This is a genomic window from Variovorax boronicumulans (assembly GCF_040544675.1).
Classification (GTDB): domain Bacteria; phylum Pseudomonadota; class Gammaproteobacteria; order Burkholderiales; family Burkholderiaceae_C; genus Variovorax; species Variovorax boronicumulans_D.
Map to the genome: position 1 here is coordinate 225,527 of NZ_JBEPKK010000004.1, position 227,039 is coordinate 452,565.

Below are 227,039 nucleotides of genomic sequence, written 5' to 3' on the forward strand. Positions count from 1 at the left end.
CAGGACGCGCGCCGAGCTCGAGGCCCTGCCCGGCGTTGGCCGCAAGACCGCCAACGTGGTGCTGAACGTGGCCTTCGGCGAGGCGACCATCGCGGTCGACACGCACATCTTCCGCATGGGCAACCGCACCGGGCTCGCACCGGGCAAGACGCCGTTGGAGGTGGAACTCAAGCTGGAGAAACGCGTCCCACTGGCGTACCGTCTGCATGCGCACCACTGGCTCATCCTGCACGGCCGCTACATCTGCGTGGCGCGCAAGCCGCGCTGCTGGGAATGCGCGGTGGCCCCGTACTGCGACTACAAGCCCAAGACACCCGCCCCCAAAACGGCCTGACCGACCGAAACACCACACCGCATGACGCTCTCCAAGACCACCCCCGGCGCCCTCCTCGCCGCCGCCCTGCTGCTGGCCGCTGCCTTCGCCCCGGGGGCGGCGTGGTCGCAGCAGGGTGACAAAGGCCTGTCGCCCGAGGCCATGGCGCTCTACGGTGGCCGCTGGTCCACGTCGTGCGCCGATGCCTCCGCGCCCACGCTGCAAGTGCGCCAGGACACCCTGATCGCCGAAAGCGGCAAGCGCCGCGTGGTCGGCCAGGCGCCCGACACGGCCCTGAGCTTTTTCGGCAACAGCCAGCCGCCGGCGAACTTCGATGTGGCGCTGATGAGCGAGGTGGACAAGGCCGGCGCGCTGAACTTCCTGGTCTTCCGCGAAGCGCGCGGGCAGGTGATCACGCTGGACGCCGCCAAACCGGTGGCGGGCCAACTGGGCCCCGACCTGATGAAGCAGCGCTACTGGCGCTGCGACGGCGCCGTGCGCGCCGCGACGCCGGCCGAGCCCACCACCAAGCCAGCGGCGCCGGCCACGGGCAGCCCGGCCGCGCTGGCGCAGGGCCCCGCGATGCAGAAAGCCTGGCGCACCGCGCTGGGCACGCGCGAAACCGACCGCTGGCTGGTACGCCGCGAAGGCCCCGCGCCCGAGCCGCAATGGGTGACCGTGGAAGGCACCCGCTATGTGCTGCACGCCTTCTGCAAGCCGCACGACTGCCACGACAACAACGCCATCGCGCTCTACGACCAGGGCTCGGGCCGCGTCTACGGGCTGGTGCAGCGCAACGGCAAGAACAGCCTGGTGGGCGCGCCGCCGAAGGCCCTGGCACCGCAGCTGGACAAGCTCTGGCGGGAGCAGTGGCGCGCCAAAAACTGAGTTGACAGGCCCTGTTCGCGAGGTGCGGCCACCATGAACGCCCGTCCGCGCTACCGCACTACGCTTCCAGTGATGGAGGCGCAAAGCCCTGCAGCGACAGACGGCGCGCAGGCACGGCCATCGCCCAATGTCATTCGCCTGAAGGCTGCTCGAAAGTCAGCCAGCCGCCGAATGCGAGTTCGCCGGCGGGCCATTCCGCAGCGGTTGCCGGGCAGCGGATGCCGCGCTGCAGCAGCGTCACCGCGCGCAGCACGCCGGCATGCGTGACCCAGAGCGCATCGCCCTCGCCCGCCAGCCACTCGTCGCGCGCGTCGGCCGCACGTTGCATGAACGCGCGCACGCTCTCGCCGCGGGTGCCGGCGAGAGCTTCGGAGAAGTTGCCGGTCCACGCGTCGAAGTCTTCGCGCGCGATGGCGGACCACGGGCGCCCTTCCCAGGCACCGAAATCCATCTCGGCGATGCGGGCATCGTGCTGAACCGCCAAGTCCGGGCGCAGTGCCGCGATGGCGTCGGCAAGGGCGGTACAGCGCCGAAGCGGCGAACTGCGCAGCGCGATGCCGGCGGGCAGCAAGGGCGCGATGCGTTGCGCGGCGGCCAGCGTGGCATCGGTGTGCGCTTCGAGGTCGGTGGCGCCATAGCAAAGCCCGGGCTCCGCCATCACCGGCGCGTGGCGCAGCAGCCAGAGCTTTTTCATGCCTGCCAGGCCAGCGCGAGGTAGATCGCGAGCTCGCAGACCTGTTGGGTGGCGCCCAATCCGTCACCGGTGAAGCCTTGAAGGCGCCGCATGAACAGCCGCGCCATCCACCCCGCCACGAGAACGACCGCCACCAGCGCCGCAGCCACATGCACGACGTCGTGCGCACACAGCAGCAGCGCCACCGCCGGCAGCGACCACAGCACCGCAATGACCAGCGCGCCGCCGCTGATCGCGTCGGCCAGCGGCTTCGCCTTGCTCGCCCCGCTGTCGCCCACGTAGGGCAGCCAGCGGATCAGGAACAGCGGCGCCAGCCGCGACAGCACATGCGCGCCCACGATGGCCACGGCCGCCGCCTCCAGCCCGCGCCCGGCCAGCGTGGCAAGCAGCGCGAACTTGAGGCCCAGCGCCAGCACCAGCGCCACCGCGCCGAAGGCACCGATGCGCGAGTCCTTCATGATTTCCAGCGCCCGCTCGCGATCGGCCGAGCCGCCCAGGCCGTCGGCCACGTCGGCCAGCCCGTCTTCATGGAAGGCGCCGGTCAGCATCACGGTGGCGACGGTGCTCAGCACGGCGGCGGCGAAGGCACCCGCGACGCTCTGCAAACCGACGCCGACCCCCACGAAAACCAGCGCGGCCACGCCGCCCACCAGCCATCCGATGCCCGGCAGGTGCGCCGCGCTCGCACGCAGCATTTGCGGACTGAACCCGACCCACGCCGCGAGCGCGCCCGTCACCGGCACGCGGGTGAAGAACTGCAGTGCCAGCAAAAAGTGGCGAACGCCGTTCGTCACGCGCACAACGCAACCTCCGTGCGCCGCGCTGCGGCATTCGCGTTGAAAGCGGCCCGGCGGCTCATGCGTCCTTGCGCGAGACGCCCGCCGCCTCGAAGCTCGCCATCTCGCGCAGGATGAGGCAGGCCGATTCGAGCAGCGGCCAGGCCAGCGCGCCGCCCGAGCCTTCGCCCAGGCGCAGGTCCAGATGCAACAGGGGCTCCAGCCCCAGGTGCTGGAGCAGCAGCGCATGGCCGGGCTCCGCCGAACTGTGCGCGGCCACGCAGCGCTGCGTCACATGCGGCTGCAGCGCCTGCGCGACCAGCACCGCCGAGCTGGCGATGAAGCCGTCGACCACGATCACGCGACGCTCCTCGGCCGCCTGCAGCACCGCGCCGACCAGCGTGGCAACTTCGAAACCGCCGAACGCAGCCAGCGCGTCCAGCGGCGCGGTGGCGGCCGAATGCAAAGCCAGCACTTCGCCCAGCACTTCCCGCTTGCGCGCGAGCCCCGCGGCGTCCAGGCCGGTGCCGGCGCCGGTGCAGGCGCCGATGTCCAGGCGCGCGAGCCGCGACAGCAGCAGCGAGGCCGACGAGCTGTTGCCGATGCCCATCTCGCCGAGCAGCAAGGCATTGCCCGGCAGCAGGTGCACCACCTCCCTTCCGTTGGCGATGGCCTGCGCGCACTGCGCGGCCGTCATGGCCGGGCCGGCCGATGCATCGGCCGTGCCGGCGGCGATTCGCCGCGACACCAGCCCCGGACGCGGCTGAAAGTCGCGCCGCACGCCGCAATCGACCACCGTCAGCGCCAGCCCGTGCTGGCGCGCGAGCACGCTCACCGCCGCGCCGCCGGCCAGAAAGTTCTCGACCATCTGCCAGGTCACGTCGCTCGGAAACGCCGAGACGCCGCGCGCCGCCAGGCCGTGGTCGCCGGCGCAGACCAGCATCTGCGGCGCCTCGAGCACCGGGGCTTCGCTGCCCAGGATGGTGCCGATCCGCAGCGCCAATGCTTCGAGCTTGCCGAGCGCGCCCAGCGGCTTGGTCTTGTTGTCGATGGCGCTCTGCAGCCTTGCAGCCAGCGCGGCATCGGCGATGTCGGAAATGGAAGGAATCGTTGGGTTCATGCAATCAGCCCGGCAAGCACGCCGGCGTCGAAATGGGTGTCGATGAAGTCGGCCAGGCCGTCGAAAGTGCTGTCCAGCGTGGGCGCCGCGGCGCCGAACAGCGCATGCAGCACCGTGGCGTCCTCGAAGAGGCCATGAAGGTACAGGCCCAGCACATTGCCGCGCGCGTTCTGCCAGGCCAGCCCTTCGGGCATCACGGCATGGCCGTCGTGCGCCATCTGGGGGTGGGCGGCGGTCTGGCCGTGGTGAATTTCGTAGCCGGCCATCGGCACACCCGACAGCGCGGCCCAGTCGCCGGCCAGCGTGCCGAAGGTGGCCGCGCGGTGACACACCGTTTTCTCGCGCTCGAAAACCGTCACCAGCGGCAGCAGGCCGAGGCCCGGCGCATTGCCGTCGATGCCGTGCGGATCGACAAGCGCCTCGCCCAGCATCTGCAGGCCGCCGCAGATGCCCAGCACCACGCCGCCGCGCGCGGCATGCTCCGCGACGGCACGGTCGAGCCCCTGCGCGCGCAGCCAGGCCAGGTCGCCGCTGGTGTGCTTGGAGCCGGGCAGCACGATCCAGTCGGCGCCGGCCACGTCGGCGGGCGTGCGCGCCCAGACGAGGCGCACCCCGGGCACGTTCTTGAGCGACTGGAATTCGTCGAGATTGCTGATGCGTGGATAGGCGATCACGGCCACGGTCTTCGTCACCGTGCCGCTGGCGCGGCTCCGGTCGTCGAACACGCCGTCTTCCTCGGGCAGGCCGTGCTGCCACCACATCGGCAGCGTGGCGACCGTGGGCACGCCGGTCAGCGCCTGCAGTTTCTCGGGCGCGGGCGACAGCAGCGAGGCATCGCCCCTGAACTTGTTGAGCACAAAACCGTGCAGCAGCGAGCGGTCGGCCTCGGGCAGCAGCGCCCAGGTGCCGTACAAGTGGGCGAAGGCGCCGCCGCGGTCGATGTCGGTGGCCAGCAGGCAGCGGGCTTCCGCATAGCGGGCGACGCGCAGGTTGACGATGTCGCTGGCCATCAGGTTGATCTCGGCCGGCGAGCCCGCGCCCTCGATCACCACCACGTCGTTTTCCGCGCGCAGTTCGTCCAGGGCCTGCGCGATCTGCGGCCACACGCGCTCGCTGCGGCCGCGCCAGGGCAAGGCGGAGAGCACCTCGCTCACCTGCCCCATCAACACGACCTGGCTGTGGGTGTCGCGCTCGGGCTTGAGCAGCAGCGGGTTCATGCGCACCTCGGGCACCGCATTGGCAGCCAGCGCCTGGAAGTACTGGGCACTGCCGATTTCGCCGCCATCGACCACGCGGGCGTTGTTGCTCATGTTCTGCGCCTTGAAGGGCGCGACCTTCAGGCCCCGCCGCGCATACCAGCGGCACAGCGCCGTGGCCAGCCAGCTCTTGCCGGCGCCGCTGGTGGTACCCAGGACCATGACGCAGCGCGCCGGCCCGTTTTTCGCCGTTGAACTCATGGCGCGGATTGTCGTTGAGCACCGGACCCGGAGAAATCGGCCGGCCGAAGTGCGTCATCCGTCACGCATGGCCTGTGCGAGTGGCGGGCGGCCTGAATCCGAAGGCGCTGCTTTTTCGTATACCGATGCACACCACCGCACATCGACCACCCCCCAAATGCCAGCCCTCAACGACCTGGCGCTCGCGGTCGAGGAGCGCGAGCCCGGCCAGTTCTTCTGGACGCTGCTCGAAGCCCTCGACCACGGCCGCCACACCGACACCCTCGACTACCGGGTGTACCGCACGGCGTCCAGGCCGCAGACCAGCCACTCCAACGCGCTGGCGCTGGGCGTGGCGGAGCTGCAGAAGATCAGCGCGTCGCTACCTTCTGCGGCGCCGTAGCCGAAGCGGTCGCCGCCGGCACTTCCCACGTGCCGCCGATGGCGCGGATCAGGCCCACGGTCGCCTGGTACTGCGCCGACTTCACCTGCAGCGCCTGCCGCCGATTGCGCAGTTCGCTGCGACGCGCATCCAGCAGGTCGAGCTGGCTGATGTAGCCGTTGCGGTAGCGCGTGTCCGACAGGCTCGTGGCCCGCTGCGCCGACGACACCGCCTTGGCCTGCACCACCGACTGCTCCTGCAGGATGCGGATGGCCGCCAACTGGTCTTCGACCTCCTGGAACGCCACCAGCACCTGCGTGCGGTAGCTGGCGATCGCACCATCGAGCTGGGCATTGGCGCCCTGCACCCCGGCCTCGCGGCGGCCGCCGTCAAAGATCGGCAGCGACAGCAGCGCGCCCACGCCCCATGAGCGGGCCGACCACTTGAAGAGGTCGCCGATCTCGGGCGAGGCATAGCCGGCCGCGCCGGTCAGCGAAATATCGGGAAACCACGCGGTCTGCGCCACGCCCACCCGGGCCTGCGCCGCCAGCACCGCGTTCTGCGCGGCCGACACGTCGGGCCGGCGCGTGAGCACCGTGCCCGGCACGCCCGGCGGAATGGCCGGCAACGCGGTCGCCCATTCGTCGGTGCGCAGGCCGAAGCTGGAGGCCGAATCGCCCACCAGCACCGCGAGCGCGTGCTCGACCTGGGCGCGTTGGCGGTCGAGCGCCAGCGCATCCGATTCGGTGGACGACACCTCGGTCTGCACCCGCGCCACGTCGAGCTCGGCGATGTCGCCGGCCGCCTGGCGCCGCTGCGTGAGGCGCAGCGTGTCGCTGTAGGCCTCGACCGTCTCGCGCATCAGTGCGCGTTCGGCGTCGAGCGCGCGCAGTTGCAGATAGGTCTGCGCCACTTCGGCCTGCACCGCCAGGCGCGTGCTCTGCAGCAGGCCTTCGCGGCCGGCGGCATCGAGCTTGGCCGCGTTGCTGGCGCCCGAGAGGCGGCCGAACAGGTCGAGCTCGTAGGAGAAGGTGGCGCCGATGTTGGTCATCGTGCCCGGCCGGGTGCTGGCCGTGGCCTTGTCCAGCCCCGCGCCGCGGTTGGCGCCGGCGCCCAGGCCGATCTGCGGTAACCGGTCGGCCTGCGCGCTGCGAGCCAGCGCACGGGCTTCGGCCAGCCGCGCCGCGGCGCCCTGGATGTTGTTGTTATTGACGTCGGCCTTCTCGACCAGCGCATTGAGCACCGGGTCGTTGAACGCCAGCCACCAGGCGCCGCGCGCCTGTGCTTCCGCAGGCAGCGCCCGCGTGAAGCCGGCGGGCGGCGTGGCGCCCTGCTCCTTGAACTGGGCGGTGGTCTGGATCTGCGGCACGCCGGAGGGCACGGTGGCGCACCCGGCCAGCGCCAGGGCCGCCACCAGCGGCAGCAAGGCGTTGCGAAGCGGACGAACCCAAGGTTGAAATGCGAATGTCATGATGAACTTTCTTCTCGATCGGTTGCGCGATCAGTCATGCGCGCCGTGCGAAGGGCGCGGCGAAGCCGGCACCGGGTGCAAGCCCGCGCCGCCGCCGGTCGGTGCGGCCGGATGCTCGGCCGACACGAAGTCGTCGCCGTGCGGCACGTCGCCATGCAGCTTCAGCGGCTTGTTGCCCGCCAGGCGGCGCATCAGCACATAGAACACGGGCGTGAGGAACAGGCCGAAGGCCGTCACGCCGATCATTCCGGCGAACACCGCCACGCCCATGGCCTTGCGCATTTCCGAGCCCGCGCCCGTCGACAGCACCAGGGGCAGCACACCCATCACGAAGGCCAGCGAGGTCATGAGAATCGGGCGCAGGCGCAGGCGGCTGGCTTCGATGGCGGCCTGGATGGGCGTGCGTCCGGCGAACTCCAGCTCCCGTGCGAACTCCACGATCAGGATCGCGTTCTTCGCACTCAGCCCCACCAGCACGATCAGCCCGATCTGCGTGAAGACGTTGTTGTCACCCCCCGATATCCATACGCCCGCCATCGCAGCCATGATGCCCATGGGCACGATCAGGATGATCGCGATCGGCAGCGTCAGGCTCTCGTACTGGGCAGCCAGCACCAGGAACACCAGCAGGATCGCCAGCGGGAACACCAGGAAGGCGGAGTTGCCGGCCAGGATTTCCTGGTAGGTCAGCTCGGTCCACTCGAAGCTCACGCCCTTGGGCAGCGTCTCGGCCGCGATCTTGGTGATCGCGTCCTGCGCCTGGCCCGACGAATAGCCGGGGGCCGGACCGCCGTTGATGTCGGCCGCGAGGTAGCCGTTGTAGCGCATGGCGCGTTCCGGGCCGAAGGTCGAATTCACCTTCATCAGCGCAGACAGCGGCACCATCTCGCCCGAGGTGGAGCGCACCTTCAGCAGGCCCACGTCTTCGGCACGGGCGCGGTAAGGCGCATCGGCCTGCACCCGCACGGAGTACGTGCGGCCGAACTTGTTGAAGTCGTTGGCGTACAGGCTGCCCAGGTAGATCTGCATGGTGTCGAAGATGTCCGTCACCGGCACGCCGAGCTGGCGGGCCTTGGTGCGGTCGATGTCGGCATACAGCTGCGGCACGTTGACCTGCCAGCTCGTGAACATGCCGGCCAGTTCGGGCGCGGCCTGCGCCTTGGCCATGAAGGCCTTCACCGCCTGGTCCATCTGGTCGTAGCCCACCGAGGCACGGTCTTCCAGCTGCAGCTTGAAGCCACCCGTGGTGCCCAGGCCCGCCACCGGCGGCGGCGGGAACATGACGATGAACGCGTCCTGGATGCTCGCAAAGGCACCGTTGAGCTGGCCGGCCACCGCGCCACCGCTCTGGTCGTCGCGCTTGCGCTCGGCAAAGGGCTTGAGCGTGGCGAACACGATGCCCGAGTTGGAGCTGTTGGTGAAGCCGTTGATCGACAGGCCCGGGAAGGCGATGGCGTCTTCCACGTTCGGGTTCTTCTTCATGATCTCGCCCATGCGCTGGATCACTTCGTCGGTGCGGTCGAGCGTGGCGCCGTCGGGCAGCTGGGCAAAACCGATGAGGTATTGCTTGTCCTGCGCCGGCACGAAGCCGCCGGGCACCGCCTTGAAGAGGCCGAAGGTCACCGCGACCAGCGCGACGTAGATCGCCAGCATCAGCGCCTTGCGCGAAATGACGTTCTTCACGCCGCCGCTGTAGGCCTCCGAGCCGCGATGGAAGAGCTTGTTGAAGCCGCGGAACAGCCAGCCGAAGGCCTTGTCCATGCCGCGCGTCAGCGCGTCCTTGGGTTGGTCATGGCCGCGCAGCAGCAGCGCCGCGAGCGCCGGCGACAGCGTGAGCGAGTTGATCGCCGAGATCACCGTCGAGATCGCGATGGTCACCGCGAACTGCTTGTAGAACTGCCCCGTGAGACCGCTGATGAAAGCCAGCGGCACGAACACGGCCACCAGCACCAGCGCGATGGCGATGATGGGCCCGGAAACTTCGCGCATCGCCCTGTACGTCGCTTCACGCGGCGTCAATCCAGCTTCGATGTTGCGCTCGACGTTTTCCACCACCACGATGGCGTCGTCCACCACGATGCCGATGGCCAGCACCAACCCGAACAGGCTCAGCGCGTTGATCGAGAAACCGAGGACGTGCAGCACCGCGAAGGTACCGATCACCGACACCGGCACGGCCAAGAGCGGAATGATGGAAGCGCGCCATGTCTGCAGGAACAGGATGACCACCAGCACCACCAGCAGGATGGCTTCGAGCAGCGTGTGGATCACCGACTCGATGGACGCACGCACGAACTGCGTCGGGTCGTAGGCGATGCGGTACTCCAGGCCCTCGGGCATGTTCTTGTTGAGCTCGGTCATCGTCTTGCGCACGTTGGCCGAGATGTCGAGCGCGTTGGAGCCCGGTGCTTGGAACACGCCCATGCCCACGGCCGGGTCGTTGTTGAGCAGCGAACGCAGCGAGTAGTCGGCGGCGCCCATCTCCAGGCGGCCGATGTCGCGCAGGCGTGTCACGGCGCCGTCGGTGCCGCTCTTGACGATGATGTCGCCGAACTCTTCTTCGCTCTGCAGGCGCCCTTGCGCATTGATCGACAGCTGCATGTCCACGCCCGACAGGCCCGGCGAAGCGCCGACCACGCCGGCCGCGGCCTGCACGTTCTGGCCGCGAATGGCAGCCACCACGTCGCTCGCCGAGAGGCCGCGCTGCGCGACCTTCTGCGGGTCGAGCCAGACGCGCATCGAGTAGTCGCCGCCGCCGAAGATCTGCACCTGGCCCACGCCTTCGATGCGCGCGAGCGGGTCTTTCACGTTCAGCACCGCGTAGTTGCGCAGGTAGTTGATGTCGTAGCGGTTGTTCGGCGAGACGAGGTGGACCACCATCGTCAGGTCGGGTGCGCTCTTGACGGTCGTGATGCCCAGGCGCCGCACTTCCTCGGGCAGGCGCGGCTCGGCTTGCGAGACGCGGTTCTGCACGAGTTGCTGTGCCTTGTCAGGGTCGGTGCCCAGGCGGAAGGTGACGGTGAGCGTCATCACGCCGTCGGTGGTGGCCTGGCTGCCCATGTAGAGCATGCCTTCGACGCCGTTGATCTGCTCTTCCAGCGGCGTGGCTACGGTTTCGGCGATCACCTTGGGGTTGGCACCCGGGTACGTGGCGCGCACCACCACCGAAGGCGGCGCGACTTCCGGGTACTCCGAGATCGGCAGCCCGCGCAGCGCGATCAGGCCGGCTATCAGCATCAATAGCGACAGCACGCCGGCAAAGATCGGCCGGTCGATGAAAAATTTAGAGAGATTCATGTTGGTTCTCCGGTGAGCGCTGGTGCACTCCCCTCCGGTTTCAGGACTTCGCGGCTTCCGCCACGCGTTCCGGTTGTTGTTGCTTGGCAGGGTCGGCCTTGGCGTCCATGGTCACTTGCTGCGGCACCACCAGCGCACCCGGGCGGATGTGCTGCAGGCCGTTGACCACCACGCGATCGCCCGCCTTCAGGCCCTTGCTCACGACACGCAGGCCGTTGATGGAGGCACCGAGCGCCACTTCGCGGTAGGCCGCCTTGTTGTCTTCACCCACGACCATCACGAACTTCTTGTTCTGGTCGGTGCCGATGGCGCGTTCGCTCACCAGCAGCGCGGTGTCGTTGCGCGCCTGGCCCATGCGGATGCGGGCGAACTGGCCGGGGATGAGCGCGCCGTCCTTGTTGTCGAACGAGGCGCGCACACGCACGGTGCCACTGCGGGCATCGACCTGGTTGTCGATCAACTGAAGCTTGCCGGTGTAGGGCGTGCCCTCCAGGCCGGCGGTGCCCATCTGCACGGGAATGCTGTCGATCTGGCCGCGTGCGCCGGCGTTGGCAGGCAGGTCCTTCAGGGCGCGGGTGACGACCTGCTCGTCGGCGTCGAAGCTCGCGTAGATCGGGCTCACCGACACCAGCGTGGTCAGCACCGGTGCGCCGGGGCCCGCGGCGACGAGGTTGCCCACCGTCACTTCGAGCTTGCCGATGCGGCCGGACACCGGCGCCCGCACCTGGGTGTAGCCCAGGCTCAGGCGTGCGGTCTGCAGCGACGCCTGTGCGGCGCGCAGGTTGGCTTCGGCTTCGCGACCGGCGTTGACGCGCTCGTCCAGTTCGCGCTGCGCGATGGCCTGCTCGTCCCAGAGGCGGCGGGCACGTTCTTGCTCGCTGCGGCTGAAGGCCTGGCGGGCTTGCGCCGAGGCCACCTGCGCTTCGGCACGCTCCACTTCAGCGGCATACGGTGCGGGGTCGATGGTGATCAGCAGGTCGCCCTGCTTGACGAGTGCGCCTTCCCGAAAGTGCACCGCCTGCACGGCGCCGGCCACCCGGGAGCGCACATCGACGCGTTCGACCGCCTCGAGCCGGCCCGAGAACTCGTCCCAGGCGTTGACCTCGCTCGACGCCACGGTGGCCACCGACACCGGCGTGCCCTGTTGCGCCGCCACCGGTGCGGTGGCTTCGGCCTTGAAGCTGTACATGCCCACCACCGCTGCGGCCACCGCCAGCAGCGCGGTAAGGCCGGTCACGGCGGGCCACAGGCCCTTGCGGGCGGCGGAAGACAGCGGGTGTTGTTCGTTGTTCGACATGATGTTTCGTCCTTCTCGATGACTTTTTGGGATGCAACAGGCCACCCCGTCGCTTTTGGCGACAGGAGGCGGATTTCGGGGAAAAGAGGGGCCGGACGCCCGCCTCAGGGGAGGCGGCGGCTGTCAGTGGGCGGTGCTGACTCTTGCGGGTCTAGCTGGGCTCGGGCGCCGCGGGAGGCGGCACAGGAGCTGGCGCAGCAGGTGGCGTTGTGGCCCTGAAGAACTCGCGAAAGTGCTGCTGCACATTGGCCGCGCAGTCCCTGCACCCTGCGTTTTCAGGGTCGTACAGCGCCTTGGGCCAGTTCGCCGCGCCGGGCAGCACGTTGCTGGTGACCTCGATGCCGGCTGCGCGCAGCCGGCCGGCGAAGGTCATGGCTTCGTCGCGCATCGCGTCGTCCTGCCCCACCAGCACCAGGGCCGGTGCCAGGGCCGCCAGGCGCAGCGAACCGCTGGGCACCGCATACGGGTGCATCGCGTTCGATGGGCAACTCAGGTACTTCTGCCAGCCGGTGGCCCAGCGGCACTCGGCCTCGTCGTTGGTTGCGCTGCGCAGCGACGCGGTGCCCGCGCAGGGGTCGAGCATGGGCGACAGCAGGATCTGGCCTGCCAGCGGCGGATGGGCCCGGTCGCGGGCAATCAACGCCACCGCGGCGGCCAGGTTGCCCCCGGCTTCCTCGCCCGCCAGATAGACCAGCGAGCCCTTGCCGCCCAGCTTGGTGCGCTGCTTGTAGAGCCATTCGAGGGCGGCATAGCCGACTTCGATGGGCTCAGGAAAGGGCACCAGCGGGTAGGCCAGCGAGACCACCACCGCACCCGAACCGGCCAGCAGCCGGGCCACGTTGCGGCCGTTGTCCAGGCCGCCGCACACGAAAGTGCCGCCGTGGAAATGCAGCACCAGCGGTGCCGTGTCGCCCTTGGCGCGCTGCCCGTAGACACGGGCGGCCACCGGTTCGCGACCGGGCAGTTCGATCAGCAGATCGGCTTCCACGCCCTGCACCGCGGCGGCAGCAGCGGCAGCTTCGGCAGAACGGGACGATGGAACGGGTGACATGGGCGACCTCAGGGGGATGGGCGATGTTTGAAATATAAGGCGCACCGTTCGATATGAAACAGGCAACCTGACCCCACTCTGTTTCCAAACGGCTAACAATCCATATGCCACGGGGGGTCGGGCTCGCTGTGTGAGAATCCGCCTCCCTCCGGCGTGGGCCGGGTTCCAGAACAGGCATTCAATGGATCAGATCCAGGCAATGCGGATCTTTGTCCGCGTCGTGGAAGCCGGCACCTTCACCCGTGCCGCCGATTCACTCGCCCTGCCCAAAGGCACGGTCACCAAGCAGATCCAGGCGCTGGAATCGCGCCTGCGCGTGAAGCTGCTCAACCGCACCACGCGCCGCGTGACCGTCACGCCCGACGGCGCGGCGTACTTCGAACGCGCCGCCCGCCTCCTGAACGACTTCGACGACATGGAGGCCAGCATGACCAATGCGCAGGCCAGCCCCACGGGGCGGCTGCGCATCGACGTGGGCACCTCGGTGGCCAGGCAGATCATCCTGCCCAACCTGGCGAGCTTCTGCGACCGCTACCCCGACATCCAGGTCGACCTGGGCGTCAGCGACCGCACCGTTGACCTCATCAGCGACAACGTCGACTGCGTGATCCGCGCAGGCGAACTCAGCGACCAGTCGCTGGTGGCCCGGCGCATCGGCACCCTGCACTTCGTGACCGTGGCCTCCCCCGCCTACATCAAGCGCTACGGCATGCCCGCCCATCCCAACGACATCGAGAAGCGCCACACCGTGGTGAGCTACTTCTCGGGCAGCACGCGGCGCATCTACCCGCACGAGTTTCACAAGGGCGACGAGCGCATCGAGCTGAACGGGCCGTACCGCGTGTCGGTGAACGAGAGCAACGCCCACATGGCGGCGGTGCTCGGGGGGTTCGGCATCTCGCAGTGCATCACCTTCATGGCGGAGCCGCATCTGGAAAGCGGCGAGCTGGTCGAAGTGCTGGCGGATTGGAGCCGCGACCCGCTGCCGATTCATGTGGTGTACCCGCCCAACCGGCACTTGAGTGCGAAGGTGCGGGCGTTTGTGGATTGGGCGGCGGAGTTGTTTGCGAAGAATCCGAGGCTGCAGCGGCGGTGACTGAGGCCGTCTTTAGGAGAAGGTAGACATGTACTACGCGGTTGTGACACTGCCGATATTTGTTCTGCCTGCCGCGCTCATTGCATGACAGGCAAAGCTTTCAAACAGTCGGAGCTCGACTTCTTTCATCGCGAAGGATATTTGCGCGTGACCGGCGGTCACTCCAAGGCCCGTCTGAACCCGATCAAAGAAAGCATTCTTCGAGAACTCGCGCGCCTGGGCATCTGGGCCGGCGGAAAAAGCGTTGGCCGCTCGGTGAACGAGCTGCTGCCGTTTCAGCAGATCGCAAAGCTGGCCTCGGTCGTCAAGATCGCAGATCTGGATGAGGCCCTGAACACCCCGGAAATTCGCGGTGCAATCGTTGGCCTCACCGGCATGACTCCTCAGGTCGGGCAAGGCTCGCAGCTCCTGCTGTCCCTTCCTCGTCAGGGACGGTGGTCTTCGAGCAATCTGAACTGGCACGTTGATATCGCGTCGAAGCCGGGCGATGAGATTCCCGGCATCCAGGCCTTCTACCTGATCGACGACGTTGCGCAACACGCAGGTGCGACCTTGGCACTGGCGCGTTCGCATCGCCTGGAGGGCGAGGTGGCCCGCATGCTTCGCGGCGCGTTGAAAACGCCAACTGATCTGGAAGCTGTTCTGAGCACATCCAACACGGAGGTCGTCGAGATGTCAGGGCGGGCCGGCGATGTTTTTCTGATGGACATGCGCGTGCTGCACACCCCATCCATCAACGCATCCAAAAACATCAGGATGATGGCGACAACACGCTTCAATCTGCGCGCAGCAGGCTGAGTGAGATGACCGCTTCGAGCGTTTGCGGCGATGCTCCAATCCGACTGGCACTGACGACATCCGCCTCGGAGGAGTTTCAACTTTCGCTCAGGGCCCCCAAGCACTCATCGCAGCAGACCGGGACATTGCGACCGACTGAACGACTGTAAGTCGTCGCCATCAGCGGCCGAACGCCGTCAATGCGCATCCCGGTGCCCTGCGCACACGCCCTGAACACCGGTACACCAAGCGCCCTCGCCGCTCAGCCTCGCAGCTACACCCGATAAACAGGCTCGCACCGCACCTCGGTCTTCACCGAGTTCGCAATGAAGCACTCCTCATGCGCCCGGTGGTGCATGTGCGCGATCTGCTCGCGCGTCGGCAGGTTCTCGCCCGAAAACGAAACCTCCGGCCGCAGCGTGACCACGGTCATGGCCATCTTGCCTTCGGCGTTCTTCTCCATGACGCCGGTGGCCGCATCGAAATACCGGTCGACGCAAAACTTGCGCTTCACCGCCATCGTCAGGAACCACAGCATGTGGCAGCTCGACAGCGACGCCACAAAGCTCTCCTCGGGGTCCACCGCCGACGCGTCGGAGAACGGCAGCGGCACCACATGCGGCGACGAAGAGCCCGCCCATTCCGCCCCGCCGTCAAAGCGCAGCGCATGCCTGCGGCTGTAGGTGTTCGCCAGAAAATCCTGGTCGCCTCGCTCCCACAAGACTTCTGCGGTGTATTCGGACATGGTCGTGTTTCTCCTTGGCAGTTGTTCGTTCGCTGTCTCTGCAGGCAAGACGCGGGCGATGTAAGCAGCGTCAGGCGCCCAGCAATTTGACCAGCAACGGCACCAGCAACGCCGTCGCAATGCCGTTCAACCCCATCGCCAACGCCGAGAACGCCCCGGCGGTTTCATTCACCTGAATGGCCCGCGCCGTGCCGATGCCGTGCGCCGCCATGCCCACCGCAAAGCCGCGCACAGCCGGCTCCTTGATGCGCAGCAGGTTCAACAACCCGGTTGCCATGATCGCGCCCGAGATGCCTGCGACGGCCGCCGCCACCGCGGCCAGCGACGGCAGGCCGCCGATCTTCTCGGCCACGCCCATCGCGATGGGCATGGTGGCCGACTTGGGCGCGAGCGACATGATCAGCTCGTGCGAGCCGCCCAGCGCCCACGCGATGCCGATGGCCGAGACGATGGCTGCCACCGAGCCCACCAGCAGCGCCACACCGATCGGCAGCCACAGGCGCCGCAGCCGCGCGATCTGGCCGTACAGCGGCACGGCCAGCGCCACGGTGGCCGGGCCGATCAGGAAGTGAACGAACTTGGCGCCTTCGAAGTACGTGTCGTAAGGGGTGCGCGTTGCCAGCAGCACGGTGACGATGACGATCACCGACACCAGCACGGGGTTGACCACCGGGTTCGCGCCGCTGCGCTTGTGCAGCCACAGCGCGCCCAGGTACGCCAGCAGCGTGAGCGACAGCCACAGCAGCGGCGACTGCGCAAGAAAGACCCAGATGTCGGAAAGCTTCGCCGGTGCGCTCATTCCGCATCCTTCCCGGTGATGCGGATCATCCAGCGGAAGGTGAGCGCCGTCATGGTCATGGTGAAGGCCGCGCCCACGATGCCGGCCGCCAGGAACGGCAGCCACTCGCGCCCCACCCGCTCGAAATGCAGCATGACGCCGGTCACCGCCGGAATGAACAGCAGCATCAGGTTGCGCAGCAAGTGGCCCGAGGTGTCGGTCAGCGCCTGCGGCACGCTGCCGCGCACGAGCAGCGCGACGAACATCAGCACCATGCCGATCAGCGGACCGGGAATCGGCAGGCCCAGCCATTGAACGAGCAGTTCGCCGGCCAGTTGGCAAAGAAAGAGCGAGGTGATGGCGTAGAGCATGGTTTCAATCTTCGGCTGAAGCGTCGGCGCGTGTCCAGGCCTGCGCGAGTGCCTGCTGGCTGTGCGGCGGCAGCACGCCCAGGCGCACAAGGCCCGGCAGGCCGAAGGACGCGCAGTCGCGCAGCTTGATGCCGTCGGCGCGCAAGGCGGCCGCCAGCACGGGGTACGGCGCGTCGGTGCGGGCGCAGAAGAAGTTCGCGTCGCTGGGAAGGCACTGCCAGCCCAGCGATTCGCAGAGGGCCCGCTGCTCGGCCTTCCAGCTACGCAGCGTCGTCAGGCTCCGGGCGAGCCAGGCCTGGGCTTCGTCGCCGGTCCAGGTCTCGAGCAACGCGACGCCGTGGGTGCCCAGCGGCCACGACGGCGCGAGCTTTTCGAGGCGCTGCATCAGCGGCGCGGCGGCTGCGTCGTCGGGCGCGATGGCATAGGCGGCGCGGATGCCGGTGAGGCCCATGGCCTTGTTCGGTGTCCAGAGTTGCCAGACGCGGTCGCGCTGCGCGGCGGCCAGCGACGCCCGGCCTTCGAGGCGCAGCGGTTCGTAGGCCATGTCGAGCACGCAGATGCTGCCCGATTGCGCGTGCAGTTCGATATCGGCCTGCGGCTGGCCCAGCGGGCTCGATGGCTCGCAGCACCAGTGCAGCGCCGCGCCTTCGTGCGGCTCGGAGGCGCGCAGCACCTGCAGGCCCCAGGCTTGGGCCGCGCGTTCGTAGTCGCCGTAGCTGTGCGTGGGCAGCCAGACCTGGCGTGCGCCGCCTTGCATGACGGCGGCGCTGATGCGGTGGATGAATTCGCTCGCGCTCGCCGCGATCACGATGCGCTCGGGTGTCACGCCGTGGAAGGCGGCAAGGCGGGCGCGCAGCGAGGTGTAGCGCGGGTCCGGGTAGTGCGCGGCATCGGCCGTGCGCAAGGCATCGACCGCTGCGGGGCATGGGCCCACCGCATTGCCGTTGGTCGAAAAATCGTGCGGCGCGGCGCCGGTCTCGTCAGGGCCGCCGTGCAGGGCGTTGGTGAACGTCATGGCCAATCCGCCATCACAGCAATCGCCGGCACCGCCAGGATCGCCAGCGACGCGAACACCGCCGCCGCCAGCACCGCCCTGCCGCCCAGCAGCGCGGTGCGGTGCGTGTCGGCCGCAGCCGCTTGCCGCCCTTCCCCGTTCAATGCGTACACACCGGGCTTGGCCAGCCGCACGCCGAGCAGCAGCGCCATCGCCGCCATCGGCCAGCCGCTATTGGGCGACGGCGTGCGGCGCGCCTCGCGGCCCAGGCCCCTCGGCCATCGACCCGCCGCCAGCGCCAGCAGCAGCACGGTGATGCGCGCGGGAATCCACGAGAGCGCGTCGTCGGCGCGCGCGGCCCATTTGCCGAGCCATGTCCAGTCGCGGCCGTTGCGCTCGCCGCGGTAGCCCCACATCGCGTCGGCCGTGTTGGCGAAGCGGTACAGCGCCGCGCCGGGCAGGCCCAGCAGCACGAACCAGAACAGCGGCGCCACCAGCGAATCGTTGAGGTTCTCGGCCAGCGATTCGATGGCGCTCTCGCGCACCTCGCGCTCACTGAGTGCCTGGACGTCGCGGCTGACCAATCGCGCAAGCTGCTGGCGGCCCGCATCGAGCGACACGCCCAGCGCCGCCTCGACCGCGAGCACTTCGTCGCGCAGCATGCGCCATGCGAAGAGCGGCTTGAGCAAAAGGCCGACCAGCACCGCCGCGGCCCATGCCGGCAGGTGCAGCGTGGCTAGCGATTGCAGCATCGACGTCACAACCCAGACCGCCACGCCGCCCAGACACCACGTCAGCGCGCCGATGAAGAACAGCCGCAGGTCGAGCGGCCGTGCCCGGTCGAACGGCGGTGCGATGCGATCGCCGATGCAGCCCAGGTACTTTCCCATCCACACCACCGGATGCAGGCGCGCGGGCGGCTCGCCGAGCCAGCGGTCGATGGCGAGCGCGAGCCACAGGGCGGCGATGGCGACGATGGCATGGGTGAAGGAGAAGGCGGGCATGGGGGCCGTCATTCTCTCGAATCAGGCGCGGGCGGCATCCGGATGGCGTCCACGGCCGCGCCGCCATTGCATCAGCGCGCCGAGCGCGATGAGCAAGGCCGCGCCGAAGGCCACCCCCAGGCGGAGCAGCACCGACTCGGCCTGCTGCGGCGGAGCTTCGTCGGGTGTCATTTCCAGCTTGAGGCCGGTCACAGACTGGGTCGCGTCTTGCGCCGGTGCGGCAGCTTCGGTCGAAGGTGCGGGCGAAGGGCCTTCGACGGGCGCAGCCGCCACAGACCTCGGCACTTCCACAGCCACAGCACCCCGAGGCGCCAGCTCCGCCCGCACAAAGCGCTGCACCCCCATGTTCCGCTCGCGCAGGCCGGTGGCGCGAACCGCCTCCGCATACGCGCTCGCCAGTTCGCGCCGCGTTGCCGCATCGGGCTTCCAATAGTCCAGCCGCACCGCATCGAGCATGCGCTCCAGCGTCTGCGCGAAGGCGGCGCGGTTGTCGCCTTCCAGCCATTCGCGTGTGCCCAGCTTGTACCGGTCGCGCACATACACCTCGTGCAGCGATTGCCACTGGTCCTGCCGCACTGCACCGGGCGCGGTGACCTGCCAGCCCCAGAGAAACTGCGCGGTCTTGAGCACCTGCAGCGTGCCGCTGTAGCCCTCGGCTTTCTGCGCCGCGATCCATTGGGGGTGCAAATAGCGCGTCTGCATCTCGCGCGCGATGGCGCCGGCGGCGGTGTCGGTGCGCACCGCGCCGGAGTCGCGCAGGTTCTGAACGTACAGCGCCGGATCCTTGCCCGTGAGCTGCCGCACCGCCTGCGCGATGCCGCCCAGGTACTGAAACGGATCGTCGTTGGTGAGCACGCCGTACAGGTTGGAGGTGCGCGCCATCAGCGCCGCATCGACCTGCACCAGGTTGCCGGCATAGGCGCCGGGCCGTGCCGCGCCGTGCAGCCCCTTGCCGTAGGCATGGCCCATGCGGTCCATGTAGAGCTGCGCCATCTGCGCATCGCCGCCGCCACGGCGCTGCGAGGTCCACAGGTCGCTCGCGAGCGCGGCTTCTTCCAGGCCCGCGCCGTAGCTGCCCTGCTCGTTCGAAAACACGCGCGCGGTCGACCAGCGCCTGGCCTCGTCCGCTGTCGCGCCTTCCGCCCGCAGCTTGCGGGCCAGCGTTTCGCTGTGCCGCGCGACAGCGTTGCCGGGTTCGGGCAAGGCCGCGACCTGCTGCACCGCCTCGTCGAGCCAGCGCATCACGTTGGGAAACTGGTCGCGGTAGGAGCCGGTGACGCTGATCAGCACGTCGATCCGCGGCCGCTTCAAGGTGGATGCCGGCAGCACGTCGATGCCGGCGATGCGGCCCGCGTCGTCCCAGCGCGGCTTCACGCCCATGGCGTAGAAGGCCTGGCTTTCCAGCACGCCCTGGTGACGCGAGGCCTCGCCCGCCCAGAGCGTGAAGGCGATCTTTTCAGGCGGCTTGCCGGCGTGGCTTCTGGCATGCTCGGCCATCCACGCGTCCATGGCGGTGACACCGATGTCCCACGCGGCGCGCGTCGGCACGCGGCTCGGATCGAAGCCGTAGAGGTTGCGCCCGGTCGGCAGGCTGTCGGGGTTGCGCACCGGGTCGCCGCCGTAGCTGGCCCGGAGGTAGCGGCCATCCAGCGCGGTGAGCAGGCCTTCGATTTCTTCGTTGTTGGCGAGCGCGGCGTCGATCTTCTGCGCGCGCCGGGCCATGGCTCGCAGCGTTTCCGCGTGGGCGGCATCCGCACCCATGGCGCTCGCCGCCTCGACGTCCTTGATGGCAACTTCGACCCAGCGCGCCGGTCGCGAGGCCGCCATGTTCCCGGCGTCGATCAGGAAGGCTTCGTCGACGTCCTCACCCAGCGCTTCGGCCAAGGGCTTGCCGAGGATCTGCAGGATCGTCATGCGGCGGCGCTCTGCATCGGGCGCCTGCCCGAAGGTGGCCAGGCCCAGCGGCTGTGCGGTGAGCGCCAGTTCGTCGAGGTACGGATGCAGCACCGCGATGAAGCCCGCAAAGTCGGCGCGGATCCGGGCGGGCGTCCATTGGAGGTCGCGGTCGTAGTGTTGTTGGACGAACTCCGCCGTCAGTTGCCGCTCCATCGCGGCTTTTACCGGTCCGGGCGACAGCGTTTCCCAGTCGTGCAGGCGCTCGTGCATCGCCTGCACACCGGGCCGAAAGCCCGCGGGCGCGAACATCGGCGTCGAGTGGCTCACCATGGTCGCGCGCCCACGGCGCTTGGCGGTGGTGGCTTCGCCGAGGTTGTCCATGATGTACGGGTACACGTTGGGCAGGTCGCCGAGCGCGAGCAGCGGATCGTCCTGCACCGACAAGCCGCGCTCCTTGCCCGCCGACCATTCGACCGTGCCGTGCGTGCCCACGTGCACGACCGCGCTGGCGCCGAACTGCGTGCGCAGCCAGAGGTAGGTGGCCAGGTAGCTGTGACTCAACGGAATGGCCGAGCGGTGATAGACCTGCTCGGCCTTGCCCAGCACCTGCGTGCCGGGCTCGAAGCGCGGCGGCTGGCGCAGCACGACGACATTGCCGAACTGCACGCGCGGGATGACGAAAGCCTGCTCACCCGAAGCCTTGACCGACCGCAGCATGGTCGACTTTTGGGGCGGGCCCCAGTAGCTCTCGATGCGGTGCTGGGTCTCGGCGGGCAGCGTGCGAAACCATGCGAGGTAGCGCGACAGCGGCAGCGAAGCGGCCAGGTCCTGGTCGAGCAGCGGTTGCAAGGCATCGCCGCCGCCGGCCGGGTAGTAGGCCTTCAGGGTGGCCTGCACCTGCGCGATGAGCGCGTCCGCGCCGGGTGTCTCGGTGCGGTAGCCGGCCGACTTCATCGCCGAGAGCATGTGACTCACGCTGCGCGGTACGTTGAGAAAGGAGGCGCCGAAGTTGGCCTCGCCCGGCGGGTAGTTGTAGACCAGCATGGCGACACGGCGGTCCGGCGCCGGCGTGCGCTGCAGGCGCAGCAGCGCGGCCGCCTTGTCGGCCACGGCGTCGATCTGCGCGGGCAAGGGCTGCAAGGTGCCGCCAACGGCATCGCGCGCGCTCACCAGCATCGGATCGGTCATGCCGGCCAGTTCGCTCGGGCTGTAGTACGAGGCGATGTCGGTCTGCGCGAGGCCGTCCTTGCTCTGCGCCCACTGCGCGGCGTCCATGGCGAGCGACGGCAGGGTCTGGAGCACGGGCACGCCGATGCGCTCCAGCTCGGCCTTGCGCTCGTTCGGGCTGAAAACCAGCGAGGCGTTGACGATCAGGTCGGCCACGCGTTGCTCGTCGGCACCCGCCGCATGGGTCATGCGGAAGAACAGGTCTTTCTGCTGGCGCGGGCCGTAGAAGGCGTAGGCGCGCAGGCCGCGCTGTTCGAGCGTGGCGATGAGTCGGTCGAGCCAGGCGGTGTCGTCGCCGGTGACCGTGGCGCTGTTGATGACAATGGCGACGGTTCCGGCGTTGCCGGGCAAGCGGCTCACTGCCGCGATATCGGTTTCGACGCGGGGCCAGCCCGGGTGATAGAAGCCCGCGAGCGGCAGGGGCACGGGCGGCGGGAGCCCGTCCAGGGAATCGATCTGACCCAACGCCTTCATCGCCGCGCTGAGGTTGGCCGTGCCCGCAAAGCGCCAGTACTCACGCAGGCGCTGTGCCCACGCTGCATCGACGCCGCGCTCGGCGTCCAGCGGTGGTGCCGTGGTGGTTTGTCCCTTGGCTGCGAGCGCGAATTCGCCGATGAGCACATAGGAAGCGCCGCCGCGCGCAATCACGTCGCCGAAGCGCGCCGCGGCAGCTTGCGCCACGCTGAGGTGCGGCGCGTCGATCAGCAGCAGCCTGGCATCAACCAGCGCGGATGCCAGCGCTTCGGGCGAATCCCTCGCGGCCGACACCACCTGCAACAGCAACCCGGCTTCGTGCGCGGCCTCCTGCAAGCGCACGACGCGCGCCGGCGACACCAGCGAGGTGCTCAACACCACGATGCGCGAAGACGCGCCCGCCTCGGCCTGCGCACCGAACGCCAGCCCCATCAGCAGGAGCCAGACCAGCAGCCGCCTCACTTGCCGCCCTGCACCGCCGCCGCAGCCGGTACGGCATCCGCCGGCACATAGACCATCGTGCCGTCCTTCAGCCGCCAGGCGGTGCCGGCCTTCTCGCCGTCGCCCTGCCCCGTCGCGCCGCTGGCCTTGAAGCGCGTGAGCTTCTGCCCCTCGCGCGTGATGATCTCCATGTCGGGCTGGCCTTCGTTGCGGATGACGGTCAGTTTGTCCTGCGCGAACGGGTTCATCGGGTTGTTGATGACCGCGATCATCAGCATGCCGATGACGACCATGAACACGTCGATCAGGTTGATGGTCGAAAGCACCGGATCGTCGTCATCGCTGTCCAGGCTGCTCAATATCGAGAACTGCCTGCGGGTCATGGGTGCACCCTTGGCGCTGCGCGCCTTCCCGCCAAGCGGGAGCGAGCTTGCTTGGGGCGGCCCGGCGCGGCGCTCATGACAGCCGGTCCCGCGCATCCAGCACCGTCACCAGCTCGCGCATCAGCCAGCGCCGCCGCACCGTGTAGACCACGAAGGTGATCGAGGCCGAGGCCAGCGCCACGATCACGGCCGCGAACGCGGGCGCGAGGCTCTGCGCCACACCCTGCGATTCGCCCGACGCGACGGCCACCAGCGCCGGCCCCATCGGGATCATGGTGGCGATCAGCCCCAGCATCGGCGCCACGCGGCTGCACAGGCGCACGCCTTCGAGCTGCTTGAGCACCACCAGCTCCATCTGCTCCTGGCTCGCATCGGCATGGCGCCGCAGCGCCAGCACGCGCAGCGGATCGCGGCGACGCTGCAGGTACTCGATGCCGAAGGCGCCCAGGCACACCACCGCATAGACAAAGCACAGCAGCACACCGAGCGTCACGGGCCAGAGAAACAGGCGCGCCAACTCGAACAGGACGGTATCGAAGGCCAGCATCAGGCAGGCTCCACGGAAGAAGAAGTTGACAGAAACAGGTCCGACGGCCGGCCCCAGCGCTCGTCGAATACCAGCGCGGACAAGGGATCGCGCCGCGCCCAGCGTTCGCGCTGCAGCAGCGGCTCTTCATAGAACGCGTGCACGGGGCCAAGGCACAGCAGTGCGATGGGCTCGGCGCCTTCCGGCAAGCCGAGCAATGCACTCAGCCCGGCAGGATCGAACAGCGACACCCAGCCCATGCCCAGTCCTTCGGCCCGCGCGGCAAGCCAGAGGTTCTGGATGGCGCAGGAGGCCGAGGCCAGGTCCATCTGCGGCAGGGTGCGGCGGCCGAACACATGTTTGTCGCGGTCGTCGGCCAGCGTCACAGCCAGCAGCTCGGCCGCATCGAGCAGGCCCTGCACCTTCAGGCGCATGAACTCGTCTTCGCGTTCGCCGAGGGCGCGCGCGGTGAGCACGCGTTCGCGCTCGACCGCATCGTGCAGGCGCTGGCGCAGCGCAGCCTCGCGGATGCGAATGAAGCGCCACGGCTGCATGAACCCCACGCTGGGCGCGTGGTGCGCCGCGTCCAACAGCCGGCGCAGCACCTCGGGCGCGACCTCGCCGCCCGCAAAGTGGCGCATGTCGCGCCGCTCGTGGATGACGCGGTACACCGCCCTCGCCTCTTCGGCCGCGAATGCGTGTTGCCGCGCCATCGCGGTCAATCCTCGATGCCGCGTTGCGCCGGAATGCCTGCCTTGAACGCGTGCTTGACCAGCGTCATCTCGGTCACCGTGTCGGCCAGCTCGATGATCTCCGGCGGGCAGCGCCTGCCAGTCAGCGCCACATGCACGTGCTTGGGCCGCGCGCGCAGCGTTTCGAGCACGCCTTCGAGCGGCAGCCAGCCGTAGATCAGCGGGTAGGTGATTTCGTCGAGCACCACCAAAAAGAACTCGCCCGACAGGATCGCGGCCTTGGCCTTCTCCCAGCCGTCGCGCGCAAGCTGCCCCGAGCGCTCGAGGTCCTGGCTCTTCCAGCTGAAGCCGTCGCCCAGCCCTTCGATGGGAATGCCCAGTTGCTCGAACATGCGGTGCTCGCCGAAGCGCGCGGAGGGCACTTTCATGAACTGGTAGATCTTCACGGCCTTGCCACGGCCGTGCGCCCGCAGCGCGAGGCCGAATGCGGCCGTGCTCTTGCCCTTGCCGTCGCCGGTGTTGACGATGACGATGCCGCGGCGTTCACCTTCGGGCTTCTCGTAGGGCTTTTCGCTGGGAGGGGTTTCGATCTGCATGTGTGTTCCTTGCTTATTTCGGCAGCGCAATCCACTGGTCCGCCACGCGGTGCACGCGAATGCGGTGGTCGAAGACCTGTTCGAGCGCTGTGTGGGTGGCCGGGTCGCTGCAGCCGCCGTGGTGCACCACGCGGCCCTTGTCCATCACGACCATGTCGTCGGCGGCCAGCGCCATCGGCAGTTCGTGCAGCACGCTCACCACGGTGCGGCCCTCGGCCACGAGGGCGCGCGCGGTCTGCATCCAGTCGGCCTGGTGCGGCGGGTCGAGGTTGGCGAGCGGCTCGTCCATCAACAGCACCTGAGCCTCGACCGCCAGCGCGCGGGCCAGCAGCACGCGCTGGCGCTCGCCGCCCGAGAGCTGGCCCAGCGGGCGGTCGCGCCAGTCCCAGGCCTGGGTGCTGCGCAGTGCGCGCTCCACGGCGTCGCGGTCGGCCGCGCTCGGGGCGGCCAGCCAGCGCTGGTGCGGCAGGCGGCCGAGCATGGCGACGTCGTAGACCATCAGGTCGTCGGCGCTGGCCTCGCCCGTGCCGCTCTGGCCCAGCCACGAGAGGCGCTGTGCGCGGATGCGGGCGGGAATCCTGGCCTGCGCTTCGCCGAACAGCCGCACCTCGCCGCCATGCGGAAGCAAGCCCGCCATCGCTTTGAGCAAGGTGGATTTGCCTGCGCCGTTCGGCCCGACGATGCTGGTCCAGCGGGCGGACGAAAGCTTGAGGTCGATGCCGTGCAGCACCTCGGCCATGCCCAGCGTGGCGCTCACGCGGCGTGCTTCCAGCGCAGGCACGGTCAGGGTCTTGTTCACGCCAGGCCTCCGCGCGCGCTGCGCCGGTGCATCAGCCACAGCAGGTAGCTTCCGCCGAGCACCGCGGTGAGCACGCCCACCGGCAGTTCCTGCGGCGCGATGAGCCAGCGCGCGAGCAGATCGGCCGCCATCAGCAGCAGGCCGCCCATCAGCGCCGACAGCACGATCAGCCGCGCATGCGTGGTCTTGACGGCCGAGCGCACCAGGTGCGGCGCCGCGAGCCCGACGAAGGCGATGAGGCCGGTCTGCGCCACGGCCGCGCCGGTGGCCAGCGCGAGCACCACGACCAGCGCGGCGCGCATGGCGCCCAGCGGCAGGCCCAGGCTGCGGGCGGTGGCTTCGCCGAGCGCCAGCCCGTCGAGCACCGGCGCCAGCGCCCAGGCCGCCAGCAGGCACACCGCGCACACCGCCCCCATCACCGCGCAGGCGCTCCAGCCGACCAGTCCGGTGCTGCCGAGGACGAAGCCCTGAATGGCCTGCAGGATGTCGGCCGAGGCAATGCTGATCAGGTCTTTGGCGGCACCCAGCACCACGCCGACGATCACGCCCGCGAGCAGCAGCCGCAGCGTCTGCTGCACGCCGCGCGCCAGTGTCAGCGTGAGCAGCACGGCAAGCACCGCGCCGATGAAGGCCGCGCCCGTGAGGCCGATGCGCATCACCCATTGCGTACTGGCTGCAGAGCCGCCGAAAAGCATCAGCGCCACCGCCACGCCCAGCGAAGCGCCCGAGGCGCTGCCGAGCAGGTACGGGTCGGCCAGCGGATTGCGAAACAGCCCCTGCGCCACCGCGCCCGCAAGCCCGAGCAGCGCGCCCGCGAGCCAGGCGCCCAGCGTGCGCGGCAGGCGGATGTCCCACACGATCTGCAGCGCCACCGGATCGTGCCGCGCGGCCAGCAGGCTCTCGAAGCCGGTGCTGCCGATGCCCAGGCCAAACACCAGCAGCGCGACGCCCAGCACCAGCAGGGCCGCGCCCAGCAGCAGAACGCGGCGCAGGTGGGCCGAATGCATGCGCGCGGCGTTCACTGCCGGGCCTTGTCCACGAGGCATTGCGCCATGAGGCGGGCCGCCTCGTCCATGCGCGGGCCGGGGCGCACGAGCACGTCGGACTGCTGCGCGTCGAAGCGGCAGATGCGGCTTTCGCGCACCGCGCGGATGCCGGCCCAGCCGGGCCGCTGCTCCAGCCCCTGCGCGCTGCGCACGCTCACCATGATGAGGTCGGGGTTCGCGCGCACCACGTACTCGGGGTTGAGCTTGGGAAACGGCCCGAGCTTCGCGGGCACGATGTTCTTCATGCCCAGCCGCGTGAGGGTTTCGCCGATGAACGACGACTCGCCGGCCGCATAGGGCGTGCTGTTGACCTCGAAGTACACGCGCTTGCCCTTGGCGCTCGCGGGCACCGACTGTGCCGCGGCCGACACGCTGGCGTCGATGGTCCGCCACACGCGGGGCGCCTCGTGCGTGCCGAGCACCTGGTCGAGCTTGTCGAGCACGCGCTGCACGTCGGCATGGCTCTTGGGCTCAAGCACCACCACCTTCAGGCCGAGCGCTTCGAGCCGCTGCGTGACGCGCGAGGACTTGGCCAGCAGCACCGCGTCGGGCTTGAGCGCCACGATGGCCTCGACGTTGGGGTCGATGCCGCCACCCACTTGCGGCAAGGCGCGCACGGCGGCCGGCGAGTTGGAATAGTTGTCCACGCCCACCAGCCGCTCGCAGGCGCCGAGTGCGCAGACCGACTCGGTCAGCGACGGCAGCAGCGAGACGATGCGCTGCGGCGGCTGCGGCAGGCTCACGGTGACGCCGCGCTCGTCGACCACATCGACAGCGTGCGCGGCCAGCGCGAACACGGCCAGGCCGAGGGCGGCGGCGAGCGATGCAATCCTCCGGCTCGGCTTCATCAGGCGGGTGCTTTCAGGCTCAAAGGCAAACCGGCCGCCATGAGCGTCACGCGGCCGCAGGCGGCGGCCACGTCCTGGTTCAGGCGCCCCAGCGCATCGACGAAGGCGCGCGTTTCGCGGCCCAGTGGAATCACGCCCAGGCCGATTTCGTTGCCGACCAGCACCACCGGCCCGCGCGCCTCGCGCAGCGCAATCAGCAGCATCGTGATGTGGGCAGAGGGCGTGCGCGTCACCGGGCGCGCGGCTTCGGTGCGCAGCGGCATCAGCAGGTTGGTGAGCCAGAGCGTGAGGCAGTCGACCACCACCAGCGTCTGGGGCGTGCTCTGGGTGACGACGGCGCGTGCGAGCTCGACCGGCTCCTCGACGGTCCGCATCGCGGGCACGCGCCCGGTGCGGTCGGCCTGATGGCGCACGATGCGCTCCTGCATCTCGTCGTCGTGGGCCTGGGCAGTGGCGATGAACACGGCGCGGTGCGTGTCGGGCGATGCGCTCAGCCAATCGATGGCGCGCTGCTCGGCGCGGCGCGACTTGCCGCTCTTCTGGCCACCGAGGATGAATTCGTGCTCAACGGTCATCGGTTTCTTCCTTTGCGGTGTCGTTGCCCGGCTCGGCAGGCATGGCGCCGAACAGTTGCGCCGTGGCCTCGGGGCTGGAGGCGAACCATGCATGGAAATAGCTGGCCCGCACCGGGCCGTGCACATACAAGGCCTCGCCGCCGCGCGCACCCACGGCCTGCGTCGCGCCGGGCCGGGCGGTGCGGGCAGCCGGCACGAGCGGGGTCTCGCAGCTCGAATAGTGAAAAGTGTGGCCACGCAGGGTGTGGCTGCCCAGTTGCAGCTGCTGGGGCCCCAGGCCCGCGAGGCGCTTTTGCATCGTTACCTTGCCCGGGAGCAGCCCCCAGAGGCGGTGAACGTCATGCGGCCCCGCATCGGCATGCGTGACCAGTTCGTCGAAGAGCGCCATCATCCCGCCGCATTCGGCCCACACGGGCTTGCCCTGGGCGACATGCGTGGCCAGCGATGCGCGCATCGGCTCGCTGACCGACAGGGCCTGGGCATGCAGTTCGGGGTAGCCGCCCGGCAGCCAGACCGCATCGCAGGGCGGCAGTGGATCGCCCGCGAGCGGCGAGAAGAAAGAGAGCCGCGCACCGAGTGCGGAAAGCACATCGAGGTTGGCGGGGTAGATGAAGGAGAACGCCGCATCGCGCGCGATGGCGACGGTTCGGCCCGCGAGCAGCGGAGGCGTCGGCGGCTCATGCGACACGGCCGGATCGAAGCGCACCTGCGGCAGTCGGTCAACGGGCAACCGGCCCAGCGGCGTTTCGGCCAGCACATCGGCTGCCGCGTCGAGGCGGACCATCGCATCGTCGATCTCGCCCGCGCCCACGAGGCCCAGGTGCCGTTCAGGCAGCGTGAAACGCGGATCGCGCGGCAGCGCGCCCATCCATTGCGATGGCTCGCGCAGCGCGTCCTTCAGCATGCCGGCATGCCGCTCGCTGGCCACGCGATTGGCCAGCACGCCGGCCCACGGCAGGCCGGGCCTGAAGTTCTGCAGGCCATAGGCCAGCGCCCCGAAGGTGCCCGCCATCGCATGCGCGTCGATCACGGCCAGCACCGGCAGGCCGAAGCGCTCGGCCAGATCGGCCGCGCTCGGCGTGCCGTCGAAGAGGCCCATCACGCCTTCGACGATCACCAGGTCCGACTCGGCCGCCGCCGCGCGCAGCCGTGCCCTGCAGTCGGACTCGCCGGTCATCCACAGGTCCAGCGAATGCACCGGCGCGCCGGTGGCCAGCGCGAGCCAGTGCGGATCCAGGAAGTCGGGGCCGCACTTGAAGGCCCGCACCCGCCGGCCCTGCCGCGCATGCAGCCGGGCGAGCGCGGCGGCCACCGTGGTCTTGCCCTGCCCCGAGGCGGGCGCGGCCACCAGCACCGCGGCGCAGGTGGCCGCGGCGCCGGTGCGCGGCGATGGGTTGTTTACTGCGGAGTCCACTTGAGGCCGAGGTACGCAGTGCGTCCGCCGGTGGCGTAGAGCCGTGCGTACTGGTAGTCCTTGTCGCCCGCATTGTCGAGGCGGGCCACCAGGTTGATGTCGCGCGTGATCTGCGTGCTGGCCGACAGGTTCAGCAGCGTGTAGCCGCCGAGCTTGACGGTGTTGGCCAGGTCGTCGTAGCGCTTGCTGCTGCTTTGCACTTCGGCGCCCAGCGTCCATCCGCCGACGCGCCAGTCGGCGCCCAGGGTGGCGTGGCGCTGCGCGCGACGGGCCAGCAGGTGGTCGGTGGCGAGGTCGCGCGGGTCCTGATAGTCCAGCGAGGCGCGCAGGGTGACGTCGCCGATGCGGTGCCCGCCGGTGAGGGTCACGCCCTGGTAGCGGGCGCGCGCGGTGCTGGCATAGCAGCCGAACGACGACTGGCAGCCCGTGGCGGAGCCGTCGAACACGATCAGGTTCTGCACACGGCTGCGGTAGACGACCAGGCCGGCGTGGGTGGCGCCCTGCGTGTACTGCAGGCCGAGCTCCACGTTGCGGCTCGATTCGGGCTTGAGGCTGGCACGGCCGTACTCGCTGAAGCGCTGGTACAGCGTGGGCACGCGAAAAGCCGTGCCGGCCGAGGCGGTGAAGCGCAGCGAAGGCGTGATGGCGAAGCCGTAGGCGGCACTGCCGGTGGTCTTGCCGCCGAATTCGCTGTCCTTGTCGCGCCGCACATGCAACTGCAGCGAATGCGGACCCTGCACGAAGCCGTAGCCCAGCGACAGGGCGTTCTGCGAACGGTCTTGAGAGAACAGCTTGGCCGAGGTGGTGGGCGCGTTTTCGAGCGCGTCCTCGCGGCGCTCCAGCGTGGCCGTGACCAGGTGCGGGCCGAAGCGGAATTCATTCTGGAACAGGTAGCCGCGCAAGTTGGTTTCGGTGCGATAGAACGAGGGCTGCGTTTTGTAGGTCGACTGCGAATCGGTCACCTGCACGCGGGTGCTGTAGATGTCGTTCCACTTGGCCGACCAGGTCAGGCCCGCGGTGCGCAGGGTGTTGGTCGAGGTGTCGTTCCTGAAACGGATCGGCGGCCTCGTCCGGAAGCTGACGGAGGCGTCGTAGCCGGCTTCGACGTTGCTCTGGAGCAAGGTGGCTTCGATGCGCTGGTCGGGGTTGATCTGGAAACCCAGCTTCAGGTTGCCCGAGGTGCTGCGGTAGCCGTCGCGGTCGGGGCTGGTGAAGCCGTCTTTCGAGGGCGTGCGTTTGTTCGCGGGCTGCACGTTGAAGCCCTTGCTTTCCTCGTGCGCCACGCCGAAGGAATAGTCGAACAGGCCCGACTTTCCGCTCACGCCGCCTTCGATCTTGCGCAGGCCATGGCTGCCGAAACCGATGCCCGCATAGGGCGACACGCCCTCTTCGCCACGCCTGGTAAAGAGCTGGATCACGCCGCCGATGGCGTCCGAGCCGTACACCGCGGCGGCCGGGCCGCGCAGCACTTCGATGCGGTCGATCTGCGCGAGCGGAATGCCTTCCCAGCCGGCGCCGCCGGTGGTTTGCGAATCGATGCGCACGCCGTCGACATAGACGGCGGTAAAGCGGGTTTCCGCGCCGCGAATGAAAACGCTGGTGGCGTTGCCCACGCCGCCGCTGCGGCTGATCTCGATGCCGGGCAGGCGTGCGAGCACGTCGGCCACGCCGGTCGCGCCGCTGCGCTCGATGGCCTGGCGGTCGACGATGGACACATCGCCCACCAGGTCGGACAGCGGCTGCGGCGTGCGGTTGGCCGTGACCATCGTCTCGCCGAGGGTCTGCGCCTGCTGCGCGTGCGCCGCCGAGGGCAGTTGGATCAGGACCAGGCCGCCGAAGGCCGAGGCGAGCGCGAGCGGCAGGCACGCGATGCGGTTGCGGGTACGCGCAGGCGTACGACCGCCATCGATGCGGGAGGGGAAAACACAGGAAATCATGGGTGAACCGAACGAACGTCAATGCCCTTGGCCGGCTTCCCCGCCGGCGCCTGGGCGCAATGACCGCCCCACACACATTCGTGCATGCGGCAGCCGCCTTGTTGGCCGGTATCCGGGCTGGCAGCGCGCCCCTTTCCGCCTTCCCAGGCACCTGTTTCAGGGCGCCCAGTGGCTGTGTGGAGAGGGGTGACGCCTTGCGGCGTCGTCTGCTTGACCGTTGCGGGGGCAGCGCAGGCGGCTTCGGCCGGGTCCCGAGCGTTTCGGGGGGCGTTCACTCCTGCTTCCCGTTGAACTGCACCGTGTGAACCACGGCGCGAGCACCAACGGGCGGGATTCTAGGCCCAGCCACCGCCCCGCTAAGTCGAAAGTTGCCGCCATCGTTAACATCGACGCCCATGGACAACGGTCTCTCGAAGCGCACGAAGCGGGCACCGGCATGACGCGTTTTGCCTCGGTCTTGCTGGGCCTTCGCTCCGCGCTGCAACGGGTATTCGGGGTCCAGGCCTGGCAGGCGATGCTGCTGTGGTCCATCGTGGCCGGACTGCTGGGTGCGCTGGCAACCGAACTCTTTCGCGCCGCACTCCAGGGCTTCGAGCATCTGCTGCTGGGCCCCGGCGAAGGGCTGGTGGCCATGGCGCGCAATCTGCCGTGGTGGGCACGCCTTGCCTGCCCTGCCGCCGGCGGACTGGTGGCCGGGCTGCTGCTGGTGCTGGCCAGGCGCTTCACGACGCACGGCGCCAGCTCCGACTACATGGAAGCCATCGTGCTCGGGGACGGAAAGATTCCGGTGGCGCACACCTTGGTGCGCAGCGCCTCGTCGCTGGTGAGCATCGGCAGCGGTGGCTCCATCGGCCGTGAAGGCTCGATGGTGCAGCTGGCGGCGCTGGCGGCCTCGTTGCTGGGGCGTGTGGCGCGCTTTCCCGCGGAGCGGCTGCGGCTGCTGGTGGCCTGCGGCGCGGCGGCCGGGCTCACGGCCGCCTACAACGCGCCCATCGCGGGGGCCTTCTTCGTCGCCGAGATCGTGCTGGGCTCCATTGCGATGGAGAGCGTCGGGCCGATCATCATCGCCTCGGTGGTTGCCAACGTCGCGATGCGCGCGATGCCCGGGTACGAGCCGCCCTACCTGATGCCGGCCTTCCCCGAGATCCACGGCGTCGAGGTGCTGCTGTTCGCGGTGCTCGGCGTGCTGCTGGGCTTTGCGTCGGTCGGGTTCCTGCGGGCGCTGCAGGGAAGCCGCGCGCTCTTTGCACGGTTGCCGCTCGCCCTGCCGTGGCGCCTTGCGCTGGGCGGACTGCTGATGGGCGCGATCTCGGTGCCGCTGCCCGAGGTCTGGGGCAACGGCTACAGCGTGGTCAACGCCGTGCTGCACACGCATTGGCCGTGGACGCTGATCGCCGTGGTGCTTGCCGCCAAGGCCGCCGCCACGCTGGCCACGGCGGGCTCGGGCGCGGTGGGCGGGGTCTTCACGCCCGCGCTCTTCTTCGGCTGCATGATCGGCGCGCTGTTCGGACTCGGGGTGCAGGCGCTCTGGCCCCAGGCGAGTTCGGCGCCGTTCGCCTATGCGATCGTGGGCATGGGCGCCTTTTTGGCCGGGGCCACCCAGGCGCCGTTGATGGCGATCCTGATGATCTTCGAGATGACGCTGAGCTACCAGGTGATGCTGCCGCTGATGGCGGCCAGCGTCATCGCCTATTTCGTGGCGCGCTCGGCCAACGCGGGCTCCATGTACGAGATCACGCTGCGGCGCAACGAGCAGCGCGACACGCAGCTGCGCCTGCGCGGCATGCGCATGCGCGACCTCCTGCAGCCGGCCGAAACCGTGGTCGGCCCGCAAGCGGACCGCGAGGCGATGAGCCGCCTCTTTCTGCAGCACCCGGTGAAGTACCTCTACGTGGTCGACGCCGATCGTCGCTACCTGGGCGTCGTGCCGCTGGCCGCGCTCACCGCCGCACCGGAGCGCACGAGCGCGGCCGAGCTCCTGTCGCAAGCCATCGCGCCGATGACCGCGGACACCGGTCTGGCAGAGGCTCTGCAGCGCTTCATGGAGCACCGCGGGGAGCGGCTGCCGGTCATCGAGAGCGCCGCGCAGCCGGTGCTGATCGGCGTGGCCGCCAAGAGCGTGCTGCTCGCCACCTATGTGCGGCTGAGCGAATAGCGCGCGCCGCACCGCTGATGAAAGTTTGAAAGGCCCGAGGGAACCCAGCAGAATCGCCCTGGGCCCCGCGCCGTGCGCCGCCGGCAGGACCGCTCCCTTGGGAAACTACAATCGCCAACCATGCCCGCCTCCAGCCCCATCGACCAGATCGCCGAGCGTGTGGAACGCCTGCTCGTGCGTCACGAAGAGGTGCAACGCACCAATGCGCTGTTGCAGGAACAGGTCGAAGCGCTCGTGCGCGAACGCGACGGGCTGAAGTCGCGGCTCGCTGCGGCACGCACGCGCCTGGACGCCCTGCTCGAGCGGCTGCCGGCCGAGCCCCCTTCCCAAGACTCCACCGCATGAAGCAGATAGAAGTACAGATCATGGGCCAGAGCTATTTGCTCGGCTGTCCCGATGGCGGCGAGCCGCAGCTGCGCGATGCGGTCGAACGCGTCGATGCGGCGATGTGCAAGATCCGCGATGCGGGAAAAGTCAAGGCGCGCGATCGCATCGCGGTGCTGGCTTCATTGAACCTGGCCTTCGATCTTGCAGCCCAGCAGGCCGCCGCTGCCACTGCAGCCCCGGCGCCCTCGGCAGCGCCCGCCGCTTCCGAGCCGGGCGAAGCCGATGCCAAGGCCGCGCAGCTCATTCAAAAGCTCGATCAGGCGCTCGCCGGCGATGGTCATTTGCTCTGATTGAACCCGCGGACACGGACGGAGCGTAAAATCCGAACTGTCTGCGGTGCGCGTCGGGCTTAATATTTCCTTGTTCCAATGCTCTCCGGAGCCGGGCTTGGTACATCGCTCGACGGGTGTGATCATCTCGCGTCAGATGAACCCGAAGTCTTGCTGCCCTCGCCCACCTGAACCCTGGTTCAGGATGCGGGTCCGGCGCCCACTTGCAGACACCTTTTTCCATTGGCACGGCCCCCAGCACGCACTGCTCGGGGCCGTTGCTTCGTCTGAAGACCCTGCAGCGTGACCCAATTTCTCGATCCCCTCCTCATCCTCGAACTGGCTGCGCTTGGCCTGGGTACCGGCTTTCTGGCGGGGCTGCTGGGCATCGGCGGCGGCATGCTGATGGTGCCGTTCATCACCATCATCATGGGTCACCGGGGCGTGGCATCCGACCTGGCGGTGAAGATGGCCATCGCCACTTCGATGGCCACGATCATCTTCACCTCGGTATCGAGCGTGCGCGCGCACCACAAGCGCGGCGCGGTGCGCTGGGACATCGTCAAGCGCCTGGCGCCCGGCATCGTCATCGGCAGCCTGGCCGGCAGCCTGGGGGTGTTCGCGCTGCTCAAGGGCACGGCGCTCGCCATCTTCTTCGCGCTGTTCGTGGGCTTCTCGGCCACGCAGATGTTCCTGGACAAAAAACCAAAACCCACGCGCCAGATGCCGGGCACCGGCGGCCAGCTTGCGGCGGGCGGCGCGATCGGATTCGTCTCTGGCCTGGTGGGCGCGGGGGGCGGCTTCATCAGCGTGCCCTTCATGACGTGGTGCAACATCTCGATCCACAACGCGGTGGCCACCAGCGCGGCGCTGGGCTTTCCGATCGCGGTGGCGAACGTGGTGGGCTACGCGATCAGCGGGCAGTCGGTGCAGGGCCTGCCCGATGGCTCCTTCGGCTACATCTGGCTGCCGGCACTGGCGGTGATTGCCGTGTGCAGCGTGTTCACCGCGCCGCTGGGCGCCAAGGCCGCGCACACGCTGCCGGTGAAAAAGCTCAAGCGCGTGTTCGCAAGCATCCTCTACGTCCTGGCCGCCTACATGCTCTGGAAGGGCCTGCAGGGCTGAAGCACGGGCCGGCAAAGCCCTTGCTGGTTGGGGTGTGACCCGTTGCGATGCAGGGGTCGCAGCCGTATAACGGGCCCATGAAAATACTCATCGCCGTCGACGGGAGCGCCTACACGCTCAAGGCCCTCAATTACCTGATCGACAACAGGTCCATGTTCGTGGACGGCCATGAGCTGGTGGTGGTGCATGTGTGCACCGGCATCGCCGGCCATGTGACCCGGCATCTGAGCAAAGAGATCGTCAGCGAGTACTACGCCGAAGAGAACGCCAAGGTGGTCGATCCGGTGAAGGCGCTCTTTGCCGACAAGGGCGTCGCCAACTACACGATCGACCAGCGCCATGGCCATCCGGCCGAGGAAATCATCAAGTCGGCCGACGGCGCGGGCGCCCAACTGATCGTGCTCGGCACGCACGGCCACGGCATCTTCGGCCGCGCGTTGATGGGCTCGGTGGCCACCAAGGTGGTGGCCGAGACCGACATCTCGGTGCTGCTGGTCCAGTAAGGCCAGTCAGGCAGCAAGGCCTGCTGCGCCTACTGCACCCGCTGCTGCCGCCACTCGCGCGGCGAGCAGCCGAAGCGCTCGCGAAACGCGCGGCTGAAATGCGCGGCATCGCTGAAGCCGCGCCCATAGGCAATGTCCCCCACCGGCCGTCCCGCCAGGCGCGGCTCCAGCAGGTCGCGGCTGCAGGCCTCGAGCCGGCGCTCCCAGATGTACTGCGAGGGCGTCAGCGGCTCGCTCTTGAACACGCGGTGGATGTGGCTGGCCGACACGCCCAGCGCAGCCGCGATGCTGCCCACCGAGAGCGACGGATCGGCCAGCTGCTCGTCGATGCACCGCTTCACCCGCGCGAGGTGGTAGGCCGTCAGGTTGCTCAGCGAAGGCGCCCGCGCCGCGGGCAAAGTCTGCAGCCCCGCCACCAGAATGCTCTGCACCCCATGCGCCACCGCCAGCGCCGACGCGGGCTGCAGCGTGTCGATGTCTTCGCGCAGCGTGCGGATCATGCCCAGCAGCAGATGCCCCGCCCCTTCCTTGCCCGACACCGTGGTGGCGGTGAGCGCCTCGGTGTCGCGCAGCTCGCTGCGCAGCCGTTCGCCCGGCAGCTTGAGCACGATCTGCTCGAAGGCGTCGTCGAACAGCAGTTCATAGGGGCGCGTGCTGTCGTACAGCGCGAAGTCGCCGGCCGACAGCAGCGCATCGCGCCCGTCCTGCCGCACCACGGCCCGCCCCTGTGCCTGGATGCTCACCAGGAAGTAGTCGTCGCCCGATCGCGCGATGTGCCCGCTGGTGCGCATCACCTTCTGCGCCCCCGACTTGACCACGGACACGTCGAGGCTGGGCAGCGAATGCTGGCGGATGCTACCCTCGAAACGGCCGATGTCGTCCGGGCGCACCGGGTCGCAACCGAGCTGCACGTAGACGTTGCAGATCATGTCGGTCCAGTAGGCCAGGCGCTGGTCTCGCGCGACGGCGTCGGTGCTGAACAACTGGTTCATGGGGTTTTCCGGAAAGCGCATGCAACGCTGGAACAAGAACGCCGCAAGTTCGGGTCAAGGCGTTCCGCGGCGGCGAATTTACGCTTCAAGCAACCCGCATGCCACCGCGCAAACCCGGTGCGCAAGGTGTGCGAAGTTGTTTCATCACCCTGTTTTTTTGGAGACCCCCGCCATGCCCAACACCGCCCACCCCAAGCTCCGCGTCGCCGCCGTGCAGGCCGCGCCCGTGTTCCTCGACATCGACGGCACCATCGACAAGACCATCGACCTCATGGCCCAGGCGGCCGGCCAGGGCGTGAAGCTCATCGCCTTTCCCGAAACCTGGGTGCCAGGCTATCCGTGGTGGGTCTGGCTCGATTCGCCTGCCTGGGGCATGCAGTTCGTGCAGCGCTACCACGACAACTCGCTGGTCGTGGGCTCGGCCGAATTCGACCGCATCAAGGATGCGGCGCGCAAGCTCAAGATCTGGGTCTCGCTCGGCTACAGCGAAAAGGCCGGAGGCAGCCTCTACATCGCGCAGGCGCTGATCGACGACCAGGGCCACACCGTGCAGACGCGCCGCAAGCTCAAGCCCACGCATGTGGAGCGCACCGTGTACGGCGAAGGCGACGGCTCCGACCTCGCGGTGGTCGAAACGCCCCTGGGCAACATCGGCTCGCTCTGCTGTTGGGAGCATCTGCAGCCGCTGAGCAAGTACGCGATGTATGCGCAGAACGAGCAGATCCACTGCGGCGCCTGGCCGAGCTTCTCGCTCTACCGCGGCGCGGCCTACGCGCTCGGGCCGGAGGTCAACAACGCCGCGAGCCAGGTCTACGCGGCCGAGGGCCAGTGCTTCGTGATCGCGCCCTGTGCGACCGTCTCCCAGGCCATGAGCGACCTGATGTGCACCGACCCCGGCAAGCAGCAGATGCTGCGAACCGGCGGCGGCTACGCGCGCATCTACGGACCCGACGGCTCGCCGCTGGGCACGCCGCTGGCCGAAGACCAGGAAGGCCTGGTGATCGCCGACATCGACCTCGGAATGATCTCGCTCGCCAAGGCGGCCGGCGACCCCAGCGGCCACTACTCGCGGCCCGATGCCACGCAGCTGCTGCTGAACAAGACGCGCCGCGAGCCCGTGGTGCTGCAGCGCACGCCCGAGCCCGACGCCAGCGCGCCCGAAGCGTTGAGCGCGGGCACCGAGCCGCGCCTGCAGCTCGCCGCCTGAGCCACGGAGCCCCGCCATGGAATCCGCCATCGCCGAGCATCTGCAATGCCCCCGCACGCGGCACCGCCGCGTCGAGGACGACTACACCCCGCCCTACCCCGTCTGGTCGGCCCGCGCGCCGGCTTCGGTGACGCAGGTGGCGATGGGCTACTTCGGCGTGCAATCGCGCGGCCCCGAGATGCAGGGCCGCGCCTGCGCCGCGCTGATGAAGATCGCGCGCGACTTCGCGCTGCCCGACGGACCGGGACATCACGACCTGGCGCACTACGTCGATGCCGACGGCTTCGACAACATGGTCGCCATTGCGTACTGGCAGGACGCCGCAGCCTTCGAACGATGGAGCGCAACCCCTGCCGTCGACGACTGGTGGGGTTCCGAACAGCGACTGAACGAAGGTCTCGGCTACTTCCGCGAGATCGTCTTGCCGCGCGTCGAGCACTTCGAGACCATGTTCAACACGCCGGACCGCTTCGAGGGCATCGGCGTGGTCATGGGCGAGGTCGGCGGCGAACTGCAGGAACACGGCTACTGGGGTTCGATGCGCGACCGCATCCCGCTCTCGCAGACCGATGCGATGGTGCCCTCGGGCACGCGGGCCGTGATCGCCGGCACACCCGCATTGGGCCAGCGCGTGCGCGTGGCCGGCCACGAGAACATCGCGATGATCCGCTCGGGCCAGGAATGGACCGACACCACCGGCCAGGAGCGCACGCTCTACCTGGAGGACATGGAGCCGGTGCTGCGCGAAGGCATGGAGTTCCTGCGTGACCAGGGCCTGGGCATCGGCTGCTACAGCAACCGCTACATGCATCACCTCGACGCTCAGGGCGCGCCGCTGCAGAAGTCTTTCGGGCTGAGCTACTGGCGCTCGCTCGCCGACATGGAACGCTGGGCCGAATCGCACCCCACGCACGTCGCGATCTTCGGCAGCTTCATGCGCTACGTGCAGGCGCTGAACTTCCAGCTGCAGCTGCGCGTGTACCACGAGGTGTCGGTGCTGAAGGCCGACGAGCAACAGTACGAATACATCAACTGCCATGCGCGCAGCGGACTCATGAACGGGCTCGCGGCCGCGTAGAAAAAAGGCTGCAACCCCGGCATTGCCTTAGGATTCGCCCCCCGAATCCAAGGCAAGGACCCCGAACATGTGGAGCGAACTCGAGCGCCTCGTCGAAGCATCGATGGAGGAATGGAACGTGCCCGGCCTCGCGCTGGCCGTCATCCAGGACGGCGAGGTGGCACTGCTGAAGGGCTACGGTGTGCGCGACACCGACACCGGCCTGCCCGTGACCACCGACACGCAGTTCCTGCTGTGCTCGATCACCAAGTCGTTCACCGCGGCCGGCCTCGGCCTGCTGGTCGACGAGCGCAAGCTCGACTGGGACCGGCCGGTGCGCGAGGTGCTCCCTGAGTTCCGCCTGCACGATCCGGTGGCGACCGAACGCCTCACCGTGCGCGACCTGCTGTGCCACCACAGCGGGCTGCCGCGCCACGACTGGATCCATATGCCCGGCGACCTGAGCAACGCGCAGATGCTGGCCGCGCTCAGGCACCTCGCCCCGAACAAGGACCTGCGCGACACCTTCCAGTACTCGAACCTGGGCTACCTGGTCGCCGGAATGATCACCGAGCGCATCAGCGGCCGGAGCTATGAAGAATTCACCACCGAGCGCCTGATGAAGCCGCTGGGGTTCCAGCACTTCGGTTTCTCCATCGAGGCGCTGGCGGCGGCCGAAGACGGCGCGCGTCCGCATGCGACGGACGGCGACAAGCGCCATCGCACGCCGCTGTCGCCCATTCGCGCCACGCCCGCGGGCGGCATCAATGCCTCGGTGGCCGACATTGCGAAATGGGCGCGCTTTCTGCTCGACGGCAAGGCAGACGGGCGGCAACTGCTTTCGGCCTCCGCGCTGCGCGAAATGACCACGCCGCGGGTGCACATCGGCCGCTCCGAGTACGCCGAGATCGGCGATTCGCACTACGGCCTGGGTCTTTTCTGCGAGCAATACCGCGGCGAACGCACCGTCGCGCACTCGGGCTCATGGGCCGGCTGGAGCACGTTGATGACGACGCTGCCGGCGCGCCGCGCGGGCGTCGTGGTGCTGACGAACCACACCCCGGGCAGCACCCGCGCCATCCTCACGTACGCGGTGCTCGACCGACTCTGCGGCCGCGAGCCGATCGACTGGTTCGGCCGGCTCGCACCGAAGCGCAAGCAGGCCGTGGCACAGCAGAAGCTCGACAAGAAAGCGGCCGCGGAGGTGCGCCACAGCGGCACCCGGCCGAGCCATCCGCTCGAAGACTACGTCGGCGACTACGAGCATCCGGCCTACGGGCGTATCCACATCGAACAGCGCGCGGACGGACTTGCATGGCGCTGGCGCGGTGCGGAAGACCAGCTCCTGCATCGCCACTACGACGTGTTCATCACGCCTGACCGGCCGACGATCATGTACCCCAGCGATCGCACCCTCACTTTCCGCTACGACCGGCAAGGCCACATCGACCGCGTCGAAGTGCCCCTCGAAGAGATGGTGGAAGACATCGTGTTCCGCCGCGTTGCGGCCGGCGAAGTGCTGGACCCCGCATTCCGCCGGCTGTGCGCCGGCGACTACCTCCATGCCGGCCGCGTGATCGAGATCCGGCTCGATGCAGGCGAGCAACTCGGCATGACGATTCCGGGCCAGCCGACTTACCGGCTGCTTCCGGCCGGCGGGCGGCGCTTCAACGTCGAGACGCTCGAAGGCTACGGCGTGGAGTTCCGCCGGCCTTCGCCGGAAGTGGTGGACGCGATGGTCTTTCACGAGCCGCGCGTCACCGCCCTTGCGCCGAGGATCGCGAAGACCTAGGCGAACAGCCCCTTGTGCTCGGCACGCAGCAGCGCCTTCTGCACCTTGCCCATGGTGTTGCGCGGCAGCTCCGGCACCACGAAGCAGCGCTTGGGAATCTTGAAGTTCGCGAGCCTGGACTTGAGCTCGGCCATGATCGCATCGGCATCGATGGACGCGCCCGGCTTCGCGATCACGATGGCCACGCCCACTTCTCCGAAGTCGCGGTGCGGCACGCCGATCACCGCGCTCTCGGCCACGCCGGCCATCTCGTTGATGTAGCCCTCGATCTCGGCGGGGTAGACGTTGTAGCCGCCGCTGATGATCAGGTCCTTGCTGCGGCCCACGATGGTGATGTAGCCACGGCCGTCGATCTTGCCGACGTCGCCGGTCTTGAAGAAGCCGTCGGCGGTGAACTCTTCCTTGGTCTTCTCGGGCATTTGCCAGTAGCCCGCGAACACGTTGGGGCCGCTGACCTCGATGCCGCCGATCTCGTCGGTGGTGCAGCCGCGGCCGTTCTCGTCGCGCACGCGCAGCTGGACGCCCGGCAACGCGAAACCGACGGTGCCGCCGCGCCGCTCGCCCTGTTCGGGCTTGTAGGGGTTGGAGGTGAGCATGATGGTTTCGCTCATGCCGTAGCGCTCCAGGATGGTGTGGCCGGTGCGCGCCCGCCATTCGTCGAAGGTCTCGATGAGCAGCGGCGCCGACCCCGCAATGAAGAGCCGCATGTTGCGAACCGCCTCGCGCGTAAGGCCGGGCTCGGCCAACAGCCGCACGTAGAGCGTGGGCACGCCCATGAACACGGTGGCCTCGGGGAGCTTGGTAACGATCTGCTTCGGATCGAATTTCGAGAACCACAGCATCTTGCTGCCGTTGAGCAGCGCACCGTGCAGCGCGACAAAAAGGCCATGCACATGGAAGATCGGCAGCGTGTGCACCAGCACATCGCCCGGCGTCCAGCCCCAGTAGTCCTTGAGCACCTCTGCATTCGACAGCAGGTTGCCGTGCGAGAGCATGGCGCCCTTGCTGCGGCCCGTGGTGCCGCTGGTGTAGAGGATGGCGGCGAGATCGTCGGGCGACTTCATCGCGGGCGTGTGCCTGTCGCTGCACAGCGCCGCCACTTCGAGCAGCGTGCCGGTGCGGTCGTCGTCCAGCGTGAACACATGCTGCGTGCCCGCCTCGTTGGCGATGGGGCCGACCCACGGCGCATTGCGGCTGGTGCACACCACCACCGCGGGTTTGGCGTTGTCGATGAAGTATTCGATCTCGGCGCTCTGGTAGGCGGTGTTGAGCGGCAGGAACACATAGCCCGCGCGCAGCGTGGCCAAGTACAGCAGCATCGCCTCGACCGATTTCTCGACCTGCACCGCGATGCGCGCGCCCTCCTCGAGCTTGAGCGCGTCGAGCAGGTTGGCGATCATCGCGCTCGCGCGTTCGAGGTCACGCCACGAATAGAAAAGGCCGTTGTCGGTTTCGACCGCGATGCCGTCGAGGTCCGCGGGAAAGGCCGCGCGCAAGGCGGCGAACAGGTTGGCGTTGGTTGGCTTCTTCATCGCTTCGTCTTTGAACCGGTACTTCAGAAATTCGGTGTGCGCTTGGCCAGGAAGGCGGCAATGCCTTCGCGGTGCTCAGCGGCGCCGGCGTAATCGTAGGCCGTGGCAAGCAGTGTCTGCGTGGCCTGCGCGCCGCCCTTGAGCATGGCGAAGGTGCGCTTGTGCAGGCGCGCGGCCTGCGGGGCCAGCGTGGCGATGCGGTCGGCATGCACCCGCACGGCGGCCGCCACCTCGTCGTCGGCCAGCACCTGCAGCAGGAAGCCTGCGTCGTACAGGCGCTGCGCGCCGTGCACGCTCGCGGCCAGCAGCATGTCGCGCGCCAGCACGTCGCCGATGGCGCCATGTACCAGCGCGGCTTCGCGCGGCGCCATGGGAAAGCCGAGCCTGGCGATGGGCGCGCCGAACTTCGCGGAGGCGCCGGCGATGCGGATGTCGCAGCAGCTCGCAATCTCGATGCCGGCACCCATGCAGGCGCCTTCGATCTGCGCGACCAGCGGCACGGGGCAATCGAGCAGCGCCTGCAGCGCGGCCCACACCTCGTTCTCGTGGAATTCGCGCAGGCTGTGCGCTTCGAAGCGGAACGACGGGTACTCGGAAATGTCGCCGCCCGCGCAGAAGGCACCGCCCTCTCCGCGGACCACGATGCAGCGCAGGGCCGCATCGTCCTGGTCCGCGATGTCGTCGAACACGGCGCGCAACTCTCGCCACATCGCGCGCGTCATCGCATTGAGCCGGCCTGCGTTCGACAGGGTGAGGACCGCCGTCGCGCCTTCGCGGCGCAGCGAGACAGTGCCGCCCGCCGTCATTCCAGCTTGGCGCCCGAGGCCTTCACCACCGTGGCCCAGCGCTTGATTTCCGAGTTCACGAAGCCGCCGTAGGCCGCCATCGTGAGCGTGGGAATCTCGGAGCCGTTCTGCGCCCAGATGGTCTTGAGCTCGTCGGTGGCGAGCGCCTTCTTCATGTCCTCGACCGCACGCGCCTGCACCTCGGCCGGCGTGTTCCTGGGTGCCCACAGGCCGTACCAGGTGGTCACGGTGTAGTCGGGCAGGCCCACTTCGGCGGCGCAGGGCACGTCGGGAAACGCAGGGTTGCGCTTGCTGCCCGCCACCATCAGCGCCTTGATGCGGCCGCTCTTGATGTGCTGCGCGGACGAACCCAGGCCGTCGAACATCAGGTCGACGTTGCCCGAGATCAGGTCGCTCAACGCGGGGCCCGCGCCGCGGTACGGGATGTGGGTGATGAAGGTGCCGGTCTGGATCTTGAAGAGCTCGCCCGCCAGGTGGTGCGAGGTGCCCGAGCCGGCCGAGCCGTAGTTGAACTTGCCGGGGCTGCGCTTGACCAGCGCAATGAACTCCTGAATGGTGTTGACCGGCACGCGCTTGGGGTTGACGACCACCACCTGCGGCACATTGGCCAACAGCATGAGGGGGACGAAGTCTTTCTCGATGTCGTAGTCGAGCCGCGGGTACACCGAGGGCGCGATGGCGTGGTGCACCGCGCCCATGAAGAGCGTGTAGCCGTCGGCCGGCGCCTTGGCGGCGATGCCCGCGCCCAAGGTGCCGCCCGCGCCGCCGCGGTTGTCGATGACCAGCGTTTGCCCCACGACCTTGCTGAACTGGCCCGAGAGTGGCCGCGCGAACGTGTCGGTGCCGCCGCCGGCCGGGAACGGCACGATCATCGTCACCGGCTTGGTCGGCCAGCCCGGGGCCTGGGCGCGCGCGGCGCCGCACAAAACGGCGGCACCGGCGGCGGCCACACGCAGAACATCACGTCGCTGAAAACTTGGGTTCATTTGTCTCTTCTCCGATCGTTGTGGATTTTGCCGCTTGGGGCGGCGGTTGAGCGCCTTGCCTGGCGCCTGCTTTTGCTCGTCGAACACTGCTGGAACACGCGGCCGATGTCCGTCCGGCCCTGCCTCGCTCAGCCTTTCTTGAAGAACAGGCTTTCGATGTCTCCCGATACCGCCACCTTGCCGTCGCCCAGCCATGCACGGTGCTTGTCAAGGCGCTTGAGGTCGTACAGATAGTTGACCATGAGCCCGTAGGACTGTTTCTGCCCCTTGGCCGACGGGTCGCCCGCCCAGTTCAGCCGCTCCACGCGGGCACCGTTGCCCAGGTGAAAGCGTGCGACCGGGTCGGCCGGCGTGCCGTCGACCAGCGCGCGGCCCAGGTACTCGGCGGCGGCCTGCAGCAACCATTGGCGCAGCGGCGATTTGGCGTCCAGCGCGGCGGCACCCTCCACGGCGGCAAGCAGCCGCTCGGCCGTGGGCGGCATGGAGCCGACGAGGCGGCCGAGTTCGGCTTCGCGTTTCTCGTCCAGGCGCGGCAGCAGGTCTGCGGCGTTCTTCGCCAGCCAGGTGCGAAAACCCGGAATCGGCGACAGCGTGGCAAAGGTCTTCAGGCGCGGCAGCTCGTCCTGCAGCGTCTCGACCACGCGCTTGATGAGCGAATCGCCGAAGCTCACGCCGCGCAGGCCCGTCTGGGTGTTGCTGATCGAATAGAAGATCGCGGTGGTGGCCTTGGCCGGCGGGACCGGCACGGCGGCTTCGTCCAGCAGCGGCGTGATGCCGTCGCTGATGCGGTCGACCAGCGCCACCTCGACAAAGATCAGCGGCTCGTTGGGCAGGCGCGGATGAAAGAAGCCGTAGCAGCGACGGTCGCTGTCGTCCAGCCGGTTCTTCACGTCGGACCAGCTCTTGATGTCGTGCACCGCCTCGTAGCGGATGAGCTTCTCGATCAGCGAAGCCGGCGAATCCCAGTCGATGCGGCGCAGCTCGAGAAAGGCAACGTCGAACCAGGTGGAAAACAGCTGCTCCAGTTCGGCATCGAGCGCGAGCAGACGCTTGTCGGCCTTCAGGCACGGCAGCAGGTCGGCGCGCAGGTCGACCAGAAAGCGCATGCCCGCGGGCTCGACCGCAAAACGCTGCAAGAGGCGCATGCGCGGCGAGACGAGCGCGCGGCGCAGCTTCAACTCGGCCTGCCCTTCGTCGGGTGTTCCGACGGCGGCCTGGTGCTGGTCGCGCGCGCTCTTGAGCTTTTGCGCGTCGGCGGCGAAATGCTCGCTCATCAGCGCCCAGTAGTCGCGGCGCTCTTCGGGCGTGGCCGCGGCATAGGCCAGCGCGATGGCATGGGCCCGGCGGCCGCCTTCCACCTCGCTCACGCGCGGGTCGATGACGGCTTGCAGATCGGCCAACACGCGGCGCAGCGCGCGCGGTGACAGCGCCTCGTCGGCCTTGCGCAGCGTGACCTGCAGGCGCTCGGCGGTGGTGCGCTCGCTGGGCTTGAGCGTGTTCTTCGGCGCGTTCCTGGCGGTGCCCTCGGGCGCCACGGGCACCTTGGACTTTTCTCCTGAACGCAGCCGCGCCTGGAACCATTCGGTCGCACTCATGAAGGGGCTCCCCTGTGGATGGGCTCGGGTGCGCGGCGGCGGATCGTCACGGCATCACCCTGGATTTTTGTTGCTGCATGACTTCGCGCAGCGCCTCGCGCTGGCGCGTCAGGTGCGTGCGCATGGCGGCGTCGGCGCCCTCGCTGTCGCGCGCCTTGAGCGCCGCGAACACGGCCAGATGCTCGGAGAGGCTCTGGTCCAGCCGGCCCGGCGCATGCAGTTGCTGCAGCCGCGCGAGCTTCAGGATCTTGCGCAAGTCGCCGATCACCTGCGCCAGCCACTTGTTGTCGGCCAGCTTGATGATCGCCTCGTGAATCACGTGGTTGGTGGCGTAGTAGTCGTTGATGCGGCGCGCCCTGGCATGGCGCACCAGGCGCTCGTGCAGGGCGTCCAGCTCGTGCAGTTCGGCGTCGCTGGCGTTGCGGGCCGCCTCGTAGGCGCAGCGGCCTTCGAGCAGCGCGATCACCGGAAAGATGTCGTCCAGGTCGCGCTCGGTCACCTCGTTGACGAAGCACCCGCGGCGCGGCTCGTGCCGGAGCAGGCCTTCGGCGGTGAGCACCTTGAGCGCCTCGCGCAGCGGTGTGCGCGAGATGGAAAGCCGCTCGCACAGCGCGGCTTCGTCGAGAAAACTGCCCGGCGCCAGCGTGCCTTCGAAGATCTGCTCGCGCAACGTGGCGGCGACTTCGTCATGCAGGGAGTTGGCGACCAGGCGCATAGGGGTGTTTTGAAGTCACCGGCCCCACGCAACTTCTTGCGCCAGGTCAGCGTAATTTTCTGTAATTACGCGTAATTGTCAGCGCCGCATACATGCGGCGCAAGGCCGCGCATCGCCCTTGCGGCCCGGAATTACCCTGAGAGCCGGGGCCTCAGGCGCGTGCGGTGGAGGCCGACTTGGCGCGGCCGAACCAGAACCACATCGCAATGCCGGCCACGATCATCGGCAGGCTGAGCCACTGGCCCTGGCTCAGGCTCAGGGCGCGCAGGCCTAGGAAGTCATCGGGCTCGCGGAAGTACTCGGCAAAGAAGCGCAGCGCGCCGTAGCCGATCAGGAACACCGCGGCCACCTGCCCTTGCTTGCGCTCCTTGCGCGCGTAGAGCCACATGATCGCGAACAGCAGCAGCCCTTCGAGCAGGAACTGGTAGATCTGCGACGGATGGCGCGGCAGCATGGAGCCGCTCTGCGGAAATACCATGCCCCAAGGCAGGTCGGGGCTGCTGAAGCGGCCCCAGAGTTCGCCGTTGATGAAGTTGCCCACGCGCCCCGCGGCCAGGCCGGTCGGCACGCAGGGTGCGACGAAGTCCATCACTTGCCAGAACGGCCGCGCACGCGAACGCGCGAACCACACCATCGCGCCGATCACGCCCAGCATGCCGCCATGGAAGCTCATGCCGCCCTGCCACACGTAGAGGATCTCCAGCGGGTGCGCAAGATAGAACTCGGGCTTGTAGAAGAGGCAGTAGCCCAGCCGCCCGCCGACGATGACGCCCATCACGCCGAGGAAAAGAATGTCCTCGATGTCCTTGCGCTGCCAGGCGCCCGCGCCGGCCAGCGAGCGGAACGGTTCGTGCCGCAGCCGGCGGGTGCCGAGAAAGTAGAACAGCGCGAAGGCAGCAAGGTAGGTCAGGCCGTACCAGTGGATGGCGACGGGCCCCAACTGCAGTGCGATGGGATTGATCTGGGGATACATGAGCATCCGCGGATTGTGCCCCGAGCATTTGGCTCGCCCCCAGGCTTCGCGCACTTCGTGTCGCTTCTCCTACCCCCTACCGGGGGCAACACCTGCGGCCCGGCGAAGCCGGTTCCGCGGTGTTTCACGAATGGGACCGATGTCAGCGTCCGAATTTCCACCACACCAGCCCGGCCACCACGGCTGGCACCGCGAAGACGAGCAGGAAGATCGGCAGCTCCTCGGCCACCGAGTAGCCTGCCTTGAGCACGCCCACCGCCATGTTGATGCCGGCGCCGATGAACCAGGCCGGAATGAACCATTTGGCGGCGGCGGCCAGCGCCGCCGACGAGCCGTCGCCGACGAAGCGGCTGGCCAGCAAAAACACCACCAGCAGCAAGAAGCCGCCGCCCACCACCATGATCGTGTGCATATGCGTTGTCCTCCGGGCGCGATCTTGCCGGATCAGCGGGTGGTGTAGCCGCCGTTGGCAAAGATCGTCTGGCCCGTCATCCACCAGCCCTCGGTGACCAGGAAGCGAACGATGGGCGCGATGTCCTCGATGTCGGTCAGGCCCTTCTTCGAGAACTTGCTCAGCGCCGCGGCGCTGCTGTGGTACGCCACGGCCTCCTTGCTCTCCTGGCCGTAGAAGAACGGCGTGTCCATCGGGCCCGGGCCGATGGCATTGACCGAGATGCCGCGCTCGCCGAACTCCTTGGAAGCGGCGCGCGTGAAATGCTCCACGGCCGCCTTGGAACCGGGGTAGATCGCATAGAACGGCGTGTAGGCCGCCAGCAGCGAGCTCACCAGCGACACGATGCTGCCGCCGTCGGCCAGCGTGCGGCCGGCCTGCTGGATGAAGAAGAAGGCGGCCTTGGCGTTGGCGTCGAAGCTCCGGTCGTAGTCGGCCTCGGTCACGTCGAGGATCGGCTTCTTGATGACCACGCCCGCGGTATTGACGGCGATGTCGACCTGGCCGAAGTGCTTGACGGCCTGGTCGAACAGCTGGATGTTGTTGTCCACCACCGAGAGGTCGCCCTGCACCAGCAGCGTGTCGGCGCCCTTGGCCTGGAGCGCGGCGGCGGTTTTTTCGGCGTCGCCCCGCGAGGCGTCGCTGTTGTAGTGGATGGCAATGCCGCGGGCACCGCCGTCGACCAGTTGGTGGGCGATGAGCGCGCCCAGGTTCTTGCCGCCGCCGGCGATGACGGCGACCTTGTTTGCGAGAGTGCGTGCGGACATGAAATACCTCCTGAAGAAGAGCGTGGATATGTGACGGGAAGCCCCAGTCTATTGACCGCATGCATTCAGATAAAGCAGCCTCTTGACGCTAGACTGTTCAGCATTCAACGAACAATCTGATGGGGATTCATGGACCGCATAGAACTCCTCAAGGTCTTTCTTCGCGTGGCCGAAAGCGGCAGCTTCACCCGGGCGGCCGACCGGCTGGCGCTGCCGCGCGCCGCCGTCTCCACCGCGGTGCAGCAGCTCGAAGCACGGCTGGGCTCGCGCCTGCTGCACCGAACCACGCGGCGCGTCGGCCTCACCCCCGACGGCGAAGCACTGGTCGAACGCGCCCGCGCGCTCGTGGCCGACATGGAGGACATCGAGCAGCAGTTCCTGCCGGCGCACAGCAACGTGAGCGGACGGCTCAAGGTCGATGTGCCCAGCCGTATCGCGCGACTGCTCATCGCGCCGGCCCTGCCGGATTTCTTCGCGCGCTTTCCGGCCATCGAACTGGAGCTGGGTTCGAGCGACCGCGCGGTGGACCTGGTGCTCGAAGGCGTCGACTGCGCCTTGCGCGTCGGGCCGCTGGCCAGCAGCAGCCTGGTGGCGCGGCCGCTCGGACATTTCACGCTGATCAACTGCGCAAGCCCCGCCTACCTGGCGCGTCACGGCACGCCGCAAACGACGGCCGATCTGCCCGAGCACATCGCGGTCAACTACGCCTCGCCGACCAGCGGCCGTGCGGCGCCCTGGGAATGGCAGCGCGACGGCGAGACCGCGACGCTGCGCATGCGCAGCCAGGTGGCCGCGAACAATGCCGAGACCTACATCGCCTGCGCGCTGGCCGGGCTGGGGCTGATCCAGATTCCGGCCTACGACGTGCGCGCGCACCTTGCAGCGGGCGAGCTGGTCGAGGTGATGCCCGAGGCGCGGGCCGAGCCGCTGCCGGTGCAGCTGGTGTACCCGCACCGACGCAACCTGTCGCGGCGGGTGCAGGCCTTTGCGGGTTGGCTCGAAACGCTGCTGGCGGATTCGCTCGACAAGCCCTCGGGCGCTCGCTCCCGCAAGACGCGCCAATTCACCGCGCTCTAACCGCGCTCGCGCACGAAGGCCACGAACCGTGCCAGCGCCGGGTTGTTCGCGCCCTCGGGCCAGACCAGGCTGGTCTCGCACACCGGAAGCGCCGGTGCGGTGCGCCGCCGGGCGGCCGGCGCGAATTCGGCGGCGCGCCGGTACACCACGCCCGCGCGCCGGAACTGCGTGACGCTCTCGGGCACCCAGGCCACGCCGATGCCGCCCGAAACCAGGTTGACGATGGTCTGCATCTGGATGGCCTCCTGCGAGAGCAGCGGCACCCGGCCCGCCGCGTGATACAGCTCGAAGATCGCGTCGTGCAGCGACGGCACGATGCGTCGCGGAAAGATCACCAGCGGCTCGGCCAGCACGTCGGACAGAAGCAGCTTCTGCGCGCGGGCCAGCGGATGCCGGTCCGGCAGCGCAAGCACCAGCGGCTCTTCGGACACAACCAGCCGCGTGAGCCCCGGCGGCGCCGCACCCGGCGAATGCAGCATCAGCCCCGCATCGATCTCGCCACGCGCGAAGGCTTCGAGCTGCACATCGCCGGTGGCCTCGACCAGCTCGAGCGCCACCTCGGGGCACAGCACGCGGAACTCGCGCACCCAGGCCGGCAGTTGCTCGAAGCCGACGGTCGAGACGAAGGCGATGCGCACCCGACCCACCTGCCCCGCCGCCGCCGCGCGCGCCCGTGCCGGCAGCGCCTGCGCGCGGGCCAGCAGCTCGCGCACGTCGGGCAGCAGCGCCTCGCCGGCCGGGGTGAGCGCCACGCGCCTTCGGGTGCGGTCGAACAGGACCACGCCCAGCGTCTTCTCCAGCTGGGCGATGGCCTGCGTCACCGGCGGCTGCGTCATGTGCAGGCGCAGTGCGGCGCGGCCGAAGTGCAGTTCCTCGGCCACGGCGACGAACTGGCGCCAGGCGCGCAGGTCGATCAAGACTTCATTCATATGCCGAGCATATCAATCCATGCACAAAATTGGATTGGAACGAATCAATCAGAAGTCCGATACTTGGCACCCCCGACCTCCCCACGATAGAAGAGACACCATGGACACCAAGCCGATCCAGATCAACCGCCGCAGCGCCAACATCGTCGAAGGCAAGAGCCGCGCGCCCAACCGCTCGATGTTCTATGCCATGGGCTACGAAGTGAGCGACTTCAAGAAGCCGATGGTCGGCGTCGCCAACGGCCACAGCACCATCACGCCCTGCAACTCGGGCCTGCAGAAGCTGGCCGATGCCGCCATCGCAGGCATCGAGGAAGCCGGCGGCAACGCGCAGGTGTTCGGCACCCCCACCATCTCCGACGGCATGGCGATGGGCACCGAAGGCATGAAGTACTCGCTGGTGAGCCGCGAGGTCATCTCCGACTGCATAGAGACCTGCGTGGGCGGCCAGTGGATGGACGGCGTGCTGGTGGTCGGCGGCTGCGACAAGAACATGCCCGGCGGCCTGATGGGCATGCTGCGCGCCAACGTGCCGGCCATCTACGTCTACGGCGGCACCATCCTGCCGGGCCGCTACAAGGGGCAGGACCTCAACATCGTGAGCGTGTTCGAAGCCGTAGGCCAGAACGCCGCCGGCAACATGAGCGACGAGGACCTGCACGAGATCGAGAAGCGCGCCATTCCCGGCACCGGCTCCTGCGGCGGCATGTACACGGCCAACACCATGTCCAGCGCGTTCGAGGCGCTGGGCATCTCGCTGCCCTACTCGTCGACCATGGCGAACCCGCACGACGAGAAAGCCAACTCGGCCAAGGAATCGGCCAAGGTGCTGATCGAGGCAATCAAGAAAGACCTGAAGCCGCGCGACATCGTGACCAAGAAGGCCATCGAGAACGCCGTGGCCGTCATCATGGCCACCGGCGGCTCGACCAACGCGGTGCTGCACTTCCTGGCCATTGCGCACGCGGCCGAGGTGGAATGGACCATCGACGACTTCGAGCGCATGCGCAAGAAGGTGCCGGTGCTGTGCGACCTGAAGCCCTCGGGCAAGTACCTGGCGGTCGACCTGCACCAGGCCGGCGGCATTCCGCAAGTGATGAAGGTGCTGCTGAACGCGGGCCTGCTGCACGGCGACTGCATCACCATCAGCGGCCAGACCGTCGCCGAAGTGCTCAAAGACGTGCCCAACGTGCCGCGCGCCGACCAGGACGTGATCCGCCCGATCGACAAGCCGATGTACGACGAAGGTCACCTGGCCATCCTCAAGGGCAACCTGTCGCCCGAAGGCGCGGTCGCCAAGATCACGGGCCTTAAGAACCCCGTCATCACCGGCCCGGCCCGCGTGTTCGACGACGAGCAATCGGCGCTCAAGGCCATCCTGGACGGCAAGATCGTGGCCGGCGATGTGATGGTGCTGCGCTACCTGGGTCCCAAGGGCGGACCGGGCATGCCCGAAATGCTGGCACCGACCGGCGCGCTGATCGGCGCGGGCCTGGGCGAAAGCGTGGGCCTGATCACCGACGGCCGCTTCTCGGGCGGCACCTGGGGCATGGTGGTGGGCCACGTCGCGCCCGAAGCGGCGGCCGGCGGCACCATCGCCTTCGTGAACGAAGGCGACTCGATCACCATCGACGCGCATGAACTCAAGCTCGAACTGAACGTGCCCGAAGCCGAATTGGCCAAGCGCCGCGAAGGCTGGAAGGCCCCGGCCCCGCGCTACACGCGCGGCGTGCAGGCCAAGTTCGCGTTCAACGCCTCGAGCGCGAGCTCGGGCGCGGTGCTCGACAAGTTCTGATCGCTCACATCATCATCCAGGCACCGTAGCCGAAGGCGATGAAGCCCAGGCCCACGATGCCGAAGATGCTGCGGAACTCGAAGTCCATCGCAGGCTTGAAGCTCTGCACGACGAAGTGAAGCAAGGCACCGGCGCCGACGGTCATGAACCCGGCGCCGATTCCTTTTCCGAAGCTTTCGTCGGGGTAGAGAAAGCACACGGCAAAGCCGGCGAGGAACACCACGTTGGCCAGCACCGTGCCGCGCGTGCGCCATCGTTTCTGCGCGGGCGTGGCCTCGGGCTGCTTCTTAAGTGCATCGGATGGAGGGCGCCCCTCCTTGATCGCCATGCCGATGAAGAACAGGCCGAACATTGCCGGAAACCCGCCGAAGACGCCGAGCCCCCAGACGATGCCCCACATGTTCTGGAAATCGGCCACCAGCGCCTTTGCCGGATCGGACGCGCTGTAGCGCACATCGACCGCATCGCCCGGCTCCTTGTCGGAGAGCCCGCCGCCCAGCCCCTTCACGTGGCGCGCCTGCCCGTCGGAGGCGGTGTACGCGACCACCGGGGCACGCGTGGTCGTCCAGCGGCCATTGCTGTCCTTGCTTTGCGATTCCAGGAATTCGACGAGGCTGCCCTGCACGAGGACTGTGCCGGCAATGGATTGGTAGCGCTGCCAGCCGATCGTGGCCGCGCCGTAGAGGCCGGCGCAGCCGATCAGCAACGCGCCGACGCCTGCACCCCAGAAGAGCTTCTTGCGCCAGCCGACGAGTGCGCCGACGGCCGGTCCGACCAGCAGCGAAAGCCCGAAGACGAGCATCGCGTGGGTGGCGGCTTCGTCGTCCATGGCGCGCCTCCTTTGTTTGCGAGGAGCGGGCCGTTCGAAGTCCGGAGGCTGAAGGCGGGCCGGAAACTCAGCGCCGCGGGCGCTGGCCGTTGCTGGTCGGCAGGCCCATGTTGGCTTTCTGGCGGTCGATGCGCGCCTGCTTGCGCCTGTCTTCGCGCTCGACCACCTTGCGCTTGGTGTAGCCCGACGAGTCGGCCCAGGCCCACCACGCCACGGCGAGTGCGAACGGCGACAGCACGATCCACCAGCTCCAGCCGGCGACCATGCCGACTTCGAAGTACTTGAGACCCAGGCCCAACAGGCCCAACAGCAGAAACAACATCGCGAATCCCTCCGGGTTTTGCAGCCAACGCATCCGGACGCCGGTGCACGGCGCTACCTACAATCGCGTTGCATCGAATGTAACCCAGCCCTTACGAAATACTTCCACATGAAAAGAGTTCTGTTCGCCGCAGCCCTGGGCCTTGGCCTGGCGGCGCCCGCCTTTGCCGACCTGGCCCTTGCCACGTCGAAGAACTGCATGAGCTGCCACGCGGTCGACCGCAAGGTGCTGGGGCCCTCGTTCAAGGACATCGCCACGAAGTACAAGGACGACAAGACCGCGACGGACAAGCTCGCGGTCAAGATCATGAAGGGGGGATCGGGCGTCTGGGGCCCGGTGCCGATGCCGGCGAACAACCAGGTCAGCGAAGCCGACGCGAAGAAGCTCGCGGCATGGGTGATGGCCACGCCGCGCTGAGCGCGGCCGGCGTGCTGCGCGTTACACCAGCGGGTGGGTGTCGGGCGGCAAGACTGCGGCGGGCCGGCGCTCGATGCGGTCTTCGAGCTGGCCGATGTGGGCGGCAAGCGTGTTGTCGGTCTGCTCGGAGCGCAGGCGCACCGCTGTTTCGAGCTGGTCCATGCGCGCAAGAAGCGCCTGGTGGCGGTCTGCGTTGTGGCCCATGTGCTTGTTCTCCTGCGCCTCGAGAAAATTGCGCAGCTCCGTGAAGCGCGAAGCCTCGGCCTTGTCGGCGAGGTCGCGCTGCACCTGCATTTCCTTGGTGTGGCGCTTGGTGTCCAGCAGCACCGAGCTGTGCAGGTACAGCACGTAGACCAGGAAGAAGGCGGCCAGCACGACCGTGAGGCCCAGCATGATCAGGCCCAGCGGGCCTGACACGGTCATGAAGCCCAGCCAGATATCGGTGGGGGCCGACAGCGTCCCCCAGTTCAAAGCGGCCAGCACTGCGATGAGCAGCACGATGACGAACAGGAAAGCGGATCTCACGCCCATGGGGGGCCTCCTCTGAAAAGATCGAACACAACGGCAATGCCGCGCATCTGTGCGCTCGGCAACCGGTGGGTTTTACCTCAGCCGGAGGGCCGTCCGGCCCAGCCGGACGGAGAGACGGCCACGTCCTACAGCCGTTCTGACAACTGTTCGAGGATTGCCGGATTTTGCCGGCACATCACATCGCTGCGCGATATGAGTGCCGTCTTCACCGGCGGCGCGCTACGCGCTGACCGGCCTTCGGCCGGATCCTTGATCAGTTTGTCTGCGACAACTGCTCCAGGATCGCCGGGTTCTCCAGCGTCGAGGTGTCCTGCGTGATCGCCTCGCCCTTGGCAATGCTGCGCAGCAGGCGCCGCATGATCTTGCCGCTGCGCGTCTTGGGCAGGTTGTCGCCGAAGCGGATGTCCTTGGGCTTGGCGATGGGGCCGATCTCCTTGGCCACCCAGGCGCGCAGTTCGTTGGCGATCTGCTTGGCTTCCTCGCCGGTCGGGCGGGCACGCTTGAGCACGACGAAGGCGCACACGGCCTCCCCCGTCACGTCGTCGGGGCGGCCCACCACGGCGGCTTCGGCCACCAGGTCGGTCTTGGAGACCAGCGCCGATTCGATTTCCATCGTGCCCAGGCGGTGGCCGGATACGTTCAGCACATCGTCGATGCGGCCGGTGATCCGGAAGTAGCCGCGGTCGGTGCTGCGCACCGCGCCATCGCCGGCCAGGTAGATCGTGCCGCCCATTTCCTCGGGGAAATAGCTCTTCTTGAAGCGCTCGGGGTCGTTCCAGATGGTGCGGATCATCGAGGGCCAGGGCCGCTTGATGACCAGCATGCCGCCCGCGCCGTTGGGCAGGTCCTTGCCGGTCTCGTCGACGATCGCGGCCATGATCCCCGGCAGCGGCAAGGTGCACGAGCCCGGCACCAGCGGCGTGGCGCCCGGCAGCGGCGTGATGACGTGGCCGCCGGTTTCGGTCTGCCAGAAGGTATCGACGATCGGACATTTCTCGTGGCCGATATTGCGGTGGTACCACATCCACGCCTCGGGATTGATCGGCTCTCCGACCGAACCGAGGATGCGCAGGCTCGACAGATCCCAGTTCTTCGGATGCACTTTCTCGTCGCCCTCGGCCGCCTTGATCAGCGAGCGGATGGCTGTGGGCGCCGTGTAGAACACGCTGACCTTGTGCTTCTCGATCATTTGCCAGAAGCGCCCCGCATGCGGGAAGGTCGGGATGCCCTCGAACACCACCTGCGTCGCGCCTGCCGCGAGCGGGCCGTAAGCGACGTAGGTGTGGCCGGTGATCCAGCCGATGTCGGCCGTGCACCAGAACACGTCTTCGGGACGGATGTCGAAGGTCCAGTCCATCGTGAGCTTGGCCCACAGCAGGTAGCCGCCGGTGGCGTGCTGCACGCCCTTGGGCTTGCCGGTGGAACCCGAGGTGTAGAGGATGAACAGCGGGTGCTCGGCGTTCACCGGCACGGGCGGGCACTCGGTGCTCTGGCCCTTGAGCGCTTCATCGAAGGTCTTGTCGCGGCCTTCGACGCGGGCCCATGCGGTGGGCGTGCGCTCGTAGACGAACACGGTCTTGATCGACTCGCAGCCGCCCAGCGCGATGCCGTCGTCCACGATGGCCTTGAGCGGCAGTTCCTTGCCGCCGCGCAGCTGGTAGTTGGCGGTGATGACCGCCACCGCGCCCGCGTCGATGATCCGTTCCTGCAGCGCCTTGGCCGAGAAGCCCCCGAACACCACGCTGTGGGTGGCGCCGATGCGCGCGCACGCCTGCATCGCGATCACGCCCTCGACCGTCATCGGCATGTAGATGATGACGCGGTCGCCCTTGCTGATGCCTGCGGCCTTGAGCGCGTTGGCGAACTGGCTCACGCGGGCGAGCAGTTGCTTGTAAGTGACGTGGGTGACGGTGCCGTCGTCGGCTTCGAAGACGATGGCGGTCTTGTTCTCGACCGGGGTGCCGATGTGTTTGTCGAGGCAGTTGGCGCTGGCGTTGAGTTCACCGTCGCCGAACCATTCGTAGAACGGGGCCTTCGATTCGTCCAGGGTCCTGGTGAAGGGCTTGGTCCATTGCAGATTGCCCTGGGCCAGGCGGGTCCAGAACCCTTCGAAGTCCTGCTCGGCTTCCTTGCACAGCGCGTCATAGGCGGCCATGCTTGAAATTCGGGCGCCTTCGGTGGCGCGGGCGTCGGGCGGGAACACGCGGTTCTCGACCAGTACGGATTCGATGTTTTTAGATGCGCTGCTCATTCGCTTTGTCTCCTGGATGGATGCGGCGTAATGTCGGCCGCCGCACTTACGGTTCACTGACGGGTCATTGCCGCGTCCGATGTTAGTTCGCAGGGTTATCACCGAGGCGTCACGGGCAGGCACCTAAAATCGCCGGTCCTCCACGACCACCCTCCCGATGTCCGCTCCCGACCCCCTCGATCCCCTGAACCCGCCCGCCCGCCGGATTTCGCCCATGGGCCCGCTGCCCAGGCTGATCTTTGCGAGCCGCTGGCTGCAACTGCCGCTGTACCTGGGCCTGATCGTGGCGCAGGCGGTGTACGTGGTGCACTTCCTGGTCGAGTTGCTGCACCTGGTCGAAGCCGCATTCGGCAGCAAGGAGGCACTGCAGCTGCTGATCACCAGCATCGGCTACAAGACCACCGCGCCTATCGGCGCGCTCAACGAGACGGTGATCATGCTGGTGGTGCTGGCGCTGATCGACGTGGTGATGATCTCCAACCTGCTGATCATGGTGATCGTGGGCGGCTACGAAACCTTCGTGAGCCGCATGAACCTGGAGGGCCACCGCGACCAGCCCGAATGGCTGAGCCATGTGAACGCATCGGTGCTCAAGGTCAAGCTGGCCACCGCCATCATCGGCATCAGCTCGATCCACCTGCTCAAGACCTTCATCAACGCGGACAACTACACCGACCGTGTGCTGATCGCGCAGACGGTGATCCACATCGCCTTCCTGTTCTCGGCCATGGCGATCGCCTACACCGACAAGCTGATGACCGCGAACGGCTCGCAGGGCAACGCGCCTCACTGACAGACAGAGAGACAGAGCAAGGGCCCGCGCGCTACACCACAGCGCGCGGCGCGTCCCAGGCCGGCACTTCGGTGAAGCGCTCGGCCAGAAAATCGAGCATCGTGCGCAGCGTGGCCGGCATGTGCTTGCGTGAGGCATACACCGCGTACATGCCGACGACCTGCGGCTCGCAATCTTCGAAGAGCGGCACCAGTTCGCCGGTGTGCAGCATCGGCGCCGCCAGGTAGGTCGGCAGCATCGTGATGCCCGCCCCCGCCCGCGCGAGGCACATGAGGCTCGCGGCATCGTTGGTCGACACGTTGCCGCCCACCGCCACGGACACCGGCTCCCCGCTGTCCTTGCGCGTGAAGTTCCACAGGCTGCGCCCGAAATAGGAATGCGTGAGGCAATTGCGCTGGGCCAGTTCTTCCACGCGCAGCGGCCTGCCGTGCTCCTCCAGGTAGGCCGGCGCGGCGCACACCACCGATCGGCACACCGTGAGCCGGCGCGCGATGAGGTTCGGGTCGAGTTCCAGCGCCACACGGATCGCCAGGTCGATGCGCTCGTCCACCAGGTTCACCGCGCGGTCCAGCAGCACCAGGTCGACCGCCACCGCCGGATAGCGCCGCACATAGTCGGCCACCGCATCGGCCAGTTGCGCCTGCGCAAACGAGGTGCTGGTGGTGATGCGCAACTGCCCGCTCGGCGCATCGGCCGGGTGCCGCATCGCGGCCTGCATGTCGCCCGTGAGTTCGAGCACCTGGCGGCAACGCGGCAGCAGTTCGGCGCCGGCCGCGGTGAGGCTCAGGCGGCGCGTCGTGCGGTGCAGGAGGCGCGCGCCGGTCCATTGCTCCAGCTCGGCCACGTAGCGCGTGACCACCGGGCGGGACATGTCCAGCTTGTCGGCCGCGGCCGAGAGGCTGCCCGAATCCACCACGCTCACGAACACCCGCATTGCATTCAATCGATCCATTCGAACGATTTTAGAAATAAACAAAGGCGTTATTCGAGGTATTTCTTTCGAAAGCAGCAACCTAAGATTCGACGCATCCCATCCACTTTGGTCTTGCCACAGGAGTTCCTCATGAGCCACATCGCCATCATCGGCGCCACCGGACGCGCCGGCGGCCGCCTTCTCGAAGAAGCGCTGCGCCGCGGCCACACCGTCACCGCCATCGCCCGCAAGGCCAGCGACAAGCTGTCGGGCCGCGCCAATGTGAAGGCCGTCGACCTCGATGTGCTGGACGCTCCCGCACTCGAAAAAGCCCTGGCCGGCCACGACGCCGTGTTCAGCGCCGCACACTTCGCCACCGTGCCGCCCGCGGCCGTCATCGGCCCAGTCAAGAGTGCGGGCGTCAAGCGCCTGCTGGTGGTAGGCGGCGCGGGCAGCTTGTTTGCAGCGCCCGGCCTGAAAGTGATCGACACGCCGAATTTCCCCGACGCCTATCGCGCCGAAGCCACGGCCGGCGGCGTGTTCCTGGATGCGCTGCGCGGCGAGAAGGAACTCGACTGGACCGTCCTGTCGCCCTCCGCCGAGTTCGTTGAAGGCGAGCGCACCGGCAAGTTCCGCCTGGGCAAGGACGACCTGCTGGTGAGCGCCGAAGGCCGCAGCTGGATCAGCTTCGAGGACTACGCGATCGCGTTCATCGACGAGCTCGAAAAGCCGGCGCATTCGCGCCAGCGCTACACGATCGGATACTGATCGGCCGGCAATAAAAAAGGACCCGCCGGGTCCTTTTTTCATAGGCAGGTCCGATTCAGCGGCCCGTCATGTTTTCGGGGATCACCCACTGGTCGAACTGCTCGGCCGTCAGGTGCCCCGAGGCGATCGCCGCTTCGCGCAGGCTCGTGCCTTCCTTGTGCGCCTTCTTGGCGATGTAGGCCGACTTGTCGTAGCCGATGTGCGTGTTCAGCGCCGTCACCAGCATCAGCGAGCGCTGCACCAGCTCGGTGATGCGTTCGCGGTTCGGCTCGATGCCCACGGCGCAGTGGTCGTTGAAGCTCACCATGCCGTCGGCCAGCAGGCGCACGCTCTGCAGGAAGTTGTGCGCCACCATCGGGCGGAACACGTTCAGCTCGAAGTTGCCCGAGGCGCCGCCGATGTTGATGGCCACGTCGTTGCCGAACACCTGCGCGGCCAGCATCGTCACCGCTTCGCTCTGGGTCGGGTTGACCTTGCCCGGCATGATCGACGAGCCCGGCTCGTTCTCGGGAATGCTCAGCTCGCCGATGCCGCTGCGCGGTCCGCTCGCGAGCCAGCGCACGTCGTTGGCGATCTTGTTCATGCTGGCGGCGAGCGTCTTGAGCGCGCCGTGGGCGTGCACCAGCGCATCGACGCTGGCCATGGCTTCGAACTTGTTCGGTGCGGTGATGAACGGCAGGCCCGTGAGCTTCGCCAGTTCGGCGGCGACCTGTTCCGCATAGCCCTTCGGCGCATTCAGCCCGGTGCCCACGGCCGTGCCGCCCAGCGCCAGTTCGCTCAGGTGCGGCAGCGCGGCGCGCACATGCGCCTCGCCGTGCGCCAGCTGCGCGACGTAGCCCGAGAACTCCTGGCCCAGCGTGAGGGGCGTGGCGTCCTGCAGGTGGGTGCGGCCGATCTTCACGATGTCGGCGAAGTCCTTCGATTTCTGTTCCAGCGTGCCGCGAAGCTTGGCAATGGCGGGCAGCAGCTTGTGGGTGATGGCCTCGACGGCCGCCACGTGCATGGCCGTCGGGAACACGTCGTTGCTCGACTGGCTGCGGTTCACGTCGTCGTTCGGGTGCACCAGGCGCCCTTCCCCGCGCTCGCCGCCGAGGATCTCGCTCGCGCGGTTGGCCAGCACCTCGTTGACGTTCATGTTGGTCTGGGTGCCCGAACCGGTCTGCCACACCACCAGCGGGAATTCGCCCGGGTGCTTGCCGGCGATGACTTCGTCGGCCGCAGCCACGATGGCTTGGGTTTTTTTCTCGTCCTGCAGGCCCAGCGCGTGGTTGACCACGGCCGATGCACGCTTGACCTGGGCCAGCGCCTTGATGATCTCGCGCGGCTGCTGCTCGCCGGAGATGTCGAAGTTCTGCAGCGAGCGCTGCGTTTGCGCGCCCCACAGCTTGTCGGCGGGCACGTCGATGGGGCCGAAGGTGTCGCGCTCCGAACGGGTCTTGGGGGAAGTGGTCATGGAAAAAAGCTCCGCAGTCTTGAGTGGTTGTGCCCGGTCACCGGGCGCGGCCCCGAGTATCCCCCGATAAGAATGGCTCGCATCTGGCAGGTCTTTAAGCCCTCGGCCTACCCTCGCGCCGGGCCATGGGTTTGACTCGGTTCATGCCAAAAAGTTATAATCGATGGCTTCAGACGACCAACAAGTCATGTTGGTTTCCCTGCACTACTCGCGGATCTCCGAATCCCGTCGCGGTGCAAGGCTCTCCCCGCCGGGCCCTGCCCGGCAAACCGGCCGGATGTTTTCCGGCCCCACTGCCACGCCACCCTTTCGGCGGGCACTGGTTTCGTCGCCACGTCGTCTTCAGTGCCTGTCGGCAGCCCCTTGAGGCTCGCCGGGCCATTGCATGCGCGTCTTTCGCACGCGCTCTGTGTTCGGTCGGCCTCCTGGGCTGATGGCGTGACCGTTGCCGTCCGCAAGGGCGGCACTGTGTTCAACCTTCACACAAGGAGCCCCGGCGTATGGCCAAAGGAATTCTCATCGACCATGTTTTCAAGGTGTTCGGCGATTCGCCCGATCAAGCCCTCGAACTCGTCCGCCAAGGTTTTTCGAAGAAGGAAATCCTCGCGAAGACGGGGCAATCGATCGGCGTGTTCGATGCCACCTTCGAGATCCAGGCCGGCGAGATCTTCGTGATCATGGGCCTCTCGGGCTCGGGCAAGTCGACGCTGGTGCGCCTCTTGAACCGGCTGATCGAGCCGACCGCCGGGCGCATCGTGATCGACGGCGCAGACATCAACGACCACTCCGACGCCAAGTTGCGCGCGCTGCGCCGCAAGGACATCAGCATGGTGTTCCAGTCGTTCGCGCTGATGCCGCACATGACGGTGCGCGAGAACACCGCCTTCGGCCTCGAGCTTTCGGGCACCAGCAAGAAGGAGCGCCTGGCACAAGCGGACCTGGCGCTCGCCCAGGTGGGCCTTGCGGGCTGGGGCGACAGCTACCCCGACGAGCTTTCCGGCGGCATGCAGCAGCGCGTGGGCCTGGCGCGCGCGCTGGCCTCAGATCCGTCGATCCTCTTGATGGACGAGGCCTTCTCGGCGCTCGATCCGATCATCCGTACCGAGATGCAGTCGGAACTCTTGCGCCTGCAGCAGGAGCAGCGCCGCACCATCGTCTTCATTTCGCACGACCTGGACGAGGCCATGCGCATCGGCGACCGCATCGCGATCATGAAAGACGGCCAAGTGATCCAGGTCGGCACGCCCGACGAGATCTTGCGCAGCCCCGCCGACGACTACGTGCGCAGCTTCGTGCGCGGCGTGGACGCGGCCGCCGTGTTCAAGGCGGCGGACATCGCGCGCAAGTCGCTCACCGTGGTGTGCGAGCACCCCGAGCGCGGTGCGCGCGCGGCGCTCAAGGTGCTGGAAGACCAGGACCGCGACTATGCCTACGTGACCAGCCCCACCAAGCGCTACCTGGGCACCGTGTCGGCCGACACGCTGCGCGCGGCGCTCGACGGGCACTCGGGGCCGCTCGGCCTGCGCCATGCCTTCCTCAACGACCTGGGCGTGGTCGAGGCCGATGCGCCCGTGGCCGACCTGATCGGCCAGGTGGGCTCGGCACCGTGCGCGATGCCAGTGGTGGCAAGTGACGGCCGCTTCTGCGGCGCGATCAGCAAGACCACGCTTTTGAAGTTCCTGGATCGCGACACGCCGCCGATCGACCCGGCGCACCAGCCGCAGCAACCCCTGCCTGCCGCCGCCCCCGTGGCCACCGTGGCCGTCGCCTGAACGTCTCCGAGAAGAACCATCTGATGAACGACACCGTACTTCCCTCCGAATTCACGCCTTTGAACAACGCAGCCACCGATGCCGCCACCGCCGCGGCACCGCAGCCGACCGCTTCGGTCGACCCGTGGGAGGCCCTGTCGGCCGCGCCAGATACCGCAGCCACCAGCGCCTGGCTCGACGCGCCCGTCGACGCGGCCCATCCGTTGGCCGGCTCGGCCGACGCCGCCAGCGGCTTCCAGCTGCACCGCCTGTGGGACGGCTCGCTGCCCGTCGAATCGTGGATCAACCAGGGCCTGGGCTGGGTGGTCGAGCATTTCCGCCCCTTCTTCCAGACGGTGCGCCTGCCCATCGACAGCACGCTGAACTGGGTGCAGAGCCTGCTCACCGGCCTGCCGACGCTCGCGATGATCGCGCTCATCGGCCTCTTCGCCTGGCAGTTCGCCGGCCGCGCGCTGGCCATCGGCACCACGGTGGCGCTGCTGCTGGTGGCCATGCTGGGCATCTGGCCCGAGGCCATGGTGACGCTGTCGCTGGTGCTGACCTCGCTGGTGTTCTGCATGATCCTCGGCCTGCCGCTGGGCGTGCTGCTGGCCAGCAGCGACAGGGCCCAGCGGATCATGCGGCCCGTGCTCGATGCGATGCAGACCACGCCCGCATTCGTGTACCTGGTGCCGGTGGTGATGCTCTTCGGCATCGGCAACGTGCCGGGCGTGATCGTGACCATCATCTTCGCGCTGGCCCCGCTGGTGCGCCTGACCAACCTGGGCCTGCGCCAGGTGCGGCCCGACCTGATCGAGGCCGCGCGCGCCTACGGCGCCTCGCCCTGGCAGATGCTGGTGAAGGTGCAGTTGCCCCTGGCCATGCCGTCGATCATGGCGGGCATCAACCAGGCGCTGATGCTGTCGCTGTCGATGGTGGTCATCGCTTCGATGATCGCGGTGGGCGGCCTCGGCCAGATGGTGCTGCGCGGCATCGGGCGGCTCGACATGGGCCTGGCGACCGTCGGCGGCCTCGGCATCGTGCTGCTGGCGATTTCGCTCGACCGGCTGACGCAGGCGATGGGCAAGTCGCGCCGCAGCGCCGGGCGGCGCTGGTGGCACACCGGGCCGGCCGGCCTCGCGCTGCGCGTGCTGCAGCGACTGGTGGGCACGCCTTCGCGTGAAGCGGACGGGCGCGTGCCTGCCCTCTCCACACAAGCGCAATGACACGTCACGGAGGAAAACAACGCATGAAGAAAACCAGTCTCATCGCCCGCGGCCTTTTGGCCCTCGGCTTCGTCGCCCTCGGCATGGGCGCCCACCTGGCCCACGCCGCCAACGATCTGCCCGGCAAGGGCGTCACCGTGCAGCCGCTCAAGAGCTCGCTCGCCGAAGAGGCGTTCCAGACGCTGCTGGTGATGCGCGGGCTCGAAAAGCTCGGCTACACCGTCGAACCCATGAAGGACCTCGAGCCCGCCACCGAGCACCTGGCCATTGCCAATGGCGATGCCACCTTCATGGCCAACCACTGGAGCCTGCTGCACGCCGACTTCTACAAGAACAGCGGCGGCGACGCCAAGCTCTCGCGCACCGGCGTGTATTCGGACGGCGCCGTGCAGGGCTACCTCATCGACCGCAAGACGGCCGAGCAGTACAACATCACCAACCTCGCGCAGCTGAAGGACCCGGCCATCGCCAGGCTGTTCGACGCGGACGGCGACGGCAAGGCCGACCTCACGGGCTGCAACCCCGGCTGGGGCTGCGAGCTGGCCATCGAGAACCACCTGAGCGCCTACCAGCTGCGCGACAACGTCACCCACAAGCAAGGCAGCTACGCCGCGCTGATGGCCGACACCATCGCGCGCTTCAAGCAGAACAAGCCGGTGCTGTACTACACCTGGACGCCGTACTGGGTCAGCGCCGTGCTGCGCCCGGGCGCGGACGTGGTGTGGCTGCAGGTGCCTTTCTCTTCGTCGCAAGAGGGGAAAGCCGACACGCAACTGCCGAACGGCAAGAACTACGGCTTCCAGGCCAACCAGGAGCAGATCGTCGCCAACAAGGCCTTCGTCGAAAAGAACCCGGCCGCAGGCAAGCTGTTCGAGGTGATGAAGCTGCCGATCGGCGACATCAACGCCCAGAACCTGCGCATGAGCCAGGGCGCCAACACGCAGCAGGACGTGGAGCGGCATGCGGACGGCTGGATCCGGGTGCACCAGGCACTGTTCGACGGCTGGATCGCTCAGGCGCGGGCTGCCGCGAGGTAGAACGGCGGCGCCGGGCGGCGGCTGAGATAATCCGGGGGCGATTCCCCGTGTTTCCCCCTACAAAAAAGCCCCCACCATGACGACCACGATCCAGCAGGCCGACCTGATCGAATCGATCAGCGCCGCGCTGCAGTACATCAGCTACTACCATCCCGCCGACTACATCGCCCACCTGGCCCGTGCCTACGAGCGCGAACAGAGCCCCGCCGCCAAGGACGCCATTGCGCAGATCCTGACCAACAGCAAGATGAGCGCCACGGGCCACCGCCCGATCTGCCAGGACACCGGCATCGTCAACGTGTTCCTCAAGGTGGGCATGGACGTGCGCTGGGGCGGTTTCACCGGCAGCCTGGACGACGCCATCAACGAAGGCGTGCGCCGCGGCTACAACCACCCCGACAACACGCTGCGCGCCTCGGTCGTGGCCGATCCGCAGTTCGACCGCAAGAACACCAAGGACAACACGCCCGCGGTGATCTTCACCGAGATCGTTCCGGGCAACACCCTCGAAGTGACGGTCGCGGCCAAGGGCGGCGGCAGCGAGAACAAGAGCAAGCTGGTCATGCTGAACCCCGGCGACAGCGTGGTCGACTGGGTGCTCAAGACCGTGCCCACCATGGGCGCCGGCTGGTGCCCGCCGGGCATGCTGGGCATCGGCATCGGCGGCACGGCAGAGAAGGCCGCGCTCATGGCCAAGGAAAGCCTGATGGATGACCTCGACATGCACGAGCTGCAGGCCAAGAAAGCCTCGGGCGCGGAGCTCAGCAAGGTCGAGGCGCTGCGCATCGAGCTGTACGAAAAGGTCAACGCGCTGGGCATCGGCGCGCAGGGCCTGGGCGGCCTGGCGACCGTGCTGGACATCAAGATCAAGATGTACCCGACGCACGCGGCCAGCAAACCCGTGGCAATGATCCCCAACTGCGCGGCCACCCGCCATGCGCACTTCGTGATGGACGGCAGCGGCGCGGTGTACCTGGACCCGCCCTCGCTCGACCTCTGGCCCAACGTCAACTGGGCACCCGATGAAAAGAAGAGCAAGCGCGTGGACCTCGACAAGCTCACGCCCGCCGAAGTGGCCAGCTGGAAGCCGGGCGACACGCTCTTGCTCAACGGCAAGATGCTCACCGGCCGCGACGCCGCGCACAAGCGCATCCAGGACATGCTGGCCAAGGGCGAGAAGCTGCCGGTGGACTTCACCAACCGGGTCATCTATTACGTCGGCCCGGTCGATCCTGTCGGCGACGAAGCCGTCGGCCCCGCCGGCCCGACCACCGCCACGCGCATGGACGGCTTCACCGAAATGATGCTGGCCCAGACCGGCCTGATCGCGATGATCGGCAAGGCCGAGCGCGGCCCGGTGGCCATCGAGGCCATCAAGAAGCACAAGAGCGCCTACCTCATGGCCGTGGGCGGCGCCGCCTACCTGGTGAGCAAGGCCATCAAGACCGCCAAGGTCGTGGGCTTCGCGGACCTGGGCATGGAAGCCATCTACGAATTCGACGTGGTCGACATGCCGGTGACGGTGGCGGTCGATGCGGGCGGCACCAGCGCGCACATCACCGGCCCGGCCGAATGGCAGAAGCGCATCGCCAGCGGCGAGTTCAAGACCATCATGATGGAAGAGGCCTGAGGCCTTGAAACCGATCGGCGTGTTCGACAGCGGCGTGGGCGGCCTCAGCGTGCTCGCCGCGCTGCGCGCCGAGCTGCCGCATGAGCGCTTCGTGTATTTCGCCGACACGGCCTATGCGCCGTACGGCGAGCGCGGCGATGCCTATGTGATCGAGCGTTCGCGCAAGGTGACCGAACAGTTGATCGCCGAGCACGGCATCAAGGCGCTGGTGGTGGCCTGCAACACAGCCACGACGGCCGCCATCCACCTGCTGCGCGCCGAGCATCCGGCGCTGCCCATCGTGGGGCTGGAGCCCGCGCTCAAGCCGGCCGTGGCAACGAGCCGCACGGGCCGCATCTCGGTGATGGCCACGCGCGGAACCCTGGCCAGCGCAAAGTACGCCGCCCTGCGCGATTCGTTCGCCGGCTCCGCCGACGTTCGCGCGGTGCCGTGCGACGGCCTGGTGAAAGCCATCGAAGGCTTTGACGAAGAAGCCATTTCGCTGCTGTGCGCGCGCTACATGGCGCAAGCCGGGCCCTTTGGCGACACGGCCGGCCAAGTCGACACCGTGGTGCTGGGTTGCACCCACTATCCGCTCGTGAAGAACGAGCTCCAGCGCCACGCGCCGCCGGCGCTGCGCTTCATCGACACCGGCGCGCCGGTCGCGCAGCAGACGCGGCGCGTGCTGGCGTCGCTGAATCGCCTCGCGGACGGCGAAGGCGGGCTGCGACTGCAAAGCAGCGGCGACCACGCGTTGCTCGAAGCCGCCGCCGCGCGCTGGCTTGCCCGCTCCCCCTCGCCGCAAGGCACGACGGCGAGCGCCGCCTGAAACTGCCGCACCCGATGCGCCCCCTCTTTCACTCCCTGCGCGCGGCGCTGCTCCTGCTGTGCCTCACGGCTGCCGGCCTCGGCCATGCCGCGTGCGAAAGCGGCCTGGCCGAGCGCATGCACGCCAAGCTCTACCCCAAGCGTCCGCTGGACGAACGGCTTGCCGCCTGCAAGGTGTGGCCGGCCTTTCCGGGGCGCAGCATCGTGGTGCTGCCGATGCCGCGCGAAACCACCGACAAGGGTGCCAAGGTCTTCGATCTCGAAGTGCTGTTGATCCAGCGCCCCGACAACGGCAACACCGAGCGCGACACCGTCGTGGGCCGCCTCTTCCAGCCCGAAGCGCTCGACGAGGACGCCACCACCTCGATCCAGGACATCCGCATCGATACCTCGCGCTACGTTCTCTCGCCGGACGCCCGCGCCTTCGGCGTGCGCGTGCGCTACCGCGGCAGCAGCGCATCGGCCAGCCCGCTCGCCCGCGAGACGGTGCGCCTTTACGTGCAGCACGGCACCAAGGTGCGCGAGGTGCTGCAGGAGGTCGAGCTCGACCACGACAACGGCGGCTGGGACTCCACCTGCACCGGCCACTTCGAGAAGCTGCGCACCATGCTGTCGGTCGGCAAGGCGACGAGCAACGGCTTTGCCGACCTGCAGCTCTCGCGCACCCTGGTCCAGAGCCATGCGCAGATGCAGGAAGACCAGAGCTGCATCGAGAAATCGCTGCCCGCCAGGTTCAGCACCACCACGCTGCGCTACGACGGCGAGCGCTTCAAGGTGCCGAAGTCGCTGCTGCAGCAATCTCCCTGACCGAAGCCTGAACGTCGCCGGCTTTTTCACGGCGGCGTCACACCAAAGTATCAGCATGCGCGGTTTGTCCAGAACAACAACCGCGCACCATGCACTCGCCCTCCCACACCCGGATTCCCTTCAAGCCCATGCTGCTCGCCAGTGCCCTGACCCTCTTGCTGGCCGCGTGCGGCGGCGGTAGCGACGGGGGCGGCAGCGCGTTCTTTCCGATCGTGCCGCCTGCGGCGGTCGCCCCACCGGCGACGCAGCCCCCGGTCACGAACCCGCCCGCTACAGCGCCGGAGCAGCTGGTTTCCAAGGCGCAGTTCACGCCCAATGCCGGCACCACCGAGGGTTCGTCGGACGCGTCGACCGCCTTCGCCCTGCCCGACGGCTTCATGCTGGTGGCCGACGACGAGGCCAACGTGCTGCGCGTCTACCCGCGCGCCGGCGGCGCCGCCGTGAAGGAATGGAGCTACGAACTCGAAGGCCCGAAGCTCGCCAAGGAGCTCGACCTGGAAGCCGGCACGCGCATCGGCGACACGCTGTACCTTACCGGCTCCAACAGCAACAAGAAAGACGGCGGCGACGCGGCCGCCGACCGCTCGCACCTGTTCGCGGTCAAGGTCAGCGGCACCGGCGCGGCCACCACCTTCGACTACGTGGGGCAGTTCTCGCTGCTCGAGGCGCAACTGATCGCCTGGGACGCGGGCAACGCGCACGGCCTGGGCGCCAACCACTTCGGCTTTGCCGTCTCCGCCGCGGCAGGCATCGTGCCGGAGCGCGTCGACGGCTTCTCCATCGAGGGCATGACCACCGCGCCGGGCGACAGCGCCCTGTGGCTGGGCTTCCGCGCGCCGCAAACGGGCAGCTCGGTGCGTGCCAAGGCGCTGATCGTGCCGGTGCAGAATTACGCCGCGCTGGTGGGTGGCACGGCCACGCAGGCCGCGTTCGGCGCGCCCATCGAGCTGGAGCTCGGCGGACGCGGCATCCGGTCGATCGACAAGGGCACGGACGGCAACTACCTGATCGTGGCCGGCCCCGCCGGAGCCGCGAGCCCGGACGTGGATCGCAACTTCGCGCTCTTTGCGTGGAACGGCAACCCGGGAAGTGCGCCAGTGGAGTTGTCGAACGACCTCGATGCGTTGCGCAAGGCCACCGGCGGCAGCTTCGAGTCCACCGTGGAAGTGCCAGGCCCCGTGAAGGCCGACACGCAGGTGCAACTGCTGCTCGACAACGGCGACACGAAGTGGGACGGCAACACCGCCTCCAAAGACCTGCCGCCGGCAGACCAGAAGTTCGACGGCTATGTCGTGCGCCTGGGCGCGCCGTGGCTGGACACCGCCGCGCCGAAGCTGCAGAAGGCTTCGCCGCCCGCCGGACGCATCGGCGTCAACCTCGACGCGCAGCTCTCGCTGTCGTTCAACGAAGCGATCCGCCTCGGTGCCGGCAACATCGTGCTGCACACAGCCGACGGCAATGTGGTCGAGACCTTCAATGCCGCGAGCCCGTCCGCACGCGTACAGGTGGCCTTCAACGTGTTGACGCTGGTGCCCACGGCCAAGCTCGCCATGAACACGGGCTACTACGTCACGGTGGACGCCAACGCCCTCACCGACGCGGCAGGCAACGCCTTCCCCGGCATCGCCGATGCGACGAAGCTGAGCTTCACGAGCGCGGGCGTCCCCACGCCTCTGGCCGCAGGCGACCTGCTCTTCATGGCTGGCAATGCCGAGACACCGGACGCCTATGCCTTCGTGCTGCTGAAGGCCGTGAACGGCGGCACGCAGGTGATGTTCACTGACCGCGACCGCAAGGCGGGCGCGCTGGAATTCACCGACATCACGAACGAGACCGCCTTTGTCTGGACCGCGGATCAGAACCTGCCGGCAGGCACCATCGTGACCATCCAGACCGACGTCACAGGCAATCCGATCGCGGACAAGGGCACCACGCTCGGGTCGCCGGGCGGCATCGGCAAGTCGGAGACGATCTACGCATTCACGGGGGGCACCATCGCCGATCTCACGCCCGGCAAGGCCGGCAAGATCACGGCAGTGGGCAACTTTCTCGCAAGCCTGACACTGGGCGGCGCCGCGGGCACCATTCCCGATGCGATCACGACGGCGGGCACGGGCTTCTCGTTCATTGCCACGCCGGCCAACCAGACGAATGCGATCTACACCGGATCGCTGGACCGTTCGGACCTGGCCGCATTAGCGGCACGCGTGAAGGACCCGGCGAACTGGACCGTGCGCTATGCACCGGCGGTAGGCTGGCCGTTGACCAACGACAGCCTGTTCGGCGACAAGCTGCCCTGACCGCTCACTCGCTGCGCAGCGCGGCTTCGCGGCCGCGCCGCATGTCGATCGGCAGCAGCAACAGCAACCCCGCCACGAACAGCACCGCGGTCGACAGGATCGCGATGCGCTGGTTGCCACCCGTGGCCCAGGTGATCGCGCCGAAGCTCAGCGGGCCGATGATGCTGGCCAGCCGGGTCGCGAAGGTCCAGAGCCCGAAGAACTCGGCCAGTTGCCGGGGCGGGGCCAGGTAGCCGGTCATCGCGCGGCCGGCCGACTGGCTTGAACCCATGGCGAGCCCGGCAATCGCGGCGGCCCACCAGAAGCCGCCCTTGGTGGTCACCATGGCGGCGATCACGCAGACCGCGATCCAAGCCACCAGCGTGGCCGCCAGCGACACCTTGTGGCCGATGCGGTCCTGGATGTAGCCGAACGAAAACGCGCCGATGGCAGCCGCGACGTTGAGCACGAAGATCAGCACCATGGTCTCGCTGGCCACGAAGCCGATCACCTGCTCGGCGTAGATCGCCGCGAGCGTGATGGCAACCGCCACGCCGCCCTGGTAGAAAACCGTGCAGACCAGCAACCACATGAAGTCGCGGTAGGCGCGCGCCTCCCGGTAAGTGGCGCGCAGCTGCTGCCAGGCGCCGAGTTCGTTGCCGGCGGTTTTGGGCTGCGCGCGTTCGGGCAGCAGCGCGAAAGTGGCGCATGCCGCCGCGCCATAGATGGCGGCCGTGATCAGCATCGTGACCGGCACGAAGTGCGCGGCGGGAAGGCCCCTCGCCTGCGACCACAGCACATAGGCCAGGCAGATGCCCAGCGCCAGCATGCCGCCGACGTAGCCGACGGCCCAACCCCACCCGCTCACCTTGCCCATGCCTTCGGGCGTGGCAAGTTCGGGCAGGAAAGCGCCCGTGAGGGACTCGCCGTAGGAATAGAAGGCGTTGGAGACGATCACCAGCGCCATGGCCATGGCAACGCCACCCGCGGCGCCGGCAAAACGCGGCGTGAATGCCAGCGCGGCCGTCGCCAGCACGCAGCCGATGGTGGTGATGACCAGCACCCGCTTCTTGGCACCGCGCAGGTCGGCCCAGGCGCCGATGGCGGGCATGGTGAGCATCACGATGGCATAGGACACGCTGAGCGCCGCGGTCCATGCAAAGGCCGCCCATGGGGCGCCTTTGGCGATGCCGCCCACGAAGTAGGCGGCGAACACCGCCGTGATCACGACCGTGGTGTAGCCCGAGTTGGCGAAGTCGTACATCGCCCAGCCGAACACTTCGCGCTTGCGCACGCCCGGGCGCAGCGCGGAGGCAGGAAACAGGGCCATGCTGCCTCGGCGCGGTTGTGGGGCTTGGCTAGTGCAGGTGGCGCGGACGGCGACCGCCGCCGTGGCCGCCGCCACTGCCACCGCTGCCCGAACCACCGGTGCCACGCGGGCGCTTGCCGATTTCGAGCGAGTTCACCAGCGCATCGAAGCGGTCGCTGAAGAGGCGGTCGATTTCGGAGACGACGCCGCCCAGTTCGGCGCCGTCGAAATGGCGCTCCATAAGGTTGACGACGTCTTCCACCAGCAGGTCGCGCTGCACCTGCATGATCGCGGCCGGGTTGGGACCGACGAACAACATCAGGAAATCGTCGCGCGATTCTTCGTCGGGGTCGCCCTCTTCCTCATCGAAGTCGGTGTCGTAGAAGGTGACCTCGATGGCGGCGCCGCGGTCCGAGAGCTCGTTCAGCGCCATGCACATTTCGTCGAGCGCCTGGCGGAAGTCTTCGTCGCCGGGGACGGTCCAGCAGATCTGCAGCGTGTGGTCCTTCTGCTCGAAGCGGATGCCGGGCTCTTCTTCGTAGGTGCTGGTGGCGCCGTCAGCGAGCGACTTGGCGCCTGCGTACTTCCAGAGCGGCTTGAGCGCTTCCTGGATCTGGTCGAAGCTCACGTCCGGCCGCAATGGCACGTCGCCATGCACATGGATTTCAAATGGAGCGTTGTAGCGAGGCATCGAATGCTCCTTTTTCTATATGTGGTACCCGGAACGGGGGTCGAACCCGTATGCCCCGATCAAGGAAGCGGCGGATTTTAAGTCCGATGTGTCTACCAATTTCACCATCCGGGCGTCAGGTTGAGCATCGACGATAACCCAAACGAAACAAGCCCCGGCAACGGTGGTTGGCGGGGCTGGTTTGTCGGGATCGAATCGTGTTGAACGAGAAGAGTGGAGGCGCGACCCGGAGTCGAACCGGGCTAGACGGATTTGCAATCCGTTGCATAACCGCTTTGCTATCGCGCCACACAGAAAAACGAACTCGAACTTGCGAAAAAAAGGGAAGCGATTGCTTCCCTTTTTCAAAACTGGAGCGGGAAAAGAGTCTCGAACTCTCGACCTCAACCTTGGCAAGGTTGCGCTCTACCAACTGAGCTATTCCCGCGTTTCGAGCCTCGAATTATATGCCATTTTTTCGAGGTTCTGCAAATCCAGCCATCAATGTTTGACGGAGCCCTCTGCAGCGGGCGCCGCAGCGCGCTGCTTGGCCAACTCGGCCACCGCGGCGGCGGAGGCGGCGACCTCTTCGTCCGACAGGGGTTCGGGCATCTTTTCGAGCGCGATTTCCAGGACCTTGTCGATCCACTTCACGGGCACGATCTCCAGGCCGTTCTTCACGTTCTCGGGGATGTCCTGCAGGTCCTTGGCGTTCTCCTCGGGGATCAGCACGGTCTTGATGCCGCCGCGCAGTGCAGCCAGAAGTTTTTCCTTCAGGCCGCCGATCGCCGTGACCTCGCCGCGCAGGGTGATCTCGCCGGTCATCGCGACATCGGCACGCACCGGAATGCCCGTGAGCGCCGACACGAAGGCCGTCGTCATCGCAGCGCCAGCGCTCGGGCCGTCCTTGGGCGTTGCGCCGTCGGGCACGTGGATGTGGATGTCGCGCTTCTCGAACACCTCGTCCTTGATGCCCAGGCGACGCGAGCGGCTGCGCACCACGGTGCGTGCGGCTTCGACCGATTCCTTCATCACGTCGCCCAGCGATCCGGTCCGGCTGATGACGCCCTTGCCGGGCATGGTGACTGCTTCGATCGTCAGCAGGTCGCCGCCGACTTCGGTCCATGCGAGGCCGACCACCTGGCCGACCTGGTTCTGCTTTTCGGCGAGGCCGAAGCTGTACTTGCGCACGCCCAGGAAGTCGTTGAGGTTTGCGCCGTCCACGGTGACCTTCGGCGTCATCTGCTTGAGCAGCAGGCCCTTGACCACCTTGCGGCAGATCTTGGACAGCTCGCGCTCGAGCGAACGCACACCGGCTTCACGCGTGTAGTAGCGAACGATGTCGCGCACGGCCTCTTCGGTGACCAGGAGTTCTTCTTCCTTGACGCCGTTGTTCTTCAGCTGTTTGGGCAGCAGGTACTTGATCGCGATGTGCGTCTTCTCGTCCTCGGTGTAGCCCGAGAGGCGGATGACTTCCATGCGGTCCAGCAGCGCCGGCGGAATGTTCATCGAGTTCGAGGTGGCGACGAACATCACGTCGCTCAGGTCGAAGTCGACTTCCACGTAGTGGTCGCCGAAGGTGTGGTTCTGCTCGGGGTCCAGCACTTCGAGCAGCGCGCTCGACGGATCGCCGCGGAAGTCGGTGCCCAGCTTGTCGATTTCATCGAGCAGGAACAGCGGATTGCGCGTGCCGATCTTGCTCAGGCCCTGCAGCACCTTGCCCGGCAGCGCGCCGATGTAGGTGCGGCGGTGGCCGCGGATTTCGGCTTCGTCGCGCATGCCGCCCAGCGCCATGCGGGTGTACTTGCGGCCGGTCGCCTTGGCGATCGACTGCCCCAGCGAGGTCTTGCCGACGCCCGGTGGGCCGACGAGGCACAGGATGGGTGCCTTGACCTTGTCGACGCGTTGCTGCACCGCGAGATATTCCAGGATGCGGTCCTTGACCTTCTCGAGCCCGTAGTGGTCGGCATTGAGCACCGCCTCGGCATTGGCCAGATCGTGCTTGATCTTGGTCTTCTTGCTCCACGGCAGGCCGATGAGCACGTCGATGTAGTTGCGCACCACGGTGGCCTCGGCCGACATGGGCGACATCAGCTTGAGCTTCTTTAGCTCGCCTTCGGCCTTCTTGAGGCCCTCCTTGGACATCTTGGCGAGCTTGATCTTCTTCTCGATCTCCTCGATGTCCGCGCCCTCTTCGCCTTCGCCGAGCTCCTTCTGGATGGCCTTGACCTGCTCGTTGAGATAGAAGTCGCGCTGGTTCTTCTCCATCTGGCGCTTGACGCGGCCACGGATCTTCTTGTCGACGTTGAGGATGTCGACCTCGCGTTCGAGCTGGCCGAACAGGTTTTCCAGGCGCGCCTTGACGTCGTCCAGGTCGAGCACGGCCTGCTTGTTGTCCAGCTTGAGCGGCAGGTGGGCGGCGATGGTGTCGGCCAGGCGGCCGGCGTCGTCGATGCTCGAGATCGAGGTCAGGATCTCGGGCGGGATCTTCTTGTTCAGCTTGACGTACTGGTCGAACTGCTGCATCACGGCGCGGCGCAGGGCCTCGACCTCGGTGCCCTTCTCGCCGCCTTCGGGCGCCTCGACGGGCGTCACGTTGGCGGTGAAATGCGTTTCGCCGTCATCGATGCGGTTCACGCGTGCACGCTGCTGGCCTTCGACCAGCACCTTCACCGTGCCGTCGGGCAGCTTGAGCATCTGCAGGATGGTCGAGACGCAGCCGACTTCGAACATGTCCTCGACCGAGGGCTCGTCCTTGGCGGCGGCCTTCTGGGCCACCAGCATGATGCGGCGCTCCGCCTCCATGGCCAGTTCGAGCGCCTTGATGCTCTTGGGGCGTCCCACGAAGAGCGGGATCACCATGTGGGGAAACACCACGACGTCGCGCAGCGGGAGCAGCGGCAGGTCGAGGGCTTCGGGGGGCAAGGGGGTGTGGCCAGACATGCAGATCCTTCGCGTCTTTGGCTTTAGGCCTTTTTCGCCGCTTCGCGGTACACGAGCAGCGGGGGCTTGTTTTCGTCGATGGTCGATTCTTCGACCACCACCTTGTCGACATTGGTCGCATTCGGCAATTCGAACATGGTGTCGATCAGCGACTGTTCAAGGATCGAGCGCAGGCCGCGTGCACCGGTCTTGCGGGCCAGGGCCTTGCGAGCGATCGCCTTGAGCGCCGCCGGACGGATCTCCAGGTCGACGCCTTCCATCTGCAGCAGCTTGGTGAACTGCTTGACCACCGCATTCTTCGGTTCGGTCAGGATCTGGACCAGCGCGTCCTCGCTGAGTTCCGCGAGCGAGGCGATCACGGGCATGCGGCCCACGAGTTCGGGAATCAGGCCGAACTTGATCAGGTCTTCGGGTTCGACTTCGCGGAACACCTCGGTGATGCTGCGCTGGGCCTTGCTCTTGACCGTGGCGCCGAAGCCGATGCCCGAGGCCTCGGTGCGGTTTTCGATGACCTTCTCCAGGCCCGCAAAGGCGCCGCCGCAGATGAACAGGATGTTGGTCGTGTCGATCTGCAGGAAGTCCTGGTTCGGATGCTTGCGCCCGCCCTGTGGCGGCACGCTGGCCATGGTGCCTTCGATGAGCTTGAGCAGGGCCTGCTGCACGCCCTCTCCCGACACGTCGCGCGTGATCGAGGGGTTGTCGGATTTACGCGAGATCTTGTCGATTTCGTCGATGTAGACGATGCCGCGCTGGGCGCGTTCGACTTCGTAGTTGCAGCTCTGCAGCAGCTTCTGGATGATGTTCTCGACGTCTTCGCCCACGTAGCCGGCTTCGGTCAGCGTGGTGGCATCGGCCATCACGAAGGGCACGTCGAGCATGCGCGCGAGCGTTTGCGCCAGCAGCGTCTTGCCCGAGCCCGTGGGGCCGATCAGCAGGATGTTGCTCTTGCTGAGCTCCACTTCCTCGCCCTTGGCCTTTTCCTTGTGGCGCAGGCGCTTGTAGTGGTTGTAGACCGCCACCGACAGCATGCGCTTGGCCGGCTCCTGGCCGATCACGTAGTTGTCGAGATTGGTCTTGATCTCCAGGGGCGTGGGCAGGTCGCTGCGGGCTTCGCGCGCCTCTTCACCGGCCGGCAGTTCGTCGCGGATGATTTCGTTGCAGAGGTCGATGCACTCGTCGCAAATGAAGACCGAAGGTCCCGCGATCAGCTTCTTGACCTCATGCTGGCTCTTGCCGCAGAACGAGCAGTAAAGCGTTTTTTCGCTGGAAGAGCCTTTTTTTTCGGCCATGGACAGGTGCCTCGTTGCAGGGTATTGACAATGATAACTAAACAAAAACGGCGTTTCCCGTGTGGAAAACGCCGTTCTTGCCTTTTGCGCCCTATGGCGGCGCTATGCGGCGCCGCCTGGCGCCGGGCAGCTTCAACCGCGCTTGGCAACGACCTGGTCGACCAGACCGTAGTCCTTGGCCTCGTCGGCCGTGAGGAAGTAGTCGCGCTCGGTATCGGTCTTGACCTTTTCCAGCGGCTGGCCCGTGCGCTCGGCCAGGATGCGGTTCATCTGTTCCTTGGTACGCAGGATATCGCGCGCATGGATCTCGATGTCGGTGGCCTGGCCACGCGCGCCGCCCAGAACCTGGTGGATCATGACCTTCGAATTGGGCAGCGAGAAACGCTTGCCCTTCTCGCCGGCCGCCAGCAGGAAGGCGCCCATGCTGGCCGCGAAGCCCAGGCACATGGTCGACACGTCGGGCTTGATGAACTGCATGGTGTCGTAAATGGCCATGCCGGCGCTCACGCTGCCACCCGGGGAGTTGATGTAGAAAGAGATGTCCTTCTCGGGGTTCTCGCTCTCCAGGAACAGCATCTGGGCCACCACGAGGTTGGCCGTTTGATCGTTGACCTCGCCCACCAGGAAGATGATGCGTTCCTTGAGAAGACGCGAGTAGATGTCGTAGGACCGCTCGCCGCGGCCCGACTGCTCGACGACCATCGGGATCATGCCGAGGCCTTGAATTTCGTTTGCGATCATGAAGTAGCTCTCCGGGAAGATGGAATCGTTCGCTGTGTATGAACTGTACGCCTGAGTGAAATGGGGCTCGTGCCGCAAAGCACAAGCCCCATTGGCGTTGCGGGCAGCTGCGCAGGCCGGACTACCTCAGCGCTTCGCACCGCGGCGCGAGCTGGCTTGGGGCGGCCCGGCGCGACGCTCAGCCTTGCTGCTGCGCCATCAGTTCGTCGAACGACACCGACTTCTCGTTGACCTTGGCCTTGGCAAGCACGAAATCGGTCACGTTGTTTTCGATGACCACGGCTTCGACTTCGGCCAGGCGGTTGTTGTCGCTGAAGTACCAGCGCACCACGTCGGCCGGCTTTTCGTAGCTCGCGGCCAGCTCGTCGATGTGGGCCTTGATCTGCTCGGGCTTGGCCTGCAGGTTGTTGGCACGCACCAGCTCGGCCACCACCAGGCCAAGGCGCACGCGGCGCTCGGCTTGGGGACGGAACACTTCCTCGGGAATCGGGGCCTTGTCGGCGTCCTTGATGCCGCGCTGCTTGAGCTCGGCGCGGGCGCCTTCGATCATGCGGGCGACTTCGGACTGCACGCTGGCGTTGGGCAGGTCGAGTTCGGCGTTGGCAACCAGCGCGTCCATCACGGCGTTCTTGTTGCGCGCCAGCAGGCGGAACTTCACTTCGCGCTCGAGGTTGCGCTTGATGTCGGCGCGCAGGCCCTCGACGGTGGCTTCGGCAATGCCGAGCGACTTGGCCAGTTGCTCGTTGACTTCGGGCAGGTGGGTGGCTTCGATCTTCTTCACGGTGACCATGAAGTCGGCTTGCTTGCCGGCCACGTCCTTGCCGTGGTAATCGGCCGGGAACGACAGCGGGAAGGTGCGGCTGTCGCCGGACTTCATGCCGCGCACCGCGTCTTCGAATTCCTTGAGCATCTGGCCTTCGCCGACCACGAACTGGAAGTCTTCGGCCTTGCCGCCCTGGAAGGGCTCGCCGTCGATCTTGCCTTCGAAGTCGACCGTGACGCGGTCGTCGTCCTGCGCGACGGCGTCTTGCGCGCGCTGGGCAAAGGTGCGGCGTTGCTTGCGCAGGATGTCCAGGGTCTTGTCGATCGCGTCGTCGCCCACTTCGGCCGAGAGCTTCTCGACTTCAGCGCCGGACAGGTCGTTGATCTTGACTTCGGGGAACACCTCGAACACCGCGTCGAAGGCCAGTTCGCCCTCGGGCGACTCTTCCTTCTCGGTGATGCGGGGCTGGCCGGCCACGCGCAGCTTGGCTTCGTTGGCGGCTTGCGAGAAGGCTTCGCCGACCTTGTCGTTCATGACTTCGTAGTGCACCGAGTAGCCATAGCGCTGGGCCACGACGTTCATCGGCACCTTGCCGGGGCGGAAGCCATCCATCTTGACGGTGCGCGCGAGCTTCTTGAGGCGCGAATCGACTTCGTTCTGGATGGTGCCGACCGGCAGGGTCAGCGTGATCTTGCGTTCGAGCTTCTCGAGAGTTTCAACGGTCACGGTCATGGTGTCTTCCTTGTGAGGGGCTGGTGCGCGGGGCCTGCATCTTTTTTATCAATACAGATCAAGGACTTACACGCGCTGGCGGGATTGATGCGGAGGCACACACGTGCCGCCTGCAAAACTGGGCAACCCGCGATTCTAATCCGCCGGAAAAGCGGGTCTTCACGGGGTGTCGCCCGAGCGCAGACGGCGGTCAGGCTCAGCCAATGTTCGCGTCTTAAAGTGAACTTCGATTCGTTCCTCCCCGCAGGAACGCACAGGAGATTTCATGCTTCAGCGATTGTTCGCCGCCCTCGCCTTCACCCTTGTCGTGGCACTGGGAATGCCCTCGCTGGCCCAGGCCAGGACCGATGCGCCTGCGCCGGGCGAGCCCACCATCCAGCAGATCTATGAAGCGGCGAACGGCGGCAGGATGGCCGACGCCGACACCATGATCGCGAAGGTGCTCAAGGACCATCCCAACAGCGCCAAGGCCCATTTCGTCCAGGCAGAACTCCTTGCCGCGCAAGGCAAGCTCGACAGCGCAAGAGGCGCGCTGGCCAAGGCCAAAGTGCTCTCACCCGACCTCTCCTTCGCCAAGCCCGAAGCGGTCGAACGGCTGACCCGCAAGCTCGATGCGCCTGCTGCTGCAGCGCTGCGAACCGAGCCTTCGCGCACGAGCATGCCCACCGCTGCGGCGCAGCCAGCCGAAACCAGGACAGGGTCGATGCCTTGGATGCCGATCGCCCTGGTGGCGCTGCTGGCCGCCGGCTACCTCGCCTTCCGCCGCCGGGTGGCGCCGCCCGCCGCCCCGGCCCCGTCGTACGGCCCGGCGCCCGGCGCGGCCACCATGCCCTATGGCTCGGCAAGCTACAGCCCCGCCGGAAGCTGGCCGCCCGCGACGACGCGAGCATCCGCTCCGGGCATGGGCGGCATGGGCCTGGGCTCGGCACTGGCCACCGGCGCGGCCGTGGGCGTGGGTGCGGTCGTGGCGCAGGAGGCCGTGCGCCACTGGATGCAAGACCGGCCGGAAGCCTCCGGCGCGGACAGGAACGACGCATCCCGCATCGCCAACAACAGCAATGCCAGCGACAACGGCAATGCCGAAATGGGCCGCAGCCTCTGGCCTTCTTCGCCACCGGAGCAGCCGGAGCGCATCGTCGACAACGACTTCGGCATCACCGACACGGGTTCGTGGGACGACGCGAGCAGCAGCAGCGGCTCGGACAGCAGCACCAACGACTGGTGAGCAGGTCCAGAAGAAAAGAAAAAGCCCCGGTCTCTTGCGAAACAGGGGCTTCTTCACTGCGCGATAGCACGGGCTATTTGCAGGGCTGGTGCGCGGGGCCGGACTCGAACCGGCACGTTCTTGCGAACGTCAGGACCTAAACCTGGTGCGTCTACCAATTTCGCCACCCGCGCGATGCCAATCTTTGAGGTGAATGCAAAAGCGGACGGTCTTCAGGCACCCGGAAAACACCTGGAGCCAAAGACCATCCGCTTGAAATCGGTCAGCCTGCGATTTTAAGCATGAATGAGGGCCTCATCCGGTGCCGTCGGTGCGTCCGGCGTCTTCGCCGGCTCCCTCTTCACCCGGAATGCCGCGGCATACATTGCCGGCAGCGCCAGCAGGGTGAGCACCGTGGCCACGATCAGCCCGCCCATGATCGCCACGGCCATCGGCCCCCAGAACACGCTGCGCGAGAGCGGGATCATCGCCAGCACCGCAGCCGCCGCCGTCAGCACGATGGGCCGCAGGCGCCGCACCGCCGACTCCACGATCGCATCCCACGCGGGCACCCCGGCCGAGCGGTCGCTTTCGATCTGGTCGATCAGGATCACCGCATTGCGCTGGATCATCCCCATCAGCGCGATCACGCCCAGCAGCGCCACGAAGCCGAACGGCCGGTTCAGCAACAGCAGCGCGCCCGCCACGCCGGCAATGCCCATCGGCCCGGTGATGAACACCAGCAGCGAGCGGCTGAAGCTGTGCAGTTGCAGCATCAGCAGCGTGAACACCAGGAACAGCATGATCGGCACGCCCGCCACGATGGAAGCCGAGCCCTTGCTGCTTTCCTCGACCGCGCCCGCCACTTCGATGCGATAGGCGCCCTGCCCGGCCGCGCGCCAGCCGGCTTCGAGCTCGCGCAGCCTGGGCAGCAGTTCGGCGGTCACGGTCGCGCCTTGCAAACCTTCGCTCACGTCGCCCTGCACGGTGATGGCGTAGTCGCGGTTCTCGCGCCACATCACGCCGGGCTCCCAGGTGAACACCGGCCGGGCGATCTGCGTGAGCGGAATCGAGCGGCCCGAACTCGTCGGGATGTAGGCGTTGCCTATGTCCGAGATGGCCTCGCGCTCGTCGGGCGACTGGCGCAGCACGATGTCGATCAGCAGGTCGTTCTCACGGTACTGGCCCACGGTGGTGCCGCTGAACATCGTCTTCGAGGCCTGCGCGATGGCCTGGCTGGTCACACCGAGCGCGCGCGCCTTGGCCTGGTCGATCTCCAGACGAATCACCTTGACCGACTCGTTCCAGTTGTCGTTCACGCCGCGCATGTTGGCGTTCTCGCGCAGCACCGCCTTCACTTCGTCGGCGTGCGCGCGCAGTTGCGCGGGCTCGGTGCCGATCACGCGGAACTGCACCGGATACGGCACCGGCGGCCCGTTGGGCAACAGCTTGACGCGGCCGCGCACCTCGGGAAACTCCTCGGCCAGCAGCGCGGGCAAGCGCAGCCGCAACCGCTCGCGCACCTTCAGGTCGCTCGCGAGCACGATGAGCTGCGACACATTGGTCTGCGGAAACACCTGATCCAGCGGCAGGTAGAAGCGCGGCACGCCGGAACCGATCCAGGTGCTGACGGTCTTCACGCCCTCTTCCTTCATCACCCGTTGCTCGACGCGCCTGGCCACTTCTTCGTTGGCCGCGAACGAGGTGCCTTCGGGAAACCAGAGGTCGACCATGATCTCGGGCCGGCTCGAATCGGGAAAGAACTGCTGCTGCACCTTGCCCATGCCGAAGATGCCGAGCGCAAAGATCAGGACCGTGGCACCGATGGTCAGCCAGCGATGCTCGACGCACCAGTTCACCGCGCTGCGAAAGCGGTTGTAGAACGGCGTGTCGAACAGCTCGTGCGGTCCTTCGACAAGCTCAGGATGAGCGGATGCGGCGTGCGGCTTCACCTTGAGCAGCAGCGTGCCCAGGTACGGCACGAAATACACCGACACGATCCACGACAGCACCAGCGCAATCACCGTCACCGCGAAGATCGCGAAGGTGTATTCGCCCGTCACCGACTTGGCGATGCCGATCGGCAGGAAGCCCGCCGCCGTGATGAGCGTGCCCGTGAGCATCGGCTTGGCCGTGACGTCGTAGGCGAAGGTGGCGGCACGCACCTTGTCGTAGCCCTCCTCCATCTTGCGCACCATCATCTCGACCGCAATGATCGCGTCGTCCACCAGGAGGCCCAGCGCAATGATCAGCGACCCCAGCGATATCTTGTGCAGCCCGATGCCGAAGTAGTTCATCGCCAGGAAGGTCACCGCCAGCACCAGCGGAATGGTGATCGCCACCACCAGCCCCGGGCGCACATCGACGTACCAGCCGAAGCGCCCGCCCTTGTGCAGGCCCAGCGCAATGATGCTCACCGCCAGCACGATGGCCACGGCCTCGATCAGCACGCCCACGAACTCGTTGACCGAGCTGGCCACCGACACCGGCTGGTCCTGTACCTGCGCGAGCTTCACGCCCAGCGGCAGGCGCTGGTCGATCTGCGCCGTGGCCGCCTTCAGCGCCTTGCCCAGCGCGATGATGTCGCCGCCCTTGGCCATGGAGACGCCGAGCGCGATCACTTCCTTGCCCTGGTGGTGCACCTTCACGGCCGGCGGGTCGACGTAGCCACGGCGGATCTCGGCGATGTCGCCCAGCTTGAGCTGATTGCCCGAGGTACCGCGGATCGGCATTTCGCGCAACTGTTCGACGCTGGTGAACTGGCCCGCCACGCGCACCTGCACCACGTCCAGCGGCGACTGGATGGTGCCGGCGCTTTCCACCGCGTTCTGCGCGCCCAGTTGCGCCAGCACCGCGTTGAAGTCCAGCCCCAGTTGCGCCAGGCGCTTCTGCGAGATCTCGATGTAGACCTTCTCGTCCTGCACGCCGAACTGGTCGACCTTGGCCACGTCCTTCACGCGCAGCAACTGCTGGCGAGTTTCGTCGGCCAGCGTCTTGAGTTCGGCGTAGCTGAAGCCTTCGCTCTCCAGCGCGTAAATCACGCCATAGACATCGCCGAAATCGTCATTGAAGAACGGCCCCTGCACGCCCGCGGGCAGCGTGTTGCGGATGTCGCCGATCTTCTTGCGCACCGTGTACCAGACGTTCGCCACGTCCGCGGCCTTGGACGAATCCTTGATCTGGAAAATGATCTGCGACTCGCCCGGCTTCGAATAGCTGCGGATCTTGTCGGCGTAGGGCGCCTCCTGCAGTGTGCGTTCGAGCTTGTCGGTGACCTGCTCGGCCACCTGTTGCGCGGTGGCGCCGGGCCAGTAGGTGCGCACCACCATCGCGCGGAAGGTGAACGGCGGGTCTTCGTCCTGCCCGAGCTGGAAGTAAGCGAAGGCGCCCAGCACCATCAGCACCACCATCAGGTAGCGCGTGAGCGGACCGTGGTCCAGCGCCCATTTGGAGAGATTGAAGCCCGGCTTGTCGACAGCCTTGTCGGCGGGGTTCGCTGCGCCGTCCGTCATTTGGCGGCACCCGCAGCGATCTCCTTCTTGGCTGCGGCGACGGGCTCGACGGCCTGCGCGACGCCCGCCGTGTCCTTCGCATTGGCGGCGGCTGCGGCCGCCTCCTTGGACTGGTAGATGGTGACCTTCTGCCCCGGCGAGAGCACATGCACACCCGCGGCCACCACCATCATTCCCGGCGTGAGCCCGGCGGCGATCACGGCCTCGTTGCCATCGGCGGTGGCCACCTGCACGGGCTGCGAGCGCACCGTCATCGTCGATTTGTCGAGCACCCACACCGCCGTGCCCTTGCCCTCCTGGCGCAGGGCGCTGGTCGGCAGCTTCATCACCGCGGTGCTGTTGTGCGCCAGCGCCTGCGGGCGGGCATAGACGGTGGCGCCCAACGCGGGCGCGGTGGCCGCGTCGATGGCGACCTTGACCGAGTAGGTGCGCGTGACCGCGTCGGCGCTGGCCGCCACTTCACGCACCAGCCCCTGCAATTCACCGCCGCCGGACCAGCCGCGCACGGTGACCGGCGAGCCGGTCTTGATCAGCTGCGCGCGGTCTTCGGGCACTGCGAACACCACGTCGCGCGCGCCGTCCTGGGCGATGCGCACCACCGGCGTGCCGGCCTGCACCACCTGCCCCGGCTCGGCCTCGATGGCGGTGATGACACCCGCGACGTCGGCGACCAGCGTCGTGTAGCTGGACTGGTTGCCTTGCGAAGACAGTTGCGCCTGCGCCTGTTCGAGCTGCGCCTGCGCGGCCTTCCAGGTGGTTTCGCGGCGCTCCAGTTCGGCGCCGCTGATGAAGTTTTGCTCGCGCAGTTCGCGATAGCGCTTCAGGTCTGCGGCCGCCAAGTCGCGGTTGGTGAGCGCGGCGGCCTGCTGGGCGCGCGCGGCATCGGCGGCCAGCTTGTAGTCCTGCGGATCGAGCTGGGCCAGCACCTGGCCGGCCTGCACATGCTGGCCGAGCTCGGCCTGCCGCTTGATGATCTTGCCCGCCACGCGGAAGCCCAGGCGCGATTCGACCCGGGCCCGCACCTCGGCCGAGAACTCGGGCTGGGCATCGAATCCGCTGGTGCCCACGGTCACCAGCTTCACTGCCCGCACCGGCTCCTGCGCCGCCGGCTTGGGCGAACAGCCCGCCAGGAACAAGGATGGGATCAGCAGCCAGAGGGCGCTGCGCGCACGAAGAAATGTGGCAGAGGCGGTCATGAGACACCCAAGAAAGTACAAACCAGGTCATTAATGACCCACCGGTTAGTAATTTAGGGTAAACGTTAAATACTGTCAATGACCGCCGGGTCAGTTGACAGCACCGAAGCCCAAGGCTTCAGGTCCGCTGACCCATCTCCACCAGCCGGTTGTCCGGCAGCTCGAAGTAGTCCGAAGCGCGCCCCGCATTGCGCTGCAGCCAGCCGAACAAAGCCCGGCGTATCGGGTTCAGCCCCGGCAGGTTTTCCTCTCCGACCGAGGCACGGGAAACGAAATACGAGGTCTTCATCGAGTCGATCGCCAGTGTCTTCTGGTAGGCCAGGATGCGGATGAATTCGGGCACATCGGGCCGCTCCATGAAGCCGTGGCGCGCCGTGACGACCCAGATGCCGTCCATGAGTTGCTCGGCCTCGATGCGCAGGCCCGCGTCCACGCGCGGCGTGTCGCAGGACAGCACGCGCATCACGATCACCTGCTCGTGCAGCACCTGGTTGTGCTTGAGGTTGTGCAGCAGCGCGTGCGGCACGGCGGTGGCGTCGGGGTTCAAAAACACCGCGGTGCCGCTCACCCGGTGCGGCATGTGCAGCGCCAGAGATTCGATGAAGGGCCGCAGGGGCAGGCTCTCGGCCGCAGCGGCTTCCAGCCCCAGCCGGCGCCCCTTGGCCCAGGTGGTGAAGAGCACCATCACGCCGGCCGCCACCGCCAGCGTGAGCCAGCCGCCGTCGGCCACCTTCAGGCTGTTGGCGAGCACGAAGGTCAGGTCGACCACGGCGAACGCCACCACGCCCACCACCACCGCCACCTTGTTCCACTTCCACAGGCCCCAGGCGACGACGCCGGCGAGCAGCGTGGTCGTCACCATCGTGATCGACACCGCGATGCCATAGGCCGCCGACAGCGCCCCCGAGCTGCGGAAGCCCAGCACCAGCAGCAGCACGCCCACCATCAGCAGCCAGTTGACGGCCGGCACATAGACCTGCCCGATGGCCGAGCCCGAGGTCTGCACCACCCGCATGCGCGGCAGGTACCCCATGCGCATCGCCTGCACGGTGAGCGAGAAGGCGCCCGAGATCACCGCCTGCGAAGCGATCACCGTGGCCATCGCGGCCAGCACCACCATCGGCAGCACGCCCCACGAGGGAAAGAGCCGGAAGAACGGGTTGTCGATGGCCGCGGGATTCGCCAGCACCAGCGCGCCCTGACCGAAGTAGTTGAGCACCAGCCCCGGCAGCGCGATGAAGAGCCATGCCAGCCGGATCGGCCTGGCGCCGAAGTGCCCCATGTCGGCATAGAGCGCTTCCCCGCCGGTGAACGCCAGGAACACCGCGCCCAGCACGGCGAGCGACTGCACCCGGTGTTCGATCAGAAAACCGAGCGCACGCCGCGGGTCCAGCGCCGCCAGCACCTGCGGCTGCTGCAGCACCTGCCACAGGCCCGCCACGGCCAGCACCCCGAACCACAGCAACATGACCGGCCCGAAGATCTTGCCGACCACGCCCGTGCCCTTCTTCTGCACCATGAAAAGCGCGATCAGGATCACCACCGTGATCGGGATCACCGCGCGCTGCAGCACCGGCGCCCGCACTTCCAGTCCCTCGACCGCCGACAGCACCGAGATGGCCGGCGTGATCAGGCTGTCGCCGTAGAACATGGCCGCGCCCACCAGGCCCAGCAGGCCGATCGCGTTCCACACCCAGGGCCGTGTCTTCGGGCCCGCGACCGCGTTGCGCGCGAGCGCCTGCAGCGCCAGGATGCCGCCCTCGCCGTCGTGGTCGGCGCGCAGCACGAACACCACGTACTTGAGCGTCACCACGAACATCAGCCCCCAGAAGATCAGCGACAGCAGCCCCAGCACCGAGTCCGGCGAAAACGGCACGCCGTGCTCGGGGTTCAGTGTTTCCTTGAAGGCATAGAGCGGCGAGGTGCCGATGTCGCCGAACACGACGCCCAGCGCCGCGATCATCATGCCCGGCCCCGCCGGGTGAGCCGCCCCGCCATGCGCGGGTGTCTGAGCCTTGGAAACCGGGGCCGGTGTGTTCATGGGCGAGCTGTTCTGAATGGCAAGGTGCCGAGCATAGGGCCGGGGGACATCGTGTCGCGGACAATCGTGGCGTGTCCGCCACTCCCCATCAAGCCGCCCCGCCGGCGCACTACGAAAACTTCCCGGTCGCCTCCTGGCTCTGCCCGCCGCACCTGCGCCCGCCGATTGCCGCGATCTATCACTTTGCGCGCACCGCCGACGACATCGCCGACGAAGGCGATGCCTCGCCCGGCGAGCGGCTGGCCGAGTTGCGCGCCTACCGCGACGAGCTCGCCGCGGCTGCCCAAGGCCAGCCGCTCGCCACGTCGCGCTGGCCGCATGTGTTCGGCCCGCTGGCCCACAGCATCGCGCAATACGGCCTGCCCGAAGACCTGCTGGCCGACCTGCTGAGCGCCTTCACCCAGGACATCGAGAAGACCCGCGACAACGGCACCTATGCCGACCGCGCCGAGCTGCTCGACTACTGCCGCCGCTCGGCCAACCCTGTCGGGCGGCTGCTGTTGCACCTCTACGGCGTGCACGATGCACAGGCGCTGGCACAAAGCGATGCCATCTGCAGCGCGCTGCAGCTCATCAACTTCTGGCAGGACCCGAGCGTGGACCTGCCGCGCGGCCGCTTCTACTTTCCGCTGACCGACTGCGCCCGGCGCGGGCTCACGCGCGAGCACTTCAAGGTGTTCGAGCCCTTGTCGGCCGCGCCACCGCCGCAGGAGGCCGTCAACCTGGTGTCGGTCGTGTCCTTCTGGGCCCGCGAGCTCATGAACGAAGGCGCGCCGCTGGTGCATCGCCTGCCGGGCCGCGCGGGCTGGGAGCTGCGGCTGGTCGTGCAAGGGGGTTTGCGCATCCTCGACAAGATCACCGACCTGGGCTTCGACACCTTCTCGCAGCGCCCCACCATCGGCAAGGCCGATGCGCCCGTCCTGCTCTGGAAGACGCTGCGGATGCGGAGACAATGGCGCCCCATGAAAGCAGCGCCTCCCCGATGAATCCCGAGCAATACGTGCAAGACAAGGCCGCCGCCTCGGGCAGCAGTTTCTATTACGCCTTCCTGTTCCTGCCCAAGCCCCGCCGCGCCGCGATCACGGCCTTCTATGCCTTCTGCCGCGAAGTCGACGATGTGGTCGATGAGGTGAGCGACCCCGGCGTGGCCGCCACCAAGCTCGCCTGGTGGCGCACCGAAGTGGCCCAGGCCTTCGCGGGCACCCCGCGTCATCCGGTGATGCTGGCGCTGATGCCGCATGCCGCGGCCTACGGCATCGAGGCGCGCCAGCTGCTCGAAGTGATCGACGGCTGCCAGATGGACCTGGACCAGACCCGTTATCTCGACTTTCCCGGCCTCGCGCGCTACTGCCATCTGGTGGCCGGCGTGGTGGGCGAAGTCGCTGCGCGCATCTTCGGGCAGACCGATCCCCAGACCACCGCCTACGCCCACAAGCTCGGCCTGGCGCTGCAGATCACGAACATCCTTCGCGACGTGGGCGAAGACGCGCTGCGCGGGCGCATCTACCTGCCGGTCAACGAGCTGCAGCAGTTCGATGTGAAGGCGCACGAGATCCTGAACCGCGTGTACTCGGACCGCTTCGTGGCGCTCATGAAGTTCCAGGCGCAGCGCGCGCACGCCGCCTACGACGAGGCGCTCGCCCTGCTGCCCGTGGCCGACCGCCGCGCGCAGAAGCCCGGCCTGATGATGGCCAGCATCTACCGCACGCTGCTGCGCGAGATCGAACGCGACGACTTCCAGGTGCTGAACCAGCGGGTGAGCCTGACGCCGGTGCGCAAGTTGTGGTTGGCGTGGAAGGTTCAGGCCCTGGGGCGCATCTAGCCGTCGCGCCCATGGATCCATGCCAAGCTCCGTATCGAGATCTGTTCGATGCGCTCTCCCAAAGCGGGCCGGCGGAAGGTGTCTTTGAGACGTTGCTTCGTCCGTGGCTCGACGCACATGCGGAAGAACTCGACTGGCTGAATGCGTTCGCGCAGAGAGCTTCGCCGGCGCCCATCGCCATCGAGGACTCGTGGCGCCTCTACGCACTGTCGCGCGTCAACCAAGTGTTGCTGCTGGCCTTTCAGCGCAATGAGGGTGAAGGCTGGGAAGGCCCGAACCTGGGTCTGCCGGATTACATCGCGTTCATGACCGGCCTGGGTTGCCGCGTGGCCGACGAGACAGACTACTCACCGTTCTTCCACGAGATTGTCGAACTCGCTGAAGAGAAGAGAACTCTATTTTCGCGGCGCAAAGCCGTTGAACTGACAAGGGTCGACTGGCCCGCATTGATGCTCGGGACGATGATGTTCTCGCGAGCGGGCGTCGCGGTCAGTTGTGCCCCTGGCGCCCTGAATGCCGAGGTTGCAACGTCCTCTACCCTCTATTGGGAACGTTGGCGCAAGCACCGCCGGACGTCGGATCTTTCGGACGGCTGGGGCTCCAATTCGCAATGGAGAACGCCCTTTCGCCGCGACTACCTCGTCGGCGAAAAGTTGCTCTTCAACGCGGACGGCAAGCACGACTTGGCTGCGCCCGGATTGCCGGCCTCCGAGCATGACGACCTGACTGTTGCCGAGCGCATCGAGTTGCTCACGCACAGGTGCTTCGTCCGTTGCGAGAAGCCGGACGACGACTGTCATCCCTACGACGATCGCATCCAACTTCCCCGCGATTTCCGGCAATGAAGAAGCTCGCCATCATCGGCGCCGGCTGGGCCGGCCTCGCCTCTGCGGTCGAAGCCACGCGGCTCGGCCATGCGGTCACGCTGTTCGAGGCGGCGCACATGCCGGGCGGGCGCGCGCGGCGCGTGGACCACATGCACGGGATGGCGCTGGACAACGGGCAGCACATCCTCATCGGCGCCTACACGGCTACGCTCCAGCTGATGCGCGAAGTCGGTGTCGATGTCGAGAAAGCGCTGCATCGGCTGCCGCTCTCGCTGCGATTCGCCGATGGCGGCGGGCTCAAGCTGCCGCGGCTGCCGGCGCCGCTCGATCTGCTGGCGGGCATCTTCACGGCGCGCGGCTGGACCTGGCGCGACAAATCCTCGCTGCTGCGCACCGCCATCGGATGGCGCCTCGGCGGATTCCGCTGCGCGCCCGAAACCACGGTGGCCGCGCTTTGCGCCGGACTCACTTCGCGCGTGATCCAGGAGCTGATCGAGCCGTTGTGCGTGTCGGCGCTCAACACGCCGGTGGCCCAGTCGAGCGGTGAAGTATTCCTGCGCGTGCTGCATGACGCGCTCTTCAGCGGCAGCGGTGGCGCGGACCTGCTGCTGCCGCGTGTGGACCTCGGCGCACTGTTCCCCGATGCCGCCGTCGCGTGGCTGACGAACCAAGGCGCGACCTTGCGCATCGGCACGCGCGTGCGGGCCATCGCACCCGAAGCGGGGCAGTGGCGTGTCGATGACGAAACCTTCGATCAGGTGATCCTGGCCTGCGCCCCATGGGATGCCGCACGGCTCGTTCGCGCATCGGGCCTGCATGCAGACCGCTGGTGCGAAACCACCGAGGCGCTGCGCTTCGAAGCCATCGCCACGGTTTATGTGCGCGGCGCCTCGAAGCTGGCGGAGCCGATGCTGGCGCTGCGCAGCGACCCCGCCACAGCACCGGCGCAGTTCGTGTTCGACCGCTCCCAGCTCGGCGGGCCGGATGGCGTGCTCGCGCTGGTCGTCAGCGCCAACGAGGCATCGCGCGAAGTGCTCGAACAACAAGTGACCGCCCAAGCCGCAACGCAGTTGGGCCAGGCATCGCTGGAGATCATCCAGACCGTCGTCGAGAAGCGCGCCACCTTCGCCTGCACGCCCGCGCTCGCACGGCCAGCCATGCGCATCGCGCCCGGCCTGCAAGCCTGCGGCGACTACATCGAAGGCCCCTACCCCGCCACGCTAGAGGGCGCCGTGCTCAGCGGCCTGGCCGCCGCCAAGGCATCGACCACGCCATGACCGAACTGCGCTACCTCGACTTCGACTACAGCGAAGACACCGAAGGCCACGGCACCTTCGATGCCATGGCCTCGACCTCGCCGGACAAAACGCCGGAAGTGCACGCAGAAATCGCGCAGGTGCTCGCGTGGGCGGAAGCCACGTTTCCGAATGCGCGCGGCGCACTGGACGAAGGCGCAACCTGGGACCATGACCTGCAGGAAACGCGCGAAGACCCGCGCTTCATCACCATCACCTTGTCGCTCAGCGGCACCGAGGATTTCTGCGCCGCGCTGCGCGAGCAATTCGCGCTGGACTGATCAGGCCGCCTTGCTGGGCAAGCGTAGCAGGCTCAACATGAGGAGCACGAGACAGGCGGGCTAGAAACTATAGTCCGACGGTCCGCCGCGCCCCCTCCTTCCCCTCACCTCCGGAAAAAGAAATGGTCACCTGCTACCTGCGCTACATCGTCGATGCCTACAAGCTCAAGGAATTCGAGCACTACGGCAAGCTCTGGATTCCGTTGGTCGAGAAGTTCGGCGGCAAGCACCACGGCTACTTCCTGCCGTCGGAAGGCGCCAACGATGTCGCGCTGGCGATGTTCAGCTTTCCGAGCCTGGCCGCCTATGAGAAATACCGCGCCGATTCGATGCAGGACCCCGAGTGCCAGGCCGCCTTCAAGTACGCACAGGACACGCGCTGCTTCATCAGCTACGAGCGCAGTTTCTTCCGCCCGGTCTTCGAATAAGACTCAGGCGCCCAGCGCCACGCACAGCGCGTGCAGGTTCGGCACGATCAGCTGCGGTCGCGCGCCATGCACCCAGGGGCGCTCGTCGCGCACCAGCCATGCGGCCTGCATGCCGGCGTTGAGCGCCCCGACCACGTCGAGCTCTGCGTCATCGCCCACGTGCAGCACGTCCTTGGGCAGCAGGCCCACAGACGCCGCAGCGGCGCGGAAGATCGGCGCATGCGGCTTGCCGCTGCCGAAGGCGCGTGCATTGAACGCGGTACGAAACCAGCGGCCCACGCCGGTCTTGTGGATGTCGGCATTGCCGTTGGACACCGCCACCAACGGGTAGCGCTCGCTGAGCCACTTGAGCGCGGGCAGCGCATCGTCATACAGCGTCACGCGCTGGCGCTCGGCGAAGAAGGCATCGAAGGCCGGATCGGCCAGCGCCGGGTCTTCGCCGGCGCGCTTGAGGGCCGTGCGGATCGACTCGCGGCGCAACGCGCTCAGGTCGTGCGCGAGGTCGGAGCGCTCCTTGGCGGTGGCTTCGCGCAGTTCGCGCAGGATGCCGGGCGTCAACAGCAAAGAGGCGGTCTTGGGCGCCTCACGCAGCAACCATTCGTGAAGCACCGCTTCGGCGCGCTCGATGGTCGGCCAGATGGGCCACAGGGTGTCGTCGAGGTCGAGTGAAATCGCGGAAATGCGTTTGACGTCGAGGGGCGCGGCGGGTGTGGCAATCGGTGCAGACGAGGGCACAGGCGCTGTGGGGGCGGAGGTCATGCCTGAGAATATCGCATGCCTCAAGACCACGGAAACGACAGTTCCACTCCCGCAAATCCCTCCGAACGCACGGCGGTGCTCTGGTGCAACCTGGGTTCGCCCGATGCGCCCACCGCCGCCGCCGTCCGCCCTTACCTGGCCGATTTTCTGGGCGACCCGCGCGTGGTCGAAATCCCGAAAGTGCTGTGGGCGCTGATCCTGCACGGCATCATCCTGCGCGTGCGGCCCGCCAAATCGGCGGCCAAGTACGCGAGCATCTGGATGCCCGAAGGCTCGCCGCTCAAGGTGTGGACGCAAAAGCAGGCCGTGCTGCTGACCGGCTGGCTGGGCGAACGCGGCCACCGCGTGACGGTGCGCGATGCGATGCGCTACGCCAACCCTTCCATTGCCTCACGCCTCGACGCGCTGCAGGCCGAAGGCGCCACGCGCGTGCTGGTGCTGCAGGCCTACCCGCAGTACTCGGCCACCACCACGGCCAGCGTGATCGATGCGGTGAACGACTGGAGCCGCAAGCAGCGCCGCATTCCCGAGTTCCGCTTCGTCAACGAGTACCACCGCGACCCCGGCTACATCGACGCACTCGCCCAGGGCATCGAGCGCCACTGGAAGACCGAAGGCCGCGGCGAGGTGCTGCTGATGAGCTTCCATGGCATTCCCGCGCGCAACATCGCACTCGGCGATCCGTACCAATCGCAGTGCCTGGAAACCGCGCGCCTGCTCGCGGCACGGCTCGGCCTTTCGGCGGCGCAGCACCGCGTCACTTTCCAGTCGCGATTCGGCCGTGCCAAGTGGCTGGAGCCCTACACCGAGCCCACGCTGCGCGAACTGGGTGCGTCAGGCATCCAGCGCGTGGACGTTGTGTGCCCGGGCTTCCCTGCCGACTGCCTCGAAACGCTGGAGGAAATCGCGATGGAAGGCCGCGAAGCCTTCATGCATGCGGGCGGACAGACCTTCAGCTACATCCCCTGCCTGAACGACAGCCCCGCGTGGATCACCGCGCTTGCGGGCATTGCCGAACGCAACCTGGCGGGCTGGCCGACGCAAACACATTCACCGACGACATGAAAAAAGAACTGCACGAAGCCAACCGGCTTTCGTGGAACGCAGCCACCGTCGCGCACAACAGCCACAAGGGCGACCAGGCGGCCTTCTTCCGCAACGGGGGCTCCACCCTTTTCCCCGAAGAAGCCGGACTGCTCGGTGACGTGAAGGGCCTTGCCGTGCTGCATTTGCAGTGCAACGCCGGCCAGGACAGTCTGAGCATCGCGCGCCTGGGTGCCGACGTGACGGGCGTAGACATTTCGGACGAAGCCATCGCCTTCGCCACGCAGCTTTCGGCGCAGTCGGACATTCCGGCGCGCTTCGAGCGCTCGGATGTCTACGACTACTTTCGTGATGCGCAGGCGCGCGGTGAGCGCTTCGACATCGTCTTCTGCTCCTACGGCACGCTGTGCTGGCTGTCCGACCTGACGGCCTGGGCGCGCGGCGTGTCGCAGTTGCTCAAGCCGGGCGGGCGCTTCATGTTCATCGATTTCCATCCGTACGCGATGGTGTTCGACGAAAGCTGGCGCTTCCACTACGACTACTTCAACGACGCGCCCGTGCCCGAAGACGGCGTGGGCGACTACGTGGCCCAGTCGGGCGACGGCCTGGTGCGCGACGGCTACGAAACCGGCGTGCAGAACTTCGCCAACCCGCACCCTAGCTTCGAGTTCATGTGGGGCGTGGGCCAGGTCACGAGCGCACTCGCGCAGGCGGGGCTCACGCTCGAACGCCTCGACGAGTATCCGTATGCCAACGGCTGGAAGCCGTTCGAAGGCATGCGCAACATCGGCGGCAAGCGCATGGCGCCGCCCGAGAACATGCCGCGCATTCCGCTGATGTATTCGCTGGCCGCGCGCAAGCCTTAGTCGCCGGCCTTGCTCAGAACTTGCCGAGGTAGTCCAGCTTGCCGACCGGCATGCCGCTGTGGCGCAGCACGCCGTAGGCCGTTGTCACGTGAAAGAAGAAGTTGGGCAGCGCGAACTGCAGCAGGTAGCGCTGCGCCGTGAAGGTCGCCTCGCCTTCGCGGGTCTTGATGGTCACCGGGCGGTCCTCGTGGCCGTCGATGAGCGAGCGGTCCACGGTCGCCAGGAAGTCCTGCGTCTTCGCGATGCGGGCCAGCAGGTCGTCCCAGGTCTTTTCTTCGTCGGGAAAGCTGGGCGCCGTGATGCCCGCGATGCGCGCCACGCCGAGCTTGGATGCGTCGCTGGCGCGCTGGATCTGGCCGGCCAGTGTGAGCATGTCGGGCGCAAGACGTGCATCGACAAGCGCGGCCGGGTCGATGCCGTTGGCCTTGGCGTGCGCGAGGCTCTTGTCGAACAGGTGAGTCAGTTGGCCGAGTCCGCGGGTGAAGACCGGGACGGACAGGTCGTACATCGAGAGCGACATGGTGGGGTGAGCCTTGTTGTGGTTGAAGTCGGCGGCGATTGTGCGGCCGCCGCCCGTTCAACGACCGGCCGCCCGGATAAACCCTTCGATGGGCTCCAGTTGTTCGGGCACGTTCAGCGCGGGCGCGTGACCGCACCCTTTGATTTCGATGACCTGCAACAGCCCCGCCGCACCCGGGCCGCGAAGCTTCATCTCCTCGATGGCGGAGGGCAGCACCAGGTCCGACTCCGCGCCGCGCAAGCACAGCACCGGCACCTCGATGGCGTCGTAGTGCGGCCAGATCAGGTAGTCGTTGTCGTGCGCGCTGAACTGCCGGACCATGGCCGGGTCGTAGTGCGGCGTGACCCGCCCGTCGGGCAGGCGGCGGGTGGAGCTCTCGGTCAGCCGGCGCCATTGCGCATCGCTGAGCCAGCCGTAGGGCTTGTAGACGGTGCGAAAGAACGCCTCCAGCTCGGCCACCGTGTCGAACGAAGGCGGCTCGCCCGCGTAGGCGCGAATGCGCTCGATGGCGGCCTGCGCGAGCTGCGGCGCGTTGTCGTTGAGCGTGAGGCTCGCGATGCGCGCCTTCATGCGCGGCTCGAACAGGCCCGAGGCGCAGACCGTGCCGATGGCACCGCCCATCGAGGTGCCGACCCAGTGCACACGGCCCAGGCGCAGTTCGTCGCACAGCGCATTGGCCAGGCGTGCGTAGAAGGAGAGCTGGTATTCCTCGTCGGGCAGCGGACTCCACTGGCTGAGGCCGCGGCCGATGGTGTCGGGGCAGATCACGCGGAAGCCGCGCGCCGCAAAGTGCTGCGCGAGTTCGTCCATGTCGCGGCCGGTGCGCGCCAGGCCGTGCCACGCAATGACCACCGGCGCGTCGGGCGCGCCCCATTCGAGCCAGTGGGTCTCGCGGCCCGCGAGTTGGGCGTAGCGGGAGACGGGAACCAGCATGTCGCTCATCGCGCCGCCCTCGCGCGCAGCTTGCCGACGATGCCGGTCGGAAAGTAATACACCGAGAGCACGAAGAGCAGGCCCAGCCACAGCAGCCAACGGTCCGGCGACAGCAGCGCCGCCAGCCACGGCAGCCCGCTCGCGGCCTCGCTGCCCACGCGCAGCAAATCTTGCAGATAGCTTTGCGCCACCACGAACAGCACCGCGCCGATGGCCGCGCCGTAGATGGTGCCCATGCCGCCGATCACCACGATCAGCAGCACGTCGATCATGATCTCGAAGCTCAGCGAGGTGTCGGGCCCGTTGTAGCGCAACCAGATCGCGAGCATGGCGCCGGCCAGCGTGGCGAACAACGCCGACAGCACCGCCGCCGTCGTGCGGTACACAACCACGCGGTAGCCGATGGCCTCGGCGCGGAACTCGTTCTCGCGGATCGCCTGCAGCACGCGGCCGAAGGGCGAGTTCACGATGCGCAGCAGTGCGAGCACCAGCACCACGGCTGTCACGAACAGCAGGTAGTAGCAGAGCAACCGGCCGTCGAGCGAGACGCCGAGGAAGGGCTCGTCGGCAAACTCGAAGCTCGGCGAGATCAGCTCGGGCAGCTTGAAGGTCAATCCGTCTTCGCCGCCGGTGAAGTCCGACAGCTGCGAGGCCAGCGTCTGGAAGGCCGAGGCCACGGCCAGCGTGATCATCGCAAAGAAGATCGCGCGCACCCGCAGCGAGAAGAGCCCGATGGCGAACGAGAGCACCAGCGAGATCGCCAGCGATGCGCCCAGCCCCACCAGCACCGCGCCCCAGTTAGGGCCCAGCCGCGAAGCCGAGATCGCGATGCCGTATGCACCGATGCCGAAGAACATCGTGTGCGCAAAACTCACGATGCCGGTGTAGCCCAGCAGCAGGTCGAAGCTCGCGACCAGCACCACGAACACCAGGATCTTGGCCGCGACGCTGAGCGCCTTCACGCCCGGGAAGATGAAGGGCGCGAAGGCCAGCGCAATGAGCAGCGCCACGAGCAGCAGCGCCAGCAGGCGGCTGCGCGGCATGTCGTTGGAGAGAAGTCGTTTGATGAACATGACGTGCTCTTCCTCAACGGTTCGCCACGGGATACACGCCCTGCGGCCGCCACAGCAGCACCGCCACCATCAGGAAGATGCTCGCGAACTGCGTGAGCGTGGGCAAGAGGAAGCCGATGTAGTTGGTCATGAGGCCCACCAGCAGCGCGCCGATCAGCGCCCCGCCCGTCGAGCCCAGCCCGCCGATGATGATCACGATGAAGATCAGCACATTGACCTGCGCGCCCATCTGCGGCACCAGGTTCTGCTGGAACAGGCCCCACATCACGCCACCCAGGCCCGCGAGCGCACTGCCCACCACGAACACGCCGACGAAGAGCCGGCCGATGCGGTAGCCGAGCGACTCGACCATTTCGCGGTCTTGCACGCCCGCGCGGATCAGGAGGCCGATCTTGGTGCGGCCCAAGGTCCACGCGAGCACGCCGAACACCACCACACCCACCGCGACCGCAAGCAGCCGGTACTTGCTGATGGCCGCATCGCCGACCAGCAGCGAGCCGCGCAGCGCCTCGGGCAGCGGCAACGGCACTTGCGCCGGACCCCAGATCACCTTGATGAGCTCCTCGCCGATGATCATGCCGCCCATGGTGATGAGGATCTGCTTCAGGTGCTGGCCGTACACCGGCCGCACGATGAAGCGCTCGAAGGCGAATCCGATCGCGCCCGCAACGGCCATGGCGGCCAGCATCGCGGGGAACACCGCGACCAGGTTGCGCCAGAGTTCGCCGGAGCCCGTCCAGTCGCCCATGAGGCCGAGCACGCTGCTGGCCACGAAGGCACCGAGCGCGATGAACACGCCGTGGCCGAAGTTCAGCACGTCCATGAGGCCGAACACCAGCGTGAGGCCCGAGGCGATGATGAAGATGATCATGCCCATCGCCAGGCCCGCGACCGTTAGCGTGAGCCAGGTCGAGAAGGAGCCGGTGAGCGGCAGCGCGACGAGTGCGAGGATGGGGGCTAGAAGCAGGGGCTTCCAGTCGAAGTCGATCTTGGTCATGAGCGCGCGCCCTCTTGCTTTGGCTCTTGCGCCTTCCCCCTCTGGGGGAAGGCGGGGATGGGGGCAAGCGGCGCTTGCGAGGTTGCTGTGGTTCGAAGGCCGCGAGCCCCCACCCCAGCCCTCCCCCGGAAGGGGAGGGAGAAATACGTCGAATACTTCATAGAGCCAGTCCAAGCAGCGATTGCTGCAATTGCGCATCCGCAGAAAACGCCGCCATCGAGCCGCTGTGCACCACGCGCCCGTTGTCCATCACCGCGACGTTGTCGCCCAGGCGCTGCGCGAAGTTGATGTTCTGCTCCACCAGCAGGATCGTCACGCCGCTCGCCTTCAGCTCGGCGAAGGCGTCGATCATGTTGTTGATCATCACGGGCGCCAGGCCCTTGCTGGGCTCGTCGATCAGGAGCAGCTCGCGCGGCTCCACGATGGCGCGCGAAACCGCCAGCATCTGCTTCTGCCCGCCCGAGAGCTTGCCGGCCGGGTGGTTCCAGAACTTCTCCACCGCCGGGAAGAGCTTGAAGATCCACTTCAGGCGCGTCTCGTCGATCTGCCCGGCGTTCTTCGCGCCGCGCGCGGCGAGCAGCATGTTCTCTTTCACCGTGAGGTCCGAGAAGATGCCCATGTTCTCGGGCACGTAGGCGATGCCCAGGCCGGCGATCTGCGGCGTCTGCAGCGCGGTGATGTCCTTGTCCGCAAAGCGCACCCGGCCTTGCGATGCATGCCACAGGCCCATGATGGTTCGCAGCGTGGTCGTCTTGCCCGCGCCGTTGCGGCCCAGCAGCATGGTGAGCTGGCCGCGCGGCACGGCGAGGTCCACGCCGTGGAGGATGTGATACGCCCCGATGTGCGTCTGCACACCTTCGAGGGTCAGGAGATTCGGAGTGCTCATAGGTCTTGCTCCTTCCCCTTCCGGGGGAAGGTTGGGATGGGGGCAAGCGGGGCTTGAGAGGCCGCGGCGACATCAAGGCCGCGAGCCCCCACCCCTGCCCTCCCCCGGGAGGGCAGGGAGAAATTCAAATTCATCAGGCGCGTCATGCAGCCACCTCCTTCGCAATGCCCAGGTAGGCCTCCTGCACCACCGGCGAGGCAATCACCTCCGCCGGTTCGCCATCGGCCACCAGCGTGCCGTTGTGCAGCACGATGATCCGGTCCGCGAGCTCGCGCACCACGTCCATCTTGTGTTCGACCAGCAGGATGGTCTTGGTCTTGTCCTGCTTGAGCTTGCGGATCAGGTCGAGGATGACCGGCGCCTCGGCCGCGTTCATGCCGGCCGTGGGTTCGTCGAACATGAAGACCTTGGGCTCCAGCGCCATCAGCAACGCCACCTCCAGCTTGCGCTGGTCGCCGTGCGGCAGGCTCGCCACCGTGGCGTGCTCGCGCGATTTGAGCGCCACGTCCGCGAGGATCTGGTCCGCGCGTTCGGTCAGCGCCTTGTGGTCGCTCCAGATGCTCCACAGGTTCAGGCCGCGCCGGTGCGCGCCCTCGCGCGTGGCCTGCACCGCCAGCCGCACGTTCTCCAGCACCGTGAGGTTGGGGAACAGGTTGGTGAGCTGGAAGGCCCGCCCCAGCCCCGCGTGCGTGCGCGCCGACGGCGACATGCCCGCCAGCGATTGCCCGTCCAGCAACACCGTGCCCGCGCTCGCCTTGAGCTGGCCCGAGATCAGGTTGAAGTAGGTGGTCTTGCCCGCCCCGTTGGGGCCGACGATGGCCGTCAGCGTGCCCGGCGCGAAAGCGCAGCTCACGCTGTTGACGGCCACGTGGCCTCCGAAGCGGATGGTCAGGTCGCGGGTTTCAAGCATCGTTGGTCATTGCAAAGAAGAAAAAGTGCGTGGTGCCCGACCGGCTTCAGCAGGTGCCGATCACGTAGTAGCCCGGGCTGGTCTGCTTCAGCGTGGTCGTCACGTAGATGTTCCACAGCCCCATCGACTGTCCGGAGCCGTAGGCGTAGGTCAGGCCGTAGAGCGCGTAGGCGCGCCCCGCCATCGTGTGGGTGTAGTTGCTCGCGGTGTAGCAGGTGCCTCCGCCGCCGCTGCCCGCCGTGGTCGCCCCGGTGGCCGCGGTCGACATCGCGCCTTCGACATTGCTCGCGTTCAGCGCGGCCACGGTCCAGCTGTAGGTGGTGGACGGCGCGAGGCCGGTGTCGGTGTAGCTGGTGGCGGCGACGGGTGCGGCGTTGACCTTGCTGCCGCCGCGGTACACGTTGTAGCCGCTCGCACCGGACACGCCGTTCCAGCCGATCACCATGCTGCTGCTGGTCGCGCCCGAGGTGCCCACGCCGTTGGGCGCGGGCAACCCGCTGCCGCCCGTGGAACCGGTCACGCGGTCGACCATCGCCTTCATCGCCGCCATCTGCGGGCCCGACTTCTTGGCGTAGTTGGCGCTGTCGTAGCCCCACCAGTCCCAGCAGCTGTTGGTGGCCGCGGTGCTGGTCTGCGGGTAGATCAGCACGATGTTGTTGGTGTCGGCCCAGCGGTTGTAGCCGGTCTTCTTGACGTACTTGTCGCCCACGTCGGTGTAGTTCTGCTTGCAGCCGTGCAGCACCAGGTGCACGCGGCACGAGACGGTGGTGCAGGCCTGCGGCACATAGATCCATCCGGTGGCGGCCACGCCATGGCCGGTGACGAACTCCGACTGGTTGAACTCGGTGAAGGTGCCGCCCAGGGTGCCGTTGTTGCGCGGATTCAGCGGGCCGTAGAGGTGCGTGAGGATCTCGCCCGCCAGGTCGAAGCCGCAGTTGTTGATGTAGGGCGAGGCGGTGGTGCTGCAGGCGGCGCCGTAGTCGTCGGTGACCATCGCATGGCCGGCGCCCAGGTTGTTCTTGTAGACCGTGTTGGCCGCGGGCACGAAGCTCTGGTAGTAGGTCTTCAGGTCGTTCATCACCGCCTGCTTCACGGTGTTGTCCGAGGTGCCCGAGAAGAGGTAGACCTTCGATGCGCTCAGGTTCGACACGGGATCGATGGTGCCGCTCGCGGCCCAGCTGTTGGTGGTGCTCACCAGCGAAGACACCGGGATGCTGGTGCTGTGCGTCATGCAGCGCCCGGTGGCATTGAGCACCGAGCCTTCGGCGCAGTAGTACGGCCCGCCGGCGACCACGCCCGCGCCGCGTTTGAAGGTGGCCGAATAGGCCACGTGCAATTGCACCGCCATGAAGCCGCCCGCCGAAAGGCCCGACACGCTCACCTCCGCCGGATTGGCGTTGAGCGCGGGCAGCGGCACCGCCGCCATGGCGCCGTGCGCCGCTATCGTCATTGCCGCAGCCGCGGCCAGTCCCTTCCAGTTCCTTCTCATCGCTTGCATCGCTGTCTCCTTGTGTTGTGGGTATCGCACGCTTGCTTGCAGACTGACGAATCGGCCGTGGAAACACGCCGGCTTGCGCGGACGCAGGCTGGCGCTTCGCCCGGCGGCCATCCGGGGCGAAAGGAAATGCGGCCGTCCTCAGGGCCGCGGCATCGGGTGGGCGCTCAGCGCTTGTTTTTGATGGGGATGTCCATCTCTTCAGGCTTGATCTCGTGCACCAGCTCCGGCACGCCCCAGGCGAACGCCGGGTCGACCTTGATCTTGAAGTGGTACATCGACTGCATCGCCTGATGGTCTTCCTTGCGGAAGGTCATCTTGCCCTTGGGCGTGTCGAAGCTCATGCCTTCCATGGTGCTGATGAGCTTGTTGGTGCTGGTGTCGCCGTTGGTTTTCTTGAGCGCCGTCACCACCGCCATCGCGGCCGAGAAACCGCCGGCCGTGAAGAAGTCCGGCGGCGTCTTGAACTGCTTGTAGTGCGCCGACACCAGCGCCTCGTTCACCGGGTTCTTCGGGATGCCGAAGTAGTAGTACGCCGCGCCCTCCATGCCCGGCAGCGCCTTGTAGGCGGCCATGGCCGGCAGGATGTTGCCGCCGGTGGCGATCTCGATGCCGTAGCGCTTCAGGTCCAGGTCGACGATCTTGAACGGGTTGCCCGCGCCGGCCCAGACGATCCAGATGATCTTGCGGCCCGGCTGGTCCTTCAGCTTGTCGATCAGGCGCTGCGCACCGGCGGTGAAGTCGGTGGTCGCGGGCGGCAGATACTCCTCGTGCACGAGCTTGGCCTTCTTGAGCGCCGAGCCGAAGGCCTTCACGCCGTCGCGGCCGAAGGCGTTGTCCTGTGCCAGCGTGGCGACGGTCACGCCGGCCTTGTCGACCGCCACCGCGTTGGAGATCGCGTCCTGGCTCGAATTGCGGCCGGTGCGAAAGATGTACTTGTTCCACTTGTCGCCCGTGATCGAGTCGGCCACGGCCGGCTCGACGATCAGGATCTTCTTGTATTCCTCGGCCACCGGCAGCATTGCCAGCGCCACGCCCGAAGCGGTGGGGCCGACGGCCAGCGCGGCCTTGTCGTCCGAATACGCGGCGGCCAGCAGCGACTTGCCCAGGTCGGGCTTGCCTTGGTCGTCCTTCTCGATGACCACGAGCTTCTTGCCGTTGACCATCATCGTGCCGCCGGTGGCGTAGTCCAGGCCCATGGCGAAACCGGTCTGGGTCTGCTTGCCGTAGGCCTCCAGCGGACCGGTCTTGCTGTAGATGTGGGCGATGCGGATTTCGTTGGACTGCGCCCAGGCGGGGGCGGCAGCGGCGCAGGCGGAAAGCGCGGCAAGGGCGACGAGGTGGCGACGGATCATCTGGTGTCTCCTGATAGTGATGGCTGAATATTGCACAGTTCGTGCCACCCACCCAAACCATTGATAACAAAGGTTTCTTCATTGGGAAGAAGCCCTTGTCGCCTGATTTCAGAACACTTGTAGTGACTGAATTTCAGGCAACTGTCTTTTTATCAGTCAGGGTTTACCAAGAGCTTTGCGCTCCGCGATCCAGCGCTGGAATTCGCGCTCGGCCTGCATGCGGAACTCGTTGCGCGTGTGGTTGCAGATGGCGTGGGCCAGCCGCCGGTGCTTCTGGGTGCGCACGCCGCCCAGCGTTGCGTCGATGAGGTGCTCGATGGTCGCGGACTCGGGCCGGCCGTGCGGCTCGTCGAAATCCATGGGCAGGCCGCACCAGTGGCAGTTGGGGCCGAAGGTCGAGCGCAGGGCCTGAACGCTCACAGGCTCGCGTACTCCAGGATCTCCTGGCCCATCAGCGTGCAGTCGTTGCCCGACACTAAGTAGATGAGCCGCATCCGGTAGTTGCCCTTGTAGATCGAGCCCCAGACCTCGAGCACCTTGAACTGCTGCTTCTTGTTGGCCGGGTTGCGCAGCGACGGCAGCTCCTTGACGTCGGAGCTGACCTGGATGCGGTCGTCTTCACCGAAATGGAAGGTCAGCAGTTTTTTGGCGCGCGCGACGGCTTCGCCGGCGCACTGCGGCGGCGACGCGGCATTGGCAAGGCCGGCAGCGGCGCAGAGCGCCGCGAGGACGAGGGAACGGATCGATGTCTTCATGGGTGGCGTGGCGGCTAATGGGTGAACACGGGCGCCATTGTCATGTGGGTGTGCCGATGCCGTTCCATTGGCATCCCCCCTCCGAACAGGCTCATGCCTTCTGACTCGTCATCCGTTCATACAGCGTGGCGCGCGAAATGCCGAGCAGCCGCGAGGTCGCGAGCTTGTTCCCCCCCGTGCTCGCGAGCGCGGCGGCAATGGCCTTTTGCTCCAGCTCCGCCACCTGTTGCGCCAACGGCCGCAGCAGCGCCGCCTCTTCGTCGCCGCCCACATGCGAGAGGTCGGGCAGCTCGATCTGATCGAGCCCGGCTTCGCGCAGGATGCGTTCGAGCTGCACCGCGTCGATGCGCTGCGAGTCGCTGCGCATGGTCACCTGCTCCAGCACATTGCGCAGCTCGCGGATGTTGCCCCGCCAGTGCTGGCCCGCCAGCAGCGCGAGCGCATCGGGCGTGAGTTCCGGCGGCGCCTCGCCGCTGCGCAGCGCCATGTCTTCGCCCAGCGCTTCGACCAGCGCGGGAATGTCGCTGCGGCGCTCCCGCAACGGCGGCACGCGCAGCGGCAGCACGTTGAGGCGGTAGTACAGGTCTTCGCGGAACAGGCCGCGGCGCACCAGCTCGGGCAGATCGCGCGAGGTGGCCGCGATCACGCGCGCATCGAAAGGCACGAGCTTATTGGAGCCCAGCGGCTCGATCTCGCCCTCCTGCAGAGCGCGCAGCAGCTTGGCCTGCAGGCCCAGCGGCATGTCGCCGATTTCGTCGAGGAAAAGGCTGCCGCCGTCGGCCAGCTTGAACTTGCCTTCGCGCCCTCGCCGGTCGGCGCCGGTGAAGGCGCCAGGGGCGAAGCCGAAGAACTCGGCTTCGAGCAAGGTGTCGGGCACGGCCGCGATGTTGACGCTGACGAACATGCCCTTGGCGCGCGCCGAAGACGCATGGATGGCGTGGGCCAGCAGTTCCTTGCCGGTGCCGGTTTCACCCAGCAGCAGCACCGGGCTCGTGGACTGCGCCGCACGGCGCGCATGGCGCTTGACCTCCACCGCCGCGGGGCTGCTGCCGATGAAGCTGGCAAAGGTGTACTTGGAGCGCCGCTGCCCATCGGGTGCGTGCTGGTACAGCGGGTTGTTGCGCTGGCTCGCCAGCTCGCGCCGCGCGTCGTCCAGGTCGCGCTGCAGCAGCGCGAACTTGCTGATCAGCGGCTGCAGCGTGGTTTCGGGCTGGTCGAACAGCACGATGCCGATGGCGCCGATCACATCGCCGGCACCGCCCTCGGGTCCATCGCTCTCCGCGCGCAGCGGAATGCGGCTGACCACGAAGGTGCCGGCCTTGTTGGTGAGCAGGTCCACCAGGATCGGCTCACCCGTCTCCAGCACGCGCCGCATCTGCGTGTTGGGAATCACGTCCTCGACCATGTGGCCCTGGAACTGGTCGATGGACGAAAAACCCAGCGCCGGCAGGAAGCGCCGGTAGCCCTCGTTCACCCACACGATGCGCCCGCTGCTATCGACCAGGAACATGCCCTGGCTGATGCTGGAGAACAAATGGAACATCGAGCGCGCGGCGAGCGCGAGGATGCCCTCAGCATCGAGGGGCAAGGCGGGCGGTGCGGTGGGTGCGGCTGGCATGGCGGGCATCGTAGCGCTCCGGCCCGGCCTCGACTTCCCTCATACTGCGCCGCGCGCCGCACCCATGACAAACTGCGGCGCCCTCCTTTTGACCTTCAGGCCTTGCGGCCACGACCTCATGAGCACCTCCGAGATCTTCCTGATCGCCATGCTGATCATCTTCACCGCGCCCTACCTCGTGTGGCGGCTCGGGCGCACCGAATACTTCGCGCCGCTGGTGGTGGTGCAGATCGTCACGGGCATCGTGCTCGGGCCGGGCGTGCTGGGCGCGGTGTTCCCCGAGTACTACAAATTCGTCTTCAACGCGCCGGTGATCCAGTCGCTCAACGCCATCGCGCAGTGGGCCGTGATGCTGTTCGTGTGGATCGCCGGCATCGAGCTCGACCTGCGCAAGGCCTGGGTGCACCGGCGCGAAAGCAGCGTGACGGCAGGACTGGCGCTGGGCGTGCCGTTGGCCTTCGGCAGCGTGGCCGCGCTGGGCATGCTGGCGTTTCCCGGCTGGGTGGGCGCGAAGGCACAGACCTGGCAGTTCGTGATGGGCATCGGCATGTCTTGCGCGGTGACCGCGCTGCCCATCCTGATCCTGTTCATGGAGAAACTGCAGATCCTGCGCCAACCCATCGGCCAGCGGATCTTGCGCTACGCGAGCCTGGACGACATCGCGATCTGGGGCGTGCTCGCGCTCATCCTCATGGACTGGGAGCGCGTGGGCAGGCAGGTCGCGTTCCTGGCGCTGTTCGCGGTGGCGAGCGCGGGCTTTCGCTGGGTGATGGTGCGCATTCCCGAAAAAGACCGCTGGTACCTGGGCCTGGCGTGGCTGGCCGCCTGCGGCCTGGGCGCCGACTGGTGCGGGCTGCACTACATGGTGGGCGCGTTCATCGCGGGCGCGGTCATGGACGCCGACTGGTTCGACCAGGAGCACCTGGACGGCCTGCGCCACAACGTGCTGCTGGTGGCGATGCCCGTGTTCTTCCTGAGCACGGGCCTGCGCACCAACTGGGAGGTGGGCGGCGCGGCGGTGTTCGTGGCGGCGGCCGTGCTGCTGGTGGCGTCCGTCAGCGGCAAGCTGATCGGCACCTTGCTGGCCGGCCGCATCCTGCGCTGGCAGCCGGGTGAAGGCGCGCTGATCGGCTGGCTGCTGCAGACCAAGGCGCTGATCATGATCATCTTTGCCAACGTGCTGCTGGACAAGGCGCTCATCACCAACGAGGCCTTCACCGCCCTGCTGCTGATGGCGGTGGCCAGCACCATGCTGACGGTGCCGATGGTGGCGCCCCGGCTGCGGCGGATGAAAGAGATTGTTTTCCGCACCAAGTAGCCGTCGGGAGCGGCCTGTGCAGCCGCTGGAAAAAAGCCCTCAGTAGTCCTTAAGTTAATCAATCGTTTGATTTGTTGCGTGGTCTAATGCCACGCAATGACTCCGAGCGCCCCTTCTCCCCTTTCCGACCCCCAGGCCCCTCGCCGCGCCGCCCGCAGCGACGGCGCCGAGGCGCGCCATCGCCTGCTGCACACGGCGCTGCGGCTCTTCGCGCAGAAGGGCTTCGCCAAGACCTCCACCCGCGAGATCGCCCGCGAGGCCGAGGTCAACATCTCGGCCATCAGCTACTACTTCAACGACAAGAACGGCCTGTACGGCGCCTGCTTCACCGAGCCGATGGGCGGTGACGGCAACGACCTGGTGGCCATCTGCAGCACGCCCGGCCTGTCGCTCGAAGACGCGCTGCGCCGCTGCTTCACCTCGGCGATCAATCCGCTCAAGCAGGGCGAGATCGTGCGGCAATGCATCCAGCTGCACATGCGCGAGATGCTGGAGCCCACCAGCCAATGGGCCGAGGAGCTGGAGCGCGACATCAAGGGTCCGCACCGCGCGCTCGCCGAACTGCTGTGCCGCCACCTGAAGCTGGACCGCGCCGACGACGACATCCACCGCCTGACCTACGCGATCACCGGGCTGTCGATGCAGCTCTACGTGAACCAGGACTTCATCGAGGCGGTAAGACCCTCGCTGCTGCGCACGCCGCGCAGCATCGACACCTGGGCCGAACGGCTGGCGGGCTACGCCATTGCGCTGGTTCATGCCGAAGCGGCCCGCCGGAAGCTGCTGGCCGAGGCCGGGCCGCTTTCACCCTCATCCGCCCCCGCGCCCAACCCCGCCCGCGTCGCGAGAAAGAAGACATGAGACGACTACTACAGATCGCCACCCTGTGCCTCCCGCTCAGCCTGGGCCTTGCAGGCTGCGGCCTCACGCGCCCGCCGGCCACGGTCGAGGCGCCCTTCCCCGCGCAATGGAATGCGCCGCTGCCGCACGGTGGCTCGCTGGCATCGCTGGCCGACTGGTGGCGCCAGCTGGACGACCCGCTGCTGGTCGAGTTGATCGCCGCGGCCGAAACCGCCAGCCCCAATCTGGCGAGCGCCGCGGCGCGCGTGGCCGAGGCGCGCTCCACGCGCGTGCAGGCCGGCGCGGCGCTGGCACCCAGCCTGGACGGTACGGCGTCGGCCAGCCGGGGGGTGTCGGGGTCGTCCTTCAGCGGCGGCGGCTCTTCTTCAAGCGGCAGCACCTCCGTTGCACCGGTGACCACGCTGCAGGCCGGCCTGCAATCGCAGTGGGAAATCGACCTCTTCGGCCGCCTGCGCGCCAACCGCGACGCCGCCGAACAGAAGCTCAACAGCGCCAACGCCAAATGGCACGACGCGCGGGTGGCTGTGGCCGCCGAAACCGCCAACGCCTATTTCGCCGAACGCGCCTGCCAGCAGCAACTGGGCGTGGCCGAGTCCGACGCCCGGTCGCGCGGCGAAACCGCACGGCTCACCGACCTGTCGGCCCGCGCCGGCTTCACCGCGCCGGCCGATGCGGCCCTCGCCCGCGCCAGCGCCTCGGACGCCTCGGGCCGGCTCACGCAACAGCGCGCCCAGTGCGCGGTGCAGCGCAAGGCGCTGGTGGCGCTCAGCGGCATCGACGAACCCACGCTCATCCGCAAGCTCGCCGCTTCGCCCTCGCAGCGCGCGCTGCCGGTGGTCGGCAGCATCCAGAGCGTACCGGCGCAGGCGCTGTCGCAGCGGCCCGACGTGTATGCGGCCGAACTCGGCGTGGCCTCGGCCAGTGCCGAGGTCGGGTCGGCCGAGGCCGAGCGCTATCCCAAGCTCACACTCTCGGGCTCCATCGGACGCATGCAGATCCGCACCAGCGGCTTTCGCGAATCGCTGGACACCTGGTCCGTGGGGCCGGTGTCTCTGACGGTGCCGCTGTTCGACGGCGGCGCGCGCAGGGCCAACACCGACGCGGCCAAGGCGCGCTACACCGAGGCCGTCTCGCTCTACCGCGCGAACGTGCGGCAGGCGGTGCGCGAGGTCGAGGAGGCGCTGGTCAATCTGGACGCCACCGACGCCCGTGCCACCGACGCCGACAGCGCCGTGAAGAACTACCAGGCCTCCTTCGACGCCACGCAGGCCCGCTACAGCAGCGGCCTGGCCAGCCTGTTCGAGCTGGAGGATTCGCGCCGCACCCTGTTCGCCGCGCAGACCGCGCGCGTCTCGCTGCAGCGCGAGCGCGCCGAGGCCTGGGTGTCGCTGTACCGCTCGATGGGGGGCGGCTGGAGCCGGCCCGAATCGTCAACTTCTTCCTCAATGACCTCCACCTCGACCGCTACGGTTGCGACGTCGCCATGAAAACAATGAAGCGTTCCACCCTCGTCATCGCGCTGCTGGCGCTCGTCATCGTCGTCGCGGGGGCCGTGTGGCTCCTGCGCAAGCCTTCGGGCACGCCCGCCGAGCAGGCGGCCGCCGCCAAGACCAAGGACGGTGCGGCGGCACCCAAGCCGTCGCTGACTGTCACCGTTGCGAAGCCCGAAGCCACCGAGCTCACGGTCACGCTCGCGGCCAACGGCAACGTGGCCGCCTGGCAGGAGGCCGTGGTCGGCTCCGAGTCGAACGGCCTGAAGCTCGCCGAAGTGCGCGTGAACGTCGGCGACGTGGTCAAGAAGGGCCAGGTGCTGGCCGTGTTCTCGCCCGAGACGGTGCAGGCCGACATCGCGCAGTCGCGTGCCTCGCTCGCGGAAGCCAGGGCCACGGCCGCCGACGCCGCGGGCAATGCCGCGCGCGCCCGCACGCTGCAGGCCACGGGCGCATTGAGCCAGCAGCAGATCAACCAGTACCAGACGACCGAGCAGACCGCCAAGGCGCGCGTCGAGGCCGCGGAGGCGGTACTGGCCGCGCAGCAGGTGCGCGGGCGCAACACGCAGGTGCTGGCGCCGGACAACGGCGTGATCTCGGCGCGCACCGCCACGGTGGGCAGCGTGGTCGCGGCGGGCACCGAGCTCTTTCGCCTGATCCGCCAGGGCCGCCTCGAATGGCGCGCCGAAGTCACCTCGGCCGAGCTCGCCCGCATCGCGGTGGGAACGCCCGCCTTCGTGGTGAGCGCCAGCGGTGCGCAGGTGCGCGGCACGGTGCGCAGCATCGCGCCCACGGTCGATCCGCAGACGCGCGCGGCGCTGGTCTACGTCGACCTGCCGAATGTGCTGCAGAACACCGGCATCAAGGCCGGCATGTTCGCGCGCGGCGACTTCGAGCTGGGCCGCAGCGCCGCGTCCACGGTGCCGCAGGCCTCCATCGTTCCGCGCGACGGCTTCAACAACGTGTTCCTGGTGAGGCCTGACAACCGCGTGTCGCAGCTGAAGGTGCAAACGGGCCGCCGCCTGAACGACCGCATCGAGATCACGAGCCCGCTGCCCCAGGACGCACAGATCGTGGTGCAGGGCGCGGGCTTCCTGAACGACGGCGACCTGGTGCGCGTGGTGGCGGCAACGCCGGCCGCTGCCGCGGGCACCCAGCCGGCCGAGCCGCCGAAGCCCGCTGCATCCGCCGCGGCCGCCAAGTAAGACAACAAGGAACACGCTCATGAACGTTTCCGCCTGGTCCATACGCAACCCGATTCCGGCGGTGATGCTGTTCGTGCTGCTCACCTTCGGTGGGCTGCTGTCGTTCAACGCGATGAAGGTGCAGAACTTTCCGGACATCGACCTGCCGACCGTCACGGTCTCGGCGTTGCTGCCCGGCGCCGCGCCTTCGCAGCTGGAAACCGACGTCGCGCGCAAGCTCGAGAACTCCATCGCCACCGTGCAGGGCCTCAAGCACATCACCACCAAGGTGCAGGACGGCGCCGCCACCCTCATCGTGGAGTTCCGCCTCGAGAAGCCCGTGCAGGAAGCCGTGGACGACGTGCGCTCCGCGGTGCAGCGCGTGCGCTCCGACCTGCCGGCCGACGTGCGCGACCCCGTGGTCACCAAGCTCGACCTGGCGGGCCAGCCGGTGCTGGCCTTCACCATCGCGTCCGCGCAAATGGATGCCGAGGCGCTTAGCTGGTACGTGGACAACGACATCACCAAGAAGCTGCTCGCGCTGCCCGGCGTGGGCGCGGTCAACCGCGTGGGCGGCGTCACGCGCCAGGTGCACATCGACCTGGACCCGGCCAAGCTGCAGGCGCTGGGCGCCTCGGCCGGCGACATCTCGCGCCAGCTGCGCCAGGTGCAGACCGAAAGCGCGGGTGGCCGCTTCGACCTGGGCGGCAGCGAGCAGCCGGTGCGCACGCTCGCCACCGTGCAGTCGGCCGACCAGCTGAACGACATCCAGATCGTGCTGTCCGACGGCCGCCGCGTGCGGCTCGATCAGGTGGCGCGCATCAGCGACACCATCGCCGAGCCGCGCTCGGGGGCCCTGCTCAACGGCAAGCCGGTGGTGGGCTTCGAAGTGGCCCGCAGCCGCGGCGCCAGCGAAGTGGAAGTGGGCCACGCGGTGCAGAAGGCGCTGGCCGACCTGCGCGTGCAGCGCCCCGACATCGAGCTGACCGAAGCCTTCAACTTCGTCGACCCGGTGGAAGAGGAATACAACGGCTCGCTGCGCCTGCTGTACGAAGGCGCCATCCTGGCGGTGATTGTGGTGTGGCTGTTCCTGCGCGACTGGCGCGCCACCTTCGTCTCGGCGGTGGCGCTGCCGATGTCGGTGATTCCGGCCTTCATCGGCATGTACCTGCTGGGCTTTTCGGTCAACATCATCTCGCTGCTCGCGCTCTCGCTGGTGGTCGGGATATTGGTGGACGATGCGATCGTGGAGGTCGAGAACATCGTGCGGCACCTGCGCATGGGCAAGACGCCGTTCCAGGCGGCGATGGAGGCGGCCGACGAAATCGGCCTGGCCGTGATTGCCACCACCTTCACGCTGATCGCGGTGTTTCTTCCCACCGCCTTCATGAGCGGCGTGGCCGGCAAGTTCTTCAAGCAGTTCGGCTGGACGGCATCGCTCGCGGTGTTCGCCTCTCTGGTGGTCGCGCGGATGCTCACGCCCATGATGGCGGCCTACCTCCTCAAGCCCATCGTCGGTGAAGAAAAAGAGCCGGGCTGGCTGCGCTGGTACATGCGCGCGGTGACGTGGAGCACGCACAACCGCTTCAAGACGATGGTGCTGGCCACCCTCTTCTTCTTCGGTTCGCTGGCGATGATTCCGCTGCTCAAGACCGGCTTCGTTCCGCCGGACGACAACTCGCAGACGCAGGTGTACCTGTCGCTCGCGCCCGGCTCCACGCTCGCGCAGACCACGGCCGCGGCCGAGGAAACGCGCAACCGCGTGATGAAGATTCCGCATGTGAAAAGCGTCTACACCACGGTGGCCGGCGGCAGCGCGGGCGGCGATCCCTTTGCCAGCTTCGGCACGCCCGAGACGCGCAAGGCCACGCTCACCATCAAGCTCGATCCGCGCGGCGACCGGCCGCGAAAGCAGGTGATCGAAAACCAGATCCGCACCGCGCTCGAAACCCTGCCCGGCGTGCGCAGCACCGTGGGCCTGGGCGGCTCGGGCGAAAAATACATCCTGGCGCTCACCGGCGAAGACCCGGTGGCATTGGCCACCGCCGCCAGCGCGGTCGAGAAAGACCTGCGCACCATCCCGGGCCTGGGCAACATCACCTCCACCGCGAGCCTGATTCGCCCCGAGATCGCGGTGCGCCCCGACTTCGCGCGCGCCGCCGACCTGGGCGTGACCAGCGCGGCCATCGCCGAGACGCTGCGCGTGGCGACGGTGGGCGATTACGACCAGTCGCTCGCCAAGCTCAACCTCGCGCAGCGGCAGGTGCCGATCGTGGTGAAGCTGGAAGACTCGGCGCGCCAGGACCTCGACCTGCTGGGCCGCCTCTCGGTGCCCGGCGCGCGCGGTCCGGTCATGCTGAGCCAGGTCGCCTCGCTCACCATGGAAGGCGGCCCGGCCGTGATCGACCGCTACGACCGCTCGCGCAACGTCAACTTCGAGATCGAACTCTCCAGCGTGGGCCTGGGCGATGCGAAGACCGCGGTGATGGCCCTGCCCTCGATCCAGAAGCTGCCGCCCGGCGTGCGCGTGACCGAGGTGGGCGACGCCGAAGTGATGACCGAGCTGTTCGCCAGCTTCGGCCTGGCGATGCTCACCGGCGTGCTGTGCATCTACATCGTGCTGGTGCTGCTGTTCAAGGACTTCCTGCACCCGGTGACGATTCTTTGCGCGCTGCCGCTGGCGCTGGGCGGCGCCTTCGTGGGCCTCCTGATCGGGCAGAAGGCGCTGTCGATGCCCTCGCTGATCGGGCTGATCATGCTGATGGGCGTTGCAACGAAGAACTCGATCTTGCTGGTGGAATACGCCATCGTGGCGCGCCGCGACCACGGCATGAGCCGCTGGGATGCGCTGCGTGACGCCTGCCACAAGCGGGCGCGACCCATCATCATGACCACGCTGGCCATGGGCGCCGGCATGCTGCCGATCGCCGTGGGCTTCGGTGCCGCCGATTCGAGCTTCCGCTCGCCGATGGCGATGGCGGTGATCGGCGGGCTGATCACCTCGACCGTGCTGAGTCTCCTGGTGGTGCCGGCGGTGTTCACCTACATCGACGACATCGAGCACTGGATCAAGCGGACGGTGCGCAGGCTGCGCGGGCAGCCAGCCGATCCGCACATCGACGACGACCTGGTCGAGGCACCGCGGCACTGAACGGCGCGGTCGGGCGGCGGGTTGCGCCGGGGCAGCTTGCCGCCGGCCTCCGCCGGCACGGCAGGCAGGGTGTGTGCTCCGAGCAGTGAAGCTTCATTGCACCGCCGGCAATTAGTGCAACATAATTGCATTAATGAAAAGCCACATCCAATGACCCAGATCGATTCCCGCGCACGGGCCGCGCTTGCCCATCCTGTCTTGCCGATCAACGCCGGCCGCCTCACGGCGGCCGCGCGATTGCCCGACATTGCATCGGAAGCCGCGTTGGTCACGCCGGCGCAGGCAGCCGTCAAGCGCGCCGGCGAGGTGTTTCCATGATCCGCCGCAACCCACGTGGCGACCTGCCCCAGGTTCACGCGAGCGCCTTTGTCGACCCCACCGCCATCCTCTGCGGCCGCGTGGTGGTCCACGAGAACGTCTTCATCGGGCCGTACGCGGTGATCCGCGCCGACGAGGTCGACGAGGACGGCCACATGGAGCCGATCGTGATCGGCGCGCATTCGAACATCCAGGACGGCGTGGTCATCCACTCCAAGTCAGGTGCCGCCGTGACCATTGGCGAGCGCACCTCGATCGCGCACCGCGCCATCGTGCACGGCCCCTGCACCGTCGGCGACGGCGTCTTCATCGGATTCAACAGCGTGCTCTTCAATTGCACCGTCGCGCGCGGCTGCGTGGTGCGGCACAACGCGGTGCTCGACGACTGCCATCTGCCGCCGGACTTCTACGTGCCGTCGACCGAGCGCATCGGCGCGAAGACCGATCTGTCCACCATCCCCAAGGTCACCGCGCGGGCCTCGGAGTTCTCGGAAGACGTGGCGCGCACCAACAACCGCCTGGTCGAGGGCTACAAGCGAATCCAGAATGAGTTCTGAGCACGAACGCGCCTCCGGTGCGAGAGAGGAACGCCGGACCATGCCCCTCGATGCCGCTCCACCGAACACGCTCGGGCGGGTGGGCCTCAAAGCCACGTTGCCGCGCCTGAAGATCCTCGAGCTCTTCCGCAGCCAGGCGCAGCGGCATCTTTCGGCGGAAGACGTCTATCGCCTGCTGACCGCGGCGCGCGCCGAAGTCGGCCTCGCCACCGTGTATCGCGTGCTCGCCCAGCTGGAGCAGGCAGGTCTTCTGAAACGCAGCAACTTCCAGACCGGAAAGGCGATCTACGAGCTCGACGACAGCATGCATCACGACCACCTGGTGTGCGTCGATTGCGGGCGGGTCGAGGAGTTTCACGATGCCGAGATCGAGCACCGGCAAACCGTGGTGTGCGAACAGAGAGGCTTCCGTCTGCAGGAGCACGCGCTGTCGCTCTACGGCAGTTGCACGAAGCCAAATTGCGAGCATCGCCGGGTGCGATGAGCCGCGGTTCGCCGGACGCAGCGCGAACGGCCAACACGGCGCGCCAGTAGCGCCGGCCTGAAAGAAAAATGCCGCGGGGCCAGGGCGCCGCGGCATTTCAAGGAGAACGAAAAAAGGCGATCAGGCGTCCAGCTGCGCCAGCCGCTTGAGCTTGCGTTCGCTCATGCGCTTGGCCAGGCGCGGCAGCACCAGCACGGCCACCACGACGATCACCAGCGTGATCGACATCGGGCGCTGGAAGAACACCGCCGCGCTGCCTTCGCCGATGGACATGGCATTGCGCAGCTGCGCTTCGGCCAGCGGGCCGAGGATCATGCCGACCACCACGGGCGCGGTGGGGAAATCGAAGCGCCGCATCACCACGCCCAGAAGGCCGATGCCGTAGAGCAGGAACAGGTCGAACGCGCTCTGGCGCATGCCGTAGGCCCCCACCGTCGCGAAGATCAGGATGCCGGCATAGAGCTGCGGCTTCGGGATCTTCAGGAGCTTGACCCACAGGCCCACCATCGGCAGGTTCAGCACCAGCAGCATCACGTTGCCGATGTAGAGCGAGGCGATCAGTGCCCACACCAGCGCGGCCGAGGTGGTGAAGAGTTGCGGGCCCGGCTGGATGCCGTAGTTCTGGAACGCGCCCAGCAGGATGGCGGTGGTGTTCGAGGTCGGGATGCCCAGCGTGAGCAGCGGAATCAGCGCGGCCGTCACCGTGGCGTTGTTGGCGGCCTCGGGACCGGCCACGCCCTCGATGGCGCCGGAGGTGCCGAACTCGGCCTTGGCTTCCTTGTCCTTGGCCAACTTCTTTTCCATTGCATAGCTCAGGAAGGTCGGAATCTCGGTGCCGCCGGCCGGGATGCAGCCGAAGGGCGTGCCGATGGCGGTGCCGCGCAGCCAGGCGGGAATGGAACGCTTCCAGTCGCGCTTGGTCATGTGCACGCGGCTGAGCTTGTTCTGGCCTTCGACCACCTTGCCTTCGTAGAGCACCGCATACAGCACCTCGGCCACCGCGAACAGGCCGACCGCGACCAGCACGATCTCGATGCCGTCCAGCAGCTCGGGCACGCCGCCGGTGTAGCGGCCCTGGCCGGAGATCTGGTCCAGGCCCACGCAGCCGGCCGCCAGGCCGACGAACAGCGCGGTCATGCCGCGCAGCGTGCTCTTGCCGAGCACCGCGCTCACCGTGGTGAAGGCCAGCAGCATCAGCAGGAAGTACTCGGGCGGCCCGAGCTTGACCGCGAACTCGGCCACGAAGGGCGCGAACAGCGTGACGACGACGGTGGCGATGGTGCCGGCCACGAAGGAGCCGATGGCCGCGGTGGCGAGCGCCGCGCCCGCCCTTCCGCTCTTGGCCATCTTGTTGCCTTCCATCGCGGTCACCATGCTGGCGGTTTCGCCGGGCGTGTTGAGCAGGATGGAGGTGGTCGAGCCGCCGTACATGGCGCCGTAGTAGATGCCCGAGAAGAAGATCATCGAGGCCGTGATGTCGACCTTGCCGGTGATCGGCAGCAGCATGGCCACCGCCACGGCCGGGCCGATGCCGGGCAGCACGCCCACGGCGGTGCCCAGCGCGCAGCCGACCAGGCACCAGATGAGATTGACGGGGGTGATCGCCGCGGCGAAGCCCGCCATGAGTGCGTTGAAGATTTCCATGTCAGAGCCACCCGGTGGAGGTAAGGCCTGGCAGGCTGATGGCCAGGAACTGCGTGAACGTCCAGAACACAGGCGCCGCGATGAGCACGCCGGTGACGAAGTCGGTCACAAAGGTGCGCGGCGCATTCACGCCGGCCTGCCCGCTCGCGCGGCGCAGGCCCTGCACGGCCAGCACGTAGCACAGCGTGCAGCTCAGGATGAAGCCCAGGGTGGTGATCAGCGCCGCATTCAGCAGCAGCCCGGCCGAGACCCAGACGAAGCCGGGCCAGTAGGCGCTGTCGGCGCCGGTGGGCGCATCGAGCTCGCGAAAGCCGCCGGTGCGCGCCTCCCAGAGGATCCAGGCGCCGCACAGCACGAGTGCCAAGGACGCCAGCCAAGGCAGGAAGTTGGGACCGACGCCGCCGTAGCCGGCCTCGGAAGAAATGCCGATGGCGCCGAAGGCCAGCGCCAGGCCGGTGAGCAGGACGCCCGCGCCGACGATGGTTTGCGGCCAGACAGCCGCGGCCTGGGCCGCCGTTTGCGACGCCCTGTCAGGCGGCGAAACCGAGGGTTCTGGAGTTGTCATTCTTGCTCCCGAAATGTGATGCTGGATTTGAAAACGGCACGCTGTCGTCTCTTGCGAGGACAGCGCGCCGTGGGCGGGCCAGGGGTGCGCGCCGAGGGTCAGACCATGCCGGACTTGGTCATGATGGCGCGCAGGCTCGCGAAGTCGTCGTCCACGAACTTGGCGAAGGCATCGCCCGACAGCACGGCCGGCGTCCATGCGTTCTTCTTGATCGAATCGGCCCACGAGGGGCTCTTGAGCGCGGCCAGCACCATGTCGGTCAGCGCCTTGCGCTGCTCGGCCGAGATGCCGGGCGCGCCGTACACGCCGCGCCAGTTGCCGATTTCCACGTCGATGCCCTGCTCCTTGAGCGTGGGCACGTCGATGCCCGGCAGGCGCTGGGCGGAGGTGACGGCAATGGCCTTCATCTTGCCGGCGGCGATGTATTCGGCGAACTCGCTGTAGCCGCTGCCGCCGATGGTGACGTTGCCGCCCAGGACGGCGGCGGTGGCCTCGCCGCCTCCGCGGAAGGCCACGTAGTTGATCTTGGAGGGATCGGCGCCGACCTTCTGCGCGATCATGGCCGCGGCGATGTGCTCGGTGGAGCCGCGCGAACCGCCGCCCCATTTGACGCTGCCGGGGTCCTTCTTGAGCTGCTCGACCACGTCCTTCATGGTCTTGAACGGCGAGTTCGAGGGCAGCACGAACACGTTGTACTCGGTGGTCAGGCGCGCGATGGGCGTGGCCTGTTCGAGCTTGACCGGCGGCTTGCCGGTGATGATGCCGCCCAGCATGACCGAGCCCATGACCATCAGTGCGTTGGGATCGGCCTTGGAGCCGTTCACGAACTGGGCCAGGCCCAGCGCGCCGGCGGCGCCGCCCTTGTTGTCGTAGGTGACGGTGTCGGCCACCTTGGCGTCGCTCAGGGCCTTGCCCAATGCGCGGCCGGTGGTGTCCCAGCCGCCGCCCGGGTTGGCGGGGATCATCATCTTGACGTTGGCTGCAGCACGTGCCGAGAGCGGCAGCGCCCCGGCGGCGGCCAGTGCGGCCAAGGACTTCAAAAAGGTATCGCGACGCATTGTGTTTGTCTCCTGAGAGCTAAAGGAACCTGACTTGGACCTGAGCCGCTATCATGCGCCGCCCCGCTGTCAGTTGGCTGTCCGCCAGACTGGGGAAAACACCAAAGTACCCACCCCGCCGCCACCGTATGAAGCTGCTGCTGGTCGAAGACGATCCCTCGATGCAAATCACGCTGCAGCGCACGCTCGGCCGGCGCCGGATCGACGTGCGCGTGTGCGGCGACGGGGCCGAGGCGGTGGCGCAGTGGCGCGCCATCGAGCCCGATGTGGTGGCGCTCGACCTGAGCCTGCCCAACCTCGACGGCCTGCAGGTGCTGGCCCAGGCGCGCGCCGAGGGCCTGCGCACGCCGGTGCTGCTGCTCACGGCCCGCGGCACGGTGGGCGACCGCATCGTCGGCCTGAACGCCGGTGCCGACGACTACCTGCCCAAGCCCTTCGACCTGGACGAGCTGGAGGCCCGCATCCGCGCGCTGCGGCGGCGCAGCCAGAGCGTGGGGCCCGACATGGGCCTCAACCCGCAGGAGATCGGCGGCCTGCGCTTCGAGCCCGACAACGGCGCCATCTACAACCGCGCCGATCTGCTCGAACTCACCCCGCGCGAACTGGCGCTGATGAAGGCGCTGATGATGAAGCCGGGCCATGCGGTCACCAAGGAGCGCCTGTTCGAGCTGGTGTTTCCGGGCGAGGCCGACGTGCAGTACGAGGCCATCGAGGTCGTGGTGTATCGCCTGCGCAAGAAGCTCGTGGGCACGGGCGCGGTGCTGATGACGATGCGCGGCCTGGGCTACCTGCTGCGCCCGGAAACCCAATGAAGGCCGCATGAGGACGGTGTCTTCGCTGCGCGCGCGGCTTCTGCTGGGCATCCTCGCGCCGGTAGCGGTGTTCATCGTGATCAACAGCGTGAGCCTGTACCGCCAGAGCCTTGCGGCCGCCACCACCGCCTACGACCGCACGCTGCTCGCATCGGCCAAGACCATCGGCGAGCAGCTGGACGTGGAGGGCTACGACGACCACGCGCAGTTGCGCGCCATCGTGCCCTATTCCGCGCTCGAGGCCTTCGAGGCCGACAACCGCAGCCGGCTCTTCTACCGGGTCTCCGCGCTCGACGGCGAAATGGTTTCGGGCTTTGCCGAGCTGCCGTTCTGGCGCGGCCGCATTCCGGACCGCGGCGCCTACGCGGCGCTGGTCGATTTCTACGACGCGCAGTTCCGCAGCCAGCCGGTGCGCGTCGCGGTGCTGTTGCAGCCCGTGGCCAGCGCGCGCGGGCGCGGCATGGCGGTGGTGCAGGTGGCCGAAACGCTGGAGCTGCGCGAGACGCTGGTGCGCAAGCTGCTGGTCGACACGCTGTGGCGCCAGTTGCTGCTGATGGGCGTGATCGCGGGCGTCACGGTGTTCGTGGTGCAGCGCGCCACCCGCTCTGTGCGCAAACTGGGCGAAGCCATCGAGCAACGCCCCGCCGACGACCTCTCGCCCGTCGATGCGCCGGACGCACCGCGCGAACTGCGCCCGCTCATCGACGCCACCACCGAGGTGATGGGGCGGCTGCAGCGGCTGCTCGATCACCAGAAGCGCTTTGTGCGCGACAGCGCCCACCAGCTGCGCACGCCGCTGGCGGTGCTCAAGGCGCAGGTGCAGTCGGCGCGGCGCGGGGACGTGGCGCCCGAGCAGGCCTTCAGCGAAATCAGCCAGACGGTCGAGCGCGCCACCACGCTGGCCAACCAGATGCTCTCCCTGGCCAAGGTGGAGCAGCTGCGCCAGCAGCCCGAGTACGCGACGCTCGACCTGGCCGAGGTGGTGCGCAACATCGTGCTCGACCTGTCGCCGCTGGTGGCCGACAAGGCGCTCGATTTCGAGCTGGCCGCCGACGCGCCGGTGGCGGTGCGCGCGCACCGGTGGATGCTGCAGGAGCTCACGCGCAACCTGCTGCACAACGCGATCAAGCTGAGCCCTGCGGGGGCCGCGCTGTCGGTGACGGTGCAGGCGGTAGACGAATGCGCCGTGCTCACCGTGCGCGATGCGGGCCCGGGCATTTCACCGGAGCTGCGGCAGCGGCTGTTTGCGCCCTTCTCCGCCGGCACGTCGAGCGGCTCGGGGCTGGGCCTGGCGATCTGCCGAGAGATCGTGCTTGCGCTGGGCGGCGGCATCCGCCTGGACAACCGCACGGCGCAGGACAACACCGCACGGGTGATCGGCCTGGACGCCGTCGTGCATCTGCCGCTCTGGCGGCACAATGCCTGAACCCTGTCTTTGAACCTATGGAAACTCTGGAACGTCTGCGCATCGACAAATGGCTCTGGGCCGCCCGCTTCTTCAAGACGCGGTCGCTGGCCGCCGAGGAAATCGGCAAGAACCGGGTGCAGGTGAACGGCGACGTCGCCAAGGCCTCGCGCGAGGTCAAGGCCGGCGACACGGTGACGATGCGCCAGGGCGTGCAGACGCGGACCGTGACGGTGCGCGGCATCAGCGGCCAGCGCGGACCGGCGCCCGTCGCCCAGTTGCTCTACGAGGAAACGCCCGAGAGCATTGCCGCGCAGGCCCACATGCGCGAGTTGCGCCGCATGGGCAGCGAGCCGGCCCTGGCCATCGAACAGGGTCGCCCCACCAAGCGCAACCGGCGCGACCTCGACGGTGCGGTGCGCCACGCCGAATGGGACAACCGCTGGAGCGCCTCGATCGACCCGGAAGACACCGACCGTTGATCGCTTAGGCTGTGGGCTTTTCTTCTTCACGGAGTTCCAGTCCATGGCCAGCTTCAAGAAATACCGCGTCGGCGGCAAGTTCAAGCTCTCACAGATCGACCCCGGCGACACCGCCTTCTGCGAGGGCGACGAAGCCGCGCAGCGCGAAGAGGTCGACGCCCTGGCGGTCGAACTCGACGAGCTGCAGAACCTGCTGCATGCCGAAGGCCGGCGCAAGGTGCTGCTGGTGCTGCAGGGCATGGACACCAGCGGCAAGGACGGCACGGTGCGCTGGGTGTTCTCCCGCACCTCGCCCCTGGGCGTGCGCGTGGCCGCATTCAAGGCCCCGACCGAAGAAGAGCGGGCCCGCGACTACCTCTGGCGCTGCCATGCGGTCGTGCCGCGCAACGGCGAGATCGCGGTGTGGAACCGCAGCCACTACGAAGACGTGCTGGTGCCGGTGGTCGAGGGCTGGATCGACAAGGCCGAGGCCAAGCGCCGCCATGCGCAGATCAACGACTTCGAACGGCTGCTGGTGGAGACCGGCACGGTCATCGTCAAGTGCATGCTGCACATCGACAAGGACGAGCAGCGCGAGCGCCTGCAGGCCCGCATCGACACGCCCGGCAAGCAATGGAAGTTCAGCATGGGCGACCTGGAAGTGCGCACCAAGTGGAGTGCCTACCAGCGGACCTACGAGAGCATGCTGGCGGCCACCTCGACCGAACATGCGCCCTGGTACGTGATACCCGCGAACAGCAAGCGCCACCGCAACCTCATGATTGCGCAGTTGCTGATGAAGACACTGCGGCAGATGAAGCTCAAGGCACCGCCCCCGGACCCGGCGCTGAACGGAATGATCGTCAAGTGAGGCGGCCGGCGCGTGGCCGCCGAGCGGCGGTGCGCAGCTTTTTGGTGTCCTGTTTGTAAAGTGCCCGGCGGCCTACGAGGCGGGGCAACGCTGCGAACTAAGGTTCATGCCGCACCGGGTTTCGGTGCGTCATCCAACCGAAGGACTCCAACATGAAAAAAATCATCTTCGTCATTGCCGCCTGCGTTCTCTCGACCGCCGCACTGGCCCAGCCATCGCCGCGCCACGGCCCGGGCTACGACCGTCCGCATGCGGGACCGAGCCACCGCAAGCACAAGGTCTGGGTGCCGGCGCACCGTGAGCACGGCCGCCGGGTGCCCGGCCACTACGTCTGGCGCTGAGGCAGCGCGGGTGCCGGGCGCTGACTTGGGCTCAAGAGCTCAGGAACGGCGAACCGGCGCCTGGGCCAGCACGCGGCACTTGCCGAATTCGCAGCGAACCGCCCAGATGCCGCCGTTCTGGCAAGGCACGTTGTACGACTCGAAGCCGGGGCCCTTGGCCGTCAGTTCGGCGCGCGGCTGGATGTTGCAGCGCCCGGCCTTGGCCAGGCTTTCGACGTTGTAGGTGTCGACACCGGTGCGGCGCGGCTGGAGGTCGACGGTCGGATTGAAGCTGTGGCCGTAGAAGGTGTCGCGCACATTGGGGTCCATGTTGCGGTAGCCGCGCTTGGCCATGCAGTGGACGATGGCGATCTGCTGGTGCTCGGCGATCAGTTCCGAGCTCGGGCGGCCGTTCCAGTCGATGATGGCTGCGGTGATGCCGGTGTATGAAGCCGCGGCGACGATGCCCTGGCCGTGCACCGTGATCAGGCCCAGGCCGAGCGCGGCCCACATCGCATCGCCGGTTTCGCTGCGCGCCGTGATGCGGGTGGCGGCGGTGCGGCAGGCGGCCACGTCGTTGTCATAGCTGACCGGGTCGACGCCTTGCATGGCGACCATGGGCACGTAGCTGAGACCGCTCCCTGTTCCGGGCTCTGTCGGTGTCAGCGGCGTCCTGGAGGCACAGCCTGCCAGGGCCACAGCGGCGATCGCAATGCTCAGCAACAGCTTCATGGATTTCCCTCTTCCTCTTTCGCGGTAGTTCCGCGGATTTAACCATACATATAGTTACTATTGAATCGAGTTGTCGCGAATGCACGACGCATGGAACGCGGCGGCGAGAGGCGATGCTGCGAGTGGACTTTCGGTGGCCTTTTTTCTCCACGCGCAAAGGGCGTGCGACGATGCCGCATGCAGTCAACCACTCTCGCCAAGCGCATCACCCGTCGAATCGCCGGCATCGCGCTGTTCACCCTTTCCGTCGGCACGGCCACCGCCATGGCGCAGACCGCACCGCCGGCCGACCTCTTGAGAAAAAACGGCTGCATAGCCTGCCACGGTCTGGTTCACAAGCAGGTCGGCCCGGGCTTCGCGCAGATCGCAGACCGCTATCGCAACGACGCCGGAGCCGCACCGCGAATGGCCGAGAAGATCCGCAACGGCAGCGTGGGGAGTTGGGGGCGCGTCATCATGCCGCGGCAAAGCCTGGTCTCCGAAGCCGACTCGAAGGTGCTGGCGACCTGGGTGCTGTCGCAACCGCCAGTGGCGTCAGTGGGTACGCGGAAATGAAAAACGCCCCGTGAGGGGCGTTTTAAAGCGTCGAAACGCTTGGCTTGGCGGAACCGGAGGGATTCGAACCCTCGATGAGGCTCTACACCCCATACTCCCTTAGCAGGGGAGCACCTTCGGCCACTCGGTCACAGTTCCTGAAAGAAGCCGCGATTATGCCATCCTCAGACGGCCGGTTGGTCCAGATCGAAGGCTTTGTGCAACGCGCGGACGGCCAATTCCATGTATTTTTCGTCGATCACCACCGAGGTCTTGATCTCGCTGGTCGAAATCATCTGGATGTTGATGCCCTCTTCGCTCAGCACGCGGAACATCTTGCTTGCCACGCCGACGTGGCTGCGCATGCCGATACCGACGATGCTGACCTTGCAGATCTTGGTGTCGCCCACGATTTCCGTCGCGCCCAGCGAGGGCATGACCTTCGCCTGAAGCAGGTCGATCGTCTTGGCGTATTCGTTGCGGTGAACGGTGAAGCTGAAGTCGGTCTTGCCGTCCTTGCTCAGGTTCTGGATGATCACATCGACCTCGATGTTGGCATCCGCCACGGCGCCGAGGATGTGATACGCGATGCCCGGCTTGTCGGGGACGCCGAGCACCGAGATCTTGGCTTCGTCGCGGTTGAATGCGATGCCGGATACGACGGCTTGTTCCATGTTTTCGTCTTCCTCGAAAGTGATCAGCGTGCCGGACTTGGCCTCTTCATTGATGTCGATGTCCCATGCGGTGAAGCTCGAAAGCACACGCAGCGGCACCTTGTACTTGCCGGCGAATTCCACCGAGCGGATTTGCAGCACCTTGGAGCCCAGGCTGGCCATCTCGAGCATCTCTTCGAAGCTCACGGTGGTCAGGCGGCGCGCATCGGGTTCGACGCGCGGGTCGGTGGTGTAGACGCCGTCCACGTCGGTATAAATCAGGCACTCGTGCGCCTTCATCGCAGCCGCGATGGCCACGGCCGATGTGTCGCTGCCGCCGCGGCCCAGCGTGGTGATGTTGCCCGCGTCGTCCACACCCTGGAAGCCGGTGATGACCACCACCTTGCCAGCGTTCAGGTCGGCCATCACGCGCAGGTCGTCGATGCTCTCGATGCGGGCCTTGGTGTGCGAGCTGTCGGTGCGCACCGGCACCTGCCAGCCCGCATAGCTCACCGACTCCACGCCCTCGGCCTGCAGCGCAATGGCCAGCAGCGCGGACGAAGCCTGCTCGCCGGTCGATGCCAGCATGTCGAGTTCGCGGTTGTGGGCTTCGCCCGGTTTGCTCGGCGCCAGCTCCTTGGCGAGGCCGAGCAGGCGATTGGTTTCGCCGCTCATGGCACTCGGGACCACGATCATCTGGTGGCCGGCGCGCGCCCACTTGGCGACGCGCTTGGCGACGTTTCGGATGCGCTCGGTCGAGCCCATCGACGTACCGCCGTATTTGTGAACGATCAATGCCATGGGTGAAATCAGAGAAAAGGAAAGGGCCGCTGTCTAGGCGGCGCCCTGCAAGCTGTAAGCGCTAAGTCTTCGGCGAGGGCGGGGCATTGTACCAATGCAGCCGCTCACCCCTGCGCTCGGCGAAACCACCGGCAACCTTGAGGTGGATGCGGTGGCCGCGCGTGGTGCAGGCGCGGACCTGATCGAGCAGCTGCTCGAGTTGCGCGGCGCTGGGTGCGCAGCCATGCGCCTGCATCAGCCAGTGGCGCAGCACATTGGCCTGCCGGGCGCGCGAGAGCGCCTGCAGCGCCTTGATGGCGGGCGGCCCTCCCGTTGCCTCCAGGTCTTGCGCCGCGAACTCGGCCAGCAGTTGCTGTGCCTGTGCCGCATGGCCGGCGCTGCGGGCGAAGGTGGTCCGGAATTGCGGAAAGGCCTCATCCAGCGCGGGCAGCAGCACCGCGCGGATCCGGTTGCGGGTGTAGCGGGCGTCGCTGTTGCTCGGGTCTTCGATCCACGGGAGATCGCGCGCTGCGAGCCAGGCGCGGATATCGGCTGCCGGCACTGTCAGCAGAGGTCGATAAATGTCCAAGGCGTTGCGAGCGGCATGCGCGGGCATGGCCGCCAGGCCCGGAAGACCGGCGCCGCGCGACAACGCCAGCAAGAGCGTTTCGATCTGGTCGTCCGCGTGATGCCCGAGAGCGATGGATTGGATCGGCGGACGCCCTGCATCCATGCGCGTCATGACAGCAAATGCCTCGTAGCGTGCGCGCCGCGCCGCGTCTTCAGGGCTGTCGCCCGGTGCATGCCGCGCATCGACCCGGTGCACGACGAGCGGCACACCCAGCCGCTCGCACACCGCGCCGCAATGCCGTTCGAAATCGTCGGCCGCGGCCTGAAGCCCGTGATGCACGTGAAAGGCCAGCACCCTCCCCGGCCAACGCGCGGCGCACGCGGCCAGCAAGGCGGTGGAATCCGCACCGCCGCTGAAGCCCACCGCCAGCGGCCAATGCGCCGGCTCGAACGCGGCAATGGCGCGTTCGAAGGCTTCGCTCATCGGTGCTCAGCGGCCGGTATCGGCCTTGGTGTCGTTGAACCGGCCGTAGCTCTGCAGGCGCTCGTAGCGGCGGTCCAGCAGTTCCTTGGTCTTCAGGTCGCTGACCTGGCGAAACGCGTCGTTGAGCGCGCGCTTCAGGAACGCAGCCATCTGGCGATGGTCGCGATGCGCGCCGCCGACCGGTTCGTTCACGATCTTGTCGACCAGGCCCAACGCCTTCAGGCGGTGCGCGGTGATGCCGAGCGCATCGGCCGCTTCCTGCGCCTTGTCGCTGGTCTTCCAGAGGATGGACGCGCAACCTTCGGGGCTGATCACCGAGTAGATCGAGTACTGCAGCATCACCAGCTGGTCGCCCACCGAAATGGCCAGCGCACCGCCGGAGCCGCCCTCGCCGATGATCGTGACGATGATCGGCACCTCGAGCTGCGCCATCTCGAAGATGTTGCGGCCGATGGCTTCGGACTGGCCGCGCTCTTCAGCGTCGATGCCGGGGTACGCGCCGGGCGTATCCACGAAGGTGAACACGGGCAGCTTGAATTTTTCGGCCGTCTTCATGAGACGCAGCGCCTTGCGATAGCCCTCGGGCTTGCTCATGCCGAAGTTGCGCGCGGTGCGCTCCTTCGTGTCGCGGCCCTTCTGGTGGCCCAGCACCATGCAGGGCACGCCGTTGAAGCGCGCGAGGCCGCCCACGATCGACAGGTCGTCCGAGAAATGCCGGTCGCCGTGCAGTTCGACGAAGTCGGTGAAGATTTCGTTGACGTAGTCGAGTGTGTAGGGCCGTTCCGGATGCCGGGCAATCTTGGTGATCTGCCAGGGCGTCAGGTCGCTGTAGATGTCCTTGGTGAGCTGCTGGCTTTTCTTGCCGAGCTGATCGATTTCTTCCGAGATGTCGACCGCCGATTCGGTCTGTACATAGCGCAGTTCTTCAATCTTTGTTTCGAGTTCCGCAATGGGCTGCTCGAAATCGAGGAAGGTTCGTTTCGCCAACGTCTTCTCCTGTTTTATTTCAATACGCGACCGGCACGGGGTCCAGCGACCGCCAAATATACCAAGTCGCCACGCTGCAATACGGTGCCCAGGCCACGGCGACGTCGCGGGCATCGCTGCGGCTGACCGGGTCGCCCGAAAAGTAATTGACGCTGATGCCGTTGAGCAGCCCGACGTCGTCCACGGGCAGCACGTTCGGGCGCATGAGGTGGAAGATGAGGAACATCTCGGCCGTCCAGCGGCCGATGCCGCGGATGGCCACGAGTTCTTCGATGATGAGTTCGTCGGACATGTCCTTCCACGAATCGACGTGCACCACGCCCGAGTCGAAGTGAAGGGCCAGGTCGACCAGGTATTCGATCTTGCGTGCCGAAAGGCCCGCCGCGCGCATGTCGTCGACCTTGAGCTTGAGCACGTTGGCCGGCGTGAGCTTGCGCGGCAGCACCGCGAACTTGTCCCAGACGGTCTGCGCGGCCTTCACCGAGATCTGCTGGCCGACGACGCTGCGCGCCAGCGTGGTGAAGGCGTCGCCGCGCGATTCCAGGCAGGCGGTGCCGAACTTCGGAATCAACCGCTTCATCACGCGGTCTTTCTTGGCCAGGTGCTTGCAGGCATCTTCCCAATAGTCCGGCGTGTAGATCTGGACCGTCGGATTCCTGGAAGCAGGCATGGGGTTGGTGGTTCCGTTCACTGGGCAGCGGCCCAGGTCGTGCCTGTGGGCGAATCCTTGAGCAAGATGCCCTGCTCCAGCAGCGACTGGCGGATGCGGTCGGCTTCGGCGAAATTCTTTGCGGCCTTGGCGGCGGCGCGTTCAGCGATCAGCGTCTGGATCGCTGCGTCGTCCAGCGTGGTGCCTGCTTGCAGGAACGCCTTGGGGTCGCCCTGCAGCAGCCCCAACGTGCCACCCAGCACCTTGAGCAGGCCTGCGGTTTCCGCGGACTGCGTGCGATGAACGCCCGTGGCCAGCTCGAACAGAACCGCGATCGCGCCCGGCGTGCCGAAGTCTTCGTTCATCGCGGCCTTGAAGGCCGCCGCATGCGGATTCGTCCAGTCGAGCGCCACCGGCGCAGGCGTCACCAGGTCCAGCGCGGTGTAAAGACGCTTGAGCGAGTTGCGCGCATCGGTCAGGTGCGCATCGCTGTAATTCAGGGCGCTGCGATAGTGGGTGCGCACCAGGAAAAAACGCAGGCTCTCCGCGTCGTACTTCTGCAGCACCTCGCGGATGGTGAAGAAGTTGCCCAGGCTCTTGGACATCTTCTCGTTGTCTACGCGCACAAAGCCGTTGTGCACCCAGAAGCGCGCCAGCGGCTTGCCATTGGCGCCTTCGCTTTGCGCGATTTCATTCTCGTGGTGCGGGAACTGGAGGTCCGCGCCGCCACCATGGATGTCGAAGCTTTCGCCGAGCGTCGCGCAGCTCATTGCGGAGCACTCGATGTGCCAGCCTGGGCGGCCGGTGCCGAAGGGGCTGTCCCACTTCGCATCGTCCGGCTCGGTCGGCTTGGCCGCTTTCCAGAGCACGAAATCGAGGGGGTCCTGCTTGCCCTCGAGCACCGCGACGCGCTCGCCTGCATGCAATTCGTCGAGCGATTTTCCGGACAGCTTGCCGTAGCCTGGAAACTTGCGCACCGCGTAGTTCACGTCGCCGTCGGGCGAACGGTAGGCCAGCCCCTTGCGTTCCAGCTTCTCGATGATGCCGAGCATCTGCGGGACGTACTCGGTGGCACGCGGCTCGACGGTGGGCGGCTCGATGCCGAGCGCGCCGATATCTTCATGCATCGCAGCGATGACTTCATCGGTCAGTTGCCGGATCGTGATGCCGCGTTGCACCGCGCGCGCGATGATCTTGTCGTCGATGTCGGTGATGTTGCGCACATAGGTCACGTCGTAGTCGCTCGCGCGCAACCAGCGCTGCACCACATCGAAAGCCATCATCATGCGGGCATGTCCGATATGGCAGAAGTCGTAGACCGTCATGCCGCACACGTACATGCGCACCTTGCCAGGTTGCAATGGGGAGAATTCCTCCAGTTCACGCGAAAGCGTGTTGTAGATGCGCAGACTCATGAGACTCGGAAAGCGTCGCTTCGCGCACGTGCGGCACGGGCGAACGACGGTGTGATTCAGGGGTGGCGGGGACAGTGGCTACGAGGGGTTGGACATGGCCCCTCGGCTACAATGACACGCAGTATAAACGGCTGTCGCCGCATGTCAGCGCAGACCTTCCGGGTGTTGTCCAGGCCCGCCTTTCCCAATCCTGCCGAGGCTTCATGAAGCACGCCGTGTTCTCCAAACTTCCCATAGCCTTCGCCCTGCTCTTCAGCCTCTGGGGTGCGGCCGCGCACGCCAACGACTACGACGATGTGAACCTGCTGCTGCGTCAGGGGAAGGCCGCTGAAGCATTGGCCAAGGCCGACACCTACATCGCCGGCAAGCCGCGCGATCCGCAGATGCGCTTCCTGCGCGGCGTCATCCTCACCGAGCAGAACAAGCAGGCCGAGGCCATCGCCGCCTTCACCCAGCTCACGCAGGATTTCCCCGAACTGCCCGAGCCCTACAACAACCTCGCGGCGCTTTACGCATCGCAAAGCAAGTTCGACCAGGCACGCGCCGCACTCGAGTCGGCGATCAAGCTCAACCCGAACTACGCCACCGCGCACGAGAACCTCGGCGACGTGTACGCCCGCCTGGCAGCCCAGGAATATGTGCGCGCCCAGCAGTTCGCCACCACCAACGCCAGCGTCGCGCCCAAGCTCTCGCTGATCCGGCAGATCTTCTCGCCGACGGCCGAGGCCGCTGCCGCCGCACTGCCGGCCGCGCCGGTGGTCATTCGCAAGCCGGTCGGCCGCGCCAGCAAGTAAGCAAGCAAACAAACAAGCCGCAGCCTCTGCGGGCACCTGTGGCAACAGCCGTTGTTGCCGGGCCGCCGCCCTCCTCCCAATTTCGCAAACGGAGCATCACTTGACGATCCACGCCTTCTCCAATTCCAGGAAGCCCAGCAGCTTCAGCCGCCGCAGCGCCCTCGTCCTGGCCGCCGCACTCAGCTTTGCCGCCACCGGCTACGCCCAACAAGCCTCACCTCGCGTGAAGCTCGCTACCTCGGCCGGCGACATCGTGGTCGAACTCGATGCGGCCAAGGCGCCCAAGTCGGTCGAGAACTTCCTGCAGTACGTCAAGGACAAGCACTACGACGGCACGGTGTTCCACCGCGTGATCGACGGCTTCATGATCCAGGGCGGCGGCTTCACGGCCGACATGCAGCAAAAGCCGACGCGCGCGCCCATTCCGCTCGAAGCCTCCAACGGCCTGAAGAACGACAAGTACACGATCGCCATGGCGCGCACCGGCAACCCGAACTCGGCCACGTCGCAGTTCTTCATCAACGTGAAGAACAACGACTCGCTCAACGCGCCCAACCCCGACGGCTACGGCTACACGGTGTTCGGCAAGGTCGTGGCCGGCACCGACGTGGTCGACAAGATCCGCGCGGTCCAGACCGGCAACAAGGGCGGCATGCAGAACGTGCCGCTCGAAACCATCACCATCAAGTCCGCCACCCTGGCGAAGTAATCACTTTTCCGAAGAAGGAGTCCCCTCATGACCAATCCCCAAGTCGAACTGCACATCAAGAACTACGGCGTGATCACGCTCGAACTCAACGCCGAGAAGGCGCCGAAGTCGGCAGAAAACTTCGTGGCCTACGTGAAGAAGGGCCACTACGACAACACGGTGTTCCACCGCGTGATCCCCGGCTTCATGGTGCAAGGCGGCGGTTTCGAGCCCGGCATGAAGCAAAAGCCCACCGGCGCAGAGATCGAGAACGAAGCCAACAACGGCCTCAAGAACGACAACTACACCGTCGCCATGGCCCGCACCAGCGCGCCCCACTCGGCCACCGCGCAGTTCTTCATCAACGTGTCGGACAAGAACGACTTCCTGAACCACACCGCGCCTTCGGCACAGGGCTGGGGCTATGCGGTGTTCGGCAAGGTCATCGCCGGCACCGACGTGGTCGACAAGATCAAGGCCGTGAAGACGGGTCGCAAGGGCTTCCACGACGACGTGCCGCTCGAAGACGTGGTGATCGAAAAGGCCGTCGTCACTGTCGAGTGACCGTGAGCCCCCCGGCTAGCCGCTTCGTGTGCTTCGCCACCCCGCGACGGGGCGGCGCGGCTCGCCTCGGGGCGCGCCGGCGGCGGCCGCAATGACCGTGTTCGGCGAACTGGTGGCACCGCCCGCGTGGCGCACCGTCGACCTGATGTCCGACCTGCACCTGCAGGCCGGCGAGCCCGCCACCTTCGACGCCTGGCAGGGCTATTTGCAGACCACGCCGGCCGATGCGCTCATCATCCTGGGCGACCTGTTCGAGGTGTGGGTGGGCGACGATGCCGCCGCCGCGCCCGGCAGCTTCGAGGCGCAATGCACCGAGCTTCTGCGCCTCGCGGCACAGCGCCTGCCGGTGTTCTTCATGCACGGCAACCGCGATTTTCTCGTCGGCCCCGCGCTCGCGGCGCAATGCGGCTTCACGCTGCTCGACGACCCGACCGTGCTGGTGCTGCACGGCCAGCGATGGCTGCTGAGCCACGGCGACATCCTCTGCCTCGAGGACACCGAGTACCTCAAGTTCCGCGCGCAGGTCCGCACGCACGGATGGCAGGCCGCGTTCCTCGCACGCCCGCTGGAAGAACGCCGCGCGCTCGCGCGTTCGATGCGCGTGCAAAGCGAAGACCGCAAGCGCAACCCGTCGACGATCTGGGCCGACGTGGACACCGACGCCGCGCGCCAATGGTTGCAGCAGGCCGATGCGCACACGCTGGTGCACGGCCACACCCACCGCCCCGCCGATCACGACCTGGGCAATGGCTTGCGACGTATCGTGCTGAGCGACTGGGACGCCGCGGCCCATCCACCGCGCGCGCAGCTGCTGTGCCTGTCCACCGCCGGCGCGCAACGCGTCGACCTGCGCTAGCGGCGCCCGAAGCGCGGAACCGCCGATGTTCAAGTGGCTGCGCCGGTTGAGCGCCCTGCCCCCCATCCCCGACGCCGCCTGGCAGACCACGCTGGCGCGCTACGCCTTCCTGGGCCAACGCCCCGCCGCCGACCTGCAACGGCTGCGCGCCCTGACCGCCGAGTTCCTGCGCGACAAGGAATTCCACGGCACCCAGGGCTTCGTCATCACCGACGAGGTGGCGCTGGCGATCGCGGCGCAGGCCGTGTTGCCGGTGCTGCATCTCAAGGGCCAACTCGACTGGTACGACGATTTCGTCGGCATCGTGGTGCACCCCTCCGAAGTCGTGGCCAAGCGAAAGATCGTCGACGACGCCCAGGTCGTGCACGAGTACGACGAAGTCGTGGCCGGCGAGGCGATGGACCGCGGCCCGGTCATGCTCAGCTGGCAGGACGTGCTCGCCAGCAGCGTGACCAGCGAGGACGGCTACAACGTCGTGATCCACGAGTTCGCCCACAAGATCGACATGCGCCGCGGCGACGCCGACGGCTGCCCGCCGTTGCCCACGGGCTTCGCCGGCACGCGCAATGCCCGCGAGGCGCGCGCCGCCTGGCTCGCCGTGTTGCAGCCTGCGTACGACGACTTCCGCGAGAAGACCGTCATGGCCGAGCGCTTCGGCGCCGAGCCGCCCTGGCTCGACGACTACGCTGCGACCTCGATCAGCGAATTTTTCGCCGTGGCCTGCGAGGCCTACTTCGTGAACCGCAAGAACTTCGCCCGCGACTTCCCTCCGGTGCTCGGTCTGTTCGACGAATTCTTTCTGGCCGAGCAGGCCTGACGAGCGCCGACCGAGGACCGGAACGACCCAAAGAAAAGGAGCCCCGCGGGGCTCCTTTTCTTGGCCGTTCAGCAGGCGCCCTGGCCTTACTTGCGCAGCAAGGCCTTCAGCGCGTTCTGCAGCCGGCGTGCGCTGGCTGCGTCATGAGCCGCCGCCAGCACCTTGCCGGCATCCTGGCCCCAGGTCTGGGACGGGGCCGGATCGCCGCGCTTGGTCAACAGCTTGAGCTGCAAGGCACGGCGTGCGTCGAGTTGCTCGGCGGGCGTCGGCACTTCGGCGGCCATTTCCAGGCGAAGCAGCGCTTCGGCCGCATCGCTGGCGGCTGCCGTCGGGGCATTGCCCACAGCCTGCGACCAGTGGGTGCGCACGGCCGGCGAAACCGCGCGGCCCAATTCCTGGACGCTTGGCAGGCGTGCGGCATCGCGCTGCTCCCAGGCACCGAGCACCTGCGTCAGGGCTTCGCCGTGCGCCTGCGCCGCGAGCTTGCGCAGCGCCATGTCCGCGCGTTCGAGGGCTTCGCGCTGGGCGCGGAAGGCTGCATCGCCCAGGCGTGGGCCGCGGTCTTCGAAGCGCGGGGGACGGTCGCCGAAACGACCGGCCGGTGCGCCGCGATCACCGCGATCACCGCGTGCATCGGAACGCGGCGCACCGCGATCGCCGCCGGGACGGCCCGGGCCGCCTGGACCTGCAGGCCGGCCGCCATCGCGGCGGTCGCCGAACTTGCCACCGGCACGGCCTGCGGGCGCCGCATCCGTCTTCTTGCTGGCGGGACGGTCGTCGCCGCGCATGGCCACGACAGGCTTGGGGGCCGGCTTCGGTGCAACAGCGGGGGCAGCGGGGGCCGGCGTGTCGGCAGCGGCTGCTTCGCCGGCTTCCTGGGCGGCGTGGTCGGCGCGCGCGGACGCATCGGCACCATCGGCCGGCGCCACGAGGTCGGGGGCGCCAGCTTGCGCACTCTCGACCGATGTGGCCGGCGATGCTTCGGCGTCGCTCGGGCTCGGTGCCTGTTGTGCGCTCTCGCTGAACTCGGCGGCAGCCTGGCCGGGGGCCACGACGTCGGTCGCGCCGACCGGGGGGCCGTCGTTGGACGCTGCGGCGGCCGGCGCAGCCTTCGGCGCGGGCGGGGGTGCCTCGCCCCGCATGGCGGCCTCGAGCCGGGCGATGGCCGCGCGAATCTTCTGCACGTCGCCGCCGGCATTGGCTGCATCCAGCGCCTTGGAAGCCTCGAGCACGTAGCGGTCGTGCTCGCTCATCGCGGACGACGCCTTTTCGCGCTCGGCGGTCTTGCGGTTGAAGGCTTCGTCGATGGGCGCGCGGAACGCGTCCCACAACTTCTGTTCGTGGCGGCGGTCGAGCGGCACGCCTTGCGCCTCGGCCTGCCAGCGCTGTTGCAGCGCCTTGACGGCATCGATGCGCAGCATCGGCTGGGCGCCCAGTTCGACGGCCTCGGCGATCATGGCCTGGCGGCGTTCGACGCTGGCCTTCTGCGCCGTCTCGAACGGTGCGCGCGCGGCGCCGAAAGCTTCGTTCCACTGCGGCTGCAGCTCGGCAAACACCTTCTCGCCCACATGACCGGCATCGCGCCAGCGGTCGGCAAACTGGTGCAGCGCGCGGTTGTGCGCCTTCAGGTCGGTGGCGCCGGCGTGCTCTGCCGCCCAGGCCTTGACCTCTTCGATCAGCGCCACGCGATGCGCGCGGTGTTCGGCCGCATCGGCACGCACCTTCTCGAGCCAGGCCTCGACCACCTTGTGGGCTTCGTTGCAGGCTTCGTCGAAGCGCTTCCACAGCGCATGGTTGGGCACGCCGCCCTGGTCGGACTGCTTCCACTGGTCGCGCAGCGCGCGCAGCGTTTCCTGCATCTTGCGGCCACCGAGGGCCTGGCCTTCGGGGCGCTTCAGAAGGCCTTCGGCCTTGGCCACGAGGTCTTCGCGCACCTTGTCGGCGCTCCAGCGCTGCCAGCCTTCGAGCTCGCCGGCTGCAACGAGCGCGGCGTGCACGCGGGCTTCGAGCGGTGCTTCGACCAGCTTGCCGTGCTCCTTGAGCACCGCGCGCAGTGCGGCAGCCGCACCGGCGCTGGCCTTGCCATGGCCTTCGGCGGTTTCCTGTTCGAGCTTGGCGAGCGCGGCCTGCACGGCGTCTTGCGCCGCGGCACGCACGGCCGGATCGATCTTGGGTGCGGCAGGCCGTGCGGGCGCTGCAGCCTTGGGGGCAACCACCTCGCCGCGCGCGGCGCGCAGCTCGTCGGCCCACACGGGCACCGGCGGCAGCGGCGCCGCAGCGTCGGCGGCCGCGGCAATGGCCTGGGCCAGCGCGCTGTGGAACGCGTCGGACACCACCAGCAGTTGGGACTTCGAGGCGTCCAGCTGCGGCGCGAACTTGGCGTCCAGGCTGTTCCAGTTGATGTCGGAGGTGATATCGGCGGCTTGCTGCTGCCAGTGGGTGACGTCGGCGCGCAGCGATTCCTCGGCACTCTGGGCGTCCTGCCAGCCCTTGGTGGACAGCACTTCGAAGCGCTGTGCCAGCAGAACGGCGGCTTCGCGGTGGACCTGCGCGCGATGCTGCAGGTCTTCGATGCCCTTGACGCGTTCGGCCAGCTGGGCCTTCAAGCCGGCCAGCGGCTCGCGCGACAGCGGCGCGCCGGCCTTGGCGGCGTCACGCTGCCAGGCCAGGGCATCGGCGATGTTCAGCTTGGGCTGGCCCAGCAGTCCTTCGGCCTTTTGCGCCCATTCGGCGGCAATGGCTTCCTGGCCCTTGGCGCGCTTGAGCTCGTCGAGCTTCTCGCGCAGCAGGCGCGCGGCGCCCTTGTCGCGACCGCTCAGCTCCTTGAACACTTCCTGCATTTGCTCGGGCGCGGGGTTGCCCGCGAGCCAGTCGCGGATGCGCGCGGCGCGCTCGCCGGAGGTCGGCGCGGTGAAGGCGCCGCCGGTGAGCGTGTCGAGGGCCTGAATGTCGTGTGGCTTGGAAGAAGTAGAGGTCACTGCGCGAAATCGTTGTCTTAGTAGAGAAAGCGAAGGCGCCGGCAAAGGCCGGCGCACATCGACATTTTCACCCACTTGCGCTTGGCCGCTGAATTCCGTCGAGAAACGGTGGCGAACGCAGGTTTGCGGGCGTGGAGCTTAACGGACTACATATATAGCAAGCTCAAGGAAAAAACCAAGTGGCCGCCCTCACCTCATGGTCAGGCTCAGTTCGGCGCCGGGCTTCCATTCGGCACCGCTGGCCGTGGTGCGCACCGCGCCCAGAAAAAGCCGCTCGCTCGGCAGCTTCTGCGCCAGAAGGTAGTCGCGCACGGCGGCGCCGCGCGACACGGCCAGCTGGCGCATCGACTCTTCGTCGACCGGCACGCTGGCGAGCAGCAGGTTTTCCATTTCCTTGACGGGGAGATCCTTGGCCAGGCCGACGAGGTTGCGCGGCTTCGTGATGTCGGCGCGTTTGTAGACGGCCGTCAGCAGCTCGGGGTATTCGGCGTCGGTCACCGGCGGCACGTCGGTGCCGGTCTGGCCGGCGCGCACGGCCACGCGGCGCTTCTCGGCCTGGGTGAGCTGGCGCACGCGCTGTCGCTGGTAGGCATCGCGCTCCTTCTCAAGGCTGGAGGTGCCGACCACCGTCATCTGAAGGGTCGGCCGCTCGGTCAGGGCCTTCGCGACCTTGTCCAGGCTTTCCTTTGCACCGGCGCTGAGCACCGCGCTGCCGGGCTCGAAAGTGATGGCGCTGGCTTCGCCGCTGCCGCCACCGCCGAGCCCGCCGGTGAGCAGGCTGAACGGGGCCGTCACCGCCTTGACGATCAGGTTGACCACGGCCTTCCAGATCAGCGGGCCGACGCTGAACTGCGGGTCGTTGAGCGAGCCGCTCAGCGGCAGGTCGACGTCGATCACGCCGTTCCGGTCGGCCAGCAGGGCCACCGCCAGCTTCACCGGCAGGCTGTTGGGCGCGCCCGCGACTTCCTCGCCGAACTGCAATTGGTTGAGCACCAGCTTGTTGGTTGCCGTGAGCTGGCCATCGGGCGCGACCTTGTAGTTCACGTCCATGCTCATCTTGCCGCGCTCGATGCCGTGGCCGGCGTAGCGCACCGAGTACGGCGAGAGCGGCGCCAGGTCGAGGTCGCGCATCTTGGCGGTGATGTCCAGCTCGATCGGCTTGACCAGCGGGTTGAGCTTGCCGGTGATCTCCAGCGCGGCCGTCTGCTGCGCCTTGCCGCGCAGTTCCAGGTCGGCCAGCGCGGGCCGGCCGCCCTCGCCCTTGGGCGGGTTCGACGAGAAGGAACTGAGCTTGCCGGTCAGCTCGCTCAGGTCGGCCGAGTAGTTGGGCTTGACGAACAGGTCGGTGAAGTCGATCTTGCCGTTGATCAGGCTCATCGGACCGAAATTGATGACCGGCTTGGGGCCGGTGTCGGCCGGGGCCTGGGCCGTTGCCACAGGCGCCGCCGCCGGCTGGGCCGGCTCGGCGCTGCCACCGACCATGGCTTCGGCCGAGACCGGCGCGCCGCCCGAGCGCTGCGCCGGTGCCGCGCGGCTCGTGGTGGTGGTGCCGCCCGGGCCCTTCTGGGTCCTGGCCTCTGCATTCGCCGCAGCCGCCGTCGCAATGCCCTCCGCCTCGCCCTTCTTGGTGAGGTTCAGCAGGTTGAGGCGGCCGGTGGGGTCGACGATCACGCGGGCGAAAAAGTCGGTCAGCGTGGTCTCGCGCACGTCCACGGTCGGCGGGGCCTTGGGCGCCATGCTGACCTGCAGGCCGCGCAGGCTCAGCGTCTTCCAGCTCAGCAACTGGTTGGTGTTGCGGCCAAAGCCGGGCGATTGGGTCAACGAGACGCTGTTGGCGCGGAAGTCGTCCAGCGCGGTGTCGCCGGCCACCTTGACGCTCATGCCGGCGGGTGTCGTCGCGTAGTTCACCGTGCCGCGGTAGCTCGCGAAGGCGCGGCGGATGTCGACGTTGAGCGCGTCCGCGTAATACGCCTTGAAGGCGTGCGCGGGGAACGAAACCACCTCCAGCCGCCCCTCCGCCGCCAGCGGCTTGAGCACGACGTTGCCCTTGTAGTCGAAGCGGCCCGGTTCCGAACGGCCCGAACCGATGCGGCCCGAAACCTGCAGCGGCGAGACGGTGTTCGTCTCGGGCGCGATCTTCTGGGCATTGAGCTTGAACGCCGTGACCTCGACCGTCACGGGCAACGCGCCCGCCTTGTCCGAATAAGAGAGGCTGCCGTTGTCGACCGCCACGGTGCCGATGGTCAGCGCCCAGGGCTTGGTGTTGGCGTCGGCCTTGGCCGATCCGGCGCCGGCCGGCTTGGGCGCCGCGACCTTGGCTTCGGAGGCGCCCTCCTTCGCGCCGCCGGCCGTGGCGGGCGTCCGGAGCCAGCGCTCGAACATCCAGCGCTTTTCGTTGTCGCGCTCCACGCGCACCTTCGGGTTGGTGGCGGTGAAAGAGGCGATGTTCAGCGTGTGCTGCGTCATGTCGACTTCGGCGTCGACCAGCTCGAAGCGCCCGACGCTGGCCAGCGCGGTCTTGGTCTGGGTCAGCGCGAGCCCGTCGGCGGCCAGGCGGCGCGCCTTGAACTTGAGGTTGGGCTGATCCCAGGCGATGTCGATCTGCCCGCTGAGCTTGCCGTCGAGCGTGGGCTCCAGGCTCTGCGCCAGGTAGGGCGCCGCGAGCGAAAGCGGCAGCGCTTCGACCTCGGTCTGCACGTTGGCGACCTTGTCGGTGGCGCTGCCCTTGAACTTGAGCATGGCGCCTGCGACGGCGGTGCTGCCGTCGAACTGGGCCGGCCGGGTCATCGGCCAGGTGATGGCGGTGACGGCCAGCCCCAGTTCGGTCACGTCGACGGCGGCGGCCGGCTTGACGGTTTCGTCGCGCCAGCCGATGCGGCCGCCGGTCAGCGCCACCTTGTCGACCTGCACGTTCAGCTTGGGTTTCTCCGCCGCCTTGCCGGCCGGTGCGCTGGCCGCGGCCGCGGGCAGCGGCGCCACCTTTTCAGCGACGCCGGTGGACGGGTCGGTGGCCATCAGGTTGAGCTGGCCGTTCGCATCGCGCGCCACCACGAGCTGCGGACTGGCCAGCGCCACCTCACTCAGATGGAACACCGACTCCAGCGGGCGCACATCCGCCAGGGCGAGCTTGAGCGAGTCGAAGCTCAGCATGTCGCGCCCTCGCGCATCGCTCAGCCTGGCGCCGTTCGCCTCGACCGTGCCGGTGATCTTCAGCCCGGTGGTCGCGGCCTGCTGGAAGTCGATCTTCAGGTCGGCATCGAGGCTGCCCGCCTGCAGCTTCACCGGCAGGCCGCCGGGGATGTAGCCGAGGTAGGGCACCAGGTCGAGGCCCTTGAACTGCACGTGCGCATCGGTCTTGCGGTTCTGCGCAAAAGGCGTCGTGAAGGCGGCGGAGTCGAACTTGCTGCCGTTCAGCGTGAATGCCAGCTTGGGCTCGGTGTTGATCTCGCGCTGGGAAGCCAGGTTGCTGAGGAAAGGCACCGCAAGCGTGAAGCCGCGCAGCTCGTGCTTGCGCTTGACGGTCTGGTCGTCGAAGTCGACCGCGCCGTCCCTGATCGAGATGTTGTAGATGGCAAAGCGCGCCGGCTCGGCCTTGGGATCGGACGGCGGGCCGGACGCGAGCCTGGCGACGATATCGTCGATGTCGTACTTGCCGTCGGCCTGGTGGGTGAGCAGCACCGCGGGCGCGTCGACCGTCACGGTGTCGATCACCGGCGCGAGGCGAAAGAGCGATTGCAGTTCGGCGTCGGCGTAGATGCGCTTGATGGCCAGTTGCGGCTGCTTGCCGTCGGCGGTGGCGATGCGCAGGTCGTGCAGCGCGAGCTCCAGGGTCCAGGGCTTGAAATCGATCTTGCCGACGGTGACCTGCCTGCCGAGCTTCTCGCTCGCGATCTTCTGCAACTGGCTCTTGGCGATCGGCGGCACCGCCAGCCACGCGATGACCCAGAGGGCCAGCAGAACCAGCACCGCGACGATCCCACGTCGCACCCATTTGTTTTGTTTGAGCGAAGCTGCATTCATCGCGGGAGTGTGCCGCAAACGGGTGGCAATCCAGAAACAAGAAAGCCCGGCAACGCGACTGAAGTCTCGTTGCCGGGCTTGATGGCGGGCATAAGACCCATGCCATCGATTCGCGCGACCGGAAGTCAATGGTTCCCGCCGTGCTGGCAGCAAGAGATTGCCGCCGTGGTTCCTCTGTCGTTCGAACCCTTGACTTGCACCTCGGGCCGGCTGACATCGGAAAAATGCCCGAAAACTCAGGCCTGTTCAGATTAGGCGCCGCACCCTCGCATTGCAAATTCAATCTTGCAAGGGCTTTCCCGTAGGTCGAACGTCTCTGTGGCGGCCGGATTTTTAAGTATTCAATGGCATATCGAATCAATTCCTTATACTTGACCGGGTATTTAGCAGCGCTAGAATCCGCGCTGCCCTGACTGCCCGATGCAGCCGGGCCACCCTGAATCCGCTGCCGGGAACATCCCCGGCTTGATCAGGTCACCGCGCTCCTCACCCTACACCTCCATGCGCGGAGCCTGATTCGTACCAATCCAAGCGCCGCTGCCTTCATCCATCGCCTCTACAGGTGCTGCGATCAGGTGCCGCACAGAAAGGAAGAGCGATGAGCAAGGCGTTTGATGCCACAGCCCGCGGGCTACGGACCTTTGTGTCCGATGTGGCAGACGGCTTTTTTGAGATCACCCACAACGGGTTTGCGTTGGTCGGTTTGGCCATCGTGTTCGCGGCCCTCGCCCTCGTGGCACGGCCCGATCTGCGCCAGACCGGCGAGGAACAGCTCATGGGCTGGTTGCAGTCGCGCAAGCCCGCACCCGAGGCCACCGACCTGGAGCCGACCGCGATCGAGCGCACCACGGCCGCGAGCCCCAGCGACCTGCCCAAGCAGCAGGCCGCCGTGGCTTACTGGCTCAGCAAGAAGTACAGCGTTGCGCCGGAGCCGCTGAGCGTGCTCGTGGCCGAGGCCTACAACATCGGCAAGCGCACCAAGCTCGACCCGACGCTGATCCTGGCCATCATGGCCGTGGAATCCAGTTTCAACCCCTTCGCCCAGAGCCATGTCGGCGCCCAGGGCCTGATGCAGGTCATGACCCGCGTGCACGGCGACAAGTACGAAAGCGCGGGCGGCACGCTCACCGCCTTCGACCCGGTGACCAACATGCGCGTGGGCGTGAAGGTGCTGCAGGAATGCATCGCCCGCGCCGGTTCGCTCGAAGGCGGGCTGCGTTACTACGTGGGCGCGGCCAACCTGCCGGACGACGGCGGCTATGCCAACAAGGTGATGGCTGAGCACGAGCGCCTGCTGCAAGTGGCCAACGGCCGTGCGCCGTCGGTGCTCCCGCCGCGGACCACCGTTCGCGCACAGCCGATCCCGGTCCTGACACCGGCCCCGATCAAGGCCGAAGAAGGCGCGGAGCCCGCCAAGGTCGCCCTGCTTTCCGCGGTTTCCTGAAGTCGGGAATAGGCGGTGGCGCACCGGGTGTGCGCTACACTCGCCCCCGTACGCGACTGGCGATAGGCGCGGCACCCGAACAAGGTGTCCCGCGCTGACGTGGAATACCACTGGGAAGCGTACCGCCTGGCCACAACAGGCGTTCAGCCGTTCGCCTGGGCAGCCCTTGTTTGGTTGAAGAACAAGGACCTCGTCTTCAAAGGACTGCCATGTACCAACGCAATATCCTGGTCGAACAGACCGATCCCGAAATCTGGGCCGCCATTCAAGCTGAAAACGCGCGCCAGGAACACCACATCGAGCTGATCGCCAGCGAGAACTACGCCTCGCCGGCCGTCATGGCCGCCCAGGGCTCGCAGCTCACCAACAAGTACGCCGAAGGCTACCCGGGCAAGCGCTACTACGGCGGTTGCGAGCACGTGGACGTGGCCGAGCAGTTGGCCATCGACCGCGTCAAGCAGATCTTCGGCGCCGATGCCGCCAACGTGCAGCCGCATTGCGGCGCCTCGGCCAACGAAGCCGTCATGCTGGCCTTCCTGAAGCCCGGCGACACCATCATGGGCATGAGCCTGGCCGAAGGCGGCCACCTCACCCACGGCATGCCGCTGAACATGAGCGGCAAGTGGTTCAACGTGGTGAGCTACGGCCTGGACGCCAACGAAGCCATCGACTACGACGCGATGGAACGCAAGGCGCACGAGCACATGCCCAAGCTGATCATCGCGGGCGCCTCGGCCTACTCGCTGCACATCGACTTCGAGCGCTTCGCCAAGGTGGCCAAGGACGTGGGCGCGATCTTCATGGTCGACATCGCCCACTACGCCGGCCTGGTGGCCGCGGGCGTGTACCCCAACCCGGTGCCGCACGCCGACATCGTCACTTCCACCACCCACAAGAGCCTGCGCGGCCCGCGCGGCGGCATCATTTTGATGAAGTCGCAGCACGAGAAGGCCATCAACAGCGCGATCTTCCCGGGCCTGCAAGGCGGCCCGCTGATGCACGTGATCGCCGCCAAGGCCGTCGCGTTCAAGGAAGCCATGGCGCCTGAATTCAAGGCCTACCAGCAACAGGTGGTCAAGAACGCCCAGATCGTGGCCGACACCCTCACCCAGCGCGGCCTGCGCATCGTGAGCGGACGCACCGAAAGCCACGTGATGCTGGTCGACCTGCGTTCGAAGGGCATCACCGGCAAGGAAGCCGAAGCCGTGCTGGGCAGCGCCCACATGACGATCAACAAGAATGCGATCCCCAACGACCCGGAAAAGCCGATGGTCACCAGCGGTGTGCGCATCGGCACCCCCGCCATGACCACGCGCGGTTTCAAGGACGAAGAAGCCCGCATCACCGCCAACCTGGTTGCCGACGTGCTCGAGAACCCGCGCGACGCGGCGAACATCGAAGCCGTGCGCGCCAAGGTTCACGCCCTGACGAGCCGCTTTCCCGTCTATCGCTGATGTGCACGGCCTGACCGCATGAAATGCCCTTTTTGCGGTCATCTCGAAACGCAGGTCGTCGAAACCCGCGTTTCGGAAGACGCCGACTTCGTCCGCAGGCGCCGCCAGTGCAGCGCCTGCGACAAGCGCTTCACCACCTACGAGCGGCCCGACGTCAACTTCCCCGTCGTGGTCAAGAAGGACGGAAGCCGTGCCGACTTCGACTCCAGCAAGGTGCGCGCCTCGATGATGCTGGCGCTGCGCAAGCGCCCGGTCAGCATCGAGCAGATCGACAACGCGCTGCTGCGCATCGAACAAAAGCTGTTGGCCAGCGGCCTGCGGGAAATCGACTCGACCAAGGTCGGCGAACTCGTGATGCGCGAACTCAAGCGCATGGACAAGGTGGCCTACGTGCGCTTTGCCTCGGTGTACCGCAGCTTCGAGGACGTGGACGAGTTCAGGCAGTTGCTGCGCGACATCTGACCTCGGCAACGGCGCGGTCAGGCGCCCTCGTCGTCCTTGCGGCCCCTGCCGCACACCCCGGAGCCGCAATCGCCGCTCACATCCGGATTGCAGATCTTTGCCCGCCCTGAAGCGGACACGACGATGGACGCACGGCGTCCCGTGTCGGCCTTCAGTGTCAGGCAGCCACCGCCAAAGCCGGACCTGGCGGTCTGGCGCGCGAACCCGTTGCCGTCGTAGCTCAGGCCCTGCGCAAAGCCTGCGCCCAGTGTGGTGTCGACTTGCACGCCCTGCGGCAACGGGTCGAAGCGCCGCAGCGTTCGAAGCGCATCGTCCGGCCCGGTCTGCACCGCCCAGCCCGCCGCCCAGTCGTTGCCCGACAACGCCTCCACCCGCACGCGCTGTGCGCGCTGAACGGCTTCCAGGCGCGCGAAGCTCAAGGTGGCGCTGAAGGCCTGTGCCGCAGTCGCGAGGCGCTGATTGAGCAGCATGTCGCGAAAACCCGGCACGCCGAAGGCGGCCAGTACCGCCACGATGGCGACGACCGTCATCAACTCGATCAGCGTGAAGCCGCGCTGCGGCCTTTGCACACGCTTCATTGCCAGCATCTGCTGGGCCGGTTGCCGTCGCAGCCCTTGTTGCCGGTGCTGTCGATCCACAGATTGCCGGCTTCCGGGTCCGACCACTGCGGCTTGAGCGTTGCGGTCAGACGGACGCAGGTGCGGACAGTGGCCGCCCCTTCGCAGTGCCCGCTCTGGAGCGTGTATTTGCCGCCCGCGCCGCCGTCGCCCGAGTCGCCCTCGTACTGCCGGTAGTGCCCTGCCAGGGTGAAGTGACGCTCCTGCTCCTGCATCTGCCGCATCAGCGCGGCCCGCCCCTCGCCGCGCCAACCCTGGCGCACGAAATCCATGTAGGACGGATAGGAGATGGCCGCCAGGATCGCAGCGATCGCCAGCACCATCATCATCTCGATCAGCGTGAAGCCGCTACGCACGGCGGCCCTCATGGCTTCGCTCCCCGGTGATCGACGATCTGCCGCCAGTTCAGGCGGCCTCCCATGCGGGACACCGCGCCGCCTTCGACGGGCTGCGCGGTCGAGATTCCTGCGCCGCGGTTGCCCACATTGACGATGGCCAGCCGCCTTGTTTCCGGCCGGCGCCCCAGCGCGTCGGTCGTGCTGAGGCCGCCCTCGCCCAACTGAACCACCAGCGGCGCGCCCAGCATGCCGGAGCCCGAGGGCACGCAGGTCCCGCCCTGCGAGAGCCCCGTCATCGCATTCACCGCGCAACTGCGTCCACCGCCGTCCGTGCCGCATGCAGTGGCGCTGGCACCTGGAATGAGCGTGTTGAAGAACAGCTGGCCGTCGCTCAGCACCGGCGAAAAAACCACCCGCTCGCCTCGCTCAAGCCCTGCCGGCAAGTCGAAGTACCAGCCGCGCCGGGCATTCGTCTTGCGGTCGGCCGCACCGTAGACGAAGGCATCGCCGGTGACGGGCGGGAAGGCATTCCCGGTGGCAGGGCCGGCACGGCGCGGCTGCAGCTGCATGCGCGCCTCCCCGGCCGGAATGGCGGTGCCGTTGTCGTACACGCCGTAGACCGTCTGCACGCCGCGGCTGGCATGCCCCAGGTCCTCGGGGCTCACGAATTTTCCGGTGCCGAAGAGAACGATCGCGCCGCCGCCCGGCCCGATGCCGACCTCCGGCGCGACGGTGATGGGCTGGCGCTTCGCATCCGCACCGTCGCCTGACATGGCGACCATCAGAGGCAGGCGATCCGGCCCCAAGGCCTTGCTCCATGGCGCGTTGCCGCTGAAATCGAACCGCCACAGATTGCCCTGGGTGTCGCCCGCATAGAGGAGGCGGGTGGACCCGTCCGCCGCGGCATAGTCGCCCGGGGCGCTCAACGCGTTGACGACGGTGTCGTCCTTGGGCGGCGGCAGAACGATCTTGTAGTAGTTGAGGTTCTGCTTCCAGGCTTCGCCCACGGGCTTGTCGAGCGACAACAGGAACAACGCGGCGCGCTTGTCGGGGTTGGCGTTGTTGAAGCCCGAGGGGACGACGGCGAACCAGCGGTAGCTTGCCGCACGCGTCTTCGTGGCTGCGGCGGTGCGGAACTTCATGACGCGGGGCGCCTGGGTGACGTGGCCCATGTCGTCGTCGTAGGCGCCGTTGAACTCCCACAGCACCTTGTCGGCCGAGAACCTGGCGGGGTCGCTCACGTCGAGCGCGAACACGCCGGTGGCTCCGCCGCCGCTGCCAGAGACCAGCACCGTCTTCCATTCGCCGCTCGCCATGCGCGCCTCCGCCACGGTGGGCGTGCCGTCTACATGGCTGCGGTGCACGTAGTCCGGCGAGGTGTAGGCAGCCAGCCTGGCGAACATGATGCGCGGCACATAGGCGAAAAGTTCGTGCCCGGTGCGTGCGTCGAAGGCGTGCAGCATGCCGTCGTTGGCGCCGACGTACACCGCGTGCGTCCGCCCGCGATGGGCGGCCAGGAAGCTGTCATAGCCGGCCTCCTGGATGGCCAGGCTGGGCGCGCCCACGAAGACCGGCCTCGCGTGGGCCACATCGCCCATCACCGAGTCGCGCACACGAAAGACGCCCTGTGGGGCGGACAGCTCCCGACCTCGATCGCCGCGCAAATACGCCAGCCGCTCGGCACCCAGGCCGTCGAACAGGGCCGCCTCGGCATAGGGCGTCGCGTTGAGCCAGGCGCGCAGCCCGTTGTCGAGCGCCTCCCATTGAAACGGGATGCCGACGCCGGCGGTCGAGAGCGTGAAGATCTGCCTGCTCGCGATGTCGCGCGCAGTCACCGCCGGCCTGGCGTTGGCATTGCCGGTCAGCAACTCGCCGGCATCCCAGTCGGGCTTGTCGGCGCGGTGCGCGGCGCCGGTTGCTGCATCGAAACGCAGCGGGTACGACAGCAGCGTGCCCGACCAGCGCCGCCCGTCGGATTGCGGCACATAGACGCTCGCTCCCGCCTTTGCGAGGGTGCCCGACGACAACGCGCCACCCGGCGCGCTGCTTCCGCTTGCCATCGCGACCGATCGCTCGACGATGCGGCGGATGGCGGCAACCATCTGCGCGGGCTCGCCGGCCAGAACGTAGTTTGCCGGCTTGGGCTGGTTGTCCGCGTCCAGCCCCTCGGCCCATTCGGACCCGCCGCCGGATGCGCGATACGGATTGCCGTCGCCGTTGCCGTCGGCGAAGCCGCCGTACTTCGCCGCGAGAAAGAACGCGCTGCCGCGTTGCCTTTGCGCGGTGGCGCCTCCACCGCCCGGCCCCATGTCGATGGCAAATGTCTGGACGCGCAGATGGGGGTGGTCGCTGCGGATCTTCTGCGTGTTGGCCCAGTACGCCAGGCCCGCCATGCCGAACGATCCTTTGTCGGCACCGGTTTCGATGGTCGCGATATTGGCCGACGTCAGCGGTGCACCGCCCTTGTAGTTGAGGGCCGGAAGGCCGTCGTTGCCGGTGGTGAGCAGGCCGGGCTTGCCCGAGGGGTGCGCGTACGGGAGCGATTCCCTGTGCTCGAACGCGCCGACCAGGCCCGTCCAGTAGTTCGTGTCGGGCTCATGCCCGGCGTTGTTGAAGCCGCGGTCGAAATCGCCGGTGGAGTCGCCCTTTGACATGCCAGGCAGCGAGCGGTCGTGGTGCGTGTCGGGGTCACCGATCAGCAGGATGCCGTTGCGCTGGCAACTGGCAGCGACGGGGTCCGCCCAAGGCACGCCGTTGCCCGGCGCCGCGCCTGCCGTTGCCTCGGGCGTGGGCGCCTTGCCCTGCAGGTAGCGCAGCGACTCGTAGTAGAGCTCGCCCGCCGGATCGAACAACCCGTAGGCGCCCGGCTTGCCGCCGCTGCGCCCCAGGCGGTTGATGGCGTGGATGACTCCCGGGCTGGCGTCCGTTGCGCGAGGGCCGACTGCCTCGGCTTTGAAGACGCCCGTTCTCGCATCCCATTCCGAAGCCGGGTTGTCCACCCTGCCGAAGGCCATGTCGGGTTTTGTAGGCCCCACGTGCTTCATCGGTGCGCGCAGGACGCCGCCATAGCGCGCGTGGTCGCGGGCTGGCAGGTAGCCGAAAACAGCAAACCGCATCCGGCCCGCGTAGCGCTGGATGGCGCCCACGGGTTTGTGGCGACCGTCCGGATACCTCGCGCACAGCGAAGGACGCAACGCCGCCTCGGCTGGCGTGCAAACCTCGACCCGGGCCATGAAAGCCGTGCCCACCGGGTCCGTGCAGCTACCGGCCGCCACAGGCCCGACGACGAAGCGATCGAGGCAACTGCTGAAGTGCAGCGTGTCGGCCGCCCGCAAGCCCTCGCGCGCACCTGTGACCAGCGGCGTCAGGCTGTCGAGGCTGCCGGTGATCGTCTTGCCAGGAAAGTCAGGGCCGCGATGGAAGCTTTCCGGCAATACCGCGCGCTGCAGCACGGTGAGGCCCGGCTCGTCCACCACCCGGTCTCCGCCTGTCAACGCCAGGCGCAGCCCGTCCAGGGACGACGACACCGCCCAGTTCAGCAGGTTGCCGCTCCACAGGTTCGTGCAGCCTATTTCGCCGCCGCTGCGTCGGGTCGCCGCGGACGCGCGTTTGAAGTAGGCATCGCCGCTCGCGTAGCTGTAGCAGCCCATCGGGTCCCAGTAGCCGAGGTAGGTCTTCTTTCGATCGAAGCTGTCGCGATAGGCGGCGCCCGCGTTCGACTGCTTGAGCGACAGGTCGATCACCAAGCCGGGATCGACCCGCGAGGCCAGCGAAAACAACGGCTCGCTCGGGAGTTCCGCATCGGGCGGCAGAGCCTGTGCAGCGCCGTGGGCAAGACAGACGGCGCAAGTTACCGCCGCCAGGGTTCTGAAGAATCGCATGCGAGTTCCGTTGTCAGGAAGGGCAACCGGGGCTGCTGGCCGGCTTGTAGAGATTGGTCTGCAGCACCACCTGCGTCTGGTCGCGCATGCCGAAGCCGATGGCCGTGACACGAAAGACGTAGCTGGTGGCTTGGGCGCTGGCGCTTTGCAGCACATCGGCCTGCCATCCGCCTCGGCTGCGAACGGCTTCCACGATGTAGCGCGGGGCGCGGGCCGTGGCGGCGTCGCCGCTGGGGTAGCTTCGGCCTGTGAAGGTGCCGTAGGCAACCGACCTGGCGTCGTCCGCAGAAAAGTCCGCCGTCATCCAGGCCGGCTCGGTGCCCGGCTCGCCCGGCGCGCACAACCCTTGCTGCTCGCCGGCACCACCGCATCCGGCCACGAAGGCCGTCACGTCATGGCGGCTGAAGAGGCAAAGGCGCTGACGCGCGCTGCCGTTGGGCCCGAGCACGTCGCTTTCGGCATCGATCAGGGCAGCTTCTGCCGCCTGGAATGCGATCTCGGTGTCGCGGTCATTGCGCGCGCTGCGTTCGTTGACCAGCGAAAGCTGCGCGGCGGCGACACCCAGCACGGTCGCGACGACCAGGATCAGCAGCACCACGATCAGCGAGAAGCCCCGCTGCCGCGCCAAGCGGTGCCGGCTCACGAGGCCGCCCTCGTCATCGCATTGCGCAGCATCACCGTGAAGGTCGCCACGCGCCGCAGCCTGCCGTCGGGCGGCGGCCTGAAACTCACCTTGGAAAAATCGATGCCCAGCGGATAGAGCAGTTCCTCCGCTGGCCCGGCGGCTCCCCGGCCGTGCGCGCTGCGGGCGACCATGCCGATGCGCAACGCCACCACCTTGCGCCATTCGTCGCCGACCTTGGCGTCGGAAGGCGCCATGGCCTCGAGTTGCTCGGCGTCCAGCCATTGCTCAGGAACGCCGTTGCCGTCGGCGTCGTGGCCGTAGACGACCTTGAACACCTCGATGCCGCGCGCCAGGGGTTGCGCATTGAATTCCTTGGGCCCGCGGTATTTGCAATAAAGCTCGGGCTCCTTGTCCGAAGCTTCGGCGACGTAGAAAAAACTCCAGGCGCGTTCGCCGGACAGGGGCTTGTCTCCGGCAGGTCCGGGCTGGGCATACCCCATGCAATCGATCATCGTGCCGTCGGCTTCGATTCCCTTGGTTCCTGCGCGGCTGCGGCCAAAGAAGCGGACCCGGAGCGAGTCGCTCGCGTTGACGCCGCGGGTGTTGTGGCTGCCGTAGCCGTTCCCGACGCCGCTGACGCGGGTGTTGCTCGCGCCCACGATGTCGAGGTCGAGGAGACCGTCGTCTGCAGCGGGCGATTTGCTGTCGGCAGGCTCGGCATCGGCATCGTCGGGCACGTGGTCGGAATAGCCTGCCTGCCGCACGATACTCCGGACGACGAAGCTCGCGAACCGCAGCGACTCGTCCACTGCCCGCGCATCGGCGTCGACAGCGAACAGCCGTTGGCTGCCGACGAATGCCGCCGTGGCCGCAAGCACCACAACCAGCGCGAGGGCGGTGGCGACCAGCAGTTCGACCAGGGTCGCGCCGCACTGGCGCACGCGGGCCGCGAACTCAGGAGCCAGCCTGGCCATCGTGCACCTGCCCTGCGACCAATTGCATCACCAGGCGTGGCGGCATGGATGACCGGCCCTCCTCGCCGCCTGTGCGGGGCGTCCAGCCAAGCTTGACGACCACGGTGTTGCCGGTATGGCTGCAAGCCCATGCGTACTCGCCTGCCGTGGCGTTCCAGGGCGCGTCGTCGAAACAGACGCTCAGGCGCGCATCGGGCAACGCCTTGGCCACGCGGTGCGTCCATTCGCGCATGTCCCATGCGGCGAGGTCTTCTGGCGTGCATCTGGCAACGGTCGCCACGCAGGCCTTGACTGCCGCGGACGCCCCCGATGCGGAGCCTGCGCGCCAGTCCTCGACAAGGTATGCATTGGCCGCGTTGTTCTTCGCGGCCAGTCCCTTGTTGATGCGCGCCTTTTCGGACAACTCACGCGCCAGGTTGAGCGCCGCCGTGAAGGTTGCCGTTTCGTTGCCGGTGCGCACCGACGCCAGCAGCATGCCGAGGGTCCCGAGCAGTCCCACGCTCAGGACGACGATGGAAACCAGTACCTCCACGAGCGAAAAGCCCGCGGCCGAGTGCTTCGTTGAAGCCATGTTCGATGTCCTCCCTGTTGACCTGCAACTTGTGTTGCTTCTTTATTCCCGCCATCGAACTTTCGAGCGTAAAAGCCGGCCGCCACGGCGGGCGGACCGTTCATCCGCATCGGCATGCCGCTCGTATGATCGACTGGCCCCGGTGTTAAATTTTTCCCGCCCAGTCCCCCACGCCCCCATGCCCTCACACGAACACGATGCGCAGCACATCGCCACGGCCCTGCGCCTGGCTTCCGATGCGCTGCTGCTGACCGATCCGAACCCGCGCGTCGGCTGCGTGCTGTGCGATGCCGGGGGACGCGTGCTGGGCCAGGGCCACACGCAACAAGCCGGAGGCCCGCATGCGGAAGTGATGGCGCTGCGCGATGCAGCGGCGCAAGGTCATTCGGTCGCAGGCGCCACCGCCTACGTCACGCTGGAGCCCTGCTCGCACCACGGGCGCACAGGCCCCTGCTGCGACGCGCTGATCGCGGCCGGCGTGCGAAGGGTCGTGGCCTCCATCGCCGACCCGAACCCGCTGGTGGCGGGGCAAGGCTTCGAGCGGCTCCGGGCGGCCGGCGTCGAAGTCGAAGTCGGCCCCGGTGCCGCCGAATCGCGCGAACTCAACATCGGCTTCTTCAGCCGGATGGTCCGAAAGACCCCGTGGGTGCGCCTGAAGGTGGCAGCCTCGCTCGACGGCAAGACAGGCCTCGAGAACGGCGTGAGCCAGTGGATCACCGCCGAAGCCGCGCGCACGGACGGGCATGCCTGGCGCGCCCGCGCAAGCGCCGTGCTCACCGGCGTGGGCACGGTGCTCGAAGACAACCCTCGCCTGGACGTTCGCCTGGTCGACACGCCGCGGCAGCCTCAGCTGGTCGTCGTGGACAGCCGCCTTCAGACCCCGCCCGACGCCCGCATCTTCATGGCCGGCCGCGCGGTATGGATCTACGCCGCCGCCCGCGACGAAGCCAGGGCCGCCGCCTTGGAGGCCCGCGGCGCCACCGTCACATGCCTGGCCAACGCCGACGGCAAGGTCGACCTGGGGGCGATGCTGAAGGACCTGGCGGCGCGCGGCGTCAACGAACTGCACGTCGAGTCGGGCCACAAGCTCAACGGATCGCTGATGCGTGAAGGCCGCGTCGATGAACTGCTGGTCTACCTTGCGCCCAAGCTGATCGGGCACGGCCTCGACATGGCGAGCCACATCCATGCCGACGGCCCGCTCACCGCGCTGACAGGCGCCCTGCCCCTCGAATTCAGATCGGTCGACATGCTGGGGCCCGATATCCGCATCCTCGCCCGGGTTCGGGACAAAGAAGCCTTCTGACCGCGAAAAGCCGGGGGCCCTCGATGTCTGCGAAAATGTGCAAATGTTCACCGGAATCATCACCGGCGTGGGGCGCATCGCCGCCATTCACGACCTCGGCACCTCCTCCTCCTACGGCAAAAGACTCAGCATTGCGGTGCCTGACGGCTATCTCGACGACGTCGGGCTGGGCGACAGCATCGCGCTGAACGGCGCCTGCATGACCGTCACCACGCTCGCTCCCGAGAGGCAGCAGTTCACCATCGACATCTCCGCCGAATCCCTGGCCAAGACCGCCGGCCTCACCGACGAAGGCAGCCGCATCAACCTCGAGAAAGCCCTGCGCGCCAGCGACCGCCTCGGCGGCCACATCGTCTCGGGCCATGTGGACGGCATCGGCACGGTGAGCTTCTTCGAGCCGGTGGGCGAAAGCTGGGAACTGCGCGTGGTCGCTCCGCCCGCCCTCGCCCGCTTTCTGGCCTACAAGGGCTCCATCACCATCAACGGCGTGAGCCTCACGGTCAACAGCGTGAGCGACATCGCCGAAGGCGCCGAGATCAGCATCAACCTGATCCCGCACACCGTAGACAACACCTCCCTCGGCGGCCTGAAGGCCGGCTCGGAGGTCAATCTCGAAATCGATACCGTGGCGCGCTACGTGGAGCGGATGCTCCAGGCCGGCGTCCTGGTCCCCCAGGCCTCCACGTATTCCAAGGACACCGCCGAATGAACGCCTCCGTCACGCCCATCGGCGCAGCCCCCAGCGCCGCGCGCGCCCCCGCACCGATCTCCCCGGTCGAAGAAATCGTGGCCGACCTGGCTGCGGGTCGCATGGTGATCCTTGTGGACGAGGAAGACCGCGAGAACGAAGGCGACATCGTCATCGCGGCCGACCACATCACGCCCGAATCCATCAACTTCATGGCACGCCACGCGCGCGGCCTCATCTGCCTCACGCTCTCGCGCGAGATGTGCGAGCGGCTGCAGCTGCCGCCGATGGTCCAGCGCAACGGCGCCAAGCACTCGACGGCGTTCACCGTGTCGATCGAGGCAGCCGAGGGCGTGACCACCGGCATCTCGGCCGCCGACCGCGCCCGCACCGTGCAGGCCGCCGTGGCGCCCAATGCCGTGGCGGCCGACCTAGTGCAGCCCGGCCACATCTTCCCGCTGCAGGCAGTGGACGGCGGCGTGCTCATGCGCGCCGGCCATACCGAAGCCGGCTGCGACCTCGCCGCCATGGCCGGGTGTTCGCCCGCCTCGGTGATCTGCGAGGTGATGAACGAAGACGGCACCATGGCCCGCCTGCCCGACCTGCAGATCTTTGCGGCCGAGCACAACCTGAAGATCGGCACCATCGCCGCGCTCATCGAGCACCGAAGCCGCGTCGAATCGCTGGTCGAGAAGGTCGGCTGCCGCGAAATTCAGACCGCCTGGGGCGCCTTCACCGCCCACGCCTTCATTGACAAGCCCAGCCGCGGCGTGCACCTGGCGCTGGTGCGCGGCACCTGGGCCCCGGAAGACACGGTGTCGGTGCGCGTGCACGAGCCGCTCTCGGTGCTCGACGCGCTCGAAATCAACCGCTCGCTGCACTCCTGGAGCCTGGACGCCAGCCTCTCGCACATTGCGACCGAGGGCAAGGGCGTGGCCGTGCTGCTGAACTGCGGCGAAACCGCCGGCGAGCTGCTTGCGCAATTCGACGGCACCGCGCGCCCGGCGCAGGCCCCCGAGCGCGGCCGCATGGACCTGCGCAGCTACGGCATCGGCGCGCAAATCCTGCGCGACTGCGGCGTGCACAAGATGAACCTGCTGGGCACGCCGCGTCGCATGCCGAGCATGGCAGCGGGCTACGGGCTCGAAATCGCCGGCTACATCACGAAAGACTGAAAGACCATGCAAGGTTCAAACAAGGGCGGCAAAACGCTCAACGGCAAGGGCCTGCGCATCGGCATCGTGCAGGCGCGCTTCAACGCCGACATCACCGACGCGCTGGCGACGGCCTGCCTGGCCGAACTCGAAGCGCTGGGCGTGGCCTCGGCCGACATCCATCACGTGCAGGTACCGGGCGCCCTCGAAGTGCCCGTGGCGCTGCAGGCGCTGGCCGAGCGCGGCGGCTACCACGCGCTGGTCGCGCTGGGCTGCATCATCCGCGGCGAGACCTACCACTTCGAACTGGTGGCCAACGAATCGGGCGCGAGCGTGAGCCGCGTCGCCCTGGACTACCGCCTTCCCATCGCCAACGCGATCCTCACCACCGAAAACCTGGCGCAGGCTGTTGCACGGCAGACCGACAAGGGCCGCGATGCAGCCCAGGTCGCCGTCGAAATGGCGCAGCTGCTGGCCACCCTTTCATGACCGACGACACCCCCAAGACAGGCGGCGCCAAGCCCCGCCAATCGCGCACCGGGCTCACCAGCACCGGCGCACGCAAGGCTTCGGCCAAGTCCAACCGCAGCCGCGCACGCGAGTTCGCGCTGCAGGCGCTCTACCAGCACCTGGTGGGCCGCAACGACCCGACCGACATCGACCATTTCACGCGCGACCTCGCGGGCTTCCACAAGGCCGACGCCGCGCACTACGACGCGCTCCTGCACGGCTCCATCGACAACGCCGAGCAGCTGGACGCGCTGATCCGCCCGCTGCTGGACCGCAAATTCGAGGAGATCTCGCCCGTCGAGCACGCGGTGATGTGGATCGGCGTGTACGAGTTCCAGCATTGCCTGGACGTGCCGTGGCGCGTGGTGCTCAACGAGTGCATCGAGCTCGCCAAGGAATTCGGCGGCACCGACGGCCACAAGTACGTGAATGCCGTGCTCAACGGCCTGGCGCCGCAGCTGCGCCCGCTTGAAGTGGAAGCCGACCGGGCTTCGGGCAAGGCCAAGGCATGAGGAGCGCCGTACGGCCGCCCGAAGGCGCACAGCGCCGCAGCCTGGGGGAGCAATGAGAATCTCGACGCGCGCGCAGCGCATCGAGCCCTTCTATGTGATGGAGGTGGCCAAGGCCGCCGGGGTGCTGGCCCGCGAAGTGGCCCACACCGACCGTCCGATGATCTTCCTGAACATCGGCGAGCCCGATTTCACCGCCCCGCCGCTGGTGCAGGAAGCCGCCCTTCGCGCCGTGCGCGCGGGCGCCACGCAGTACACCCAGGCCACCGGCCTCGACCATCTGCGCGAACGCATCAGCGCCTGGTACCGCCAGCGCTTCAACGTGGACGTGCCGGCCCGCCGCATCGTGGTCACAGCAGGCGCCTCGGCGGCGCTGCAGCTGGCCTGCCTTGCGCTGATCGAATCGGGCGACGAAATCCTGCTGCCCGACCCCAGCTATCCCTGCAACCGCCACTTCGTGAGCGCGGCGGACGGCAAGGCGGTGCTGATCCCGACCACGGCTGAAGAGCGCTTCCAGCTCACCGCCGCCAAGGTCGAGGCCGCATGGACGGACAAGACGCGCGGCGTGCTGCTGGCCTCGCCCTCCAACCCGACCGGCACCTCGATCGCGCCCGACGAACTGCGCCGCATTCATGAGGTGGTGTCGCAGCGCGGCGGCATCACGCTGATCGACGAGATCTACCTGGGCCTGTCCTACGACGACGCGTTCGGGCAGACGGCGTTGGCCATCGACGACAACGTCATCAGCATCAACAGCTTCAGCAAGTACTTCAACATGACCGGCTGGCGCCTGGGCTGGCTGGTGGTGCCCGAAGTGCTGGTGCCGGTGGTGGAGCGGCTGGCGCAAAACCTTTTCATCTGCGCGAGCACCGTGTCGCAGTACGCGGCGCTCGCCTGCTTCGAGGACGCGAGCATCGCCGAGTACGAACGCCGCCGCGCCGAATTCAAGGCGCGCCGCGACTGGTTCATTCCGCAGCTCAACGCCCTGGGCCTGAACGTGCCCGTGATGCCCGACGGCGCCTTCTACGCTTGGGCAGACTGCACCGGCGTGGCCGAAAAGCTAGGCATCGCGGGCAGCTGGGATTTCGCCTTCGAGACCATGAAGCGCGCCCACGTCGCCGTCACGCCGGGCCGCGACTTCGGCACCGCCGAGACCGCGAAGTTCGTGCGCTTCTCCACCGCAAGCTCGATGGAACATCTGAAGGACGCCATCGAACGCCTGCGGGCCATGGTCGAGAACCGGGTGCAATGAGCGCAGACATGCCCGCGAGCTACGAGTTTCCTATTCGCGTTTACTGGGAAGACACCGACGCCGGCGGCATCGTGTTCTACGCCAACTACCTGAAGTTCATGGAACGCGGCCGCACCGAGTGGCTGCGCTCCCTGGGCGTCGAGCAGCGCAAGCTGCGCGAAGAAACCGGCGGCCAGTTCGTGGTGAGCGAAACGCAGCTCAAATACCATCGGCCCTCGCGGCTGGACGACGAACTGCTGGTTACAGCCGATCTTCAACAATTGGGTACCGCGTCCTTGATAATCGGACAGCGCGTGCTATCAAAAACAGAGCAAGAGCGAACAGGCGCCCCGGCACCGGTCTTGCTGTGCGAAGGCACGATACGCATCGGGTGGGTGGATGCCCTCACATTGCGCCCCGCACGCCTACCGTCCCGGATTTCGGGAACCCTCGCGCACCGCGGCGGCTCCATGACTCAACCTTTCAAGCCATGAACCAAGATCTTTCCATCATCAACCTCCTGCTCCACGCCAGTTTCGTGGTGCAAATGGTCGTGCTGCTGCTCGTGATCGTCTCGATTGCCAGTTGGGCCGCGATCATCCGCAAGTACTTCGCGCTGCGGCGCATGCGCACCCTGAACGACGACTTCGAGCGCGAGTTCTGGTCGGGCACCAGCCTGAACGAGCTGTTCGCCTCGGCCGCGCAGAACGCCAAGTTCGCGGGCCCCATGGAACGCATCTTCGCCTCGGGCATGCGCGAATACCAAAAGCTGCGCGAACGGCATGTGAGCGACCCCGCCACGCTGCTGGACGGCGCCCGCCGCGCGATGCGCGCGAGCTTCCAGCGCGAGCTCGACGCGGCCGAACAGAACCTCTCGTTCCTGGCCACCGTGGGTTCGGTGTCGCCGTATGTGGGCCTCTTCGGCACGGTCTGGGGGATCATGCATGCCTTCACCGGCCTGGCTTCCCTCACCCAGGTCACGCTCGCCACCGTGGCGCCCGGCATCGCCGAAGCGCTGGTGGCCACGGCCATCGGCCTGTTCGCCGCGATTCCCGCGGTGGTCGGCTACAACCGCTTTGCGCGCGAGATCGACAAGATCGCCATCGCCCTCGAAACCTACATCGAGGAGTTTTCCAACATCCTGCAGCGCAACCTCTCGGCCAATCCGGGCGCCGCCGCCGCAGCCACCTCGGTGGCTCCGGCCAACCGTTGAACGGGTAGCAGCAGATGCCCGCCGTTTCATCCCGGGGCCGGGGACGCCGCACGATCAACGAGATCAACATGGTCCCGTTCATCGACGTGATGCTGGTGCTGCTGATCATCTTCATGGTCACCGCACCGCTCATCACGCCCAGCGTGATCAACCTGCCGACGGTCGATCGCGCCAACAAGCAGCCCGACAAGCCCATCGAGATCGTCATCAAGAGCGACGACGAAGTGCAGATCAAGAAAGATCCGTCCACCGGCTCGGGCGGCACCTCGATCCCCATGGCCCAGATCGGCGCGGCCGCCAAGACCGCCCAGGGCGGCGACGACCAGCGCCCGGTGGTCATCAGCGCCGACAAGACGGTGAAGTACGAAACCGTCGTGAAGGCGATGAACCAGCTCAAGCGCAGCGGCATCGAGCGCGTGGGCCTGTCGGTCACGACCACGGGCGGCAAATAAGGCATGTCGCTCGCACTGGATCGCCCCGAGTTCGCGCCGCCGCCGCAACGCGGCACGCCGCGCGCCATCGTGCTCGCGCTCATCGCGCATGCGCTGCTGATCGCGGCGCTGACGTGGGGTGTGCGCTGGCGCAGCGACGCCGACGAAGGCGCCGTCGATGCGGAGCTGTGGTCGTCCACGGTGCAGCAGGCTGCGCCGCGCCTGTCCGCACCGGAAGCCCCGACGCCCGCGCCGGCACCGCCACCGCCTGCTCCCACGCCACCGCCGCCGCCTGCCGCCAAGGCCCCCGAGCCTGCGCCCGCGCCCAAGGCCCCCGACATTGCCCTGGAGCGCGAGAAGAAGCTCAAGGAGCAGAAGGAACTGAAAGAACGCGAGCTGGAGCAGCAGCAACAGCAGCAAAAGAAGAAAGAACTCGAAGCCAAACAGCGCGCCGAGGACGAAGCCCAGCGCAAGAAAGAGCAGCAACAGCAGCTCGCCGAGCAGAAGAAGCAGCAGGAAGCCGAAGCCAAGCAGGCCGAAGCCAAGAAGGCCGAGGCTGCCGCCAAGCAGGCCGCCGCCGACCGCGCCGCCACGCTCAAGCGCATGCAGGGCCTCGCGGGCGCGAGCGGTGCCGACGATTCGAAGGGCACGGCGCTGCGCTCCTCGGGCCCATCGAGCGGCTATGCCGGACGCATCGCCGCCGCGGTGCGGCCGAACATCACCTTCCCCGATGCCGAAACCGTCAACGGCAACCCAGCGGCGGAGTTCGAAGTCAATCTCGCACCCGACGGCACCATCGTCGGCGTCAAGCTGACCAAGTCGAGTGGCCTGCCCGCCTGGGACGACGCCGCCGAGCGCGGCCTGCGCAAGACCGACAGGCTGCCGCGCGACACCGACGGGCGCATCTTTCCGTCGCTGATCGTGTCGCTGCGGCCCAAGCGCTGAGCTAAGCGCCGATTTTTTTGGCGCCGGTTCCGGGCGGCCTTTCGCAGGCCGCCCGGAACTACGTTGCTGGCGCGCTGTCTATAGCCGCACAACAACAGCAGGGCCCCGCGTCCGGCACAAGACAGATGAAACCCACCGGCCGCATCCGCTACGGCAGCAGTCCGCTGCTCGCGAGCCCCACTCCCGTCTGGCGCAGCAAGTTCATCGTGGCCAGCATCGCCTTCGGCTTCGTGCTGCTGGCCGGCCGGGCCGCCTATGTGCAGGTCTTCAACCACGACTTCTTCCAGCACCAGGGCGAGGTGCGCTACCAGCGCACGCTGGAGTTGCCCGCCAACCGCGGGCGCATCCTGGACCGCAACGGGCTGATCCTGGCGTCCGACATCCCGGCGCCCAGCGTCTGGGCCATTCCCGAAGACATCGAGCGCGACGACCCTGCCGTGCAGGCCAAGCTCAAGCAGGCGGCGGCGCTGCTGGGCATGACGCAGAAAGACTTCGACAAGAAGCTCGAGGACGAGGACAAGAGCTTCGTCTGGATCAAGCGCCAGGTCGACACCGCCGTCGGTAAGCAGATCGCAGATCTCGGCATCAAGGGCCTCTACCTGCGCAGGGACTACCGGCGCCAGTACCCCGAAGGCGAGGCGGCCGCGCACCTGGCGGGCTTTACCAACGTCGAGGACATCGGGCAGGAAGGCGTGGAGCTGGCCTTCAACAGCGAGCTGGCCGGCAAGGCGGGCTCTCGCCACGTCATCAAGGACCGCCTGGGCCACATCGTCGAAGACAGCGAAGACCAAGTGCCGCCGACCGACGGCCACGACATCCGGCTGAGCATCGACGACCGCGTGCAGTTCGTGGCCTACGAGAAGATCCGCGATGCCGTGCTCGCCAACAAGGCCAAGGCAGGGAGCGTGGTGGTGGTCGATGCCGAAACCGGCGAGCTGCTGGCCATGGCCAACTACCCCAGCTTCGACCCCAACGACCGCCGCAAGCTCACCGGCGAACAGCTGCGCAACCGCGCCATGACCGACGTGTTCGAGCCCGGCTCGACGATGAAGCCGATCACCGTCGCCACCGCCCTGCAACTGGGCCGCGTGACGCCGCAGACCATCATCGACACCAACCCGGGCCGCATCACCGTGACCGGCGCCACCATCCACGACGACGAGAATTTCGGCGTGCTGACGGTCGAGGGCGTGATCCAGAAATCGAGCAACGTGGGCGCCACCAAGATCTCGCAGCGCATGAGCGCGGAGGAAATGTGGAACTCGCTCACCGCCGTGGGCCTGGGACAGAAGCCGCAGACGCCCTTCCCCGGCGCGGTGACCGGGCGGCTGCGGCCGTGGAAGTCGTGGCGGCCCATCGAGCAGGCCACCATGTCGTACGGCTACGGCCTCTCGGCGTCGCTGTTCCAGATCGCGCACGCCTACACCGCCTTCGCGCACCACGGCGAGGTGATTCCGGTGGGCCTGCTCAAGAGCACGGGCGAGGAGCCTGCGGGCGTGCAGGTGTTCTCGCCGCTGGTGGCCAGCCAGGTGCGCAAGATGATGCACATGGCCGCCGCCCCCGGCGGCACGGCGCCGCTCGCGCAGACCGAGGGCTATTCGGTGGGCGGCAAGACCGGCACCGCGCACAAGCAGGTCGGCAAGGGCTACGCGAGCAACAAGTACCGCGCCTGGTACACCGGCATGTCGCCCATCGACAAGCCGCGCGTCATCGTCGCGGTGATGATCGACGAGCCCGGCGCGGGCAAGTACTTCGGCGGCTTGGTGGCCGCGCCGGTGTTCAGCCAGGTGGTGCAGCAGACGCTGCGCATCATGAACGTGCTGCCGGACCTGCCCGTGGCCTCGATGGCGCATTGATTGGCGAACTGATCGCGCACTGATCCCGCATTCATCCGGGGAGCGCTCGTTTAGGATCGTCGGCACCTCATTGCCTGGCGCTCCTGACATGGTCGACACCCCTCCTGCCGTTCGCCTCGAAGACCTCGCCCCGCTGCCCTACCAGCAGGCCCTTGCCGCCCATCTGCAGGCGAACGAACCCGAGGTCTGGCGCTGGGCCGCCTCCGCCGAGGCGCGAGAGGAGCATGCCGCGGCGGTGCGCGCCGACCTGCTGCGCAACTCGTACCGGCTCGATGCCGACGCGCATCCCGAGCTGCATGCGCATTGCAACGTCGCCGCGCAGCGCCTGGGGCTCACTGCGCGCATCACGCTCTACCAGGCGGGCGACGGCGCCATGAACGCCGCGCTCTACTTCCTGCCCGGCGAAGCGCACATCGTGCTCTCGGGCCCGCTGCTGGAACGCCTGCAGGGCTCCGAGCTGCAGGCCGTGCTCGGCCACGAGCTCGCGCATCACCTGCTGTGGGAGCGCGACGGCGGCAAGTACCACGTGGTCGACCGCATCCTGCAGGCCGCGGCGGCCGACAGCCGCGCCGATGCGAGCCACCTGCACGCCGTGCGCCGCCATGGCCTCTACACCGAGGCATTCGCCGACCGGGGCGCCTGCATCGCCTGCGGGGCGCTGGAGCCGGCGGTGACCGCACTGGTCAAGGTGCAGACCGGCCTGGCCCAGGTCAACGCGGCCAGCTACCTGCGGCAGGCCGACGAGATCTGCGCCGCGCCCGAAGTGCAGACGCGCGGCACCAGCCATCCCGAAGTGTTCGTGCGGGCACGCGCGCTGCGCCTGTGGACCGAGCGCCAGCCCGACGCCGACGCCTGGCTGGCCGGCGCGCTCGAAGGCCCGCTGGACATGGCCACGCTCGACCTGCTGGGCCAGCAGCGCGCCGAAGCGCTGACGCGCGAGACCATCGCCCAGCTGCTGCAGCGGCCGTTCCTGCAATCGGAGCCGCTGCTGTCCCATGCGCGCCGCTTTTTTCCGAACTTTGCGCCGCCCGACAAGCCGCTGCCGCCGCCAGCCCAGGTGCCGGCCGGGCTGCACGACTACCTGGCCAGCGTGCTGGTCGATTTCGTCGCGGCCGACGCCGACCTGGACGACATCACGCTCGCAGCCGCGCTCGGCCTGGCCGAAGCGATGGGCTGCGCCAGGCAGCTCGAAGAGCGCGTCGTCAAGGACATGCGCTTTCCCAAACGCAGCCTGACCCGCGTGAAGCGCGATGCCGCGACCTTGCTCGAAAAGGCCGCCGCCCAACACCTGCAAGGCGCATCCGCATGACCGCTTCCGCCGCTCCCCTGCTGCAACTGCTGGACACCGCCGACGCCCACGGCGGCCTGCAGACCGACGACGTGCTGAGCCTCGTGCTGCCGCTGCTGCGCGAGGTGTCCGCCCTGCACGCGCAAGGCAAGGTCGCAGCGCTCGGCAGCGCCTTCGCCTACCGCGTCGACGATGCCCCCGCGCTCGCGCTCGCCCAACCCGATGGCACCGAGCCCCGCCACAACCGCGAAGCCATCGCGCCGCTGGAGCAGCCCGCCGCCTCGGTGCTGCGCGTGGTCGGCGAGCACCGCGTGACGCTGGATGCCGACGAAGGCGTCTCGGTCCAGAACCTCGCGCTCATGGACGATGCCTCGCCCGACGCCCTGCCCACCCGCCCCGTGTACCTGCCCGGCTACAGCGCCTGGGAATTGCGCTTCGCACACCACGACGCGCTGACCGACATCCTGTGCCTGGGCCAGGTGCTCGCGAGCCTGGCGTGCGCACTGGACTTCACCGACAGCGAAGCGCTGGCCCGCTTCGTCGCACACCGCGGCAACCTGTTCGCGCTCAACCGTCGCCTGCATCCCGTGGTGGCTGCGGTGATCGCCGAGATGACCGCGCTGGACCGCCACGAACGCGCACGCGATTTGCCCTCGGTGATCCGCCGCCTCGAAACCTACCGCGACCAGCCGCTGGACCTGGGCCTCGACCGCATCGCGCCCGCGAAGGACGGCGCGGGCCAGCGCCGCCAGGCGATCCGGCTGCATCTGCGCGACCGGCTGTTCGACCTGTCGCGCCGCAACCGCCTGCTGCACTTCAAGCCCAGCCAGACGCATGTGAACCTCACAGTGGCCAGCGTGCCGCTGGTGGTGGACATCAAGAACATCCGCGTCGACCAGCTTTGCGTGTGGGACGGCCGCTTCGCCGCCGACATCGCCACCTGCGACCCCGTGCCGCTCGCGCGCTGGCTGCGCTTCGAAGACCAGCCCTACCTGCCGGCCGCGCTGGACCGCATCCTGCAGGAGGCGCGGCGCGATCGCTCCGAATACGGCTTCTCGCAGCTGTCACTGGTGATCGCCTTCCTGCGCTGGCACAACCTGAAGGAAGGCGACGCCGAGCGGGCCGAACGCATCGCCTCGCCGCTGTTGATGCTGTCGGTCGAGCTCACGCGCAAGAAGGGCGTGAAGGACCAGTACCTGCTGGAGGCTGCCTCCAGCGAGGCGCAGGTCAACCCGACGCTCAGGCACCACCTGCGCCAGCTCTACGGCATCGTGCTGCCCGAGACCATCGACCTGCGCGAGACCTCCGTCGAGCAATTCCACGCCCAGCTGGCCGCGCAGATCGCGGCCAGCGAGCCGGGCGTGCAACTGCGGCTGATCAAGCAGCCGCAGATCGAGCTGATCCACCAGCGCGCCCGCCAGCGGCTGGAACAGTTCAAACGCCGCGCCCGCGTGCGCAACCCCGGCGCGCAGCTTTCGACGGCGCAGGTGGCGCAGGACTTCAGCTACGCGAAGGACGACTTCCGCCCGCTCGGCCTGCAGCTCTTTCACGCCAGGGTCCGGCCGGTGCCGCTGTCGCTGCGCAGCGCGGTGGGCGCAAGGCCAATGCCGCGCGCGCCGCAGATGGCGTCCACCGCCGCCCAGGCAGAGCAGCAGACCTACGCGCTGCACGAGAGCACCGGCAACCCCTACCAGTGGGACGTGGACCTCACCGCGGTGACGCTGGGCAACTTCAACCACCGCAAGATGTCGCTGGTGCGCGACTACTCGGCGCTGAGCGAATCGGAGATCGCGAGCGATGCCTTCGACCGCGTGTTCTCGCTGCAGCCGCGCCAGGTCGATGCCGAAACACCGGCCGCCCTGCCGCTGGCCGACCAGTGGCCCGTGGTGCAGGCCGACGCCACCCAGACAGCCGCGGTGGCGCTCGCGCGCACCGGCACCAGCTACATCATCCAGGGGCCGCCCGGCACGGGGAAGTCGCAGACCATCACCAACCTCATCGCCGACTACGTGGGGCGCGGCCAGCGCGTGCTGTTCGTCTGCGAAAAACGCGCCGCCATCGACGTGGTGTTCCATCGGCTGCGGCAGCAGGGGCTGGACGAGCTCTGCTGCATGATCCACGACTCGCAAGGCGACAAGAAAGCCTTCGTGCAGAACCTCAAGAAGACCTACGAGCACTGGCTCACGGCTCCCGAGGAACTGGATGCCGAGACCCGCGAGCGGAAGCAGCTGGTCGACACGATGGACGCCGACCTGAAGGCGCTGGAACGCTTCGACGCCGCGATGCGCGAAGCCCCCGAGCACCTGGCCGTGACGGTCCGCGCGCTGATGGCGCGGCTGATCGCCCTGAAGCCCCACGACCCCGAGCTCACGCCCTTGCAGGCCGAGGCCCTGCCCGCCTTCTCGGCCTGGCGCCAGCACGCAGACCTGGTCGCGCGCCTGCATCTGGCGATCACCGAAAGCCTGGGCGTGCCGTACCTTGCGCAACATACATTCGCGCAACTCGCGCCGGCGCTGCTGCGCCAGGAGCGGCCACTGGCGCGGCTGGTCGAGCTCAGCGAGCGCGCCGCCGAACAGACCGGCCCGCACCGCGACGCGCTCGCCCAGGCCTGGCCGGCGCTGGCTGTGCCCGGCACGCTGTGGGCCGATGCGCTGGCCGTGGTCGCAGAAGCACGCAGCGTGGCCGGCCTGGCCGCACGCGGACAACTGGCGCTCCTGGATACCGCGCACCCCAGCAGCCTGGCACTGGGCGCGGCGATGGCCGAGCGCAGCACGCTGCAGCATGCGCTGGCCGACGCACTCGAACGCACCGCCCGCTGGCGCGACAAGTTCTCGCCCGCCGACACCGAAGCCGGACTGGCCCAGGCCAGGGCACAGCAAGGCTCCTTGCTGCGCTGGCTCAAGCCCTCGTGGTGGCGGCTCACGGGCGAACTCAAGCGCCGGTACGACTTTGCCGGCCATGCCGTGCGCCCGCAGCCGAGCCAGGTGCTCGAAGAACTGCTGGCCGAACACACGGCCAGGGCCGCGGTCGGCAAGCAGGCGGCACAGAGCGAAGCCACCTACGGCTGCGCCGATCTCGAGGCCTTCGTGCAGCAGCTTCTGACGCTGCGCCGCACCGACGGCGGCAACGGCCCCCGCGCAGCCTTCCAGTCGCATCTGCGCACCGACGCCAATGCGAGCCGCCATGTCGAAAAGCTGGCCGCGCTCGGCGAGCGCACCGACGCGCTCGATGCGCTGTGGCACGAACTGCTGCACGACCCGGCCGCCCAGCCGCTGGCCTCGCTCGAGGACCTGGCCCGCACGCTGCGCGAACAGGCCGACGCCCTGCCGGCCGTACTCACCCCGCTGCAGGAACTGGCCGATGCCGACCCGGCCCTGGCCAAGGCCTTGCGCACCCTGCCGCTGACGCCCGACGCCATCGAATACGCCGTGGCGCGCGAAGGCCTGGAGCGCGTCTACCGCACCGAGCGCTGGCTGCCGCGCTTCGACAGCGCCGCGCTCGCGCGCCATGCGCAGCGTCTGGCCGAAGGAGAACGCAAGCTGCTCGACAGCAATGCGCGCACGCTCGCCGCCGCTGTGCGCCAGCGCTTTCGCGACCATGTGCAAAAGAGCGCCCTGGCCGCCAGCCAGCTCGACGCCGCGGGCAAGCTTTTCAAGAAAAGCTACAACGCGGGCCGGCGCGAGCTCGAACACGAGTTCGGCAAGACCATGCGCTACAAGGCCATCCGCGAGCTCGCCTCGGGCGACACCGGCCAGGTGGTGCGCGACATGAAGCCGATCTGGCTCATGAGCCCGCTTTCGGTGTCCGACACGCTGCCGCTCGCGGCGGACCTGTTCGACGTGGTGATCTTCGACGAGGCGAGCCAGATCCCGGTGGAAGAAGCCGTGCCCGCGCTCTACCGTGCGCCGCAGATCATCGTGGTGGGCGACGAGATGCAGCTGCCGCCGACCAGCTTCTTCTCTTCGGGCCGCGACCCGGAGGACGACACGGTGTCGGTGGCGGACGAAAGCGAAGAAGGCGACGAGGAAAGCGGCGGCGACCGCATCGCCGTGGTGCTCGATGCCGACAGCCTGCTGAATCAGGGCGCGCGCAACCTGCCGGCCACGTTGCTGGCCTGGCATTACCGCAGCCGTTATGAATCGCTGATCGGCTTTTCGAACGCGGCCTTCTACGCGGGCAACCTTTTCACCATTCCGGACCGCAGCCTGCCGCCGGCCGCACGCGAGGAGATCCTCGTTCAGTCACGCAGCCCGACCGACGAATCGGTGGCCGCGAACGTCGACGCCCTGCTCTCACGCGCCATCAGCTTTCACCGCGTGACCGACGCGGTGTACGAGAACCGCATCAACGACGGCGAGGCGCGCCACATCGCACAACTCGTTCGCGAGCTGCTCAAGCGCGAAACCGGGCGCAGCCTGGGCATCGTCGCGTTCTCCGAAGCGCAGCAGACCGAGATCGAGGCCGAACTCGATGCGCTGGGCGCCATCGACACCGACTTCGCCGCGCGCCTGGAAGCGGAGTACGTGCGCGAGGAAGACGACCAGTTCTGCGGCCTCTTCATCAAGAACCTGGAGAACGTGCAGGGCGACGAGCGCGACATCATCATCCTGAGCATCTGCTACGGCCCCAACCCCGAAGGCCGCATGCTGATGAACTTCGGCCCGATCAACCAGCGCGGCGGCGAGAAGCGCCTGAACGTGATCTTCAGCCGCGCGCGGCACCACATGGCCGTGGTCTCGACCATCCGCCACGAAGCCATCACCAACGACCACAACGAAGGCGCCGCGGCGCTCAAGCAGTTTTTGCGCTATGCGGAGTGCCTGTCGCGCGGCGATTCGGCCACTGCCCGGCGCGTGCTCGAAAGCATGAACCCGCTCACGCGCGGCAGCAGCGCGCAGCAAGCGCGCGTGGACGAGGTGACGGCGCAGCTCGCGGCGGCGCTGCGGGCGCGTGGCCACGCGGTCGACGAACAGGTGGGACAGTCGCGCTTCCGATGTGACCTGGCGCTGCGTGCGCCGGAGGCCGGGCACTATGCGATGGGCATCCTGGTCGACACCGCAACGCACTACGAGAACCGCAACGTGCTGGAGCGCTATGTCTCGCGGCCGCGCGTGCTCGATGCATTCGGATGGCAGGTGGTGCAGGTGCTGGCCAAGGACTGGCTGCATGCGCCGGAGGCCGTGCTCGAGCAGGTCGAGCAGGCGCTCCGGAAAAAGGGCAACAAGGGCGGTATGGCTGTCGAGCCCGCCGCCCCTGAGATCAGCGCACCAGGCTCAGCCGCTTGACGTCGAGCTCGGCCTTGTTGCCGACCAGGTCCTTGTCGAACTCGCCCGTGATCTCGACACGCACCTTGTCGTCGATCTTCACGCCCGGCGGGAAATGCTTGGCGTCGATCTCGACCTTCATGCGGCCGGTGTCGTCCGCAAAGGTGTAGTGCTCGCCGCCGTCGTGCGAAACGATGAAGCCGCGCAGCGTGGCGTGCTGGTCGTCCTTGCCGGTGTCCAGCAGTTGCTTGACCGTCATCGCCGGTACGCTGCTCGGGCCGGCGTACTGGGCGAAGGCCGCGGACATGGCCAGCGACATGCCGAGGGCGAGCGCGGCGTGCTTCAGGGTCTTGTTGGTCTTGGTCTTTGTGTAGGTCATGGCAATCGTTCCTCCTTGAACAGCCTGGTTGTAAAGAAACAGATGGACGCCGTACGCACCCAAATGTTCCACGTCCCTCGACAACGAAGGGCCATTTACTCGTAGACGATCAGCGCCTTGCCCGCCTCCGCCTGCGCCGTCCAGCTCGCGAGCGCGGCATCGGTCGGGAAGAACTTGGCGCGTTCGCCCAGCTGCAGTTCAACCTGCGCACCGCCGCGCGCCATCGACAGGCGCACCGGCAGCCCCTGCACCAGGTCGCCGACTTCGGTCTGCTCGGTGCGCGGCGGAAAGTCCTTCACCAGCCGCGCGATGTCCGGCGCCTTGCCGTTCACCGCCACGCGCAGGAACTTGCCGAAGCGGCAGCGCGCCGTCGCCAGGTCCCACACCTGCTGCACCTGGAAGCGCGCCTCGAAGCCGCCGCGCGCGGGCTGCAGCCGGCCGCTGACGATGACCAGTTCGTCGTCTTTCAGCGTGTTGCGGTTGGCGTTGATGAGCGCTTCGTCGGCCGTCGCATCGATGGCCTCGGACTTGTCGTCCAGCTTGAAGATCGCCAGCCGCCCGCGCTGGCCGTTGATCACGCGGAAGTCGCTCACGATGCCCGCAATGACCTGCTGGTCGCGGCTGTCGAGCAGGTCGCCGATCTCGCGCTTGCAGAAGCGCCGCACCTCGTGCGAGACCTCGTCGAACAGGTGGCCCGAAAGGTAGAAGCCGACGGCCGTTTTCTCGAAGGTCAGACGCTCCTTCACGCCCCAGGGCGTGGCGTCGACCAGGTCGGGCTCGGCCGTGGCCGAACCGTGCTCGCAGTCGCCGAAGATGTCGACCTGCGCGGCATTGGCCGCGGTGGCGCTGGCAAAGTCGAAAGCCCGGTCGACCGATGCGATCAGCGAGGCGCGGTTCTGCTGGATGGCGTCGAACGCGCCGGCCTTGATCAGCGCCTCGACCGTGCGCTTGTTGATGCGCTGGCGGTCCACGCGCACGCAAAAATCGAACAGGCTCTTGAAGGGCCCGCCCTCTTCGCGCGCCCGCACCACCGCCTCGACCGCGAGCTGGCCCGTGCCCTTGACGGCGCCCAGGCCGTAGCGGATCACCTTGTCGGTGACCGGCTCGAAGCGGTAGTTGCCGCGGTTCACGTCCGGCGGCTCGAAGGTGATGCCGAAGTTCTTCTGGGCGTCTTCGAACAGCAGCTTGAGCTTGTCCGTGTCGTCCATTTCCACGGTCATGTTGGCGCAGAAGAATTCGGCCGTGTAGTGGACCTTGAGCCAACCCGTGTGATACGCCAGCAGCGAGTAGGCGGCGGCGTGCGACTTGTTGAAGCCGTAGCCCGCGAACTTCTCCATCAAGTCGAAGATTTCGTCGGCCTTGTCCTGCGGAATGCCGTGCGTGGAGAGCGCGCCCGCGCGGAATTTCTCGCGGTGCTCGGCCATCTCCTCGAGCTTCTTCTTGCCCATGGCGCGGCGCAGCAGGTCGGCGCCGCCGAGCGAGTAGCCGCCCAGGATCTGCGCGGTCTGCATCACCTGCTCCTGGTAGACCATGATCCCGTAGGTCTCCGAGAGCATCTCGGCCACGGCCGGGTGCGGGTACTCCACCTCTTCGCGGCCGTGCTTGCGCGCCACGAAGCTGGGGATCAGGTCCATCGGGCCGGGGCGGTACAGCGCGTTCAGCGCGATCAGGTCTTCCAGCCGCGTGGGCCGTGCGTCCTTCAGCATGCCCTGCATGCCGCGCGATTCAAACTGGAACACCGCCTCCGTCTTGCCTTCGGAAAACAGCCGGTAGGTGGCCGCGTCCTTCAGCGGAATGTTCTCGAACGCGAAGTTCTCCTGGCCCTTGTGGCGCGCGACGATGAAGTCTTTCGCGATCTCCAGGATGGTGAGCGTGGCCAGGCCCAGGAAGTCGAACTTCACAAGGCCAATGGCTTCGACGTCGTCCTTGTCGTACTGGCTCACGGCCGAGTCGCTGCCCGGCTGCTGGTAGAGCGGGCAGAAATCGGTGAGCTTGCCGGGCGCAATGAGCACACCGCCGGCGTGCATGCCGATGTTGCGGGTCATGCCTTCGAGCTTCTGCGCGAGCTCGACCAGCATGCGCACTTCTTCTTCCTTCTCGATGCGCTGTGCGAGCTGCGGCTCCATCTCGATGGCGTAGTTGTTCTTGTCGCCTTCGATCTTTTTCTCGGGCGGGTACTGCAGCGTGACCGACATGCCCGGCTTGTTCGGAATCAGCTTGCTGATGCCGTCGCAGAACATGTAGCTCATGTCCAGCACGCGGCCCACGTCGCGAATGGCCGCACGCGCGGCCATGGTTCCGAAGGTGGCGATCTGGCTCACCGCGTTGCGGCCGTACTTGTCCTTCACGTAGTCGATCACGCGGTCGCGGTTGCCCTGGCAGAAGTCGATGTCGAAGTCGGGCATCGAGACGCGCTCGGGGTTCAGGAAACGTTCGAACAGCAGCTTGTATTCGAGCGGGTCCAGGTCGGTGATCTTGAGCGCATAAGCCACCAGCGAGCCCGCGCCCGAGCCCCGGCCCGGGCCCACGGGGCAGCCGTTTTCCTTGGCCCACTTGATGAAGTCGCCCACGATCAGGAAGTAACCCGGGAAGCCCATGTTCAGGATCGTGTTGATCTCGAACTCCAGGCGTTCCACGTAGCGCGGCCGTTCGGCATCGCGCTTGGCCTCGTCGGGGTACAGGTGCTTCAGGCGCGCTTCCAACCCTTCGAACGATTCCTGGCGGAAGAACTCGCCGATGGGCATGCGCACGCCTTCGCTGACGAAGGGCGTCGGAAAGTCCGGCAACTGCGGCTTGCCGAGCACCAGCGTGAGGTTGCAGCGCTTGGCGATCTCTACCGTGTTGGCCAGCGCGCTGGGCACATCGGCGAACAGCGCCTGCATCTCGGCGCTCGACTTGAAGTACTGGTCTTCGGTGAACCGGCGCACGCGGCGCGGGTTGCCGAGAATTTCGCCCTCGGAAATGCACACGCGCGCCTCGTGCGCTTCGTAGTCCTGGCGCTCGGCGAACTGCACCGGGTGCGTGGCAACCACCGGCAGCTTGAGGCGTGCCGCCAGCTTCACGGCGGCGATCACATGCGGTTCGTCTTCCGCGCGACCCGCGCGCTGCAGCTCGATGTAGAAGCGGTGCGGGAACATGCCCGCGAGCTTCAGCGCCAGTTCGGCGGCGCGCTCTTCCTGGCCCTGCAACAGCGGCACGCCCAGCGGCCCGGCCTGCGCGCCCGACAGCACGATCAACCCACCCGACAGCTCCTCGAGCCATTCGAGCTTGCAGGCCGCCTGCGACTGGCCGCGGCCCACGTTCTGCGTCCAGGCGCGTGCGAGCAGCTCGGACAGGTGCAGATAGCCCTCGGTGTTCTGCACCAGCAGCAACAGGCGGGTGAGCACGCCGGGCTCCTTGCCCAGCCCCTCGATGAAGATTTCAGCGCCGATGACGGGCTTGACGCCCTTGCCCCGGCCCTGCTTGTAGAACTTGACCGCACCGAACAGGTTGTTCAGGTCGGTGATGGCAAGCGCGGGCTGCTTGTCGGCAGCGGCGGCCTTGATGACTTCGTCGATCCGGTTGGTGCCGTCGACGACGGAAAATTCGGTGTGCAAGCGCAGGTGAACAAACATCCCGCCATTGTAGAAACGGCCACCCCACGATGTGGGTTGGCAATCCCTGAATCAGCCCCCCGGCTTGCCACTTCGTGTGCTTCGCCACCCCCCGAGGGGGAGGCGCGGTGCCTTGGGGCGGCCCGGCGGCACCTAGAATCGCGCCCCGTGCAAGAGATTCTCAATATCGCGGCCTACAAATTCGTGGCCATAGACGACAGCCCCGTGCTGCGTGAAAACCTGCGCGCACGCGCACAGGAGCTTGGCCTCATGGGCACCATCCTGCTGGCGCCCGAAGGTATCAACCTGTTTCTGGCGGGCACGCCGGACGCCATCCACAGCTTCCTCGCCGAACTGCGCTCAGATGCGCGCTTCGCCGACCTCGAAACCAAGGAAAGCTGGTCCGCCGCACAGCCCTTCCGGCGCATGCTGGTCAAGCTCAAGCGCGAGATCATCCGCATGGACCATCCCGCGATCCAGCCCGCGTCGGGCCGGGCCCCGGGTGTGGATGCGCCCACGCTCAAGCGCTGGCTCGACCAGGGCCACGACGACGAAGGCCGCGAGATCGCACTGCTCGACACGCGCAACGACTTCGAGGTCGACGAAGGCACATTCGACGGCGCGATCGACTGGCGCATCACCAAGTTCACCGAATTCCCGCCCGCGCTGAAGGCGCACCGTGAGGAGTTCAAGGGAAAGACCGTGGTGAGCTTCTGCACCGGTGGCATTCGCTGCGAGAAGGCCGCGATCCTGATGCGCGAAGAAGGCATCGAGCACGTGCTGCAGCTCGAAGGCGGCATCCTGAAATATTTCGAGGAAGTCGGCGGCGCGCATTACCACGGCGACTGCTTCGTGTTCGACGGCCGGCGCGCGCTGGCGCCCGACCTGAGCGCACGCGCAGCCGACGCCAGCGCCCGCGCGTCGGAAGACATCGACCTGGGCCGCGGCCTGAAGAAATAACCGGCGACTCCTCATGCGCATCCTCCTGGTGGAAGACGAACTGGACATGGCCTCGTGGCTCATCCGGGCGTTGACCCAGAGCGGCTTCGTGGCAGACCATGCGCCCGATGCGCGCACCGCCGAGGCCTTCATGGCCGGCACCGAATACGACGCCATCGTTCTCGACCTGCGCCTGCCCGACAAGCACGGCCTGAGCGTGCTGGCCGACATGCGCAACGCCGACGACCGCACCCCCGTGCTCATCCTCACCGCGCAGGGCGCGCTGCAGGACCGGGTGCGCGGCCTCAACCTGGGCGCGGACGATTTCCTCACCAAGCCCTTCGAGCTGGTCGAGCTCGAGGCGCGGCTCGCGGCGCTGGTGCGGCGCAGCCGCGGCAAGCAGCACCCGCGGCTGCAATGCGCCTCGCTCTCGTACGACAGCGAAAGCCACGCCTTCACGCTGCACGGCACGCTGCTGTCGCTCACGCCGCGGGAGCACGCCGCGCTCACCGCGCTCCTGATGCGCAGCGGCGCGCCGGTCGGCAAATCACAGCTCTTCGGCAAGGTGTTCACCAACGACAGCACCGCCGGCCCCGATGCGATCGAGGTGGTGCTGCACCGCCTCAGGCGCAAGCTCGCTGACAGCGACGTGCGCATCGTCACCGTGCGCGGACTGGGCTACATGCTCGAGAGCATCGCCGATGGCCACCCAGGCGCCCCAGCCTCCCCGCCCGCCGCAGCCTGAGCCGCGCCCCGAGCCGCGCCCGGAGGCGCGCCGCTTCGGCCTTCGCGCGCGCCTGCTCGCGCTCCTGGTGCCGGGCCTGGTCGGCCTGATGGCGCTCGACAGCTGGAGCGACTACCAGGCCCTCACCGAATCGCTGGTGGTCGCCTACGACCAGAGCCTGCTCGAACCGGTGCAGGCGCTGGCCAACGGCATCGTGGTCGCGAGCGACGGCAGCGTGAAGGTGCAGGAGCCTTTCTCGGTGCAGGCGATGTTCGAGTCGACGCACCTGCGCTACAAGTACCTGCATGTGGGCGTGCAGCGCATCGTCAAGGGCGAGCCGCCGGACCCCGCAGTGCCGCAAGACACGCTCATGGGCGTGCCCGCCTTGCCCCTTCCGCCGAAGGAGCCGCCCGACGGCACGCCGGTGTTCTACGACGCGGTGCACGAGCAGCACCCGGTGCGCGTGGCCGCGCTGCGCCAGACGGTCTACGACCACAGCCGTCCGGGCGCAGCATGGCGCGTGCTGATCCAGGCGGCCGAGGGCACCGGCCCGCGCGCGTCGGCACAGGCCGAGTTGCTCAAGCAGCAGTTGCTGCGCGACACGCGCATGGTGCTGGTGATGGCCCTGCTGGTGTGGCTGGGCGTGGCCTGGACGCTGCGGCCGCTGGAGCGCCTGCGCCGCTCCCTGCGCGAACGCTCGCGCGACGACCTGAAGCCGCTGGACGCGAGCGGCGTGCCGCAAGAAGTGGTGCCCCTGGTGGACGCGGTCAACCACCACATCGGGCGCCACCGGCGCATGGTGGCGGAGCAGTCGCAGTTTCTTGCCGATGCCTCGCACCAGTTGCGCACGCCGCTGAGCATCCTGTCGATCCAGGCGGGCTACGCGCTGCGCGAGACCGACCCCGAACGCATGCGCGAATCGCTGCATGCCATCGTCGGGCAACTGGCGCGCACGCGGCGCCTGAGCGAGCAGTTGCTGGCGCTCGCGCACGCCACCACCGACGAGGAGGTCGCAGGCGCCGAGCCGGCGGTGGTCGACCTCAGCGACATCGCGCGCGGCGTGGTGCTGCAATACCTGCCGCTTGCGCGCGAGCACGACCAGGACCTGGGCTGGGTCGATGCGCACGGCGACGGTGAACCGGCAGACGACACCGGCGCCGCCGCCCCCACGCTCCCCGTCAGGGCCAACGCCGCCGAGCTGCACGAGGTGCTCGCCAACCTGGTGCACAACGCCATCAAGTACACGCCGCGCGGCGGCAACATCACAGTGACCGTGCGGCGCGAAGCCTCCCACGCGCTGGCCGAGGTGTGCGACAGCGGCCCTGGCATCGCGCCCGATCGACGCGACAGCGTGTTCGAGCGCTTCCACCGCGATGCGTCCGGCAACGCCGCCACGCAGGGCGCGGGCCTGGGCCTGACCATTGCGCGCAGCTATGCGCGGCGCAACGGCGGAGAGATCGAACTCGACAATGCCGACATGCCCGAGAGCGCGAACGGCGGCGGCCTCCGCGCAATCCTGAAGCTGCCGCTGGCGGCCGGTTCGACCTAGGGTTTTCGCGGGCAGCGCCGTAAGCAATTACACGTATTTTGAGGGCCGCAAGGCCTCCGGCAGCGGCACCGAAAGGCGATTGAAAGCCTCGATTCCTAGACTCCGCTCCTTCCAAACCGAAGGGGTCATATGCAGCAACCGCTTGCATCCAAATTCAAGAAGGACTACTACGGCGGCGCGTTGCTCGTGGTCATCGGCCTGGCCGCCGTCTATGCCGGTGTCGGCTACCGCGTCGGCGAACTCGCGCACATGGGGCCGGGCTTCTTTCCGGTGGCGCTCGGCGGCCTGCTCGCGCTGATCGGCCTCTTGATCGCGCTCTCGGCGCGCGGCAACAAGCCGGCCAAGGAAGAAGCCGTGTCGCACGGCCACCCGGGTGGCATGCCCGACATGCGCGGCTGCATCTGCATCATCCTTGGGATCCTCGCGTTCCTGCTGTTCGGCGAATACGGCGGCCTGCTGCCTGCGACCTTTGCCATCGTGTTCATCTCGGCGCTCGGCGACCGCGACAACACGCTGACCGAAGCGGTGCTGCTCTCGCTGGCGATGAGCTTCATCGCGGTGGTGGTGTTCTGGTGGGCGCTGAAGCTTCAGCTGCCGTTGTTCCAATGGGGAGGCTGAAGCCATGATCGGTCAATCGCTCCACGACCTCTGGTTCGGCTTCGGTGTCGCGTTCCAGGGTTCCAATCTTCTGTGGTCGTTCTTCGGCGTGCTGGTGGGCAACCTCATCGGCGTGCTGCCGGGCATGGGCGCGCTGCAGGCCATCTCGATCCTCTTGCCGCTCACCTACGCGATGCACCCGGTGCCCGCGATCCTGATGCTGGCGGGCATCTTCTACGGCTCGCAGTACGGCGGCGCCATCGGCGCCATCCTGATGAACATGCCGTCGCACCCGCCGCATGCGGTGACGTGCCTGGACGGTTACCCGATGACCAAGCAGGGCAAGGGCGGCGTCGCGCTCGGGGTGACGATGATCGCCTCGTTCTTCGCGGCGTCGGTCGGCATCATCGTGATGATCTTCGCCTCGCCGCTGCTGGTGCAGATCGCCTTCAAGTTCGGCCCGACCGAGATCTTCTCGATCATGCTGCTGGGCCTGCTCGCGGGCTCCACCATGTCGCGCGGCTCGCCGCTCAAGGGCGTGGCGATGACCATTTTCGGCCTCCTGTGCGGCGTGGTCGGCACCGACGTGAACAGCGGCAGCTTCCGCTTTGCGTTCGGCCTGCCCGAGCTGAGCGACGGCCTCGAACTGGTGGCCATCTCGATGGGCCTCTTCGGCGTGGCCGACTTCCTGCTCAACGTGAACCGCATGAAGGCCATCGGCGACACCGGCACGCTCAAGCTGAGCGACATGCGCCCGAGCAAGGAAGAGCTGAAGCGCGCCTTCCCCGCGATGATTCGCGGCACCATCGTCGGCACCGTGTTCGGCGCGATGCCCGGCACCGGTCCGACCATCACCACCTTCATCGCCTACGCGCTGGAGCGCAAGGTGTCGAAGACGCCCGACAAGTTCGGCACCGGCATGATCGAAGGCGTGGCCGGCCCCGAGGCCTCGGCCCATTCGAAGACGCAGGTGGACTTCATCCCGACGATGAGCCTGGGCATTCCAGGCGACGCGGTGATGGCGCTGATCCTCGGCGCGCTGCTGATCCAGGGCATCCAGCCCGGCCCGCAGCTCATCACCGAGCATCCGGACATCTTCTGGGGCCTGATCGCCTCGTTCTGGATCGGCAACGTGATCCTCGTGATCCTGAACGTGCCGATGATCGGCGTGTGGGTCAAGCTCCTGAAGGTGCCCTACAAGTATCTGTTCCCGGCCGCGATGTTCTTCATTGCGACGGGCGTGTACAGCACGCAGAACAGCCTGTTCCAGATCTGGGAAGTGCTGGTGTTCGGCATCGTCGGCGCGTTGCTCATGACGCTGGAGTTCTCTGTCGCACCGATCCTGCTGGGCTTCGTGCTCGGGCCGATGGTGGAAGAGAACTTCCGCCGCGCGCTGTTGCTCTCGCGCGGCGACATGTCGGTGTTCGTGACGCGGCCGATCAGCGGCACCTTCATCGGCCTGTGCGTGTTGCTGCTGGCGGGCGTGGGCTTCTCGGCGTGGCGTGCACGCGCGGGGCGCAAGTCGGTGATCGAATTGCCGAAGGTGCCCGATGGCGCGCCGCCGAGCGAGGCCATCACACTCGGCGGCAAGTAGGCCGGGTGCACACGAACCAAGGGCCCGTCGATCGGGCCCTTTTCTTCGTGCGCGCTACTTCAGGCCCTTGGCGAACGGCAGCATGCGTTCGCCATCGGCGTCGGTGAACACCACGCCCGGCGTCAGGCCCACGTAGCGCCCGCCTTCGTGCGGCCGCGCTTCCACGAGCTGCAGGCCCACCAGCTTGCCGCTCTTGACGTAGCGGGTCTCGATGTAGATGCCGGTCTGGCCCTTCTTGTTGATCGGCAGCCCGGCGACCTCGGCGTAGTCGTCGTTCTTGAGCAGGTGCGTGAGCCGGTCCTTCAGGTGGTAGTCGTACCAGGCCTGTTCATAGACCATCGACTCGCCGGTCTGCACATGCTTGAGCATGACCAGCAACTGCCGCTTGAAAAGCTTGAGTTCCTTCATGAGGAACTCGAAAAGATCGCCGTATTCGCCCCGTGCAACCTCGGGTGTCCGCAAAATCGCCATGGAATGCTTTCTTTCTGCGTGGGTACGGCGACCCCCTCGATCGCCGCTTGCGGACGCAAGCTTACCGCCCGCGTGTGAACCAGCGGCTCAGACCGGCGTCGTGCCCGTGTCGGGTTCGCGCACGCCGAAAGGCTTGCCCGGCAGCGGAATGAATTCGGTCTCGCCGGGCACATGGCCCATGCGCTGCGCGGCCCAGTCGGCGCCGGCTTCGAGGATGCGCTCGCGCCGGCTCGAAACGAAGTTCCAGGTGATGTAGCGCGGGCCGTCGAGCGGCGCGCCGCCGATCACCATGAGGCGCGCAGCCGTGTCGGAAGTCAGCACCGCGCCCTGCCCGTCGGGCAGCACCGCCATCGTGTGCGCGGGAATCGCTTCGCCGTTCACGCGCACATCGGCATCGACCGCATACACGGCCAACTCGGGCGCCAACGCAGGCAACTCGAACCGGCCGCCCGCGGGCAGCGCGATGTCCAGGTAGACCGTCTGAATCAGCGTCTTGACCGGCGAGCGCTGGCCGAAGGCCTCGCCCACCAGCACGCGCACCTGGGCGCCCTGCTCCACCGCTTCGGGGATCGCACTGGCCGGCGTGTGCTCGAAGCTCGGCTCGACCTCTTCATGCGCCTGCGGCAAGGCGGCCCAGAGCTGCAGCCCATGGTTCACGTAGGTGTCGGCCTTCAGGCGCTCGGGCTTGCGTTCGGAGTGCACGATGCCGCGCCCCGCGGTCATCCAGTTGATGGCGCCGGGCAGGATTTCCTGCACGCTGCCCAGGCTGTCGCGATGCATCATCGCGCCCTCGAAAAGATAGGTGACCGTCGCGAGGCCGATGTGCGGATGCGGCCGCACGTCGTGCTCGGCGCCGGGCTGTTCGGTGGCCGGGCCGAAATGGTCGAAGAACACGAAGGGCCCGACCGAGCGGCGCTGCGCCGCGGGGAGCAGGCGCCTGACCTTGAAGCCACCGCCCAGGTCCTTGTCGTGCGGTTGAAGCAATTGGGTTTGGGCGGTGGTATCGGTCATCGGGGGCTCCGTGGGTGGGTGGGTTTTATGCGCGCGATCTTGCCACTGCGGCGATGCGCTCGCCGAATGCCCTTGCGGTGTCGAAGTCGCCCTTGAACATTTCCGCCGGGCTCGCGTCCGACGGCGATTGCGTCAGCAGGCCGGCATAGCCGCCCACGTAGTTCATCGAGTCGCGCGTGGCGGCCTTGTTGTTGGTCGGCATGACGCCCATGCTGACCCAGATGCCGCTGTGCTGCATGGCGAGCGTCCACAGGTAGGTCATGGTCGCGGTCTTGTCGCCGTTCATGGTGGCGCTGTTGGTGAAACCCGCGAAGAGCTTGTCTTTCCAGCCCTGCGTGTACCAGACCTTGGACGACGCATCGGCGAACTTCTTGAACTGCCAGCTCACGCCGCCCATGTAGGTGGGCGAGCCCAGCACGATGGCGTCGGCCGCGGCCAGGGTTTCCCAGCCGCCTTCGGGCAGGTTGCCGTCGGCGTCGATGGCGAGCAGTTGCGCGCCGGCCGACTCGGCCACGGCTTGCGCAATGCGTTGGGTGTGGCCGTAGCCGGAATGGAAGACGACAACGATGTTGGCCATGTTCGGGTGCTCCTTGTGTTTGTGTTCAGGGTAGGTCAGCGCTTGTCGATGCTGAAGCGGCCGGGGCCGAAAGCGGCGAAGGCGAGCAGGCCGCCGGCAATGGCGATGTTCTTGTTGAAGTTGATCTGCTGCATCATCTTCATCGCATCGGGCGCCGACCAGTACTTGTGGAAGAACAGCGCGGCGGCCACGGTGAAGATCGCCATCGCAATGGCGGTCCAGCGGGTCTTGAAGCCCAGCAGCAGCGCAATGCCAAGGCCCAGTTCGACCACGATGGCGATCACGGCGCCCACTTCCGGCAGCGGCAGGCCCACCGAGCTGATGTAGCCCACGGTGCCCGCGAAGCCCATGAGCTTGCCGATGCCGGCGGGAATGAACAGGTACGCGATCAGGATTCGACCGATCAGCGCAAGGGTGTCCTGAGCGGCGTTGGGGGTGTTGGTGGTTGCCATGGTTGAAAACTCCTCGGTTGTTGAAATGAGAAACGCAAAAAAAGCCGGGTGCACAAGGCACCCGGCCATGGATCAAGCAGTCAGGTCGAACACCAGCACTTCGGCATCCTTGCCGCCGCCCAGCGTCAGTTGCGATTCGCCTTCGAGCATCGCGGCGTCGCCGCCCACGAGCTTCTGGCCGTTCACTTCGAGTTCGCCGCGCACCAGGTGCACGTAGCTCTTGCGCGCCGGGTCGAGCGCCAGGCTGGCCTTCTCGTCGCCGTCGAGCAAGCCCGCAAAGAGGCGCGCATCGGCATTCACCTTCACCGAGCCGTCGCTGCCGTCGGGGGAAGCCACCAGGCGCAGCTTGCCGCGCTTCTCGGCGTCGCTGAACTGCTTTTGCTCGTAGCCGGGTGCAATGCCACGCACGTTGGGCTCGATCCAGATCTGCAGGAAGTGCGTGGTCTCGTCCTTCTTGTGGTTGAACTCGCTGTGCATCACGCCGCGGCCGGCGCTCATGCGCTGCACGTCGCCCGGCGGAATGGACTCGATGTTCCCCATGCTGTCCTTGTGCGCCAGTTCGCCCGACAGCACGTAGCTGATGATCTCCATGTCCTTGTGGCCGTGGGTGCCGAAGCCGGCGCCCGCAGCCACGCGGTCTTCGTTGATCACCCGCAGGTTGCCGAAGCCCATGTGGGCCGGGTCGTAGTAACCGGCGAAAGAAAAGCTGTGGAACGAGCGCAGCCAGCCATGGTCGGCATAACCGCGTTCCTGTGATTTACGGACTTGCAACATCGTCGAACTCCTTTGGCCGTTCCCCGAGGGGATGTACTGGCCTTCTTCGTATGCCGCGCCGGATGCGCAGCGGATGAGAAGAACTTTAGGCCCGCACCCCCCAGGTAAAAGCGCCGGGTTTTGATGGCATCATTCAAATTTTTTGATCAATGGAGCCGCCATGCCCAGCGCCAGAGACGTACTGACCCCCGACGCGCTCGCGATGCTGCAGACCGTGGCCGCCACCGGCAGCTTTGCCGGCGCCGCGCGAGAGCTCAACCTGGTACCCAGCGCGCTGAGCTACCGGGTGCGCCAGATCGAAGACGCGCTCGACGTGCTGCTGTTCGACCGCAGCGCGCGCCAGGCGCGCATCACCGAGGCCGGTGCCGAACTGCTGCGCGAATCGACGCGCCTGCTCAACGAGATCGATGCGGTGGCCAACCGCGTCAAGCGCGTGGCCACCGGCTGGGAGCCGATGCTCACCATCGCGGTCGACAGCGTGATCGCGCGCGACCCGCTGCTCGACCTGGCCACCGCCTTCTTCGCGCTCGATCCGCCCACGCGGCTCAAGCTGCGCGACGAGACGCTGCTGGGCACCATCGAGGCGCTGACCAGCGGGGAGGCCGACCTGGCCATCGGTGCCGTGCTGGATGCCGCGAGCCTGGCCTTCACGGCCACCGGCATCCGCAGCCGGCCCATCGGCGAGCTGTGCTTCGTGTACGCGGTGGCGCCGCACCATCCGCTCGCGCGCCTTCCAGAGCCCTTGAGCGACGAGGTGCTGCGCGGCCACCGGGCGGTGGCCGCAGCCGATTCGGTGCGCAGCGGGCCGAGCATGACGGTCAACCTGGTGGGCGGGCAGGACGTGCTCACCGTGCCCAGCATGCAGGCCAAGCTGGCCGCGCAGTTGCATGGGCTGGGCGGCGGCTTTCTGCCCGAGCCGATGGCGCGGCCGTACATCGAGGCGGGCCACCTGGTGGAGCGCAAGACCGAGCGCACGCCGCCGCTGGCGACCATGCATTGCGCATGGCGCGTGCGCAGCGCGGGTGGGCCGGGGCGCGCGCTCGAGTGGTGGCTTGCGCAGTTCGAGCATGAAGCCACGCGGCGCGCGCTGCTCGAGCGGCACCGGGGGCGATGAGTAAACACCCTGAGGCTGCGCCCTCCTGTCGCCCTCGCAGACCGATGTAGAGTGCGGACACATTCCTTGCATCCCTCCTCCAAAGAAAAGAGTCCGTCATGACCACTCGCGCAACTGCAAAAAAGACCGACCGCCACCGAACTCCCGCCGCCCCTCGCCATTACGCCGTCGTCGGCGCCGGCATCGCCGGCGTGGCCTGCGCGCGCACCCTGGTGCAGGCCGGCCACAAGGTCACGCTGTTCGAGCGCGAGGCCTCGCCGGGCGGCCGCATGGCAAGCATCGACACAGCCTTCGGCCGCTTCGACAGCGGCGCGCAATATTTCACCGTGCGAGACCCGCGCTTTGCACTGGCCCTGGAAGCCACGCCCAACCTATGCCGCCCCTGGAGCGCCAACCTCGTGCGGGTGCTCGACGCCCACGGCCGCGTGGCCGAGGCCGCGTTGCCCGGCCGCGAGTCGCACTGGGTCGCACAGCCCGGCATGGACGCGCTGGTCGCCCACTGGGCCGCGCCGCTGGCCGGCAACCTCGTCACCGGCACGCAAGTGACGCAGATCGAGCCCGATGCGCTGAACCCCAAGCGCTGGCAACTGCGCACCTCCGGCGAAGACGATTCGCAGCATGTGTACTCGGGCTTCGATGCGGTGCTGCTCGCCGTGCCGCCTTCGCGCACCCGCGTGCTGCTGGGCGACGGCAAGCTCTCCGCATCGCTCAGCCAGAAGATCGAACAGGTGCGCATCGCGCCCTGCTGGACGCTGATGATCGCGTTTCCCCAGGCCAACCAGGCCAACATGTCGCACCTCGGGCCGCAATGGAACGCGGCGCGCAGCACCCACCACCGCGTGGCCTGGCTCGCGCGCGAATCGTCCAAGCCCGGCCGCGAACGCGTGGAGCGCTGGACGCTGCAGGCCAGCGCCGCGTGGTCGCAGGAACATCTGCGCGACGACGCGCCGCGCGTGGAGGCCAAGCTTCTGCGCGCCTTCGCCGAGATCACCGGCATCCACGCCGTGCCCTCGCATGCGCAAACGCGCTGCTGGGCCGAAGCCCAGACGCAGGTGCCCGTCGGCAAGACCCACCTCTGGGACGCCAAGGCCCGCATCGGCGTGGCCGGCGACTGGTGCACCGGGCACCGGGTCGAAGACGCCTTCCTCTCGGGCCTTTCACTGGCGCTTGCAGTCATCTGACCGATCCGCGGGATGCGTGAGACCGGCCGTTTCGCGCCCTCGCCCACCGGGCCGCTGCACGCCGGCTCGCTGGTGGCCGCATTGGCCAGCTGGCTCGACGTGCGCGCCCGCGGACCGCAGGCGCGCTGGCTCATCCGCATCGAGGACGCCGACACCGAACGCTGCCTGCCCGGCATGGGCGAGCACATGCTGCGGCAGCTCGCCGACTGCAGCCTGCTGCCCGACGAAACCCCGGTGTGGCAGACGCAGCGCACGGCGCACTACGACGCATCCATGCGGAAGCTGCAGGCCCTGGGCCTGGCCTACCCCTGCGGCTGTTCGCGCAAGGACATCGACAACGCGCTCGAACGGCTCGGCCGGCGGCACGAACGCCATGGCGAGCGCGTCTACCCCGGCACCTGCCGCGACGGCCTGCACGGCAAGCCCGCGCGGGCCTGGCGCTTTGCCGCGGAAAAATTCGAATCGACGCAGCCCGGCGAACTCCGCTGGACCGACCGCCGCCTCGGCGAGCAGCACCAGAACGTCGGCCGCGACGTTGGCGACTTCGTGCTGCGCCGCGCCGACGGCCCCTGGGCCTACCAGCTCGCGGTGGTCGTGGACGACGCCGAACAGGGCGTGACCGACGTGGTGCGCGGCGAAGACCTGGCCGACAACACCGCGCGCCAGATCCTGCTGCAGCGCGCGCTCGGCCTGCCGACGCCCGGCTACCTGCACACGCCGCTGGTGCGGGGCGCCGACGGCGACAAGCTCTCCAAGCAGAACGGTGCCGCAGCCATCGATACCGCATCGCCCGAGGCCGCCCTGGCGGCGCTGGATGCGGCCGCGCGCGTGCTCGGGCTGCAGGCCGCCACGGCCGCATCCTGCAGCGCCGCGCTCGCTGCCTGGGTGCCGGAATGGCGCGCTCTCTACAATTCGCGGCCCCTATGACCTCTTCCGACACCGTGCCCCACGACCTCCCGCCCAGCGACGAAAACACAGACGACAGCGCTGGCGCGGACAAGCCGCATCCGCTGCACCGCCGCCTCAAGAGCTTCGTGAAGCGCGCCGGCCGCACCACCGACGGCCAGGCGCGCGCCTTTGCCGAACTGGGCCCGCTGTTTCTCATCCCGTACACCCCGGAGCCGCTGGACCTGACGGCCGCCTTCGGCGGACGCGCCGCCCCCACGGTGCTGGAAATCGGCTTCGGCATGGGCGAGGCCACCGCGCACATCGCCACGGTGCGACCCGAGACCAACTTCTTCTGCTGCGAAGTGCATGAGCCCGGCGTGGGTGCGCTGCTCAAGCGCATCGGCGAGCAGTCGATTTCGAACATCCGCATCTGCGCGCACGATGCGGTCGACGTGCTCGACCACATGCTGCAGCCCGGCACGCTGGCCGGCGTGCATGTGTTCTTTCCAGACCCGTGGCACAAGAAGCGCCACAACAAGCGCCGGCTGATCCAGCCGGAGTTCGTGACCAAGCTGGCGCAGCACCTGCGCCCCGGCGGCTACATCCATTGCGCCACCGACTGGCAGCCCTATGCCGAGCAGATGCTCGAGGTGCTGGCGGCCGAGCCGCTGCTGCGCAACACCGCCGAGGCCTATGCGCCGAAGCCGGAATACCGCCCGCTCACCAAGTTCGAGAACCGCGGCATCAAGCTGGGCCACGGCGTGTGGGACCTGGTGTTCGAGCGCGCCTGACGGACGCGCCTGACCGAGGCGCTTGATCGCCTTCGGCATCGGCGCCGACCGCCGGGCCGCGCCATCCTGCGCAACTTTTCACGCTTCTGCCCTGGCTCGTAGGAAATTAGTAGCAGCCACGCCTATCGCCCTGGCCTTGAAATTGCTACACTTTTTTACTAATTTTCACAAAGGGCGGCGAATGAACACGTCACGCAGGCAATGGCTGGGTCAGGCATATGGCGCGCTGCTCGTCGGGAGCGGCGTCGGCCTTTCATCCACTTCATGGGCGCAACAAGCCCGGCCACCCGGCGGTGCGCGCGTGGTGCTGCTGGGGCAATCGGTGCCGCTCACCGGCGGCGCCGCCGAAATCGGCAGCGCCTTCGCGGCCGGCAGCCGGCTCGCGGTGAGCGACTTCAACGAGCGCAACGCGAGCACGGGGCTGCAGCTCAAGCTGGTGCAGCTGGACGACGGCTATGAGGCCGCCCGTGCCACCGCCAACGCGCGCACCCTGCTCACCACGCAGAAGGCCGACCTGCTGTTCGGCTTTGTAGGCACCGCCAGCAGCGATGCCGGCGCGGCCGTGGCCGCCAAGGAAGGCAGCCTGCTCTTCGCGCCCTTCGCGGCCTCCGATGCGCTGCGCGGCCCCGAGCATCCGAACGTGTTCCATGTGCGGCCCGGCATGATCGACGAGGCCCTCAAAATCGTGCGCCAGTGCGCCACCGTGGGGCAAACCCGCGTGGCTTTCGTGGGCGACGACGACGCCATGGGCCGCGCGGGCCTCGCGGCCGTGCAGCAGGCCATCACCGAACTCAAGCTCACGCCGCTGGTGGCCACGGCGCTGGTGCCCGCCGGCGGCGACAAGCTGGACGCAGCCCTGAAGGACGTGCAGCAGAAATCTCCCCAGGCCATCGTGCTGGTGTCGCTCTCCGGCACCACGGCCAGCGCCATCCGCAAGCTGCGCAAGAGCGGCTACACCGGCAGCTTCATGGCCTTCTCGATCGTCGGCATCGACCCGCTGTATGCGGAACTGGGCAAGGACATCGGCGGCATCGTGATCTCGCAGGTGGTGCCCTCGCCGCGGCCCTCGGCGATTCCGATCGTCAAGGAGTACCTCGCGGCGGTCGACAACTCCGACCAGACCGCCTCGTACGAAGGACTCGAAGGTTTCATCGCGGCCAAGACGGTGGGCGAAGCGGTGCGCCGCGCCGGCCGCGGCTTCAACGCGGCAACGCTGCAACGCACGATGACCGCCATGACCGACTACGACGTGGGCGGCTTCCGCATCAACCTGCGGCCGGGCCTGCGCGACAACGTGCGCAGCATCGACCTGATCAGCATTTCGGCCGACGGACGCGTGCTCCGCTAAGAAGGCGCACCCGCGCTTTCACTCCGGGCTGTCGCGCAGCAGCTCGGTGAAGCGCTGTTGCACATACGAGGCCGTGGCGCCCAGCGGCCGACCCTGCAGCCGCAGCATGCGCACGGACAGCCGGGGCAACGCCAGCGACGGGCAAGGCACTTCCTGCAAGGCCTTGCGAAAGCCCTCGTAGCGCGCGATGTTGACGGGCAGCACCGCCCAGCCGAGGTTGTCGGCCACCATCTCGGCCGTGCTGTAGAAACTGTCGCAGCGCCAGACCCTGGGGCTGTAGGCCACCTCGTGCACGTCGTCGGCGTGCATCAGCAGTTGCCGGTGCCGCACCAGGTCCTGGCGCCGAACGGTGCGGCCGTCGGCCAGCGGATGGTCGCTGGCCACGAACACGCCCTGCGGCACGCTGCCGATGTGCCGCAGGTCGAAGCTGGGCCGCACCGGGCCGCGATCGAAATGGAACGCGACGCTGGCGCGCTCCTGCTCCACGTAGTCGGCCACTTCGGTGGCGGTGCCGTTGAGCACGGTGAGTTCGAGGCTAGGAAACTTCGCCGAAATCTCTCGCATCAGGGTGCCGATGGCCGTGTACGGCAAGGCCTCGTCGAAAGCCAGCGACAGCGCGGCTTCGTTGCCCGCGTTGAGCGAGCGCGCGCGCTGGTCGAGTTGCTCGGCCTGCCGCAGCAGCTCGCGCGCTTCGAGCAGCAGCACCTGGCCCGCCTCGGACAGCTGCGCGTTGCGGCGCGAGCGGTCGAACAGCGCCACGCCCAGGTCGACCTCGAGCAGGCCGATGGCCGTGCTGACGGCCGATTGCGCCTTGCCCAGGTGGCGTGCCGCCGCCGAGAACGAGCCGCACTCGGCGGTCGTGACGAACTGGCGCAGCTGATCGACGGTCCATTCCATGGCGATCTACCCATCTATTTTGTTGATGATTTTCATCTTTATTCATCCATTTTAGTGGGGCAACATGCGTCCATGACGATTTCCCGCATCCCTACCGACCTTGCACCCTTCGAGCTGAGCTGGTGCAACGACCCCGCCCAGGCCGACGCCATTGCCGCGTTGTTCCTGCGGCATTTGAGCCCGCACTACATCTCGCATTCCGAGCTTCAGGAGCAGCGTGCCGTCGCCATCGGCGAATGGCGCACCGATCTTCCCGACGTGTTGCTGGCCCAGGTGCGCCATGCACTGGCGCAACCGCCGGCCACGTCGAACGCATTGGTCATGGCCGCGCGCAGCGGCGGCACGCTGGCCGGCATCGCGCTGGTGTCCATCGACCAGGCCAGGCGCGCATCGCGCAGCTTCGCCACGCTCGACGACCTCATCGTCGATGCGCAATTCCAGGGCACAGGCCTCGGCACGCAGATGTTCGACTGGCTCTGCGCCGACCTGCGGCAGCGCGGCATCGCGCGGCTGTTTCTCGAAAGCGGCATCGGCAATGAAGACGCACACCGCTTCTTCAAGGCACACGGCTGCACACCCGTGTCCGTCACCATGCTGAAGGAACTCGACGGACGGGAGGCCTGAGCCATGACGCACATGACAGACACCGCAAGGAAATGGCTCACGCTGGCCATCGTCTCGACGGCGCTGCTGCTGATCGTGGTCGACATGACCGTGCTCTACACGGCACTGCCCACGCTCACGCACGACCTCGGCGCATCGGCCTCCGGCAAGCTGTGGATCATCAACGCCTACACCGTCGTCGTCTCCGGCCTGCTGCTGGGCATGGGCGCATTGGGCGACCGCGTGGGCTACCGGCGCATGTTCATTGCGGGCCTGTCGGTGTTCGGCGTGGCCTCGCTGTGCGCGGCCTATGCACCGAGCGCGGGCGCGCTCATCGCGGCGCGCGCCCTGCTGGGCGTGGGCGCCTCGATGATGATGCCGGCCACGCTGGCCATCATCCGGCTGGCCTTCCCCGACGAGCGCGAACGCGCCGTGGCCATCGGCGTGTGGGCCTCGGTCGCCTCCGGCGGCGCCGCGCTCGGCCCGGTCATCGGCGGCGTGCTGCTCGAATATTTCTGGTGGGGCTCGGTCTTTCTGATCAACGTGCCTGTGGTCGTGCTCGCGCTGGCGGCGGGCCTGTGGCTGCTGCCGCGCCAACGCCCGACCGGCAGCAACCGGCCGTGGGACTTCATCGGTTCGGTGCAAGTGCTGGCCGCGCTGGTGTGCCTGGTGCTGACCATCAAGGAATTCGCAAAGTACGCGCCGTCGCTCACCACGGCCGCCGTCACCGGCACGCTGGCCGCGCTCGCCATTTTCGTCTTCGTGCGGCGCCAGCGGCGCAGCGCGGCACCGCTGATCGACTTCCAGCTGTTCCGCAATCCGTATTTCTCGGGCGGCGTCATCGCGGCCATCGTGGCGTCGGTGTCGTTGATCGGTGTCGAGCTGGTCTTCAGCCAGCGGCTGCAACTGGTGGCCGGCCTGACGCCGCTGCAGGCGGGCCTGGCCATGCTGCCGCTGCCGCTGGCCGCCTTCGTGGCGGGGCCCTTCGCGGGGCTGCTGCTGGCGCGCGTGGGCTCGCGCCCGGTCATCCTGCTGGGGTTGCTCACCACGGCGCTGGCGCTGTGCGCACTGGCCCTGTCCGCCGACGCGCAGGGCCTGCACAGGCTGGGCGTGCTGCTGCTGCTCGGGCTGGGCGCGGGCATCACCATCACCGCGGCGTCCAACGCGGTCATGAACAACGCGCCGGCCGAGCGCGCGGGCATGGCCGCGTCGATCGAAGAGGTCTCGTACGAACTGGGCGGGGTACTGGGCGTGTCGCTGCTGGGCAGCGTGCTGTCGTCGATTTACACGGCGTCGTTTGCCGTGCCGACGGGGCTGGCCGTTCCGGCATCCGCCAGCGACGGCATCGACGCTGCGCTGCTGGCGGCCGAAAAGCTGCCGCCGCAGGTGGCCTCGCAACTCATCGCGCTCGCGCACGGCGCGTTCGACCAGGCCTTCGCCGCGGTGATGGTGGTGGCCGTGCTGATCGTGGTGGCGGCCGCGGGCTCGGTCGCCGCACTGGGGTGGTTGGCGAAGAACAAGCCACAGCGGCTGCCGCAGTCATCGCAAGCTGGAACAAGGCAGCAACAACCTCAGCCCGTACTGACCAGCCGCTGCAGCGCATCGAGCGACAACAGCTCGATGCGCCCGTAGCCCAGCCCCAGCACGCCCTCGCCCGCCAGCGCGTTCAGCTCCTTCGACAGGGTCTGCCGCGTCACGCCGAGCATCATCGCCAGCGCCTCCTGCGACAGCACCACCGCGCGGCGGACGTCCACCGACTGCGTGGCGTCGCCGCGCGCCAGCACCAGCAGCCGGTGCGCCACCCGCGCGCGCAGGCTGCGCAGCGTGGCGTCTTCGGTCAAGCCGTAGAGCATGCGAACGCGCGCGGCCAGCATGGCGGCAATGGCGTTGGAAAACACCACATCGCGCATCTGCCGCGCAAAGGCGTCGGGCGGCACCACCAGCAGGTCGAGCGCTTCCAGCGCGGTGGCGTCGTGGGTGCGGGGCGAGCCGTCGATCAGCGTGATCTCGCCGAACCAGATGCCCGGCTCCAGCATCGCCAGGATGGCCTCGCGCCCGTCACGGCGCAGCGACGAGATCTTGATCGTGCCCGCCACCAGCCCGTAGAAGCCACCGCCCGACGCGTGGATCGGGTCGCCCTGGCGGAACACCATGGCGCCGCGCCGCACATGGATGAGTTCGGCCGCCCCCACCAGCGCATCGCGCTGCGCGCGCGGCATGCTGGTGAACCAGGTGTTGCGCTCCAGCGCGGCACGGTGCGGGGCGGAGAGCCGGGGCTTGGGGGAAGGAGGCATGGGACGAAGGTGAGCGGGGGTTTACCAGCACCCTGCATTGTCAAATTCTTGACAGTTGAGCGTCAAGCCCGGGTCTACAGTGACCGTCACCCCACGAACACAAGACCAAAGAAAGACCCACCCATGAACGCACGCGCAAGTTTCAAGAGCATGCAGGAGAGCACGCGCGAAGACTGGCAACTGATCGGCGGCGAGTTCATGCAGTTCGCGGGCGGCCTGCCCGCCCGCGTGATCAAGCACCTGCAGATTCTCGAAGGCGACTACGGCGGCTTTCCGGTCGACCGCTACACCCACTCGCTGCAGACCGCCACCCGCGCGCTGCGCGACGGCCGCGACGAGGAGTACGTGGTGTGCGCGCTGCTGCACGACATCGGCGACACGCTCGGCAGCTTCAACCACCCCGACATTGCCGCCGCGATCCTCAAGCCCTTCGTGAGCGAGGCCAACCACTGGATGGTGCAGCACCACGGCATCTTCCAGGGCCACTACTTCTTTCACCACATCGGGCTGGACCGCGACATGCGCGAGAACTTCAAGGACCACCCGCACTACGAACGCACGGCCGAGTTCTGCGCGCTCTACGACAACCCCGCCTTCGACCCCAAGGCAGAAACCTTGCCGATCGGCGAATTCGAGCCCATGCTGCGCCGGTTGATGGCGCAACCCAAGCAAAGCATCTACAAGACCGTGCTCAAGGAACCGGCCACCGCCTGAGCCCCCACGACAAAGGACACACGACCATGAACGCAAACTCCCAATCCGAAATCCAGAAGCTCGTCTCCGCCGAAGAGTGGCAACTGCGCGTCGACCTCGCCGCCTGCTATCGCCTGGTGGCGCTCTACGGCTGGAGCGACCTGGTGTTCACGCACATCAGCGCGCGCGTGCCCGGCCCCGAGCATCACTTCCTGATCAACCCCTACGGCCTGATGTTCGACGAGATCACCGCGTCGAGCCTGGTCAAGGTCGACCAGCAGTGCAACAAGATCATCGATTCGCCCTACCCGGTGAACCCGGCCGGCTTCGTGATCCACAGCGCGGTGCATGCCGCGCGCGAAGACATCCAGTGCGTGCTGCACACCCACACCAAGGCCGGCATCGCGGTGAGCGCGCAGAAGAACGGCGTGCTGCCCATCAGCCAGCAATCGACCTTCGTGCTGGCCTCGCTGGCGTACCACGACTACGAAGGCGTGGCCTTCCGCGACGACGAGAAGCCGCGCCTGCAGGCCGACATGGGCCACGCCAACTTCCTCATGCTGCGCAACCACGGCCTGCTGACCTGCGGCAAGACCATTGCCGACGCCTTCCTGTCGATGTACACCTTCGAGAACACCTGCCAGATCCAGATCGCCGCGCAGTCCGGCGGCAGCGAACTCACGCAGGTCAACCCCAAGATCGTCGAAGGCGTGGGCCAGGCGATGAAGGTGCAGACCGGCGGCATGGGCGGCCAGTTCGTCTGGCCTTCGCTGATCCGAAAACTCGACCGCCTCGACGACAGCTACAAGCAATAAGCCCGGCCGGTCCCGGTTTCCACGGCTGCCAGCGCCCTCGCGACGGGTGCAGGCAGCCATTTTTTTAGAAGAACGAAAGAGGAGACAAGAAAACCATGGACACCACGCTCATCGTGACCCGGTTCCTGTTCGGCGCACTCGCGCTCGTGATGTTCGGGCTGGGGCTGTCGCTCTCGCTGGTCGACTTCAGGCGGCTCTTCAGGCATCCGAAGGCGGTGACCATCGCGCTGGTGCTGCAGGTCGTCGGGCTGCCGATTTTTTGCTACGGGATCATCGTGGGCTTCGGGCTCTCGCCGGTGTTCGCCATCGGGCTGATGCTGCTGGCGGCTTCGCCGGGCGGCATTTCGGCCAACCTTTTCTCGCACCTCTTCGGCGGCAACGTGGCGATGAACATCTCGCTCACCGCCGTGAACACGCTGCTGTCCATCGTCACGCTGCCGCTCATCGCCAACTGGGCCATCGGCCATTTCGCGCAGAGCGGCCAGGTGGTGCCGCTGCAGACGCGCAAGCTGGTGGAGGTGATCGCCATCGTGCTGGTGCCGGTGGCCGTCGGCATGTTCGTGGCTTCGCGCAAGCCCGGCTTCGCCGCGCGCATGGAGAAGCCGACCAAGATCTTCAGCGGCGTGGTGCTTGCGGTGGTGACGGTGCTCGCGATCGCGAACGAGTGGAAGACCATCACCGCCACCTTCGCCGAGATCGGCCTGCCGGTGCTGCTGTTCAACCTGGGCAGCCTGCTCGCCGGCTACTACCTCAGCCGCGCCGCGGGCCTGGACAAGCCGCTGGCCACCGCCATCAGCTACGAGATCGGCATCCACAACTCCACGCTGGCGATCTTCATCGCGGTGAGCGTGCTGGGGAGCTTTCCGCTCGCCCTGCCGGCGGCCATTTACTCGGTGGTGATGTACATCACCGCGCCGCTCTTCGGATGGTTGCTGCTGCGGCGCGGCCGGTCCGCAAGCCCGCCTGTCTGAGGCCGGCCGGCTTTGTCTGCAGAATAGGAGGCCATGCACGTCAGAAAAACCGCCCTAGTGCCCGCTCTCGCAGCGCTCCTCTCCATTGCCTGCCTTCTCCCCCTCGCTTCAGCCGCCCCCGCCCCGGGTGACCCCGCACCGGCGGCCTCGCCCGATGCGGCCCATGCGGCCGATGCACGCATCGAATCGCTGATCGCGCGCATGACCGTCGAGGAAAAGGCCGGCCAGCTCAGTCTCTACGGCCCCGCCGACATCAACATCCCCAACAATCCGCAGGTCGCGTGGCGCAACGGCCAGCAGGAGACCGCCGACGTGCGCGCAGGCCGCCTCACCGGCCTTTTCAACAACGCGGGCCTGGAAGGCAAGCTGCGGCTGCAGCAGATCGCGGTGCGCGAATCGCGCCTCGGTATTCCGCTGATCTTCGGCGCCGACGTGATCCACGGCTTTCGCACGATCTTTCCGATGCCGCTGGCCGAGGCTTCCAGCTGGGAGCCCGCATTGGCCGAACGCACCACGCGCGCCGCGGCGGTCGAGGCCACGACCGACGGTTTTCGCTGGACCTTCGCGCCCATGGTCGACATCGCGCGCGACGCGCGCTGGGGCCGCGGCCTCGAAGGCGTGGGCGAAGACCCCTACCTCGCGCGCCAGTTCGCCGCCGCGCGGGTGCGCGGCTTCCAGGGCAGCAGCCTGTCGAACGCCGATTCGATGCTCGCCACGCCCAAGCACTTCGCGGCCTACGGCGCGGCCGAGGGCGGGCTCGACTACAACGCGAGCGACATCTCCGAGCACACGCTGCGCGAGGTGTATCTGCCGCCGTTCCGCGCGGCCATCGACGCGGGCGCGCTCTCGGTCATGAGCGGCTTCAACGAGATCGGCGGCATCCCCTCGACCGCCAACCGCGCGCTGCTCACCGGCGTGCTGCGCGACGAATGGAAGTTCAAGGGCTTCGTGGTGTCCGACTTCACCGCCGACGAGGAACTCATCGAGCACGGCTACGCCGCCAACAGCCGCGAAGCCGCCAAGCGGGCCTTCATGGCCGGCACCGACGTGAGCATGCAGAGCGGCCTCTACATGCGCCACCTGCCCGACCTGGTCGCGTCCGGCGAAGTGCCGATGGCGCGGCTCGACGAGGCGGTGCGCCGCGTGCTGCACGTCAAGCAGAAGCTGGGCCTCTTCGACGCCCCCTTCCGCGGCCTGGACGGCCCGCCGGCCGACAAGCGCGCCGAGAACCCCGAGTTCATCGCGCTCGCCCGCGAAGATGCGCGCCGCTCCATCGTCATGCTCAGGAACGAAGACAAGCTGCTGCCGCTGCCCAAGGCCGGCACGAAGATCGCGCTGATCGGCCCCTTCTCCGAAGGCACCAAAGACCTGATGGGCTCCTGGAGCCTGTTCCCTGGCCAGTCGGCGCCGGTGGGCATCGACGAAGGGCTGCGCGCCGCACTGGGCGCGGGCTCGTCGCTGACCATCGTGCGGGGTTCGAACGTGGAGTCGCCGCTGCCCGGCGGCATCGAGGCCGCGGTGGCCGCCGCGCGCGATGCCGACGTGGTGGTGCTGGCCATCGGCGAGAGCCAGAAGCTGTCGGGCGAATCGCGTTCGCGCAGCGACATCGGCATGCCGCAGGCGCAGCAGGACCTGGCCGAGGCCGTGGCCGCCACCGGCAAGCCGGTGGTGGTGCTGCTGAGCAACGGCCGCGCGATGGCGCTCAAGGGCGCGGTGCGCAACGCCCGCGCCATCCTGGTGACCTGGTTCCTCGGCGTGCAGACGGGCCATGCCATCGCCGACGTGCTGTTCGGCGACTTCAACCCTTCGGGCCGCCTGCCGGTGAGCTTTCCGCAGACAGCCGGCCAGGTGCCCTACTACTACGCCCACAAGCGCACCGGCCGGCCTTCGCCTGAAGGGGCGCCGGGCACGTCCTTCAAGACGCGCTACGTGGATGCGACGAACGAGGCGCTCTACCCCTTCGGTTTCGGCATCGGCTATGCGCCGGTGCGCTACGACAGCGTGGAGCTGAGCCAGGACCGCATGACCATGGGCGACACCCTGCGCGTGCGCGCCACCGTCACCAACACCGGCATGCGCGACGCCGAAGAAGTGGTGCAGCTCTACCTGTCGCAGCGCGCCGCCAGCGTGACGCGACCGGTGCGCGAGCTCAAGGGCTTCCAGAAGGTGCGCATCGAGCCCGGCGCGTCGAAGGTGGTCGAGTTCACCGTCGCGGCCGTCGACCTGGAATTCATCGGCCGCGACCTGAAGCCCACGGTCGAGCCGGGCGAGTTCGACCTGTGGGTGGCGCCTTCGGCGGCGGGGGGCATTCGCAAGCGCTTTGTGCTCACGCGGGAGTGAGCCGCGCGGCTCACTCGCCGCTTGCGGTCGCGGTCGACGAAGCCAGGTTCGCCGATGCCACCGATGGCGCCACTTGCGATTCGGGAACCTCGGTCGGGTGGATCCCGTTGTTGGCGCGGACCGCTTCGGCCTGGACCTGCGCGCGATCGGCGCCAACCACCGGCGGCGCCACCTGCGATTCGGCGACCTCGGTCGGATGGATGCCGGTGTTGGCGCGCACCGCTTCCGCGGCCACCGCATCGCGTGACTGGGTCGAGTGCGACATCTGCGGATAGTCGGGATCGGCAAACCCGTTCGCATGCGCGAACGAGGCCAGCACCAGCGCCGGCACGGCGGCAATGCAGAGGGCGGCAGTACGAGCTTTCATAAGGCGTCTCCTGGAGTGATGATGATGTTTTCACTCTAGGCCCGCCCTCTTACCGGGCTGTGAGAACTTGCTTAGACCCGCGTGAGAAGACCCCCGGCGCGCCGGCGCGCATACTGGGCCTCCTTTGCTGCTTCGAGGGCCTCGCCCGCGAGGCCCCGCCCCTCTCCGATGCCGGGCTACCAAATCAAGCTGGAACGCATCGCCATCGCGGGTGCCGATGACCTGGTCATCCGGTCGCTGCTCGACCGCCAGCAGTTCTCCGACCCCCTGGGTGCCGCCGCGGCGCAGGGCATCTCTTCAGCGGCATGGCCGATGTTCGGGCTGCTGTGGCCCTCGGGCGCGCAGTTGGCCGCGCGCATGGCGGCGCATCCTGTGGTCATCGGCGCGCGCGTGCTCGAGATCGGCTGCGGCCTTGCGCTCGCGAGCCTGGTCGGGCACCGCCGCGGCAACGACATGACCGCAAGCGACTGCCATCCATTGGCGGCGGGCTTTCTGCTGGAAAACCTGCGCCTGAACGCGCTGCCGCCGATGAAGTACCGGCGCGGGCACTGGGGGATGCGCGAGATGAACACCGAGGGCGACGTGCACGGCAGGTTCGACCTCATCATCGGCAGCGATCTGCTCTACGAGCGCGATGCGAGCGGGTTGCTGGCTGCATTCATCGGACGGCATGCGAGCCCCGCCGCTGAGGTCTGGATCGTGGACCCGGACCGCGGCAACAGGCCGGCCTTCAACCGCCAGATGGCCGACGAGGGCTTCGGGATGTGCGAAGAGCGGCTCGATCAACGCGCTTCAGCGCACCGTGTGGCCTACCGGGGAAGGCTGCTGACCTACAGCAAGCCGCGGGCGCGGCAAGCCTGAAGGCCGCAGCAACGAGAAAAGGGCCCGAAGGCCCTTTCTGCATCGCGCCGGTCATCGATGGACGACCGGCAATCAAACGCTCGCTCAGAGGCCCGCTTGGCGCGTGAACGACACGCTGGGCTTCTTGTAGGCCTGCGGCACTTCGTCGCGGTAGAAGGCGCGGCGGTCCAGGCTGGCGAGCGGGTCGTGGGCCTTGGCAACAGCTTCGGCTTGAACGGTTGCGCGGTCGGCTGTCGAGTTGAAGGCTTGTGCGCCAGCACTTGCGCCGTCACCGTATTCGTTGCCGGCGCGTGCGGCGGCAACGGCTTGCGATGCGACTTCGGCGCGCGACACCGTCGAGTTCACGGTGTGCACACCGTCGTAGGTTTCTGCGTGGGCACCGGCGGCAGCCAGGAGCGAGAGGGCAGCAGCGGCGAGGATCTTCGAGGCATTCATTTCAATCTCCTTCAATCGGTTGGTTGGTGAGATGAAGTGTGATCCTGAAGCCCCTTGAAAAACGCCCGCAAAAGGAATCGCGGCGTTCACGGGATTGAAACAATCGGGAATTGCCCGGGGCTGGTTGCGGCGCCCGACTGTCAGCGCAGCCTTAGTGGGAAATCATCCAGGGCCGTTTCGACGGCGCCGACTTGGCACCGTTGGGTGCGGTCACCGTCGCGCTGCGACGCGACGCGCCTGATGATGAGCAGCAGCCGCAGCCCGCCGGATGCTTGAAGCGCGCGTAGTCGCGCGAGCTTCCGGGCTCGTGCCGCGCACGCTCGTTGGTGGCCATGGCACTGCGCGTATCCGCGGCCATGAGCGCGAGCCTCGGCGCGGCGGTGAACACGCGCGGCGACGCGCATCCGCAGTCGGGGCACGCGGCCGGTTCGTCGCGCTGGCCCGAAGGCCGCAGCGCATCGAAGCCGCCGCACTGCCCGCAGGCGTAGTCGTAGGTCGGCATGGTTTGTTCCGGTTCAGCGCAGGTCGTGCGACAGCGGCATGTCGATGCTGCCGTCGATCATCTTCACCGGCCCCGATGCGTTGGGGTTGATGTCGAAATCGAAGATGCCCGTGGGCAGCCACAGCGTGGCGCACGAGTTGGGCACGTCCACGATGCCGCTGATGTGGCCCTGCACCGGCGCCGTGCCCAGGATGGAATAGGCCTGCGCGCCCGAGTAGCCGAACTTCTTCAGGTACTCGATGGCGTTCAGGCACGCCTGGCGATAGGCCACGTTCACGTCCAGGTAATGCTGCTTGCCGCTCTCGTCCACCGAGATGCCTTCGAAGATCAGGTAGTCGTTGTACTGCGGCGTGATCGGGCTGGGCTTGAAGATCGGGTTCTTGATGCCGTACTTGGCCATGCCGCCCTTGATGAGCGTGACCTTCATGTGCACCCACCCGGCCATCTCGATGGCGCCGCAGAAGGTGATTTCGCCGTCGCCCTGGCTGAAGTGCAGGTCGCCCACGCTCAGGCCCGCGCCGTCCACATACACGGGAAAGAACACCTTCGAGCCGCGCGACAGGTCCTTGATGTCGCAGTTGCCGCCGTGCTCGCGCGGCGGCACGGTGCGCGCGCCTTCCGCCGCGGCCTTGTCGCGGGCTTCGCCGGTCATCTTGCCCATGTGGGCGGTGCCGGAGAACGGCGGGTTGGCCAGGCCGGGCACGCGGTGCGGGTCGGTGTCGATGAGGGCCTGCTCGCGCGTGTTCCACATGTCGAGCATGGGCTTGTCGGGCAGGCAGCCGATGAGCCCGGGGTGGATCAGGCCCGCGAAGTTGACGCCCGGAATGTGGCGCGAACTCGTGAACATGCCCTTAAAGTCCCAGATCGATTTCTGCGCTTCGGGAAAGTGATCGGTGAGAAAGCCGCCGCCGTTCTTCTTCGAGAAGAACCCGTTGAAGCCCCAGAGGCTGTCCTGCTTGGCGCCGATGTCCAGCAGGTCGACCACCAGCAGGTCGCCGGGCTCGGCGCCCTTCACGCCCACCGGGCCCGAGAGGTAGTGCACGGTGCTCAGGTCGATGTCGCGCACGTCGTCGGCGCTGTCGTTGTTCTTGATGAAGCCGCCGGTCCAGTCGAAGGTTTCGAGGATGAAGTCGTCGCCCGGGTTGACCCAGCAGGCCATCGGAATGTCCGGGTGCCAGCGGTTGTGGATGTTCTCGTTCTCGGTGGGGGACTTGGTCAGGTCGACCTTGATCAGCGTGTCCGTCATTTGCAGTGGCTCCTGGGGTTGTGGTTAGACAGAGAGATAGGCTTTGATGTGATCGATATCGGTCTTGTCGCGCGCGGTCTCGTGCACCAGCCGCCCGCCTTCGATGACGAAGAGCCGGTCGGCCACGTCCATCGCAAAACTCAGCACCTGCTCGGACACGACGATGGTGATGCCGCGCAGCTTGCGGATCTCGTTGAGCGCCTTGGCAATGTCCTTGATGATCGAAGGCTGGATACCTTCGGTGGGCTCGTCGAGCAGCAGCACCTTGGGGTCGGTGACGAGTGCGCGCGCGATGGCCAACTGCTGTTGCTGGCCGCCGGAGAGGTTGCCGCCCTTGCGGCGCTTCATGTCCCACAGCACAGGGAACAGCGCGTAGATTTCTTCGGGGATGCGCTTGGTCTTCGAGTTCTCCAGGCCGGTCTGGATGTTCTCTTCCACCGTCAGCGTCGGAAAGATCATGCGGCCCTGCGGCACGTAAGCGATGCCCTTGGCCACGCGCCTGAAGCTCTCGTCGCGCGACACGTCCTGGCCCGCCACTTCGATGCGCCCGCTCTTGATCGGCAGCACGCCCATCAGGCTCTTGAACAGCGTGGTCTTGCCCATGCCGTTGCGGCCCATGATGGCCACGGTTTCGTTGGCGTGGCCCACGAAAGAGATGCCGTGCAGTGCTTCGCTCTGGCCGTAGGCGGTGTGCAGGTCGTCTACCTTCAGCATGATGTTGCTCATGTCAGTGGCTCCTGTTGTTGTTGGCGCTGTTGTTGTTGGCGCTGTTGTTCAGGGCGTGTGCACAGAGCACCGGGTACTCCCCTCCGCGAATGTCCCCCGGGCTTCGCCCTCCTCCTTGATTTCGCTGCGGGGAGCACCCAGTGCTCTGTGCACCTGGACGCACTGTTGGTGCTTCGCCGTTCAACGACCGCTCTGAATGACGGTCGCGCTGATGGTGTGCTCTGCGCAGCGAAATAAAGGAGGAGCCCGAAGGGCGGGGGACATTCGCGGAGCAGAGCACACCGTCGGCGTGATCGCGCCCCGAATGGCCTGTGCGAAGAATCGAGGAACAAGACTTCATCAGTGCCCCAGATAAACGTCGATGACCTTGGGGTCCGCCTGCACCTTCTCCATCGGCCCTTCGGCGAGGATCTTTCCCTGATGCATCACGGTGACCTTGTGCGCGATCTGCTTGACGAAGGCCATGTCGTGTTCGATGACGATCACCGCACGGTTCTGGCAAATGCGCTTGAGCAACTCGGCCGTGAGCTCGCGTTCGCGCGCGCTCATGCCGGCGATGGGCTCGTCGAGCATCAGCAACTCGGGCTCCTGCATCAGCAGCATGCCGATCTCCAGCCACTGCTTCTGGCCGTGGCTCAGCAGGCCCGCTTCGGTCCGCAGCTTGTCCGCGAGGCCGATGTCGTCGGCCACCGCCTGCACCTTCGACTTGACCTCGTCGTCGCACTTGAACGCCAATGCGCCGAACACCGAGCGGCCCTTGGGGAAGGACACCTCCAGGTTCTGGAACACGCTCAGGTTTTCATAGATCGACGGCGTCTGGAACTTGCGGCCGATGCCCAGGCGCACGCGCTTGTGCTCGGCCATCTTCGTGAGCTCGGTGTTCTTGAACTTGATGCTGCCGGCGCTGGCGCGCGTCTTGCCGCATATCAGGTCGAGCAGCGTGGTCTTGCCGGCGCCGTTAGGGCCGATGATCACGCGCAGCTCGTTCTTGTCGATGTACAGCGTCAGGTCGTCGATGGCCTTGAAGCCGTCGAAGGAGACGGTGAGGTCTTCCACGGCGAGTGCGAAGTCGGTGTTGCTCATGAATGAAGGTGTTCCAGGTTCAGGCGCGTTGGCTGCCCACACCTTCGGGCAGGTGAGGGTCGGGCGATCCGGTCGGCGCCACTGGCGCAGCTGGGGTGGATGAGGTAATCGGCATGGCCGGCGGCGGCTGCACCGCTGCCTTGCGAAGCGCCTCGCGGCGGCCCTTCCACCAGGGGCGGATCTTTTCTTCCCAGACGCCGGCAAGACCCATCGGGAAAGCCATGGTCACGCCGATGAAGAGTCCGGCCATCAGGAAGAGCCACAGGTCCGGAAAGCTCTCGGAGAACAACGTCTTGCCCGCATTGACCAGCAGCGCGCCGTACACCGCGCCCACCAGGCTCATGCGGCCGCCGACCGCGCAGAAGATCACCATCTCGATGGACGGCACGATGCCCACGAAGCTGGGCGACATGAAGCCCACCTGCAGCGCGAACATGGCGCCGCCGATGCCCGAGAGCCCGGCCGCCAGGCAGAAGGTGAAGACCTTGAAGTTCGACACGTCGTAGCCCGAGAAGCGCACGCGGTCTTCCTTGTCGCGCATGGCCAGCAGCAAGGTGCCCAGCTTGCTGGTCTGCACCCAGCGGCACAGCAGGATGCTCAGCACCAGCAGGCCCACGCAGACGTAGTACAGGATGTACTTGGCGCTGTCGGTGCGCGTGTCCCAGCCCAGCATGGTCTTCAGGTCCGTCATGCCGTTGACGCCGCCGGTGTAGCCCTGCTGGCCGATGATGAGCACGGTGCAGATCAGCGCCACCGCCTGCGTGATGATCGCGAAGTACACCCCGCCCACGCGGCGCTTGAACATCGCGAAACTCACCAGCCAGGCCAGGGCCATCGGCGCCAGCACCACCAGCGCGAGACTCAGCGGCAGGCTCTTGAACGGCAGCCACAGCGCGGGGAGCTCGGTGATCTGGTTCCAGTCCATGAAGTCCGGGATGCCAGGCGTGGACTGGATCTTGGTGGTGATCGGGTCGGAGGCTTCGAGCTTGAGGAACATCGCCATCGCGTAGCCGCCGATGCCGAAGAACACGCCCTGCCCCAGGCTCAGCACGCCGCCGTAGCCCCACACCATCACCAGCCCCACGGCGACGAAGGCATAGGTGAGGTACTTACCCACGAGGTTGAGGCGAAAGATGTCGAGCGAGAGCGGCAGCACGACCGCCAGCAGCAGCACCAGAAGCAGCAGGCTGCCCAGCTGGTAGCGCAGGATCGAGGCCTTGATGAAATTCATCGGAACGTTCTCCAAAACAGGAATCGGGTTCAGCGGCGGACTTTTACGGCGAACAGGCCCTGTGGCCGCATCATCAAAATCAGCACGATCAGCGACAGCGTCAGCACCTTGGCCATCGAGCCGGTCATGAAGAACTCGGAGATCGACTGCGTCTGCGCAATGCCGAAGGCCGAGACCACGGTGCCCAGCAGGCTCGCGGCGCCGCCGAAGGTGACGACCAGGAAGGCATCGACGATGTAGAGCGAGCCCGAGGTCGGCCCGGTCGAGCCGATGGTGGTGAAGGCCGCGCCCGCCATGCCGGCAATGCCGCAACCGATGGCGAAGGTCAGGCGGTCGGTCTTCATGGTGTCGATGCCGGTGGCATTGGCCATGGTGCGGTTGGCCACGGTGGCGCGCACCCGCAAACCCCAGCGGCTCTTGTGCAATGCGATGAGCACGCCGGCCGTGACCAGCGCGGTGAGCGCGAGCACGAAGAGGCCGTTGATGGGAATGTCCAGCCCTTCATGCGGCGTCCACGAGCCCATGAGCCACTCGGGCAGCGTGGGGCTCACTTCCTTCGGGCCGATGAAGGTTCTGAAGACCTGCTGCAGGCCGAGGCTTACGCCCCAGGTGGCGAGCAGCGTGTCGAGCGGGCGCTTGTAGAGGTGGCGGATGAGCCCCCACTCCACCAGCCAGCCGACGATGAAGGCGAACACGAAGGCCAGGCCGATCGCGATCGGAAAGTAGTACGGCATGAACGCGGGCGCCATGCTTTCGGTGACGCGTGCGGCCAGGTAGATCGAGTAGGCGCCGATGGTCATGAACTCGCCATGCGCCATGTTGATCACGCCCATCTGGCCGAAGATGATCGCGAGGCCCAGGCCCATGAGCAGCAGCACCGCGAAGAGGCTCAGCCCCGCGAAGCCCTGCATGAGGCCGATGTTCATCATGTCCGACAGAGTCATGGCGACAGGTTCCGGTGTTGGGTATTGGGTGTTGACCCCTTCCCCCTCTGGGGGAAGGTTGGGATGGGGGCACAGCGGCGCATGCAAGCGCAAGGCTTCATCAAGCGCCGCTTGCCCCCACCCCTGCCCTCCCCCAGAGGGGGAGGGAGAGATGCAGCGATTTACTGGTAACCCTTGGGAAACGGATCCGGCTTGATCAACTCGGCCGACTCCGCCACCACCTTGAACGTGCCGTCGAGCTGCCCCTGCCCGATCCGCGCCTTGCTCCACAGATGGTGGTTCGCATCCAGCTTCACGTAGCCTTCAGGTGCCGTCTTCAGCTCGATCCCCGGCGAACTGGCGACCACCTTGTCCACATCGAAGCTGCCTGCCTTCTCCACCGCAGCCTTCCACAGCCAAGGACCGAGATACCCCGCCTGCGTCACGTCGCCGATCACCGCGTCCTTGCCGTACTTGGCCTTGAAGGCGGCCACGAACTTCTTGTTGTTGTCGTTGTCCAGCGACTGGAAGTACTTCATCGACGAATAGAAGCCCGCGAAGTTCTCGCCGCCCACGCCGGTCATTTCGTCTTCGGTCACGGCCAGCGTCAGCAGGAACTGCTTGTCGCCGGTGATGCCCGCGGCCTTGAGCTGCTTGTAGAAGGCCACGTTCGAACCACCCACCACGGCAGCGAAGATGCAGTCGGGCTTGGCCACCTTGATCTTGTTGATCAGCGAGTTGAAGTTGGTGTGGCCCAGCGGGTAGTACTCCTCGCCCTTGACCGAACCCTTCTGGAAGTTCTCGATGTGCTTGCGCGCGATCTTCATCGAGGTGCGCGGCCAGATGTAGTCGGAGCCGACGAGGAAGAAGGTCTTGGCCTTCTTCTCCTTCGCGCCCCAGTCCAGGCCCCAGATGATCTGCTGCGTGGCCTCTTGCCCCGTGTAGATCACGTTCTTGCTCTGCTCCAGGCCTTCGTAGAAGGTGGGGTAGTACAGGAGGCCGTTTTCCTTCTCGAACACCGGCAGCACGGCCTTGCGCGAGGCGCTGGTCCAGCAGCCGAACACGGCCGCGCAGTGGTCGTTCACCAGCAGCTTCTTCGACTTCTCGGCGAAGGTGGGCCAGTCGGAGGCGCCGTCTTCCTTGATGACCTTGATCTTGCGGCCCAGGATGCCGCCCATCGCGTTGATCTGGTCGATGGCCAGTTGCTCGGCCTGGATCGAGCCGGTCTCCGAGATGGCCATGGTGCCGGTGGACGAATGCAGCTGGCCCACCGTGACTTCGGTGTCGGTCACCGCGAGCTTGGTGGTGTTGACCTTGGCGGTGGGGAACTGCGACTGGCCGAAGCTCAGGCCGCTCAGGCCCATCACCGGCAAGACGGCGGCGCCCTGCAGCAGACGGCGGCGGCGCATTGCCAGGGCATCGAGAGAAAGATCGGAATCACGCGACATCAGGAAACTCCAGCAGGTTGAAGAAAGAAAGTGGATGGGCCGCGCACCATCGCAGTGCATCGGACGGTGCCGCTAGCACCATGGCTGGTACTTTAGAAATCACTTGCGTACACGCGAATACGTCATTCAACGTAGCGGCCGCGGCCCGTCCTGCCCGCAGACTCCCGAGCCAGACATCGGTGGAACCAAGCACAGGGAGCGCTTCTTGCTGTACCTGCCTCATGCCACCGCCGCCGCGAGAACCCGCCATGCCACCCGTCTCCATCTCTGTCTCCGGACAGAAGATCTTTCGCATCCGCCGCGACTACAACGCCTGGGTCGCGAACGAGACGCTGGAGGACTACGCGCTGCGCTACACGCCGCGCAGCTTCCGCAAGTGGTCGGAGTTCCGCGTGGCCAACGCGGCCTTCGGCGCCACCTCGTTCCTGGCGCTGGAGGCCATCGGCGGGGCCATCGCGCTGAGCTACGGGTTCTCGAATGCGCTGTGGGCCATCCTGGTGGTGGGGCTCATCACCTTTCTCACGGGCCTGCCCATCTCGTACTACGCCGCGCGCCACGGCGTGGACATGGACCTGCTCACCCGCGGCGCGGGCTTCGGCTACCTGGGCTCCACGCTCACCTCGCTGATCTATGCGAGCTTCACCTTCATCTTCTTCGCGCTGGAGGCGGCCATCCTCGCGCTGGCGCTGCAGATGTACCTGGACTGGCCGCTGTGGCTTCTGTACCTGGTGTCATCGATCGTGATCATTCCGCTGGTGGCGCGCGGCATCACGCTGATCTCGGGGCTGCAGCTGTGGACGCAGCCGATCTGGATCGTGCTGTTCGTCTGCCCCTTCATCGCAGTGATGGTGAAGAAGCCCGAGCTCTACGCCGACTTCACCGGCCTGGTGGGCCGCACCTCCGACAGCAGCGGCTTCGATCCGTTGATGTTCGGCGCGGCCGCCACCGTGGCCTTCTCGCTCGTGGTGCAGATCGGCGAGCAGGTCGACTACCTGCGCTTCCTGCCCGAGAAGACCGCCGCCAACCGCGGCCGCTGGTGGGCCGCGGTGCTCATCGCGGGCCCAGGCTGGATCGTGCCGGGCATGCTGAAGATGATGGGCGGCGCGTTTCTCGCGTTCCTCGCGCTGCAGCACGAGATACCGGCCGCGCATGCGATCGAGCCCACGCAGATGTACCTCACGGGCTTTTCGTACGTGCTGCGCGACCCGGCGTGGATCCTGGGCGTCACGGTGCTGTTCGTGGTGGTGTCGCAGATGAAGATCAACCTCACCAACGCCTATGCGGGCTCGCTGGCCTGGTCGAACTTCTTCGCGCGGCTCACGCACAGCCATCCGGGGCGTGTGGTGTGGCTGGTGTTCAACGTGGCGATCGCCATCCTGCTGATGGCGCTGGGCGTCTTCGCCGCGCTGGAGCACGTGCTGGGCTTCTACAGCAACATCGCCATCGCCTGGGTGGGCGCGCTGGTGGCCGACCTGGTCATCAACAAGCCGCTGGGCTGGAGCCCCAAGACCATCGAGTTCAAGCGGGCGCACCTGTACGACATCAACCCCGTGGGCCTGGTCGCGATGCTGGTCGCGGCGGCGCTTGCGATGCTTGCGTATTCGGGTGCGATGGGCCAATGGGCGAAGGCCTTCTCTCCCTTCATCGCACTGGCGACCGCGATGGTTGTTTCTCCGCTGCTGGCGTGGAAGACGCGCGGCCGCTACTACCTCGCGCGCACCGACATCGACCGCTGGGCGCCGGGCCAGAGCGTGAAGTGCTCGGTGTGCGACAACAGCTTCGAGTCGGAAGACATGGCGCACTGCCCCGCCTACAGCGCGCCGATCTGCTCGCTGTGCTGCACGCTCGAATCGCGCTGCCACGACCGCTGCAAGACCGACTCGCGCGCCGCCGAGCAAATGAGCGGCTGGCTGCAGGCACTGCTGCCGCCGGCGCTCTCGGCGCGGCTCAACTTCCGCGTGGCGCACTACCTGCTGGTCGCCACTTCGCTGATCGCGCTGCTGGCCACGGTGGTGGGCGTGGTCTATGCGCAGGAAGCCATTGCGGGCACCAGCGACCCTGCCCTTTCCACGGCCTTCCTCAAGGTGTTCGCGCTGCTCTCGGTGGTGGCCGCGGTGGCCGCCTGGTGGGTGGTGCTGGGCAGCGAGAGCCGGCAGATGGCGCAGGAGGAATCGAACCGCCACAACAACCTGCTCGCGCTGGAAATCGAAGCCCACCGCCGCACCGACGCCGCGCTGCAGACCGCCAAGGAAGCCGCCGAGGCCGCCAACCAGGCCAAGACGCGTTATGTGGCGGGCATGACGCACGAGCTGCGCACGCCGCTCAACAGCATCCTGGGCTACTCGCAGATCCTGCTCAAGGGCGATGCCGTCGCGCCGCCGCGCGAAGCCGTGCAGACCATCCACCGCAGCGGCGAGCACATGCTGGGGCTCATCGATGGCTTGCTCGATCTGGCACGCATCGAAGCCGGGCGGCTGCAGCTGGAGCCGGCCGCGCTCGCGTTGCCGGCCTTCCTGGACCAGCTGGTGCACATGGTGCGGCCGCAAGCCGAGAACAAGGGCCTGGCCTTCGTCTACACGCATGCAGGGCAGCTACCGGCCTGGGTGCATGCCGATGCCAAATGGCTGCGGCAGATTCTCATCAACCTGCTGACGAACGCGGTGCGCTTCACCGACAGCGGCACGGTCACGCTGCATGTGGATGCGCGGCGCGAGGTGCTGCGCTTCGACGTGGTGGACACCGGCATCGGCGTCGCGCCGCAAGATCATCTGCGCATCTTCGAGCCCTTCGAGCGCGGGGCCGCGGGGCGCCGGCGCGGCGAGCCAGGCACGGGGCTGGGCCTGACGATCACCGCCCTTCTCACCTCGCTGATGGGCGGCGAACTGGTGCTGGCCCAGACCTCGCCCGCGGGCAGCACCTTCAGCGTGCGCGTGTATCTGCGCGAAGTGGCCGACCCCGGGCCGCAGGCCAGGGGCGGCGCCGCCCGGCAACCGGTGTCGGGCTACATCGGCGCGCGCCGCACGCTGCTGGTGGTGGACGACCAGCCGGTGCAGCGCCAGATGCTCGCCGGCATGCTGATGCCGCTGGGCTTCGAGGTGCGCGAGGCCGCGAGCGGCACCGAGTGCCTGGACAGCCTGCGCGAAGAACTGCCCTCGGCCATCCTGCTGGACCTGACCATGGACGACATGGACGGCTGGCAGACCGCCACCTCGGTGCGCGCCTCGGGCTTCGAGAGCATCCCGATCATCATCGTCTCGGCCAACATGTTCGAGAACCAGCCCGAGCGCCTGCGCGCCGCGGGTTGCCAGGCCTTCGTGGGCAAGCCGGTCATCGAATCGGAGCTGATCGCCACGCTGGAGCGCCACCTGGGCCTCGAATGGCTGACGGTCAGCGATGCCTTGCCGCCTTCGAACGAAGAAGAAACGGCCATGCGCCCTGTGCAGCTGCTGCTGACCGAAGACGACCGCGCCGAGCTGATGCGCCTGGTTCAGATGGGCCATGTGCGCGGCCTGCAGACGGCGCTCGACCGGCTGGCTGCCGCATCGCCCGCGGCGGCAGCCACCTGCACCTGGCTGCGCGGCATGGTCACCCGCTTCGAACTCGACAACCTCCGCAACGCACTGGCAGAAGATGCAGACAACCCCCACGGCTCCATCCTTTCGTCCTGAATCCGAACGCCCCGTGGTGCTGGTGGTGGACGACGCCCCCAGCAGCCTCGGCATGCTGTGCGACACGCTGGAGGCCAGCGGCTACACCGTGCTGGTGGCGGCCGACGGCGAGGCCGCGCTGCAGCGGCTCGAGCTGGTGGTGCCCGACGCCATCCTGCTCGACGGCCTGATGCCCGGCCTCTCGGGCTTCGAGACCTGCAGGCGCATCAAGGCCAACCTGGCGCTCGCGCACATTCCGGTGCTGTTCATGACGGGCCTGTCGGAAACCGCACATGTGGTCGAAGGCTTCGAGTGCGGCGGTGTGGATTACGTGGTCAAGCCCATCCGCGCGCAGGAGGTGCTGGCACGCCTGCACACGCATGCGCGCAACGCCCGCATCACCCGCATGGCGCGCGATGCGGTCGACGTGGCGGGCATGGGCGTGGTGTTCGTCGACACGCGCGGGCGCATCGCATGGCGCTCGCCGCAAGCGGCGCTGTGGCTGCATGCGCTCGAAGACCCGGTGTCGCCGGGCCTCCTGCCGCAGTCGCTGCAACCGGTGCTCGCGGCGGGTGCCGCCGTCGTCATCGGCACGGCCACCGGCATGCGCCTGTCGGTGCGCAACCTGGGTGCGGCGGCGCTGGGCGAGACGATGCTGCTGTTCGCCATGCAGCGCGACGGTGCCGCGGGCGCTTCGTCGGCACGACTGGCCGACGCGGCCCTCACGCCGCGCGAGACCGAGGTGCTGTCCTGGCTCGCCAAGGGCAAGACCAACCGCGACATCGGCGAGATCCTGGGCACCAGCCCGCGCACGGTGAACAAGCACCTGGAGCACATCTTCGAGAAGCTCGGCGTGGAGACGCGCGCGGCGGCGGCGGCACTGGCGAGTGGGCAACTCGTGTGAATCGATCAAAGGAAGGGTAGGTACCCACACCCCGGGTTTTCCGGTCATTGAATGCGCGGGCATTGCTCTGCAGAATGGCCTCACCAACGCGGAAAAAACCGGAGAAAGAAATGCTCTCGAACCTGCTGCCGCACGCTTCGCCCGAAACCGCCTACCGGCAGAAGTTCTTGAACAACCAGGACGAGAACCTCTTCATGGGTTCGTTCGAGAGCTTCGCTGCCGCCGAGGCCGGTGCGCCGCCCTCCAAGGACGTGGGCTACGACCACGCTTCGGCCGCCAACCTCTACAGCCCGCAGATCTATTTCTATGACTACCCGGGCCTGTTCTGGCTTGGCCGTTCGATCGATGCGGGCCTCACGCGCATTTTCGATCTGGGCGGCCACATCGGCATCAAGTACTACGCGTTCCGCCGCGTGCTGAGCTACCCCGACAGCCTGCGCTGGACCGTGTGCGACGTGCCCAGCGTCATCGAGAACGGGCGCGCGGTGGCCGTGCAGCGCGAGGTCACCGGCCAACTCGCCTTTACGACCGACTACCGCGAGGCGAGCGGCTGCGACGTGCTGTATGCATCGGGCAGCCTGCAATACCTGCCGGTGCGCATCGACGAGATGCTCTCGACGCTGCAAGCCAAGCCGAAGCGCATCGTGCTGAACACGACAGCCGTGCATCCCGAGCGAACGATCTACACGCTCAACAGCATCGGCGTGGCTGTGTGCCCCTACCGCATCCAGCACCACGAGGAGCTGCTGGCAACGCTCACCCGCTCGGGCTACAGGAAGCGCGACGCCTGGCGCAACGAGGGCAAGCCGATCGAGGTGCCCTTTGTGGACGGGGGCGACAAGCCCTACTACGCGGGCTGCTGCTTCGATCTGGTCTGAAACGCGCCTGTCGATAGTGCGCGGTCCGCCTCAGACCGCGAACAGCGAATCCAGGTTCGCGAACGACTTCATCTCGATCGCATTGCCCGAGGGGTCCAGGAAGAACATGGTCGCCTGCTCGCCCGGCTCGCCCTTGAAGCGGATGTAGGGCTCGATCACGAACTGCGTCTTGCGCGCGACCAGCTTGTCGGCCAGCGCCTGCCAGGCATCCATTGGAAGAATCGCGCCGAAGTGGCGCACGGGCACATCGTGGCCGTCGACGGCGTTCTGCGCCTTGTGGCCGCATTCGTCCGGGGCCAGGTGCGCCACGATCTGGTGGCCGTAGAAGTCGAAATCCACCCACTCGGGCGCGCTTCGGCCTTCGGGGCAACCGAGCAACTCGCCGTAAAAGGCGCGGGCCTCGGCGATGTCGCGAACGGGAAAGGCGAGGTGGAAAGGAATGCGGGTTTGAAGCGTGCTCATGGGTTCGGCTGCATGCAAGAAGGTTCGTGGGTGCCTGGACTTTAAGCAGCCGGTTTCATTTGATAAAGCGATATATTTCTTCGCTGAGCTCCACCAATTTCGATGAATCTCCATGATCAACGAACTGCGAACCTTCATCGCCGTCTGCCGCCACGGCACCTTTGCCGCGGCGGGCGAGCGCATCGGCCTCACGCAGTCGGCGGTCAGCAGCCAGATCCGACGGCTGGAGGAAACGCTGGGCTTCGAGGTCTTCGACCGCACCGGCCGTTCTGCCACGCTGAATGCCGCGGGAGAGACCACGCTGGCGCGCGCCGAGGAGATCTGCGCCCTCTGCGACAGGCTGGGCGAGCTGCCCGACGACGCAACCAACCGCGGCTTGCTGCGCATCGGTGCCATCGCCTCCACGCAGCCGACGCTGATGGCACGCGCGCTCGCACGGCTGCGCCAGAGCCATCCGCTGCTGCGCGTGCATGTGTCGCCGGGCGTGTCGATGCGGCTCATGGACGACCTGGATGCGGGCACCATCGATGCGGCCGTCATCATCAAGCCGCCCTTCGGCATCCTCCCCGACCTGGCGTGGCAGCCGCTCGTGCGCGAGCCCTATGTGCTCGCGGTGCCGGCCGACACACCGGGCAAGAACTGGCGCACGCTCATCCAGGCGCAGCCGTTCCTGCGCTACGACCGCGCATCGTTCGGCGGGCGCATGGTCGAGCGCTTTCTTCGGCACGAAGCCTTGCAGGTGAACGATGCCGTCGAGGTGGACGAGATTCCCGCCCTCATCCATCTTGCGGCCCAGGGCCTGGGTGTCGCGCTGGTGCCGCTGGGGGAGGCTCACCTGCCGCTGCCGGCCGGCGTGCGCACGCTGACGCTCGGCAAGTCCACCTTCCACCGCGAGATCGGCCTGCTTCAGCGCAAGGCCCGCGGCAATACGCCGGTGGTCGCGCAGTTTGCGCAGTGCCTGCGGGATGCGGCCGACAAGCCGAAGCCGGCCCGGAAGCCCGTTCGCACTCGGTAGTAACCACTAAGCCGATGAAGGCGGATTGACAGCTTCGGCTCCTACGATGACCACGGCAGGCAGCGTCCACGCTGCCGCCCTCTTTCCACAGGAGACATCGTGAAGCCTCTTTCCTTCCTGACCCGCCGCGCCGCATTCCCGTTGATCGCGGCCCTGGCGCTCGCCGGCTGCGGCAGCTTTGGCGGCGACAACAGCAAACCCGCGGCCGCCACGGGCGACCTCCACGTCATGACCTCCGGCGGCTTCACCGCGGCCTACAACGACCTGCGCCCCGAGTTCGAACGCCTGAGCGGCCGTACGGTGAAGACCGCCTACGGCGCCTCGATGGGCAACGCCGAAGACTCCATTCCCAGCCGCCTCGCACGCAACGAGCCGGCCGACGTGGTGATCCTTGCGCGCCCGGCGCTCGATGCGCTCGTGGTGCAGGGCAAGGTGGTGCCCGGCAGCCAGGTCGACCTGGTGCGCTCGGCCATCGGCTTCGCGGTGCGCAAGGGCGCGCCCCGGCCCGACATCAGCACCGTCGATGCGCTCAAGCGCACGCTGCTCGCGGCGCCTTCCATTGCCTACTCGGCCAGCGCGAGCGGCACCTACTACGAGACCCAGCTGCTGCGAAAGCTGGGCATCGAGGACCAGGTCAAGCCCAAGAGCAAGCGCATCCTGAGCGAGCGCGTCGGCACTGTCGTCGCGCGCGGCGATGCGGTGCTGGGCCTGCAGCAGGTGAGCGAGTTACTTCCGATTCCAGGCATCGACTACATCGGCCCGCTGCCCGCCGAGGTGCAACAGAACACGTTGTTCTCGGCCGGCATTGCCACCGCATCGAAGCAGCCCGAGGCGGCACGCCAGTTGATTCGCTACCTCAACTCGCCGGCTGCGGCGCCGACCATTTCGAAGACCGGGCTGCAGCCGCTGACGGTGCGCTGAACGGCTGCTTGCGGCGCCCGAAGGGCATCGGATGCCACTGCTGCAGCACCACAGTGGCTGAGTAAACTGGCGCCCCCCTTCCGCCTCGCTCGACGATTGGACGCCATGACCCTGCCGACGCTCTCCCCCGCCCTTGTTTCGGCCTTCGCGCCGACCGGCACGCTGCGTGCCTCCATCAACCTGGGCAACCCGATCCTCGCCAACAAGGACGCCGCAAGTGGCGAACCGGTGGGCGTGTCCATCGACCTCGCGCACGAGTTCGCGCGGCGGCTCGGCGTGGGCATCGAGCTCGTGGTGTTCGAGAAGGCCGCGGCCTCGGTCGATGCGGTAAAGAACGAGAAGGCCGACATCGGCTTCTTCGCTGTCGATCCCGCGCGCAGCGAAGGCCTGCGCTTCACCGCGCCCTATGTGCTGATCGAGGGCAGCTACCTCGTGCCCGAATCGTCGGCGCTGACCGACAACGCGCAGGTCGATGCGCAAGGCCAACGCATCTCGGTCGGGTCGGGCAGCGCCTACGACCTGTTCCTCACACGCGAGATCAAGGCGGCTGAAATCGTCCGGCTGCAAGGCGCAGGCCCTGCGCTCGCCGCCGTGCGTGCCGGCGATGTCGAAGTGGCGGCCGGCATCCGCCAGTTGCTCGAAGGCGAAGCCGCGCGCGCACCGGGCGTGCGTGTGCTGCCGGGGCGCTTCATGGTGATCCAGCAGGCGATGGGCACGCCGGCCAGCCGCGGCGCCGAGGCGCAAGCGCTGCTCGCCGCCTTCGTCGAGGAGATGAAGGCGAGCGGCTTCGTCGCCGATGCACTGAAGCGCCACCGCATCGAAGGCGCGATCGTCGCGCCTTGATGGCGACGAAGCATCCGCCCGTTGTTAACCAGGACTTGAAGGCTTCAACCGGCGCCTGCGAACAGCCTTCGGCTATGTGCCGTAGCGCGCCGCTGTCAGCCCTTCCATGTCGATCTCCGGCGCCTTGCCTCTGATCAGGTCGGCCATCACGCGGCCAGTGCCTGCAGCCATCGTCCAACCGAGCGTGCCGTGGCCGGTGCTCAGCATCAGGTTGGGAATGCGCGTGGCGCCGATGAGCGGCGTGCCGTCGGGCGTCATCGGGCGAAGGCCGGTCCAGAAGGAGGCGTCGCGCACGTGGCCGCCCTTGGGGAACAGGTCGGTCACCACGTGCTCCAGCGTGTCGCGCCGGCTCGCATCCAGCCGCAGGTCGAAGCCCGAGAGCTGCGCCGTGCCGCCCACACGAATGCGGTCGCCCAGCCGCGTGACGGCGACCTTGAAGGTCTCGTCCATCACGGTGGATTCGGGTGCGCCGCTGGCATCGCTGATCGGCACGGTGATCGAGAAGCCCTTGACCGGGTACACCGGCAGGTCGATGCCCAGTGGCTTGACCAGCGCCGGCGAGTAGCTGCCCAGCGCGACCACGTAGCGGTCGGCGGTGAAGCTGCCCTGGTCGGTGCGCACCGCGGTCACGCCCTTGTTCGCATCGTGTTCGATGGCCTGGATGTTCACGCCGAACCTGTAGATCACGCCCTCGGCTTCCGCCAGCTTGGCCAGGGCCTGCGTGAACTTGAAGCAGTCGCCGGTCTCATCGCCCGGCAGGCGAAGGCCACCGACGAACTTGTCTTTTACCGCCGCGAGCGCGGGTTCGTATTGCACGCAGCCGTCGCGGTCGAGCACCTGGTAGGGCACGCCCGAGGCCTTGAGCACCTCGACATCCTTGTATGTGCCGTCCAGTTGCTGCTGCGTGCGAAAGAGCTGCAGCGTGCCCTGCATGCGCTCGTCGTACCGGATGCCGGTGTCGGCGCGCAGAGCCTTCATGCAATCGCGGCTGTATTCGGCCAGCCGCACCATGCGGCCCTTGTTGAGTTCGTAGCGCGCCTGCGTGCAGTTGCGCAGCATCGCCAGCCCCCAGCGCCACATCGCAGGGTCGAGCATGGGCTTGATGACCAGCGGGCTGTGCCGCATGAGCATCCACTTGACGGCCTTGACCGGCACGCCGGGCCCGGCCCACGGCGCCGAGTAGCCGGGCGAGACTTCGCCTGCGTTGCCGAAGCTGGTTTCGAGCGCGGGGGCGGGTTGGCGCTCCGGCACCGTCACCTGTTGGCCGGCGCGTGCCAGGTAGTAGGCCACCGAGGTGCCGATGACACCGCTGCCGAGAATCAGGACCTGCATGAGAACTCCCTCTTGATCGCCGAACGTCGCAACGGCCCCGAGGGTACAGGGCTACGCGTTACAGGCCCAGGGCATCCAGCAATTGGCGTGCCGGCCAGCGCTCCGGCCTTTGCGGCCAGGCTTCGAGCAGCGCGACCATGCGCGCATTGCGCGGCGCGCTCAGGCCGTGCTCCTGCGCAAGGCGCACCACCTCGCCGCTGAGCGCATCGATCTCGGTGCGGCGGCCCAGCGCCAGGTCGTCGGCCATGCTGGAGCGCGCCTTGGCGTCGATGCGCAGCATGCGCGCGGCAACGATGCGAAAAAGCCAGTCGGGCAGCCGCAGCAGGCCCGACAGGCGCTGCGCCGGAACGGCCGCCACCTGCGCGGGCACGATGCCGCTCACGCCGAGCACACCCAGCGTTTCGTCGATGAGCGCGGCAAAGCATTGGCGGTAACCGCGATGCATCAGCTGCTCGCGCAGCGGCAGACCCGAGAGCGCGTTGACCGGGTTGTTGAGGTTGAGCAGCAGCTTGCCCCACTGCACCGGCAGCAGGTCTGCGTGCAGGTCCAGCGGCACGCCGGCACGCTCGAACACCGGAAGCCAGGGGCGCAGTGCCACATCGTCCTGCGCGGCCAGCCGGCCGGGCGTGCCGCGATGAAAGGCGCCCTCGCCGATCTCGGCCACGTTGTACGGCACCATGCCGGGCCGCACGTTGAGCGACGGGCCGGCCTGCGCGGCCACGTCGCTGTTCGAAATACCGTTCTGCAGCGAGACCACCATGGTGCCCGCAGGCAACGCAAAAGCCAGTTCGCCCGCCGCCTCGGCGGTGGCGCCGCTCTTCACGCAAAGAAGCACCAGCGAGGGCCTGGCGCCGGCCGGCACCTGTTCGCACAGGCGCAGCGCCGAAGGCGGGATGTGGTGCTTTGCGCCCTCGAGGTCGCTGAGCGTGAGGCCGTGGCTCGCGAGCTTGTGCAGCACGCGGGGCCGTCCGACGAAGGTGACGGGCACGCCCGCCGCGGCGAGCCGGCCGCCGATGTAGCAGCCGATGGTGCCCGCGCCCATCACGAGCACCTCGCCGTGAGGCGCGCCAGACTTTTCGCCGGGCGGCGCTTGCGTCATCAGACGCGTTCCGCGACCCAGCCCTGAACCGACTTCAGCGCGGCAGGCACGCCCGCCGCATCGGTGCCGCCGGCCATGGCCATGTCGGCCTTGCCGCCACCCTTGCCGCCGACCTGCTGCGCCACGAAGTTGACCAGCTCGCCGGCCTTGGCCTTGCCCACGGTGTCGGCGGTGACGCCGGCCGCGATCTGCACCTTGTCGCCATCCACCGCGGCCAGCACGATGATGGCGGTCTTGAGCTTGTCTTTCAGCTTGTCCATGGTGTCGCGCAGCGTCTTGGCATCGGCGCCGTCCAGCTTGGCCGCGAGCACCTTGATGCCGTTGATGTCCACCGCCTGCGCGAGGAGCTCGTCGCCCTTGGACGATGCGAGCTTGCCCTTGAGCGCGCCCACTTCGCGCTCCAGCGCCCTCACCTGCTCCAGCACCTGCGTGAGCCGGCCCTGCAGCTCGGCAGCGGGCGTCTTGAGCGTGGCGGCCACGCTCTGCACGGTGGATTCGAGGTCCTGCAGGTACGACAGCGCATTCGCGCCCGTGACGGCTTCGATGCGGCGCACGCCTGCGGCCACGCCGCCTTCGCTCACGATCTTGAAGAGGCCGATGTCGCCGGTGCGGCCCACGTGGGTGCCGCCGCAGAGTTCGCGGCTGGTGCCGATGTCGAGCACGCGCACGGTCTCGCCGTACTTCTCGCCGAACAGCATCATCGCGCCGGTCTTCTGGGCCGATTCCATGTCCATCACGCGCGCCTGGGTGGACACGTTGGCCAGCACTTCGGCGTTCACGCGCTTCTCGATCTCCAGGATCTGCGCGTGCGTGACGGGTGCGTTGTGCGCGAAGTCGAAGCGCGTCTTGTCGGCATCGACCAGCGAGCCCTTCTGCTGCACGTGGTCGCCGAGCACTTCGCGCAAGGCCTTGTGCATCAGGTGGGTGACCGAGTGGTTGCGCATGGTCGCGTTGCGGCGCTCGCCGTCGACCGCGGCCTTGACCGCGTCGCCGACCTTGAGCGTGCCTTGCGTTTGCGTGCCGTGGTGGCCGAACACGTCGGCCTTGATCTTCTGCGTGTCGTCCACACCGAACTGCACGCCTTCGGCGCTGAGCACGCCCTGGTCGCCGACCTGGCCGCCGCTCTCGGCATAAAAGGGCGTGGTGTCGAGCACCACGATGCCGGGCTGGCCTTCCTTCAGTTCCTGCACGGCGGCGCCTTCGAAGTAGAGCGCCAGGACCGTGGCGTTTTCTTCCAAGTGCTCGTAGCCGGTGAAGGTGTTGCCCGCGCCGGTGTATTCGACGTTGCGGTCCATCTTGAACTTGCCACCCGCACGACCCGCGGCCTTCTGCTTTTCCATGGCGACGTTGAAGCCGGCTTCGTCGACGCTCACGCCGCGCTCGCGGCACACGTCGGCCGACAGGTCGAGCGGGAAGCCGTAGGTGTCGTGCAGCTTGAAGGCGACGTCGCCCGGCAGCGTCTTGGCGCCGCCAGCGAGGGCCGCGTCGAGGATTTCCATGCCGTTGGCGAGCGTCTCGAAGAAGCGCTCTTCCTCGGCCTTCAGCGTGTCGGTGATGCGCTTTTCATCGGCCACGAGCTTGGGATACGCATCGCCCATGAGCTTCACGAGGTCGGGCACCAGCTTGTGGAAGAAGGGCTTCTTCTGGCCCAGCTTGTAGCCATGGCGGATCGCACGGCGCACGATGCGGCGCTGCACGTAGCCACGGCCTTCGTTCGAAGGGATGACGCCGTCGGCCACCAGGAACGAGGTGGCGCGGATGTGGTCGGCAATCACGCGCAGCGAGTTGTTCGACAGGTCTTTCTCGCCGGTCTCGCGGGCCGCGGCCTTGATGAGCGCGTCGAAGATGTCGATTTCGTAGTTGCTGTGCACATGCTGCAGGATCGCGGCCAGGCGCTCCAGGCCCATGCCGGTATCGACGCAGGGTGCGGGCAGTTTCTTGACCGAGCCGTCGGGCTGCATGTCGAACTGCATGAACACGTTGTTCCAGATCTCGATGTAGCGGTCGCCGTCTTCATCGGGGCTGCCGGGCGGGCCGCCGGGGATCTCGGGGCCGTGGTCGTAGAAGATCTCGGAGCACGGGCCGCAGGGGCCGGTGTCGGCCATCATCCAGAAGTTGTCGGACATGTAGCGGCCGCCCTTGTTGTCGCCGATGCGCACCACGCGCTCGGGCGGCAGGCCGATTTCCTTGGTCCAGATGTCGTAGGCCTCGTCGTCCTCGATGTAGACGGTGGCCCAGAGTTTTTCGGCCGGCAGCTTGTAGACCTTGGTGAGCAGCTCGAAGGCCCAGGTGAGCGATTCGCGCTTGAAGTAGTCGCCGAAGCTCCAGTTGCCCAGCATCTCGAAGAAGGTGTGGTGGCGCGCGGTGTAGCCCACGTTCTCCAGGTCGTTGTGCTTGCCGCCGGCGCGAAGGCAGGCCTGGACCGAGGCGGCGCGCACGTAGGGGCGCTTGTCTTCGCCCAGGAACACGTCCTTGAACTGGACCATGCCCGAGTTGGTGAACATCAGCGTCGGGTCGTTGCCCGGCACCAGCGAGCTCGAAGCCACCACCGTGTGGCCCTTGGAGGCGAAGAAATCGAGAAAGGTCTTGCGGATGTCCGCGACCGTGATTGTGGGCTGGCTCATCTTTGGATTTCGTCTTCTGTCGAGGCCGGCCCGGCGATGGCGACCCGCGTCGAAACCACTCGTTGAACCGATCTAACTGCTTGATTTGCTTGAACAAACGATTATAGGTTTGCTATGTGTCCCGGGCAGCGGCCCGGCCTCGGCCCGGCGCCAGGGCGCATGATCGGTTCGCCGCGGCTAACATGCGCGCTGAAGCCGGATGACCGAACCCAAGCGAGTCGGCTTCGTCCTGTTCATATGCACAGCATGAATCAAGGAAAACGCATGGCAGGTCTTGAGGCCCAGCACTGGAAGATCGAGGACCTCGATTTCTCGCGCATCGCGCTCGACAGCGTGCGTCCGGACGAGAACCTTTTCTACCTCGTGACTTCGGCCTCGTTCATCGAGAGCGGCTCGGACCTGTACACGCACAACCTGGTCGATTTTTTTCGCGGCGACGACGAAGTCACCGACTGGCTCTCGAACTACTGGGAACCCGAAGAATTGCAGCACGGCCGCGCCCTGCGCGCCTATGTGCGCCATGTGTGGCCCGAATTCGAATGGGACACGGCCTATCAGGGCTTCCTCGAAGAGTACGCAACCTACTGCAAGGTCGAGTTGCTGGGCCCCACCCGCGCCCTCGAAATGACGGCCCGCTGCGTGGTCGAGACCGGCACCGCCACCTACTACCGCGCCATGGCCCGCGCGACCACCGAGCCCGTGCTGCACGACCTGGCCACCCGCATCGCGACCGACGAGGTCAATCACTACAAGCATTTCTATCGCTTCTTCCGCCGCTACCGCCAAGAGGAAAAACTCAGCCGCTTTCGCGTGATCGGCACCATCGGCCGGCGCACCCTGGAGCTGAAAAGCGAAGACGCCGACTGCGCGATCCGCCACGCCGTGAAGGCCCGGGCGCCTCATCGCGTGCACGACACGGCCTACGTGCAGCATCTGAGCGCGCGCATGAACAGGACCATCCGCGCCAACCTGAGCGCAGGCTCCACGCTCAAGATGCTGATGCGGCCGCTGGAGTTGCCGGCGCGGCTGCAGACGGTGATCCAGTACCCGATCAAGCAGTTCATGCAGCACGTCTTCTTGCGCTAGCGCCCAGGGCATCACAAGAAAAGTCGGCTCCCGCCGACAAGCGCTTGGCCGGTTTCAAGGCCTTGTCCTGCATGGCTTTTTTGCGCTCCCATGTTTGAATTTACTGATCAGTATTTCTCATGGAGCCAGAACAATGGAGGCCAAAAATTCAAGCCCCGGGGAGAGTCAGCCGAAGGCAGCCCTGCTGAGCAGTGGCGTGCCGGGATTGGACGATGTGCTGGGCGGCGGCATCGAGCCCCACCGCCTGTATCTGGTGGAGGGAACGCCGGGCGCCGGCAAGACGACCATTGCCTTGCAGTTCCTTCTCGAAGGGACGCGGCGGGGCGAATCGGTTTTGTACGTCACGCTCTCCGAAACAGAAACCGAATTGCGTGGCGTGGCCGCGTCGCACGGATGGGACCTCGTCGGGCTGCACATGCGCGAAATGCTCCCGACGCAGGAAAGCCTGCAACCCGAAGAGCAGTACACGATGTTTCACCCCTCGGAAGTGGAACTGAGCGAAACCACGCTGCGCATCCTGAGCGACGTCGAAAAGCTCAAGCCTTCTCGCATCGTCTTCGATTCGCTTTCTGAACTGCGGCTGCTGTCGGGCACCTCGCTGCGCTACCGCCGCCAGATCCTGGCGCTCAAGCAGTTCTTCGCCGGCCGGCAGTGCACGGTGCTGCTGCTGGACGACATGACGGCCACCGAGCACGACCTGCAGGTGCAGAGCATCGCGCACGCGGTGCTGCGGCTGGAGCAGCTGAACTCGGACTACGGCTCGGCGCGACGTCGCCTGCTGGTGGTCAAGTACCGGGGCCAGCGCTATCGCGGCGGCTTTCACGACTACAAGATCAATCGCGGCGGCCTGCAGGTCTTTCCGAGGCTCGTTGCGAACGAACACGCCAGCGACACCTCGCTCCTCAGGATGACCAGCGGCATCGCCGAGCTGGACGAGTTGCTCGGCGGCGGCATCGAAAAGGGAACGAGCACGCTGCTGGTCGGCGCACCGGGCACCGGCAAGTCGTCGATGGCGGTGCAGTTCGCCTATGCAGCCGCGAAGCGCGGCGAATGCGCCGCGCTGTTCATCTTCGACGAAGGCGTCAACACGCTGCGCGCAAGGTGCGCCGGTCTGGGAATGAACCTGGACCCGTTCATCGAATCGGGCCACCTGCGCATCAAGCAGGTCGATCCGGCAGAGCTCTCTCCGGGCGAGCTGGTGCACGAGATTCGCGTGGCCGTGACCGAGCACAACGCGGCGATCATCGTGATCGACAGCTTGAACGGCTACCTGAATGCAATGCCCGACGAGCGCTTTCTGATCGTCCAGTTGCATGAACTGCTGACCTACCTGGGACAGGCCGGCGTGGCCACGCTGTTGATCGGTGCGCAGCACGGCCTGATCGGCATGCAGATGCAGACGCCCGTCGATGCCAGCTACCTGGCGGACTCCGTGGTGCTGCTGCGCTACTTCGAGTTCGAGGGCGAAGTGCGGCAGGCCATATCGGTGCTCAAGAAGCGCGGCGGCGCCCACGAACGCACCATCCGCGATTTCTCCATGGACGGCGGCGGGCTGCATGTGGGCCAGCCCCTGCGCCACTTCAGGGGCATCCTCAGCGGCATTCCGGTACCCGTTGACGGCGTTGGCGCCGCTGTGCCGTGACGGCGGACACCGCAACACCCGACGACCCGCAACTGCGCGTCCTCCTCAGGACGGCCACATCGAAAGATGCTGTGATGGCAAGCGCGGTGCTTGAGCGGGCGGGCATCGCCACGCAGGTATGCGCCTCCATGCCCGAGCTGGTGCAGCAGATCGGCGATGGCGCGGGTGCCATCCTGGTGTCCGAGGAGATGCTGACGGGCAAGGACGCAGCCGGCTTCCTGGATGCGGTGTCGGTTCAGCCCCCGTGGTCGGACCTTCCGGTGCTGGTGCTGGCCCGGCAAGGCGCCGATTCGCGGGCCATCGCCATCGCCATGGAGGGCATGGCCAACGTCACGGTGCTGGAGCGGCCGATTCGCGTGGCCGCGCTCGTGAGCGCCCTGCGCAGCGCCCTGCGCGCGCGGCGGCGCCAGTACGAGCTGCGCCGCATCCTGAACGACCTGAACGAAGCCGACAAACGCAAGACCGAATTCCTTGCCACGCTGGCGCACGAACTGCGCAACCCGATGGCGCCGCTGAGCACGGCGCTGGCGATCCTCACACGCAAGACGCTGACGCCGGAAACCGCCAAGCCCTACTACCAGCTCATGGGCCGGCAGATCGATCACATGGTGCGCCTGGTGAACGACTTGATGGAGGTCTCGCGCATCACGCGCGGCAAGATCGAACTGCAACTGGGCGAGTTGACGGTCGATCAGGTGATTCGCGATGCGGTGGAACTGAGCCGCCCCTTGATGGACGCCGGCCGGCATCGGCTCGAAGTGCATCTGTCGGCGGCACCGCTGGCCGTGCAGGGCGACGGCGTGCGGCTCACGCAGGTGTTCTCCAATCTGCTGAACAACGCGGCCAAGTACACGCCCGAGGGCGGCCAGGTCGATGTGTTCGTCGAGCGCGACGACGGCCATGCGGTGGTCCGCATCCGGGACAACGGCGTGGGCATCCCGCGCGAGATGCTGAACTCGATCTTCGACATGTTCGTGCAGGTCAGCGGCACCGCCAGGGCGGCCCAGGGCGGGTTGGGCATCGGGCTCACGCTGGTGAAAAGCCTGGTCGAGCTGCACGGCGGCTCGGTCAGCGCGAGGAGCGACGGCCTCCGCAAGGGCAGCGAGTTCACGGTGACGCTGCCGTTGATCCGGCAGAGTGCCGGGAGCGGCGAATCACCTGGCGGCGCCTCCGACGAAGCCGTCATCGCGCGGCACAGCATTCTTGTTGTCGACGACAACCGCGATGCGGCCGAGTCGCTGGTGGCCCTGCTGGAGATCATCGGGGCGAGAACGGCGGTGGCCTTCAACGGCCCGGATGCGTTGAAGCAGGCCGAGAGCTTCAGGCCGACGCTGGCAATCCTGGACATCGGCATGCCCGGCATGGACGGCTGCGAACTGGCGCGCAGGCTGCGAGCGGACCCCGCGCTCGAGGGCCTGACGCTGGTCGCGCTGACCGGCTGGGGCCAACCCGACGACAGGGCTCGCATCGCCCAGGCCGGCTTCGACCATCACCTGTTGAAGCCCGCCGACATGCAGGAGCTGTCGACGGCGCTGCGGCAGTTGGAACAGCGCGGGGCATCAGCGGGCGCAGGGGGATAGGCGGCGGTGCGTCGATCGCAGGTCGGCCATGGCCATCGGCGATCTGGCGATCCGAAGCCCGCGCGGCGAACGTCAGGAATGCTGGGCAACGAGCACCAGCACGCCTGCGAGCGAAATAGCACCGCCAATGATTCTTCTGAAGTTTTTCATCTTGCGCTCCAAGAGTGAGCCCTCGATGGTGCCGGCTCTGCATGCCCCGTGGCTTTGGCAATATTCATGCGCGAGATAGGAATCGCCTTGGTCCCTCGTTTTTGCGTAGCACAAGCCGATGTCAGGTTTTCCGTTTCGAATGGGGACAATGCTGTGGAAAACCATGTGCGCAGCGCGCGGAATCGTTGCCTGGCGTGGCCTGCAACGCGGTGCCTCCAAAAGCAGCAGCAGAACGAAAAATATTTGGACTTTCGTTTTCAGCCGGGGACCACAACGCCTCTGATACAATCTCGGCTCGCTCGGCCAACCGCCGAGCGTTGCCTGGCCAGGCAAGCCGAATCTCACACCGGCGCGTCGAAGTCACTACGACGAGAAAAACAACAGGTGGCTTCCGCAATTGAACATTTGCCGTAACGTGGACCGCGTGAGAGTTCACGACCACATTCCAGAGCCCGCCGCGTGCGGGCTTTTTCAATGGCGAAGGCCCCCGCCCTACGCTGCGCTGCTCTCGAACGCATTCGCCAGTGCGCTCTCTTCTTCACGCGGCAGTTCGGCCAGAAACGTCGCGACGATGATGGCCGCGGCACGGCCCACCTCGATGACCTCGCCGATGTCGAACTGAAGCGCCGCCGTCTTGCCGGTAAAGCCCAGCGGGCGGCGCAACTCCAGGAGCACCTCGGATGCCAGCTCGCGATCGGTGCGCGCGCGGCCGTCCGGGCGCATCACCCACCGATCCACCTGATCGAACGGAATGCGTCTAAACACACCGACAACAGGAAAATACTGAAACCGCTCTTCGTCGAGCTGGATCGGAATGCTGAAACGGCACAGGAATGTGCCCGCCTCAGGTGACAGTTCATTCATCTCTCCCATGAGACACCTCTATTTCGTTGTGAGCGAAGTGTGCTGCACCGGTCCGAAAACTGGAGTGGCTGGTCGGCGACATAGGCCACAACAAGACACAGTTGGGCAACTTGCTGGGCAAAAAGCAGCAATAGTTCACATGTCGTGCGCCGCGCGGGCAAAAAAAACCCAGCATTCGTGCTGGGTTGAATCTCTTCGGTGCTGTCACGCACAGAGAACTCGCACTTCGAAGCGAGTTCACAAAATCTAGGGCCTGCCGCTCCTTCGTCATGTCAGACGGGGCCGACAGTTCCGTTGGCGGTAGCACCAGTTGTAAACCGCCATTTGCCAACTTGTTCACGGTTTTAGGCGTGTCCTACGCCATCAGCCTATTTTTGGCTTACATCTCAAAACGGCGTCCCATCCGACGATTGCATCGCTGTCACGCAACAGGGCTCCACAAAAGAAGAGCTCTCTGTTTTGTCTTAGAGCGCCCGCGAGGGCTCCTCGAACCCGCTACGGCGGGTATTTTTTTGCCCTCACGACGCCGGGTTCAGGTCCTCGAAGGCCCGGGCCGAAGCGACCGTCGGCATGCTTGCCGAGGGAGCCCTGCCTTCCAGGGTGTCACGCCTCAAGCTCCAGATGCAGGCGCCCAGACGCAGCAGTCTTTCGACCCGGCTGTCGTAGAGCGGGTTTTCCACGTCCTCTTCAGCGATGAGTTCCGCGATCTGGGCCATCGCGTCCGAAGGTGTGAAGCCAAGGCCAGCGCGGGCCATGTCGATCACGGTGATCAGTACATCTGTCTTTTGCATGCATTCATCGTGCCGACGAACGAAAGCGCCTGCAAGGCTTCGACGGGTCGAAAGCGATGCGATCGATAGCTATTTGTGACTTTGTCGGCCACGGCACACAGCGATGGCAGCCTCCAGGCGACACATGCGCTTCAGGCCCGACCGTGGCGGCTTGCAAGCGCGTCAGGACGTACCCGGCATCGGCCCCTGCCGGGCGTCGCTCAGATAGGTGATCTCATTCGGGTGAAAAGGAACCCCGCGGTGCATGCCCAGCAACTTGACCCTCACGCAGTCGCCGCACACCCCGGTAATGACACCGCCTCGCCCCCGGATCTCGACCGCGCCGCCTCTTCGAGCAGGCACGGAGTATTTGAGACGGATGGCGGCCAAGTTGTCGGGTTTGCTGGAAGTCATGATGGTGGGTTCCTGAAGCGATAGGACCCCAGCGGGTTGCCGGGGCAGATCGGCGAGATGGGTGCGCCGCAATCCCGTCAGGTGGACGAGAGAACTTTAGTAAGCGCACTTGCCAACGCTGTCCCTGTCGGACGGACGCTTGAGAGCGTGTACGGTCGGTTGCGGTCGATCGAGCGCGGGCCCATGGGCTTTGCGCTTCCATGGCTGGCCAAATCGAGTTCTGTCGCGCCCCGACTGTGGCAAGGCCGCACTGATAATGCGCAGCTCCGGGCATCGTCCGGACTGGCGCTAGAATCCGCGCCTGCCGCGGGTGTAGTTCAATGGCAGAACGGCAGCTTCCCAAGCTTCATACGAGGGTTCGATTCCCTTCACCCGCTCCAGCATCTGTCGGAGGCGCCAAGCGCGGCTCAAACTATCACCTGCAGCTCAAGATCCCGGCTCGACTGCAACCAGTCATCAAACTCAGCTTCTGGGCCCGCTCAGTTTGGGTGGTCGCCGGGATGGACGCGCAGCGCCTTGGCCTCCAGGGCCAAGACTGGTTGCAGCTTGCAGATGCGGCGCTGACCGAAGTGGTCAAGAACTACGAATCACCGCCAAGTTCACCTGTGAGGCAACCGCCGATTACAGGAGCTTTTGACGCTCAAGCCGCCTCTGGCGCCATTTGCGAAACGCCCAATCACCCAACCAACCACCCGCGATAGCGCAAGTAGCCTGCACGGCAAGGACGACTACAAAGGCTTGAGTGAGATCGCTCTCGCTTTGGGCTTTGTTCACTTCGTACCACTGACCGATTGGCACGAGCACGCCCTTTGCTACAACAAAACTAAGCAACAGCCCCCCAAGCACAATGCAGAGGAGGCGAAGTAGGATTTTCATAGAACCTGCCAAAACCAAATGGCTTGCGCTACACGCATGTCGGTGAGCGTCCCCTCCCAAGAGAGATGCCACTGAACGCGGAAATACGACATGAGTTCCGTCATTCGCCGCCCGTTCCAGAGGTCTATGTGGTCACCTTGACGTCCCTCGCCCCAGTAGTTCTGGATAAACACGATGCCGGTGCGTCCTGCGATTTTTTCGAACCCCTCTTTGCCAGAGTATTTCTCGGTACGCGACATCAGACCTGAGGTTCCAGAATCCAGCCAGTTTGCCAACTCCTGAGCCCGAATCGGATACTTTGGGCTGTCCTTCTGCCAGGAGTAAACACCTCGAAAACTGCTCAGGTCCACGCTCGACCGGATAAAGGCGGTGCCCACATCTTCCAAAGCACCTCCAAGTTGTGGGAGCCAGGATCACTAGTTTCCTCCTTGTCGAGCAATCGCCAGGCGAGCTCAATCAAGTTCTTGATGCTCAACTCAAGCGACTGGCGATAGAGAAACATGACGGGATAAACCAAGATGACCGGCGCCATCAGGCGATCGAGGCAGGGCATCGCTTGGGGTGGGATTGACCCGGCTCCCAATTGTCCGCCGATCAGCGCCTCGCGTGACTAGAACCACCCATAGTCCACGTCATACCGCGGTTCGCACGAGGTGCCGCCCAACGCACTCACACAGGCAGTGCCCGGCGGCATCGGGGCATAGCCAGGCCCTGAAGACGGAAACGGCGTCAACGGCGGCGGCGCCCCATGGTCAACAACGCCAGGGTCATAGATGACGTCGGTCTCGTACTCCTGCCCCCAGGCCGTGAATGTGGTCACCATTTTTTCCCAAGACTGAGTGTTGTCCTGGTCGTAGTTGATTTCCGTGCGGATGCCGTTGTCGTGATAAACCTTGGCATAGTCCTCTCGGCCTTGTGCGTCGAAGTGCGATTCGACCCGCGTCCAGACTTGACTGCCATCCTGATCGTAATCAAACCAGTTGCGGCTCCCATCGTCCATGAACATGTTGGCGTTGTCTTCGCGACCCTGGGCATCAAAGTGCGATTCGACTCGCGTCCAGTTCTTGCTGCCGTCCTGGTCGTAGTCGAACCAGTTTCGGCGCCCATCGTCCATGAACATGTTGGCGTTGTCTTCGCGACCCTGGGCATCGAAAAGCGATTCGACCCGGCTCCAGCCTTGGCTGCTGTCTTGATCGTAGTCGGTCCAGTTGCGGGTACCGTTATCCATGGTCACGCTGGCCCAATCCTCGCGCCCCCGGGCATCGACTCGGTTTTCCCAGATACGGTCGCCGCGCTCATTGTTCTGATCAAAGTCCGTCCACACCTTGCTACCGTCGTCCATGGTCACGCTGCGCCAATCCTCGCGCCCCCGGGCATCGACTCGGTTTTCCCAGATACGGTCGCCGCGCTCATTGTTCTGATCAAAGTCCGTCCACACCTTGCTACCGTCGTCCATGGTCACGCTGCGCCAATCCTCGCGCCCCTGGGCATCGTAGTGCGAGTCAGCATGCACCCAGTCTTGGCTGCCACCTTGGTCGTTGTCCGAGCGATCCCGCGTCCCATCGTCGCGATAGAAATCTGTGAAGTCGGGTTGCCCCTGCTTATCGAAGGCCGTGAAGCGCGTCGAGTAATCCGCGTTGTCTTGGGCACCGTCGATTTCAGTTGTTTGAATTACTTCTCCCGTGGAACTGTATTCCGTGGTCTGACTGTCGCCCGACGAAGAGCCCTCCGTCTGCGTCACTATCTCGGTGAACGAGCCGTCCGGGTTCTCTCGCAGTTGCGAGGTCGATTGATCTTTGGTGCCTTGATCACCGGGAGTGGCGGGTTGGAAAAGCTCCGGGTGCGATTGCTTGAACTCGTAGGCAGGAGTGCCAGGGGTATGCAGCGGATCTTTCAACGCATCCGCTGGCGACCTGCGTCCATCGGCATCGGTCGTGAAAAGCCCTCTGCGTTCATCGGCGGGGATCAGGTTGATCGGCAGCGCGGTTCTCGACGTGTTGATTTCAGTCAGGTTGCCGGCTCTGGCCACAAACTGAACGAAGGTCGTGCAGTTTTCCCCGCCAAACTTCGCGATGCCGTCATAGGTGTGACCGGTGCGATCCCATTCTGCAACCGCATTCTTCATTGCTTCATATTGCACTCCAGTAATAGGAACGGTCTTGCTCCAACCCACATCGTCAATATACCCAGCACGTTCATTTTTTGGGTCTCCTTGTGCGTGAGTGGCGAGTCCGCTTCCGACATTGCCAGGCCCGTGTGGTGAGCCCGCTGAACTTGGCGCAAATCCAAAGTACTGCACACCTCCATTTCCGTCATTCAGCCCGAGGAAGGTATGCGGTGTACCGACGTTGTCTACGTAGATTGTGATGCTCGGCTGACCCATGGCGTAGCTCCCTTTGGTATTGCAAAGTTGGTGTGGACGGAAAACAAGAATTTCAACCGGTCACTCAATGGATCTTGAGCTGAAAAATGGCCGATTAACGAGAATGTGTGGCTTGAGAAAGTCGAGTTCCTTGCCATCGCGCAGCACGATGACACGCAAGCGATAGGAACCCACGCCTTGATCGCCAAATCCTGACAAGGTCCGAGTAATGGCAGTGGCGCCATAGGTGCCGCCGCTGCGCTCTACCAAGTTGTCATGTTTGTATTGCGTCACCATTTTTCCATCTTCACGCAACAACTCCCAACGCAAACTAAAGCCGGGCGTCGTTATATTGCACTTTGGACGAAACCCCTCGCCAGGAGCATCAGTCCAACAAACGTCATAGGCTCCGTCCACCTTTTTTTCAATGGGCCTATTTGTGTCGGTTCTGACAAACCCAAGCGCCACAGCCCATCGCTCCTTAGGCCCCTTGATCTGGAACGGCTGGGTCGTATGCACATATCCCGCACGCAGTTGGATGGGTTCAGCCAACAGTGCCGCAGGAAAAACTTCTCCCACCGGCACCGGGTTACCCGGCGTGGTCAAAACCGTTGGCGTGAAGGCACATCCACCGAGCAGGTTGATAGAGACGCCTAGCGCCAAGGCCATGGCGACTGCACGCCAGTTGCCGCGCGGTGTTCGACGCCACGCGAAGGACCTTCGCGGATGATTCGTTGTGTTCATGTGCTCCCTCTTCGTTCTTCGAGCTTGCATTCGTTGTTCCCGTGATGATGATTTAAATCAGTCGCCATTCCTATAGGACAAATGTCCCGACTATTTCAGAAGCACGATCAGTTCGGAGCGTCCGCGTACCGCCAAATGGGCGTAGATACCGGCCAACTGGTTGCGTACGGTTTTCTCCGAAATCCCCAGCGTCTGCGCAATGGCCTTGTTGCTCATGCCGCCGACCAGGTGGCGCACGATGTCCTTCTCGCGGGGCGTCAATTCACCAATGGCGACCGAACTTCCTTCTATGCTCATGGCCGACTTCTCGGTTTGCGCAATGTGCGAGAGAAAGAGGTCGTTGAGAACCGGCGCCAGGAGACGCAATGCCTCCAAATGCCACGGCGACAGGGGCGTTTTGACACCCGCGAAGCCGAAGTAGGTTCCTGCATTAGCCTTGACATTGAGCACTCCGTGGCCAGCGACATTGCGCAGGGCGAATGTCTCGATCTCCTCGATCTCGAAAGCACTCGCATAAGGCGGCGGATTCTTCGGATCGATAAAGAAGGGTTGGCGATTGGCGAACCACCATTGGAGCGACCCGCGCTGCGACAGTTCGAACGTCTTGGCAATCTGCTGCAGGTAGTCGGCTTCGTGACCGGATGCGAGCATGTGAGTGACCTTCAACTGTCCGGCCACAAGTTCCCCATGCCCCAGCACCACGCCTTTGTAGGGGAAGAATGCCTGTAACGGCCCTTCGAGCCAGCCCGGGAGATCAAAGCCCGTAGCCTGAGGATCGGTTACAGCCGACAACCAGGCTTGCAAGTCTGACGACGAGAGGTGCTTCACCGCTCCCGGAGGCTGCGCCGGATGCCGTCAAGCACCGGATCGAACAGGTAGCGCCAGGCACTACGCTCGCCGGTAGCGATGAAGACTTCGGCCTGCATGCCCGGCGTCAAGGTCAGCGTCTGTCCGGCCAACTTGCCTGCGGCTTGCAGCGCCTGGGGGCTGACCGTCACATGCGCCACGTAATAAGCCATGGTCGGATTCGGCCCCCTTGGATCGGTCAGCCGGTCCGCGCCCACGTAGCTCAGCGTGCCGCCGACCTGCGGCGTGGCGCGCGTACGGTAGGCTGTCAGCATCACGTGGGCGCCATCGGCGCGGCCCTGCGCCTGCCGGGCATCGCGGATGTCGCTGGGTGCAATGCGCGCCTCGATCACCAACTGCGAATTCTCCGGAACGATCTCCAGGACCGGTTCACGCGGGCCGATGGCCGCGCCGATCGTATGTACCTTCAGGTCGACCACCTCGCCAGCGACCGGCGCCGTGATCCGTTGCCTGGCCTGCGCGTCCAAGGCCGGACGCAGTTCCTGCATGGTGAGTGCAAGCCGGGCCGTCACCTCCTTCAATTCGTCGGCCGCGGCGCGTGCGAATTCGGTCTTTTGCGAAGACAGCTTCAGCCGAATGTCTGCCTCGCGTTGGCGCGCCTGCGACAGCTGGGTCTGCGTGCCTTGCGCCCGGGCACGATAGTCGGCGACGCTGCGCTGCAGCTCGATCAATCGAGCTTCGCTCACGAAGCCATCGGCCCTGAGTTTTTCGTTCGAAGCCAGATCGCGGCGAGCCAGTTGCAGGGCCGAATCGGTTGTGGCGATCAGTTCCTGCTGCGTCACGATTTCGCGCTGGGTCTGGGCAAGTTGCTCGTTCAGCCAATGCGCTTGTTCGGCTTGCTGACGTGCCCGGGCAACGAACAGGTCCTTTTCGCGGTTGGCCAGTTTCTGCAGATAGGTTGTGTCGCCGTCGACGATGAATTCGCGCAGCGCCCGCAGGCTCGGCTCGAATGTCAGGTTCGACGCCTCAGTCTCTGCTTGCAAGCGCTGGATCTTCAAGGCACTGGCTGCTGCCTGTTCGCGCAAGCTCTGCACGGTGGCCGCCACGCGTGCATCGGCCAAGGTGATCAATGCCTGCCCCTGTGCGACCCGGTCTCCGTCCTTGACGTGAATGGCGGCAACGATGCCGCCTTCGGCGTGCTGAACCGTCTTGCGGTTGCCCAGGGATTTGACGGTACCTTCAGCAATGACCGCCGCGGCCAGAGGGGCCAGGGCTGCCCAGGCACT

203 protein-coding genes, 6 tRNA genes and 2 riboswitches (2 of these 211 running past the window's edge) are annotated in these 227,039 nt (G+C 67.1%); of the genes, 96 read left to right on the top strand and 113 right to left on the bottom strand.

The window, feature by feature from the left end; translation table 11 throughout:
* Both nth and ABIC90_RS09695 read left to right on the top strand, forming a co-directional pair.
* Positions 1-334: the 3' portion of an endonuclease III gene (nth, locus tag ABIC90_RS09690; protein WP_354353878.1), read on the top strand. It extends 314 nt beyond the left edge of the window; only the last 334 of its 648 coding nucleotides appear in the window; its start codon lies off the left edge, out of view; it ends in the stop codon at positions 332-334.
* 21 nt (positions 335-355) lie between these two features.
* Positions 356-1,201 carry an Ivy family c-type lysozyme inhibitor gene (locus tag ABIC90_RS09695; RefSeq protein ID WP_354353879.1) on the top strand — a complete coding sequence of 282 codons (846 nt, stop codon included), beginning with the start codon at positions 356-358 and terminating at the stop codon, positions 1,199-1,201.
* A 130-nt stretch (positions 1,202-1,331) separates the two neighbouring features.
* Here the strand turns inward: ABIC90_RS09695 and ABIC90_RS09700 are convergent, their stop codons facing one another.
* Genes ABIC90_RS09700 through ABIC90_RS09715 form a run of 4 tightly spaced genes read right to left on the bottom strand, consistent with a single transcriptional unit; the run spans position 1,332 to position 5,248 of the window.
* Positions 1,332-1,895: a histidine phosphatase family protein gene (locus ABIC90_RS09700; protein WP_354353880.1), complete on the bottom strand. Its 564-nt coding sequence runs from the start codon at positions 1,893-1,895 to the stop codon at positions 1,332-1,334.
* Positions 1,892-2,695 (bottom strand): adenosylcobinamide-GDP ribazoletransferase, encoded by an 804-nt coding sequence (locus ABIC90_RS09705; RefSeq protein ID WP_354353881.1) that lies wholly within the window; start codon positions 2,693-2,695, stop codon positions 1,892-1,894. Before ABIC90_RS09705 ends, ABIC90_RS09700 begins: the two co-directional genes overlap by 4 nt.
* A 55-nt stretch (positions 2,696-2,750) precedes the next feature.
* The gene (gene cobT, locus ABIC90_RS09710) at positions 2,751-3,791 is read right to left on the bottom strand and encodes a nicotinate-nucleotide--dimethylbenzimidazole phosphoribosyltransferase (protein ID WP_354353882.1); all 1,041 of its coding nucleotides are present in this window, start codon (positions 3,789-3,791) and stop codon (positions 2,751-2,753) included.
* Complete coding sequence (locus ABIC90_RS09715; protein WP_354353883.1) at positions 3,788-5,248, bottom strand: cobyric acid synthase; 1,461 nt, start codon at positions 5,246-5,248, stop codon at positions 3,788-3,790. The genes cobT and ABIC90_RS09715 overlap by 4 nt, the downstream gene beginning before the upstream one ends.
* A 157-nt stretch (positions 5,249-5,405) precedes the next feature.
* Between ABIC90_RS09715 and ABIC90_RS09720 the strand changes: the two genes are divergently transcribed.
* Positions 5,406-5,630 carry a hypothetical protein gene (locus tag ABIC90_RS09720; RefSeq protein ID WP_354353884.1) on the top strand — a complete coding sequence of 75 codons (225 nt, stop codon included), beginning with the start codon at positions 5,406-5,408 and terminating at the stop codon, positions 5,628-5,630.
* Here ABIC90_RS09720 and ABIC90_RS09725 read toward each other — a convergent pair.
* The 4 genes from ABIC90_RS09725 to ABIC90_RS09740 form a co-directional block, all read right to left on the bottom strand.
* Positions 5,599-7,080: an efflux transporter outer membrane subunit gene (locus ABIC90_RS09725; protein WP_354353885.1), complete on the bottom strand. Its 1,482-nt coding sequence runs from the start codon at positions 7,078-7,080 to the stop codon at positions 5,599-5,601. The genes ABIC90_RS09720 and ABIC90_RS09725 overlap by 32 nt on opposite strands.
* 30 nt (positions 7,081-7,110) lie before the next feature.
* Entirely contained in the window at positions 7,111-10,377 is a 3,267-nt protein-coding gene (locus tag ABIC90_RS09730) for an efflux RND transporter permease subunit (protein ID WP_354353886.1), read from the bottom strand.
* A 40-nt stretch (positions 10,378-10,417) separates the two neighbouring features.
* Complete coding sequence (locus tag ABIC90_RS09735; protein WP_354353887.1) at positions 10,418-11,674, bottom strand: efflux RND transporter periplasmic adaptor subunit; 1,257 nt, start codon at positions 11,672-11,674, stop codon at positions 10,418-10,420.
* A 151-nt stretch (positions 11,675-11,825) separates the two neighbouring features.
* The gene (locus tag ABIC90_RS09740) at positions 11,826-12,725 is read right to left on the bottom strand and encodes an alpha/beta hydrolase fold domain-containing protein (protein ID WP_354353888.1); all 900 of its coding nucleotides are present in this window, start codon (positions 12,723-12,725) and stop codon (positions 11,826-11,828) included.
* A 181-nt stretch (positions 12,726-12,906) separates the two neighbouring features.
* Here ABIC90_RS09740 and ABIC90_RS09745 point away from each other — a divergent pair, with 181 nt between their 5' ends.
* The gene (locus tag ABIC90_RS09745; RefSeq protein WP_354353889.1) at positions 12,907-13,821 is read left to right on the top strand and encodes a LysR family transcriptional regulator; all 915 of its coding nucleotides are present in this window, start codon (positions 12,907-12,909) and stop codon (positions 13,819-13,821) included.
* Positions 13,822-13,905: 84 nt separating this feature from the next.
* Positions 13,906-14,619 carry a phytanoyl-CoA dioxygenase family protein gene (locus ABIC90_RS09750; RefSeq protein WP_354353890.1) on the top strand — a complete coding sequence of 238 codons (714 nt, stop codon included), beginning with the start codon at positions 13,906-13,908 and terminating at the stop codon, positions 14,617-14,619.
* 253 nt (positions 14,620-14,872) lie between these two features.
* Here the strand turns inward: ABIC90_RS09750 and ABIC90_RS09755 are convergent, their stop codons facing one another.
* The 16 genes from ABIC90_RS09755 to ABIC90_RS09830 form a co-directional block, all read right to left on the bottom strand.
* The gene (locus tag ABIC90_RS09755) at positions 14,873-15,343 is read right to left on the bottom strand and encodes an OsmC family protein (RefSeq protein WP_354353891.1); all 471 of its coding nucleotides are present in this window, start codon (positions 15,341-15,343) and stop codon (positions 14,873-14,875) included.
* Positions 15,344-15,413: 70 nt separating this feature from the next.
* Positions 15,414-16,142 (bottom strand): LrgB family protein, encoded by a 729-nt coding sequence (locus tag ABIC90_RS09760; RefSeq protein ID WP_354353892.1) that lies wholly within the window; start codon positions 16,140-16,142, stop codon positions 15,414-15,416.
* Positions 16,139-16,492 (bottom strand): CidA/LrgA family protein, encoded by a 354-nt coding sequence (locus ABIC90_RS09765; RefSeq protein ID WP_354353893.1) that lies wholly within the window; start codon positions 16,490-16,492, stop codon positions 16,139-16,141. Before ABIC90_RS09765 ends, ABIC90_RS09760 begins: the two co-directional genes overlap by 4 nt.
* 4 nt (positions 16,493-16,496) lie before the next feature.
* Positions 16,497-17,507 carry an aminotransferase class I/II-fold pyridoxal phosphate-dependent enzyme gene (locus tag ABIC90_RS09770; protein ID WP_354353894.1) on the bottom strand — a complete coding sequence of 337 codons (1,011 nt, stop codon included), beginning with the start codon at positions 17,505-17,507 and terminating at the stop codon, positions 16,497-16,499.
* The gene (cbiB, locus tag ABIC90_RS09775) at positions 17,504-18,490 is read right to left on the bottom strand and encodes an adenosylcobinamide-phosphate synthase CbiB (protein ID WP_354353895.1); all 987 of its coding nucleotides are present in this window, start codon (positions 18,488-18,490) and stop codon (positions 17,504-17,506) included. The genes ABIC90_RS09770 and cbiB overlap by 4 nt, the downstream gene beginning before the upstream one ends.
* A gap of 21 nt (positions 18,491-18,511) precedes the next feature.
* Positions 18,512-22,549 (bottom strand): cobaltochelatase subunit CobN, encoded by a 4,038-nt coding sequence (gene cobN, locus ABIC90_RS09780; protein ID WP_354353896.1) that lies wholly within the window; start codon positions 22,547-22,549, stop codon positions 18,512-18,514.
* A complete protein-coding gene (locus ABIC90_RS09785) occupies positions 22,546-22,911 on the bottom strand; it encodes a DUF2149 domain-containing protein (protein WP_354353897.1) in 366 nt (121 codons plus the stop codon). Before ABIC90_RS09785 ends, cobN begins: the two co-directional genes overlap by 4 nt.
* Before the next feature lie 73 nt (positions 22,912-22,984).
* The gene (locus tag ABIC90_RS09790) at positions 22,985-23,458 is read right to left on the bottom strand and encodes a MotA/TolQ/ExbB proton channel family protein (RefSeq protein ID WP_354353898.1); all 474 of its coding nucleotides are present in this window, start codon (positions 23,456-23,458) and stop codon (positions 22,985-22,987) included.
* Positions 23,458-24,150: a 5,6-dimethylbenzimidazole synthase gene (gene bluB / locus ABIC90_RS09795; protein ID WP_354353899.1), complete on the bottom strand. Its 693-nt coding sequence runs from the start codon at positions 24,148-24,150 to the stop codon at positions 23,458-23,460. The genes ABIC90_RS09790 and bluB overlap by 1 nt, the downstream gene beginning before the upstream one ends.
* A gap of 5 nt (positions 24,151-24,155) precedes the next feature.
* Complete coding sequence (gene cobO / locus ABIC90_RS09800; RefSeq protein ID WP_354353900.1) at positions 24,156-24,725, bottom strand: cob(I)yrinic acid a,c-diamide adenosyltransferase; 570 nt, start codon at positions 24,723-24,725, stop codon at positions 24,156-24,158.
* Positions 24,726-24,738: 13 nt separating this feature from the next.
* Complete coding sequence (locus ABIC90_RS09805; RefSeq protein ID WP_354354093.1) at positions 24,739-25,464, bottom strand: ABC transporter ATP-binding protein; 726 nt, start codon at positions 25,462-25,464, stop codon at positions 24,739-24,741.
* Between the two features lie 56 nt (positions 25,465-25,520).
* Positions 25,521-26,531 (bottom strand): FecCD family ABC transporter permease, encoded by a 1,011-nt coding sequence (locus ABIC90_RS09810; RefSeq protein ID WP_354354094.1) that lies wholly within the window; start codon positions 26,529-26,531, stop codon positions 25,521-25,523.
* 11 nt (positions 26,532-26,542) lie between these two features.
* A complete protein-coding gene (locus ABIC90_RS09815) occupies positions 26,543-27,418 on the bottom strand; it encodes an ABC transporter substrate-binding protein (RefSeq protein ID WP_354353901.1) in 876 nt (291 codons plus the stop codon).
* Positions 27,418-27,993: a bifunctional adenosylcobinamide kinase/adenosylcobinamide-phosphate guanylyltransferase gene (locus ABIC90_RS09820; RefSeq protein ID WP_354353902.1), complete on the bottom strand. Its 576-nt coding sequence runs from the start codon at positions 27,991-27,993 to the stop codon at positions 27,418-27,420. Before ABIC90_RS09820 ends, ABIC90_RS09815 begins: the two co-directional genes overlap by 1 nt.
* Positions 27,983-29,407 (bottom strand): cobyrinate a,c-diamide synthase, encoded by a 1,425-nt coding sequence (locus ABIC90_RS09825; RefSeq protein WP_354353903.1) that lies wholly within the window; start codon positions 29,405-29,407, stop codon positions 27,983-27,985. The genes ABIC90_RS09820 and ABIC90_RS09825 overlap by 11 nt, the downstream gene beginning before the upstream one ends.
* Entirely contained in the window at positions 29,392-31,344 is a 1,953-nt protein-coding gene (locus tag ABIC90_RS09830) for a TonB-dependent receptor domain-containing protein (protein WP_354353904.1), read from the bottom strand. The genes ABIC90_RS09825 and ABIC90_RS09830 overlap by 16 nt, the downstream gene beginning before the upstream one ends.
* 86 nt (positions 31,345-31,430) lie before the next feature.
* Positions 31,431-31,683: riboswitch (cobalamin riboswitch) on the bottom strand.
* A gap of 97 nt (positions 31,684-31,780) precedes the next feature.
* On the opposite strand from ABIC90_RS09830, the gene ABIC90_RS09835 reads away from it, so the two are divergent.
* From ABIC90_RS09835 to ABIC90_RS09855, 5 genes are all read left to right on the top strand, one after another.
* Complete coding sequence (locus ABIC90_RS09835) at positions 31,781-33,499, top strand: ClcB-like voltage-gated chloride channel protein (protein ID WP_354353905.1); 1,719 nt, start codon at positions 31,781-31,783, stop codon at positions 33,497-33,499.
* Positions 33,500-33,619: 120 nt separating this feature from the next.
* A complete protein-coding gene (locus tag ABIC90_RS09840) occupies positions 33,620-33,844 on the top strand; it encodes a DUF904 domain-containing protein (protein ID WP_354353906.1) in 225 nt (74 codons plus the stop codon).
* The gene (locus ABIC90_RS09845) at positions 33,841-34,176 is read left to right on the top strand and encodes a cell division protein ZapA (protein ID WP_354353907.1); all 336 of its coding nucleotides are present in this window, start codon (positions 33,841-33,843) and stop codon (positions 34,174-34,176) included. Before ABIC90_RS09840 ends, ABIC90_RS09845 begins: the two co-directional genes overlap by 4 nt.
* Positions 34,177-34,458: 282 nt before the next feature.
* Positions 34,459-35,280: a sulfite exporter TauE/SafE family protein gene (locus ABIC90_RS09850; RefSeq protein ID WP_354353908.1), complete on the top strand. Its 822-nt coding sequence runs from the start codon at positions 34,459-34,461 to the stop codon at positions 35,278-35,280.
* A gap of 77 nt (positions 35,281-35,357) precedes the next feature.
* Positions 35,358-35,783, top strand: a complete 426-nt coding sequence (locus tag ABIC90_RS09855) for a universal stress protein (protein WP_354353910.1) — start codon at positions 35,358-35,360, stop codon at positions 35,781-35,783.
* Between the two features lie 29 nt (positions 35,784-35,812).
* Here ABIC90_RS09855 and ABIC90_RS09860 read toward each other — a convergent pair whose 3' ends face one another.
* A complete protein-coding gene (locus tag ABIC90_RS09860) occupies positions 35,813-36,775 on the bottom strand; it encodes a helix-turn-helix domain-containing protein (RefSeq protein WP_354353911.1) in 963 nt (320 codons plus the stop codon).
* Positions 36,776-36,947: 172 nt separating this feature from the next.
* On the opposite strand from ABIC90_RS09860, the gene ABIC90_RS09865 reads away from it, so the two are divergent.
* The 3 genes from ABIC90_RS09865 (at position 36,948) to ABIC90_RS09875 (ending at position 40,831) form a co-directional block, all read left to right on the top strand.
* A complete protein-coding gene (locus tag ABIC90_RS09865; protein WP_354353912.1) occupies positions 36,948-37,982 on the top strand; it encodes a carbon-nitrogen hydrolase family protein in 1,035 nt (344 codons plus the stop codon).
* A 16-nt stretch (positions 37,983-37,998) separates the two neighbouring features.
* On the top strand, positions 37,999-39,060 hold the full coding sequence (locus ABIC90_RS09870) for a phenylacetaldoxime dehydratase family protein (RefSeq protein WP_354353913.1): 1,062 nt from the start codon (positions 37,999-38,001) through the stop codon (positions 39,058-39,060).
* Between the two features lie 67 nt (positions 39,061-39,127).
* Entirely contained in the window at positions 39,128-40,831 is a 1,704-nt protein-coding gene (locus ABIC90_RS09875) for a serine hydrolase (protein WP_354353914.1), read from the top strand.
* Here the strand turns inward: ABIC90_RS09875 and ABIC90_RS09880 are convergent.
* The 8 genes from ABIC90_RS09880 to ABIC90_RS09915 all read right to left on the bottom strand — a co-directional run bounded on the left by ABIC90_RS09880 (position 40,828) and on the right by ABIC90_RS09915 (position 48,656).
* Positions 40,828-42,363: a malonate--CoA ligase gene (locus ABIC90_RS09880; protein WP_354353915.1), complete on the bottom strand. Its 1,536-nt coding sequence runs from the start codon at positions 42,361-42,363 to the stop codon at positions 40,828-40,830. The genes ABIC90_RS09875 and ABIC90_RS09880 overlap by 4 nt on opposite strands.
* 23 nt (positions 42,364-42,386) lie before the next feature.
* Positions 42,387-43,169: an enoyl-CoA hydratase/isomerase family protein gene (locus ABIC90_RS09885; RefSeq protein WP_354353916.1), complete on the bottom strand. Its 783-nt coding sequence runs from the start codon at positions 43,167-43,169 to the stop codon at positions 42,387-42,389.
* Positions 43,166-44,155, bottom strand: coding sequence for a Bug family tripartite tricarboxylate transporter substrate binding protein (locus tag ABIC90_RS09890; RefSeq protein WP_354353917.1), 990 nt, complete (start codon positions 44,153-44,155; stop codon positions 43,166-43,168). Before ABIC90_RS09890 ends, ABIC90_RS09885 begins: the two co-directional genes overlap by 4 nt.
* Before the next feature lie 128 nt (positions 44,156-44,283).
* Positions 44,284-45,750 carry a malonyl-CoA decarboxylase gene (locus tag ABIC90_RS09895; RefSeq protein WP_354353918.1) on the bottom strand — a complete coding sequence of 489 codons (1,467 nt, stop codon included), beginning with the start codon at positions 45,748-45,750 and terminating at the stop codon, positions 44,284-44,286.
* Positions 45,751-45,796: 46 nt separating this feature from the next.
* On the bottom strand, positions 45,797-46,465 hold the full coding sequence (locus tag ABIC90_RS09900; RefSeq protein ID WP_354353919.1) for a GntR family transcriptional regulator: 669 nt from the start codon (positions 46,463-46,465) through the stop codon (positions 45,797-45,799).
* A gap of 151 nt (positions 46,466-46,616) precedes the next feature.
* Positions 46,617-47,444 (bottom strand): prolipoprotein diacylglyceryl transferase, encoded by an 828-nt coding sequence (gene lgt / locus ABIC90_RS09905; RefSeq protein ID WP_354353920.1) that lies wholly within the window; start codon positions 47,442-47,444, stop codon positions 46,617-46,619.
* Positions 47,445-47,580: 136 nt separating this feature from the next.
* A complete protein-coding gene (locus ABIC90_RS09910) occupies positions 47,581-47,850 on the bottom strand; it encodes a hypothetical protein (RefSeq protein WP_354353921.1) in 270 nt (89 codons plus the stop codon).
* 32 nt (positions 47,851-47,882) lie between these two features.
* Complete coding sequence (locus tag ABIC90_RS09915) at positions 47,883-48,656, bottom strand: SDR family oxidoreductase (protein WP_354353922.1); 774 nt, start codon at positions 48,654-48,656, stop codon at positions 47,883-47,885.
* 129 nt (positions 48,657-48,785) lie between these two features.
* On the opposite strand from ABIC90_RS09915, the gene ABIC90_RS09920 reads away from it, so the two are divergent.
* Entirely contained in the window at positions 48,786-49,733 is a 948-nt protein-coding gene (locus ABIC90_RS09920) for a LysR family transcriptional regulator (protein ID WP_354353923.1), read from the top strand.
* Here ABIC90_RS09920 and ABIC90_RS09925 read toward each other — a convergent pair.
* Positions 49,730-50,662 carry a LysR family transcriptional regulator gene (locus ABIC90_RS09925; protein ID WP_354353924.1) on the bottom strand — a complete coding sequence of 311 codons (933 nt, stop codon included), beginning with the start codon at positions 50,660-50,662 and terminating at the stop codon, positions 49,730-49,732. The genes ABIC90_RS09920 and ABIC90_RS09925 overlap by 4 nt on opposite strands.
* Before the next feature lie 100 nt (positions 50,663-50,762).
* On the opposite strand from ABIC90_RS09925, the gene ilvD reads away from it, so the two are divergent.
* A complete protein-coding gene (ilvD, locus tag ABIC90_RS09930) occupies positions 50,763-52,457 on the top strand; it encodes a dihydroxy-acid dehydratase (RefSeq protein ID WP_354353925.1) in 1,695 nt (564 codons plus the stop codon).
* 4 nt (positions 52,458-52,461) lie between these two features.
* Here ilvD and ABIC90_RS09935 read toward each other — a convergent pair whose 3' ends face one another.
* Both ABIC90_RS09935 and ABIC90_RS09940 read right to left on the bottom strand, forming a co-directional pair.
* The gene (locus ABIC90_RS09935) at positions 52,462-53,286 is read right to left on the bottom strand and encodes a DUF3592 domain-containing protein (protein WP_354353926.1); all 825 of its coding nucleotides are present in this window, start codon (positions 53,284-53,286) and stop codon (positions 52,462-52,464) included.
* Positions 53,287-53,353: 67 nt separating this feature from the next.
* Positions 53,354-53,608 (bottom strand): TIGR04438 family Trp-rich protein, encoded by a 255-nt coding sequence (locus ABIC90_RS09940; RefSeq protein WP_354353927.1) that lies wholly within the window; start codon positions 53,606-53,608, stop codon positions 53,354-53,356.
* 108 nt (positions 53,609-53,716) lie between these two features.
* On the opposite strand from ABIC90_RS09940, the gene ABIC90_RS09945 reads away from it, so the two are divergent.
* Complete coding sequence (locus ABIC90_RS09945) at positions 53,717-54,025, top strand: c-type cytochrome (RefSeq protein ID WP_354353928.1); 309 nt, start codon at positions 53,717-53,719, stop codon at positions 54,023-54,025.
* A gap of 21 nt (positions 54,026-54,046) precedes the next feature.
* On the opposite strand, the gene ABIC90_RS09950 is transcribed toward ABIC90_RS09945, so the two are convergent.
* Complete coding sequence (locus tag ABIC90_RS09950) at positions 54,047-54,556, bottom strand: LapA family protein (protein WP_354353929.1); 510 nt, start codon at positions 54,554-54,556, stop codon at positions 54,047-54,049.
* Between the two features lie 253 nt (positions 54,557-54,809).
* Positions 54,810-56,807, bottom strand: a complete 1,998-nt coding sequence (gene acs / locus ABIC90_RS09955; protein ID WP_354353930.1) for an acetate--CoA ligase — start codon at positions 56,805-56,807, stop codon at positions 54,810-54,812.
* Between the two features lie 157 nt (positions 56,808-56,964).
* Between acs and ABIC90_RS09960 the strand changes: the two genes are divergently transcribed.
* Positions 56,965-57,600: a YqhA family protein gene (locus ABIC90_RS09960; RefSeq protein ID WP_354353931.1), complete on the top strand. Its 636-nt coding sequence runs from the start codon at positions 56,965-56,967 to the stop codon at positions 57,598-57,600.
* Between the two features lie 31 nt (positions 57,601-57,631).
* Here the strand turns inward: ABIC90_RS09960 and ABIC90_RS09965 are convergent, their stop codons facing one another.
* Positions 57,632-58,552, bottom strand: a complete 921-nt coding sequence (locus ABIC90_RS09965) for a LysR family transcriptional regulator (RefSeq protein WP_354353932.1) — start codon at positions 58,550-58,552, stop codon at positions 57,632-57,634.
* A gap of 111 nt (positions 58,553-58,663) precedes the next feature.
* Between ABIC90_RS09965 and ABIC90_RS09970 the strand changes: the two genes are divergently transcribed.
* Complete coding sequence (locus ABIC90_RS09970; RefSeq protein ID WP_354353933.1) at positions 58,664-59,281, top strand: NAD(P)-dependent oxidoreductase; 618 nt, start codon at positions 58,664-58,666, stop codon at positions 59,279-59,281.
* Positions 59,282-59,336: 55 nt separating this feature from the next.
* On the opposite strand, the gene fumC is transcribed toward ABIC90_RS09970, so the two are convergent.
* Positions 59,337-60,734 (bottom strand): class II fumarate hydratase, encoded by a 1,398-nt coding sequence (gene fumC / locus ABIC90_RS09975; RefSeq protein ID WP_354353934.1) that lies wholly within the window; start codon positions 60,732-60,734, stop codon positions 59,337-59,339.
* Positions 60,735-61,234: 500 nt separating this feature from the next.
* Here fumC and proV point away from each other — a divergent pair, with 500 nt between their 5' ends.
* The 7 genes from proV to ABIC90_RS10010 all read left to right on the top strand — a co-directional run bounded on the left by proV (position 61,235) and on the right by ABIC90_RS10010 (position 70,292).
* The gene (gene proV / locus ABIC90_RS09980; RefSeq protein ID WP_354353935.1) at positions 61,235-62,506 is read left to right on the top strand and encodes a glycine betaine/L-proline ABC transporter ATP-binding protein ProV; all 1,272 of its coding nucleotides are present in this window, start codon (positions 61,235-61,237) and stop codon (positions 62,504-62,506) included.
* 23 nt (positions 62,507-62,529) lie between these two features.
* Positions 62,530-63,711: a glycine betaine/L-proline ABC transporter permease ProW gene (gene proW, locus ABIC90_RS09985; protein WP_354353936.1), complete on the top strand. Its 1,182-nt coding sequence runs from the start codon at positions 62,530-62,532 to the stop codon at positions 63,709-63,711.
* 23 nt (positions 63,712-63,734) lie between these two features.
* A complete protein-coding gene (proX, locus tag ABIC90_RS09990) occupies positions 63,735-64,748 on the top strand; it encodes a glycine betaine/L-proline ABC transporter substrate-binding protein ProX (RefSeq protein ID WP_354353937.1) in 1,014 nt (337 codons plus the stop codon).
* 76 nt (positions 64,749-64,824) lie between these two features.
* Positions 64,825-66,378: a fumarate hydratase gene (locus ABIC90_RS09995; RefSeq protein ID WP_354353938.1), complete on the top strand. Its 1,554-nt coding sequence runs from the start codon at positions 64,825-64,827 to the stop codon at positions 66,376-66,378.
* Positions 66,379-66,382: 4 nt separating this feature from the next.
* Complete coding sequence (gene murI / locus ABIC90_RS10000) at positions 66,383-67,186, top strand: glutamate racemase (RefSeq protein ID WP_354353939.1); 804 nt, start codon at positions 66,383-66,385, stop codon at positions 67,184-67,186.
* 14 nt (positions 67,187-67,200) lie between these two features.
* The gene (locus ABIC90_RS10005) at positions 67,201-67,992 is read left to right on the top strand and encodes a hypothetical protein (RefSeq protein ID WP_354353940.1); all 792 of its coding nucleotides are present in this window, start codon (positions 67,201-67,203) and stop codon (positions 67,990-67,992) included.
* An 89-nt stretch (positions 67,993-68,081) separates the two neighbouring features.
* Positions 68,082-70,292 (top strand): Ig-like domain-containing protein, encoded by a 2,211-nt coding sequence (locus ABIC90_RS10010; protein ID WP_354353941.1) that lies wholly within the window; start codon positions 68,082-68,084, stop codon positions 70,290-70,292.
* Positions 70,293-70,296: 4 nt separating this feature from the next.
* Here the strand turns inward: ABIC90_RS10010 and ABIC90_RS10015 are convergent, their stop codons facing one another.
* From ABIC90_RS10015 to tig, 9 genes are all read right to left on the bottom strand, one after another.
* Entirely contained in the window at positions 70,297-71,601 is a 1,305-nt protein-coding gene (locus ABIC90_RS10015; RefSeq protein WP_354353942.1) for an MFS transporter, read from the bottom strand.
* Positions 71,602-71,629: 28 nt separating this feature from the next.
* On the bottom strand, positions 71,630-72,271 hold the full coding sequence (locus tag ABIC90_RS10020) for a DUF6806 family protein (RefSeq protein ID WP_354353943.1): 642 nt from the start codon (positions 72,269-72,271) through the stop codon (positions 71,630-71,632).
* Positions 72,272-72,293: 22 nt separating this feature from the next.
* Positions 72,294-72,385, bottom strand: a tRNA-Leu gene (locus ABIC90_RS10025).
* A gap of 100 nt (positions 72,386-72,485) precedes the next feature.
* Positions 72,486-72,559: transfer RNA gene (locus ABIC90_RS10030), tRNA-Cys, on the bottom strand.
* A gap of 63 nt (positions 72,560-72,622) precedes the next feature.
* Positions 72,623-72,698: transfer RNA gene (locus ABIC90_RS10035), tRNA-Gly, on the bottom strand.
* Between the two features lie 53 nt (positions 72,699-72,751).
* Entirely contained in the window at positions 72,752-75,193 is a 2,442-nt protein-coding gene (gene lon, locus ABIC90_RS10040) for an endopeptidase La (protein WP_354353944.1), read from the bottom strand.
* Positions 75,194-75,216: 23 nt separating this feature from the next.
* Positions 75,217-76,482, bottom strand: coding sequence for an ATP-dependent Clp protease ATP-binding subunit ClpX (gene clpX / locus ABIC90_RS10045; protein WP_354353945.1), 1,266 nt, complete (start codon positions 76,480-76,482; stop codon positions 75,217-75,219).
* 132 nt (positions 76,483-76,614) lie between these two features.
* The gene (gene clpP, locus ABIC90_RS10050) at positions 76,615-77,223 is read right to left on the bottom strand and encodes an ATP-dependent Clp endopeptidase proteolytic subunit ClpP (RefSeq protein ID WP_354353946.1); all 609 of its coding nucleotides are present in this window, start codon (positions 77,221-77,223) and stop codon (positions 76,615-76,617) included.
* A 178-nt stretch (positions 77,224-77,401) separates the two neighbouring features.
* The gene (gene tig, locus ABIC90_RS10055) at positions 77,402-78,718 is read right to left on the bottom strand and encodes a trigger factor (RefSeq protein WP_354353947.1); all 1,317 of its coding nucleotides are present in this window, start codon (positions 78,716-78,718) and stop codon (positions 77,402-77,404) included.
* 265 nt (positions 78,719-78,983) lie between these two features.
* Between tig and ABIC90_RS10060 the strand changes: the two genes are divergently transcribed.
* A complete protein-coding gene (locus ABIC90_RS10060; RefSeq protein ID WP_354353948.1) occupies positions 78,984-79,943 on the top strand; it encodes a hypothetical protein in 960 nt (319 codons plus the stop codon).
* An 86-nt stretch (positions 79,944-80,029) separates the two neighbouring features.
* On the opposite strand, the gene ABIC90_RS10065 is transcribed toward ABIC90_RS10060, so the two are convergent.
* The 4 genes from ABIC90_RS10065 to ABIC90_RS10080 form a co-directional block, all read right to left on the bottom strand.
* Positions 80,030-80,116: transfer RNA gene (locus ABIC90_RS10065), tRNA-Leu, on the bottom strand.
* A gap of 102 nt (positions 80,117-80,218) precedes the next feature.
* Entirely contained in the window at positions 80,219-83,434 is a 3,216-nt protein-coding gene (locus ABIC90_RS10070; RefSeq protein WP_354353949.1) for an efflux RND transporter permease subunit, read from the bottom strand.
* Positions 83,431-84,630 (bottom strand): efflux RND transporter periplasmic adaptor subunit, encoded by a 1,200-nt coding sequence (locus ABIC90_RS10075; protein WP_354353950.1) that lies wholly within the window; start codon positions 84,628-84,630, stop codon positions 83,431-83,433. Before ABIC90_RS10075 ends, ABIC90_RS10070 begins: the two co-directional genes overlap by 4 nt.
* Before the next feature lie 118 nt (positions 84,631-84,748).
* Positions 84,749-86,671, bottom strand: a complete 1,923-nt coding sequence (locus ABIC90_RS10080; protein WP_436318187.1) for a potassium transporter Kup — start codon at positions 86,669-86,671, stop codon at positions 84,749-84,751.
* A 71-nt stretch (positions 86,672-86,742) separates the two neighbouring features.
* Between ABIC90_RS10080 and hpnC the strand changes: the two genes are divergently transcribed.
* From hpnC to ABIC90_RS10110, 6 genes are all read left to right on the top strand, one after another.
* Positions 86,743-87,657, top strand: a complete 915-nt coding sequence (gene hpnC / locus ABIC90_RS10085; protein WP_354353951.1) for a squalene synthase HpnC — start codon at positions 86,743-86,745, stop codon at positions 87,655-87,657.
* On the top strand, positions 87,654-88,493 hold the full coding sequence (gene hpnD, locus ABIC90_RS10090) for a presqualene diphosphate synthase HpnD (protein ID WP_354353952.1): 840 nt from the start codon (positions 87,654-87,656) through the stop codon (positions 88,491-88,493). Before hpnC ends, hpnD begins: the two co-directional genes overlap by 4 nt.
* Positions 88,494-88,504: 11 nt before the next feature.
* A complete protein-coding gene (locus tag ABIC90_RS10095) occupies positions 88,505-89,338 on the top strand; it encodes a hypothetical protein (protein WP_354353953.1) in 834 nt (277 codons plus the stop codon).
* A complete protein-coding gene (hpnE, locus tag ABIC90_RS10100; protein ID WP_354353954.1) occupies positions 89,335-90,597 on the top strand; it encodes a hydroxysqualene dehydroxylase HpnE in 1,263 nt (420 codons plus the stop codon). Before ABIC90_RS10095 ends, hpnE begins: the two co-directional genes overlap by 4 nt.
* Positions 90,594-90,896 (top strand): hypothetical protein, encoded by a 303-nt coding sequence (locus ABIC90_RS10105; RefSeq protein WP_354353955.1) that lies wholly within the window; start codon positions 90,594-90,596, stop codon positions 90,894-90,896. The genes hpnE and ABIC90_RS10105 overlap by 4 nt, the downstream gene beginning before the upstream one ends.
* A gap of 122 nt (positions 90,897-91,018) precedes the next feature.
* Positions 91,019-91,324, top strand: a complete 306-nt coding sequence (locus ABIC90_RS10110; RefSeq protein ID WP_354353956.1) for an NIPSNAP family protein — start codon at positions 91,019-91,021, stop codon at positions 91,322-91,324.
* A gap of 3 nt (positions 91,325-91,327) precedes the next feature.
* Here ABIC90_RS10110 and ABIC90_RS10115 read toward each other — a convergent pair whose 3' ends face one another.
* The gene (locus ABIC90_RS10115) at positions 91,328-92,083 is read right to left on the bottom strand and encodes an HAD family hydrolase (protein ID WP_354353958.1); all 756 of its coding nucleotides are present in this window, start codon (positions 92,081-92,083) and stop codon (positions 91,328-91,330) included.
* 15 nt (positions 92,084-92,098) lie between these two features.
* Here ABIC90_RS10115 and hemH point away from each other — a divergent pair, with 15 nt between their 5' ends.
* Together hemH and ABIC90_RS10125 are read left to right on the top strand one after the other, a co-directional pair.
* A complete protein-coding gene (gene hemH, locus ABIC90_RS10120) occupies positions 92,099-93,148 on the top strand; it encodes a ferrochelatase (RefSeq protein ID WP_354353959.1) in 1,050 nt (349 codons plus the stop codon).
* The gene (locus tag ABIC90_RS10125) at positions 93,145-93,993 is read left to right on the top strand and encodes a class I SAM-dependent methyltransferase (RefSeq protein ID WP_354353960.1); all 849 of its coding nucleotides are present in this window, start codon (positions 93,145-93,147) and stop codon (positions 93,991-93,993) included. The genes hemH and ABIC90_RS10125 overlap by 4 nt, the downstream gene beginning before the upstream one ends.
* A gap of 13 nt (positions 93,994-94,006) precedes the next feature.
* On the opposite strand, the gene ABIC90_RS10130 is transcribed toward ABIC90_RS10125, so the two are convergent.
* From ABIC90_RS10130 to ABIC90_RS10180, 11 genes are all read right to left on the bottom strand, one after another.
* The gene (locus ABIC90_RS10130) at positions 94,007-94,513 is read right to left on the bottom strand and encodes a DUF1993 domain-containing protein (protein ID WP_354353961.1); all 507 of its coding nucleotides are present in this window, start codon (positions 94,511-94,513) and stop codon (positions 94,007-94,009) included.
* Between the two features lie 57 nt (positions 94,514-94,570).
* Positions 94,571-95,455, bottom strand: coding sequence for an alpha/beta fold hydrolase (locus ABIC90_RS10135; RefSeq protein WP_354353962.1), 885 nt, complete (start codon positions 95,453-95,455; stop codon positions 94,571-94,573).
* The gene (locus ABIC90_RS10140; protein WP_354353963.1) at positions 95,452-96,519 is read right to left on the bottom strand and encodes a branched-chain amino acid ABC transporter permease; all 1,068 of its coding nucleotides are present in this window, start codon (positions 96,517-96,519) and stop codon (positions 95,452-95,454) included. The genes ABIC90_RS10135 and ABIC90_RS10140 overlap by 4 nt, the downstream gene beginning before the upstream one ends.
* A gap of 13 nt (positions 96,520-96,532) precedes the next feature.
* Positions 96,533-97,516: a branched-chain amino acid ABC transporter permease gene (locus tag ABIC90_RS10145; RefSeq protein WP_354353964.1), complete on the bottom strand. Its 984-nt coding sequence runs from the start codon at positions 97,514-97,516 to the stop codon at positions 96,533-96,535.
* 157 nt (positions 97,517-97,673) lie between these two features.
* Complete coding sequence (locus tag ABIC90_RS10150) at positions 97,674-98,402, bottom strand: ABC transporter ATP-binding protein (protein WP_354353965.1); 729 nt, start codon at positions 98,400-98,402, stop codon at positions 97,674-97,676.
* 142 nt (positions 98,403-98,544) lie between these two features.
* Entirely contained in the window at positions 98,545-99,312 is a 768-nt protein-coding gene (locus ABIC90_RS10155) for an ABC transporter ATP-binding protein (RefSeq protein WP_354353966.1), read from the bottom strand.
* Positions 99,313-99,358: 46 nt separating this feature from the next.
* The gene (locus ABIC90_RS10160; RefSeq protein WP_354353967.1) at positions 99,359-100,810 is read right to left on the bottom strand and encodes an extracellular catalytic domain type 2 short-chain-length polyhydroxyalkanoate depolymerase; all 1,452 of its coding nucleotides are present in this window, start codon (positions 100,808-100,810) and stop codon (positions 99,359-99,361) included.
* A 164-nt stretch (positions 100,811-100,974) separates the two neighbouring features.
* Entirely contained in the window at positions 100,975-102,162 is a 1,188-nt protein-coding gene (locus ABIC90_RS10165; protein ID WP_354353968.1) for a substrate-binding domain-containing protein, read from the bottom strand.
* 156 nt (positions 102,163-102,318) lie between these two features.
* Positions 102,319-102,582 (bottom strand): hypothetical protein, encoded by a 264-nt coding sequence (locus ABIC90_RS10170; RefSeq protein WP_354353969.1) that lies wholly within the window; start codon positions 102,580-102,582, stop codon positions 102,319-102,321.
* On the bottom strand, positions 102,579-102,917 hold the full coding sequence (locus tag ABIC90_RS10175) for a hypothetical protein (protein ID WP_354353970.1): 339 nt from the start codon (positions 102,915-102,917) through the stop codon (positions 102,579-102,581). The genes ABIC90_RS10170 and ABIC90_RS10175 overlap by 4 nt, the downstream gene beginning before the upstream one ends.
* A gap of 91 nt (positions 102,918-103,008) precedes the next feature.
* Positions 103,009-104,544 (bottom strand): sigma-54 interaction domain-containing protein, encoded by a 1,536-nt coding sequence (locus ABIC90_RS10180; protein ID WP_354353971.1) that lies wholly within the window; start codon positions 104,542-104,544, stop codon positions 103,009-103,011.
* Positions 104,545-104,653: 109 nt separating this feature from the next.
* Here ABIC90_RS10180 and ABIC90_RS10185 point away from each other — a divergent pair, with 109 nt between their 5' ends.
* The 8 genes from ABIC90_RS10185 to fur all read left to right on the top strand — a co-directional run bounded on the left by ABIC90_RS10185 (position 104,654) and on the right by fur (position 113,898).
* Positions 104,654-105,853: a cation:proton antiporter gene (locus tag ABIC90_RS10185; protein WP_354353972.1), complete on the top strand. Its 1,200-nt coding sequence runs from the start codon at positions 104,654-104,656 to the stop codon at positions 105,851-105,853.
* 96 nt (positions 105,854-105,949) lie between these two features.
* The gene (locus ABIC90_RS10190) at positions 105,950-106,714 is read left to right on the top strand and encodes a TetR/AcrR family transcriptional regulator (protein ID WP_354353974.1); all 765 of its coding nucleotides are present in this window, start codon (positions 105,950-105,952) and stop codon (positions 106,712-106,714) included.
* On the top strand, positions 106,711-108,201 hold the full coding sequence (locus ABIC90_RS10195) for an efflux transporter outer membrane subunit (RefSeq protein WP_354353975.1): 1,491 nt from the start codon (positions 106,711-106,713) through the stop codon (positions 108,199-108,201). The genes ABIC90_RS10190 and ABIC90_RS10195 overlap by 4 nt, the downstream gene beginning before the upstream one ends.
* Positions 108,198-109,409, top strand: coding sequence for an efflux RND transporter periplasmic adaptor subunit (locus tag ABIC90_RS10200; RefSeq protein WP_354353976.1), 1,212 nt, complete (start codon positions 108,198-108,200; stop codon positions 109,407-109,409). Before ABIC90_RS10195 ends, ABIC90_RS10200 begins: the two co-directional genes overlap by 4 nt.
* A 19-nt stretch (positions 109,410-109,428) precedes the next feature.
* On the top strand, positions 109,429-112,539 hold the full coding sequence (locus tag ABIC90_RS10205) for an efflux RND transporter permease subunit (protein ID WP_354353977.1): 3,111 nt from the start codon (positions 109,429-109,431) through the stop codon (positions 112,537-112,539).
* Between the two features lie 150 nt (positions 112,540-112,689).
* On the top strand, positions 112,690-112,857 hold the full coding sequence (locus ABIC90_RS10210) for a hypothetical protein (protein WP_354353978.1): 168 nt from the start codon (positions 112,690-112,692) through the stop codon (positions 112,855-112,857).
* On the top strand, positions 112,854-113,414 hold the full coding sequence (locus ABIC90_RS10215) for a carbonate dehydratase (RefSeq protein ID WP_354353979.1): 561 nt from the start codon (positions 112,854-112,856) through the stop codon (positions 113,412-113,414). Before ABIC90_RS10210 ends, ABIC90_RS10215 begins: the two co-directional genes overlap by 4 nt.
* Before the next feature lie 40 nt (positions 113,415-113,454).
* Positions 113,455-113,898, top strand: a complete 444-nt coding sequence (gene fur, locus ABIC90_RS10220) for a ferric iron uptake transcriptional regulator (protein WP_354353980.1) — start codon at positions 113,455-113,457, stop codon at positions 113,896-113,898.
* A gap of 120 nt (positions 113,899-114,018) precedes the next feature.
* Here fur and ABIC90_RS10225 read toward each other — a convergent pair whose 3' ends face one another.
* The 3 genes from ABIC90_RS10225 to ABIC90_RS10235 all read right to left on the bottom strand — a co-directional run bounded on the left by ABIC90_RS10225 (position 114,019) and on the right by ABIC90_RS10235 (position 117,165).
* Positions 114,019-115,542 (bottom strand): tripartite tricarboxylate transporter permease, encoded by a 1,524-nt coding sequence (locus ABIC90_RS10225; RefSeq protein ID WP_354353981.1) that lies wholly within the window; start codon positions 115,540-115,542, stop codon positions 114,019-114,021.
* 1 nt (position 115,543) lies between these two features.
* Entirely contained in the window at positions 115,544-116,107 is a 564-nt protein-coding gene (locus tag ABIC90_RS10230) for a tripartite tricarboxylate transporter TctB family protein (RefSeq protein ID WP_354353982.1), read from the bottom strand.
* Positions 116,108-116,205: 98 nt separating this feature from the next.
* Positions 116,206-117,165 carry a tripartite tricarboxylate transporter substrate binding protein gene (locus ABIC90_RS10235; RefSeq protein ID WP_354353983.1) on the bottom strand — a complete coding sequence of 320 codons (960 nt, stop codon included), beginning with the start codon at positions 117,163-117,165 and terminating at the stop codon, positions 116,206-116,208.
* A 128-nt stretch (positions 117,166-117,293) separates the two neighbouring features.
* Between ABIC90_RS10235 and ABIC90_RS10240 the strand changes: the two genes are divergently transcribed.
* From ABIC90_RS10240 to ABIC90_RS10260, 5 genes are all read left to right on the top strand, one after another.
* On the top strand, positions 117,294-117,977 hold the full coding sequence (locus ABIC90_RS10240) for a response regulator transcription factor (RefSeq protein ID WP_354353984.1): 684 nt from the start codon (positions 117,294-117,296) through the stop codon (positions 117,975-117,977).
* Between the two features lie 7 nt (positions 117,978-117,984).
* Positions 117,985-119,403 (top strand): sensor histidine kinase, encoded by a 1,419-nt coding sequence (locus ABIC90_RS10245; protein WP_354353985.1) that lies wholly within the window; start codon positions 117,985-117,987, stop codon positions 119,401-119,403.
* A gap of 26 nt (positions 119,404-119,429) precedes the next feature.
* Positions 119,430-119,864 carry an RNA-binding S4 domain-containing protein gene (locus ABIC90_RS10250; protein WP_354354096.1) on the top strand — a complete coding sequence of 145 codons (435 nt, stop codon included), beginning with the start codon at positions 119,430-119,432 and terminating at the stop codon, positions 119,862-119,864.
* Between the two features lie 43 nt (positions 119,865-119,907).
* Positions 119,908-120,714: a PPK2 family polyphosphate kinase gene (locus ABIC90_RS10255; protein WP_354353986.1), complete on the top strand. Its 807-nt coding sequence runs from the start codon at positions 119,908-119,910 to the stop codon at positions 120,712-120,714.
* A gap of 152 nt (positions 120,715-120,866) precedes the next feature.
* Positions 120,867-121,055 carry a hypothetical protein gene (locus ABIC90_RS10260; protein WP_354353987.1) on the top strand — a complete coding sequence of 63 codons (189 nt, stop codon included), beginning with the start codon at positions 120,867-120,869 and terminating at the stop codon, positions 121,053-121,055.
* A 39-nt stretch (positions 121,056-121,094) separates the two neighbouring features.
* Here ABIC90_RS10260 and ABIC90_RS10265 read toward each other — a convergent pair whose 3' ends face one another.
* Entirely contained in the window at positions 121,095-121,766 is a 672-nt protein-coding gene (locus ABIC90_RS10265) for a hypothetical protein (protein ID WP_354353988.1), read from the bottom strand.
* A 90-nt stretch (positions 121,767-121,856) separates the two neighbouring features.
* Between ABIC90_RS10265 and ABIC90_RS10270 the strand changes: the two genes are divergently transcribed.
* Positions 121,857-122,321 (top strand): c-type cytochrome, encoded by a 465-nt coding sequence (locus tag ABIC90_RS10270; protein ID WP_354353989.1) that lies wholly within the window; start codon positions 121,857-121,859, stop codon positions 122,319-122,321.
* Positions 122,322-122,366: 45 nt separating this feature from the next.
* On the opposite strand, the gene ABIC90_RS10275 is transcribed toward ABIC90_RS10270, so the two are convergent.
* The 6 genes from ABIC90_RS10275 to cysS form a co-directional block, all read right to left on the bottom strand.
* A tRNA-Ser gene (locus ABIC90_RS10275) sits at positions 122,367-122,459 on the bottom strand.
* A 26-nt stretch (positions 122,460-122,485) separates the two neighbouring features.
* Positions 122,486-123,754, bottom strand: a complete 1,269-nt coding sequence (locus ABIC90_RS10280; RefSeq protein WP_354353990.1) for an aspartate kinase — start codon at positions 123,752-123,754, stop codon at positions 122,486-122,488.
* Between the two features lie 61 nt (positions 123,755-123,815).
* Positions 123,816-124,787, bottom strand: coding sequence for a tRNA lysidine(34) synthetase TilS (gene tilS / locus ABIC90_RS10285; RefSeq protein WP_354353991.1), 972 nt, complete (start codon positions 124,785-124,787; stop codon positions 123,816-123,818).
* 6 nt (positions 124,788-124,793) lie between these two features.
* Entirely contained in the window at positions 124,794-125,774 is a 981-nt protein-coding gene (locus ABIC90_RS10290) for an acetyl-CoA carboxylase carboxyltransferase subunit alpha (protein WP_093433324.1), read from the bottom strand.
* Positions 125,775-125,793: 19 nt separating this feature from the next.
* The gene (locus ABIC90_RS10295) at positions 125,794-126,444 is read right to left on the bottom strand and encodes a DNA-3-methyladenine glycosylase family protein (RefSeq protein WP_354353993.1); all 651 of its coding nucleotides are present in this window, start codon (positions 126,442-126,444) and stop codon (positions 125,794-125,796) included.
* A gap of 17 nt (positions 126,445-126,461) precedes the next feature.
* Positions 126,462-127,838 carry a cysteine--tRNA ligase gene (gene cysS, locus ABIC90_RS10300; RefSeq protein WP_354353994.1) on the bottom strand — a complete coding sequence of 459 codons (1,377 nt, stop codon included), beginning with the start codon at positions 127,836-127,838 and terminating at the stop codon, positions 126,462-126,464.
* 203 nt (positions 127,839-128,041) lie between these two features.
* Here cysS and ABIC90_RS10305 point away from each other — a divergent pair, with 203 nt between their 5' ends.
* From ABIC90_RS10305 to ABIC90_RS10325, 5 genes are all read left to right on the top strand, one after another.
* A complete protein-coding gene (locus tag ABIC90_RS10305) occupies positions 128,042-128,632 on the top strand; it encodes a tetratricopeptide repeat protein (protein ID WP_354353995.1) in 591 nt (196 codons plus the stop codon).
* A 100-nt stretch (positions 128,633-128,732) separates the two neighbouring features.
* Positions 128,733-129,341 (top strand): peptidylprolyl isomerase, encoded by a 609-nt coding sequence (locus ABIC90_RS10310; protein ID WP_354353996.1) that lies wholly within the window; start codon positions 128,733-128,735, stop codon positions 129,339-129,341.
* A 27-nt stretch (positions 129,342-129,368) separates the two neighbouring features.
* Positions 129,369-129,884, top strand: a complete 516-nt coding sequence (locus ABIC90_RS10315; protein ID WP_354353997.1) for a peptidylprolyl isomerase — start codon at positions 129,369-129,371, stop codon at positions 129,882-129,884.
* Positions 129,885-129,975: 91 nt separating this feature from the next.
* Complete coding sequence (locus tag ABIC90_RS10320) at positions 129,976-130,740, top strand: UDP-2,3-diacylglucosamine diphosphatase (protein WP_354353998.1); 765 nt, start codon at positions 129,976-129,978, stop codon at positions 130,738-130,740.
* 25 nt (positions 130,741-130,765) lie between these two features.
* Positions 130,766-131,557, top strand: coding sequence for a zinc-dependent peptidase (locus ABIC90_RS10325; RefSeq protein WP_354353999.1), 792 nt, complete (start codon positions 130,766-130,768; stop codon positions 131,555-131,557).
* A gap of 86 nt (positions 131,558-131,643) precedes the next feature.
* On the opposite strand, the gene ABIC90_RS10330 is transcribed toward ABIC90_RS10325, so the two are convergent.
* Together ABIC90_RS10330 and ABIC90_RS10335 are read right to left on the bottom strand one after the other, a co-directional pair.
* On the bottom strand, positions 131,644-134,535 hold the full coding sequence (locus ABIC90_RS10330; protein ID WP_354354000.1) for a DUF349 domain-containing protein: 2,892 nt from the start codon (positions 134,533-134,535) through the stop codon (positions 131,644-131,646).
* A gap of 189 nt (positions 134,536-134,724) precedes the next feature.
* Positions 134,725-138,555 carry a DUF748 domain-containing protein gene (locus ABIC90_RS10335; RefSeq protein WP_354354001.1) on the bottom strand — a complete coding sequence of 1,277 codons (3,831 nt, stop codon included), beginning with the start codon at positions 138,553-138,555 and terminating at the stop codon, positions 134,725-134,727.
* A gap of 598 nt (positions 138,556-139,153) precedes the next feature.
* Between ABIC90_RS10335 and ABIC90_RS10340 the strand changes: the two genes are divergently transcribed.
* The 3 genes from ABIC90_RS10340 (at position 139,154) to nrdR (ending at position 141,915) form a co-directional block, all read left to right on the top strand.
* Positions 139,154-139,999, top strand: coding sequence for a lytic transglycosylase domain-containing protein (locus ABIC90_RS10340; protein WP_354354002.1), 846 nt, complete (start codon positions 139,154-139,156; stop codon positions 139,997-139,999).
* A gap of 42 nt (positions 140,000-140,041) precedes the next feature.
* Positions 140,042-140,167: riboswitch (ZMP/ZTP riboswitch) on the top strand.
* A 41-nt stretch (positions 140,168-140,208) separates the two neighbouring features.
* Positions 140,209-141,453: a serine hydroxymethyltransferase gene (glyA, locus tag ABIC90_RS10345; protein ID WP_354354003.1), complete on the top strand. Its 1,245-nt coding sequence runs from the start codon at positions 140,209-140,211 to the stop codon at positions 141,451-141,453.
* A gap of 18 nt (positions 141,454-141,471) precedes the next feature.
* Entirely contained in the window at positions 141,472-141,915 is a 444-nt protein-coding gene (nrdR, locus tag ABIC90_RS10350; RefSeq protein WP_093246962.1) for a transcriptional regulator NrdR, read from the top strand.
* Between the two features lie 17 nt (positions 141,916-141,932).
* On the opposite strand, the gene ABIC90_RS10355 is transcribed toward nrdR, so the two are convergent.
* The 6 genes from ABIC90_RS10355 to pilV are packed head-to-tail and all read right to left on the bottom strand — an operon-like array spanning position 141,933 to position 148,921.
* Positions 141,933-142,493 (bottom strand): GspH/FimT family pseudopilin, encoded by a 561-nt coding sequence (locus ABIC90_RS10355; protein WP_354354004.1) that lies wholly within the window; start codon positions 142,491-142,493, stop codon positions 141,933-141,935.
* Positions 142,490-142,900, bottom strand: coding sequence for a type IV pilin protein (locus ABIC90_RS10360; protein WP_354354006.1), 411 nt, complete (start codon positions 142,898-142,900; stop codon positions 142,490-142,492). The genes ABIC90_RS10355 and ABIC90_RS10360 overlap by 4 nt, the downstream gene beginning before the upstream one ends.
* Entirely contained in the window at positions 142,897-146,751 is a 3,855-nt protein-coding gene (locus ABIC90_RS10365; RefSeq protein ID WP_354354007.1) for a pilus assembly protein, read from the bottom strand. The genes ABIC90_RS10360 and ABIC90_RS10365 overlap by 4 nt, the downstream gene beginning before the upstream one ends.
* 13 nt (positions 146,752-146,764) lie before the next feature.
* Positions 146,765-147,394 (bottom strand): pilus assembly PilX family protein, encoded by a 630-nt coding sequence (locus ABIC90_RS10370; RefSeq protein WP_354354008.1) that lies wholly within the window; start codon positions 147,392-147,394, stop codon positions 146,765-146,767.
* Positions 147,391-148,350, bottom strand: a complete 960-nt coding sequence (locus ABIC90_RS10375; protein ID WP_354354010.1) for a PilW family protein — start codon at positions 148,348-148,350, stop codon at positions 147,391-147,393. The genes ABIC90_RS10370 and ABIC90_RS10375 overlap by 4 nt, the downstream gene beginning before the upstream one ends.
* The gene (gene pilV / locus ABIC90_RS10380) at positions 148,331-148,921 is read right to left on the bottom strand and encodes a type IV pilus modification protein PilV (protein WP_354354011.1); all 591 of its coding nucleotides are present in this window, start codon (positions 148,919-148,921) and stop codon (positions 148,331-148,333) included. The genes ABIC90_RS10375 and pilV overlap by 20 nt, the downstream gene beginning before the upstream one ends.
* 178 nt (positions 148,922-149,099) lie before the next feature.
* On the opposite strand from pilV, the gene ribD reads away from it, so the two are divergent.
* The 13 genes from ribD (at position 149,100) to ABIC90_RS10445 (ending at position 165,337) form a co-directional block, all read left to right on the top strand.
* Positions 149,100-150,227 carry a bifunctional diaminohydroxyphosphoribosylaminopyrimidine deaminase/5-amino-6-(5-phosphoribosylamino)uracil reductase RibD gene (gene ribD / locus ABIC90_RS10385; RefSeq protein WP_354354012.1) on the top strand — a complete coding sequence of 376 codons (1,128 nt, stop codon included), beginning with the start codon at positions 149,100-149,102 and terminating at the stop codon, positions 150,225-150,227.
* A 43-nt stretch (positions 150,228-150,270) separates the two neighbouring features.
* Complete coding sequence (locus tag ABIC90_RS10390; RefSeq protein ID WP_354354013.1) at positions 150,271-150,936, top strand: riboflavin synthase; 666 nt, start codon at positions 150,271-150,273, stop codon at positions 150,934-150,936.
* The gene (ribBA, locus tag ABIC90_RS10395) at positions 150,933-152,090 is read left to right on the top strand and encodes a bifunctional 3,4-dihydroxy-2-butanone-4-phosphate synthase/GTP cyclohydrolase II (RefSeq protein WP_354354014.1); all 1,158 of its coding nucleotides are present in this window, start codon (positions 150,933-150,935) and stop codon (positions 152,088-152,090) included. The genes ABIC90_RS10390 and ribBA overlap by 4 nt, the downstream gene beginning before the upstream one ends.
* Positions 152,091-152,096: 6 nt before the next feature.
* Positions 152,097-152,558 carry a 6,7-dimethyl-8-ribityllumazine synthase gene (gene ribH, locus ABIC90_RS10400; protein ID WP_354354015.1) on the top strand — a complete coding sequence of 154 codons (462 nt, stop codon included), beginning with the start codon at positions 152,097-152,099 and terminating at the stop codon, positions 152,556-152,558.
* Positions 152,555-153,091: a transcription antitermination factor NusB gene (gene nusB / locus ABIC90_RS10405; RefSeq protein WP_354354017.1), complete on the top strand. Its 537-nt coding sequence runs from the start codon at positions 152,555-152,557 to the stop codon at positions 153,089-153,091. The genes ribH and nusB overlap by 4 nt, the downstream gene beginning before the upstream one ends.
* A 52-nt stretch (positions 153,092-153,143) precedes the next feature.
* Positions 153,144-154,340, top strand: a complete 1,197-nt coding sequence (locus tag ABIC90_RS10410; RefSeq protein ID WP_354354019.1) for a pyridoxal phosphate-dependent aminotransferase — start codon at positions 153,144-153,146, stop codon at positions 154,338-154,340.
* Positions 154,341-154,348: 8 nt separating this feature from the next.
* Positions 154,349-154,813, top strand: coding sequence for a YbgC/FadM family acyl-CoA thioesterase (locus ABIC90_RS10415; RefSeq protein WP_354354021.1), 465 nt, complete (start codon positions 154,349-154,351; stop codon positions 154,811-154,813).
* Positions 154,810-155,532: a protein TolQ gene (gene tolQ / locus ABIC90_RS10420; protein WP_354354023.1), complete on the top strand. Its 723-nt coding sequence runs from the start codon at positions 154,810-154,812 to the stop codon at positions 155,530-155,532. The genes ABIC90_RS10415 and tolQ overlap by 4 nt, the downstream gene beginning before the upstream one ends.
* A 14-nt stretch (positions 155,533-155,546) precedes the next feature.
* A complete protein-coding gene (locus ABIC90_RS10425; RefSeq protein ID WP_354354025.1) occupies positions 155,547-155,984 on the top strand; it encodes an ExbD/TolR family protein in 438 nt (145 codons plus the stop codon).
* A 3-nt stretch (positions 155,985-155,987) separates the two neighbouring features.
* Positions 155,988-156,908 carry an energy transducer TonB gene (locus tag ABIC90_RS10430; protein ID WP_354354026.1) on the top strand — a complete coding sequence of 307 codons (921 nt, stop codon included), beginning with the start codon at positions 155,988-155,990 and terminating at the stop codon, positions 156,906-156,908.
* Between the two features lie 125 nt (positions 156,909-157,033).
* Positions 157,034-158,764, top strand: a complete 1,731-nt coding sequence (locus tag ABIC90_RS10435; RefSeq protein ID WP_354354028.1) for a peptidoglycan D,D-transpeptidase FtsI family protein — start codon at positions 157,034-157,036, stop codon at positions 158,762-158,764.
* An 88-nt stretch (positions 158,765-158,852) separates the two neighbouring features.
* A complete protein-coding gene (locus ABIC90_RS10440; protein ID WP_354354029.1) occupies positions 158,853-160,073 on the top strand; it encodes a SprT-like domain-containing protein in 1,221 nt (406 codons plus the stop codon).
* Entirely contained in the window at positions 160,070-165,337 is a 5,268-nt protein-coding gene (locus ABIC90_RS10445) for an AAA domain-containing protein (protein WP_354354030.1), read from the top strand. The genes ABIC90_RS10440 and ABIC90_RS10445 overlap by 4 nt, the downstream gene beginning before the upstream one ends.
* Here the strand turns inward: ABIC90_RS10445 and ABIC90_RS10450 are convergent.
* Positions 165,312-165,695: a YgiW/YdeI family stress tolerance OB fold protein gene (locus ABIC90_RS10450; protein WP_354354031.1), complete on the bottom strand. Its 384-nt coding sequence runs from the start codon at positions 165,693-165,695 to the stop codon at positions 165,312-165,314. The two genes, ABIC90_RS10445 and ABIC90_RS10450, sit on opposite strands and share 26 nt — an antisense overlap.
* Positions 165,696-165,790: 95 nt before the next feature.
* A complete protein-coding gene (dnaE, locus tag ABIC90_RS10455; RefSeq protein WP_354354032.1) occupies positions 165,791-169,309 on the bottom strand; it encodes a DNA polymerase III subunit alpha in 3,519 nt (1,172 codons plus the stop codon).
* Between the two features lie 147 nt (positions 169,310-169,456).
* Between dnaE and ABIC90_RS10460 the strand changes: the two genes are divergently transcribed.
* From ABIC90_RS10460 to ABIC90_RS10480, 5 genes are all read left to right on the top strand, one after another.
* The gene (locus ABIC90_RS10460) at positions 169,457-170,248 is read left to right on the top strand and encodes a sulfurtransferase (RefSeq protein WP_354354033.1); all 792 of its coding nucleotides are present in this window, start codon (positions 169,457-169,459) and stop codon (positions 170,246-170,248) included.
* Between the two features lie 13 nt (positions 170,249-170,261).
* On the top strand, positions 170,262-170,972 hold the full coding sequence (locus ABIC90_RS10465) for a response regulator (protein WP_354354034.1): 711 nt from the start codon (positions 170,262-170,264) through the stop codon (positions 170,970-170,972).
* Positions 170,929-172,500, top strand: a complete 1,572-nt coding sequence (locus tag ABIC90_RS10470) for a sensor histidine kinase (protein ID WP_436318188.1) — start codon at positions 170,929-170,931, stop codon at positions 172,498-172,500. The genes ABIC90_RS10465 and ABIC90_RS10470 overlap by 44 nt, the downstream gene beginning before the upstream one ends.
* Positions 172,501-172,629: 129 nt before the next feature.
* Positions 172,630-173,118, top strand: a complete 489-nt coding sequence (locus ABIC90_RS10475) for a tripartite tricarboxylate transporter TctB family protein (protein WP_354354035.1) — start codon at positions 172,630-172,632, stop codon at positions 173,116-173,118.
* A gap of 4 nt (positions 173,119-173,122) precedes the next feature.
* Complete coding sequence (locus ABIC90_RS10480; protein WP_354354036.1) at positions 173,123-174,691, top strand: tripartite tricarboxylate transporter permease; 1,569 nt, start codon at positions 173,123-173,125, stop codon at positions 174,689-174,691.
* A gap of 54 nt (positions 174,692-174,745) precedes the next feature.
* Here the strand turns inward: ABIC90_RS10480 and ABIC90_RS10485 are convergent, their stop codons facing one another.
* The 5 genes from ABIC90_RS10485 to ABIC90_RS10505 all read right to left on the bottom strand — a co-directional run bounded on the left by ABIC90_RS10485 (position 174,746) and on the right by ABIC90_RS10505 (position 177,976).
* Positions 174,746-175,162 carry a hypothetical protein gene (locus tag ABIC90_RS10485; protein WP_354354037.1) on the bottom strand — a complete coding sequence of 139 codons (417 nt, stop codon included), beginning with the start codon at positions 175,160-175,162 and terminating at the stop codon, positions 174,746-174,748.
* 87 nt (positions 175,163-175,249) lie between these two features.
* A complete protein-coding gene (locus ABIC90_RS10490) occupies positions 175,250-176,173 on the bottom strand; it encodes a pirin family protein (RefSeq protein ID WP_354354038.1) in 924 nt (307 codons plus the stop codon).
* Positions 176,174-176,198: 25 nt separating this feature from the next.
* Positions 176,199-176,750: a flavodoxin family protein gene (locus ABIC90_RS10495; RefSeq protein ID WP_354354039.1), complete on the bottom strand. Its 552-nt coding sequence runs from the start codon at positions 176,748-176,750 to the stop codon at positions 176,199-176,201.
* 35 nt (positions 176,751-176,785) lie between these two features.
* On the bottom strand, positions 176,786-177,271 hold the full coding sequence (locus ABIC90_RS10500; RefSeq protein ID WP_354354040.1) for a DoxX family protein: 486 nt from the start codon (positions 177,269-177,271) through the stop codon (positions 176,786-176,788).
* 3 nt (positions 177,272-177,274) lie between these two features.
* Positions 177,275-177,976 (bottom strand): pirin family protein, encoded by a 702-nt coding sequence (locus ABIC90_RS10505; protein ID WP_354354041.1) that lies wholly within the window; start codon positions 177,974-177,976, stop codon positions 177,275-177,277.
* 160 nt (positions 177,977-178,136) lie between these two features.
* Here ABIC90_RS10505 and ABIC90_RS10510 point away from each other — a divergent pair, with 160 nt between their 5' ends.
* The 5 genes from ABIC90_RS10510 to ABIC90_RS10530 all read left to right on the top strand — a co-directional run bounded on the left by ABIC90_RS10510 (position 178,137) and on the right by ABIC90_RS10530 (position 183,298).
* Positions 178,137-179,090: a LysR family transcriptional regulator gene (locus ABIC90_RS10510; protein WP_354354042.1), complete on the top strand. Its 954-nt coding sequence runs from the start codon at positions 178,137-178,139 to the stop codon at positions 179,088-179,090.
* 98 nt (positions 179,091-179,188) lie between these two features.
* Complete coding sequence (locus ABIC90_RS10515; protein ID WP_354354043.1) at positions 179,189-180,271, top strand: NAD(P)/FAD-dependent oxidoreductase; 1,083 nt, start codon at positions 179,189-179,191, stop codon at positions 180,269-180,271.
* A gap of 12 nt (positions 180,272-180,283) precedes the next feature.
* Entirely contained in the window at positions 180,284-181,198 is a 915-nt protein-coding gene (gene gluQRS / locus ABIC90_RS10520) for a tRNA glutamyl-Q(34) synthetase GluQRS (protein ID WP_354354044.1), read from the top strand.
* Positions 181,195-181,950 (top strand): tRNA (guanosine(46)-N7)-methyltransferase TrmB, encoded by a 756-nt coding sequence (gene trmB / locus ABIC90_RS10525; protein ID WP_354354045.1) that lies wholly within the window; start codon positions 181,195-181,197, stop codon positions 181,948-181,950. The genes gluQRS and trmB overlap by 4 nt, the downstream gene beginning before the upstream one ends.
* A gap of 181 nt (positions 181,951-182,131) precedes the next feature.
* Positions 182,132-183,298, top strand: a complete 1,167-nt coding sequence (locus ABIC90_RS10530; RefSeq protein WP_354354046.1) for an ABC transporter substrate-binding protein — start codon at positions 182,132-182,134, stop codon at positions 183,296-183,298.
* A gap of 18 nt (positions 183,299-183,316) precedes the next feature.
* On the opposite strand, the gene ABIC90_RS10535 is transcribed toward ABIC90_RS10530, so the two are convergent.
* Positions 183,317-184,195 (bottom strand): LysR family transcriptional regulator, encoded by an 879-nt coding sequence (locus ABIC90_RS10535; protein WP_354354047.1) that lies wholly within the window; start codon positions 184,193-184,195, stop codon positions 183,317-183,319.
* 72 nt (positions 184,196-184,267) lie between these two features.
* Between ABIC90_RS10535 and ABIC90_RS10540 the strand changes: the two genes are divergently transcribed.
* Complete coding sequence (locus ABIC90_RS10540) at positions 184,268-184,819, top strand: GNAT family N-acetyltransferase (RefSeq protein WP_354354048.1); 552 nt, start codon at positions 184,268-184,270, stop codon at positions 184,817-184,819.
* Between the two features lie 3 nt (positions 184,820-184,822).
* On the top strand, positions 184,823-186,430 hold the full coding sequence (locus ABIC90_RS10545; protein WP_354354049.1) for an MFS transporter: 1,608 nt from the start codon (positions 184,823-184,825) through the stop codon (positions 186,428-186,430).
* On the opposite strand, the gene ABIC90_RS10550 is transcribed toward ABIC90_RS10545, so the two are convergent.
* Entirely contained in the window at positions 186,370-187,092 is a 723-nt protein-coding gene (locus ABIC90_RS10550) for a Crp/Fnr family transcriptional regulator (RefSeq protein ID WP_354354050.1), read from the bottom strand. The genes ABIC90_RS10545 and ABIC90_RS10550 overlap by 61 nt on opposite strands.
* Positions 187,093-187,215: 123 nt before the next feature.
* On the opposite strand from ABIC90_RS10550, the gene ABIC90_RS10555 reads away from it, so the two are divergent.
* The 4 genes from ABIC90_RS10555 to ABIC90_RS10570 all read left to right on the top strand — a co-directional run bounded on the left by ABIC90_RS10555 (position 187,216) and on the right by ABIC90_RS10570 (position 191,911).
* Entirely contained in the window at positions 187,216-187,806 is a 591-nt protein-coding gene (locus tag ABIC90_RS10555; RefSeq protein ID WP_206178764.1) for an HD domain-containing protein, read from the top strand.
* A 26-nt stretch (positions 187,807-187,832) separates the two neighbouring features.
* Positions 187,833-188,600 (top strand): class II aldolase/adducin family protein, encoded by a 768-nt coding sequence (locus tag ABIC90_RS10560; protein ID WP_354354051.1) that lies wholly within the window; start codon positions 187,833-187,835, stop codon positions 188,598-188,600.
* Positions 188,601-188,695: 95 nt separating this feature from the next.
* A complete protein-coding gene (locus ABIC90_RS10565) occupies positions 188,696-189,571 on the top strand; it encodes a bile acid:sodium symporter family protein (RefSeq protein WP_354354052.1) in 876 nt (291 codons plus the stop codon).
* Between the two features lie 33 nt (positions 189,572-189,604).
* Positions 189,605-191,911 (top strand): glycoside hydrolase family 3 N-terminal domain-containing protein, encoded by a 2,307-nt coding sequence (locus ABIC90_RS10570; RefSeq protein ID WP_354354053.1) that lies wholly within the window; start codon positions 189,605-189,607, stop codon positions 191,909-191,911.
* Positions 191,912-191,921: 10 nt separating this feature from the next.
* Here the strand turns inward: ABIC90_RS10570 and ABIC90_RS10575 are convergent, their stop codons facing one another.
* Entirely contained in the window at positions 191,922-192,278 is a 357-nt protein-coding gene (locus tag ABIC90_RS10575; RefSeq protein WP_354354054.1) for a hypothetical protein, read from the bottom strand.
* Positions 192,279-192,446: 168 nt separating this feature from the next.
* Here ABIC90_RS10575 and ABIC90_RS10580 point away from each other — a divergent pair, with 168 nt between their 5' ends.
* Entirely contained in the window at positions 192,447-193,139 is a 693-nt protein-coding gene (locus ABIC90_RS10580; RefSeq protein WP_354354055.1) for a class I SAM-dependent methyltransferase, read from the top strand.
* An 84-nt stretch (positions 193,140-193,223) separates the two neighbouring features.
* Here the strand turns inward: ABIC90_RS10580 and ABIC90_RS10585 are convergent, their stop codons facing one another.
* The 8 genes from ABIC90_RS10585 to urtA all read right to left on the bottom strand — a co-directional run bounded on the left by ABIC90_RS10585 (position 193,224) and on the right by urtA (position 200,733).
* Positions 193,224-193,574, bottom strand: coding sequence for an alpha/beta hydrolase (locus ABIC90_RS10585; RefSeq protein WP_354354056.1), 351 nt, complete (start codon positions 193,572-193,574; stop codon positions 193,224-193,226).
* A gap of 151 nt (positions 193,575-193,725) precedes the next feature.
* Positions 193,726-194,076, bottom strand: a complete 351-nt coding sequence (locus ABIC90_RS10590; RefSeq protein WP_354354057.1) for an FmdB family zinc ribbon protein — start codon at positions 194,074-194,076, stop codon at positions 193,726-193,728.
* A gap of 13 nt (positions 194,077-194,089) precedes the next feature.
* Positions 194,090-195,322: a formamidase gene (gene fmdA / locus ABIC90_RS10595; RefSeq protein WP_354354058.1), complete on the bottom strand. Its 1,233-nt coding sequence runs from the start codon at positions 195,320-195,322 to the stop codon at positions 194,090-194,092.
* Positions 195,323-195,346: 24 nt separating this feature from the next.
* A complete protein-coding gene (urtE, locus tag ABIC90_RS10600; RefSeq protein WP_354354098.1) occupies positions 195,347-196,036 on the bottom strand; it encodes an urea ABC transporter ATP-binding subunit UrtE in 690 nt (229 codons plus the stop codon).
* 351 nt (positions 196,037-196,387) lie between these two features.
* A complete protein-coding gene (gene urtD, locus ABIC90_RS10605) occupies positions 196,388-197,131 on the bottom strand; it encodes an urea ABC transporter ATP-binding protein UrtD (RefSeq protein ID WP_354354059.1) in 744 nt (247 codons plus the stop codon).
* Positions 197,132-197,150: 19 nt separating this feature from the next.
* Positions 197,151-198,362 (bottom strand): urea ABC transporter permease subunit UrtC, encoded by a 1,212-nt coding sequence (urtC, locus tag ABIC90_RS10610; RefSeq protein ID WP_354354060.1) that lies wholly within the window; start codon positions 198,360-198,362, stop codon positions 197,151-197,153.
* A 29-nt stretch (positions 198,363-198,391) separates the two neighbouring features.
* A complete protein-coding gene (urtB, locus tag ABIC90_RS10615; protein ID WP_354354061.1) occupies positions 198,392-199,306 on the bottom strand; it encodes an urea ABC transporter permease subunit UrtB in 915 nt (304 codons plus the stop codon).
* Positions 199,307-199,467: 161 nt separating this feature from the next.
* The gene (gene urtA / locus ABIC90_RS10620; RefSeq protein WP_354354062.1) at positions 199,468-200,733 is read right to left on the bottom strand and encodes an urea ABC transporter substrate-binding protein; all 1,266 of its coding nucleotides are present in this window, start codon (positions 200,731-200,733) and stop codon (positions 199,468-199,470) included.
* Between the two features lie 221 nt (positions 200,734-200,954).
* On the opposite strand from urtA, the gene ABIC90_RS10625 reads away from it, so the two are divergent.
* From ABIC90_RS10625 to ABIC90_RS10635, 3 genes are all read left to right on the top strand, one after another.
* Positions 200,955-204,401: a hybrid sensor histidine kinase/response regulator gene (locus ABIC90_RS10625; RefSeq protein WP_354354063.1), complete on the top strand. Its 3,447-nt coding sequence runs from the start codon at positions 200,955-200,957 to the stop codon at positions 204,399-204,401.
* Positions 204,364-205,284 carry a response regulator transcription factor gene (locus ABIC90_RS10630; protein WP_354354064.1) on the top strand — a complete coding sequence of 307 codons (921 nt, stop codon included), beginning with the start codon at positions 204,364-204,366 and terminating at the stop codon, positions 205,282-205,284. The genes ABIC90_RS10625 and ABIC90_RS10630 overlap by 38 nt, the downstream gene beginning before the upstream one ends.
* A gap of 110 nt (positions 205,285-205,394) precedes the next feature.
* Positions 205,395-206,162 carry a TIGR04325 family methyltransferase gene (locus ABIC90_RS10635; protein WP_354354065.1) on the top strand — a complete coding sequence of 256 codons (768 nt, stop codon included), beginning with the start codon at positions 205,395-205,397 and terminating at the stop codon, positions 206,160-206,162.
* A 30-nt stretch (positions 206,163-206,192) separates the two neighbouring features.
* Here ABIC90_RS10635 and ABIC90_RS10640 read toward each other — a convergent pair whose 3' ends face one another.
* Positions 206,193-206,624, bottom strand: a complete 432-nt coding sequence (locus ABIC90_RS10640) for a VOC family protein (protein ID WP_354354066.1) — start codon at positions 206,622-206,624, stop codon at positions 206,193-206,195.
* A 112-nt stretch (positions 206,625-206,736) separates the two neighbouring features.
* Here ABIC90_RS10640 and ABIC90_RS10645 point away from each other — a divergent pair, with 112 nt between their 5' ends.
* The 3 genes from ABIC90_RS10645 to ABIC90_RS10655 all read left to right on the top strand — a co-directional run bounded on the left by ABIC90_RS10645 (position 206,737) and on the right by ABIC90_RS10655 (position 209,403).
* Positions 206,737-207,639, top strand: coding sequence for a LysR family transcriptional regulator (locus ABIC90_RS10645; protein ID WP_354354067.1), 903 nt, complete (start codon positions 206,737-206,739; stop codon positions 207,637-207,639).
* 99 nt (positions 207,640-207,738) lie between these two features.
* Positions 207,739-208,560 carry a substrate-binding domain-containing protein gene (locus tag ABIC90_RS10650; RefSeq protein ID WP_354354068.1) on the top strand — a complete coding sequence of 274 codons (822 nt, stop codon included), beginning with the start codon at positions 207,739-207,741 and terminating at the stop codon, positions 208,558-208,560.
* 105 nt (positions 208,561-208,665) lie between these two features.
* Complete coding sequence (locus ABIC90_RS10655; protein WP_354354069.1) at positions 208,666-209,403, top strand: transporter substrate-binding domain-containing protein; 738 nt, start codon at positions 208,666-208,668, stop codon at positions 209,401-209,403.
* A 72-nt stretch (positions 209,404-209,475) separates the two neighbouring features.
* Here ABIC90_RS10655 and ABIC90_RS10660 read toward each other — a convergent pair whose 3' ends face one another.
* From ABIC90_RS10660 to alaS, 3 genes are read right to left on the bottom strand one after another with little or no spacing between them, the layout of a single operon-like run.
* The gene (locus tag ABIC90_RS10660) at positions 209,476-210,735 is read right to left on the bottom strand and encodes a D-amino acid dehydrogenase (protein ID WP_354354070.1); all 1,260 of its coding nucleotides are present in this window, start codon (positions 210,733-210,735) and stop codon (positions 209,476-209,478) included.
* A 58-nt stretch (positions 210,736-210,793) separates the two neighbouring features.
* Entirely contained in the window at positions 210,794-211,834 is a 1,041-nt protein-coding gene (locus tag ABIC90_RS10665) for a 2-dehydropantoate 2-reductase (RefSeq protein ID WP_354354071.1), read from the bottom strand.
* Entirely contained in the window at positions 211,834-214,458 is a 2,625-nt protein-coding gene (alaS, locus tag ABIC90_RS10670; RefSeq protein ID WP_354354072.1) for an alanine--tRNA ligase, read from the bottom strand. The genes ABIC90_RS10665 and alaS overlap by 1 nt, the downstream gene beginning before the upstream one ends.
* Positions 214,459-214,722: 264 nt before the next feature.
* On the opposite strand from alaS, the gene ABIC90_RS10675 reads away from it, so the two are divergent.
* From ABIC90_RS10675 to ABIC90_RS10685, 3 genes are all read left to right on the top strand, one after another.
* Positions 214,723-215,544 carry a ferritin-like domain-containing protein gene (locus tag ABIC90_RS10675; protein WP_354354073.1) on the top strand — a complete coding sequence of 274 codons (822 nt, stop codon included), beginning with the start codon at positions 214,723-214,725 and terminating at the stop codon, positions 215,542-215,544.
* A 133-nt stretch (positions 215,545-215,677) separates the two neighbouring features.
* Positions 215,678-217,186 (top strand): ATPase domain-containing protein, encoded by a 1,509-nt coding sequence (locus tag ABIC90_RS10680; protein WP_354354074.1) that lies wholly within the window; start codon positions 215,678-215,680, stop codon positions 217,184-217,186.
* Between the two features lie 74 nt (positions 217,187-217,260).
* Positions 217,261-218,766: a hybrid sensor histidine kinase/response regulator gene (locus ABIC90_RS10685; protein WP_354354075.1), complete on the top strand. Its 1,506-nt coding sequence runs from the start codon at positions 217,261-217,263 to the stop codon at positions 218,764-218,766.
* A 642-nt stretch (positions 218,767-219,408) separates the two neighbouring features.
* On the opposite strand, the gene ABIC90_RS10690 is transcribed toward ABIC90_RS10685, so the two are convergent.
* The 3 genes from ABIC90_RS10690 to ABIC90_RS10700 all read right to left on the bottom strand — a co-directional run bounded on the left by ABIC90_RS10690 (position 219,409) and on the right by ABIC90_RS10700 (position 220,964).
* A complete protein-coding gene (locus ABIC90_RS10690) occupies positions 219,409-219,789 on the bottom strand; it encodes a hypothetical protein (RefSeq protein WP_354354076.1) in 381 nt (126 codons plus the stop codon).
* 509 nt (positions 219,790-220,298) lie between these two features.
* Positions 220,299-220,571 carry a hypothetical protein gene (locus ABIC90_RS10695; protein WP_354354077.1) on the bottom strand — a complete coding sequence of 91 codons (273 nt, stop codon included), beginning with the start codon at positions 220,569-220,571 and terminating at the stop codon, positions 220,299-220,301.
* Positions 220,572-220,733: 162 nt separating this feature from the next.
* Complete coding sequence (locus ABIC90_RS10700; RefSeq protein WP_354354078.1) at positions 220,734-220,964, bottom strand: hypothetical protein; 231 nt, start codon at positions 220,962-220,964, stop codon at positions 220,734-220,736.
* 306 nt (positions 220,965-221,270) lie between these two features.
* Between ABIC90_RS10700 and ABIC90_RS10705 the strand changes: the two genes are divergently transcribed.
* Positions 221,271-221,344 (top strand) — tRNA-Gly (locus tag ABIC90_RS10705).
* Positions 221,345-221,836: 492 nt separating this feature from the next.
* Here the strand turns inward: ABIC90_RS10705 and ABIC90_RS10710 are convergent.
* The 5 genes from ABIC90_RS10710 to ABIC90_RS10730 form a co-directional block, all read right to left on the bottom strand.
* Positions 221,837-222,217 carry a T6SS effector amidase Tae4 family protein gene (locus tag ABIC90_RS10710; RefSeq protein ID WP_354354099.1) on the bottom strand — a complete coding sequence of 127 codons (381 nt, stop codon included), beginning with the start codon at positions 222,215-222,217 and terminating at the stop codon, positions 221,837-221,839.
* Positions 222,218-222,450: 233 nt separating this feature from the next.
* Positions 222,451-224,223 carry a hypothetical protein gene (locus ABIC90_RS10715; protein WP_354354079.1) on the bottom strand — a complete coding sequence of 591 codons (1,773 nt, stop codon included), beginning with the start codon at positions 224,221-224,223 and terminating at the stop codon, positions 222,451-222,453.
* 60 nt (positions 224,224-224,283) lie between these two features.
* Positions 224,284-224,946, bottom strand: coding sequence for a hypothetical protein (locus ABIC90_RS10720; RefSeq protein WP_354354080.1), 663 nt, complete (start codon positions 224,944-224,946; stop codon positions 224,284-224,286).
* Positions 224,947-225,036: 90 nt separating this feature from the next.
* On the bottom strand, positions 225,037-225,750 hold the full coding sequence (locus ABIC90_RS10725; protein ID WP_354354081.1) for a helix-turn-helix transcriptional regulator: 714 nt from the start codon (positions 225,748-225,750) through the stop codon (positions 225,037-225,039).
* A 20-nt stretch (positions 225,751-225,770) separates the two neighbouring features.
* A protein-coding gene (locus ABIC90_RS10730) for an HlyD family type I secretion periplasmic adaptor subunit (protein ID WP_354354082.1) crosses the window boundary here: on the bottom strand, positions 225,771-227,039 show its 3' portion. The gene runs 150 nt beyond the window's last position; the window shows 1,269 of its 1,419 coding nt (coding positions 151-1,419); its start codon lies off the right edge, out of view; it ends in the stop codon at positions 225,771-225,773.

Coding starts and splice junctions, on each gene's coding strand:
- ABIC90_RS09695 (WP_354353879.1), top strand. CDS start 356: ATGACGCTCTCCAAGACCACCCCCGGCGCCCTCCTCGCCGCCGCCCTG.
- ABIC90_RS09700 (WP_354353880.1), bottom strand. CDS start 1,895: ATGAAAAAGCTCTGGCTGCTGCGCCACGCGCCGGTGATGGCGGAGCCC.
- cobT (WP_354353882.1), bottom strand. CDS start 3,791: ATGAACCCAACGATTCCTTCCATTTCCGACATCGCCGATGCCGCGCTG.
- ABIC90_RS09715 (WP_354353883.1), bottom strand. CDS start 5,248: ATGAGTTCAACGGCGAAAAACGGGCCGGCGCGCTGCGTCATGGTCCTG.
- ABIC90_RS09720 (WP_354353884.1), top strand. CDS start 5,406: ATGCCAGCCCTCAACGACCTGGCGCTCGCGGTCGAGGAGCGCGAGCCC.
- ABIC90_RS09725 (WP_354353885.1), bottom strand. CDS start 7,080: ATGACATTCGCATTTCAACCTTGGGTTCGTCCGCTTCGCAACGCCTTG.
- ABIC90_RS09730 (WP_354353886.1), bottom strand. CDS start 10,377: ATGAATCTCTCTAAATTTTTCATCGACCGGCCGATCTTTGCCGGCGTG.
- ABIC90_RS09735 (WP_354353887.1), bottom strand. CDS start 11,674: ATGTCGAACAACGAACAACACCCGCTGTCTTCCGCCGCCCGCAAGGGC.
- ABIC90_RS09740 (WP_354353888.1), bottom strand. CDS start 12,725: ATGTCACCCGTTCCATCGTCCCGTTCTGCCGAAGCTGCCGCTGCTGCC.
- ABIC90_RS09745 (WP_354353889.1), top strand. CDS start 12,907: ATGGATCAGATCCAGGCAATGCGGATCTTTGTCCGCGTCGTGGAAGCC.
- ABIC90_RS09750 (WP_354353890.1), top strand. CDS start 13,906: ATGACAGGCAAAGCTTTCAAACAGTCGGAGCTCGACTTCTTTCATCGC.
- ABIC90_RS09755 (WP_354353891.1), bottom strand. CDS start 15,343: ATGTCCGAATACACCGCAGAAGTCTTGTGGGAGCGAGGCGACCAGGAT.
- ABIC90_RS09760 (WP_354353892.1), bottom strand. CDS start 16,142: ATGAGCGCACCGGCGAAGCTTTCCGACATCTGGGTCTTTCTTGCGCAG.
- ABIC90_RS09765 (WP_354353893.1), bottom strand. CDS start 16,492: ATGCTCTACGCCATCACCTCGCTCTTTCTTTGCCAACTGGCCGGCGAA.
- ABIC90_RS09770 (WP_354353894.1), bottom strand. CDS start 17,507: ATGACGTTCACCAACGCCCTGCACGGCGGCCCTGACGAGACCGGCGCC.
- cbiB (WP_354353895.1), bottom strand. CDS start 18,490: ATGCCCGCCTTCTCCTTCACCCATGCCATCGTCGCCATCGCCGCCCTG.
- ABIC90_RS09785 (WP_354353897.1), bottom strand. CDS start 22,911: ATGACCCGCAGGCAGTTCTCGATATTGAGCAGCCTGGACAGCGATGAC.
- ABIC90_RS09790 (WP_354353898.1), bottom strand. CDS start 23,458: ATGCTGGCCTTCGATACCGTCCTGTTCGAGTTGGCGCGCCTGTTTCTC.
- bluB (WP_354353899.1), bottom strand. CDS start 24,150: ATGGCGCGGCAACACGCATTCGCGGCCGAAGAGGCGAGGGCGGTGTAC.
- cobO (WP_354353900.1), bottom strand. CDS start 24,725: ATGCAGATCGAAACCCCTCCCAGCGAAAAGCCCTACGAGAAGCCCGAA.
- ABIC90_RS09805 (WP_354354093.1), bottom strand. CDS start 25,464: ATGGCCGAGGTGCTGCACGGCATCGACCTCAAGCTTTCGTCCGCCCGC.
- ABIC90_RS09810 (WP_354354094.1), bottom strand. CDS start 26,531: ATGCATTCGGCCCACCTGCGCCGCGTTCTGCTGCTGGGCGCGGCCCTG.
- ABIC90_RS09815 (WP_354353901.1), bottom strand. CDS start 27,418: ATGAAGCCGAGCCGGAGGATTGCATCGCTCGCCGCCGCCCTCGGCCTG.
- ABIC90_RS09820 (WP_354353902.1), bottom strand. CDS start 27,993: ATGACCGTTGAGCACGAATTCATCCTCGGTGGCCAGAAGAGCGGCAAG.
- ABIC90_RS09830 (WP_354353904.1), bottom strand. CDS start 31,344: ATGATTTCCTGTGTTTTCCCCTCCCGCATCGATGGCGGTCGTACGCCT.
- ABIC90_RS09835 (WP_354353905.1), top strand. CDS start 31,781: ATGACGCGTTTTGCCTCGGTCTTGCTGGGCCTTCGCTCCGCGCTGCAA.
- ABIC90_RS09840 (WP_354353906.1), top strand. CDS start 33,620: ATGCCCGCCTCCAGCCCCATCGACCAGATCGCCGAGCGTGTGGAACGC.
- ABIC90_RS09845 (WP_354353907.1), top strand. CDS start 33,841: ATGAAGCAGATAGAAGTACAGATCATGGGCCAGAGCTATTTGCTCGGC.
- ABIC90_RS09855 (WP_354353910.1), top strand. CDS start 35,358: ATGAAAATACTCATCGCCGTCGACGGGAGCGCCTACACGCTCAAGGCC.
- ABIC90_RS09860 (WP_354353911.1), bottom strand. CDS start 36,775: ATGAACCAGTTGTTCAGCACCGACGCCGTCGCGCGAGACCAGCGCCTG.
- ABIC90_RS09865 (WP_354353912.1), top strand. CDS start 36,948: ATGCCCAACACCGCCCACCCCAAGCTCCGCGTCGCCGCCGTGCAGGCC.
- ABIC90_RS09870 (WP_354353913.1), top strand. CDS start 37,999: ATGGAATCCGCCATCGCCGAGCATCTGCAATGCCCCCGCACGCGGCAC.
- ABIC90_RS09875 (WP_354353914.1), top strand. CDS start 39,128: ATGTGGAGCGAACTCGAGCGCCTCGTCGAAGCATCGATGGAGGAATGG.
- ABIC90_RS09880 (WP_354353915.1), bottom strand. CDS start 42,363: ATGAAGAAGCCAACCAACGCCAACCTGTTCGCCGCCTTGCGCGCGGCC.
- ABIC90_RS09885 (WP_354353916.1), bottom strand. CDS start 43,169: ATGACGGCGGGCGGCACTGTCTCGCTGCGCCGCGAAGGCGCGACGGCG.
- ABIC90_RS09890 (WP_354353917.1), bottom strand. CDS start 44,155: ATGAACCCAAGTTTTCAGCGACGTGATGTTCTGCGTGTGGCCGCCGCC.
- ABIC90_RS09895 (WP_354353918.1), bottom strand. CDS start 45,750: ATGAGTGCGACCGAATGGTTCCAGGCGCGGCTGCGTTCAGGAGAAAAG.
- ABIC90_RS09900 (WP_354353919.1), bottom strand. CDS start 46,465: ATGCGCCTGGTCGCCAACTCCCTGCATGACGAAGTCGCCGCCACGTTG.
- lgt (WP_354353920.1), bottom strand. CDS start 47,444: ATGCTCATGTATCCCCAGATCAATCCCATCGCACTGCAGTTGGGGCCC.
- ABIC90_RS09910 (WP_354353921.1), bottom strand. CDS start 47,850: ATGCACACGATCATGGTGGTGGGCGGCGGCTTCTTGCTGCTGGTGGTG.
- ABIC90_RS09915 (WP_354353922.1), bottom strand. CDS start 48,656: ATGTCCGCACGCACTCTCGCAAACAAGGTCGCCGTCATCGCCGGCGGC.
- ABIC90_RS09920 (WP_354353923.1), top strand. CDS start 48,786: ATGGACCGCATAGAACTCCTCAAGGTCTTTCTTCGCGTGGCCGAAAGC.
- ABIC90_RS09925 (WP_354353924.1), bottom strand. CDS start 50,662: ATGAATGAAGTCTTGATCGACCTGCGCGCCTGGCGCCAGTTCGTCGCC.
- ilvD (WP_354353925.1), top strand. CDS start 50,763: ATGGACACCAAGCCGATCCAGATCAACCGCCGCAGCGCCAACATCGTC.
- ABIC90_RS09935 (WP_354353926.1), bottom strand. CDS start 53,286: ATGGACGACGAAGCCGCCACCCACGCGATGCTCGTCTTCGGGCTTTCG.
- ABIC90_RS09940 (WP_354353927.1), bottom strand. CDS start 53,608: ATGTTGTTTCTGCTGTTGGGCCTGTTGGGCCTGGGTCTCAAGTACTTC.
- ABIC90_RS09945 (WP_354353928.1), top strand. CDS start 53,717: ATGAAAAGAGTTCTGTTCGCCGCAGCCCTGGGCCTTGGCCTGGCGGCG.
- ABIC90_RS09950 (WP_354353929.1), bottom strand. CDS start 54,556: ATGGGCGTGAGATCCGCTTTCCTGTTCGTCATCGTGCTGCTCATCGCA.
- acs (WP_354353930.1), bottom strand. CDS start 56,807: ATGAGCAGCGCATCTAAAAACATCGAATCCGTACTGGTCGAGAACCGC.
- ABIC90_RS09960 (WP_354353931.1), top strand. CDS start 56,965: ATGTCCGCTCCCGACCCCCTCGATCCCCTGAACCCGCCCGCCCGCCGG.
- ABIC90_RS09965 (WP_354353932.1), bottom strand. CDS start 58,552: ATGGATCGATTGAATGCAATGCGGGTGTTCGTGAGCGTGGTGGATTCG.
- ABIC90_RS09970 (WP_354353933.1), top strand. CDS start 58,664: ATGAGCCACATCGCCATCATCGGCGCCACCGGACGCGCCGGCGGCCGC.
- fumC (WP_354353934.1), bottom strand. CDS start 60,734: ATGACCACTTCCCCCAAGACCCGTTCGGAGCGCGACACCTTCGGCCCC.
- proV (WP_354353935.1), top strand. CDS start 61,235: ATGGCCAAAGGAATTCTCATCGACCATGTTTTCAAGGTGTTCGGCGAT.
- proW (WP_354353936.1), top strand. CDS start 62,530: ATGAACGACACCGTACTTCCCTCCGAATTCACGCCTTTGAACAACGCA.
- proX (WP_354353937.1), top strand. CDS start 63,735: ATGAAGAAAACCAGTCTCATCGCCCGCGGCCTTTTGGCCCTCGGCTTC.
- ABIC90_RS09995 (WP_354353938.1), top strand. CDS start 64,825: ATGACGACCACGATCCAGCAGGCCGACCTGATCGAATCGATCAGCGCC.
- ABIC90_RS10005 (WP_354353940.1), top strand. CDS start 67,201: ATGCGCCCCCTCTTTCACTCCCTGCGCGCGGCGCTGCTCCTGCTGTGC.
- ABIC90_RS10010 (WP_354353941.1), top strand. CDS start 68,082: ATGCACTCGCCCTCCCACACCCGGATTCCCTTCAAGCCCATGCTGCTC.
- ABIC90_RS10015 (WP_354353942.1), bottom strand. CDS start 71,601: ATGGCCCTGTTTCCTGCCTCCGCGCTGCGCCCGGGCGTGCGCAAGCGC.
- ABIC90_RS10020 (WP_354353943.1), bottom strand. CDS start 72,271: ATGCCTCGCTACAACGCTCCATTTGAAATCCATGTGCATGGCGACGTG.
- lon (WP_354353944.1), bottom strand. CDS start 75,193: ATGTCTGGCCACACCCCCTTGCCCCCCGAAGCCCTCGACCTGCCGCTG.
- clpX (WP_354353945.1), bottom strand. CDS start 76,482: ATGGCCGAAAAAAAAGGCTCTTCCAGCGAAAAAACGCTTTACTGCTCG.
- clpP (WP_354353946.1), bottom strand. CDS start 77,223: ATGATCGCAAACGAAATTCAAGGCCTCGGCATGATCCCGATGGTCGTC.
- tig (WP_354353947.1), bottom strand. CDS start 78,718: ATGACCGTGACCGTTGAAACTCTCGAGAAGCTCGAACGCAAGATCACG.
- ABIC90_RS10060 (WP_354353948.1), top strand. CDS start 78,984: ATGCTTCAGCGATTGTTCGCCGCCCTCGCCTTCACCCTTGTCGTGGCA.
- ABIC90_RS10070 (WP_354353949.1), bottom strand. CDS start 83,434: ATGACGGACGGCGCAGCGAACCCCGCCGACAAGGCTGTCGACAAGCCG.
- ABIC90_RS10075 (WP_354353950.1), bottom strand. CDS start 84,630: ATGACCGCCTCTGCCACATTTCTTCGTGCGCGCAGCGCCCTCTGGCTG.
- ABIC90_RS10080 (WP_436318187.1), bottom strand. CDS start 86,671: ATGAACACACCGGCCCCGGTTTCCAAGGCTCAGACACCCGCGCATGGC.
- hpnD (WP_354353952.1), top strand. CDS start 87,654: ATGAATCCCGAGCAATACGTGCAAGACAAGGCCGCCGCCTCGGGCAGC.
- ABIC90_RS10095 (WP_354353953.1), top strand. CDS start 88,505: ATGGATCCATGCCAAGCTCCGTATCGAGATCTGTTCGATGCGCTCTCC.
- hpnE (WP_354353954.1), top strand. CDS start 89,335: ATGAAGAAGCTCGCCATCATCGGCGCCGGCTGGGCCGGCCTCGCCTCT.
- ABIC90_RS10105 (WP_354353955.1), top strand. CDS start 90,594: ATGACCGAACTGCGCTACCTCGACTTCGACTACAGCGAAGACACCGAA.
- ABIC90_RS10110 (WP_354353956.1), top strand. CDS start 91,019: ATGGTCACCTGCTACCTGCGCTACATCGTCGATGCCTACAAGCTCAAG.
- ABIC90_RS10115 (WP_354353958.1), bottom strand. CDS start 92,083: ATGACCTCCGCCCCCACAGCGCCTGTGCCCTCGTCTGCACCGATTGCC.
- hemH (WP_354353959.1), top strand. CDS start 92,099: ATGCCTCAAGACCACGGAAACGACAGTTCCACTCCCGCAAATCCCTCC.
- ABIC90_RS10125 (WP_354353960.1), top strand. CDS start 93,145: ATGAAAAAAGAACTGCACGAAGCCAACCGGCTTTCGTGGAACGCAGCC.
- ABIC90_RS10130 (WP_354353961.1), bottom strand. CDS start 94,513: ATGTCGCTCTCGATGTACGACCTGTCCGTCCCGGTCTTCACCCGCGGA.
- ABIC90_RS10135 (WP_354353962.1), bottom strand. CDS start 95,455: ATGAGCGACATGCTGGTTCCCGTCTCCCGCTACGCCCAACTCGCGGGC.
- ABIC90_RS10140 (WP_354353963.1), bottom strand. CDS start 96,519: ATGTTCATCAAACGACTTCTCTCCAACGACATGCCGCGCAGCCGCCTG.
- ABIC90_RS10145 (WP_354353964.1), bottom strand. CDS start 97,516: ATGACCAAGATCGACTTCGACTGGAAGCCCCTGCTTCTAGCCCCCATC.
- ABIC90_RS10150 (WP_354353965.1), bottom strand. CDS start 98,402: ATGAGCACTCCGAATCTCCTGACCCTCGAAGGTGTGCAGACGCACATC.
- ABIC90_RS10155 (WP_354353966.1), bottom strand. CDS start 99,312: ATGCTTGAAACCCGCGACCTGACCATCCGCTTCGGAGGCCACGTGGCC.
- ABIC90_RS10160 (WP_354353967.1), bottom strand. CDS start 100,810: ATGCAAGCGATGAGAAGGAACTGGAAGGGACTGGCCGCGGCTGCGGCA.
- ABIC90_RS10165 (WP_354353968.1), bottom strand. CDS start 102,162: ATGATCCGTCGCCACCTCGTCGCCCTTGCCGCGCTTTCCGCCTGCGCC.
- ABIC90_RS10175 (WP_354353970.1), bottom strand. CDS start 102,917: ATGAAGACATCGATCCGTTCCCTCGTCCTCGCGGCGCTCTGCGCCGCT.
- ABIC90_RS10180 (WP_354353971.1), bottom strand. CDS start 104,544: ATGCCCGCCATGCCAGCCGCACCCACCGCACCGCCCGCCTTGCCCCTC.
- ABIC90_RS10185 (WP_354353972.1), top strand. CDS start 104,654: ATGAGCACCTCCGAGATCTTCCTGATCGCCATGCTGATCATCTTCACC.
- ABIC90_RS10190 (WP_354353974.1), top strand. CDS start 105,950: ATGACTCCGAGCGCCCCTTCTCCCCTTTCCGACCCCCAGGCCCCTCGC.
- ABIC90_RS10195 (WP_354353975.1), top strand. CDS start 106,711: ATGAGACGACTACTACAGATCGCCACCCTGTGCCTCCCGCTCAGCCTG.
- ABIC90_RS10200 (WP_354353976.1), top strand. CDS start 108,198: ATGAAAACAATGAAGCGTTCCACCCTCGTCATCGCGCTGCTGGCGCTC.
- ABIC90_RS10205 (WP_354353977.1), top strand. CDS start 109,429: ATGAACGTTTCCGCCTGGTCCATACGCAACCCGATTCCGGCGGTGATG.
- ABIC90_RS10210 (WP_354353978.1), top strand. CDS start 112,690: ATGACCCAGATCGATTCCCGCGCACGGGCCGCGCTTGCCCATCCTGTC.
- ABIC90_RS10215 (WP_354353979.1), top strand. CDS start 112,854: ATGATCCGCCGCAACCCACGTGGCGACCTGCCCCAGGTTCACGCGAGC.
- fur (WP_354353980.1), top strand. CDS start 113,455: ATGCCCCTCGATGCCGCTCCACCGAACACGCTCGGGCGGGTGGGCCTC.
- ABIC90_RS10225 (WP_354353981.1), bottom strand. CDS start 115,542: ATGGAAATCTTCAACGCACTCATGGCGGGCTTCGCCGCGGCGATCACC.
- ABIC90_RS10230 (WP_354353982.1), bottom strand. CDS start 116,107: ATGACAACTCCAGAACCCTCGGTTTCGCCGCCTGACAGGGCGTCGCAA.
- ABIC90_RS10235 (WP_354353983.1), bottom strand. CDS start 117,165: ATGCGTCGCGATACCTTTTTGAAGTCCTTGGCCGCACTGGCCGCCGCC.
- ABIC90_RS10240 (WP_354353984.1), top strand. CDS start 117,294: ATGAAGCTGCTGCTGGTCGAAGACGATCCCTCGATGCAAATCACGCTG.
- ABIC90_RS10245 (WP_354353985.1), top strand. CDS start 117,985: ATGAGGACGGTGTCTTCGCTGCGCGCGCGGCTTCTGCTGGGCATCCTC.
- ABIC90_RS10255 (WP_354353986.1), top strand. CDS start 119,908: ATGGCCAGCTTCAAGAAATACCGCGTCGGCGGCAAGTTCAAGCTCTCA.
- ABIC90_RS10260 (WP_354353987.1), top strand. CDS start 120,867: ATGAAAAAAATCATCTTCGTCATTGCCGCCTGCGTTCTCTCGACCGCC.
- ABIC90_RS10265 (WP_354353988.1), bottom strand. CDS start 121,766: ATGAAGCTGTTGCTGAGCATTGCGATCGCCGCTGTGGCCCTGGCAGGC.
- ABIC90_RS10270 (WP_354353989.1), top strand. CDS start 121,857: ATGGAACGCGGCGGCGAGAGGCGATGCTGCGAGTGGACTTTCGGTGGC.
- ABIC90_RS10280 (WP_354353990.1), bottom strand. CDS start 123,754: ATGGCATTGATCGTTCACAAATACGGCGGTACGTCGATGGGCTCGACC.
- tilS (WP_354353991.1), bottom strand. CDS start 124,787: ATGAGCGAAGCCTTCGAACGCGCCATTGCCGCGTTCGAGCCGGCGCAT.
- ABIC90_RS10295 (WP_354353993.1), bottom strand. CDS start 126,444: ATGCCTGCTTCCAGGAATCCGACGGTCCAGATCTACACGCCGGACTAT.
- cysS (WP_354353994.1), bottom strand. CDS start 127,838: ATGAGTCTGCGCATCTACAACACGCTTTCGCGTGAACTGGAGGAATTC.
- ABIC90_RS10305 (WP_354353995.1), top strand. CDS start 128,042: ATGAAGCACGCCGTGTTCTCCAAACTTCCCATAGCCTTCGCCCTGCTC.
- ABIC90_RS10315 (WP_354353997.1), top strand. CDS start 129,369: ATGACCAATCCCCAAGTCGAACTGCACATCAAGAACTACGGCGTGATC.
- ABIC90_RS10320 (WP_354353998.1), top strand. CDS start 129,976: ATGACCGTGTTCGGCGAACTGGTGGCACCGCCCGCGTGGCGCACCGTC.
- ABIC90_RS10325 (WP_354353999.1), top strand. CDS start 130,766: ATGTTCAAGTGGCTGCGCCGGTTGAGCGCCCTGCCCCCCATCCCCGAC.
- ABIC90_RS10335 (WP_354354001.1), bottom strand. CDS start 138,555: ATGAATGCAGCTTCGCTCAAACAAAACAAATGGGTGCGACGTGGGATC.
- ABIC90_RS10340 (WP_354354002.1), top strand. CDS start 139,154: ATGAGCAAGGCGTTTGATGCCACAGCCCGCGGGCTACGGACCTTTGTG.
- glyA (WP_354354003.1), top strand. CDS start 140,209: ATGTACCAACGCAATATCCTGGTCGAACAGACCGATCCCGAAATCTGG.
- nrdR (WP_093246962.1), top strand. CDS start 141,472: ATGAAATGCCCTTTTTGCGGTCATCTCGAAACGCAGGTCGTCGAAACC.
- ABIC90_RS10355 (WP_354354004.1), bottom strand. CDS start 142,493: ATGAAGCGTGTGCAAAGGCCGCAGCGCGGCTTCACGCTGATCGAGTTG.
- ABIC90_RS10360 (WP_354354006.1), bottom strand. CDS start 142,900: ATGAGGGCCGCCGTGCGTAGCGGCTTCACGCTGATCGAGATGATGATG.
- ABIC90_RS10365 (WP_354354007.1), bottom strand. CDS start 146,751: ATGCGATTCTTCAGAACCCTGGCGGCGGTAACTTGCGCCGTCTGTCTT.
- ABIC90_RS10375 (WP_354354010.1), bottom strand. CDS start 148,350: ATGGCCAGGCTGGCTCCTGAGTTCGCGGCCCGCGTGCGCCAGTGCGGC.
- pilV (WP_354354011.1), bottom strand. CDS start 148,921: ATGGCTTCAACGAAGCACTCGGCCGCGGGCTTTTCGCTCGTGGAGGTA.
- ribD (WP_354354012.1), top strand. CDS start 149,100: ATGCCCTCACACGAACACGATGCGCAGCACATCGCCACGGCCCTGCGC.
- ABIC90_RS10390 (WP_354354013.1), top strand. CDS start 150,271: ATGTTCACCGGAATCATCACCGGCGTGGGGCGCATCGCCGCCATTCAC.
- ribBA (WP_354354014.1), top strand. CDS start 150,933: ATGAACGCCTCCGTCACGCCCATCGGCGCAGCCCCCAGCGCCGCGCGC.
- ribH (WP_354354015.1), top strand. CDS start 152,097: ATGCAAGGTTCAAACAAGGGCGGCAAAACGCTCAACGGCAAGGGCCTG.
- nusB (WP_354354017.1), top strand. CDS start 152,555: ATGACCGACGACACCCCCAAGACAGGCGGCGCCAAGCCCCGCCAATCG.
- ABIC90_RS10410 (WP_354354019.1), top strand. CDS start 153,144: ATGAGAATCTCGACGCGCGCGCAGCGCATCGAGCCCTTCTATGTGATG.
- ABIC90_RS10415 (WP_354354021.1), top strand. CDS start 154,349: ATGCCCGCGAGCTACGAGTTTCCTATTCGCGTTTACTGGGAAGACACC.
- tolQ (WP_354354023.1), top strand. CDS start 154,810: ATGAACCAAGATCTTTCCATCATCAACCTCCTGCTCCACGCCAGTTTC.
- ABIC90_RS10425 (WP_354354025.1), top strand. CDS start 155,547: ATGCCCGCCGTTTCATCCCGGGGCCGGGGACGCCGCACGATCAACGAG.
- ABIC90_RS10430 (WP_354354026.1), top strand. CDS start 155,988: ATGTCGCTCGCACTGGATCGCCCCGAGTTCGCGCCGCCGCCGCAACGC.
- ABIC90_RS10435 (WP_354354028.1), top strand. CDS start 157,034: ATGAAACCCACCGGCCGCATCCGCTACGGCAGCAGTCCGCTGCTCGCG.
- ABIC90_RS10440 (WP_354354029.1), top strand. CDS start 158,853: ATGGTCGACACCCCTCCTGCCGTTCGCCTCGAAGACCTCGCCCCGCTG.
- ABIC90_RS10445 (WP_354354030.1), top strand. CDS start 160,070: ATGACCGCTTCCGCCGCTCCCCTGCTGCAACTGCTGGACACCGCCGAC.
- ABIC90_RS10450 (WP_354354031.1), bottom strand. CDS start 165,695: ATGACCTACACAAAGACCAAGACCAACAAGACCCTGAAGCACGCCGCG.
- dnaE (WP_354354032.1), bottom strand. CDS start 169,309: ATGTTTGTTCACCTGCGCTTGCACACCGAATTTTCCGTCGTCGACGGC.
- ABIC90_RS10465 (WP_354354034.1), top strand. CDS start 170,262: ATGCGCATCCTCCTGGTGGAAGACGAACTGGACATGGCCTCGTGGCTC.
- ABIC90_RS10470 (WP_436318188.1), top strand. CDS start 170,929: ATGGCCACCCAGGCGCCCCAGCCTCCCCGCCCGCCGCAGCCTGAGCCG.
- ABIC90_RS10475 (WP_354354035.1), top strand. CDS start 172,630: ATGCAGCAACCGCTTGCATCCAAATTCAAGAAGGACTACTACGGCGGC.
- ABIC90_RS10480 (WP_354354036.1), top strand. CDS start 173,123: ATGATCGGTCAATCGCTCCACGACCTCTGGTTCGGCTTCGGTGTCGCG.
- ABIC90_RS10485 (WP_354354037.1), bottom strand. CDS start 175,162: ATGGCGATTTTGCGGACACCCGAGGTTGCACGGGGCGAATACGGCGAT.
- ABIC90_RS10490 (WP_354354038.1), bottom strand. CDS start 176,173: ATGACCGATACCACCGCCCAAACCCAATTGCTTCAACCGCACGACAAG.
- ABIC90_RS10495 (WP_354354039.1), bottom strand. CDS start 176,750: ATGGCCAACATCGTTGTCGTCTTCCATTCCGGCTACGGCCACACCCAA.
- ABIC90_RS10500 (WP_354354040.1), bottom strand. CDS start 177,271: ATGGCCGGGTGCCTTGTGCACCCGGCTTTTTTTGCGTTTCTCATTTCA.
- ABIC90_RS10505 (WP_354354041.1), bottom strand. CDS start 177,976: ATGTTGCAAGTCCGTAAATCACAGGAACGCGGTTATGCCGACCATGGC.
- ABIC90_RS10510 (WP_354354042.1), top strand. CDS start 178,137: ATGCCCAGCGCCAGAGACGTACTGACCCCCGACGCGCTCGCGATGCTG.
- ABIC90_RS10515 (WP_354354043.1), top strand. CDS start 179,189: ATGACCACTCGCGCAACTGCAAAAAAGACCGACCGCCACCGAACTCCC.
- gluQRS (WP_354354044.1), top strand. CDS start 180,284: ATGCGTGAGACCGGCCGTTTCGCGCCCTCGCCCACCGGGCCGCTGCAC.
- trmB (WP_354354045.1), top strand. CDS start 181,195: ATGACCTCTTCCGACACCGTGCCCCACGACCTCCCGCCCAGCGACGAA.
- ABIC90_RS10530 (WP_354354046.1), top strand. CDS start 182,132: ATGAACACGTCACGCAGGCAATGGCTGGGTCAGGCATATGGCGCGCTG.
- ABIC90_RS10535 (WP_354354047.1), bottom strand. CDS start 184,195: ATGGAATGGACCGTCGATCAGCTGCGCCAGTTCGTCACGACCGCCGAG.
- ABIC90_RS10540 (WP_354354048.1), top strand. CDS start 184,268: ATGACGATTTCCCGCATCCCTACCGACCTTGCACCCTTCGAGCTGAGC.
- ABIC90_RS10545 (WP_354354049.1), top strand. CDS start 184,823: ATGACGCACATGACAGACACCGCAAGGAAATGGCTCACGCTGGCCATC.
- ABIC90_RS10550 (WP_354354050.1), bottom strand. CDS start 187,092: ATGCCTCCTTCCCCCAAGCCCCGGCTCTCCGCCCCGCACCGTGCCGCG.
- ABIC90_RS10555 (WP_206178764.1), top strand. CDS start 187,216: ATGAACGCACGCGCAAGTTTCAAGAGCATGCAGGAGAGCACGCGCGAA.
- ABIC90_RS10560 (WP_354354051.1), top strand. CDS start 187,833: ATGAACGCAAACTCCCAATCCGAAATCCAGAAGCTCGTCTCCGCCGAA.
- ABIC90_RS10565 (WP_354354052.1), top strand. CDS start 188,696: ATGGACACCACGCTCATCGTGACCCGGTTCCTGTTCGGCGCACTCGCG.
- ABIC90_RS10570 (WP_354354053.1), top strand. CDS start 189,605: ATGCACGTCAGAAAAACCGCCCTAGTGCCCGCTCTCGCAGCGCTCCTC.
- ABIC90_RS10575 (WP_354354054.1), bottom strand. CDS start 192,278: ATGAAAGCTCGTACTGCCGCCCTCTGCATTGCCGCCGTGCCGGCGCTG.
- ABIC90_RS10580 (WP_354354055.1), top strand. CDS start 192,447: ATGCCGGGCTACCAAATCAAGCTGGAACGCATCGCCATCGCGGGTGCC.
- ABIC90_RS10585 (WP_354354056.1), bottom strand. CDS start 193,574: ATGAATGCCTCGAAGATCCTCGCCGCTGCTGCCCTCTCGCTCCTGGCT.
- ABIC90_RS10590 (WP_354354057.1), bottom strand. CDS start 194,076: ATGCCGACCTACGACTACGCCTGCGGGCAGTGCGGCGGCTTCGATGCG.
- fmdA (WP_354354058.1), bottom strand. CDS start 195,322: ATGACGGACACGCTGATCAAGGTCGACCTGACCAAGTCCCCCACCGAG.
- urtE (WP_354354098.1), bottom strand. CDS start 196,036: ATGCTGAAGGTAGACGACCTGCACACCGCCTACGGCCAGAGCGAAGCA.
- urtD (WP_354354059.1), bottom strand. CDS start 197,131: ATGAGCAACACCGACTTCGCACTCGCCGTGGAAGACCTCACCGTCTCC.
- urtC (WP_354354060.1), bottom strand. CDS start 198,362: ATGAATTTCATCAAGGCCTCGATCCTGCGCTACCAGCTGGGCAGCCTG.
- urtB (WP_354354061.1), bottom strand. CDS start 199,306: ATGACTCTGTCGGACATGATGAACATCGGCCTCATGCAGGGCTTCGCG.
- urtA (WP_354354062.1), bottom strand. CDS start 200,733: ATGTCGCGTGATTCCGATCTTTCTCTCGATGCCCTGGCAATGCGCCGC.
- ABIC90_RS10625 (WP_354354063.1), top strand. CDS start 200,955: ATGCCACCGCCGCCGCGAGAACCCGCCATGCCACCCGTCTCCATCTCT.
- ABIC90_RS10630 (WP_354354064.1), top strand. CDS start 204,364: ATGCAGACAACCCCCACGGCTCCATCCTTTCGTCCTGAATCCGAACGC.
- ABIC90_RS10635 (WP_354354065.1), top strand. CDS start 205,395: ATGCTCTCGAACCTGCTGCCGCACGCTTCGCCCGAAACCGCCTACCGG.
- ABIC90_RS10640 (WP_354354066.1), bottom strand. CDS start 206,624: ATGAGCACGCTTCAAACCCGCATTCCTTTCCACCTCGCCTTTCCCGTT.
- ABIC90_RS10645 (WP_354354067.1), top strand. CDS start 206,737: ATGATCAACGAACTGCGAACCTTCATCGCCGTCTGCCGCCACGGCACC.
- ABIC90_RS10655 (WP_354354069.1), top strand. CDS start 208,666: ATGACCCTGCCGACGCTCTCCCCCGCCCTTGTTTCGGCCTTCGCGCCG.
- ABIC90_RS10660 (WP_354354070.1), bottom strand. CDS start 210,735: ATGCAGGTCCTGATTCTCGGCAGCGGTGTCATCGGCACCTCGGTGGCC.
- ABIC90_RS10665 (WP_354354071.1), bottom strand. CDS start 211,834: ATGACGCAAGCGCCGCCCGGCGAAAAGTCTGGCGCGCCTCACGGCGAG.
- alaS (WP_354354072.1), bottom strand. CDS start 214,458: ATGAGCCAGCCCACAATCACGGTCGCGGACATCCGCAAGACCTTTCTC.
- ABIC90_RS10675 (WP_354354073.1), top strand. CDS start 214,723: ATGGCAGGTCTTGAGGCCCAGCACTGGAAGATCGAGGACCTCGATTTC.
- ABIC90_RS10680 (WP_354354074.1), top strand. CDS start 215,678: ATGGAGGCCAAAAATTCAAGCCCCGGGGAGAGTCAGCCGAAGGCAGCC.
- ABIC90_RS10685 (WP_354354075.1), top strand. CDS start 217,261: ATGGCAAGCGCGGTGCTTGAGCGGGCGGGCATCGCCACGCAGGTATGC.
- ABIC90_RS10690 (WP_354354076.1), bottom strand. CDS start 219,789: ATGGGAGAGATGAATGAACTGTCACCTGAGGCGGGCACATTCCTGTGC.
- ABIC90_RS10695 (WP_354354077.1), bottom strand. CDS start 220,571: ATGCAAAAGACAGATGTACTGATCACCGTGATCGACATGGCCCGCGCT.
- ABIC90_RS10700 (WP_354354078.1), bottom strand. CDS start 220,964: ATGACTTCCAGCAAACCCGACAACTTGGCCGCCATCCGTCTCAAATAC.
- ABIC90_RS10715 (WP_354354079.1), bottom strand. CDS start 224,223: ATGGGTCAGCCGAGCATCACAATCTACGTAGACAACGTCGGTACACCG.
- ABIC90_RS10720 (WP_354354080.1), bottom strand. CDS start 224,946: ATGAACACAACGAATCATCCGCGAAGGTCCTTCGCGTGGCGTCGAACA.